Consider the following 228,298-nt stretch of genomic DNA (forward strand, 5'->3'; position numbering starts at 1 on the left):
GCTGCGTCCACAACTTCGCCAAAGGCACGTTGCAGTTCTTGCATCATATCCGCACGTTCCACCATGCGCTGCTTGGAGGCCATCTTCTCTTCTTCGGTCATTTCATTCACCCGAAGTCCATTGGCCCGGAAAACCTCAACCGCTCGCGCCATCTCGCCAAGTTCGTTGGTTCGCTTTGTAAATGGGACGTCCAGATCAAGATCACCATTTGCCAAATCGCGCATGGTGGTCGTGATGCGTTTAAGAGGCTGCGTAATCGTCCATCCAATTGCAATAGCTGCCAAGATGGTCAGAACGAGAGCCGCACCAATGACCGCCAATATAAATATGCGGGCATTTTCTGTCACAGTTTCAAGGTTTTCGCGAGCCAATTGGCCGTTGATGTCAGCGTTGGCAATAACGACAGCTAACTCGTTGTCCATGGATTGGTAAAGTTGATCCAATTGTTGTTGAAAGTCTATGTGACGCGACTTTGCGCCAGCATATTCATCGAACGCAAGATTGTATAATTCGATCAGATCGGCCAACTCAATGCGTTCCATTGGGTCGACATTTTCCTTTTGCGCGGCCCGCAACACTTTCTTGATCTGTTTGTCGACGTTGAGAATGTTGCGATCGCCACCACCAACCACAAACTCACGTTCGGCCAAGCGCATGCGCGTATACTCAAGATTGATTAGGTCCGATTTGTAAGGTTTGATTTTGCTCGCCACCACCTTGTCTGCTTCGGTAAATTCGAAGTAGAAGCCGCTTTCTGCTTTGGGTGATATCTCGATGCTTGTTTCTACCAGCGCATCAAAGAGCCCGCGATATTCAGCCAACTGAAGTTTGAGGCGCTCAATGTTTTCAGAAATGTCACTTTGACCAACTTGTTCTGAAAGCGCGTCAAGCAGGGCAGCCGTGTTGGTGCTTTCCGCGCGTTGCATATCAGCAATGGCAAGGTCGTCTCGCAGGATGAAATCTTTCTCAAATTGACGCACAGCCAGATTTGAGCGCCCCACCGCTTGGGCAAGCTGCTGCACTTTAGCGAAGTGACGCTCGCTCGCTATTTCGACTGATTTTTGCTGCTCGGAAAGCAAAAACAACCCACCAACCACAACAATGAGCAGTGCGCTCAGAACAGCGCCAATGGCAATGCGCGTGGAGATCTTGAGCGATTTGAACATAGAAAAGTCTGGCCTTGAAAACCGTATACGTGGGAAATTCATCTGGTTTCCTCCTCACCAAATTCTAGCGAAGAATAGTCTGCAATGGTTTCTAATTGGTTACATACCAATTTAATACAAATAAGCCCCAACCTAAGGAAAGTTCGTTGGATGCGACCGCATTCTTCATGCAGATGCCATTTCTAAGAACAGCTTGCTTGAAACGTTTTGCGATCCGTTCCAGCGTTTTTCGGGCGCAGTAAGCTAATGAAATGGTGATATCAATTATAAGAAAAGCAAAAAACAAACTGCAAAGACGTCACAACATGGCGCCGCCAATCGTCATCATCACAGGTATCAAGACCAGAACATGGAGTGATTATGACGACGACGTTTGAAGATGGTAGCGCCCCGATTGTGCACGAACAGGTAGATCCGCAGCTCATAGGACATTTAGGGCAAGTGCATCCAATGATGGCCGAGCGTGGGTTGGGTGCTGGGTTATCGGCTCTAATTGAATTAAGAATTTCACAGATCAACCAATGTGCCTATTGCGTCAACCTGCATATAGTGGAGGCGCGTAAAGCGGGCATTGAACAAGAGAAGCTAGACAAGCTTGTGGTTTGGCAGCATTTCGATGTTTTTTCTCCGGCTGAAAAAGCTGTATTGGCTTGGGCAGAAGCGTTGACTTACCTCATCGATGGTACAAATTACGCCAGTTTACGCGCCAATCTGCGTGCCCACTTCTCCGACAAAAACATTACAGCCATCACCACTGATATTGGTATGATCAACCTGTGGAACCGCATTCAGATATCCAAACACTAGGTCTGGCATGACACAGAAGACTGATATTTTCGAAGACGCAAGACCCAAGCTCATGGGTCTTGCATATCGTCTTTTGGGATCATTCAGCGATGCCCAGGATATTGTCCAAGATACTTATGTGAAATGGTTGGCCCACAAGGGGGATTTGGACACGCCTATGGCGTGGCTCAATCGTGTTTGCACAAATGCGTGCCTTGACCAATTGAAGTCAGCCCATCGAAGTCGGGTGGATTATGTCGGATCCTGGATACCTGACCACATCCAAACCGAATTTGTACAAAGTGCTGATGAGCAATCTGAGTTTGCATCCACTCTGAGCACAGCGTTTTTGCTTTTACTTGAACGGCTCACCCCTAAAGAGCGGGCGTCCTATTTGTTGCATGACATCTTTGCAATGCCCTTTGACGAAATCGCGGATATCTTGAACCTGCAACCGGCGGCATGTCGAAAAATGGCGTCTAGAGCACGCCGGTTTGTCAGCGAAAGTAACACGCGCCATTTGCCGTCGGTTAAGCGGCAACAAGAGCTTTTGGCCGCATTCCAAACAGCGCTCTCGACTGGTGACACGACGCAACTCAGTTCAATGCTGCGGGACGACAGTAAGTTGCGCGCTGACAGTGGTGGAGAAGTCGATGCGGTGCGTCAAGTGATTGAGGGTCAGAAAGAAATCGGTACCTTCGTTGAAAGCGTCTTGCAAAAAGCTTGGAACAATATGCAAATTGATGTTGTTTTCATCAACGATGCCCTTGGGCTGACAATTCATGATGGCCCCACCCTACATGCGACTGTTTCATTTGGCTATGATCTGAACGGCTCTGCAAACCAAGTTTTCATAATGCGACATCCAAACAAACTTCGAGAGTTCCAACGCTCTGGCACCATGAAAATCTGCTCTTTTGTTCCTGAATCTGGCGCCTAAGTCACAATCCGCACTTTCCAATCGTCAAGTTACAAAGTGCCACAATTGTCGGCATCCTATGCGTGAAGGAAAGCACATGGCAGAAACTCATTCCACCCCCAAACCATCCCGCTGGAGCGACTTGGCCGAAAAAGGGCACCTGGCCTATTCGGTTTTGTTTGCGGGCAGCGTGGCTTTGCATGCTGTGAACGTTTTCATCTCGATCACGATCATGCCAACGGTGGTTCGTGATATTGGCGGACTTGGATTATATGCCTGGAGCTCAACCGTTTTCATAGCTTCATCGATATTAAGCGCGGCACTGACATCCCAACTACTGGGGTTGTTGGGCATAAAAGGCGCTTATATTTCTGCTGTCGGCATTTTTATTCTTGGCACGACGCTGTGCGCCGCAGCTCCGGATATATGGACCTTAATTCTTGGTCGTGCCATCCAGGGGGGCGGTGGTGGCTTTTTTTACGCCCTTTCATATGCGGTCATTCGTTTGGTCTATCCCAAACCGCTGTGGCCCCTTGCGATTGGTTTGATTTCCGCCATGTGGGGTGTTGCCACTCTGCTTGGCCCAGCAATCGGCGGGGTATTCGCCCAAATACAGGCATGGCGCATGGCATTTTGGGTCCTGATCCCCTTTGCTACAGCAATTGGTGGGTTGGCCTTAATAAGTCTGCCCTCAAAACGGGTGGCACATGACCGCACCAACGTAATTCCATTCGCCCAACTTTTGCTGCTACTTCTAATTGTCTTAAGCGTTTCAATCGGAAGCATCAACACAACAGTGATTAAGGCCATTTTTGCGTTGGCTATGGTGGTATTTTTCGGCGGAGCTTTGGTGTTTTTTGACCGCACTTTAACCGCAAGACTTTTACCAGCAGGGAGCTTTTCGCTTAAATCGAGTTTAGGGGCACGCTATCTATATGTGGCGCTGATTATTCTTGCGATGCAGGTCGAGATTTTTGTGCCGTTCTTTTTGATTAGATTGCATGGGTTGTTGCCCATTTGGGCCGGGTTTATTGGTGCGTTCATGGCGCTTGGCTGGACAGCTGGCTCAATGCTGACGGCAAATTGGCAAGGCCTAAAGGTTCGCGTTCTTTTCCAACTCGGTCCATTGATTTGTGCCATAGGATTGCTGCTACAAGGATTGTTTTTACCCCAACTTTCAGACGGACATTGGATCAACCTGGCGCCCATTTGCTTTGGCCTTCTTGGCATCGGATTTGGCATAGGCGTGTCATGGCCACACATCGTTGTACAGATCTACAATTGCGCACCGGCAAAAGAGCACGACTTGGCCGCCGGGGGCATCACCACTGTCCAATTGTTTGCCACGGCCTTTGGGGCTGCGCTGGCGGGCATGGTCGTAAACCTTGCAGGACTGAGCAATACAATCTCCCCACTAGAGCAAACCCAAGCTGCATCGGCCCTATGCCTCACATTTTTGGCGTTTCCAATCGCATGTGTTTTTGTCGCGCGCGGTTTCTCAAACGTGCCAAAGCGAAAATCTAACTCTTGATGTGCGAACAGATTTATCGAAAGGCTATGCCACAGTTAATTTTCGTTTATCCGTATCGTTATTTCTTTAAGACGTGACCAACTTTGCAATGTCATTGGGGCTGCAAGAGCAGACTCAACGAATTCCCAAGAATAACTGAGAATTGCAAAAATCGCCCCGACAGAAACGGCAAGGGTCGTTGTAGCGTACCACAAATTGAACATGATCATGCCAAACAGCACTAAGAATATCGCTCCATAAAGCAATGATTCCGCATCCGAAATTTTGACTTCCGTTCTACGCAGGTAGAGCAAGTGAGATTTGAGCGCTAATCGCTTTCTCAGCGTTAGGATATCAATTTGCATCTCTGTTTGATGGTTCAATTCGCCATTCAAGTTGTAAAATCTTTTGTGAAACAACACATATATGAGCAGGATAAGTGCGAAGGTAATTGCTGCGGCCGCTGCCAAAAACGCGTCAAACGAAAACAACACTATGATTGAAATGGCAAGTTGAACAAAAGCCATTGCCCCGTCCGGAATTTCGTTTTCCAGAAAATCAGCTAGTTCTCGCCCCATACTTAGTCGGGCATTCAGGGCTGAAATTGAAGTCGCTCTTGAGTTTTGGGACTGCAGGAGGCCCACATGAACACGCACTGCGCCAAAAACGCGTGTGTCATAGGCTCTGCGCCCAACACTCAGAGCGACAAGCGCGAACAAAACGACGCCAAGCAACCATAATTCATCTGTGCGGTCTTCAAGAAGGCCATCTATGGCAAAGCTCATGAAGAGAGGAATGAGCGCCATTGAGGCTGCTTCACACAAAGTCAAAAACCAGGTCAGTGATATCCGACCGGGAAAAGTGCAGAACAACGCCCGCATCCTTATTGGCTTGTCACTCATATTAGCCTTTTCGTTTTATCAAATCGAACAGACCGCCAAGCCGTCACCAAATCGGGCTTAGATCGTCTTGCCTGAACCCGATATTATTCGCTTGAAGTCTTCAGAAATTGCGAGCAACACAGGCACCAAAATCAACATTAGCGCTGTGCCAAATATCTCACCATAAGCCAGCGAAACCGCGGCGGGGATGAGATATTGAGCCTGTTCAGATGTTTCGGCAAGTAGTGGTAAAAGTCCAACAACAGTTGTTGCTGTCGTCAAGAAGATCGCCTGAAAACGTCCAATGCCCGCATCTTTGAGAGACTGGCTTACATCCTTTCCGCTTTCGCGCGCTTGATTATACCGCGTGATCAAGACCAAACTGTCATTTACCACCACACCCGTGAGCGCCAGCATTCCAAAGAAGGAAAAGAGCGACAGTGATATACCAACGATGAAGTGGCCAACTGCCGCGCCAACAAATCCAAACGGGACAATGGCCAAAATGACGAGTGGCTGCCAATAGCTTTTTAGCGGAACGGCAAGAAGCACGTAAATGAGAACAGATGCGATAAGCAGGGCCCGTACCAAGCCGTCTTGTATTTCCCCCATTTCTTCTAGTTCACCACCAGATGACACGGTAACGGAGGGATATTTTTTTGCAAACACCTTGATAATATCACGGCTTACCGCTTGACCAACTTCGGATGGCGAAACAATGGATCGGTCAATAGAGGCAGCAACTGTATTAGAGAGCTTGGCGTTGGTTCGGCTTACCGAGCCAGAAACGTAAGACCCTTCTATTGTTGCGACTGTTGTCAATGGCACCCATTGTCCATTTGTCGAACGCAACTCCGATTTCAAAAGATCATCGATTGTATCACGAGCAGTTTTGGCATTTTGCACGAGCACCTTGACCTCATTTCCCTCGCGCAGAATGCGCTGAACGTGGGCACCGCCAAAGTTTTGGCCGATTTGGGTCGCGAGTGTTTGCGCAGTGAAACCCAAACTTCTCGCCTCCTGCCGAACCCTTAATCGCAGCTCAGGCTGCCCACCCTGTAACGAATCCCGCACATTGCTCACACCTTCAATACTGCCCAGGTATTCGCGTAGTTCTTTGCTGGCAATGCCGAGAAGCTGCGCGTCTTTTGACCGAAGATCTAATCTAAACCCGCCGCCCAGTTCTTCGGCGCCAGAAAACTGCAATTCCACCACGCCCTCAACCTGGCCAACCCGTTTGCGCCATTCACGCAACATGTCTAAAATTTTGACCCCCGGACGTTCGGCAACGGGACTGAGTTCTGCAAAGATTTGCGCCTCATTTGCGCTAGAAATCAATACGAATGTTGTGCGGATCGGAACCTCATCAAGTTCGTACTGTACTTTGTATTCGTCATTAAGCTCATCGCCGATTTTCTCAATATGCGCCACATTATCTCTAGTCAGCGTAAAGGGCGCTCGGGCGTCCATTTTCAAGTTTATAGTGATCACTTGCCCTGGCACGTCTGGAAAGAAAACAAGTTTGATTTTTCCATTTGCCACGAGGCCAAGCCCCAAAACAGCAGCCGAAATGAACATCACCAGCACTGCATAACGATGATGAACCGCAGCCACTAGCATGGGGTCGTAGATCTTGTCCCGGAACCAAAACAATCCAAATTGTGCGATGGATTGCACTTTGGACCACATTCGAGCCGGCAACGATTTGCCCGGCTCACCAATTTTGATGTGAGCCAAATGCGCGGGCAAAATGAACTTGCTTTCAATAAGCGAAAAAACAAGTGCCAAAATTACTACCCCTGAAAATCCAGCCAAAACTTTGCCCAGTGGATTATCAATAAGCAACATAGGGAAAAACGCAGCGATGGTGGTCAACACACCAAAAACGGTGGCCGTAGCAACTTTTTGCACACCCGTTTCTGTACCCATTATCGGGTCTTTGGTTTTGCCCCGCTCCTCAAAAACGCTTTCCCCCACCACAACGGCATCATCCACCAGAATTCCTAGGGCGATGATCAAACCAAAGGTAGTGACATCATTGAGCGAATAATCAACCCATTTCGAGCCCGCCACAGCTATTGCGCCCAGGACAGAAATCGGTATGCCCATAGCCACCCAAAACGCCAAACGAACGTTTAGAAAAATCGACAGTATTAATGCCACCAAGGCCAAACCTTGAACACCGTTGGATCGAAGCAATGCCAATCGATCAGAAATATAGTTGGAGCTGTTTCCCCAAACGGTGATGTTAACGTTTGGAGGCAATTGAGGTGTAAAATCTGCCACCGTTCGCGACACCACATCTGCGACCTTAAGTAAGTTTTCTTTTTGGCCGATCAATACTTCCATGCCGACTGTGTTTTTGCCGTTCAATCGAAACAAGAAGTCACCTTCAACAAAAGCGTCGCTGATGTGAGCAATATCACCCAACAAAACACGAGAGCCGCCTTCGCGCTCGATCACAGGAATGTTTTCAAAATCGCTGACATATCTTGCTCGATCGTCAGCGCGCAACAAAATGTTCCCACCTGATGTACGAAGCGAGCCGGCTTGAAAGTTCAGCGAGTTTGATTGGATAGCATCGACAATATTTGCCGTGGTAACATTGAGCTGGCGCAGTTTCTCTGGTTCAACTTCAATACGCAGCTCTTGAGGAACAATACCCCAGATTTTCAACCGAGACAGTTCTGGTTTTGCCAATAACTCCTCTTTGAGGCGACGAGCCAGCGTCTGCAATGTTGCGGGGTCCGTGTCGCCATACAGATTGACGTAAAGTGCGGGAAAGTCGAAACCGGATGCCTCAATCACCGGTGATCGTGCCTCACTTGGCAGATCCGAAATAGCGTCGATCCGCAGGCGGACCTTATCCAGGAGTTTTTGCAAGTCTTGACCGCCGGCTCGCCTCACGGACACAAAGCTAAACCCTTGCGAGGATTGTGACCTAATCTCTTTGACGCCCTCCAGACCTTCTAGCGATTGCTCGATGCGGTGTGTGACAAGTTCGCTCACCTGCTGCGCGGTCGCGTTGGCATAGGTTGTTGAGATTTGAACACTCTCTGCGGGTATCCGCGGAAAACCTTCGATCCGCATTGAAACCAAAGTCATACCACCAAGGAACAAGATCAACGCCATGAGTAAATTGGCAGCAACCGGGTTGCGGATAAACCACGATGTCAAGCTATGCATATTCTAATTTCCATTCGCAACCACTGGCTGTCCGGGCAAAAAGCTGGCCAGTGGTGTTTTGACAATTTGCCAAGTATCACCCTGGTCTGGGGCTTGGATGAATATCCGATCGTGTTTTCGAAAAAGGATTTTTGGCGTTAGGCGTTGCAGCAGGTCGTCCTGATCGACATGCCAGACGTACCCTTCCCTTGTCATTGAGTCCGCGGACAAGTCCAAGACGCCATTCAACAAGCGACCATCAAACGATGCTTGTAAAAACTCTCCCGCAAGGACCGAAGTGTCGCCTTGCGGATTAACGCTCAAAAACACGCGGTACTGTCTCGTGTTCTTGTCAAGATACCCACCACTCTGGCGTATGGTTGCGCTGCCAACCAAGTTTCCTTGATCATCCAACAAATGCGTGGTCTGTCCTTCTATGGGATGGTCAAGCAGATCCCAATTTCTTCGATCCAATTCAACCACCATTTCGAAATGACTGTCGTCCTGCAAAAGCACAAGCGTCTCGCCCACGGATACTGATTGTCCTAAACTGGCTTGCCTTTGCGCAACAAACCCCGAAAACGGCGCTGAAATGGTGGTGTCTGAGAGTTGCATCCGTGCGACATTGAGTTGTGCCTTGGCCGCGACAACCGTTTTCTCCGCAATATCTAACTCTGGGATTTTTAATGCGAGATCATTGGGTGGGGAGCTCCCGTCGCGTTCAAATTGGTTTCGCGCTAATTGTGTTGCGTTTTTGGCGCGCCATAAGTCGAGTTTTGCTTGGGCAAGGATTTGCTCCGCACTTGCAAGCGTTGCTTGATATTGGTTTTTTTCAATTTCGAAAAGCGGTTCATTTTTTGAGACACGCGAGCCTTCTAGCGCCGCATTGTATACCTTTATTATTCGACCAGAAACGGAGCTGCGAATTTGCGCATTCCATTGCGGGCTAACTTCAGCGAAAACGCGGACCTGAGCAACCTGATCAATCGGATGTATCTGTTCAACAGAGACAATTTGCAGCGAAATGTCGCCCTCGACTTTTAGGACTTCCACTTCATCCTCCAGCGACAAAACGTAGAGCGTTACGATGATCAAGACCGTTAGGGAAAGAACAATCAAAACCCACCGTTTCTGTAATATTGAAATCACCGAATTCTTCCCTTTTTTGCAGAACTTTTTTCTCGAATACACGCCTTGTTGGGCTGGCAAATCACGTTTGCCTTTTTCACGCTCTATTTGTCTTGCCAGTGTTGCTGGCAGCAACCGCATCCCCGGGTTTAACCAAACGTCCCTTCGGCTGAAAAGAATGCGTTTCTCATCTGTTTCCCGTCTTGCCAGGTCTATTGGGATTGGAAACTTGAGTGGACTTGAGGAAGCAGAAACAACTCTTAACTGTCGACAACGGTTTGACTTCTTGCTGTGGTATGCATTTGATTGTTAGGATTCATAATCGCCGGAATTGTTCTAGGACGCAGGGAAGAACCATTGAAACAAAGGTGCGCTGATTTGCCCCCACCACGAGCCACTAGCCTGAATTCCCTCTTTCAGTTTAGCTCGCCCATAAATATGAACGAACGATCGTTCACTATTTAGTTTTTAGAACTCGAGATGTCAAGTATATGCCTGAAAAAGAAAAGCCAGTTCATCCCCGCAAGATCGAAATTGTTGATGCAGCAGTCACTTGTTTTTTGGAGCGCGGATATCATCAGACAGGCGTGCGCGATATTGCCAAACAGGCTGGCGTCAGTCTTGGCAATCTTTACAATCACTTCAAAGGAAAAGAAGACGTCTTGGCATTCATTGCCGAGATTGAAGTTAAAGAAACAGGCCATTTCATAGAATTGCTTGTTGAGCCTGATGACCCTTTGGCAGCACTCGAACAGTTCATCTATGAATATGCGATCTACATCTCGCATCCCGAAAATGCGCTGCTGGGGGTTGAGATTTTGACCGAAGCAATACGCAACCCGATGATCTCTGATGTGTTTGGGAAAAACCGGACCAGGTTGGTTGACGCCCTCGTCAGTTGCCTCAACAAAGGGATAAAACTCAAAGTTTTCGCTTCATATGATGATTTATCCACGATCGCCTTCATGATGTTGGATACTCTAGAAGGGCGCGGCATTCGTAACCTGGAGCAGAGCACAATTGACGAAACCTCAATCCGATCACTGCAATCGTTTATTCTTAATGGTCTGAAACTTTAGTGCCGCAGTGATTGTGAGAGTTATTCTAGCTTGGTGAGCAATTTACTCGTGCAAGAAGGGAAGCGATTTATCACCGACCAGAACCAACGCGTTCAAGCTCTATACTTAGCAAGCAACTTTGAGGTGCTGGTTTTAGTATCCGCTATGCCGGTTGGGTCCGGTTCGTGTGACGCTCTATAAGCAATGCGGAACGCCACACGTTTTGACCCAATTGACCAACAAGTCGGGCACCATTTTTCTGGTCGAGCCAAGTTCGATTGATAGCATGTTGCAGCAACAATTCACTGTTTTGGTTATTGAGATAAAGTTCTAAGCCGTTTGACTTAACCAAGCTCGCTAAGCAATTCTTGAGTTGTGACTTGTCGACAATATCCTTTGATCGTGTTTATTGAATTTGTGTGTCGCTCAGGGGTATAGGTCGCGCAAGCATCTGTAACTTGGGTCACCAAATAGCCAAGATCACAAGCGTCACGAATTGCGCTTTCAACGCATTGATCGGTGATGATGCCCGATATAACCAGTTGTTTCACGCCTAGGTTTCGCAAAACGTAATCAATATGCGTTGAGATAAAAACCGACGAGGAAGACTTGGGCAACACAATCTCGTTTTCGTCAGGCATTAGTTCGTCGATAACCTTACCGTCCCAAGATCCCTTTGGCACATTGAAGCCGGTTATCTTGTAATCCAACGACCTATCACGGCCATCAAGTGTCAAGCTTTCAATCGTTGTGTACAAAACTTCCATTTGTTTCTTGCGAAACGCGGCCTGCAACTTTTGCATATTGGGGATCACATGTTCATCCATTTGCCCAAAGAACCAACCATAGTCTTTTTCAAACTCTGTATCGCTCAATTTCTTGAATTCGCCACCATCACGTTTTGCAGCGAAGTTCTGAACATCGACAAACAAGAGGCCGGACTGATCAGGTTGCAAAGGTATGATTCGAGAAAGTGTTTTCATTTTTAGTCTTCCATTAGTTGTGTGACGGCGTGGGCCAGCTGGTCGGCCCAAAAATTCTGTCCGATTTTGTCACTAATCTGGTCATTTCGCACTTCGATCAATGAATGTGGAATATTGTTCAATTCACCGTGCCTTGGAACAAACCAATCACTTTCGTCATCGATTTGATAGGGCTGGTTCATCCCAATAGAAATGTTGGGTTGATCTTTGCTGATCGCTGCAGCCAATTTTTCTGGTGTCTGTGCGTCGCCCCGAAACAAAAAGGCCAACGGCCAAGGGCGCGGCACAGCGCCCAGCACTGGGTTGAAACTGTGAATGGAAAGAACAAGTCGAAATTGTTTCGAACCAATTGCTTGATCAACTTCATGATGAAACGGCCAAAAGATCTCTTCGACGCGCAATTTCTCTTCAATGGGAGAAAGGTTTTTATTACCCGGTATCAATATGTTGTCAGCCATTTCGGGCATGGCGTCCGGGGCATTTGGCGGGCGATTGCAATCAATCACCAAGCGCGAGTATCGCTGCAAGATTGCCGGCGCGTTTAAGCGTGTTGCAAGTGCTTTGGTAAGCGCTGCAGCGCCGATATCCCAGCCGATATGTTTGTCCAAATCCGCCTTTTTTAAACCCAGCCCTTCAAGTCTTTGAGGTATATATTGGCCTGCATGTTCACAAACCAACAACACGTCCGCCTGGCCATGAGGGTTAAAAAAGTCAATTGGGTCTGGATCAGCGCCGCCAAGGAGACGCTGCAAGCCATTTTGTTGCTGCATTGAAATCTCCTACACTTTTTCCGCTTTTAACGAGGCTGCAGGCAACAGTCCATTTGGGCGCATCACCAAAACAAGCACAACAATGCCAAGACCGATTGGATCTCGGAATTCCTGCAATTCTGCGGGCAAAAATGCTGCAAGATAAATCTCGATAAAGCCAAGCAAAAACCCACCGGCAACCGCGCCGCGCAGACTACCCAGCCCACCCAAAATGGCAGCGATGAAGGCTTTAAGAACCGGGGTGAACCCCATCAATGGATCGACAGAGGCACGCTGGCTTACCCATAAAATGGCAGCAACACCTGCGAGCAATCCTGAAATTGCAAAGGCGCCGGCGATCACCGTATTGGCCCTGATGCCCATGAGCCGTGCAACCGCAAAATCTTCAGCTGCAGCACGCATGGCAATGCCGTATTTTTGCTTGGATAGAAACCGATCTAAAAGCACCAGCATCACGATAGTCGAAACAATTGCCAAAAGCTTGTTGGTGCCAATCACCATGCCGCCAATTAGGATGCTGCCAGATATGACGTCGGGAATGTTAACGGCTTGCGATCGAACGGAAATGAAGTTCTGAAAAAGAACCTGTAAGATCATCGCCACCGCAAAACTGGTGACCAACATGGTGGCGCCCGAGCTATTGCGCACTGGACGAAATGCAATTCGCTCCATGAGCACGGCAGCAAGCATGGAGGCCAATAAGGCAAGTGGTACGGCAAAAACAAAAGATATTCCCGCGAGGCCGCAATACATTAGCGTGTAGCCAGCGATTGTCATTAACTCACCATGGGCAAAATTGATTAGCCCCATGATTGAAAACACGACCGCCAACCCCAATGCCAAGAGCGCATAGGTACCGCCCAGTGCAAACGCATTGACGGTTTGTTGTAAAAATAGATCCATCTCACGCGCCCCCTAAATAAGCATTCTGTAGATTTGAGCTCTCGGCTAATTCCTCAGCTGCGCCCGACGTTGCAACCGTTCCATTGGCCAAAACGTAAGCACGATGCGCAATGTCCAAGGCCATGGAGACATTTTGTTCCACCACCAGAATTGTCACACCCTGATCGTTTAGCGTTTTGATCAATTCAAATATTTGTTCAATAATTTTTGGTGCCAAGCCGAGGGAAGGCTCATCCAGCAACAGCATTTTCGGATTACTCATGAGCGCCCGCCCAACGGCCAGCATTTGCTGTTGTCCGCCCGAAAGCGTGCCCGCAAATTGGTTTCGTCGCTCAGCCAAAATCGGGAACAGGTCGAAAACGCGGTCCCACGCCGCAGCAATTTCATTCGGATCCCGTAGTCCAAATGCTCCCATTTGCAAATTCTCAGCGACACTTAGCGTGCCAAAAACGCGCCGCCCTTCTGGCGAAAGTGTCATGCCAAGTCCGGGCAGCATTTCGGGGCGGATGTTTGTTATATTGTTGTCTTCAAAAATCACTTCACCGCTGAATGTTGGCACCAGGCCAACCAAAGCATTGAGTGTTGAAGATTTGCCTGCGCCGTTGGCGCCAAGCAGGGCGACGATTTCGCCCTGCTCAACATCAAAGTTGATCCCGTCAACCGCTTGCACGGCACCATAGCGCACATCAAGCGAACGGACTTGTAAAAGCGGTTGACCCATTTTGGTTTCTCCTAGCCTTATTGCATTCGAGGTGCAGGGATGATGGCAGGGTTTGGTGAAGGCTGACCGATCAGCTTGCGCTCCCCATTCGTCACACCAATCAATGTCACCTCACGCACTGGCATGCCGTTGGTGCCCTTGTAGGTGATCAGGCTGGTCGCCCCTTGTACATTTTCAAGATTTGCAATCGCATCGCGCAGTGCTTTTGAGTCTGCATCAGGCCCTGCGGCCAAACTCGCGGCTTCAATCACTTTTGCAAGGTCATAGCCAATCGCGTTGAACACTGTTTGGGATTCTTTGCCATAAGTTGCCTCATATTTGGCATCAAACGCAGCCATTGAGCTGTTTTCAGTTGGGTGTCCGGCTGTGGTAAATACCAATTGATCAGCGGCGGCCCCAATTGCAAAGGTTGTTGGACTGTCGATACCGTCGGATCCGATGACTTGGCTTGTTACGCCTGCTGCGCGCAGCGCCTTGATGAACGATGGGAAATCTGGCTCATATGCTGATGTCATCACCACGTCTGGCTGTGGGTCCATATTGGCGATGCGGGTCGCAATTGCAGAGAAATCCTGTTGGCCAAGTGTGTAAGTATCCTTGCCGATTACTTCACCACCAAGAGCCTGCATAACATCCGCGAAGTAGAGTGGCATGGATGTATATTGTGAATCTGGTGAGTAGACGATGTATGCCGTTTCCAATCCTTGATCATACGCCCATTGCGCCGAAACGGTTGCTTGCACATTGTCGCCCGGGAAGTTGGCGAACATGTAATCACCGCCAATCATGGGAAGAGTAGGCGAAGAAGCACATGTGGATATGGCCGGGACTTCAGCACTGGAAACGACAGATATTGCGGCCAACGCGGGGTCAGCATCGCAAGGCAAAATCAGCACTTTCGCACCTTCATCGACCAATTCCTGCGCTGCAATTGCTGTTTGCGCAGCATCAGAACGCACGTCCTTTTGAACCAACTCGATTATTAACGTGCCACCGATACCTCCTGCGGCATTAATCTCGTCGACCCCCAGTTTTAGCCCTTCAATCACTGGACCATCATAGGTTGCAAGGCCACCGGTTTGAGACGTTGCGACGCCGATTTTTAGGGTATCAGCGAATGTCGTGCCCGTCATGGCCACGGCTAAAGCGGCACCTGCCACAATTACCTTATTCATATTTCCTCTCCTTTTTTTAGTGGGCGCCTAAGCTGAACGCCCCAAATATGCGTCAATGACAGCTGGGTTGTTTCGGACTTCTTCTGGTGTCCCCTCAGCAATCTTTTTGCCTTCGTTTAAGACCGCAACACGGTCACAAAGCTGGTTAATGAGTTTCAGGTCGTGATCGACGAGCAAGATACCGATCCCCAAATCTGCGCAAAGCTGGCGCAGCGTTTCCATGAGTTGGTCGGTTTCTTCGCGGTTCATGCCCGCCGCAGGTTCGTCTAAGAACAAAAGCGAGGGCTGGCACGCAAGGGCACGTGCAATTTCGACGCGGCGCTGATCGCCATATGACAAGGTACCAGAATCTTCATTGGCACGGCCCAACATGCCCAAGCGCTCCAACGCGTTATATGTGCGTGTCTTCGCGTCGCGCCCACCTTTGGTCGAAAGGGCCGCAACATAAACATTCTGATAAACGGTCAGCTCGGGGAACAGTCGGATATTTTGAAACGTACGAGCGATGCCCAAATCCGCCATCTCGTTAGATTGACGGCCAACAAGGTCATTTCCATCGAGCAAAACGCTTCCAGAGGTTGGCGTAAGAACGCAAGACAATATGTTCATCACCGTGGTTTTGCCCGAGCCATTTGGGCCAATCAGGCCAAAGATCTCGCCGGACTTGATCTCGAGTGAAACATTATTCACCGCGACCAAACCGCCAAATTTCATAATAAGATCTTGTGCAACGAGCTCGGGCGCGGCCTCTTTCTCGGGCAATTGATTTGCAGCCTCTGGCGGCTTCACTTCGCGTGCAAATATGCGCTCTTCCCATTCTTTCAACCCGGCCAGACCATCGGCCTTTTTGAACATCGCGAACAGAATAATCAGTCCAATGCCAATTTGGGTGGTGCCAAAAATGGTCGGGATCTCAAGCCCAAAGAGCGAAAATCCGCCTTCAAGCCTACGCAAAACCTCGGTGATGAAGGTAATCACAAATGCGCCGGTTAAGGCACCCGTTACGGTTGACATGCCGCCAACAATCAACATTGAAAGCAGAAAAAAGGTATCGGTGAAATAGAACTTTTTGGGACTAAATGCCCCCAAAAAATGTGCAAGAAGAGAACCTGCAAGCGCCATAATCATCGCGCTTAGAACAAATGAAATGAGACGCTCTTTTTGAATATCGATACCTATTGCATTGGCAGCGATCGCATTGTCTCGCCCTGCGCGTAGGCGCAATCCCGATATTGAATCTCGGTAAATTCTGGCAACAACGAGTGCCAAAATGCAGGCAATGACCGCGGCGAATAGCGTTGTTTCTCTTGGCACGCCAAAAAAGGTCTGAGCGCCCCGCGTGACGTCGCGCCAGCCAATGGTTACTCCATGAATGATAATCAGCAGTCCCAGAGTGGAAATTGTCGCGGCGGAGCCTTCTAGACGTCCAATAGCAAGACCAACGATTGCGGCAACTATTCCCACCAAGATGAGCGCAACAATTGTCGCTGACACAAAGTCCAGCTGAACACTTGCCAGCCAGACTGGCAAATTCGGCAGGGTTGCTGTTTTTAGGGGTACGGGTAGGGTGAGCAGTGCGGCGCAATAAGCGCCAATGCCCATAAAACCAACGTGGCCAAAACTCAAGATGCCGCTATTGCCGCTGTAAACGCCCATGCCAGCCACGGCAATCAATGAGACCAAGAACACAATAACCGTGCGCTCGATCGCACTGCCGCCTGCAAGCGCAATGGCAGCAATGGCTGCTATCAACAAAATGATCGCGCCAGTTGCAAAAAGGATGTGGCGCATTGGTGCTGTGATCATTTACTCTCCCCCACCATGTTGGTTGCTGCTAGACTTTGATAAATATTTTTCAAAGTCAATACAAAAAAACATATTGACGAATTATTTTCATGTGAAATAGTGATCGTCATCGGAGGGGCTATATGACAGTGCGAGTGCAAATTGCAGAGCGAGCGGGAGAGTTTACCGCCAACGAGCGGAAGCTAAGTGCAACAATTTTGGCTGACTATCCGTTCGCTGGGTTGGCACCCATTCAGGTTCTTGCCGAAAAGACCAATGTCTCGGCGCCGACGATCTCGCGTTTTGTTTCAAAGCTTGGCTATGGCGGTTTTCAAGATTTCCAACAGCAATTAATTGCCGAGTTGAAAGAGGGGCAAAAATCTCCCGTGGACTTGCACTCAACGCGCCGTCAAGTTGAGGGGGATTATCTCGTTGGCTTTTTTCAACGCGCCGAAAAACTCTTGAGTGAAACCAGCGAAATGATTTCTGCGGGGCAATTTGAGCGCGTATGCGCGTTATTGTCCGATGACAAACGCGGCCTCTACCTAATCGGCGGTCGGATGAGCGATCCGATTGTGCAATATCTTTCGCGCCATTTGCGGCAATATCGTGCGAACGTTTTTCATCTGCCCTCAGACCCAGAAGTTTGGCCCGAATATCTTTTGCGCATGCGCCCAAAAGACATATTGGTCACCATCGACTTTCGTCGCTATCAGAATTCATTGCAAGAGCTGGCGCAGCTCGCGGTGAACAAACGCGGTGCAGGCGTCGTCCTGGTCACCGATAAATGGATGTCTCCCATTTCAAAACTCGCCACTGAGGTTCTGCCTGTGCCCATTGATAGTGGCACAGTTTGGGACAGCTATGCTGCAGCGCTTACGCTGGTTGAGGCCATCGTTGCGCGGGTTACTGAAAACAACTGGGAGCAAACACGCAAGCGCATAGAAGCTTGGGATTCAACTCGATTAGATTTTGAGGCACAAAAAAATGACGAATAGCCCTTTGGTATTTGCGGCGACTTGCGACCTGGCCGGTCAAGTTAGGGGCAAAGCATTTCCGTTGTCTGAGCACACAAAACGCATGAAGAATGGCATTGGTTGGGTGCCAACCAACAGCTTAATCACTTGTTTTGACACGATAGCACCCTCGCCGTTTGGTTCACTCGGCGACCTCGTTATCATCCCCGATGCCAACACCGAAATCAATGTTCAATTGGACCAAGATTCACCATCAGAGCGATTGGTTTTGGGCGATATTTGTGAATTGGATGGCAGCCAATGGGCATTATGCCCGCGCACAATATTGCGCAATGCGCTGAAGCGCTTAAAACGCCTCAGCGGGCTGAAGCTTAACGCTGCATTTGAGCATGAATTCCAACTCACCAACCTTGAAGTCCAGCCAGGCGAGGCCTTCGGCTATGGCGCATTTGCCCAACATCGCGCCTTTGGTGAATCCCTTGTTTCTGCACTGGAACAAGCAGGCATCACACCAGACACTTTTCTAAAGGAATATGGTGCGCGCCAGTTTGAAATCACAAATGGTCCAGCGCTGAATTTGCAGTCTGCAGACTGGGCAGTATTGCTTAGAGAACTTACAAAACGATCGGCCCTAGCCCACGGTAATCACGCCAGTTTTGCGCCAATTGCGGACCCTGAAGGTGTTGGTAACGGTGTGCATGTGCACATGAGCTTTTTGGACGAAAATGATCGACCCGCAACATTTGACCCAGCCCATGAATTGGGTATGAGTGATGTAGCCGGTGCCTTCATCTCGGGGATTTTGAAATATCTTGACGGTATTTTGGCGATTACGGCGCCGAGCGACATTTCCTATCTAAGGCTAACACCTCACCGCTGGAGCGCGGCATACAATAATCTGGGCTATCATGATCGTGAAGCCGCAGTTCGTATTTGCCCAGTGACCGCAAGCGACAATGAAAAGCGCGCCAAGCAATATAACTTCGAGTTTCGCGCAACCGATGCTGCCGCATCGCCTTACTTGGTGCTTGCAGCACTGGTGCATGCCGGCGCTCAGGGTATTGAGGATGCTCTTCCTATGCCCGCCGCAACGCAAGAAGACCTATCGTTGCTCAGTGAAAGCGCCCTGCATGAAAAGGGGATCGTGCGCTTGCCACAGTCGCTGAACGAGGCAATCAAACGCTTTGAACAAAACGAAACCATACAATCCTGGTTTGGTCAGCAGTTTTGCGATGTTTATGTTGCGCACAAACGCGCTGAAATTGAGCACCTTTGCGAATTGACGGACTTGGAGAAATGCAAGCAATATAGCAAGGTTTATTGATCAGCGATCAACTCGGCACTATTTGCAGCTAAAAACAACGCCGAGCTAAGGCTCGAACATAAATCGGGGACCTAGTTTGCTGGCCACAAAACCCCGTGTGATGGCGCTCTCTTGAATACTCAGGCGGCTTGTGGTTGGCAATGTTTGCACATTCCTTAGGCATAAAGGCCGCGCTCTGAACGACAGAGCGCGGCAATGACGCTTTCACAAGTGCAAATCGTCGATTTATACTTTTGCCCTTTTTTTGCGAAGAAAAACGGGAACCAATGCCACGATTATTGCTAGCCCATAAAGCACAATTGAATCTGGGGAATTAACAAGGATTGACCAATCTCCAGCCGAGATAGACAGGGCGCGACGCAAGTTGTCTTCAAACAATCCACCCAATACAAAGCCAAGAATGACAGGAGCCAACGGAAAGTCGAGTTTTCGAAGGAGCCACCCCATAACGCCAAGCCCTATGATCATGTACAGATCATGTGGGTTTGAAACCACAGAATAGACGCCAATAAACGCCAAAACAGCGATCAAAGGTGTCAAATACTTCTGTGGAATTGTCAGCATTCGAGCAAAGATTCCGACCAACGGCAGGTTGATTATCAGCAATGCCACATTGCCAATATACATTGATGCAATCAGCCCCCAGGCAACCTCAGGATGTTGCGTGAACATGGCGGGCCCCGGGGTTATGTTAAACAACAAAAATGCACCCAGCAGAATTGCAGTTGTGCCAGATCCGGGAATGCCAAGTGTCAACATTGGAACCATTGCGCCACCTGCGGCCGCATTGTTGGCAGCCTCTGGTGCCGCCAACCCTCTTGGGTCACCTTTGCCGAATGTGCCATTGTTATCGGATATGCGTTTTTCCGTGCCATAAGCCACGGCCGATGCAACTGACGCGCCAGTGCCGGGCAAAATGCCAATAAAGAACCCGATAAACGACGAACGTACAATCGCCCATTTGACATTCACCATATCGGCCCAAGACACGAAACTCTTATCGATTTTGAGGGCTTTCATCTTGCCAGACACTTGTTGTTCAACAAGATGAATCAGCTCAGCCATGCCGAATAAGCCAATAACAACAACCAAGAAATCGATGCCCGCTAGAATGTCGGGAATGCCAAATGTATAGCGTGCAACGCCAGTGTTTGCGTCAATTCCAATCGAGGCGAGCATGAGACCAAGTAAAGCCGCTAGAAGGGTTTTAACCGCATTGCTGCCGACAAGCGAAGCCAAGCTGGCAAAAGCGAACACCATTAACGCGACATAGTCTGATGGCGAGAATGTTACCGCGTAGCTGGCGAGCAATGGTCCGAACAAACTCATTAGAATGACGGCAAAAGTACCCCCGAAAAACGAGGCGAGCGCAGACAAAGATAATGCCCGACCAGCCTCCCCTTTTTTTGCCATCGGGTTGCCGTCCAATGTGGTGAACACTGCCCCGGCATCACCGGGGACATTGAGCAGAATGGATGAAATTCGTCCACCGTATTCTGCGCCGTAGTAGATACCTGCGAGGAGAATAATCGCGGACTCTGCTGGCAGGCCAAGGCCATAAGCAATCGGCAGCAGGATTGCAACGCCGTTGATGGGCCCCAGACCAGGAAGAGCGCCAATCAACGTCCCAGCAAAGCACCCAACAAGCACAAGCATAAGGTTAAAAGGGTCAAAGGCGACTGCAAAACCGGCGCCCAAGCCATTGATGATGGTGTCCATTTTCTATCCTAAAGAAACTGTTTCAAGATGCCGGATGGCAGGTTGAGGTCCAAGATCATCTTGCACAAAACATATCCCCCCACGCCTGCTGAGACCGCAAAGAGCCCCGCAGGCTTTACGCGCGCACCGAGAAATTTTGACAATGCGAAGCTGAACATTGTTGTTGAGATGATGAAACCAAGCGGTTTGAAGAGGAATGCGTAAGCGCAAAGCATGCCAACCAAAATTGCTAGACGCAGTAATGTTTGTTTGCTTGCAGAAAAATCTTCAATTTCCGGGCGAATAATTAGGGCGGCACAGCAAAGTACGGCTAAGCTGCCAATGATCCGCGGCCAGCTTTCAGGCCCCAAAGGGTCGTACTGAAAAGGTGCCCCAATTACGGTGAATGCAAGAACGACATAGGCAAGCGCTACAAGCAGAACCGCCCCAGCAAAGATGCGATCTATCATAGGTATCTCCCAAAAAAGGAGCCAATGATGGCTCCTTCCTGTGTGTTTGTAGTTGGTTAGTCGATCAGACCCGCACCACGCGCAATGTCGCGCATCTTTGCGACACGTTCGAGGATAGACGCGTTGAGTTCGGCACCTGCCATGTTCAAAGGAAGAAGTCCTTTTTCCTTTTGAATGGTTGCGAACTCTTCGGTTTCATAGGCCGCTTCAAATGCTTCAACCCATGCGTTATATGCTTCATCTGAAACGTTCTTACCCATGTAGAAGCCACGCAAAATGGTCCACTCAGCGTCGTAACCAAGTTCAATGGCAGTTGGAATGTCTGCGAAAGGCGCGCCAATACGTTCTGGCGACATTACAGCGAGAATGCGAAGTTTGCCTTCTCCAACGTGTGAAACCAATTCACCCACGTCACCCATATAAACTTCGATTGACCCACCTAATAGCGCAGCAATTGACTCGCCGCCGCCATCAAACGCCACATAGCGCATATCGCGTGGGCTCAACTGACGAGAACCGAGCAACAACGCCGCCTTCATCCAATCCTGAGAACCAATTGAGCCGCCTGCGCCAACCACAATTGATTTCAAGTCCTTTTCAGCTGCGGCCATTAAATCGTCTAGCGATTTGAAACGGGAATCTTCAGGCACAACGATTGCACCAAAGTCGGCGCCGACTGATGCGAGAAAACGCACGTCGGATTCTTTCCATTCGCCATATTTTCCAGTTGCCATGTTGAGCAAAGAACCCGATGAAAATGCCACGATTGCGTTGTCATCATCTGTTCGCGTGGTGTTGAACAAATTGATCGCAACGGCGCCAACGCCGCCTGGCATAAATGTTACCTGGATCGGCTTCTCCATTTGAGCTTTCAAACCAGATTGCGCAACACGACACGTCAAATCAAAACCACCGCCCGGTTTTGCTGGTGCAATGCATTCAGGTCTATCGATTGGACCGGCAAAAGCAGGAGCTGCGAGAGTAAGCGATACCGCCAAAATGGTGCTAAATTTTTTGAAATTCATGATTTCCTCCCATGGGATGCAAACGAAAGCGCCCAAGCGGCCCCACAACCGCCTGAGCGTTGCCTTTATATGGGACCCAACTGACGGTGGATTGACTCCAAACTGACCTGAAGCTGACCGTTAGAAATTTCGGCTATCGGGCATTGGTTATGGGGCTCAATTGCCCTAATGTTTTGCTCGTCATGAGGATATTGTTGGTCGAAGATAATCGAGAGTTGGCAGAACTAATTGCGCTCAGGTTCAATGCTGAGGGTAGCGCCCTCGACTGGGAATCTAACGGACAAGAGGCTCTGCAGCTTTTGCGTCACAAACAATTTGATCTGGTTATTCTAGATATCAACTTGCCTGGTGCGTCTGGCGTCGATGTACTCAACGATGTTCGCGCTAGAAACGACAATATTCCCATAATCGTCCTTACTGCCCGCTCCAACATTGCCGATCGAATAAACATTTTGGATGTGGGAGCAGATGACTATCTGACCAAGCCTTTTGACTTCGGCGAATTGGCTGCTCGATGCAGGGCTGTGGTGCGGCGCCGATCGGGCCAATCAAGCAATCTCGTCATCTTTGGCAAGTTCCAATATGACCGACGTGCAAAGCGCGTCTTAATCGATGGCGTGGAGGTTGAACTGCAAGCCCGAGAGGTACAGCTGCTCGAAGTGTTCTTGAGCAATTTGGGGCGGGTCATGTCAAAAGAAGACGTAGCCGACAAAATCTATACCTTTAGTCAAGCGCCCAGTTTAAATGCGGTTGAACAAACGGTGACAAGGCTGCGAAAAAAACTCGAAGGTTCGGATTTTGCAATTCGAACGATTAGAGGGTTGGGCTATCTGGCCAGTGCAAATGAAAGATAGAAAACGAGCAACTTATTCTTTGCGACGGCGGCTAACATTTGCGATGGCTGCGGGCTTTATGCTTGTCCTTGTGATCATCTCGATTGGGCTTTGGAGTTATGCCCGTTCGGCAGCAAATCAAACTTACGACTTGTTGTTGCAAGGTGCATCGATTGCCATTGAAGAACGCATATCGATTATCGACAACAAAGTTCTCGTAGACTTACCCCCTGCCGCACACCAGATTTTGGCGCTCTCCCGCGCTGATCGTGTGTTTTACAGGGTGATGGATGCCAACGGAAAAACGATTACAGGCAACCAAGACCTACAAAGTGTTGGGTCGCCGACCGAAGATAAAACCAATCAGTTTTACGACGCTTTCTATCTTGGTGAATTGGTTCGTTTCTCGGTGCGCTACCGTCACTTAGTTTCAGCTACAGCAACCGAAACTGTTGGCGTTCAGATTGGCCAAACTCGAAACAGTCGAAATGAACTACAACGCGATATTTTTCTTAAGGGCTTTTCTGGCTTAGCCATATTGGCTGTTATTTCCCTGGTATTTTCGCGCGTGGCCATCACAATTGCTATGCGCCCACTTCTAGGAATTGAGAAAAACATCTCCCAAAGAACACAGTTTGACCTTTCACCTTTGGCCGCACAACCGCCAAGAGAAATTGTTGGGCTAATTGATTCAATCAATGGGTTTATGAACCGCTTGGCTGTCTCCAAAGACAATGCAGAACAATTTATTGCCGATGTGGCCCATCAAATGCGCACTTCTCTCACCACAGTGATGGGTCACATGCAAAATGCCGACAATCAAATGGATCCTAAAATTCATAAAGCGAGCAATGAAAAAGCCTTGTCGGCACTAGCGCGCACAATAAATCTGACCAATCAATTGCTCGCACACGCAATGATCATGCATCGTCATGATCATATTGAGTTTGAAGAAATCGATTTGGCGCAAATAATTACGGCGGCGGTAGAACGAACGCTCTCGATTGATCGCCATGAGAACATTGAAATCGAAGTGCATATTGCACCCAAATTAAAAGGTTGCGCATTTGTTGTAGGAGATGCTGTCGCCATCAAAGAAGCGATCGACAATGTGTTGGTGAACGCTGTTCAACACTCGGGCGGTCAGTGCCGCATTTGGATATCAATTGAGGAAACAGCTACATCTGGAGTTTGCATTCAAATCGAGGACGATGGCCCTGGCTTGGATTTGGCGCAGCAGTCAGCGGTGCTGGAGAGGTTTTTCGCGACGGGGCCTTACGCTGGTAGTGGTGTTGGCCTGTCTATTGTATCAGCTGCAATGAAAAGCCACTCGGGGAGTATTGAACTCACAGGTTCACCTCATGGCGGGGTTTGTATCAAGCTGACATTTCCCAAATTGGTGGAACATTAATATGGCAAAACTTTTCCCCATTATATTGGCCCTTGGAACGTTTCTTTGCGCAACAACTGCGGCGCATGCGCAACAGCGCAACCAACTTGTTGTCCTTAGCGCCACCGACACCACTGCGTTCGCCAATGTCTTGCATTCATTTGAAGCCAAGTTCCCGAATATCAAAATTGATTATCAAGAGTACAACACGCGAGAATTGTATGAGCACGTATTGTCTGGTCAACATGCGGGCGACGTTATCATTTCTTCAGCCATGGATTTGCAAACCGATTTGGTGAACAAGGGATTGGCGCACAAGTTTCAACCAGCAAAACTGGCCGACTCCCCGGAATGGTCTTATTGGCTGGATTCCTTGTTTGGGTTTACCTTTGAACCTGTGGCTATGGTTTATAATCGCGAAGCGTTTGCTGAACTCAAGCTACCAGACACCCGTTCAGAGCTTGCGGGTCTAATACGCGACAACCCTAATTTCTTTGCGGGAAAAATTGGCACCTACGATATTGGCCAGTCTGGTGTGGGCTATTTGCTTGCGACGCAGGACACGCAGCGCGGTTACTTGTATTCGCGATTAATTGAGACCTTTGGTCGTGCCAGGGCAAAAGTCTATTGCTGCACATCGGAAATGATCGAACAGATTGCAGCAGGTGAACTGGTATTGGGTTACAATATCCTAGGCTCTTACGCTCACAATGCCGCAACTCAAAACGCTCAAATTGGGATAAAGCTCTTTGAAGACTATGCATTGGTTATGACAAGAACCGCATTTGTTGCCAAAGGCTCCACAAACCTAAGTCAGGCCAAGACATTTGTTTCCTATTTGCTTTCGGAGGAAGGGCAACAAGCAATATCGGGTAGTTCGTCATTAATTCCGCTCCACGAGAGCAGTCGTTCGATGGAGGTAAGGTCACTCTTGCAGTCCAGCCGCGCTTTGCTTCCCATTCGACTGGGGCCTAACCTTTTGACATACTTAGACGAAATCAAACGAGATCAATTTTTGTCAGACTGGCATGCTTCACTTGACGTAAACGAACCCCAGTGAGTTTTTCTGAGCATTGCAACGTTGTGATTTACAGTTTGCAGATCTTTGCATTCCGTCCTTTGCGGACGTGAGCATAGACTTTGGGATGGCCAATTTGTCCACGCAGCTGACATTCCAGTGAACAATATAAAGACTGCTTCTGCTCCAACACTGGGCGTTGGTCAGGTTCGTGAGACGTTCAAAAAAGGAAGAATGGTGCACCGGGGAAGATTCGAACTCCCGACCCCTTGATTCGTAGTCAAGTACTCTATCCAGCTGAGCTACCGGTGCATTTTTGACGGTGGGTAGTGGCTACCCTCATCAGTGTGGCAAAGGCATATACCGGGCTGATTTGGAATGCAAGTGCCTCATTTATATCTTTTTTGTTTTTTGGTGTTTTTTCTGTCAGATAGCCATGCCTGGTCAGGCTAATCCTTGATTGTTGGCAGTTCGATACAAAAGGTCGTTCCTTCTTGTGTGTCCAAATATGAAAGCCGGCCACCGTGTGATTCTGTGATTTCTTTTGCAATCACCAATCCAAGCCCCGTGCCGCCGGCACGGCCGGACCCATCAAACGCTACAAAGAGATTCTCTTTCGCCCTTGGTGGCAACCCGGGGCCGTTGTCGCCGATCTTGATTTGATAACAGTTGGCTTGTTCTTCTAATCGAACGAACACGCGCTTTGTCGCTTCCGCTTTTTTATATACCTCCAAAGCTTCACGCGCATTTTTCAGAATATTGACGAAAACCCGAGATATCTGATCGGGATCAACATTAATCACCACATCATCTGGCACTTCATTGGCGAACTCAATCGAAGGATGCGAACGCACCCCAGCGTCAATCGCTGATTCATCAATCAGCGCGCGCAAATCCACATGTTCAAACTTTGGTGGAACTGTTTTTTGTCGACCGTAGTCCAAAACCGATTGGGCAAAATTAATCGCCCGATCCAGTGTCGTCACCAAACGCGGGGCCAAACGCTGCACCTGCGGGTCTTCAAGCGTTGCCACTTGATCCGACAACATTTGTGCCGCACTAAGGGTATTGCGCAAGTCATGGTTGATTTTGGCAACGGCCAGCCCAAGATCGGCCAAATGCTGTTTTTGGCGCAGCATGGTAAAAATGTCTTGTTCCATCATCGATAGTTCGCGCTCTGCAATGCCCACTTCGTCTTTGCGATTTGATGGTACGATGATGCGATTTGCGTCTTCGGGTGTTTTGCGAAAAGCGATCATATTTTGCGTCATGCGCCCAATCGGCTGCACGAGCAAACGATTAAGGAAGAAGAAAATGGCCGCAGCCGTCGCAATGGCAACCAAGAGCGAAAGCCAAAAGATATTACGCGAATAGGCCAGCATTTCTTGACGCAGATTTGCTTCACTCATCAAGACTTCAACAATAATATCTTGCGCCCCCGTAGGCGAGCCGATGATGCGCATGGTGCGGTCACTACCATTTATGATTACGTCCAGCGCTCCAACAATCAATTCCAGCGACTCGCGGTTTCGAGTGTCTGCGCCAACAACAGCAACAGGCATGGGCATGTCGAGGCGTTCTATCAATTGAGACTTATCTTGCATACGCACAACCAGCGCTTCAGCTTGGGCGGCCTTGAGCAAATTGTTGATCATGTCCGGCGTCAAATCCATTGCATCCGGCACAGTTTCGATGACACGTGCCGCAACCCCAGCAACCTGCACCCGATCATCAAGCCATCGGATGCGGAAATTGGCCACCGAAGGCAGATAGATGACCACCTCGACAATCATGATCATGCTGATAATCATGGTGATGAGTTTGATCGACAAACCGAAACGGGCGCGCTGATAAGGCTGATTCTGAGGAACGGACATAAAGAACTATAAGCTGATGTTGTTCAGCCAAACAATCGGTTTAATGCGATAAGGCCTTTAAGCAAGGGGTTATCTAATTTGTCCTTATAGAATTCGATGCTGATGCGTTTTGTGACTTCAAACAAGGTTGGGTATGGCGAAACCATTTTTGTGAATGCGCCGATTTTCATGCCGTTGGCGATTGCAAATGCATACATATTGATCAACTCATCTGCATGTAGGCCCACCGCACCGGCGCCCAGGATTTTGCCGGAGTTATTTGTTAGAACTTTAACCAAACCGTCGGTCTGTCGCTCTGCGCGAGCACGATCATTTTCGTCAAAGCTCCAGCGTAAAACCCGAAACTTATCGCCAAATTTTTGGCGCGCTTCTTCTTCATTCATCCCCACTTGGGAAATTGCGGGGTCTGTGTAAGTGGCCCAAGGAATGATTTGACGGTTCTGCTTTACCGGCACCCCGAACAAAGCGTTACGGACCACCAGTCCGGCTTGATAGCCGGCCACATGGGTAAACTGCAATCCACTGGCGACATCGCCAATAGCATAGATGCGCCGGTTAGAGGTTTTCAGACCATCATTAATCGTGATGCCTTTATTGGTGTGCGCCACCATTGCGGCGTCAAGATTGAGGCGCTCCACATTGGGTGATCGTCCTGCGGCAACCAAAAGATGGGTACCCACCAACGTCTCGATTTGACCATCCAAACCTTCTACATCAACAGCAATTGCCCGCGCTTTCTTCTTGACTTCAACCACTTTGGTATTTGAACGGATGTCCACCCCCTCGCGCCGAATGTGGCGCAAGGCAATATCGGTGAGTTCGCGATCATCTTTGGCCAATGGATCAGCCATTTCGAGAACAGTTACGTTACATCCGAGGCGTTGGTGGGCTTGCGCTAGCTCCATGCCGATGGGGCCACCACCGATGATGATCAACTCGGACGGTTTTCGGCGCTGCTCAAAAATACTCTCATTGGTGAGAAAAGGCGTCTCGGCGAGCCCCGGAATTGGCGGCACCATTGGGCGCGACCCGGTTGCTATTACAAAACGTCTGGCGCGAATTTGCTCATTACCTACTTTAACTGTGCGCTTATCCACAAAGCTGGCTTCGCCCTCGATCACATTAACACCTAGGCCGCGAAACCGCTCAATCGAATCGTTTGGGGCGATGCCTGCGATCACTTCCTTGATGTGGTCGTTGATGCGGCCAAAATTGGGTTTAGGTTCTTCGGCTTGAATACCAAATTCGGGAGCCGTGCGCATAAGTTGCGCCCGCTTCGCGGCTGCAATTAGCGCTTTTGAGGGGACACAACCTGTATTGAGGCAGTCGCCGCCCATTTTGTCGCGCTCTATCAAGATCACCGTTGCGCCCAATTGCGCTGCTGCTGCGGCAACGGTCAATCCGCCTGATCCAGCGCCGATTACACATAAGTCAGGTTTTAAAAATTCGGCCATTATTAGACGCTTTCTGGTTTAGCTGGTGGCATTATTGGCGCGAAAGCGTTTGATCACAATAGGCATAAGAGAGACAAGCCCGAGTGCGCTGAAGGCGATAAGCAACTGGGGGGTCAATAAATCGCTTGGTGCGAGAGAAACTCCGCAAGTGGCGGTGTTGGCAGATGTGCAGGCGGCAAAGGCGGTTGCTTGCGCTTCAACAATTGAGGTTACCCCCTCACCCGCATACGCATAAGCAAAGGTGCCCGGCGCAATGCCAAATAGGGTCGTCCAAAAGAAAACCTTAAAGGGCACCCCAAGAATCGCTGGTACAATATTGACAAGAGTGAATGGAAAAGCGGGTACGAGACGCAAAAACAACATGTAGTTCACTGCATCGTCCTGCATGCCTTTTCGGATTTTTTGTACAAACGGTCCGGCGCTATCGCGCATTTGTGCCCCTAACGAAGTGCTCGTTATCCAGAACAATATTGACGCCCCCATGGTGGCGGAGAAAATTGTGACCAGGCCGGCAACCCACCACCCAAAGAATATTCCTCCTGCAATGGTGAGCACCCACGCAGCGGGAAAGGACAAAGCCACAGCGACCACATATAGGGCGCCATATAAGGCAATGGCGGGCCAAAAATTGTCGCCTATATAAGACCTCAATACGCCAAAATTCTCAACCAAAGCCCCAAAGGACAGCGCTTTGTATGCACCAGTCGACGCAATGACGGCGATGAGAATCACAAATAGGGCGAGGGGTGCCCAGCGGCGAATACTTTTGTGTAACTGGGGCTTTTCACTTTGAGGTTGCATTTTCTTCCACAATGATAATTCTTGTTGGTGGCAACATAACCCCAATTATTCAAAAGTCCTCATAGGTTCACTTGAATTTGACGAGCCGTGAACGCGGGTTCAATTCTAGTTGATAAGAATTAATGCAAATTGAGGTGGAACAAGCGGATTCTTTGTTGGCTTTGAGATTGACTTGAGCTCCCAATTTGCCTATACACCGCCCAACTTGGCCGCAATTTGTGGTGCGACTGCAATATTGCATGGCGTACCGCTCAAGAAATTTCCGGCAAACTGTAATTTTATTTCGAGAGGAACAATGCCCCGAACGGCATTGTGGATGAGCAATGAAGCGTACCTTTCAGCCTAGCAATCTAGTGCGATCACGCCGTCACGGTTTCCGTGCACGTATGGCAACAAAAAATGGCCGTAAAATCTTGAACGCGCGCCGCTCACGCGGTCGCAAGCGTTTGTCTGCGTAAGCATGTTCTTGTGACCCGATGGAATCGCGTTGGGTTCGAACATTTGCAGGTGGTTTTATGCGCCGTTTGAAGCATCGGGCGCAGTTTTTGCAAGCCGCGCGTGGACTGAAAGCAGTCCGCCGCGGCTTTGTGCTGCAAGCAATTAGGTGTGACGAGGCAGAACCCGGCATTGGGTTTACCGTTACCAAACGCGTTGGCAACTCGCCACAACGCAACAGAATCAAGCGACGCCTGCGCGCGCTAAGCGAAAAAACCGCACAAAAGTTTCAGCCTAATTTCAACTATGTATTGATTGGGCGCAAAGAAGCGTTACATGAGCCCTTTAGTCTTTTAGAAGAAGGCTTGGGCAAAGCGATCGAAAAAATACACAATCCACGAAAAGCAAATGTGGATGCACGGGAGCGGAAAGCAAAGTCATGAATGGTGAAGGCCGCAATTACATTTTAGCGATCGGCTTGTCGATCTTGGTCTTGGTGGGGTGGCAGTATTTTGTTGCAGGTCCCCAATTGGAGAAAGCCCAGCAACAAGCAGAAGTTGCCGCGGAACTAGCCGCACAAGCAGACCCGAACGCGGGACTGCCAACGCCGGGCGCAGTTGCCACTAGTGGGCAAACTGGAGCAAGCCCTGCAACGATCATGGGCACGCGAGAAGATGTGATTGCCGCCACAGATCGTGTGAAGATCGCAACGGGCGCTCTTGAAGGTTCAATCAACTTGGTGGGTGGTCGCTTGGACGATCTTCACCTCTCTCACTACCGCGAGACAATTGATGATGACAGCCCAATCATCACGCTGCTTTCGCCTCAAGGCACGCCAAAACCCTATTTTGCTGAGCAAGGTTGGACAGCATTGGCAGGTTCAACCATTGCTTTGCCAAAACCATCAACCATTTGGAGTGTAGAAGGTAATTCGACGCTCGGTGTAAATGCCCCTGTTACTTTGGTATTTGATAATGGCCAAGGGCTTGTATTCAAGCGCACTTTCGAGCTCGACGAGAACTACCTGTTCACCGTGAAGCAAACTGTTGAGAACAACACGGCAGGCGATATTGCGCTTTACCCTTATTCATATGTCACGCGTCAAGAAACACCGGAAACTTCTGGCTACTTCATTTTGCATGAAGGACCGATTGGTGTGTTGGGAGATGCGAACCTTATTGAGCTTGGCTACAAGGATTTGGTTGAAGACAGCCGTAAGAAGTTCGACGCGAAATCTGGCTGGCTTGGTTTTACCGATAAATATTGGGCAGCGGCTGTATTTCCAGAAGCCGGCGCGACAATCAATGCCCAATTTGATTACAAGAAAACTGATGGCCGTGATACCTATCGAGCTAGCTACGTAACCACCGAGCCAACTGTTGTAGCCGCGGGCACAACAGCTGAGCACAAAAGCTATGTGTTCGCTGGTGCCAAGGTTGAAAGAATCATTGATTCATACGAGACGGGCCTGGGTCTTGATCGACTTGAATTGCTGATTGACTGGGGTTGGTTCCACTTCATCACAAAACCATTGTTCTACGTCATCCGTTTCTTGAATGACATTTTGGGCAACTTCGGCCTCGCCATTTTGGCTGTGACTGTATTGATCAAGATTTTGTTCTTCTGGTTTGCGAACAAATCATACGCCTCAATGGCGGGTATGAAAAAAGTTCAGCCGGAAATGAAAGAAATCCAAGAGCGTCACAAAGAAGACCGTATGGCCCAACAACAGGCCATGATGGAGCTTTACAAGCGCGAGAAGATCAACCCAATGAGCGGTTGCTGGCCGGTGCTTATCCAGATCCCGGTGTTCTTTTCGCTCTACAAAGTGTTGTTCGTCACCATTGAAATGCGTCAAGCGCCGTTCTTTGGTTGGATTCAAGATTTGGCTGTTCCAGATCCCACGAACTTGTTCAACCTGTTTGGCCTTATTCCTGTCGACCCGACAGCATTGCCATTAATCGGTGGCTTCCTTGTGCTTGGCGCTTGGCCGTTGATCATGGGTCTGACCATGTTTGTGCAAATGCGCCTTAACCCTCCACCAGCAGATGCAACACAAGCTGCCATCTTTGCTTGGATGCCTGTGATCTTTACGTTCATGTTGGCGGGCTTCCCAGCTGGCTTGGTGATCTATTGGGCATGGAACAACTTCTTGTCCATCTGTCAGCAGTATTTCATTATGAAACGGCATGGCGCGGATGTTGATATTATTGGCAACATCTTGGCGAGTTTCAAAAAGAAAGCGCCTGATGGCGATGCCAAATAATTTCGAGTAGGTCCCATAGACCTCCTCCAAAAAAAGCTTAAGATCGCGTCGAACCCTCGGCGCGATTTTTTTGTGGTGTATTATGTTTGGTCCGGACCCTAAAAACCCAACGCCTCTGCCTGGCATTGATCAACTTATCTTTCTAAAGAACTTCATCACCCGACCAGACATTCAAGTCGGTGACTACACCTATTACGACGATGATGAAGACGCTGCGGATTTTGAGAAGAAAAACGTGCTCTACCACTATGACTTTGTTGGTGACAAATTGATCATCGGCAAGTTTTGTTCTTTGGCAAAGGATTGCACATTCATGATGAATGGCGCCAATCATACCTTCACAGCCTTCTCTACTTTCCCATTCGCCATCTTCCAAAATGGCTGGGGCGATGGTGATGTGATGCAACTCAAGAGCCAAGCCCGCGGTGACACAATCGTTGGCAACGATGTTTGGATAGGCCGCGGGGCAACAATTATGCCTGGCGTTAAAGTTGGCGATGGTGCCATTGTTGGGGCACAAGCAGTCGTTGGACGAGACGTTCCTCCTTACACCATTGTTGCTGGCAATCCCGCGCGCGAAATCCGCAAAAGGTTTGATGATGAGACCGTTGAATCCTTGCTGAACATCAAATGGTGGAACTGGCCAATTGAAAAAATTACGCGAAATCTTGATGCCATCACCACAGCAGACCTAGACGGCATGCGCAATGCGGTATAGACCGCTCAAATGAGTGAATTTAGCCCCAAAGAAATTGAAGCAGGTCGCCTGCTTTTTGCACGCCCTTGGCAGTTTATCAAAGGATGCGTGCGCATTGACGATTTACCGCCAGGTGATCGGCTTGAGATTGCGTTTGCGGGGCGTTCAAACGTTGGCAAGTCATCTTTGATCAACGCTCTGACAAACCGGGTAAACCTTGCACGCACGTCCAACACGCCAGGGCGTACGCAAGAGCTTAACATATTTGAAGCCGATGATGCCCCTTTGCGCATAGTTGATATGCCTGGCTATGGATTTGCGAAAGCGCCCAAAAAGACCGTTGAAAAATGGACACGCCTCATCCACGCTTATCTTAAAGGCCGCGCAACTCTGCGCCGTGTGTTCGTGTTGATTGATGGGCGTCACGGCCCCAAGGCGGCGGACGAAACGGTGATGAATGAACTTGATACAGCCGCTGTTTCTTATCAGATCGTTCTTACGAAAGCGGACAAACCAAAAGCTGGTGAACTTGAAAAAGTCATTGCACTAACCAGCAAGATTGTTGCAAAGCACCCCGCTGCCCACCCAGAGATGATTATTACTTCATCTGAAAAGGGAATTGGCATGGAGGAATTGCGCGCCACGATCTCGCGCTTTTAGTATCTGGTTGCCACACCGCGGCTAGCGTTTTCAGGATGCTTGGCGTTGGTGATCTTTCATAAACGAACGCAAATCCGCAGCGGACATAGGCTTTGCGTATAGGTAGCCTTGCAGGGCGTCTACGCCCAAGCTGCGCAAGATTTCCGCTTGTTCTTCGGTTTCAACGCCTTCAGCCAAGACCTCAATATTTAGCGATTTGCCCATATCGATCATAGATTTCGTCAGACGACGCTGATCGTCGGACGAACCAATGGAAGCCACAAACTGCCGGTCAATTTTGATGCGGCTTGGTTGTAGATTGAGCAGGCCAACAATTGAGGCATGACCTGTACCAAAATCATCAATGTCGATTTCGATACCCATTGCTTTGATCTTTGCGAGGTTGCGCTCAACAACCGTGTCGCAATCATCCAAGAAAATGGACTCGAGCAATTCAAAGGTGATTTTTCCGGGCTCTATTTCCAGTTCCTGCAAACGACGCACCAGATTTTCGTCGCGCAAACGTGGCGAAGAGATATTGACCGAGGCTTGTGCTATGGACACACCCTGCTCTTCCCACGATTTCATGTCGTTGAGTACGCTGGTTAGGATTTCATGATCAATTTCGTCGATTACATTTATGTCTTCAGCGACCTTGAGGAAATCATAGGGGGTTAACACGCCTTTATCTGGATGGTCCCAACGCGCGAGCGCCTCCACTCCAATCACTGCGCCTGTATGGGCATCGAATTGAGGTTGGTAGTATGGAACAAACTGACTGAGCTCTAGCCCCCAAAGGATATCCTCAGATACTTCACGTGCTTTGACGATGCGTTCTTGCTGATCATTTGAGAAGAACTCATAGCAATTCCGCCCAAGTTCTTTTGCACGATAGAGGGCAATATCAGACTTCGTCATCAGATCATTTAGATCTGCTTCCCCACTGCGGGCATAGGCGATCCCCACGCTAGCACCGAATCGGCATGGTTGACCTTCGTAGATAAAAGGTACTTTGAGTTTTTCAATGATCGAGTGCGCTAGAGCCGCAAGTTCTGCCTTGTCCAACTCGCGCTCCAAAATGATAACAAATTCATCCCCACCAACTCGAGCGACAAAATCTTGTTCATCCAGAGATTTGCTCAACACTTTGGCCACGTGTCGCAAGGTTGCATCGCCAGCCAGGTGGCCCAAAGAATCGTTTATCTGTTTGAATCGGTCCAAGTCGATCGCCAGCATTGCAACCATGTTTTCGTTGCGGTCGTTTGGTACATACTCTTCAATCGTTTGATCCAAGAAGCGACGGTTGGGCAACATTGTGAGAGGATCGTGCAGCGCAAGATGTTTGATACGGATTTGCATCCCTTCAAGCTCTACATTTTTGCTTTCGGCCAGTCTTTTTGCCGAGAGCAGATCATCACGCAGATTGACTTCGGCTGTTATGTCCCAATTCACACCAACCATCTTTGGATAGCCATCAATTGGGTGGTAGTAAGCGCATCGTGACTGGAGATGACGTGTGATACCTTGGGGCGTTATGATGCGGAACTGTGTACTGAGTTGTGATTTTTTCTCAATTGCTTCATTGAATGCACTCAAGACCCGTTCTGCATCGTCAGGATGAAGGCTATTGATGAACGCATCACCCGAGCGGGTTGTATCTTGAGGGTCCAGCCCGAAAAGCAAGTTTGTGCGCCGGTCCCAGAATCGATCTCCTGTGACAAGATTTGCCTCCCAAACACCGATATCTGAAGATGAGAGAGCAACATTTAGGCGTTCGGAAATCAGGCCAATTCTCTCTTCACGCATGGCGAGCTCTGCATTTTGCTTTTCACGCTGACGCATAAGGTGGCCAGAATATGCCGTTGGTGCAAAAACGAGTAAGCCCGCGAACAACATTGCAATGCGCAAAGACGTCAAATCTGCAGCATGTGCTTTCCAGCCCCCTTTTGGGCAGGCAAGCATTTGCCATGATCCATTTGGTAAGCTCACATTCACGCGTACCGACTTGTTAAAATCTCGCTTGTCAGGGCCAAAAAATACCTCGCCTCGGGCTCCAAGCGCATCTTTTCCCACAAGTGAAACGTCAATCGGCAAGTCTTTGTTGGTTAGGCCACTGTTTTCATAAAGCTTTTGAACATCAATCACAGCCGAAACAATTCCCCAAAAGCGTTGCGTACCGTCCGGATTGTCCGTGAATACGGGGAAACGGCCAATGAAGCCCTGACCGCCTTGAACCAGATTTACGGGGCCAGCCAAAATAAGACTTCCGCTGTCACGCGCTCTTAGCGCGGCAGCACGCTGCGCAACATTTTGGTTATAATCGAGCCCGATCGCTTTTTCGTTGCCTTCTCGCGGGTGTATCATTGATATTACAAGATCAGGTGCACCTGCGATGACGGTAAGCTCTGAATGCCCGTCAAATAGGTTCTTGGCTAATCTCTCAAACTCTGCCGGTGTCATGTCTGGTTGCCCGGACAATACCGACACCAACCCTTTGGCCAACTGCAGATTTGAGTTTATGTTTCCCTCTAACTGGGACCGCAATAGGTTTGCGTGGCTTGTTACTTCTTCACGTACGGTCTGCTCGTGAATGGACCGACTTTGGTATTCAGAATATTGCCAAAAACACACAGTTAGTACGAGTGCAATTAACGCTGGAATATTCGTCGCACTCCATACGTGTTTCTTAAACCAATTCAATATCCGTACCAACATGCCAGCTCAATTGCCTATAGTGGAAAATAACTACTATGAGACTTTATGAATGGAATGATTAATTATTGATTTAGTCGGACCTATTCAAGAATCGTCGAAAATACTCAGCCATGAGCTCATTGTCGTTTTGGGTCTGCGCAGAAGCAACAGCTTCTTCGCCCACTTTTGGATCAAACAGCTCCCCCGAGCGCAATGTATAGACCGCCTTTGCATATTCATTTTCGAATTCGGGGTGCGCTTGAATGCTAATCGCGGCCCCATTGTCGTATTCCAACATAGCGTTTGGGGTGAAGTCGTTGCCACCGATGACTTTACTGATTGATGGCGGCGTAATGACTTGATCTTGGTGGATCACGTTGAACTGCATCTGGTCAGGCGCGTCGGCCATATATGCGGATTTTTGGGTAATGGCATATTGATGGCGCCCTACCCCCCAGCCTTTTTCTGACTTCTTTACGACCCCACCAAGGGCATCTGCTAAAATCTGGTGACCAAAACAAACCCCAATCATTGGGATTGATCTTGCGTAGGCTTCCCGGATGAAGTCACGCAAAGGATCCATCCAAGGTTTTTTGTCATAAACACCGAGAGAAGAACCTGTGATGATGATCGCTTCAACATCATCAATATTTGGCAGGGGCTCGTCTTCGATCAAGCTGACGGTCTCATAGGTAAACTTGCCGCCTCCGTCTCCAACTAAGTCAGCAAACATTTTGCCATAGTTGTCGAACCGCCCTCTTAAGGGCTCAGCCACTAGGCCCGTTTGAAACACCGAAACCTTCATTATTGCACCATTCCTCATGCCAGTTGGAGCGCCAAATAATTTGATCAAATTAAGATTGGCCACATTTTTGCGGCCGAAGCAAGACAAGTGAGCAAATTTTGTTTAAGGGTGATAAATGTTGGTGGAGCGTCTGAGAAAACTATGAACACAGATAAAACAAAAGAAGCGGCCATATTGGCTCAAGCGTTGCCTTATATGTTGCGCTATGATCATCGTGTTGTGGTGGTGAAATATGGTGGCCACGCAATGGGCGACCCTGAGCTTGCGCGCGCATTTGCCCGCGACATCGTGTTGCTGCGCCAATCAGGCGTTATGCCCATTGTTGTGCATGGCGGCGGTCCGCAAATTGGCAAAATGCTTGATCGGCTGAATATCACGTCTGAGTTCAAGGATGGTCTTCGTGTTACTGACCGCAATACCGTAGACATTGTTGAGATGGTGCTGGCCGGCTCCATCAACAAACAAATCGTAACCGCAATCACACAAGAAGGCGGTCGCGCGATTGGCCTTTGCGGCAAAGACGCGGGCATGGTGAAAGCGAAAAAGCTAAAACGCACCAAAATGGACCCTGACAGCAACATAGAACGGATCATTGATCTTGGATTTGTTGGTGAGCCGGACGAAGTTAACCCCGAAATTTTACATCGCCTAATTGGCGAGGAGATCATTCCGGTTATCGCACCGATCGCCGCGGGTAAAAACGGTGACACGTTCAATATTAATGCTGACACTTTTGCAGGCGCCATTGCATCTGCAATGGATGCTAAACGGTTTTTGTTGCTTACGGACGTCGAGGGGGTGATGGATGGTGATGGCGAACTCATTCCAGACATGAACACCACAGTTGCGCAGCAGTTGATCGACGATGGTGTTGCCAAAGGGGGCATGATCCCCAAACTTGAAACTGCAATTCATGCGCTTGAAAGCGGCGTGCAAGGCGTGGTGATTGTCAACGGCAAAACCAAGCATGCGGTCTTGCTTGAGTTGTTTACTGAACATGGTGCGGGCACATTGATTCACCTGCCTGGTGAAATTGAGGATGACGACGATGCCTCTTACTGATGTGCGCCATTGGGTCTTTGATCTTGATAATACGCTCTATCCGCGTACCTGTAGATTATTTGATCAGATTGATGTTTTGATCACCGCATATGTTGCGGACATCACTGGGCTCGACCCAGTGCCCGCGCGCAAGTTGCAAAAAGAATTCTACCGCGACCACGGCACCACCTTGCGCGGTTTGATGGCCACACGCGAGGTGGATCCGCATCACTTTTTGTCCAAGGTCCATAACATTGACTATACGCCCGTGCAGCCCGCTCCAGAGCTAATTGCAGCCATTAAAGCGCTACCGGGCCAAAAGCTCATTTTCACCAATGCTGATGTTGGCCACGCTGAAGCGGTCATTGATCGACTTGGCGGCAAAGATATATTTGACGGCATTTTTGGCATTGTGGAAGCAGATTTTGAGCCAAAACCTTTCCGTCGCCCATATGAAAAGTTCATGAGTGAACACAATGTGGACCCAAAAACTGCCGCCATGTTTGAAGATATGGAAAAAAATCTACTCACCGCCCACGAAATCGGTATGCGCACGGTACATGTTATTCCGGGCGACGATTTTGAGGACGACAGTTTAGAAGACTTTGAACTAGAGCGGAAAGATGACCACGAACACGTACATCATGTGACCAATGACATTGCGCAATTTTTGCAAGCATTCGGCCAGCGCTAAGCACTATATCGCTTTAAATAATCGCTAAGTTGTTGCCCATTTGTTGGCACAAATTTGCGGCGCAAGTCTGAGAGTTGGTCAATCCGATCAACCCTAAAATCGCGAAAGTCTTTGCGCACCGTGCACCAAGCGGTCAAAAGCCATTTTGGCCCGAAATTTGTGAGGGCCAATGGATAAACCTCCCGGCATGTCTGTCCGCCATCCAATGCACGATAGTTAATCTGGAGCACTTGGTTTTCATCAATCGCCCTGCGTAATCGACGCAGGGTTTTTGTGGGCATTTCAATGCCTTTTGGCGGCACAACCATGAGATGAGGCGCGTCAAGCTTTGCTTTGTGTCTTTCGGGCACCGCATCACGGATTTTCTCCAGCGCTTCTTTTGCGGCAGCTGACAAATCATCGTCTGCAATCAGGGCCAGTGTTTTGGCGCCTAAAGCGAGTGCTTCTAGCTGTTCAAAGGTGAAGCTGAGCGGTGGCAGATCAAACTCATCCCTTAGCATAAACCCAACACCAGGCTCTGAATCGATCGGTGCTCCAGATCCGATCAGATGTGCCATATCCCGATAAATCGAGCGCTTAGACACCTCCAGTTTTTGCGCAATTTGGCTCGCTGTCAGCGCGCCGTTGGCCGTTCGCAGAATTCTAATTATCCGAAACAGTCTCTCGGCGGGGCGCATCTTTTTAATCCCTAAATCATTGTGGCCACAAGGGTGGCAACAGGGTCATGTTATTCCTCTTTTATCAACAATGGAAGGATATGAATATGAGCACGATTTTTGAGTTAGTCAGCTTCAAGGTGAAGGATCTTGAAAAGGCAACAAAACTGCGCCGCGATGCAATGGAACACGCAAAAAACTTCAAAGGGTTTGTCAATTATCGCGCTTTGATCAACACAGATGATCAAAATCATTTTTGCGATCTTGTGGAATGGGAAAGCCTAGAGGACGCGCAAGCCGCAGCACAACAAGTGATGATGATCCCAGAATTTCAAGCAATGATGTCGGAAATTGAAACTGTGGAAAGCATGAAGCATTTCAGCGTCGATAAGTTCGTTAAATAACAAGAGGCCCGGCTATAAAGCCGGGTCCTCATGCACATTGTGCAAGTTTACTCGACAACGCAATCGCAATTCTCGTCGGTGATCGTTGGAAGATTGTAGGCATCGCGTACAATGCACCAGGCTTCTTCTGCGGTATCAACAACCGAGAACAGATTGACATCGTCCGGGGAGATTGTGCCTTCTTCAGCCAATGCATCCAGATTGATGACGCGATTCCAAAAATGCGAACCAAATAGCAGCACCGGAACACGTTCCATACGGCCTGTTTGAATGAGCGTAAGTGTTTCAAAAAACTCATCCATGGTGCCAAAACCACCAGGGAAAACAGCGATTACTTTGGCGCGCAGCAAAAAGTGGATTTTCCGCGTTGCGAAATAGTGGAAATTGAAACTAAGGTCAGGGGTGACAAAAAGGTTTGGTGCTTGTTCGTGCGGTAAAACAATGTTCAAGCCAATTGATGGCGCGCCGACTTCGCTTGCCCCTTTATTACCCGCTTCCATTACTCCCGGACCGCCGCCGGTGACCACAACATATTCCTTATGATCCATGGTTTCTGAGGTCAGAGATGCCAAACGCGCGAATTTGCGGGCTTCGTTGTAGTATTTGGAGTTCTTTTCCAAATTAGCTTTTTGGACATCGTTTTTAGCCGCCCAAGCTTCAGCACCGGGTGCTGGCAAACGCGCACCACCAAACAAAACTACAGTTGAATTGATGCCGCGCTCACGGAGCCATAATTCTGGCTTGAGGATTTCGAGCTGCAGACGGATGGCGCGCGTGTCTTCAGACGTCATGAATTCTTCGTCAGAAAACGCCAATTTGTACGCAGCAGATTCGGTCTGTGGCGTCCTGGGGACACGCCTTGTGACGCTGATATCTTCTTGCGAGGTGCGTAACGAGGTGTGACGGCGCTTAGACATATATATCTCCAAATTTCTATTACCAACTATTGTACTCACAATCGTATTAACGATCGGTGCTCGTGGGCGGATTGCACATTGTTCATTGTTTCGTGATTGGGCTGGTTGACACCCTTGGCAACACCGCTAATGTCGCCACAAATCATATTGATCAGATGGAGAGCTTAGAAATATGTCATTTGCCGACTTGGCCCAGACCATTGATGCAGCGTTCGATGATCGCGAAAATGTAAATTTGAACACGCAAGGCGCTGTGCGCGATGCTGTAAACGAAGCGCTTGCGCTGATGGACGATGGCAAATTGCGCGTCGCCGAACAAGATGCAAATGGCGAATGGACCGTTAACCAATGGGCCAAAAAAGCTGTTTTATTGTCGTTCCGACTGAATGATATGGAAGCCATTCCCGGCGGCCCTGGTGGGGCACACTGGTGGGACAAGGTGCCGTCTAAATTTGCGGGCTGGAGCGAAAACCGTTTTCGCGATGCAGGTTTTCGCGCCGTTCCGGGCTCAATTGTTCGCCACTCGGCGCATATTGCGCCTGGCGCTGTGTTGATGCCATCATTTGTGAACCTTGGTGCCTATGTGGGTGAAAACACAATGGTCGACACATGGGCCGCTGTTGGATCGTGCGCACAAATTGGCGCTAATGTGCACCTGTCAGGCGGTGTGGGCATTGGTGGCGTTTTGGAGCCATTGCAAGCTGATCCGGTGATTATTGAAGATGATTGCTTCATCGGGGCGCGTTCAGAGATTGTTGAAGGCGTTCGTGTGGGCAAAGGTTCTGTGATTTCTATGGGTGTTTTCATTGGCCAATCGACAAAAATCGTTAACCGCCATACTGGGGAAATCCATATGGGCGAAGTGCCGCCATACTCTGTGGTTGTTTCTGGTTCAATGCCGGGCAAACCTTTGCCAGATGGCACACCGGGGCCAAGCCTTTATTGCGCGGTCATCGTGAAGCAAGTGGACGAAAAGACACGTTCAAAGACATCAATCAACGATTTGTTGCGAGACTAAATTATGGCCGTCGCCCTTGATTTATTGCGGGACTTGATCCGCTGCAATTCTGTGACCCCGGCAGATGATGGGGCACTGGATGTGCTTGTGCGATTTTTGGAACCGCTTGGTTTTGAGTGCACCCGCATTCCTTTTGAAGGCGACGGCAGTTATCGCGTTGAGAACCTGTTTGCCACGCGCGGCACAAAGGGAGCACACCTTTTGTTTGCCGGTCACACCGATGTTGTGCCTGTGGGCGATGCTGATGCGTGGTCGCATGATCCTTTTTCCGCTGATGTGGACGACAATGGCGTGATGTGGGGTCGCGGTGCGGTGGACATGAAAAGCGGGGTTGCTGCTTTTTGTGCTGCCTTGCCCGCGTTTATTGAAAGCGGGGAAGCGGAAAATTGCACCATCTCGCTGCTGATCACCGGCGACGAAGAAGCAGACGCGGTCAATGGCACAGTGAAAGCGCTAATATGGGCAACTGAGCAAGGGCACACATTTGATTTTGGCCTTGTTGGTGAACCCTCTAGCGCAGACACCTTTGGTGACACAGTAAAAATTGGTCGACGAGGATCGCTTGGCTTCACGGTTACCGTTGAGGGCGAACAGGGGCACGTGGCTTATCCAGACAAGGCGCGCAATCCATTGCCAACATTGGCTGGTATTGCTCATCATTTGTCCTACGCTAAACTGGATGAGGGCAATGAGAACTTCCAACCGACTAATTTGGAAATCACATCCATAGATGTGGGAAACGTTGCCACCAATGTGATCCCTGCAAAGGGCTCGCTTAAGGGCAATATTCGTTTTAATGATATTTGGGATGCCGATAAACTAGGCTATTGGCTGTCCCAGCAAATCCTCAAAGTGCCTGCAAATGGATGCGATGTTGAACTCAACATCAAGCAACCCGTTTCGCGCTCATTCGTTTCGCACGGGTCTGAACATGTTGATTTGCTGGTCCAAAGTGTTGAAACTGTTGCGGGACAAGTGCCAAAGCGCTCCACCGGTGGCGGCACATCTGACGCGCGCTTTATCGCGGATTATTGCCCAGTTGCCGAATTTGGACTTGTGGGCAAGACCATGCATCAGGTGGATGAACGGGTGCCGACACAAATGGTGCTTGAACTTCAGTCCGTTTATGCCCATTTTCTAGCTAGCTTCGCCAAACAAAGGTAATTTTTGTGAATTCCAATAGCCTCATTGAAGAAATCATCGCCGCAGCCCGCGGATGTTGGGGCATATTGGCGGGAAACCGGGCGATGGCCAATCAACTTGATGGCAGTTGGTCCGGCGTGGCAACGTCTACGATTTCCGTTCTGGTGGCGCTTGGCGCGCAAGCCATGTTGCAGTTGCCCTTGCCTGCGGACGTGATTGCACCCATGCCGCTCTTGGTGCTATTTCACCTTCTGGCGATCAATATTGCTGGGTTTTACGGGGTCTATTTGTTTCTACGCACCAAGGGAAAGCCGTTTGATATCGCCAGTTACATCGCCGCACACAATTGGTCGAATTTCTTCTTTCTGATTATTGCATTGCTCTTGACGTTTGTTCTGCCCGGCTTGATCGGCAGTCTCATTATCACCATCGCAACAGCAGTATTTTATGTGCGTGCGGCTGCATTTCTGCTCGATATTCGCGGTCCTGATCTTGCATTGATGATCGGTGCGCAATTGCTTGCCATGCTTGGCTGTTTGGTGGTGTTGATGTTCCTTGGCGGGATTATTCCGGGCCTTGGCTTTCGTATTATTGGCTAGTGCCTAATAATCGACTTGCGTTAGGTATAGGCCGTGCGCAGGCGCAACTGGGCCACACGCTTTTCTATCGGCAGCATCCAGCGCTTTGCGAAAGTCAGTGGGCGACCATTTGCCTTCACCCACCATTTTGAGTGAGCCAACAAGCGAGCGCACTTGATTGTGCAAAAAGCTGAGCGCGGACACATTGATAAAGATTGTTTCGCCTTCGCGGGTAACATCTAACCGATCCAATGTACGTATCGGCGATTTGGCTTGGCATAGGCTGGCGCGAAAAGTCGTAAAATCATGTTTGCCCAAAACCAGCTGCGCAGCTTCGTGCATCTTCTTTTCATCTAAAGGGGGCAGCACTTTCCAAACACGCATGTGATCAAGCGCGGGGCGCACGCGCCGATTGAGAATTTGATATTCGTAATGGCGAGCTTTCGCTGAAAAACGCGCCTCAAAGCTATCATCAACTTTTTCCCATGCAACAACCACAATGGGTTTTGGCTTTAGGTGAAAGTTTATCGCTTCGGCAACTTTGAATGCATCGACGTCTTTTTCTAAATCAAGATGGATAACCTGACCCAGTGCATGCACACCCGCGTCGGTGCGACCAGCTGCCTGGGTGGCAATTCTTTGACCACAAAAGCGCTCGATCGCATCCTCAACATGATTTTGCACGGCGTTGCCTTCAAGCTGGCTTTGCCACCCCGTATAAGGTGTGCCGTCATATTCAATGGTGAGCTTATAGCGAGGCATTAGCTGAGCACTTTACCTTTGAGCGAACCAGTGCCGCGGATAAATGTTTGTGCATCCATCACACTCTTGCCCTCGCGTTGAACATGGGTCAGCGCAATGGCGCCCTCACCTGTGGCAATGGTCAACATATCATCGACAACTGTGCCGGCAGCGCCTTGGCCCTGTGCCAGTGATGATTTGATCACTTTGATGCGGGTAGGTTTGCCGTTTAATTCAATTTCAAACCATGCGCCGGGGAAAGGCGAAAGCCCACGCACCTTGTTGTGGATGTCTATAGCTGGTTGGCACCAATCGATCCGGGCTTCGGCCTTGTCGATTTTTTTGGCGTAGGTGACGCCCTCTGCAGCTTGGGGAACAAAATGCAGGCTATCCCGTTCAAGCGCAGGTAGCGCACGCCCCATCAAATCCGCACCACGGATCATCATTTGGTCGTGCAGTTCACCAGCAGTCATATTTTCGGAGATTGGGATTTCATCGATTAGACCCACATCGCCCGTATCAAGACCTTCGTCCATTTGCATGACCATCAGGCCCGTTTGGGTATCGCCGGCCATGATTGCACGCTGAATAGGCGCTGCACCGCGCCATCGGGGTAGCAAAGAGCCGTGCAAATTCAAACAGCCTTTTTCCGGTGCGTCCAAAATACGTTTAGGCAACAGCAAGCCATAGGCCACAACAACGGCTACGTCCGCATCCAGCGCTTCAAAGGCTGCAATATCGGCTTCATCTTTAAAGTTTAGCGGGGTGCGCACTTCAAGTCCGAAACCTTCAGCCAGTTCATGCACGGGCGATTTGCGTTCTTTCTTGCCCCGACCCGCCGGACGTGGTGGTTGCGAATAAACGGCAACCACATCATGCCCACGGCCAATAATTTCGCTAAGGGTTGGCACAGCAATTTCTGGTGTGCCCATAAAGATGACGCGCATAATTTATTCTGCCGCCCTTTTGGCCAATTTCTTGAATTTTTTCGTGACCCGCTCACGTTTGAGACGCGACAGGTAATCAATGAACAATTTGCCATCCAAATGGTCGACTTCGTGCTGAACAATCGTTGACAACAGCCCATCGCATGTACGTTCGTGGCTTTTACCTTCTTTGTCCAAAAACGTCACTTTGCACTGGTCTGGACGCTCTACATCCTCATAATATTCTGGGATGGAGAGGCAGCCTTCTTGATGAATGCGAAGCTCTTCTGACAACCAAATGATTTTTGGGTTGATCATAGCCAAGGGCGCTGGCTCTTCTTCTTCGCCTGCTGAGTCCATCACAATAACGCGGTGCATAACACCGATTTGTGGCGCAGCAAGGCCAACGCCGGGCGCATCATACATGGTGTCGAGCATGTCTTTGATGAGAATTTTGATCTCATCATTGATCTCAACAACTGGTGCAGCCACTTCGCGCAAGCAAGGGGAAGGAATATGAAGAATGGGCCGGATAGCCATATTTGAGATCGCCTTTGGTTCAATTTAACGTGTCGATAGGATGAAAGGGCTTTGCTGGTCAAGAAAAGCTTTCATTTTGCGCCTATCTACCTGCTCTATATATAAGAAGTTTTGACCAGTTTTCCAGCTCTGAAATGAGAAGGCAATCGGCGCGAATCAGATAGAATTGGGAAATGGAACAAACTCTCTTTTCCGCCTTTGGGCGCAATTTCTCTGGCACGGAAACGGTGTTGATCTTTTTGATCGCACTTTTGGTGCTGTCTGTTTTTGGCATTGTTGCGATTTCGCGCGCAAACCGCAAACGCCAAGACGATGCCATTGCTTTGGCGCAGCGCAATGCCGAAATGGAACGCCACATGGCGGACCTGATGCGCATACAATCGGAAATGACAGGGCGTATGGGCACCATGTCAGAGATTTTTGGTTCACGCACATCCGATTTGGCACGGCTTCTCACAGAGCGGATTGAAGGGGCGAGCCATCGCACCAACCAATCGGTCAATGAAACGCGGGTGAAAACCGAAGAAAGCCTTTCAAAGCTCAATGAACGTTTGGCTGTAATCGACCGAGCTCAAACCACCATCGCTGAGCTTTCAACCGAAGTTGTTTCGCTGCGCGATATTTTGGCCAACAAGCAAAGTCGTGGCGCATTTGGACAAGGGCGCATGGAAGCAATTGTTGCTGATGGTCTGCCGGCGGCAAGCTTTAACTTTCAAGCGACACTTTCAAACAACAACCGCCCTGATTGTTTGGTGACGCTGCCCAATGATGCGCCGAATTTGGTGATCGATGCAAAGTTTCCACTGGAGGCCTGGCAGCGCCTACACGCAGCAGAAACCCCAGAGCAAACCAAATTGGCAGTGGCCGCATTTCGAAATGACATGAATATCCACGTCAAAGCCATTTCAGACAAATATTTCATCCCCGGCGAAACACATGACACGGCCTTCTTGTTTGTGCCGTCAGAAGCAATTTTTGCGGACATTCACGAGCGGTTTGAAGACATTGTGCAAAAAGCGCTGCGCCAGCGTGTGGTGATTGTTTCGCCATCCCTTTTGATGCTTTCAATTCAAGTGGTGCAGGCATTGTTGCGCGACGTGAAAATGCGTGAACAGGCGCATATCATCCAACAAGAGGTTTCCAACTTGCTGAGCGATGTTGGGCGATTGTCTGACCGCGTTTTAAAATTGCAGACACATTTTCAGCAAGCCAACAAAGATGTTGAGCAAATTCTCATTTCTACTGGCAAAGTCACCAAGCGTAGCGAACGAATTGAACAGATGGAATTTGAGGACAGCGCGCCAGAAGCACTGCCCCCACAATAGTCAACTTTCTAAGTGGGTTTTGGTGGCTGCCAGAATTGCTTTGCCAATATTGCTTGCGCCAAACGTACGATAGAGCCACCCCAGAATACCGTTCGCTGATACATTGCTGATGATCAGATTGTGCGTGACGCCATTGGTGGTCGACGAAAATATATTCGTGTGGCGGGATTGCGTCATCATCAGCGAGCCTGCTTGATAAGCCTCATCGAAATCGACGGTGAACTCACTTGGCGTTTTGTGCTGCGTGATGTTTGAGCGGATCATGATACCTTCATTTGTCTGTATTTTGACCCTCGTTGCTTCTGCCTCAAGCAAAACAGCACTCGAAATGCCGGGCATGAAACCAACAACAGATTGAAAATAGTGCCCGAGGTCTTTTGCCTTCTCCTCCACACCGTCCAATGTGGTGTTCACGGTTTCAGTAGCTTCAAACCAAGTTCCCATTAATTCACTTACCCAACATGTTTCTTTGAAGCTTAGCACATGCATCATGCCACAACGTCAAATTCGGTTCGTCAGCCCAGACAAATTCTTCTAATTTGGTTTTCTGTTTGGAGTTTTTATGACTTTTCTGTTGCCACTTGTTTTGTTCCTTATACCTCTGGCTTTTTCACCAGGCCCGGGCAATCTGTTCTTTGCAGCTTTGGCCGCACGATTTGGAACGAAAGCCACTGTGCCGGCGTTGGTTGGCTACCATGTGGCTACGCTTAGCGTAACGATGGCTGTGGGATTGGGGTTTGAATTGAGCACGGGCAACAATGTCGGCCTGACCAAATTCCTAGCTTCGCTTGGGGCCATATATGTTTTGTATTTGGCCTGGAAACTTGCCACTTCAGACATTTGTGACGCCCCACAGGTTGATCATGCGGCCAGTTTCATCGATGGGTTTTTGTTACTGCTATTCAACCCTAAAGCTTATGTGATCATTGCACTCTTGTTCACCCAGTTTCCGCCAAGCAAGCTCATTCCCGACCAGGCTATTTTCGCAAGTTTTGTGATTGCGACAGCATTCACAATCCACAATTTGGTGGCGTTTATCGTTTGGATTATCGCCAGCGACAAGGTCGGCGCGCGTTTTAGGTCGGGCCAAAACATGCGCATGATGAACTGGGTCTTTGGTAGTCTTTTGGGGGGTGTGGCCATTTGGTTGTTCGTGGCGAACTGGTTCTAAAAATCTGTGCGGGCAGCCAAAGCCTGCGTGAGTGTGCCCTCGTCCAAATAGTCAAGTTCGCCCCCAACAGGTACGCCATGGGCCAATCGGGTGATTTTGACATTTAGACCTTCAAGACGATCAGTCACATAGTGAGCGGTTGTTTGCCCGTCAACGGTAGCGTTGACGGCCAATACCACTTCTTTGACGTCGCCCTGTTCGACCCGGGCAACAAGGGTTGAAATATTGAGGTCTTCAGGGCCAACACCATCCAATGGTGACAATGTGCCACCTAAAACATGGTAAAGTGCCTTGGTGGTACCCGCCCGCTCCAGTGCCCAAAGATCAGCCACGTCTTCCACAACGATCAGCAAACCGGTTTCGATACGTCGCGGATCAAGACAGATGTTGCACGGCGATTTTGTGTCGACATTACCACATTGGGCGCAGGTCAAAACACTGTCCACTGCCCGATCCAAAGCGGAAGCGAGCGGCGCCATCAAAGTGTCTTTTTTCTTGATCAAATGCAAAACAGCGCGCCGAGCCGAACGCGGCCCCAAGCCCGGCAATCGGGCAAGGAGCTGGATCAATTGTTCAATCTCTGGGCCGCCATTTTGGTTGTTCATAGTTTTGAGCTTAGAGACCTAAAACGGCAATTTCATGCCCGGCGGAATAGGCAGGCCGGCGGTCATTTCTTGCATTTTCGATTGGCTGATTTCTTCGGCTTTTGCACGCGCATCTGTGTGAGCAGCGATTAGCAGATCTTCCAAAATCTCTGCTTCCTCAGCTTTGAGCAGAGAAGGATCAATCTTAACACCGCGCATATCGCCCTTGCCTGTCAGAGTGACAACAACCATGCCTGCGCCCGCGCTACCTTGAACTTCAGTTGCTTCCAGCTCGGCCTGCATCTCGCCAACTTTGGCTTGCATTTCCTGAGCTTTCTTCATCATGCCCATAATGTCTTTCATTCTTCCAATCCTTCGTCTACATCGCCGTCATCAAGCCATTCTTCGGCCACCGGCTCATCATCAATTAGCGACTTTTCATTGACCAAGCGCGCGCCCGGGAATGCAGCCAGAATTGCCTTCACCGAAGGATCCTGCATCGCCTTGTCGAGTTTTTCCTGCGCTTCACGGTCGCGCTGTTGGCGGATGGTATCATTTGCCTTTTGCTTGGATACGGTCACAAGCCAGGGGCGGTTTGTCCATTCTTTTAGCTTTTGCGAAAGCTGGGATGCAACCGATTGATCCGCTTCGGGGGTCAACGCGATTTCAATGCGCCCGTCCGCCACTGATATGGGGCTCACATTTGCTTCCAAAGCGTGTTTAAGCACCAGCTCACGTTTTTCACCACAAAGCGCCACGATTTCAGCGAAACTGTTGAGCGACATGGTTGGCTTTTGAACGGGAGATGCTTGAGGTGCATGGTTGATGCTGACCGCCTGCATGCGCGCGCCGCCACCTGCCGCTTGCTGCATGCCACCGCCGCCGCCCGTTGGCCGCCCAGCGGGAGCATTTGGCGCAGATGCGCCTGCCCCTTGAGGCGCGTCGCCAAGCTTTTTGATCAACTCGTCCGGCGTTGGCAAATCCGCAGCATAGGCTAGGCGGATCAAGACCATTTCAGCCGCTTGAATAGCATCATGAGCATTGTTGATTTCGGCAATGCCCTTATTAAGAATTTGCCAAGTGCGCGACAAAACTCGAATGTTGAGCTTTTGTGCCATTTCCTTGCCGCGAGACTTCTCATCTGGCGTCAAAACGGGGTCTTTTTCCGCTGCCGGCACAACTTTTAAGCGGGTCACCAAATGGGTGGTTGCGGCCAAGTCAGTTACAACAGTTGCGGCATCCGCGCCTGCATCATATTGATGGCGCAATTGCTCAAGCGCACCGGCGGCGTCACCCTTCATAAGCGTTTCAAACAAATCAAGCGTGAGCGAGCGATCTGCGAGACCGAGCATTTGGCGGACAGTGTCAGCTTTAATGTCGCCGCCAGAATGGGCGATCGCTTGATCAAGCAACGAAAGGTTGTCGCGTGCGGACCCTTCCCCGGCTCTGATCACCAACTGCAAGGCTTCTGGTTCGAAGGTAATGCCTTCTTTTTCCAAAATGCTGCCGAGATAGGTTTGCAAAGTCTCCGGATCATAGCGGCGCAAATCAAACCGTTGACAGCGCGACAAGATGGTAATTGGCACTTTGCGGATTTCAGTCGTCGCAAAAATAAACTTCACATATGGGGGCGGCTCTTCAAGCGTTTTCAACAGGCCGTTGAACGCTGCCTTTGAGAGCATGTGCACCTCATCGATGATGAAGACTTTGTAGGGCGCTGAAACCGGGCCATAGCGCACACTGTCGATGATCTCACGGATATCATCAATACCAGTATGCGATGCCGCATCCATTTCGATAACATCTACATGACGGCTTTCAATAATCGCGCGGCAGTGTTTGCCGTCAACTTCAAGATCAAGTGATGGATGTGGGCCACTATCATCTTCAAAATTAAGGGCACGGGCCAAAATTCGGGCAGTTGTTGTTTTGCCAACGCCCCGTACACCTGTGAGCATAAATGCATGGGCAATACGGTTGGAACTAAACGCGTTTTTAAGCGTTTGCAGCATCGCGTCTTGGCCGATAAAGGTCGAGAAGTTTTCCGGGCGGTATTTGCGGGCAAGTACCAGATATGCGTCTTGTTTGTCCGCCATTTTTTGCTCCGCCAATATATGTGAAAGTTGGAAGCGCTATTTGACACCGATTCTGATGCACTGCGCAAAGCAAAAGAAGGAGGCTGGCAACGACCCGTTCCAAACTCGTTAGGGCTGCTTCCTTCCGGACCTGACCCAGTTGGCGAGCGGTTCGTCCGCGCCAACCTCCCAACGCGACTATATGGTTGATCTTAAGCTAGAATGCAAGAGACCAACTGCAGTTTGTGCAATTGCGAAAGCGACTAGACTTCTTTGCCACCCTCATCGTAGCTTTTCTTGGAAGGATAAATGCCAAGGATATTGATATAGTCAGTAAAGAACTCAAGTTCTTCCATGGCAAATTTCACGCTCTGATCGCTGGGGTGGCCTTCGATATCGGCATAAAACTGTGTCGCGGTGAAGTTTCCATCCACCATATAACTCTCTAGTTTAGTCATATTGATGCCATTTGTGGCAAAGCCACCCATTGCTTTGTATAGCGCGGCCGGAACGTTGCGCACACGGAACACAAAGGTGGTTTTCACGTCAGGTGCAGAATTAATCTCTAGCATTCGGCGCGACATGATCAAAAAACGCGTTGTATTGTGGTCCTCGTCTTCAATATCTTCGGCCAATAGATCCAATCCATAGATCTCACCCGCAAGTTTTGAAGCAATAGCTGCACGACGCTTATCGCCATGCTCGGACACTTCACGGGCGGACCCTGCCGTGTCCACTGCATTGATGGACCTTAGATTGTGATCTCGGATGAACTTGCGACATTGGCCAAGCGCAACAGACAAGCTTTGAACTTCTTCAATATCGTCGAGTTCGGCCCCCTTTATGCCCAGCAAACACATGTTCACACGGTGATAGTGTTCGCCGACGATTTTGAGGCCACTTTCAGGCAAAATATGGTGAATGTCGGTAATTCGGCCATATAGCGAGTTTTCCACTGGAACCATCGCATAATCCGCATCCCCATTTTGTACGGCTGCGATAGCGTTTTCAAATGTCACGCAAGGCAATGGTTCTTCGTTTGGAAAGACTGCATTGACCGCCGCATGACTGAACGCACCTTTTTCGCCTTGAAACGCAACCTTTAACATCATAGTACCTTTGAAAACTCTCATTTATCCGGTGGGCAATATCAACAAGGGGTGAATAAGAGTCAATGCGTTAAAGATTGCGCTGTTTACCCAAATTTATGCGGAAATGTCGCATATTGCATGTTGGGAGTTGCACGCGTGGGCCGCAGTATATAAGGTCCGCGCGCGAATAGCTGGTTCTGTAAATAGCTTGCGGGAATCAGTTCGGTTTGAGTAGTGATATTCAAACGTTGCAGATTTTGCTGTCGGATATGGGGCGGCGGCGTGGAGAAGGCATAAAATGAATTGGATTGACCTGCAGAAAATTTTCGGTGCCGTTTTGGGCACATTGCTGTTCATTATGGCGGGCGGCTTCTTGGCAGAAACTGTTTACCACCCAGTCGCGGGAAGTGGCGGCGGTTATACGCTTGAAGCTGCTGACGCTGGGCATAGCGATGGTGACGGTGCAGAAACAGTGGTGGAAGAAGTTTCTCTTGCAGCTTTGTTGGCAAACGCGGATGCCGCAAGCGGCGAGAAACTCATCAAAAAATGTACAGCTTGTCATTCATTTGACGAAGGTGGTGCGAACAAGGTTGGACCTGCACTTTACGGTATTGTTGATCGTCCAATTGCTGGTGTTGATGGTTTTGGGTACTCCGACGTGTTTAACGGCTACAAAGCCGAGGGCAAAGTTTGGTCGTATGATGACCTAAACGCATTCTTGACCAAACCTAAAGACTACGCACCAGGTACGAAAATGAGCTTTGCTGGTTTGAAGAAAGAGACAGATCGTGCTGACTTGCTTGCATATTTGCAAACATTGTCTGCTTCACCTGTCGCATTCCCGACCGAATAAGCCGCTGAACGCAACTAGCGATTAGACGAATTTCAAAGGTCGTGCCATAAAGGTGCGGCCTTTTTTCTTTGGAGTTTTCATGACCTTTTTGATGCATCTGAGCGACGTGAGTGAACGTGAGTGGGCAAACGCATTTCAAAAGGCTTTGCCAAATCATAAAGTTGTGACGCGGCAGGACCAATATTCGCCAGTAGAAATTAAATATCTATATGTGTGGAAACCGGAGGCAGATGCCTTTGACGGGTTGGATCATTTGGAAGTGATTTTTTCGCTCGGTGCAGGTGTTGACAGCATTGTGAAACACCCCAAGTTACCGCGCGGTGTGCCTGTAGTACGTTTTGTAGACGATACACTAACGCAATGTATGAGCGATTACGTCGTCGCCAATGTTACAATGCATCATCGACAAGCCACGCGCTACAAGCGCGAGCAAGCGCAACGCAAATGGGATCAGTATTATCCGGAGCGTGCGTCGACGATTAATGTTGGCATTATGGGGCTTGGCCAGCTGGGCAAAGATGCGGCCCAAAAGCTTTCCATGCTCGGCTATAACGTTGCGGGTTGGTCGCGCAACCCAAAATGCATAGCTGGGATCGAAGAGTTTTCAGGCACTGCCAAGTTCGATGAGTTTTTATCGCGCACTGATATTTTGGTTTGCCTTTTGCCCCTAACGCCTGAAACACAAGACATATTGTGCATGGAAAACTTTTCTAAGTTGCGGCGCGGGCATTTGCCCGGCGGCCCTTGCATTGTTAATGCTGCGCGCGGCGGCCATCAAAACGAAGATGATATCGTCGCGGCGCTGAAAGGTGGCACATTGGCAGCTGCCAGTCTTGATGTATTCAAAGTTGAACCATTGCCGACCAGCAGCGAATTATGGGCGTTGGATAATTGTTACATCACCCCCCACATTGCCGCAATTTCTGGTTTGGAAGCTGGCGTACGCTTGGTCACATCTCAGATTAACAGCTATGAACAATCGGGTGAATTGAAGCATTTGGTGGACGTAGAGCGCGGTTATTAGAACTGCGCCGACCTGATAGCAACATCAGCCACCGCAACCGCCTTTCATGGCACGGACGCGATGGTAGATCGGGCACCCCCGCCGCTTGACGGAGGTGCTTTGGCGTTGGGATTAGCCGAACCGCTTCTTTAGTGCCAAATAGGCAGCACGTTGTCCCTGTTCGGTGCCACCAAGTGGTCGGCCGGGGCGCGGCTTATCTGCCCACGCCATCATATCCATATGGCTCCAACTCTTGGTGTTTTTGATAAAACGACGCAAGAAAAGAGCTGCGGTGATGGCCCCACCGTATCCGCCAAGGGAAACATGGTTCACATCGGCGATTGGCGAAGCGAGCAGCTCATCATAATTGTCCCAAAGCGGCAAGCGCCACAATGGATCAGACGCGGGAATGCCCTCGGCCATTATTTCATTGGCAAAAGCATCATCATTTGAAAACAATGCCGCGAGTTCTGTGCCAACAGCCACACGTGCAGCTCCCGTCAATGTCGCCATATCAATGACGATCTCGGGGCTTTCCTCATCCGCAAGCGACAAAGCGTCAGCCAACACCAAACGGCCTTCAGCATCTGTGTTGCCAATTTCTACCGTCATGCCGTTTCGGGATGGCAATACATCACCAGGACGGAACGCATTGCCTGATATGGCATTTTCAACAACGGGTATGAGAACGCGGAGCCTAACGTTCAGTTTCGCACTCATGATGGCATGCGCCAACCCAAGTACGTTGGCCGAACCGCCCATGTCCTTTTTCATCAAGAGCATGCCAGCGGCCGGTTTGATGTCCAAACCACCACTGTCAAAAATTACGCCTTTGCCGACCAAAGTAACCTTTGGCGCATCTTCAGCCCCCCAGGTAAAATCAAGTAAGCGTGGTGCTTGAGCGGAAGCGCGCCCAACCGTATGAATCATTGGGAAATTTTGTTTGAGCAGATCATCGCCAACAATCGAGCGCACGTTGGCGCCATGTTTTTGTGCGAATTCGCGGATGGTCGCCTCGTAGTTTTCTGGTCCCAAATCATTTGCAGGACGGTTGATCAAATCACGGGCCAGCTCCGCCGCTTCTGCCATCAGCGCAACCTCGTTTTTGTCCGCGCCTTCGACATCGCCCAAACTAACTTTGGTCTCGGATTTTTTGAAGTTGGTGAATTGATAGCCACCAAGACGAAAACCCAACGCTGCTATATCAGGATTATCAAATTCTCCGCGCAAATCGAATTCGCCGTCCTTGAGTTGAGACGCTGCAAGCCCTGTCACCATCGGGTGCGATTTTTCGCGCTCACCCATCCCAAAGACATATTGATCAATTTCGCCAGTAGCGGTTGGAACGGCAACAAGTTCCCCTGCTCGCCCCTCAAACTTGCTGGCCTTGAGCCAATTGGTTTGATTTTCGTTCAATTTAGCAAGTTGGCTCTGATCGCCTTGCCACACGCAGGTGATGGTCTTGGTCATGATATCCCGTCTTGTTTTTTGATTTGTGGTTCAGAAATATCGCGCATTTGAGTGCTTTGCAAATGGTTCTGCTCGATCGTTTTAACCGCCTGTTAGGGTTAATGATTTATTGAAATTAGGAGCTTGCCTAGAACGGGTCATGCGCCATTTGGAGAAATTTCTGTGCAGTTTCATCGCTCCATCCCCTTCAAACAGTTTCGCACGCTTGCGCTGGCCGGCGTTGCCGCGATAGCGCTAAATGCATGTGCAGCCAGCCGTGGCGGCAGCGAAATTCGCACACCTGATTTTTCAGCGCTTACACAGGTGCAAAAACAAGCAGCAGTTCAAGATTTTGCACAGAAGTACCAGAACAAGCCACGTGATATACGCATTGCCATTTATTACGCAGCAGCCCTTCGCGCCGCTGGCCAGCCAGGTCAGGCTGTGTCGGTGCTTGAACGCACGCGCACTGAGCACCCCCGTAGCAGAGATGTAGCATTGGCCTATGCAAAGGCGCTGGCGTCCAATGGTCAGTTCAACCAAGCGCTGAACATCATTGATATGGCCATTCGTGTTGAAGCGCCACACTGGAACAGCTTGAGCGTTAAAGGTGCAATCCTTGACCAAATGGGGCGCAACGCGGAAGCGCGCGACCTATATCAACAAGCAATGGTGACAGCACCAAACGAAGCCGGTCTACATGCCAATATGGGACTTTCCTATGCCATGACCGGAGATTTGGTGCAGGCTGAGAAGTATTTGCGCAAAGCAAAAGGCCTGCCGGGTGCGACCGGACGCATTCGACAAAACCTCGCGTTGGTTATTGGGCTACAAGGGCGTTTTGATGAAGCTCGCGCAATTTATGCAGCAGAGCTTACACCCGAGGTCGTTGAGAGCAATATGGCCTATATCCGGGCCTTACTGACACAACAGAACAAGTGGGATCTAATCAAAGGCAAGAAATAGTCCTAGCTGATCTCTGATAGAAATTTAAAACGCCCGATTCCGTAGATTACGAAATCGGGCGTTTTGCATCTGATCTGCAGGTTGAACGCAGTCGCATGGGCCTAGTTCGGGCCATTCACCGCAAATGCAGTCAGCAGTGCAGGCGTCATGATCATGATAAACAGCACTGGCAAGAAGAATAGGATCAGTGGCACGGTTAGCTTTGGCGGCAGGGCAGCGGCCTTTTGTTCAGCAGCCATCATACGCATTTCCCGACCCTCTTCGGCCATGACCCGCAATGAACTGCCAACTGAAGTACCATATTTGTCAGACTGAATAAGTGCCGTCATCACCGATTTCACTTCGTCCAAGCCTGTTCGTTGCGCCATATTGTCGAACGCGCGTGAACGTTTGTCCAGAAACGACAATTCAGCTGTCGTTAGTGTCAACTCTTCGCCCAACTCTTCACTCTGCGTAGAAATCTCTTTCGCCACTTTGGCAAATGCATGTTCGATCGACATGCCGCTTTCTACACACAATAGCAACAAATCAAGACAGTCAGACCAAGCGCTGCGAATAGATTGTTGGCGCTTTGTGGTTTTGTTTTTCAACAAAATCACAGGCAAATATGAGGAAACAATGCCCACACCTATAGCATAGGTGATGGACATGAAGAGAGGGCCTTCTTTATTGAAGATAAAAACGAAATACAAAAGCGAAAAAACGGTCATGCCGATCGGCACCACAAAACGCAAGAACACGAATGTGGTAATTGCCGCAGGCCCACGATAACCAGCACGTGCCAAATTTAGCGCTGTTTTGTCGTCGGCAAATGCTTTTTTCAGCGAGAAGCGCTCCACAATGTTTTTGACAGTATTCGAATTGTCCGCAATCCGGCGCGCATGCTTGTCTTCGCCGCGCAAGCGGGAAATCTCTTCCACGCGCAAACGTTCGCGTTCCACCGCAACTTTTTTGATGCGTGACTTCATATCCTTGTTGTCAGAGAATTGCGCACCGAACGTGAACACAATCGCTGCAACAGAAACAGCCGCAAGGACTGAAACGATAAAGTCTGAACTGGTAACAAGGCCTACGAAATCCATTGGAAATCCTTACTCAATTCGCGCAACATTCTAATAATCAAACTGAATCATTTTGTGCATAACGAACACACCGAAAGACATCATGATTGCAGCGATGCCCAGAAACATATTGCCCGTGGGCGTTGAGAACAGGGGAACCATATAGGTCGGGCTGACCAAGGAGATCAGAATCGAGACCACAAATGGGAGTGACCCAATAATACCCGCAGAGGCTTTGGCTTCTGAAGAAACAGCCTTCACCTTTGCCTTCATTTTTTTACGATTACGCAAAACGGTTGCCAAGTTCCCAAGCGCCTCTGACAGGTTACCGCCAGATTGCTGTTGCACGGTGATCACCACAACGAAAAAGTTTACTTCAGCAATAGGCAGCCGTTCAAACAAAATTGGTACCGCTTCGGCGACGTTTTTACCCACTGCCTGCTGTTCAATGATGCGCGTAAATTCTGTTTTCACGGGCTCTTTTGATTCACTCGCGACAACTTTCATCGATTCATTCAGCGGCATACCTGCTTTAACACCACGCACAATGGATTCAACGGCGTTAGGAAACTCGTCAAGGAACTTAGTTTGATACTTTCTGGTGCGTTGCTTGACGTACCACATTGGCACCACATAGGTGCCAGCTGCGCCAAAAATGGTGGCAAACAAAAGTGGCACACCCAACATCCAAGTTAGCAAGAACACCATTGCGCCAAAAATCATAGAATTGCGCCAAAAACCTCCAACAGTTATCCGCATACCTGCGTGTGCGAGGCGCTTTTTAAGCGAGACTTTCTTATTCTTTTTATTCTGCTCGCTCTGTGCGTCCAGAATGTCTTGCAAGGACTTGCGACGTTCATTGCGCGCTTTTGTTGGATCAACACGATTCTTTCGGCCTTGAGTGCGTTCGCCAACGGTCAGTGCCTTGATGCGTTTGTTGGTGCGACCACCGCCCACAACGCCGGGCACAAACGCCAAACCAACAGCCCCCAGGGCAACGAATGTCAGCAATATCAGAACAAAAGGTGGCATTGGCTAGGCCGCTCCAGCTTCTTCGGCGTTGGCACGTTCCAGCGCCTCAACCAAGTTCAACTCTTCGCCATAATAGCGCGCACGTTCCGCGAATTTTGGTTTGGTGATACCCGTAGAGCGGTGACGTCCAATGAGATCGCCATTGGCATCTTCACCAAGAATATCATAGACGAAAATGTCTTGGGTAACGATCACATCGCCTTCCATGCCCATGATTTCAGAAACATGGGTTATTCGACGGGAGCCATCACGCAAGCGGGCGGCTTGAACAACCACATCAACCGAGGACACGATCATTTCGCGAATTGTTCTTGAAGGCAATGAATAGCCGCCCATCGTGATCATGGATTCAAGACGGGATAGGCCTTCACGTGGAGAGTTAGCGTGCAATGTACCCATGGACCCATCGTGACCGGTGTTCATGGCTTGGAGCAAATCGAATGCCTCTGGACCACGCACCTCACCCACGATGATGCGTTCAGGGCGCATACGCAGACAGTTTTTAACCAAATCACGCATGGTGATTTCGCCTTCACCTTCAAGGTTTGGCGGACGGGTTTCAAGGCGAACAACGTGCGGCTGTTGCAGTTGCAGTTCAGCACTATCTTCACACGTAATGATCCGTTCGTCGGATTCAATAAAGGCAGTCAAACAGTTCAGCAATGTTGTTTTACCTGAACCCGTTCCCCCTGAAATCAAAACATTTGCGCGAACTTTGCCCAAGATTTGCAGAATTTCTGCGCCGTCGGGCGAGATCGATCCAAACTTGACCAGTTGATCTAGGGTGAGTTTGTCTTTCTTAAATTTACGAATGGTGAGAGCCGCGCCATCGATTGACAGCGGTGGCCCAATTACGTTTACCCGCGATCCATCTGGCAGACGCGCATCACAGATCGGGCTGCTTTCATCAACGCGTCGACCGACTTGGCTCACAATGCGTTGGCACACGTTCATCAGGTGAGCGTTATCGCGGAAACGAACGTTGGTAAGGCGAACCTTGCCGTCCACCTCGATATAAGTGGTTGCAGCGCCATTGACCATAATGTCGGCGATATCGTCGCGCGCGAGAAGTGGCTCCAGCGGACCATAACCCAACACGTCATTGCAGATGTCTTCCAACAGGTCTTCCTGCTCAGAAATCGACATTACAATAGATTTCAGAGCGATGATCTCGGAGACAATGTCGCGAATTTCTTCGCGTGCAGACTCAATCTCCATCGTTGCCAATTGGCTAAGATCGATACTGTCGATCAGCGCATTGAACACAGAAGACTTGGTTTTGAAATATTCTGAATCCGCATCACGGCTTTTGATGTCGCTATTAACATCCATTACCGGTTCGGCTTGCACGCGAGGCGCTTTTTTGGGCGTCGTTGATGCAGGTGCCGCGACGGCTGGCTTTGGTTTTGGGGCAGCAACAGGCTGCGGCTTAGCCGGCGCCGCGCCATTTGTATTTCCCCCAAAGCTTGTGCGTTTCCCGAACATAAAAAACCTTACTCAATGATTTCAGTGCTAAGCGAGCTTCAACTTTCTCAACAAACCCGGTATGACGCCGCCTTGCTGAGTGCCACCTTGGTCAGATCTGCCGGTTGTCTTAAGCGCCAGATTGGTGAAGATCTCATTGATCTTGTGAGAGGCGTTGATCTCTGCGATCATTTGCCCATTATTTGCTGCGGAACCGAAAAGTGCTGGGTCAAATTGAATTTGGCCAAAGCACTCTGCGTCAATTGAAGTGCCAAATTCGTTGGCCGCAATTTCTGGCCGTTTTGGCACACCAACTTTGTTCAACATTAGAATTGGCTCAGACTCATCGGGACGTAGTTCTTTTAGCTTGTCCAGAATTGTCTTGGTGTTGCGCAAATTCGCGAGATCCGGTTCGGCAACAACGACAATTTCGTCAACAGTTGAAAGCGTATGGCGTATCCAAGCGTTCCACGCGTGGGGCAGATCCAAAACGACTAATGGCACATTGTTCTGGCAAATCTCGACGATTTGCTCAAATGAGCGCTCCTCGAAGTCATAGTCACGGTCCAATGTGCCCGGTGCTGTGAGTAAGTTCACATGATTGGCGCATTTGGACATCAAACGGTCAATGACCACATCATCCACAACGTCTTTTGAGAATACCGCATCGGCCAAACCGTGTGGCGGCTCTTGATTGAAATTTAGACCCGCGGTGCCAAACGGTAGGTCCATATCAAGGATCAAGACATCGCGGCGCACGGTTTGTGAAATTGCCCAAGCCGTATTGTGCGCAATAGTGGACGAACCTGCGCCGCCTTTTGCAGACATAAATGCAATGGTTCTGCCGATTGGCGCTGAACTCTCTGAGGCAAATTGTTCAGCAATGGTGTCAACCAAGACTGAACTCTCAATTGGCATAACCAGATACTCAGAAACGCCAAACCTTATCAGCTTGCGATAGAGTTCTACGTCGTTTTGATGACCAATGACGACCACGCGTGTAGATGCATCACATACCCCAGCAAGTTCGTTCAAACTGTCAATCAACTCATGCGCGGCGAGCGAGGATTCAAGGATTATTAGGTTGGGCGTGGGGTTGACCCGATAGATCTCAATGGCTGCGCTAATGCCGCCATTGTGGGTCGTTAGCGCCACCTTATTCATCCGGCGGTCTGATGCTGCTTGCTCGATCATTTGTGCGGTTTTCGCATTTTCACAAAACGCTTGTATTGTGATGTGCGGAACTAGACGCGCGCCAGCAATTGACGTGGCCTCTACACCGTTCGGATCGCTGTCATATTCACTCATTAAAACACTCCAAATTCAATCCGAATTTATTAATCTAAGACAAAGCCAATGGAGCCTTGCAGGCTGCCGTTTTTCTCGCCGCCCACACCATACATTTCTTCCATGTGGCCAAGAAAATATGCTGCTGCATCGTCCGACATCGTGAATTTGTCCGTTGGCAAAGTGTAGTCTTGGGCACTACCTGCTTCTGTGAGGTAAGGCGTAACCAAGACCAACAATTCTGTTTCGGCCCGGATAAAGTCACGGGAGCGGAACAAAGTGCCTAGAATTGGGATCTTGCCCAAGCCAGGGACTTCATTGAAGCGTTGGCGATGTTTTTCTTCAATCAAGCCAGCAATTGCCAATGTCGAACCTGCCCGCATCCTAACAGATGTGCTGGCTTTTCGTTCCTTGGTTGCAGGAATATTGACGGGACCAACCGTGTAGCCGCCTTCGGCATTGATCTCGGACACATTCGTTTCGACTTCCATAGAGATGTCGTTGCCTGTGTGGACAGTTGGTGTAAAGGCCAACTCCACGCCGAACTTCTTGAACGTATATGTGACTTCACCGTCCTTATACCCTGTTGGTACAGGGAATTCGCCACCTGCCAAAAACTCAGCCTTGGCGCCTGAAATGGCAGTTAGAACAGGTTCTGCGAGCATGCGAATTGCGCCACGGCGTTCCAGCGCCTTGACCGTTGCTTCAACAGACAAATTGCCGAGCGAGAAGCCAGATTTTACAGAGTTTGGTGCCACAACATTTGACACACCACCCAGGCCCGGGGCTGTTACCAGTGTGGTTGATAGCCCACCTACACTCAGTGTGGTGCTCAAATCGATACCAAGTTGTTTGACTGTTTCGCGCTGAACTTCTGCAATGGTGACTTTAAGCATGACCTGTTGCGCACCATCAATGGAAATGACGCTTGCAACCGTGTCATTGTCTTCAGCAAATTGGCCAGCAATCGCTACAGCTTTTTTCATGTCGTCTTCGCTGCGCGCTGTGCCGGATAAAACAAGTTTGCCATTGAGCGTTTGCACTTTGATTGCGCTACCAGGCAGTAGGCGAGCAATTGTGCCTTCAAGCCCCTTGCTGGACTGTTGCACCGTAACATCCAAAACGATGATGGGTGTGCCCCGATCGTCCAAGAATAAGATGTTTGTTTCTCCCATGCCTACGCCCTGAATGATCGCGCGACGCTTGGTGCGCACCACCGCGGAGGCGACTTGCGGGTTTGAAACAATGACTTCTTTTGCAGACACAGGAAGCTCGACAACAAAGGATTTGTTCAAGCCAATTTCGACGCGTTGTTCTTTGCCGACCTGATTATGTGAGATGCGCAACTGACCAGATGCAGCAAATGCGGTTGGCATCAATGCCAGCGTCATTGCAAAAAGCATCGTCAAGATCATTGTTATGCGGCCAATTGCAAAAGGAGCCGGAACAGTTTGCGTTGCAATGGAACGTGTATTCAACATTTCATTCTACTCCTACTGCAACAACGGTGGGCCTTGCCCATCGTCCGCATTACCGCCAGAACTCTGACTTGCACTATTGTTTGATACTGAAGAAAAGATCGGCATTTTGACACTTGATGTCGTTGCCGGCCCGGCTTGCTCTTGCGTCTGCGGAATGCTGACACGCGAGGCAACCGATTGGCCGGCACGAATGAATTGTATGGTTGAGTTGTTCCCAAGCGCATCTGCTGCGGGGCCATCTGCAAAATCAATGACAGAGCGAAGCGCCAGAGACAGTTCGCCCACTTTTTGCGCATTGACCACTGTTTCGGCTTGTTGAGGGGTCAACTCAAGCGTTGCAATGGTATCCCCTTCAAAAACTTCACCTTCACCGGCTCCTTCGCCGGTGGTGCCTTTTTCACCGAGTCGAGACCCAATGGCCAACACACGGGCGTTTGTCATTATGGTTTGCGATGTATCGCCAAATGGAGTTGGCTGGGTGACGATTACATCGACACGGTCATTTGGCACGATAAAACCGCCTGCGCCAGACTCTTGGGTAACCGTGACTGAAACGCCCAACATGCCTTGCCCGATGACAGCTGAAAGGTATCCTTGGTCTGCGCGCACCAGTTTTGCTTCACGTACGGGTTCGCCGCTGAATATTTCAAAGCGCGCGACCACACCATCAAGTTGACTTGGGGCGTCTGGCAAAGCTGTGTTGGTAATGAACTCGGGCCGCAACCCGTCCTCTGGCCAAACTTGCCAATCGAGCATGTCAGGACTTACACGTTGGCCAATGCCAATGGTTTGTGTTGCGATCAACACTTTCGTGCGCTCAACAACAGGAGCAGCAACTTCAATTGTCTCTTTGTTAGATCCGCCACTAACTGCAAAAAATGCAGCGAGGCCACCCGCACCAAGTGCAACAGCCAAAAGTACAATACGCGCCGGTTTCATCAAACTCACACCCCGGTTGAAACATCACATCGCGCAGAAATCACACAATGCTTTTGGGGCAGTATCTATTCAAAGGGTCAAAACTTGGTTAACCGAGCCTTGTGAATTAGTCTTAATAGAAACTAAATAGAGCCAATGAGTTGCGCCAAAACCTAAAGGTTGGAGGTTAGAGCATCAAACAGGGGTGTATTTGCATATACAAACATTGCGCCTGCAGCGAGCGCTATACCATATGGTGCGCCAACTTCTTTGTTGTGCAAACGGACCAACCACTCTGCTTTCGGCAACCAAACGACTGGAAAATACGCGCGGAACAACAGCAGTGCAATTGTAAGAACACCACCCAAGAAAGTTGCGATCAGTAGGAATTGCAGGGCAAACTCTGTGCCCATCCACAAGCCAATGGCCGCAGCGAGCTTTGCATCGCCTCCACCAATCCACCCAGGAATAAACAACAAGAACGCTCCCACGAGCACGCCCAACCCGACGGCAAAATGCATGCCCATGATGTCCAAAGGCATTCCGATTGCCACGGCGCATATGCAGAAAGTGATCAAAAGCGCTAATGAAATCCAGTTTGGAATGCGCATCGTCAGCAAATCATAGGCTGCGGAAAATGCCATTAACAATGGGAAAATGACGGCAAGGGCTGACATCAACATTTGACTGGTCTTCCATTAAAACTCTTGTTTCAAGTTATACTGTTTAGCCGCCAATGGTTATTCCAACGTAAAGAGCATTAAAGTCACAAAAAAAGAGGGGCAGTGTGCCCCTCTCAAAATACCTTGCTGAAACGGTCGCGCTAGGGCGATCGATTGGCTTGTGCCAATTAAGCAGCTGGCTTCAACGCGTTTGTGATGTTTGTAAACACAGTTGTCAGCTCTTTACCCAACAGACCTGCTGCAGTGATAATAACGACTGAAATAAGTGCTGCAATCAAACCATATTCAATTGCTGTCGCGCCAGACTCGTCATTTAGAAACTTTTTTACCAAATTCATTATGTTGCTCCTTGCTCCTGCCACAACGTGACAATAAATGCTGTTCGATCCTCACCACCGAACTCATGGATCAACCTATGCCCGCTTTCTTGAAATTTCATTAATTTGTACAAGCAACAGCAGCCAAACAACTGTTGAAGTACTTATGATTACCAAGCAGTTACTTCATATGGTTAATGAGAAGTAACTAAAACACGAGCATGTATAGAAAAGCTGGGGTTTCACTGCAGTTTTTTGCCAATTTCAACAAAGCGGCCCCGCGTATTTGCCATTTGTTCACCATTATTGTGCATGTTGATGGTGAGTTTATAGTTACAGTTAGGTAAATCATGACGTTTGCAAAGTTCGTCGCCGGGTTAGGCGCAAGTGCTCTGGGGATCGCGATGACAACCGCAGCAATGGCTGCCGACTCTCAAAGCGAGATCAGTGTCATGATGAATATGGCGCGCATTTTGCGTCTGCCATCTGCAGCATCCACAGTCGTTATTGGCAACCCTGTGATTGCTGACGCTACGATTCAAGACCCAAGAACACTGGTTCTGACCGGCAAAGGGTATGGTTCGACGAATCTGATCGCCTTGGACGCAGTGGGGAACCCTATTGCGGATCTCATTATCAATGTGAGCGTTGGCAGCACGGACCTTGTTACTGTTTTTCAAGGCACCGTTAAGACATCAGTTTCATGTGCTCCAAATTGTCAACCAACAGCGCTTGGTGGCGACCATCCCGAATATGTTGAGGATGTTGTGGCTTCGCTGGCGACAGCTGAAAGAGCTGACGAATAGAGCTTTGTTGCCCTTGCGCCTGCATTTTGATGGAAGAAATTGAATCGTATTCAAAGGCCTAAAGCAAGGGAACAGTAATGATCTCTTGCGACAATGAGTAACTAAGCGCCTGGCTATTGGATTTTGGATTTGGCTTTGATTAGGAACTTCAGAACATTGTTTTCACGCCGGGCAAAAAGCCTTGCGGCCAAAGATGACGGTGTCACGGTCATCGAATTTGCCTTGCTCGCCTTCCCGTTCTTTGCCCTTATTGGCGCAATATTGGAAACTGGGTTGTTCTTGTTGGGTAGCCAAGTTTTTGATAGCGCAGTGGATGATGCTGCAAGAACGATCATGATCGGCGCCGCTGAAAAGTATGAACCCACTGATTTTCGCAATAAGATATGCGAACACACCTATGGGTTGATCGATTGCCCCGAGATTCGTCTTAGAACACGGCCAATCGCAAAGTTCTCTGCTGCGGTGACTACCTCTCCGGTAGACAAAGATGGGAAATGGGTCATTGTTGAACAGTTTGACGCAGGTTCCCCCAGCGAAGTGATTTTGGTAGAGGCTTACTACAAGTGGAATACTTTTTTTGGCTTTGACTACGGATTTGCCAAGACTGGCGGCACCGTTGTTATTTCTGCGGCACGCGTTTTCATGAATGAGCCATACAAATGATCAAGTCTTGCACCCGGCTGGCGCGCAGTTTTCTAAAAACCATTTCGCATTTCATAAGTGACAAACAAGCCATTGCTGCCGTCGAATTTGCGCTGATCCTGCCCATCATGCTATTCGCCTATATCGGCACTGCCGAAGTAAGCCGCTTGATCATCATGGATAGGCGCCTTGCTGTTGTTGCTGGCTCAGTAGGAGATTTGGTTGCACGCGCCAATGGATCCCTTCAAAATAAAGTCTTGCAGGACTATTTCGCGGCGGCCGAGTTCACGATGGCACCTTACCCCTCGGCTACATTGAAGCAGGTCGTAACTGGCGTCTTTGTGGATAAAAAAGGGAAAGCCAAGGTCTATTGGAGCAAAGGCTACAATGGGGGCAGCACTTATGCCAAAGACTCATATGTTCCACTTCCTCCTGAGATGTCGGAACAATCCAAAAACAAGTTTTTGATCATTGGAGAGGCGACTACACAATGGCAGCCGATTGTGGACTTTATTTTCCAGTCGGGTTTCACATTGGAAAAAACCTACTACTATCGCCCACGATTTGATGCTCAAATCAACATCAATTAGCGCTTAACATCTCCAACCAACGAGAATCCTATATGTCCGACTATTTGGTGCCGGTCTTTGACCTTGGTGGCGTCTTCATCGACTGGAACCCGATGTATCTGTTTCGCAAGCTGTTTGACACCGAAGAAGAAGCGCAATGGTTTCAGGATTATGTGTGCACTAGCCTTTGGAATATTGAGTTTGATGCGGGCACATCTTATGCAGAGGGCATTCAACAAAAAACAAATCACTTCCCGCAGTATTTTGATCAGATTTCTGCCTACAATCACCGCTGGCACGAAATGATTTCGGGGTTAATTCAGGGCACAATCGACATTCAAGAGGAATTGGTTGCTGCAGAAATTCCAACTTTTGCCATAACAAATTTCTCGCGAGAAAAGTTTCATGAGTGCTTAGAAAAATACGAATTCTTGCGCAAGTTTGATGGCATTGTGGTTTCCGGCAATGAACGGTTGATCAAGCCAGACTACAGGATCTTTCATCGGTTCTTAGATCGTTACAGCCTCTCGGCTGACCAATGTGTTTTAATTGATGATAGTTTTCCCAATATCGTGGCGGCCCGTTATTTAGGCATGAAGGCGGTTCACTTTGCAGATCCGGCGCAAGCGCGTAAAGAGCTGATTGATTTGGGCTTGCCACTCAAGGCCGTCTAAAATGTCAAAGGGCAGCGCAACACATGCCCTGCCCTTTTCTAGTTTTTAGATTGGGGACTAGCGCGTCCCGTACATACGGTCGCCAGCATCACCCAAACCAGGAACGATATAGCCTTTTTCGTTGAGTTTTTCGTCAATTGCGGCGGTATAAATCGGCACATCGGGATGAGCTTCTTGGAAGCGTACAATGCCTTCAGGGGCTGCTAGCAAACAAAGGAAGCGCAAATTGTCGGCGCCGCGACGTTTGATCCGGTCAACCGCCGTAATGGCAGAATTTGCTGTCGCCAACATTGGGTCAACAACAACCACCAGCCGATCAGCCACATCAGACGGAGCTTTAAAATAATATTCAATTGCTTCTAGGGTCTCAGGATCACGATAAAGACCAATGTGTGAAACCCGCGCAGATGGCACGAGATCGAGCATGCCTTCTAAAAGACCGTTGCCCGCACGCAGAATTGAAGCGAACACCAGTTTTTTACCTTTAAGGGCTGGTGATTTCATCGGCTGAATCGGTGTTTCAATGTCGATGTCTTCTAGTTCAAGATCACGGGTGATCTCGTAGCACAATAGATGGGCGATTTCTCGCAACAGTCTACGAAAGCTCGCTGTAGATGTGTCTTTGTTGCGCATGATGGTAAGCTTGTGCTGCACCAAAGGGTGATCAATTACTTTGACATTTTCCATATTCTTCGCCCCAGATCCTTATAAAAACGCTTTGCCATGTGGTCCGGCAGGCAAATGCAACCATGCAGCCACTGTTTCACCAATATCTGCGAATGTCGATCTAGACCCTTTTGATCCTTTGGTCAAACTTGGGGAAAACAACAAAACAGGCACCTGCTCGCGCGTGTGATCGTTGCCCTGCCAAGTGGGATCGCACCCATGGTCAGCTGTGAGCACCAATAAGTCATCATGCTCCATTTTGGCGATCATTTCGGGCAAGCGTTGGTCGAATTGTTCGAGCGCTGCAGCATAGCCAGGGACATCACGACGATGACCATAGTGCATATCAAAATCAACAAAATTGGTGAATATCAAGTCGCCGTCACGCGCCATTTCCAAGGTATCGAGCGTCGCATCAAACAGGTTCATATTGCCGTTGGCTTTAATTTTGTGGGTTACACCCTGCGCAGCGTAAATGTCTGAGATTTTTCCGATCGCAAACACTTGACGACCATTGTCTTTTGCGCGATCCAGCAAAGTTGGCTCGGGTGGAAGGACAGACAGGTCCCGTCGATTGCCTGTGCGTTCAAATGTGTTAGCTGTTTCGCCAACGAATGGGCGCGCGATAACCCGCCCGATATTGTAAGGCTTCACCAAGTCAAAAGCGATTTCACAAATATCATAAAGGCGATCCAGGCCAAAATGCTGTTCATGAGCGGCGATTTGGAACACGCTATCGGCGCTGGTGTAACAAATGGGCATGCCCGTTTTGATGCTTTCTTCACCCAACTCGGCAATCACCACTGTTCCCGAAGCATGTTTGTCGCCTAAGATGCCCGGCAATTTGGCCCGTTTAACAAACTCGTCAGTCAACTCTTTTGGAAATGTTGGTATGGTTTCTGGGAAATAACCCCAATCAAAAACCGCAGGTACACCTGCTATTTCCCAATGGCCGGACGGTGTGTCTTTGCCTTTTGAGACCTCGCTTGCATGGGCCCAAACCCCAGCTCTGTGTTCCCCTGAAAGCCCTTTGGGCAATTCGCCGCTTGCGCCCATCGCAGCTTGACCTAACCCAAGCATGTCCATATTTGGCAACTGAAGTGGTCCTTTGCGCACCCCCTCTTTGTCACCCAAACCTTGCGCGCAGGCTGCTGCAATATGGCCTAATGTGTTCGCGCCCTCGTCACCAAATTGAGCGGCATCTGGCGCGCCGCCAATGCCAAAACTGTCAAGAACACACAAAATTACTCGGGGCATAACTGCCTCCTTTGATGATTGTTGTGCGCGCTGATTTGCTACGCAGTGATCAATCCATGGAAAAGCCCATGCTTTTCCGGCTCTTCATTCAAATGATAGGCTTTGCGCAACCGCATAGCGGCTTCTGATGCGCTATCTTCATCTGCGGCGTGAATGCGCGCAATCGGTGTTTGAGCATCCAAACTTGTCCCGATGGGCGCAATCTTGTCAAAGCCGACAGCGTAATTCAATTTATCCGTAGGGGTTTTACGGCCACCACCCAAAACAACAACCGCCATGCCGACACCTTTGGCGTCAATGCTAGCAACCGTGTCTGTTCGTTCTGCAAAAACATCACGTACAATTGGCGCGGTTGGCAAATGTTTATCGTGTTTTTCGATAAAATCCGTCGGTCCACCAAGAAGGGATACCATCTTGCCAAAACGCTCTGCTGCGGCACCGCTGTCCAATGCCTCGTGGCATTTTTGCCTTGCTGCTTCCATATCGTTTTCAATGCCAACAAGGCCTAGGCCGAGCGCGGCAAGCTCAATTGTAACATCGAGTAATCGTTGATCTTGATGAACGCCCGTGAGGAATTCAACCGCGTTACGCACTTCAACAGCGTTGCCGGCAGCACTGGCCAAAGGTTCGTTCATGTCAGTTATCAGCGCTGAGGTTTTCACCCCTGCTCCATTGGCCACATGCACCAGGCTTTTGGCCAGTTCGTCAGCGTCTTCGGCCGTGCGCATAAACGCACCGGTTCCCACTTTGACGTCAAGCACCAAAGCGTCCAAACCAGCTGCCAGTTTTTTAGAAAGGATTGAGGATGTAATAAGGGAAACATTCTCAACGGTCGCGGTAACATCGCGAATGCCATACATGATCTTATCAGCAGGTGCGAGATTTGCCGTTTGGCCAATTATGGCGCAACCTGCTTTGCGCACTACTTTTCGAAAAAGCGCGTTGTCCGGGCTGGTTGTGTACCCCGGGATAGCGTCAAATTTGTCGAGTGTGCCCCCGGTGTGCCCCAAACCGCGGCCTGAAATCATGGGGACATATGCGCCAACAGCGGCCCAAATGGGGGCAAGCATTAAGGAAACATTGTCACCAACGCCGCCGGTTGAGTGTTTGTCTAGAATTGGTGCATCAAAATCTGACCAATCCAGCACATCGCCGCTATCGCGCATGGCTTGGGTTAGGGCGATCCGCTCGTCCAAATTCATATTTTGGAAGAAGACAGCCATGGCAAATGCTGCGGCCTGTTCAGGCTTAACCTCACCATTCGTCAACCCAGCAATAAAAGCACCAATCTCAGCTTTCGATAGCTGCTCCCCATCTCGTTTTTTGGCAATCACTTCTTGAGGCAAAAAGACCATTACAAATACTCTGATTAGATTTTATACAAGCGCACTGGCGGTTTATCGGCACGAGCGATTGTTTTTTTCGCTTCCAAATCAAGCTGCACACATTTCACCCACCAGCCGGACGTTTTTCCGCCTGGATAGAGGTCGTCGGGCAATGCTGGTTTCACCGCCTCTATTACATCAGCAACTTTCATTCCTGGCGCTTGGTCCGGCAAAACGCTCATCATAGCTACATACATGGCGCGATATTTGGCTGCATCAACTCGTGTGGACTTGCCCGGCGTATTGACGTTTTGAACTTCAATTTTCTCCGGCATTGCAATTCCTTCCCGATCTTATGCGCCGTAGGGCACCCAAACGTTCTTAATCTGCGTTGAGCGTGCCAAGAAATAATCGCCCTCGCAAATCGCCCTGTCAGACCAGTCGATAGCCTTGCCCTTGTTGGTCCAAGTTTGCTTCAAGTTATGAACAGACATCTGCTCAACGGCTTTACCGCCCGCTGTGTCACCTACATAGAAATGGGCATCAACACCGTCATGTTCAACAAGGGTTTTCGTAAGGCTGTCTTTCTCACCTGTTACGATGTTCACCACACCGCCTGGCAAGTCTGATGTGTCCATGACCTGATAGAAATCGGTCATCGCCAATGGCGCATGTTCGGATGGTATCAACACTGTTGTGTTGCCCATAGCAATTGCAGGGGCAAGCAGTGAAATAGCCCCAAGCAAGGGCGCCTCGTCAGGGGCTGTGATGCCAATCACGCCAATGGGTTCTACCATTGCCACTGTCATCGCGCGGGTTGGTGGGTTGTGAACCGCACCATCATATTTGTCGGCCCAACCTGCGAATGCGAATAGGCGTTCAATGGATTGATCGACCTCTTTTTTCGCAGCGCCAGCGGTGGCACCCGTCATGGCGCGAATGCGATCAGCAAACTCTGCCTTACGATAATCAAGATTCTCACCCATGTAATAAAGGATCTGCGACCGCAAGTGTGCTGTTTTACCACTCCACCCCAAAGCGCCACGCGCCGCTTCCACTGCGTTACGGATGTCTTTGCGATTGCCTTCGCCGACTTCGGCGATCAACTTGCCATCTGGCCCCGTAATGGGCCGAGCGTATCCACCATCTGGTCGAGATTGTTTACCGCCAACATAAAGTTTTGCCGTGCGGTCGATGCCGTCTGTTTCAAACAGTTTTGGCGCAGCTGGTTTTGGTGATGCAGGCAGCGCTTTGAGCTTGGTTTCCCAGGCGGGACGCAAATAGGCTGCCATGCCCTCTTTGCCGCCTTCGCGACCAAAGCCACTTTCTTTATAGCCACCAAATCCACAAGCCGCGTCAAACTGGTTGGTGGAGTTGATCCACACAATGCCCGCCTTTATACGTGGTGCGATATCAAGCGCGAGGTTGATGTTCTCGCTCCACACGCTGGCTGCAAGGCCATAACGAGAGTTGTTTGCAAGTGCGATAGCTTCATCAGGTATGCGAAAGCTCATGGCGACCAAAACGGGGCCAAAGACTTCTTCGCTTGCGATGGTGTTTGCAGGGCTGACATTGGTGAAAAGGGTGGGCTTCATATAGCAGCCGTCAGCTGGCAGTTCGCCATCTGGCTGATATTTGATCGCGCCTTCTTTTTCACCCTTTTTCATCAATTCGGTCACGCGCTCAATCTGTATTGGCGCAATAAGCGCGCCGATATCGATGGCTTTATCTAGCGGATCACCAACTCGAAGTTTGGCCATACGGGCTTTGAGCTTTTGGATGAAACGTTTCTCGATGCTTTCTTGCACCAATAGGCGCGAACCTGCACAACAGACTTGGCCTTGGTTGAACCAAATCGCATCGACTAGGCCTTCAACGGCACTATCAATGTCTGCATCTTCAAAAACGATGAAAGGCGATTTGCCACCAAGTTCAAGTGATATGCCCTTACCTGAACCGGCTGTGGCGTTGCGTATCGCTTTGCCAACACCCGTTGACCCGGTGAAGGCGACTTTGTCGATGCCCTCATGCTCCATGATCGCAGCGCCAACTTCACCGTTGCCAGTCACAATATTGACCACGCCAGCGGGCAAATTGATTTCACGGCAAATCTCAACAAACAACAATGCCGTCAGAGAAGTGAGTTCAGCTGGTTTTAAAACAACCGTGTTGCCCGCTGCCAAAGCTGGTGCAATTTTCCATGCCATCATCAAAAGCGGAAAATTCCACGGGATGACCTGACCACAAACACCGTATGGCTGATGGTCGGGGAACTCTCGCTCAATGTGCTGCGCCCAACCCGCGTGATGATAGAAATGACGCGCAACCAGCGGTATATCCAAATCTCGGCTTTCACGGATCGGCTTGCCATTGTCCATGGTTTCAAGCACCGCAAACAGGCGCGCGTGTTTTTGCACTTGGCGAGCGATTGCATAAAGATATTTGGCGCGTTCAAATCCAGACAATGCTTGCCAAGGCCCCGTTGCCTTGCGCGCCGCTTTTACAGCGCGATCAAGGTCAGCTTTGGTGCTTTGGGTAATCTGTGCCAGCTCTTTACCGTTCGCGGGATTGATGGTTGGGAACGTTTTGCCTGGTTTGGTGAAGTCACCATCAATAAAGCTGCCAAATTTGCGGCCATGGCTATCAAGCCACACCACCGCCTGCTCGTCGCCTTCTGGGGCGGGACCATATTCTAGGTTCTTGAAAATCTCAGGAATGTTCATTGTCCTGCCCTAAACCATCGGTTGGCGATAGTCGGCTGAATAGCGACCGGTCGCGTTATGTTCGAGTTGTCTTTCAATGTCTGTCAGAAGACTGGAGGCACCAAAACGGAAAAGGTGCGGTTGCAACCAATTGTTGCCCAGCTCTTCTTTCATCAAGGCCATAAAGGTGATCGCATCTTTGGCTTTTGAAATGCCGCCCGCAGGCTTGTAGCCGATCTCGATGCCGGTTTCTTCGTGGAACCAGCGGATCATGCGGATCATCGACAAAGAGGTTTGCAGGTCAGCATTGACCTTTTCTTTGCCCGTTGATGTTTTGATGAAATCAGCACCCGCCAACATGCAAACCAACGATGCCTTGGCGACATTGGTTTGGGTTGCGAGCTCGCCAGTGCCCAAAATGGTTTTGAGGTGTGCATCACCACAAGCTTCGCGAAATGCTTTCATTTGATCGTAAAGCGCTTGCCAATCGCCGTTGAGCACATGATGGCGCTCAATCACCACATCGATCTCTTTTGCGCCAGCGGCAACTGAAGCTTCGATTTCTTTCACGCGGGTTTCAAACGGCGTTAACCCAGCCGGAAAACCAGTGGAAACTGCCGCCACAGGAATGCCCGTACCCCTAAGCGCTGTCACTGCGGTTTCGACAAAATTGTGATAAACGCAAACAGCTCCTGGATTGATCTTCAAGGTGCTCGCGCCCAGCAAATCCAATATGTCGGGCCGTACAGGTTGGCGTGCTTTTGCGCACAGTCTTTCAACACGGCCCGCGCTGTCATCGCCATTCAATGTGGTCAAATCAATGAACGTAATCGCCTTTAAAAGCCAAGCCACTTGCCATTGTTTTTTCACCGATCGTCTTGTGCCGATGGTCCCGGCACGTCGTTCTAGTGCCGAGCGATTCATGCGCACTTGCCGCAACCATCCTAGATCCAAATCGAAACCTGGATTGCGCTGATGGTTATGGTTGTGTGCGTCCAATTCTATTGCCTTTAGGGTCATAATTCCCCAACCAATCTCTCAAGCAACTGCTCGAGTTTTTTGGCACCTTTGAGTGCCATTTCCTTGGTATGTTGGTGCGATATATTCTCGTCCGAAAGGCCTGCGCCCATATTCGTAATCGATGAACAGGCCCAAACCCGCATTCCCAAAAAGCGCGCCAATATCGCTTCGGGTACCGTGGACATGCCCACCGCATTGGCACCGAAACCCTTGATCATTCGAATCTCTGCTGGAGTTTCAAAACTGGGGCCGGAGTACCAAGCATAAATACCTTCTTTAACAGTCAACCACAATTCATCGGCAATGGCCAAGGCTTGTTTGCGCAATTGGGGGTCATAGGCGTCCACCATATTGACAAATCTATTGTCAGTTGGCTCGCCGATAAGTGGATTTTGGCCATTGTAATTGATGTGGTCGGAAATCATCATCAATTCGCCTGGTGGGATGTCTTTTTCCAACGATCCTGCAGAGTTGGTCAGCAATAGTGTTTTCACGCCAATTTCGCGCATGCTTTCCAGCGGCACACGCATAATGTTTGCGCGACCTTCTTCATAGTAGTGCGCGCGGCCAGTAAGAATGGCAATACGCTTGCCGTTTAGCGTTCCTACCAACAAAGATTTGCCGTGCCCTGACACACCACCGGTTGGAAAATCAACAAGGTCTTCATAGGGGATTTCTACGCGATTATCGAGCAAATCGCCGACACCCGACAATCCAGAACCAAGAACCAGAGCAACCTCAACTGGTTCACTACCGGCATGATCTTTGATTATTTCAGCATTCGCTTTGGCGGCACTCATTTAACCGCCTCCAAACTTTCTGGCCCAAAACTATCGGGCAAAATCTCATCCATTGTGTAACTTTTGGCCTCACCATCTTCGCCAGTGCAAATGATGGTTGTCTGAGCGGTTGCAAATTCGCGGATGCGTTGCCGGCAACCACCGCAAGGGGTAACCGGGTCAACGCCTTTGCCAATTACAAAGATACGATGGATTTTCTTCGCCCCTGCACCAATCATCGCAGAAATTGCAGACGCTTCTGCGCATGATCCTTGCGGATAAGCGGCGTTTTCCACATTACAGCCCGCGTAAATATTGCCATCATTTGCCAAGATAGCCGCACCAACAGGAAAGTGCGAGTAAGGCACATGGGCATGCTTGCGCACCTTTTGGGCCGCATCATAAAGGGCTTGCGTTACCGCATCCATTTTATCTCTCCTTGACGTATGGCTGTCCAACAGCTTTTGGCGGCACCGCACGACCGATGAAGCCAGCGAGCAGCACCACAGTCAGCACATAGGGCAGCGCTTGGATGAATTGCACCGGCACTTCGCCGATCAGCGGGAATTCAACGCCCTGCAAGCGAATTTGGGCAGCACTGAGCACACCGAACAACAAACAGGTCCAAAGGGCATTCCAGGGTTTCCATTTGGCAAAGATCAATGCGGCCAGCGCAATAAATCCACGACCTGCCGTCATGTTTTCACTAAAGTTCGCACCTTGTGATGTCGACAGATAGGCCCCGGCAACACCACATAGAACGCCCGTGATGATCAATGCTTGATAGCGAAGGAGGAAAACCGAAATACCTGCTGTATCCAGCGCTTTTGGGTTTTCACCCACAGCGCGAAGCCGCAAACCAAAGCGTGTCTTCATCAACACCCATGCTGTGATTGGCACCGCTGCAAATGCAAAGTAAACGATGATAGAGTGGCCTGAAATCAATTGCTCATAGATTGGGCCAATAACTGGCACTTGACCAATTTCAGCCGCGAAAGGCAAATCGATTGGGCCAATGCGTTCGTCTTTTGAAAGGTTTGGCGTTGTCCCGCCGCGCTTAAAGATAGAGTGCCCAATGAAAACTGTGCCGCCCAAAGCAAGAAAGTTTAGCGCAACCCCAGAAATCACTTGGTTTCCGCGCAGATTAATCGATGCGATCGCATGAATCATCGACATACAAACCGAAACGAATATAGCCGCCAACATGCCATACCAAACATTGCCACTTAGCGCAGCAACCGCAGCCGCGGCAAATGCCGCGCCAAGCATTTTGCCTTCGAGGCCAATGTCCACGATACCCGAGCGTTCAGAATAAAGGCCAGCGAGGCAAGCCAATAGGAGCGGAACGGCGAAGCGAACGCTCGAATTGAGCAACGGAATGATATCTTCGATACCCATTTTAAGCCTCCTCGATTTCAGCTGCTTTGTCGGCTTGAGGCTTTGATCTAAATGCACCAAAGACACGCTCAAGAACCGGCTTGAACATTTCATCCATTGCGCCAGAAAAAAGGATCACAAGCGCTTGGATAACCACCACGAGTTCGCTAGGCACCGCTGGCATAACAAATGCCAACTCTGAACCGCCTTGATAGAGCGCCCCAAATAGGATTGCGGCTAAAACGATGCCAACAGGGTGCGCCCGTCCCATGAACGCAACAGCGATGCCGATAAAACCAAAGCCTTGCACATAACCAACCACAAGCCGTTTCTGAACGCTCACAGCTTCGTTTACCGCCATCATGCCCGCCAGCGCGCCAGAAATTGCCATCGCAATCACAATTATCGAAACTGCTGAGATGCCGGCGTATCGCGCGGCCTCTGGATTTTGACCCAATGTGCGGATTTTAAAACCAAGTTTTGTGCGCCAGAGCAGTATGTAGACGCCGATCAGCGCTACAACGCCAAAGAACAGCATGATATTTACGGGCGAGTGTTTGAAGAACTCAAAGTACTCAGACAACAGCGGAATACGTCCAGTTTCGGCAATTGTGCGCGTTTCAGCGTTCGACCCAGGATTCGTGATTACTTGAGCCAACATATAGCTCATGAGGGCCGAAGCGATAAAGTTGAACATGATCGTCGTAATCACGATATGGCTACCGCGTTTGGCCTGCAGATACCCAGGGATTGCAGCCCATAACGCCCCAAGTGTCATTGCACCAACAGTTGCACCAACAAGCACGAACACCCAATGGGTGTGATCGAGCCAAAGTGCCATCATGATCGCTCCAAGACCCGCCACATAGGCTTGGCCCTCGCCGCCGATGTTGAACAGACCCGAATGGAACGCCACGGCAACCGCCAAGCCTGTAAAAGTGAGGCTGGTGGCATAGTGCAGTGTAAACCCAAGCCCATAGCCGCTACCAAAAGCGCCATAGGCCAACACTTGCATCGCTTGGATTGGGTTCTCGCCAATCATGGCCACTGCAAGGCCGCCAACGATTAGGGCCAACAGCACATTCATGGCTGGCATAAGTACGTTCAATGCCCAACTTGGCAGTGGCTGTCTCGCGCTCATTGCATTTCCCCCGAAATTATTGTTGGGCTGGGTCAAGCCCGGCCATAGCCAAACCGAACTCTTTTTCGCTCGCGGTTGGCGCGAGTTCGGTGACAATTTCACCGTCAAACATCACAAGCACACGGTCCGAAAGTGACCGGACTTCATCCAGCTCGACAGAGACAAGCAACACGGCTTTGCCTTCATCACGCAATTTGATGATTTGCTTATGAATGAACTCAATTGCACCAATATCCACACCACGCGTCGGCTGTCCGACGATCAAGATATCAAGGTCACGGTCCATTTCACGGGCCAACACGATTTTTTGCTGGTTTCCGCCCGAGAAATTCGCTGTCTTCAAACGTGGATTTTGTGGCCGAATATCAAACATTTCAATTCGTTTGATGGCATCTTCGCGCGCCGCTTTGACCGACAAAAAGGGCCCATTTCCAAACTTTTGATCATCATCATATCCGAGCATGGAGTTTTCCCATTCCTCGAACGTGGTCACAAGTCCCATTTTATGCCGATCCTCTGGCACGTGGGCTAGCCCCATACGACGCACTTCATCAGCAACGCCGTCACCATCAAATTTAATCTTCTTGCCATTAATGCGGATTTCACCAAGGAGCGGGTTGAACATACCAGAAATTGCCTCAAGCAATTGCGATTGCCCGTTTCCCGCAACGCCAGCAATGCCAACAATTTCACCAGCGCGCACATCAAACGATACATTTTTGACCCGTGGCACACCGATATCATCGGTCACAGAAAGGCCATCAACCTCGAGCACCTTCTCGCCTGGTTGCGCTGCAGTTTTTTCCACTTTCAGCAATACATGACGCCCAACCATCATCTCAGCTAGTTTGTCTGGTGATGTATCTTTGGTAGCAACAGTACCCACCATCGTGCCCCGTCGCATAACTGAAACTGTGTCGGTGATGGCCATAATTTCACGCAGTTTATGCGTGATTAGAATGATGGTCTTTCCCTCATCACGTAGCTGCTCCAATATGCGGAACAATTGGTCTGCTTCGGTTGGGGTAAGCACACCTGTTGGCTCATCAAGGATAAGAACATCAGCCCCCCGATAGAGCGCTTTTAGAATCTCAACCCTTTGCTCTTGGCCCACAGACAAATCTTCAATAATAGCGTCTGGATCAACATTCAGCCCATAGTCTTTTGCCAGTCGCGCAAGTTCTTCACGCGCCGCAGCCTTGCTGGCAGCCAAGAGCGGATCACCCTCAGCGCCCAAGATTATATTCTCAAGTACAGTAAAATTTTCAACCAACATGAAATGCTGGTGGACCATGCCAATACCCAAGTCTAGGGCATGACTTGAATCCTTAATTTGCACCTTTTTGCCGTGAACAAATATATCGCCGGCATCAGCTTTATAAAATCCATATAGGATCGACATCAGCGTCGACTTACCTGCGCCATTTTCCCCCACGATGCCGTGGATTGAGTTGCGCTTGACGGTCAAGTTGATGTCTTTGTTCGCCTGAACTGGGCCAAAAGACTTGGATACGCCTTTTAGGTCAATTGCTGGCACGATCTCAGCAGCCCGTGAAGGCTGCTGAGTGTTTCGTATTTGGTTTTCAACCATATCGAGTTACCGTTCCCGGTGTTTCGATTAAGATACTGGGCAAGAATTGTCTGAGCGGTAATCGTGAACTACGATTTCGCCAGAATTAATCTTAGCTGTGTAATCTGCCAGTGCGGCTTTCATTTCGTCAGAAAGTAGTGGCTCGTTGTGCTCGTCAACAGCAGCACCTACACCACCTTCAGCAAGACCAAGCACCTGAATGCCAGATGTCCAAGCACCGTTCATCTCGTCGGTGAATGCGGCTTGAACAGCAACGTCAACGCGTTTCACCATTGATGAAAGCATGCTGCCTGGGAACAAGTAGTTCTGGTTGCTATCAACGCCGATACCGTACTTACCCGCATCTGCTGCGGCTTGCAAAGCACCTTCGCCTGCAGCACCTGCTGCAGCATATACTACGTCAGCGCCACGCTCTAGCTGTGAACGGCCAACTTCGCCGGCAGTGTTGATGTCGTTGAAGGCACCAAAATCAGTTCCGATAAAGTTTTGAAGTACAGTGATGTCTGCATTCGCTGCTTTGGCACCTTGAACGTAGCCACAACCAAATGCCTGCAATAGTGGGAAGTCAAATGCTGTCACATAGCCAATTGTGCCAGTTTCAGACTTCATTGCAGCCAAAACACCTACAAGGAATGAACCTTCTTGTTCTTTAAACAGAACAGAACGCACGTTTGGTAGGTCAACAACACTATCGATAATCGCAAAGTGTGTGTCTGGGAATTCTTGGGCAACAACTGTTAGTGGCTCAGACCATGTAAAGCCTGGTACAACAATTGGGCTTGCGCCTTGCTGTGCAAAACGACGAAGAGCTTGCTCACGCTGTGCGTCAGTTTGAATTTCAAGATCTTGATATGAGTTGCCGGTCGCCTCAGCGTAGGCTTTTGCACCATTCCAAGCCATTTCGTTGAATGACTTATCGTTTTTGCCAGCAGCATCGTAAATGAGCGCTGGGTCAGCAAACGCAACACCTGTCATCAAAGCAGTGAAAGTTGCTACGCCAATAATGGCTTTTGCACCACTAGAAATCTTCTTATGGACGGTCATGAATATCTCCCTTGTCACGTCGTCATATGGTTTAACACCGAGAGGTCTAAAAACCTTCGATGCGTCCATTTGATATTTTTAATTCAAGCGCTTTATAGGTTCCTCCGCAAGCAAAAACGCCAGCTTGCACCCCTCAATCGTTAGCGGGTGTGAGAGAATAATTCAAGTATTTTTTGACCGATTGGTCAAACACATCATCTTTAGCGAGCAAAACCATAGTGTTTTACTAAATAGTAAAATTTTAAAGTGTGATTATTTGGCCGCCAGATTTGTCTGCATCAAGTTGGTCATGGGTTACTAAAAGTGTGGGTAGATTTTTGATTTTAGCCTGTGCGAACACAAACTCGCGCACTTTGTCGCGCAATCCAGAATCAAGTGCGGAAAACGGCTCGTCAAGCAGCAGGGCTTTGGGTTCTGACAACAAAACACGAATTAGGGCAATGCGGGACTGCTGACCGCCTGAAAGTGTGAGCGGATCACGGTGGCCCAGCTCTGCCATGTTCACAGCGCCCAGGGCCGCGCGCACTTTTTCGCAGCGCTCCGTTTTGTCGCCTTTGGCTGGCAATCCGAACAGCAAATTCTCTTCAACACTTAGGTGTGGAAACAACAATGGGTCTTGAAACATCAACCCCACTTTTCGATCCGCAGGGTCAGCATGAGTTATGTCCAAACCGTCTAGCACCACACGCCCCGTATAGCTAAAACTGGGGGGCAAAAAACCAGAAATAAGATTTAGGAGTGAAGACTTTCCCGATCCTGATGCGCCCATCACCGTGACAACCTCACCCGGTTGAATGGTCACGTTCAGATCAAGCAATTTGCTGCCGTCATGAAACAGGCGGACATTCTCTAGGCAGAGGGCATTTTCGGTTTTTGTGTCTGACATAACTACCGAAAGAACTTTCTATTTGGGAACAGGAAACGCGGCAGCAATGTCGCGCCAACGAAACCGATCGCGGGCAAAAGAGTTTGCACCATTGCATATATGCCTATCAACCGTCGATCGCCCCCCGCGGCAAGTGCAACCGCCTCTGTTGTGATGGTGGGCACGCGCCCTGCCCCAATGAGTAGCGTTGGGAGATACTGCGCGATGGATATGGCCACGCCCAATGCGCTTGCCAGCAATATTGGTTTCATCAGCATGGGCAAGCGCACAAACAATAAAGCTTTGTTCTGCGATGCGCCCAGCGAAGTTGCCACCTGTAAATAACGCAAATCAAAACTTCGGAATGACGCAGCCATCGAAAGAAACACATAGGGTAAGACAAATATCGTATGTGCCAATGCCACAGGCCAAAAGCTACCGTCGAGCCCATAGCGCACGAGAAACACGGAGACGCCAAACAGAAATGCAATTTGCGGCACAATTAGCGGCAAATAGAGAATGCGCATAGCATTTGGGGTAAATTGAATATTATGGCGATACTCATTTTCTAGGCAAGCGATGGTGAGAACTAGCGAAATCAATGTGGACGTCATGGCAATTGATATTGCATTGACTATGGGCACCCAAAGCGCGCTGGCATTATTGGCCCATCTTGAGAGGGTGAAACTGGACGGCAGGGCATTTGGAAAACGCCAAAACCCGGCTATCGACCAAATGGTTAGAACGATCAATGATAAGACGAATATCACCACAACGGCACTCATGGCAGTTGTTGCAGTGACGCGAAACCAGCGATCATTCCTGTGGCGTTGGCCATTTATTGCGGCACGGCGCCCGATGTAAGCGATCAATGCTTCGCCGATACGCCAAATCAGCAAAGCAACAAGTGTTGCCCCCAATTGCCACACAGCGCCAGCTGCGGCAACGAACCTCATTTCAAGCGCGGGATCATTCATCCAATGCAACAATTGGACGGGCAGCATAGGCGGAAAATTTGGCCCCAAAATCAGAGCCACATCAACCACAGATGATGAAAAGGCAATGACAGCGTATACTGGCAGTCGCATCTGTTTGTATAAAGCAGGAAAGACAACAGTGAACCAGCTCCACACACGGCCATACCCTAGCGAACGTGCAACTTTAAGTCGTTCATCTACATTGATTTGACTGGACGCGGACAAACCAACCAAGAAAAGGAACGGTATTTCCTTAAGGACCAACCCAATCAGCAGTGCATTGCCCGCTGGGTCGTTGATAATCAGCCAGTCTGGGGGATGGGAAAAACCGGTTGCCCAAGGCGAGAGCAAACGCATAAGCCAGCCCGATGGTGCAATAAGAAATGCAAAACCAAATGCTGCCGCGGCGTGAGGCACAGACATAAGCGGGGAAATAAACCGCGTGATACGACGAAAACTGTTGCGCCCCCACTGCGATGCAAAAGAGCTTACTACAATGACCAACGAGAGGAATGTGGTGGCCACACCAATCCATATCGACAGTCGAACCGATTGCCAAAATCCCGGCTTATGGGTGACGTCTTGAAGATAGCTGAATGTGAATTGATCCCCGCCAAGCGACGGAAAGAAACCAAAGGCGGGTAGCAACACACCTGCTAGCCCAGCAATCAAAGGCCCCAAGAGGGCCACAATCATGATAACTGGGGCGAAAACAAGTGGATCGCCCCAGCCTTTGGTTTTTGTTTTCATTAGTTAGAACGCACGTGGCGTTTTGCCCACTCTTCCTCAAGCCTTACCGCCCAGCTTGCGTCTGGCTCCAATAAGGTTGCGCCAAACTCATCTGCGGCCAAAGTTGCAGGCCCACGCGTAAGTGCATCGAACAGCGCTTTGCCTTCTGCTGGAAGTGAATTCACATCCAGCACCGTGGGGTCACCCCAGATATTCTCATCGGCTTTGCGGGCTTGGGCTTGTGCGGACAACATAAAGTTTGCCACAACCATCGCTCCGGCTTTTGCGTTCGCGTTGTAAGGAATGGTGACGAAGTGCGAATTGCCCATTGAGCCATAGTCCAACACAAATGAACGCACCGTTTGTGGCAATTCTTGCGCGTTGATCGCTGAAGACGCTTCGCCGGGATTAAATGTCATAGCGATGCCAATTTCCCCATCAGCCAGCAAATTTTTCAACTGTGTTGTATCCGCTGCATAAACTTCGCCCGAACGCCAAAGATTTGGTTTTAGGCGATCAAGATAGGCCCAAAGCGGTGCTGTTACTTCATCAAAATCAGCCTCAACCACCGGGGCGCGTAACAGGGATTGATCCGCAATGGTGCCGTAGAGCACCTGCTTGAGGAACGTGGTGCCAATGAAATTGGGCGGCGATGCGTAGGTGAAGCGACCTGGGTTTTCTTCAACCCATTTCGCCAAAGCTTCTAGGCTTGTTGGCGGCGTTTCAAGCCACGCGCTGTCGTAATAAAACGTGAGCTGCGCCATACCCCAAGGGCTTTCTTGACCGTCCACTGGCACTGTAAAATCGTAGGTCAGCGTGGGTTTGCCCGCAACGTCAGCATATTTGTAGTTGGGTAATTGCTCAGACCAATTTTGTTCGATCAGCAGGCCTTGGCGTTTCATCGATGCAAAATTCTCGCCATTGATCCAAATAAGATCAACCGATCCGCCCTGATGGCGACCAGCCGCTTTTTCGGTCAAAACACGGTTCACCGCGTTGGCAGTGTCGTCCAGTTTAACATGATTGAGGGTAACGCCATATTCAGCTTTTACGCGTTCACCAACCCAAGCGATGTAGGCATTGATGTTTGGTGCCCCACCCCAAGCGTTGAAATAGACTTCTTGGCCATTTGCCGCTTTGACGACGGAAGGCCAATCGGCTGGGTTGACGTCCTCAGCATATGCCGTTCCGGCCAATATGGCACTTGATGCTAAACTTATTACGGCAAGATTTTTTGCAAGCGTTTTCAACATATTCCCTCAAAACCTGTTTGTCACTTTGGCCACAAATGCATTTGCAGTCAAACAAGTGCAAAACACATTGATGTTATAGCAGTGTGAGGGGAAGAATAGAACGCAGCTTAGCGTCGCATGTTGACTATTCCAGAGAATTAATCGGCGTGGCAGTTGCGCCAAATTGCTCAGCAAAATGCTCGAAGAAACGATCAATCACCTTCTGCGCTGTACCGCTGACCAGTTTGGAGCCGATTTTTTCAATGGAACCTGACACTTCGCCATAAGCGGTAAACTTAAGCGTTGACCCTTCACCGTGATCATCCAACTCAATGTCAGCGAACCCTTTTGCCAAACCCAAAAGGCCGCCACGCCCCTGCCCAGAAAGCGTATAACTGCGCGCAGGATCCACATTTGATAAGGACAGGTCACCGACGAATTTTGGTTTAGCAACACCCAAATTGACCTTAATCGTGGCTTCAAGACTTTTGTCATCGACCCACTCGATATGGTGGCACCCCGGAATACAGGCCTTAAGGGTTTTCGTGTCATTTAGCGCATTCCAGACCGCTTCGCGCGGCGCTGAAATGATGTAATGTCCAACAAATTTCATGGAAACCCTTTACCTTGAGCGAGAATGACACAATATCACAAACACATGGTAACATGGTTGCAAGCTGTCAATCGTTAGCTGTAAAAAGCTTACAAGGCAAAAATTTAGCGGCGTAAAGGCCACAAACTTCGGGGAAGTATCATCATGTCAACTGAACTTGCTGAAAAGCCATTGCAATATTTGGACAAAGCAATGGGCGCAATTCGCGAAATGGGTCTATGGCCTGAAAATGTTGAAGAAGCACCAATAACTGCGCTGTTGGAACAAATTACAGAGCTAGACGAAACCCGCGTAATTCTAATTGGTCGCACCCTCAACCAGGCCAGCATTTTCAATGAAGTGGTGCGTGAGCAAATTGCTGCCATGAGCATTGGCGAACGTTACGAAGACATCACCAAAGGATTCGATAGCATTCGCGACGATGCAAAAGGCATGGTTGACCAGCTTGCCGATGGTAAATTGGATATGCTTGAACGTGCATCCAATGTTTGGATGAAAGTGACGCGCGGCGATATCCCCGCACGGTTTGATAAAATCCGCACGATTTATCTTGATGTGACAAAAGACACAAAAGACCAAATTGACCGCGAACATACGATTTTGGAAGCCTATCGCGATTTCCGCGGCGCGCTGAAACAGTCTGAAGTTATGGCTTTGGAAGTGTTTGAAAAAGCTGAAGTACACTTGCAAGAACGCAAAGACGCACTGTCGGCAGCGACCACAGAGCTTGAGAACTTTGCTGATGGCACGCCAGCGGATCGGGCACGTTTAGAAATGGCCCGCGACGAACGTTTGCGGGAAATGCAAAATGAAGAGCGTCGCTACCAGATCGCAAAAGATCTTTCAGACAATCTGACTATTTCTTACAACACGTCAGAAGTTGTGATGGCCCGTTTGGCACAAACTACAAACGCCAAAGAGCGTGTGTATCAGCAGTCAATTTCATTCTTCTCAACAAACGAGACGGTTTTGACCGCATTGAGCGCGTCCTTCACGGGTCTATTTGGTTTGCACGAGAGCACCGAAACACTGAACGCAATGAAGGAAGGCATGTCAAAAAGCCTTGAAACATTGGCGGACATTGGGGACACGGTACAAGAAGAAGCGCTTAAAGCGGGTTACGGCCCAACCATTCGCGCCGACGCCGTTATGAAATTGGTCGATAGTGTTGTGAACTTCCAAGAGAAGTCACGTTCCATCATCAACGAAATGCGCGAGCAGTCTACCCGAAATTCAGCTGAAATTCGTGATGCTGTTGAAGATGGAAAGCAGCGGTTGTCAAAACTGGCGGCTGAAGGCAACACCATTTTGCTTGAGCAAAAAGGCTAGCGCCAATACGGTCCGGTACGCATGATCGCAAAATCATATTGAGTTGAGCTGAATGACGACAACGAGAACGAAAAAGGCGGCCCCACTTGATGAAGTGATGCTGGCAATGGATGTGGTGGATACACTGCGCCATAGCGAAAACTTAGTGGCCCGTGAATTGGGCGAAGAAGATCGTGCCAGTGCGCTGATGGAGCGCTTACGTGAGGTCTATCGTCAGCAAGGCATTGATGTGCCGGACCGAATTTTGCGTGAAGGGGTTTCCGCGCTAAATGAAGCGCGGTTTGCCTATTCACCACCAACTGGTGGTTTGGGCTATTTTTTGGCCCGCCTTTATGTGTCGCGGCGACATTGGGGCAAGCAAGCCTTATTTGTTGTATTGGCCGCCCTCATTGGAGTTGTCGGCTATAATTTCGCCTATAAGCCTTATGTTGCCGGTCAGGCCCAAGCATCGATTGAACGGGTGCAAGTTGAATTGCCCGCTCAGATGGACGAATTGCTCGCTCAAATAACTTCAGTTGCAAAGGTTGAAAGCGCTGTGGTTTCTGCAACTGAAACTGTTGAGCGTGGCAAGGCGGCGGCAGCAGCTTCCGATCTGCAACGCGCCGAAAAGGCGGTTGCAGATTTGTCAACGACACTCACCCAACTTCAGGGTGAATATCGATTGCAGATCGTCAATCGGGAAGGCTCAGATACCGGTGTTTGGACCTACCCCGATGTCAATGAAAATACCCGAAACTATTACATCATTGTAGAAGCTATCGGCACCGATGGAGAGACACAGGTCCAATCTATCGTCAACGAGGAGACTGGACAGGCCGAGCAGGTCAGCCAATGGGGCGTGCGTGTTTCTGAGGTGGTATTTAATGGCGTTCGAGATGACAAATTGGACGACGGCATTGTCCAAAACAACATTATGGGCCTTAAGCAATATGGCTATATGGACGTTGACTATGTGCTTCCAGTTTTGGGCGGTGAAATAACACAATGGTAAGACGCAACAAAAAAATCTCTGGCCCCGAAGCCTTGCGCTCACTAGACCGCGCACTGGACGACATTCGGCGCGAAGAAAAACAAATGACGCGGCTTTCCGCCGATGCCGCATCACGCATTGGTCGATTGCGCGAGATTGAGGCAGAGCAGTTTATAGCTCTGGCTGAATTGCGCCTAGACCCTGCACGCAAGACTGAAATTACTGGCGAAATCTCTCGTGCTGAAAAGCAAGCCCGCTCGATCCTTGAAGCGCACGAAGGGCAGTATAATGAACTTGGGACGCGGCTTGATGAGATTGATGGCGAGATCAAATCAATCCTTGCTGAACGCGCAAAAGCACAAGCCGTCTACGAAAAGGCTGAAGCAGAACTGGATGCCTTGAGTGGCGCGGTTTTCAAAGGACTTAAGACGGACGAAAAATATCAAGCTCAATTGGCTAGTTCCAATGAGGCGAAAAGCATTGCCGAGCATGCACTAAAGAAAACCGAAGTTGCCGAAAAGGATCGCGATGAAAAGGGCAAGCCCTATCGCGAAGACCCTTTGTTTATGTACCTTTGGGAAACAGGTTTTGGCACCAGCGCATATGGCGGCAATAATCTGGTGCGCTATTTTGACAAAATGATCGCCAAGATGATCCGCTATCATGACGCAAAGCCAAACTTCTCCATTCTCAATGAAATCCCCATGCGCTTGCGCGAACATGCAGAGCGTTTGCTTGAGGATGCTGACACGGAGCACGCAAAGCTTAAAAAGCTTGAAGACAAAGCATTTGATGCTGCGGGTGGAAAAGCCTATCGGCTGAATTCTGAAAAAGCTGAAAAGGAAATCGCCGCAATTGACGAAGCACAGGTGCGGCTTGAGGATGAGCGCGACGAATTGGCCCGCAAGCACACCAAATTGTCTGATGGTGGCGACAGCGCCTATCGCGAAGCAGTGGAAACGCTGACAGAAGGCTTGCAACGCGAAACCATTTCTGAGCTTTACGACGCGGCCCGACAAACTTCCAGTCGCGAGGATGATTTGATCATTCGCAAAATTGACGCTGTCCGCGCAGAGATTTTGGAGCAGGATGACGATATCAACGAAGCCAAGGTCCGCCTGAAAACACTAGCTGCGCGCCGTCGCGAACTGGAAGATATCGAGTGGGAGTTCAAAAAATCGAACTTTGACGACCCACGCATGAAGTTTGACGATGATTTGGTTGAAGACATGCTTGGTGAGTTTTTGAAGGGCGCTATTACCGCTGCCGGCTATTGGGGACAATGGCAAGATGCACAACGCGGGTCTGGGTATACCCCGCGCTCGAGTAGCAGCAAGAATGAACGCTCAAAATCCGGTCCTTGGAGCAAAGGCAATTTGGATTTTGGATCATTTGGCACCCCCAGCAGCGATTTTTCGCGTCCACGCGGTTCTTCCCGTCAGGGGTCAAAAGGCACACGCAAACATGGTAATTTCAAAACTGGCGGTAAGTTCTAAAACCTAGAGGCTCTATGAGTACAGTCCACCAAAGTGCCGCAAAAGGCTATCAATCCGCAGCCGATAAATATCAGCGTGGACGGCCCGATTATGCACCACAGGTTTTTACGTGGTTGCGCGACAAATTGGGGGCTGAGCCAAACTCTATTGTGGTTGATTTAGGTGCAGGCACCGGCAAATTCACCAAGCGTATATGTGACATTTCAGAACACGTAATCGCAGTTGATCCAGTTGATGCAATGCGCGAGAAGTTGGCCGCAGATTTGCCGCAAGTTGAGGTGATCAAGGGCACCGCCGACAAAATGCCTTTGGATGATGACAGCATTGATATTCTTGTTTGTTCGCAGTCGTTTCACTGGTTCGCCTCATCAGCAGCAGTTGCAGAAATTCACCGGATCCTAAAACCAGGCGGGCGGTTTGGACTGGTGTGGAATGTGCGCGATGAACGAACAGATTGGGTGGCAGAACTCACCAAGATCATTACCCCTTACGAGGGTGATGCACCACGCTATTATAAAGGCGACTGGCGAGAACCGTTTCCGGCCCCCGGATTTGGTTTGTTAGAAGAAACCCGTTTTGTGAACGCTCATATTGGCACCCCAGAAGACGTGATCTTCAATCGGTTCATGTCGGTCAGTTTTATTGCAGCGCAGGATGAGACGACCCGCGCTGACATTGAAGGGCAAATCCGCAATTTGATCACCACGCACCCAGCGCTAATGGGGAAATCCGAAGTGGTTTTTCCCTATGTCACCGAGTGCTTTTGGTGTGTCAAAGAGGGCTAACAGTCGCGAACGTGCTTGGCTTTTAACTGTTTCATGAGATCTTGCACCGACATATTGTCGACCAATGTGAGCAACTCAACGTCCGATGCGCGTGCCATATACACTGTAAATTTTTCCTGCGCGTATTCGAACTGCTCGGTTTTGCAAAAATCCGGAGACAATCCGATCGTTAGCGAAGCGCCTTTTGTGTTTTTCGACTTCATGTCGCGCAAGAGGACTTGGAATTCAACGAGTTCCTCCTTTGCCTTTTCAGAAAAACCAAATAAATTGAGAACCTTGCCTTTGTGCTGCGGCACTTTGGTGAGCGACAATTCTGAAGCGTCCAGGCGCACGATTGCGAAATCGTGAATTGAAGGCTCTTCGCCCGCCAGTTGCACGGTCATCGTGAATTTTGATGTCTCTGGCTGGGCATTGAGCTGCGGGGTCGCCTCAACACCAAAAACCATATTTGCGATATCAGCCTCAAGTGGATCAAAGTCTGACATGGCGTGCATGGTTTTGATTGTGGAGAGCGAGACGCATGCACCCACGAGCATTGTGATGGATAGTGCTGCAAAAAACTTCAAGTAAGACATTAATAAAACACCCTCATAATTGATTTATGAGGGTGTTTTAGTCTTCAAATTGGGGTCAGAATATGGCGGATTTTAGAATATTTCGCCCAGCGCACTTGCCCCTTTATCGGCAGACCCAACCAATGCGCGCATGCCGGAGAACAGTTCCCGGCCCAATCCATGGTGCGACGCGGAAAGGTCCTGCGTTGCTAAAGGACGCGCATCAAACTCGGCATGGTCGCCCAAGAATTCAAGTGTGCCTTTTTCCGCATCTAAACGGAGCATATCACCGTCTTTGATTTTGGCGATTGGCCCGCCATCCAATGCTTCTGGCGTTAGATGGATCGCGGCGGGGATTTTGCCGGATGCGCCGGACATGCGCCCATCGGTGACCAAGGCAACCTTGTAGCCCCTACCCTGCAAAATGCCGAGCGGTGGGGTGAGTTTGTGTAACTCTGGCATGCCGATAGCTTTTGGCCCCGAGAAACGCACCACGGCGATCATATCTTGCTCGAGATCACCTTTTCTGAACGCCTCTTGCATCTCGTCTTGTGAATGGAACACTTTTGCAGGTGCCTCAACAAACCGGTGTTCTTCTTTCACGGCTGAAATTTTGATGACAGATTGGCCAAGGTTACCTTTGAGCAGTTTTAGACCACCCGATGTGGCAAACGCTGCATCGGTTCCGGCAAGCACCTTGTCATTGCCGGTGGTTTTTGGTGCAGACACAAAGTGAACCTTTTCGCCGTCCAGTTTTGGCTCTTGTGCATAAACATGCAGGCCCGAACCCCAGATGGTTTTAACATCGTCGTGCAGCGCACCATCGTTGAGCAATTGGTCGATCATAAAGCCCATACCGCCAGCGGCGTGGAAGTGGTTCACATCAGCCATGCCGTTTGGATAGACCCGCGCCAGCAACGGCGTGCAATCGGATAAGTCAGACATGTCCTGCCAATTGATTTGGATGCCTGCGGCCGCAGCCATAGCGATCAAGTGGATGGTGTGGTTTGTGGAACCGCCTGTTGCGTGCAAACCAATCATGCCATTTACGATGGCTTTTTCGTCGATCACTTGGCTTGCGGGCGTAAATTCATTACCCAGCGCCGTAATTGCCAGGGCACGACGTGCCGCTTCTTTGGTCAAAGCGGTACGCAAAGGCGTGCCCGGATTGACAAAGCTTGAACCGGGAATATGTAGGCCCATGATTTCCATGAGCATTTGGTTGGTATTGGCGGTGCCATAAAATGTGCAGGTGCCGGCTGAATGATAGCTATCGCTTTCCGCCTGCAGAAGTTCTTCGCGGCCTACTTTACCTTCTGCGTACAACTGACGGATGCGGGCTTTTTCGTCGTTTGGCAAACCAGAAGGCATTGGGCCAGCAGGCACGAACACGGCTGGTATGTGACCAAAGGTCAGTGCAGCGATCACCAAACCCGGCACGATCTTGTCGCAAATACCAAGGAACATGGCGGCGTCGAACATATTGTGGCTCAAGCCGATGGCGGCAGACATGGCAATCACGTCGCGTGAAAACAGCGAAAGGTCCATGCCCGGTTGGCCTTGGGTCACCCCATCACACATTGAAGGTACACCGCTTGCCACTTGCGCGGTCGCGCCCATTTCGCGGGCGGCCTCTTTGATGAGATCGGGATAATCATAATAGGGTTGATGTGCCGAAAGCATGTCATTGTAAGAAGTGATGATGCCAATATTGGGCGTGATCCCATCGGATAGTTTTTCTTTATCCCCAGGCGCGCAGGCCGCAAAGCCGTGGGCCAAATTGCCACAAGACAGCGCCGAACGATGGACGCCACGCGTCACTTGCGCATCCATGCGGTCAAGATAAGTGCGACGCGTTTTTTCGCTGCGTTTGATAATCCGGTCGGTGACGTCCTTGATTTGATTGTTAACGCGCATCGGTCATCTCCAATTCGATTTGAATGTGCCGCCGGGCTTAGGGGCACCAATAAATATTGAGCGGCGTTTGATCTTGCCGCAGCACGGCGCGGATTGGCATGTCTTCAACATCGCCCTCGCCTTGTGCCGCATCTAAAACGTCTTGCTTTGCCTCGCCTTCTATATGAAGCGCCAAAAGTGAGGCGTTGAGCAAGGTCGGCAGCGTGAACGTTATGCGTTCCTCGCCCGCGCCCGCCGCGCGCATCGACGAGAACATTGGTGTGTTGTTGAGATCGATCGCCGCGCTTAAATTGTCGCCGCCGGGGAAAAAGCTTGCCGTATGGCCGTCGGTTCCCATGCCCAAAATCACCACCGTGATCGGCTGTGCCATCTCTGTAAAGCGGCTTGAAAGTTCCTCAATGCCAGCGTCAGCACTTTTGCCTTCAACAAACAAGGGCTCAAAATGAGCATTCGCGGCATCGCCTTGCAGCAAGTTTTCAGCCACCAGCTTGGCATTTGAGCGATCCGAAGATGGCTCAACCCATCGCTCATCCACCAACGAAACAAAAACCTTTGACCAGTCTAAGTCAGCACGGCTTAAGTGTTGGAAAAACAGTTTTGGCGTTGAACCGCCCGAAACCAAAAGGCTTGCTTTGCCATCACGCGAAATGGCCGTGCGCAAAGCGCCCGCCACATCTTCTGCCAATGCGGCGGCCAAAATGTCTTTGTTGGCGAAATCTGTTTTAGAGGCCTTTTGGGTCATCAGCTTCCTCGTGCCATGTACGTCCATCACGTTCGATCAGCGCAATCGAGGCCGTTGGGCCCCACGTGCCTGCAGTATAGCCGTGTAGTTTGTCTGTATCATTGTCCCAAGCTTCGCGGATCGGGTCGATCCAGCGCCAAGCCGCTTCCAGCTCATCGCGCCGCATAAACAAAGTTTGGTTGCCGCGCACCACGTCCATCAACAAACGTTCATAGGCTTCTGGCGTGCGTTGAATGAATGTGTCAGCAAATGACAAGTTGAGCGGCACTTGGCGAAGGCGCATGCCACCGGGGCCCGGGTCCTTAATCATCAAGAACAGCTTCACGCCTTCATCAGGCTGCAGGCGGATTACCAATCGGTTGGCCTTTGGCACCCCTTCAGAGCGCGAAAAAATCGAATGGGGAATTTCGCGGAACTGAATAACAATTTCAGATGCGCGGGTAGCCATACGCTTGCCGGTGCGCAAATAGAAGGGCACGCCATTCCAGCGCCAGTTTTCAACTTCTGCCTTAATTGCCACAAAAGTCTCGGTGTTTGATTTTACGTCGTCACCCAACTCTTCAAGATAACCCGGCACTTTGGTTTCTTCGGACGAAACACCACGATATTGGCCGCGCACTGTTAGTTTTTCAACAGCATCGCCAACGATGGGTTTTAAGGCGCGCAACACTTTCAGCTTCTCGTCACGCAAGGCGTTCGCTTCGTCAGATGCTGGGGGTTCCATTGCCACTAAGCACAGCAATTGCAGCATGTGGTTTTGCACCATGTCACGCAGCGCACCAGATTTTTCGTAATAGCTGCGCCCACCTGAGCCAACGCTTTCGGCCACAGTGATTTGTACATGGTCAATGTGGGCAGAATTCCAAATTGGCTCAAATAGTGTATTGGCAAAACGCAATGCCAACAGATTTTGAACGGTTTCTTTGCCCAAATAATGGTCAATCCGATAGACTTGGTCTTCGCGGAAAACCTTGGCCACCGTGTCATTGATATCAATTGAGCTTTCCAGGTCGCGCCCAAGAGGCTTCTCAAGAACCACGCGCGCGTCCGGCGTCCAGTAATTGCGGGTGGCGAGATAGTCGCAAATGGGTTCGAACAAAAATGGGGCGACGGCCAAATAAAACGCCCGCACAACTTCCGGGTCGTCGCGCAAAGCGTCGTCTAGTTCGGCCCAGCCATCTTTATCTGTTACATCGTTGGCGATGTAGCTAAAGCAACCGGCGAACTCTTTGAGCTGTTCTTCTTCAATATCTGTGGCATCAACAAATTGGCGAACAGATGCAATGGCAAAGGCTTGAAATTCCTCTGTGGTCATCTCGGACCGCGACACGCCAATAATTCGCGAATTGGTATCGAATTGCTGATCGATAAAGCGATGGAAAAGCGCGGGAATGAGTTTGCGTTGACTAAGGTCACCTGTGGCGCCAAACACCACATAGTCAAACGGATCAACTGGGATAATACGGCTCGACATCTCTTGCCTCCTAGTTTTGTTGTGCGGCTTTCGCCTTCAATAGAGCACCATGTTGGGCGTCAGCTTGCGCACCCATCACAAAATCACCGTAGCGGTCTTTAAGGAGCGGCAACAAGCGTTCGCCAAATCCGCCTACAATGGCGAGTTTTTTTGCGCCACGCTTTTTGAACCAATCGGCAAACTGATCAAGCTGCTCATATTCAAATGCCATCATTTCTTGCGCGATTGGGTCACCCTGCTCAACAAATTCCATGAACATGGGGATCAAGCTGGCAAAATCCTTAGGCCAAGCTTTAAACGACCAATCCATCATGGTGTCCGTTGACCCACCAAGCTTTTCAATGATCGCTTGCGTTAAGGGAGACCCCTCGCAAAGGCCATCCAGCGCTTCAATGGAGCGACGGGCAATGGCGCGGCCAAGAATGGCACCAGATGCGGTATCTGAAATATGGTAACCCCAGCCGCCAACCGGGTGTAGTTTGCCTTCAACTTTTGCGAGCCCGGCAGACCCTGTACCAACAATCAATACGGCGCCATCTTCGCCCAAATGCGCGCCTTCTCGGGCTGTTTCCACATCGTTGTGCACCAACGTGCGGGCAAAGGGATAATCACGGGCGGCGAAATCGCGCTTTGAGGAGGCCAAGTGCGCACCAGCAAGACCAAGGCACGCAATGGTGTTGGCCATGTCTTTTTCGCCAAGACCTGCTTTTTCAAACACCTTTTGGCTTACATCAATAATTGAGCCATAGGCTTGTGATCCATCACCAATGGTGGTGTTGGCCGGACCGCCACGGGTTTCAGCGATTGTTTCCAAATTTTCATTGGCGAGGCGCGCGCGACAATTGGTGCCGCCGCCGTCAATACCAAGATAGAATTTTTGCACCGGGCGCTCTCCTAAAATTTTGCGCGGGTGAGATGACACGGCGCGATACATAAAGGCAAAACGTCTTAGACGAAAGTATTAATCGCCCCTTTTGTAACAAAAAGTCCACCTCTTGCGTTTTTTCTCAATTCGACGCAATTTCGTGCGCTCCAGTTTGACCAACATATTTGAGTTCGCTTTGACCCAAAAATTGACCGTTTGCACCACCTGCAAATTTTCCAAGGAACATGCATATAACGCCAATGGTGAAACTGGTGGTGAGATATTGCTCAAATCGCTTGAAACATTGCGTGACAAACGCGAAACACGTCTCAAAATCGTGGGGCACGAATGCCTATGGGCGTGCAAACATTCATGCACGGTGTTGCTAGAAGATGAAAAACGAACTGGATATTTAGCCGGCTATTTTTCACCCGAGGATAAAGATGCCGAAGCCATTTTGGATTGGTGTGCAGCGCACGACAAAACTGAAGATGGTAATGTGCCTTTTATTGAATGGCCCCAAGGCATGCGCGGGCACTTTATCGCCCGCATACCGGGCAAAGCCGAAGGGGAAACGCGATGAGCGGGCATCATTTGATTTTAGGCGGAGCGAAATCTGGAAAGACCTCATATGCGGAGCAAATGGCCCTCAACATGGGGGATAAGCCCGTCTATCTGGCAACCGGGCAAGCGTGGGACGATGAAATGCGCACCCGTATTGATGCACATAAAGCATCCCGTGCGGACCAATTTATCACCGTTGAATCTCCCCTGAATTTGATTTCTGCTCTGGAACAAAATCGGGACGTATCAAGGGTTTTTTTGGTCGACTGTTTGACCTTGTGGATCACCAATTTGATGATGGCTGAGATGAGTGTTGATGAGAGCGTCGACGCGCTTATTCACTGGCTTACAGCGAACACGGCGAGCCAAATTATCCTTGTTTCAAATGAAGTTGGCCAAGGCATAGTGCCGGACAATAAAATGGCGCGAGAATTTCGGGACCATGCGGGGATAAGTCATCAAAAACTGGCTAGGCTGTGCGAGACGGTGACCTTTGTAACCGCCGGTATTGCCCAGCGTTTGAAAGGCTAACCAAAGATCAACGCCAGTACAAAAAGCACTGCCAAGGTCAGCGTGAGGCTTAGGCCATAGAGTTTTAACGCGCGGTCAATATCCAAAGCTTCGATAAAATCTTTGCCCTCACCCATGGTCGCCAGATCCAAGGTTTTCCCATCATAATCGCGTGCGCCGCCAAGCTTTATGTTCAGCGCGCCTGCCATTGCAGCTTCTGGCCAGCCTGCATTGGGGGAGCGGTGAAGCTTTGCATCTCGCCGGGCAGATCGCCATGCAGCTTCACCATCCATACCCGGGGTAAACCGCGCTGTCAGCGCAAAGATTGCAGCGGTTAGACGGGCGGGGATAAAGTTGGCTAAATCATCCAGTTTGGCGCTGGCAAAACCAAAGTCTAAGAATTGCTCGTTTTTATGGCCAACCATTGAATCTGCTGTGTTAATTGCTTTGTACAAGGCCACTCCCGGCAGGCCAAAAAGCACCAGATAAAAGATTGGCGCAATAATGCCATCGGAGGTGTTTTCGGCCAAGCTTTCAACCGCTGCATGCGCCACCCCATCTTCATCCAACTGGTCAGGGTCGCGCCCCACAATATGGGAAACAGCGTGGCGGCCTTGGGTCAAATTCTCGCGCAAGCCGTCGGCCACAGCCTTCACCGCTTGGCCCAATTCCTTTTGTGCAATCAACGTACTAGCGAGAAAAATCTGAGCCGCCCACCCAAAGGGAATATCGCGCAAGGTCCAAACGATTAGGAGCGAAACAAATGCGGTGGTTGCCAGCAATATCGTGAGCATTACAAAGCCGTTTCGGCGACGGCGCAAATTGCTCAAAGCTGGATTATTGGCCCGTTTTTCAAGCACTTCAATTAGCTTACCCATCCACATAACGGGGTGGCCGACCGCGTTCAGAACAGGCCTTGGATAGCCCAAAATCCGCTCGAGTAAAGTGGCCGCAAAGGCGAGGACAAAGCTTGTCATGTTGATTTCCTTGGCGTTTTCATGGTCTGAGCGATTTGATCGAGATTGACGTGATGTTCCAAATGGGCGGCAAAGCCATCCAATATCTGGTCAATCCGGGCCTCAAATTCAAGCTCAGCATTGGTTTTTGCGCCCAATTGATCCAAGAACGCGCGGCGGAATTGGTCCGATGCGAAAAGGCCATGCAGGTAGGTTCCAACGATCTGACCGTTTGGCGACATTGCTCCCTCAGGCTGATCACCAACCCTTGCAAAAGGTTGTATCCGATCTTTGCCAGTGGTCTCGCCCATATGCATATGATAACCGGACAGGGGCAAATCATGCGTGCTTGAGACTGCGTTCTCTAGGCGCAATTGCTTTTGTTCGGACAGGCTTGTTTCAACGTCGAGCAGGCCCAATCCAGCAACGGATTTGGGGGTGCCTTCTATACCATTTTTATCGGCGATTGAGCGCCCTAACATTTGGTAGCCGCCGCAGATTCCGAGCACAGATTTGCCTTGGCGCACATGGGCTTTGATGTCGATATCCCAACCCTGCGCAACAAGAAATTCATAGTCTGATATTGTCGATTTTGAGCCGGGCAGGATTATCAAATCCGCGTCCATGGACAACGGATTGCCGGGCTGGATGATGTGCAAGCTGACGCCTTCTTCTTGGCGAAGAGGATCTAAGTCATCAAAATTTGCAATGCGCGGCAAGCGCGGCACGACGATTTTGAAGTCGCCCGTTTGATCTACTTGGCGATGATCTAGGGCTAGCACATCCTCGGGCGGCAAAAGCTGTGCATCTGGATAGTCGGGCAGCGGTCCCCAACACGGCAAGCCAGTACGATCTTGGATGAAGCTTTTGCCTTGTTCAAACAGGTTTGGGTCGCCGTGAAAACGGTTAATCAAGGAGCCAACAATGAGCGCTTTGTCAGCTGGATCGATAACCTCCAAAGTACCAATGATCGAAGCAATAACTCCACCACGGTGGATATCGCCCACCAACATGACAGGCAAGTTGAGCGCGCGGGCGAAACCAAAATTTGCAATATCGGCGGCGCGCAAATTGATCTCTGATGCGCTGCCTGCACCTTCTACGAAAATCAGATCAGCATCGGTTTGTAATTCTTCAAATGCTGAAACTGTTTGTGGCAAATAGACACTGCGTTTTTTGAAATACTCGCGGGCGGACATAGAGGCCACACGTTTGCCGCGCACCACCACTTGCGCACCTGTTTCTTGCTCCGGCTTCAGGAGCACGGGGTTCATTGCGGTTGTTGGTTCAATGCGGCAGGCACGGGCTTGCAGCGCTTGGGCACGGCCAATTTCACCACCGTCGGCGGTTACCGCAGCGTTGTTCGACATGTTTTGCGGTTTAAACGGGCGCACCGAATGGCCGCGGTTGGTGAACGCACGACAAAGGCCTGCAGTGACGAGGCTTTTGCCCACGTCCGACCCTGTGCCCATGATCATGAGTGCTTTGGCCATTTTGCCTATTCCACCTGCTCGATAATATGAGCGTATGAACCCATAATGCGCCCTTGAACACAACCCATTGGCGCAACCGGGTTACCCTGCGCGTCAGTTGCGACAAACAACGGATTGCTCACCGTGCCAGATTGGGTTGAATAGTGAAACTCGTGCCCGCGCAGGTTTTGTGTCCACGGCAGCGCGTTTTTGTGCGTTAGTTGGCGGTAGCCGAGCTGTCGGCGGGGGCGGTCGATCATCGAACTGTGTGGCAAAAGCCCTAGCATTTTGTGGGTTTGGCCCTGCTTGTTTGTGAGGCTTTGTCCGAGCACCATATAGCCGCCACACTCGCCATAAATCAGTTTGTTGGCATCTGCGGCTACACGCATGCCATTTGCGAAGTGTGCAGCGTTTGAAAGTTTTTCCGCGTGTAATTCGGGGTAGCCACCGGGTAGAAAAATGGCGTCTGCGGATTGGTCCGGCGCTTGATCCTCAAGTGGTGAGAAGAAGCTTAGCTGGGCGCCCTGGGCCTGCCAATCGGACAGGAAATGAGGGTAGATAAAGGCGAAAGCCTGATCGCGGGCGATGGCCATACGCTGACCAAGTGGTGGAAGTCTTTTGGGTTCGCTGATTTGGTGAATGGGTTCAGCGATAGACTGCAACTTGTCCAAATCGATATTTTTCTCGATCCGGTTTGTCGATGTACTGGCCACCGCTTTGGCCGCCGCAAAATCCTGCGGCAAAGTGAGGCCCAAATGCCTTGAGGGAATGTTTAATTCGTCATCACGACCAAGGGCGCCCAAATAGGCAACATCGAGCGGTTCAAGAGCTGATTTCAGCATTTGTTCATGCCGTTCGCTGGCGACGCGGTTCAAAATCACTCCTGCCACTTTGATGTCTTGGCGCAGGGTCGAAAAGCCGTGCACAACGGCTGCGATCGATTGCGCCATCGACCCCACATCCACCACCAAGATCACGGGTAAGTTGAGTGCAGCGGCCAGATCGGCAGTGGAGCCGTTCCCGCTTACAGCACCGTCAAACAAACCCATCACGCCCTCGATTAACAATAGGTCCGCGCCATTTGCGGCTACGTCAGCGCGGCTTTTCAATTGTGCTGCCGACATGGCCCATGGATCAAGGTTGGAGGCGGTAACGCCCGTGGTGAGCGCGTGAAACGACGCGTCAATATAGTCCGGTCCAGTTTTGGCGGAAGCAGCATTGACGCCTCGATTTTTGAGCGCACCGAGCAAGCCCATGGTGATGAGCGTTTTGCCTGACCCCGAACTAGGTGCTGCAACGATCAACCCGTTAGCCAATGCGGTTCTCCGATGGGGTATACCAGTTCAAGATTTCGCGGTAGTTGACCACTTGTCCGATCACAACAATGGCGGGCGTTGGCACGTCTTCGCGTTCAACAAATGCGCCCGCTTCTCCAAGCGTGGTGATTGCCACCGACTGTTCGGGCAGCGTGGTATTTGAAAGTATAGCGAGAGCGTCTTCTGGTTTGCGGCCGGCTGCTATCAGTTTTTCGGAAATTGAGCTGAGGTGTTTCACCGCCATAAACATGACGATGACAGGGGCGGCAGTTGCGATAGATTGCCAATCAACAGCATGGGGCACCTCGCCTGTTTCATCATGTCCCGTGAGGAAGATCACCGCTTGATTGATATCGCGGTGAGTAACGGGAATTCCGGCATAAGCAAGCCCGCCGATACCCGAAGTGATGCCCGGCACAATGCGAAATTTCACACCCGCTTTGGCCAATGTTTCACTTTCTTCACCGCCTCGGCCAAAAACAAATGGATCGCCGCCCTTAAGGCGCAAAACCTTTTTGCCTTCTTTTGCCCAATCGATCAGGCTTATTGAAATGTCTTTTTGTTTTGGCGAAGGTTTTCCGCCGCGCTTGCCTGCATAAATGCATTGAGCATTTGGGTTGGCGAATTTGAGCAGCTCTTTGCCCACGAGGGCGTCATAAACGATCACGTCTGCCTGCCCCAAAGCGTAATAGCCAAGCATTGAAATCAGGCCAGCAGCACCCGGCCCTGCGCCCACAAGCCAAACAGTGCCCGGTTCAAAGGGAGGGAAATCCGCATCATCCATACGCCCGAAATGGCCTTGCGGCTGATCCGGGGCGAACAAATTTTTGAGGCGATGCAAAAAGCTCATCTAAACTTCTTTCTTTGCGCGACGTCGTGGCCGCTATATAGAACATTGATATGAGTGCGGACAGCCAAAAACAACCCGATCAATTGCGCCGTGGCTGGACCACAGGCGCATGCGCCACCGCAGCAACAGTTGCCGCGCTTGAAGCGCTGTTGGGCGACGGCTTTCCCGATCCTGTTTCGATCACCCTGCCCGGTAAACAAACCCCCAGTTTTGCATTGGCCACCGAAGAATTGGGCAAGGGGTATGCGCAATGCGGCATCATTAAAGATGCTGGCGACGATCCGGACGTAACCCATGGAGCGATGATTATCGCGCGGGTTCAAATCGGAGCACCCGGCAGTGGCGTTACCTTTAAAGCTGGAACGGGCGTTGGCACTTTCACCAAACCGGGACTGCCGCTGCCGCCAGGCGAGCCGGCCATCAACCCTGTGCCGCGCAAAATGATGCGTGAGCATGTAGAAGTGATTTGCGAAAAACATGGCATTTCGCCCGATGTGGAAATCACTGTTTCGGTGCCCACAGGCGAGGAGCTGGCGGATAAAACGTGGAACCCAAGACTGGGCATTTTGGGCGGCATTTCGATTTTGGGCACCACAGGGATTGTCATCCCCTATAGTTGCGCGGCGTGGATACATTCGATCCATCGCGGCATCGATGTGGCGTGGGCTGAAGGCCTGCCGCATGTTGTCGGCTCCACCGGCGACACGTCTGAAAAAGCGGCGATGGCACATCTTGACTTGCCCATGGAAGCCTATCTGGATATGGGCGATTTTGTTGGTGGTTTGCTCAAATATCTCAAGAAAAACCCGGTGCCGCGCCTGACCATTGCTGGCGGTTTTGCAAAGCTCGTGAAATTGGCGCAAGGGCATATGGATTTGCATTCAGGTCGCTCCCAGGTTGATTTCAACTGGTTGGCGGCTGAAGTGCGCGCGCTTGGTGGCACAGACGACCTTGTCGCGCAAATATTGGAGGCGAAAACCGCCAAACATGTTCTGGAAATGTGCCAAGATGCCGGCCTTAGTATTGCGGACCGTGTTGCGGAACTGGCCAACAAACAAGCGCAAAGCAAGTTGGATATCAACAAGACCAAAACAAGTGTTTTGGTGGTGGATCGAATTGGGGTTATAATCGCGAACAGCTAATCGCAACTTGGAGGTGGAACTATGCGAATTTTGGTATTCGGCGGCACCGGAGAAGCGATTGATTTGGCGAACGGATTGGTCCGGCAGGGCCATCAGGTTACCACGTCGCTCGCCGGACGAACGCGCAAGCCGCGCCTGCCCAATGGGCACATTCACACTGGCGGTTTTGGCGGCACGCAAGGGTTGATCGATTTTATCGGTCGCAATGGTTTTGAGATGATCATTGACGCCACGCACCCATTTGCTGCGACCATGTCGACCCATATTGTAGATGCTTGCGTTGAGATGAACAAACCCATGCTGCGCCTGACGCGCGAAGCCTGGCAAGCAAGCGTTGATGACAATTGGAACCATGTATCGGACATTGAAGCGGCAGCTAAACAATTGCCAGCGGATGCGCACGCGCTGGTCACGGTTGGTCGCCAACATATTGAGCCTTTGGTTTTGCGTACTGACTGTAAAATATTCGTGCGGGCGATTGAGCACCCCGAAGTGATTTTGCCTTCTCACGTGACCGTGATTTTGGAGCGCCCGCCGTTCCGATTGAGCGACGAATTGGCCTTTATGCGAAAACACGAAATCACCCATTTGGTCTCCAAGAATGCGGGCGGCGGTCAAACCGCTGCCAAGCTTGAAGCAGCGCGCATGGTTGGGGCAAAGGTGATCATGATTGAACGCCCACTGTTGCCAGAAGCGCCCGAGGTTTATTCGGTTGATGCGGCACTGCAATTTGTTGCCGATCATTCAGCCTCCGCTGCCTGACGCTTTTTCTTTTTGCCCTTGTTGCGCAGCACATGGGCGAAGTCAGCGCTATATAGCTCGCTGTCGCGGAATTGTTTTTGGCCGAATACTTTGCCAACGAATATCAAGGCTGTGCGGGTGATTTTTTCTGCCCGCACATCGGCGCGCATGTCTTTGAGCGTTGTGGTGATGAACTTCTCGTCCGGCCAAGTGGCACGGTAAGCGACAATCACCGGGCAATCTTCGCCATAATACGGGGTCAGGGTTTCTTCGACATATTTAAGGTTACGGATCGACAAGTGGATCGCAAGGGTTGCGCGTGACTGGCCCAAAATCTCAAGCGTTTCATGCTCGGGCATGGATGATGCTTTGCCCGACGTGCGGGTGATGATGATGGTTTGTGCGATCTCTGGCAGGGTCAATTCAGTTTGCAATTTCGCTGCCGCGCCAGCAAAAGCGGGCACGCCGGGCACCACTTCGTAGGGGATTTGCAAATCATCGAGACGGCGCATTTGCTCGGCTACGGCGCCATAGATCGATGGGTCGCCCGAATGCACACGTGCCACGTCTTCACCGCGCTCGTGTGCTGATCTCATGTCCTCAATAATCTCACGAAGGTTCATGGGCGCGGTGTCTTTCACCAATGCCCCTTCAGGAGCAGCTTCCACGATCTCGGTTGGAACCAATGAGCCTGCATAAAGGCATGTGGGGCAGCGCTCGATCAGTTTGAGGCCACGCACGGTAATGAGGTCTGCAGCGCCAGGGCCTGCGCCAATGAAATATACGGTCATGATGCTTGATCCATTTTTGCGGCTTTCTTCGCGTAGCCGCGCGGCGTATAGGCGACAGTTTCGCCAGAACCACGTTTGAAGCTTTTTGATTGGGATGAGCCGAACATAACGATGGTCAGCATGTCGATATCTTCAGGGTTAAACTCGCCCAATTCAACCACCCGCACTTTTTCCGCAGTGCGTCCGAGATTGGACGCGATCACAACCGGTGTATTGTTGGGGCGATGGTTCAAAAACTTCTCTTTGGCGATTTCAATCAGGTCCGTGCGACGCATGGAGCGCGGATTGTAGAAAGCGGTTACGAAGTCTCCTGCTGCGGCAGCATCCAAACGTTTGAGAATATCCTCCCGCGGGGTCAGCAAATCCGACAAGGAGATACAGCAAAAATCATGACCTATTAGCGCGCCTGATTTTGCGGCGGCAGCTTGGAAAGCGGAAATGCCGGGGCATGTTTCTATCGCCACGCGTTTAGCCGCGTCGGATATGGCGCGGTCGCCTGTTGCGGCCAGCAATTCGTAGATCAAAGCACCCATGGCGAAAATGTTCGCATCGCCTGAACAAATCAGCGCGACCTGTTTGCCGCTGCCTGCCAACTCAAGCGCATGGCGCACGCGCAACTCTTCTTCACCCAAGGCAAAACGATGTTCGATTTGATCGGTTTTAGCGTCGGCAGCGAGATCCAGATACAATCCGTACCCAACCCAATCGCTGGTACGGCGCAGAGCCATATCTGCTATAGGGGTGCGCAATTGGTTGGTGCCGGGGCCAAGGCCCACAAGATAGAGAGCACCCGCTAGAGTGCCGAACGCATCAACGTCAATTGGTGTTTCGCTGATACCTATGGCGCAAGTTGCTTTGTTGGTCTTTTGCTTTTCGACCAACAGGGCTCCTGCTTTAATCGCCGATGCCTCTGCAACTGATGGGGTGCCAACTTCGCTTAAAACCACCGTTGAAGGATTGGGGACGCGGGCTGCCTCTTGTTTCAACTGATCGGCGGTGAATGTGCGCAAAGGTACATTAAAATGGCTTGCAGCGGCATCGAGCGCTGCTTCATCTGACTTCAAGTCAATGGACGCAATGGCAGCGATTGCGAGCGGTGAAATGTTGTTTTCGGCCAGTGTTTTTTCGACCAGTGCGATCACGTGATCAGCTGGACAATGGCGTTCGCACCCAATGCCAACGATCAAGTTCTTTGGTACGATATGGAGTGATGCACCGTCTTGTACCAGATGATCAATCGCCACATTCACAGTGCCATCTTTTAAGAGCAGGCTACTTTTTTCAAGCCAGGGGGCATTGCCGACCAGATTGATTTTTTCGCCCGCGAGCAATTTCGCCATGGCAGATTTGGCCGCATCGGGGTTTGCCAAAACGTAACCAAATGGAGGCTCGTCCAAAGAGATGCCCAAGACATTGTCGCTTGCCGTGGTGATGGCGGCGTTGCCGCCAAGCAATGCTGAGAGATCTAAAGCCAATTGGTTCGCGCCGTGGTGCCCACCTAAAAGGGGCACCGCTTGCTCGCCATTGGGCGACACGGCAACAACTGCTGGTTCTGACCTTTTTTCGCTTAGAATAGGTGCGAGATAGCGCACCAAAATGCCGGATGCACAAACGCCAACAATTGAGCGCTCAGCGCTATAGGCGGATTGCAGAATCGCTATGCTGTCTTGACCATCCTTATCGCTTTTAAGCCAAAGTTGGCCGTTCAGGTGGTCAGCGATTTTTCGTGCGGTTGTGTCGCCAGCAACGGAGAATGAGACGACCAGAGGTGATTTTATTTGCCCCATGCTTCATCTCCTTTGTAACAGAGGATGGTTGAAAAATAGGGGCGTTCGTCTTTGGCAAAATCCATTAGTGGCGTCACCTTTTGGCAGTTTTGGGTGGCATGTTCCACCACGATGGCGTTTGCGGCGTGCCCCGTTTGCGTGAGCACATCACGGATCCGATCAAAATGGCGACCAACTTTGATGATGGCGGCGCTTTGGGTGTGATTGAGTTCAAAAATCAGTTTTTCGCTGTCTAGGGGCGCTGGCAAAACCTTGAGGGTTTCGTTGCGCGCAGCCAGCGGACGGCCAATGGCAGATGCGGTGGCGGTGAGTGAAGTAATGCCGGGCACAATTGAAACACGCGCCTGAGGCAAGCGCTCTATCATATACATGGCCGAGCCATAAAACAGCGGGTCACCTTCGCACAAGTAAGCAACCGACTTGCCTTCATCAAGAAGAGACGAAATCGTCTTGGCAATCTGGTCGTAGGCCTGTTGTGCTGGTTCGCGTTCAACTTTCATTGGCACATTGACCGGCAATCGGACTGCAGTCGCACCGATGTGCATTTGAGCAATCGACAAGGAAAGTGAAGTTTCGCCAGGCTTTTGCGGATAGACCACTACATCGGCTGCGCCAATGGCATTGACCGCCTTGAGGGTTAACAACTCGGGGTCGCCCGGTCCAACGCCTACAAGGGTCAGCGTGCCGCTCATTGTTCAACCTCTTGCGGTTTGGCGACATTCCATTGGGTTACTGCCATGCGCGGGCGCAGCGCTTTGTGTGCGCCAACATTGTCCAAATGTGAAATCTCTATTCGGGCCATGTCGCCGCCATGTTTTTCAAGCCGGTGCACCAATGCCATTTCACCGTCCAGGGTTACTGCGTTGGCGACCAACCGACCACCGGGTTTTAAAGCGGCCCAACAGAAATCAAATAGTGCTTCATTGCCCACATCACCGCCCATAAATATCGCATCGGGCGCATCTAGTCCTTCAAGACTTTCAGGTGCTTGGCCTGAAACAATTTTGAGCCCGGGAACACCAAGCGCCTTGCGGTTTTTTTCGATCATTTCAATGCGCGTCGCGTGACGCTCAAAACAAGTAGCGATTGCACGGGGTGCCGCCCGCATCCACTCAATCGCAACCGAGCCACATCCTGCGCCCACGTCCCACAATTGTTGGCCCGGCAACGGCGCTAGTTTGGCCAAAGTGGCAGCACGCACTTCCCGTTTTGTCAATTGCCCATCATGCACGAAGGCACCATCTGGCAGACCGGGCAAAGGTGGCAATATCGGCGCACGCTCATCCGCGACACAATCGATGGCAACAGTGTTGAGATTACCCACGCCTTTGTTGGAGTGATCCTTTGCCAAGAACTCGGCTTGGCTTTCTGTTTCCCCGCCCATGGCGTTGAGCACTGTCATTTGGCTTTCACCATAGCCACGGTTGGTCAAAAGTTTTGCAATTTCTGCAACAGTGCTCGCATCGCTTGTTAGCGCCAAAATGCGTTGACCCGGTACAATATGGGAATGAAGGATATCAACAGGACGGCCATGCACAGAGATGCATTGAACATTTTGTAGCGGCCATTTCATGCGCGCTGCGGCAAGTGAAAAAGCAGAAGGCGCTGGGTGAATTTCGAATTCTTCCGGCGCAATGTGTGCGGTAAGCGTTGCGCCAATGCCAAACCATGTGGGATCGCCGGTGGCTAATATCACCGTTGGCGTACCGCGATAGGACAGGATTTGCTCTATCATTGCGCTAAGCGGTGATTGCCAAGTGACCAAACGGTCATCGAGTTCGCGCACCTTTGGTAGACTACGTGGCGGGCCAATGATTATTTTGGCTGAATCAAGTAACGCGCGCTGTTCGGGCGCGAGCGATTTCACCCCGCGCGCGGTTACGCCAACGACATGTAGCCAAGGTTCACTCATGACCATTCTCCATCAATGGTGATTGCGTTTAGCGCTGCACTGGCCATTGCCGACCCGCCTCGTCGTCCAAGAACGGTGACGAATGGAATGTCCAATTTCGCTTCCGACAATGCTTGTTTTGATTCAACGGCACCAACAAACCCCACGGGCGTTGCAATGATAGCTGCGGGTTTTGGCGCGCCTGCTTTAATCTGTTCAAGCAAATGAAACAGCGTCGTCGGTGCATTACCAATCACCACAATTGCGCCTTCAAGATCCGCTTTCCACAACTCAACTGCAGCCGCTGAGCGCGTGGTTTGCATTTGCTTGGCGAGCGTTGGAACTGACGGATCGTTCAGCGTGCATGTGGGCTCAAAACCTTGCGGCAGAAAACGGCGAATGATGCCTGAGCGTACCATTTCACAATCACACAAGATCGGGCGCCTTGCATTAAGTGCAGACGTGGCAGAACCCGCCACGTCGCCATGCCATCGGATATCGCTGGTCAAATCCACCATGCCGCACGCATGAATCATGCGCACCACTATTTTGCGCAAGGGTGCGGGGAACTGATCCAACGCGGCCTCACGCTCTATTGTGGCAAAGCTTTCATCATAAATCGCTTGGGGATCGCGCAGCCAGTCCACGGGCTTTATCCCTTCCCTTTTGTAGATTGTTCCATGGTTTTTGGTCCTAATGGATGATCTGCAAACGGATAAGGGTGGTGAGCGTGGTCGTGGTGATGATCATGAGTGTGCGTATGGTCATGGTCATGGTCATGACTGTGATCATGGCTATGCTCGTGCGCGTGAACTGGCGTCCACTCAAGGCCATGTTGTTTGCAGAACTCTTCGTTCCGACAAGATGCATCACAATCGCCGTTGCAGGGGCAATTTTCCATGCCGCCGCCAATGCCCTCAACATGATGGTGATGGCTTTCTTGGGCCAGCCCCACTTCCGCTTCAAAGCCTAAAACTTGCTCTCGATATTTGCACATCTGGCAGTTCATTTTGTTTTCGCCATGAAGGGTTTCTTCAACGCGATCAATAAAGGTATCCACAACCAGATCGTGGTCGTTAAGATAACCCGCTTTGATGAACTCTATGTCTGGATATTCTGCTGCCACTTCATCTGTGTAGCTATAAATCCGTTTCACCAACACACCGGTGAAAAGGAAATAGGGGAACACAACGATACGTTTGTAGCCAAGTTTGGTCGCATGGCGCAGTGCCGGCGCGGTCAGCGGAAAAGTGACGCCTGAATAAGCAACTTCACCCCAACCAAAACCCATACCTTCCCACAACATACGCATGACTTTGGCGACATTTGAGTTGGCGTCCGGATCAGACGCACCGCGGCCCACGACAACCAAAAGCGTTTCTTCACGCGGCACGTCGCCGCCCGCTTTAGCCAAAGCTTCTTCAATACGTTCGCCAGCGGCACGGATCATTTTCAAATCCACACCAAGTTCGCGCCCATAAATGACTTCCATCTCTGGGTTTTGCGCTTGATAGCTATTGAGCACCGAAGGAATATCGTTTTTGGCGTGACCAGCCGCAAATAGCATGCCAGGCACAGCCAATACCTTCTTGATCCCCTGATCCTTAAGCTTATTTAGCCCGTGGTGGATCACTGGATCTGCGAATTCCAAATAGCCATATTCAACCGGCACATCGCCAAGCTTCTCTTTTAAGCGATCTTTGAGGTGGGCAAATTCGCCCACCGCCAATTGGTTGCGGCTGCCGTGGCCGCACAACATTACTGCTGTGTCGGCCGGAAGGTTCAAATCGCGCTTCACGATTTGCGACCGCGCGCATAAAGAACAAGGGCAATTGCTGCCAAGCCGAGCGCCACTGGCGCAGCCCCCATGAGCACAAGATCTGCTATGGTGTGAGCGTGACCGTCAACAACCGCCGTGTGGCCTGCGTGAGCAAATGCTGCGCTGGTTGTTACAAGGGTGGCGAATGTGGAAATGAGAATTTTAGTCATTTTCTACCTCTGTAGTTTTTTAAAAAACGAGGCAGAGTTCATTTATATCAAAACGTCGAGCAGCTCAGGACTTGGCCCCCTATTTGGGTCGACCGCACCGGAATCGCTTTCAGTTCCTAAAAGGAACGCTGCGAGAGATGTTTTACGGCTTGAGTTTGAATGGGTCAATGATTGAACCGCGTCTAAAAGGATTAGTTGGACTTTTAGCATCTGCATGCGACGCCAGTTAACGCGAGCCCACTGCACTCAACATGTGTTCACCCGGCAAAAAAAGGGGCGAAAAAGCGACCGCGTAAGTGTCTGCCATAGATTTCAGCGCATGAACCGGGTCAATTCTTGAGCTAAATAAGCAGGCAGTTTTGCCTTGCCCTTCATGGAACGCTTACGGTGTGTTTACCAAACATCTGAGGTCGATCTTAACCGATTTGGCTTACTTTGCGATCAAAGATGCCCAGAAATGGTGTGGAGAAAGACTGATGCAAGAGCATGCAAATCAACCGCAGAACCTGCCGGACACTAAAGATCACTCAATTGTTCTGGGTGCCGTTAGGGTAATGGTCAGTGCAGTCATTCTTGCCGAGATCTTTGTTTTCACAATTTACAGCTTCTTGGACCCATCATCTATTCCAAGGGCATCGATTGTTACACTTGTCGTATCCACTGTTGTTGCGTTCCCGATCGGCTATTACATCCACAATCAAAACGCTCGACTAAGGCGACTATCAAGACAATTGGCACAGATTGCCAGCACGGATCAAATGTCTGGATTGATGAATCGTACGGCATTTTTGCAGGCTGTTGAAGTCGCTCTGCATACGCCTATGGGGGGCCCAACTGCGGGCAGCTTCCTGTTTATCGATGTCGATCACTTTAAGAAACTCAACGACGATTTCGGCCATTCGATTGGCGACGACGCCATAAGGGCCATTGCAAATGCTATCAAGAGCACACCGCCCGCCGAAGCTTTGATTGGCCGCATTGGTGGCGAAGAGATTGGCCTGTTTTTACCCAATGCGAACAAAAAGATGGCGAAATCTGTCGCTGAAAATATACGCCGAAATGTGCGCAAACTCGTCTACAACAAGGGCGCAAAACACCATCGTTTGAGCGTTTCCATTGGCGGCTCTTTGCACCAAGCCGGGCAATCGCTAAGCGAATTTGTGCAAAGAGCGGACGAGCGGATGTATCTGGCCAAATCGGGTGGCAGAAATCGGTCTGTTTTTGACGATGGCCAAACACTTGAACCAAGTGTTGGCGAAGTTACGCGCAGCGCTTGAGGTATCCTGCTTCAACGCACTGCTCTATAATGGTTTTGGCAAGCGCCCACAGTGTTTGTGAACCATCCTGAATGGCACCATTGCGCATACGCACTTTATCTTCATTCACATCAAAATATGTCCAGCGAACGCCTTTCGTGTGGAAGCTGTACAGTAACGGCGACAATCGATCCATTGCGCGCGCAAATTGAGCATCATCACTCTTATGTGCTTCAAATTCTTCCCAAAGCAATTTCAGCTCATCGCCAAAATCACTTGGCAGCATGCCAAACAGGCGATTGGCAGCGTCGATTTCGCGTTTTTCTTTGCCCTTTTGCGCTTCAAGGTCGTGAATGGGTGCATCACCTGCGTCGATCTCGACAATATCGTGGATCAATAACATCTTTAGAACCCGCAACAGGTTGACGTCCATGTTGGCGTGCTCTTTTAAGATTACGGCCATGATCGCAAGGTTCCAAGAATGCTCCGCGTCATTTTCCAGTCGATCAACGCTGACCAGTTGAGTTTGTCGAATGATGGACTTTAGCTTGTCCATTTCCATGACAAAGTGGATGCGCTTGGTGAGATCAACGTTGGTAAATTGGACGGTGCGCATATGATCCGCCAACTGCTTGTGTTGGTTCTCTGGTTCAATCGTTGGGTTTTTACTATCTCGGACCACACCAAAATCTTGGTAGGTCTTGAGCAAAGTTTCATATAGGTTTTTCAGATCAACCGATACATCGTTCATACTGACCATTTGGCCACACACCATCGCTTCATCAACACCCTGGTCGACCCAGCAGCCCTCGCCTGCAAATCCGTAGTAGATATAGGGTGAAAGCCGATCAATGGCTTTGGCGAATTTGGCTTCTGCTGTTTCGCGCGCCTCAAACTCTTGCCATAACTGGGTTAGCTCTTGAGCTTGGTTATCGGGCAGCAGGCCAAAAATTCGGTTGGCAGCTTTGCGTTCTGTTTCAAATTGTTCAGCTGCATCTGCTCCAGCATAAATATAGGTATCACCTGCATCAATTTCGACGACGTCGTGCACCAATAGCATTTTGATCACCCGCTCGATGTTCACCTTCTCGCCCGCATAGGGTTCAAGCACCAGCGCCATCAATGCCACATGCCAAGAGTGCTCAGCGTCATTCTCTACTCGGTCTTCGCAGATGATTTTGGTCATCCGGTCAACGGCTTTGAGTTTGTCCATCTCCATTACAAATGCGATTTGTTTTTCGAGGCGGTGGTCGTTGATTTTGAGCTGTGGCATTTCGGTGGTCATGACAATTGTCCTTGATCTTTGAAAAAGCGGATATGTCCCTTCAATTAAAACTGAAGAGATGGAATACTCAAAAGGCGCTTGTTGCGCCTAATGCTCTGTTTGGCAGTTGTTGTGATCGCTCAAGACTTCAAGAATACGGCATTTTTCAATTGTGCCATGCTGGCAATTGTTCAGCATGGATTGAAGTTCGGCCTTTAAGCGCTCGAGCTTTTGAATTCGTTGTGTGACATCGTTTAGATGATGTTCGGTGATTTGGTCAAGGTCTTCACATGGCGCGTCTGGGTGCCCGGCGAGACGGATGAACTCGCGAATAGCATCGATGGAAAAGCCCAAATCGCGCGCATGAACGATCATATCTAGGCGGTTCAGAGCGTCCTGATCATAACGCCTCTGGCCACCTTCCGTGCGCCAAGGCTCTTCTAGCAAGCCAATTTGTTCATAATACCGAATGGTGGGCACTTTCACATTTGCATGTTTTGAAAGCTGGCCAATCGAATATTCTTCAAGTTTTTTGCGCATGGGGCTTGAACCTCTAGTCACTATAGCAATTATGTCTAGCATCAGCGTTGGCGAAAATAAAGAAAGATGCGTTGCATATGAGCGAGAAATGTTGCGGGCACAACCACACATTTGATGGCATGTCTGAAGAATACAAGAAACGCCTAATCTGGGTGACCATCATCAATTTGGTGATGTTTGGTGTTGAAATGGGTGGCGGTCAGCTTTCCGGTTCTCAAGCGCTAAAAGCTGACGCATTGGATTTTTTGCAAGACGGTGTGACCTATGCAATTAGCTTTTGGGTGATCGGACGACCCCAGGGTGTGCGGGCAACTGCTGCGCTGTTTAAGGGCCTGACACTTTTGGCGATGGGACTTTGGGTGGCAGGTTCCACCGCTTATCAGTTCTTTTATGTTGGTGTACCCCATGCAGAAACAATGGGCGTGATCGGCTTTATGGCCCTTGTTGCCAACCTTGCTAGCGTCTTGTTGCTGATGGCTTACAAAGATGGAGACGCCAATGTGCGCTCGGTCTGGCTATGTTCGCGCAACGATGCAATTGGCAATGTTGGCGTGATGATTGCAGCGCTTGGGGTGTGGGGCACGGCCTCGGGCTGGCCAGATTTGATCGTGGCGATCATCATGGCGGGGCTGTTCTTATCGTCTGCATGGCAGGTGCTCAATCAGTCCGTTCGTGAACTGCGCACGGCTAGCGACCATCAGCACTAGAGATCTTCAATCATCTCAAGCAGTTTGAGTACGGTGCGTCGATTACGAGTTGTAATTGGCGTACCGATTTTTTTGGCAAAGTTGAGCGCTGCGAGTTTTGATCGACCCGAACCATTGGCAAAGTAGATGTGTATTTCACTGTCTGTGACCTGCACCAATTCTCCATTTTCCGCCACCTCCTCAAGGGTAGAAAGCGCATCGCCAAATGGTGCATGGCGTGTGAAGCCAGTCATCATGTAACTCATGTTTCGATCATTTGTAAAAAAGGGGTATTCGCTGGCTGCACTGGCGATTTCTTCATTGGTGCGCACAATTATGTCGGGCTTATAGCCAAATTGGTTTTCAAAGGCCGTTTCAAGAAAGTCTTCAATTTCGTCACGCCTGCGATTGTGTAAAAACACAGCGTTACCGGATTGAATGTAGGTGGTAACCTTTTGACAATCTGCACCCTCTAGCATCGCTTTAAGATCAACCATTTTGATTTTGTTGTGGCCGCCCACATTTAGGCCACGAAATAGCGCCACATATTTATTCATTGTTCTGCGATGCCTTTCTGGCAGAATCTACAAACCATATTCGAAGAGAAGACCATGAACGCGCCCCAGCCTGCAATCGAAAACAAACTCGGTCTTTGGCCAGAAAAAGTTGAGGCTGTGGTTTTTGATATGGATGGGCTGCTTTTGGACACAGAACAGATTTACAAACGGGTGATGCAACAGCTGTGCAAAGAGTGGGGCCATGAGTTGACCCACGAGATGTTTGCCGCCTTCGTGGGCATTCCGCAAACTGAAAATGTGCCGATTTACCAGCAGTTTTTCGGAAAAGATTTTGACGTACAAACTTACGAAAATTTGATGGTCGAGCGCGCGCATGAAGAAATGTCAAAAGGCATTCCGGTGAAAAATGGCGCAAAAGAATTGGTGGCAGGTTTAAGTGCGCGTGGTGTGCCCATTGCGGTGGCCACCTCAACGGGTGCTTCTGCACATAAGCATTTGGAAGAAGCGGGGCTGCACAGCTATTTTGATACCATTGTTACGCGCATGGATGTGACAAAAGGGAAACCGCATCCTGAGCCCTTTTTGACCGCCACATCCCGCTTGGGTTTCGCGCCGGAAAATTGTATTGCGTTTGAGGACAGTCACAATGGTGTGCGTTCCGCGAGCGCTGCTGGATTGGCCACAGTGATGGTGCCCGATATTCTTGACCCAACCGACGAAATCGCCGCCATGTGTGTGGCTATTTTACCAAGCCTGTTGCACTTTAAGGCTGAAATTGATCACTTTTTTGGGCCCATGAATTAAGTCAGCGCAAAAATTTCGACCAGAACTTCGCCAACTAAAAGACCAAACCTGAGGGTTGGATTCCAGAACAACCTCTACGGCGAGCTCGCTGCGCTCAAATAAAAGGGCCGCTAAAGCGGCCCTTTTGAGATTGTTTAAGCAAAACCAATACTACATTTGCGACGGCAAGAACAGCGACAGGGCTGGAATGCCAACGAGCAAAGCAAGCCGGATGATGTCTGCCACCCAAAATGGGGTGACGCCCTTAAAGATGGTGCCGGTGGATACATCGCCCACAACATTTTTCAAAATGAAAACGTTGAGGCCCACGGGCGGGGTGATCAGACTGATTTCTGTCACCACAACCACAACAACACCAAACCATACCGGATCAAACCCAAGTCCAACCACAAGGGGGAAGAAAATGGGCACGGTGAGCAGCAACATCGACAGGCTCTCAAAGATCATACCCAGCACAATGTAGATGCCCAAAATGATGGCCATCACCATCCAGGGGGCAAGATTGTACGATGTGATCATATCGCGCAGGCCTTCTGTCAAACCGGCAACATTGATGAAGTTTGAAAATATCCATGCGCCGATCAAGACGCTGAACAAAGACGCTGTGGTGATCGCTGTTTCCTTGAGCACTTCCAGCACAGCTTTTAGGTTCAGGCTGCCACGGAACAAGGCGATTAGAAACGCGCCGGCGGCGCCCATGCCTGCAGCTTCAGTTGGCGAGAAGGTTAAATGGATTGGCCAAACATCAAGCGCCCCATATAGCCCACCAATAACCAAGAAGAACAATATCAACACAGCCCAAACACCACGTAGCGCACCAAGCCGACCGACCCAGTTTGTGCGTTCACCAGCGGGCCCCGCTTTTGGGTTGCGGGTGACAGTGAATTTTACCGCGAAGATGTAAAACAGGATGCCGAGCAAGCCGGGAATAATACCCGCCATGAACAATTTACCGATAGATGTTTCCGTCAGCAGGCCATAGATCACCAAAATAACCGAGGGCGGAATGAGAATGCCAAGTGTACCACCAGCGGCAATCGATGCGGTTGATAGGCTGTCTTCATAGCCATATTTGCGCATTTGCGGCATGGCCACTTTGGACATGGTGGCAGCGGTTGCAAGGGATGAGCCACAGATGGCAGCAAAGCCGCCACAAGCCAAAATTGTGGCCATGGCCAGTCCACCACGCATATGCCCCAAGAATGCATAAGAGACCTGATAGAGCTCACGGGCAATGCCGCCTTTGTTGACGAATAGCCCCATCAAAATAAACAATGGAACCACCGACAGGCCATAATCTTGTGAGGTATCAATAATTAGCCGCGACACCATCGACAGGGCACCGCGAAAACTTGTTTCGTGCATGTAGCCAACCATACCCACAAGCCCCATGGCAAAGGCCAAAGGCATGCGCAGCAAAACCAAGGTCAGAACGGCACCAAAACCGATTAAAGCTTCAATCATTTTGCTCTTCCAATAGTTGAGGTGCAAACAAGGTGATCAACCCACGGGCGAGCAACACAAACGCACTTACAAAAGTCATAATGGCGATAAACCATCCAATATAAAACTGAGGGATGGCGAGATATTCGGTTACGTCGCCATAGTCGCGTGCCCGCTCGGCCAAAACCACCACTTGACGCGCTGGCCACAGCAACATGGCCCCGCACGACAGGTTAACAATGGTGTCGCGTATGCGGATCGCCCATTTGTTGGTGAATAACGGGTCAGCGAGATCGACCACAATGTGTTCTTGGGTACCACTGATAATGGGCATGATCAAAAAGACAATGATGGCCATAAACATGCGGGTAAGTTCGGTTGCCGCCTCGATGGGCGCATTGAACGTTGAGCGCAGGATCACGTCAGCAAACGTCATCGCCATCAGCAAGAACAGCACCAGAGAAGCAACCAGCAGCGGCAGTTGTGACAGTCGTCGAATAAAGTTCAGAGCAGATTTCATAGAATGTTCCTCAGCCGAACATTAATTTGGCGCAGATCGAGTTGACCCGCGCCAAACTAAAAAGTCAAATAGGACCCAACTATTGGGCAGCCATTTCAGCTTTGACCATATCGTAGGCCGCTTGAGCGTCGATGCCTAAATCGTTAAGTTGTGCCAACACGTTTTTGGTGATTTCAGCTGCATACAGACCATAAAGCTTTTGGTCTTCTTCGCTTGCAATTGTAATTGAGTTGTCGCCCGCATCAGCAGTTGCTTTGCGGCCAATTTCATCAATTTCATCCCAAGCAGCACCAAGCATGCGGCTGGCAGGTTCACCGAACACTTTTTCGTCCAATGCTTTCTGCAAATCAGCAGGCAGACTGTCGAAAGTTTCTTGGCTCATCAAAAACGCAAATGACCCACGGTAGAAACCACCTGGCATTTCATAAACGTTTTTAGCCACTTCGGTCAGCTTAAAGCCTGCACGTCCTTCATAAGGCATAGCAACCGCATCAGCTGAATCTGATGCCAATGTTTCGTAAACTTTTGGCGCTGGCACTTGAATGCCGATCATGCCCAATTCTGCACCAGCAACACTGGCAACACCGCCTGGTAGACGAGTTTTCAATCCATTCAAATCAGCAAGTGTTTTTACTTCTTTATTTGAGTGAATTTGGCCTGGCCCATGCGTCGTTAGACCCATGAGTTTTACCCCACGGTGCTCATCAAGCTTTGCCAAATGGGCTTGGTGCACGCGCCAGTATGCAACTGAAGCTGCTTCAGCGTTACCTTCATAACCCGGCAATTCGATCAGTTGAGTGGCGGTAAAACGACCCGGCTGATATCCGTGGAAAATGATGGTCATATCCGCCGCGCCATCCATAACCAAATCCATTTGAGCTGGTGGTGGGGCAAGACCGAGTTTGACTTCAGCGGTGATTTTGCCATCGGTCGCTTCTTCGATCATTTTGATCAAGCCGGGCCACATGATGGCGTTAATGCCATGGCCTGGGCCGGTCCAGCTTGAGATCGTTAGCGTGCGATCAGCGGCAAAAGCGCTTGTGCTTGCGGTAATTGCAACAGCGGCAGCTGCTGCAAGTTTGATGAATTTGTTCATTACTACCTCCCTGAATGAACTCTCCTACATTCGCACCGGCTGCCTAGCGCAACCGAAACGTTCTCTTTGGGTTTGCAAAAGCTATTGCTTTTCCAATCCTTTTATTCCGCCCAAAAGCAAATCTGTTGCTAGATCGGCGTAATCTGATCGCGTCATCCCCTTGCCGCGGCGATACCAAAGATAAAACCAATTCAACATGCCAAATAGCGACATGGTGACCGGCCTTAGCGTCTCTTTGTGCTTTTCAAAACACATCGGAGAAATGGCATTGATGGCATTCGAAAGTGTAACTACCAAGCGCCTTTGCATGTCTGCGAGCGTTTTTTGATTGGCCTTTGGCAGGGATGTTGTTGCTTCAAGTTGCAACTTATGTTCGGCGTCCGCGTCACGATATTGGTCTAGAATAGCGTGAACCAGTTTTCGCAAGTGCTGCTCGGGGTCATCACTCGGCGTGACGGCTTCAACCGCATCAACCAAGTCCTGCAGATGGGTGTAAATGATGTCATAAAGAAGCACTTCTTTGCTTTGGTAATAATGATATATCAAAGCTTTAGATACACCACACTCAAGCGCAAGTTGGCTCATAGACGAGCGGTCGAATCCATTTTTTGCAAAGAACTTCGCAGCGGTTTTTAGGATCGCAACGCGTTTTTCTTCGTGATCTTTTGCAATGGTGCGCACCACTATTCTTGCCCCTCTTTACGGTTATCAACTACCCGCACCGCTTTGCCTTGAGAACGAGGCACGCCACCTGGCTCCTTGGTAAAGACTTGGGCTGAAACGCCGATGTTGTCTTTGATTTTCTTTGACAAAAGCTTGGCCGTTTGTGCCCTCGCGTCCTCAGAAGCAGCATCCTTTGTTGCTTCCACATGGACGATCATCCCGTCCATGCGACCATGATGCACAAGTTCGATTTGAAAGTGCGGCGCAAGACCAGCAACAGCAAGCACCTGTACTTCAACTTGGGTTGGAAATACGTTTACGCCACGCAAGATGATCATATCGTCAGATCGGCCGGTAATTTTCTCCATGCGCCGCATGGAGCGTGCTGTACCGGGCAAAAGCCGCGTCAGATCGCGGGTGCGATAACGAATAATCGGCAAGGCCTCCTTGGTCAGCGAAGTGAAAACCAATTCGCCTTCTTCGCCTTCTTCCACCAGTTCGCCGGTTTCAGGATTGATGATTTCGGGATAGAAATGATCTTCCCAAATGTGCAACCCGTCTTTGGTTTCCACACATTCATTGGCAACGCCTGGCCCTATAACTTCTGACAGACCGTAAATGTCCACCGCGTGCATATCAAACGCATCTTCAACTTCTTTACGGGTCGCATTGGTCCATGGCTCAGCGCCAAATATACCAACTTGCAAAGAGCATTCGCGCGGGTCAACGCCCTGCTTGGTGAACTCATCAAGAATCGCCAACATATATGAGGGCGTGACGGTTATTGCATGGGGTTGAAAATCTTGGATCAGCTGCACTTGACGAGAGGTCATGCCGCCAGAAATCGGCACGACTGAACAGCCCAAGGCTTCTGCGCCATAATGAGCACCCAAACCGCCAGTGAAAAGTCCATAGCCATAGGCGTTGTGCAAAATATCGCCTTTGCGCACGCCTGCCGCCCGAAGCGAACGAGCGACAACAGAAGACCACATGTCGATGTCGTTTTTTGTGTAGCCAACAACTGTGGGCTTACCTGTTGTACCCGAAGAAGCATGAATGCGGCTCACCTGTTCTCGTGGGACCGCAAACATGCCAAACGGGTAATTATCGCGCAGGTCGGTTTTTACGGTGAAGGGGAACTTTGACAGGTCAGATAGACTTTTCAGATCATCTGGGTGAACACCGGCTTCGTCAAACTTCTTCTTGTAGAACGGCACATTGTTGTAGGCATGGGCCAATGTTGATTTCATGCGAGCGAGTTGCAGCGCTGAGATTTCATCGCGCGATGCGATTTCAATCGGGTCCAGATCTGCTTTGTTCGGCGTCAAGTCTTTCATTTATTCCCCCTATGCCCGCTCAAGCATCAGTGCGATGCCCTGGCCAACGCCGATGCACATGGTGCAGAGCGCGCGCTTACTCCCAGTGTTCACAAGCTCTATGCTGGCGGTTAGCGCCAAACGAGCACCAGACATGCCCAAAGGGTGACCAAGTGCAATTGCACCACCATTTGGATTAACAAAATCTGCATCTTCGGCGACACCCAATTGGCGCAACACTGCAATGCCTTGGGAAGCAAAGGCCTCGTTTAGTTCAATCAAATCCACATCTGTGATTTTGAGCCCCAAACGGTCCAACAGCTTTTGCGAAGCTGGTGCTGGGCCAATGCCCATGATGCGCGGCTCAACGCCTGCTGTGGCCAAACCAACAATTTTCGCCTTTGGGGTGAGACCATATTTTTCAACTGCAGCTTTTGATGCAACGATAATTGCAGCAGCGCCATCATTTACGCCCGATGCATTGCCGGCCGTCACTGAACCACCTTCGCGGAACGGCGTGCCCAATGCGCCAAGCTTTTCCATTGAAGAAGCGCGCGGATGTTCGTCTTGGGAAAAGATTATTGGGTCTTTTTTGCGCTGTGGAATTTCAACTGACACAATTTCCTGCGCCAAACGGCCCGAAGCAATCGCTTTTGCCGCACGTTCTTGAGAGCGATAAGCAAATGCGTCCTGATCGTGGCGTGAAACACCAAAATCTTCAGCGACATTTTCGCCGGTTTCCGGCATCGAATCGATGCCATATTGGCTTTTCATCAGCCTGTTGACGAAGCGCCAACCAATGGTGGTGTCGTAGATTTCTGCGTTACGAGAATAGGCCGTATCCGCCTTTGGCATCACAAATGGTGCACGGCTCATGCTTTCCACACCACCGGCCAAGATCACCTCAGCTTCACCCGCTTTGATGGCACGTGCGGCCATGCCCACAGCATCCAAGCCCGAACCACAAAGCCGGTTAATTGTTGTGCCAGGCACACTTGTTGGCAAGCCTGCCAACAGCGTCGCCATACGCGCCACATTGCGGTTGTCTTCACCTGCTTGGTTGGCACACCCCATATAGCAATCATCAATTGCTGAAGGGTCTAGATTTGGCGCAGCTTCCATTGTTTTTTTGATCACATGGGCCAACATGTCGTCGGGCCGCACCGATGCAAGGGTGCCGCCAAAGCGGCCAATGGGGGTTCTAAACCCTTCGCACAAGTAAGCTTCGTTCACGCCTCATTCTCCGTAAAATGTGTACCTTTGATGGTGCGCGAGTGGCCCCGAAAATGCGCCAATGCCTCACCCTTTTGGTTTGTAATTGTAACGTCATAGATACCGGAGCGTCCGGTCTTGCTCACTTCAATGGCCGTGGCTGTGAGCACATCATCTTTCATGCCGGGCGCGGCATAAGTAATTGAGTTTTGATAGGCTACGGCCAATTGATTGTAGCTGTTGCACGCAAAGGCAAAGGCACTGTCCGCCAGCATAAAAACATATCCGCCATGGCAGATTTTGTGACCGTTTAAATGTTGGTCGTTGATGGTCATCGACAAGGTTGCCGTGCCTACTCCAACATTTTCTAGCCGCATACCGATACGCTGCGAAGCGGAATCGTTATCCCACATGATTTGTGCCGATTTTTGCGCACGTTCGAGCGGGGTGATCATTCCACACCGCCAAAGTTTGTTGGGCGTTTGTCGAGAAAGGCACTCACGCCTTCCGCATAGTCTTTTGACCGACCACAGCGACCTTGCATTTCAGCCTCAACATCCAAATGTTCATCAAGCGAATGATCAAATGAGCTTTGCAGTGCTTGCTTCATCATGCCCAAACCAAAGGTTGGGCCCTCAGCCATTTGTGCGGCTAGTTTGCGCGCATCGTCCATCAATTGCTCATCGTGAATTACCTGCCAGATCATGCCCCATTCCACCGCTTGTTTGGCTGGAACGGGCGTCGCGGTTAGGCAAATGTATTTGGCACGTGCTTCGCCAATCAGGCGAGGCAATATCCAGCTGCCGCCAGCATCAGGCACCAAGCCCACTTTGGCAAAGCTTTGGATAAACTTGGCGCTTTCAGCCGCCAAAACAATGTCACAACCAAGCGCGATATTGACGCCGGCCCCCGCGGCTACACCATTTACCGCACAGATGATCGGCTTATTGATAGAGCGAATGAGCTTAACGAGGGGATTGTAAAAAGTGGAAATTGTCGCGTGCAAATCCGGCGGCGACGTCATTTTGCGTGGATCGCGCGCATCCAAATCTTGTCCGGCGCAAAAGCCGCGGCCAGCGCCGGTGAACAAAATCGCCCGCACAGATTTATCGTCTTTTGCGTCACGCAATGCGGACTGAAGCGCACCATGCATTTCATCATTGAAGGCGTTCAAACGGTCTGGACGATTAAGGGTAATCTCCACCCAACCAGCATTTTTGGTGACAATGATTGTGTCGCTCACGCGATCCTCCCCAGAATATCCCGAGCATTTCTCAAGATTTACTTCTCATGTGAAATTTAGCTTTACATAAACCGACTGGTTGGTCAATATATGATAAGAATTTGATTGTTCGACTTTGGGGGAATGATATTGTCGAGTGTTGTGAGCGTTGAATTGCGGGGCGATATTGCTCTTGTTGAAATCAACAACCCGCCGGTGAATGCTACCGGCGTCGCCGTGCGCCTGGGTTTGCTCGAAGCTGTCGCAAAAGCGGAGGCGGCAAACGCCAAGGCCGCCATAGTTTATTGCGCGGGCCGCACCTTCGTCGCAGGTGGAGACATTTCCGAATTCGGCAAACCGCCACAAGAACCACATCTGCCGGACGTTTATCAGAATATTGAAGACAGTTCGGTGCCTTGGGTTGCGGCAACGCATGGCACCACGCTGGGCGGCGGATTTGAATTGGCCATGGCCTGTGATTTCCGTCTTGCACAAACAGGCACACGTTTTGGGTTGCCTGAAGTCAATTTGGGCTTGGTTCCGGGCGCAGGTGGTTCGCAACGTTTGCCCCGTTTGATTGGTGTTGAAGCCGCAGTTGAATTGGCCACAACCGGACAGTTGATTGATGCGCAGCAGCTTTTTGACCTTGGTGGACTTGATCTGGTTTTTGAGGGCGATCCAGTTGAAGCGGCACTTGAGTTTGTGGCTGACTTGCCGACCCCACTGTCAGGCTTGAGCAAAAGATCCCCTGCTCCTGTCGCCGATGATTTCTTTGCGTCCAAACGCGCAGAAATAACCAAACGCGCCAAGGGACAAACTTCTCCTTTGGACAATTTGCGGGCCATTGAATGGGCGGCAACCTTGCCCTTTAGTCAGGGCCAGCCAAAAGAGCGCGCGCTACACTTGGAGTTGCGCGATAGCGCGCAATCAAAAGCATTGCGACACGCTTTCTTCTCAGAACGGGCGGTGAGCAAGCCCAAAGCCATGGAGGGTGGCGCACCGCTTGATATCACTAAAATCGCGGTTGTTGGCGGCGGGCTGATGGGTGCGGGCATTGCCTTTGCATGCCTAAACGCTGGATATGATGTTGCCTTGATTGAGCGCGATCAAGACGCAGCTAACGCTGGACGTGAACGGGTTGAGGGCCTGATCGCCGGCGGCATCAAACGCGGCAAGATTTCACAAGACAAAGCTGAAAAGCTTAAGTCGTCGCTGATTGCTGCAGACGACTATGCAGCTTGTGCCGACGCGGATTTGGCAATTGAAGCTGTGTTTGAAGACTTAGGTGTAAAGCAACAGGTTTTCCAATCACTCGCCTCGCACATGCGCGAAGATGCGATTTTGGCCACCAACACATCTTACATCGATCCAACGCAGATTTTTGAAGGCATTACTAACCCGTCGCGTTTTATTGGGCTGCATTTCTTCTCTCCAGCGCACATCATGAAGTTGCTCGAGATTGTGCAGCTGCCAAGTACATCGAAAGACGTTTTGGCGACCGGGTTTGATTTGGGCAAGCAATTGCGCAAAGTGGGCGTTTTGTCCGGCATTTGTGACGGTTTTATCGGCAACCGCATTTTGTCCGCCTATCGCCGCCAAGCGGATTATTTGCTGATGGACGGCTGCACGCCAAAACAGATCGACGATGCCATGCGCGGTTTCGGCATGCCAATGGGTCCTTATGAGTTGCAAGACTTAACGGGGCTACAGATATCGTGGGCTAATCGCAAACGACAGGCCCCAACGCGCGCACCTGACGAGCGCTATGTGCGCATTGGCGACTTACTTTGTGAAGCTGAGCGGTTCGGCCAACGCAGCGCAAAAGGCTGGTACAAATATGTTGAAGGTGACCGCAAACCCCATGAAGATGGGTTTGTGACCAATTTGATCGAACAAGAGGCCAAGGCCGCAGGCATTGAGCGGCAGCTATTCACCAACCAAGAAATCGTTGATCGCTTGATGGCCGTGATGATTAACGAAGGTGCGCTGATTGTTGAAGAAGGCATTGCGGAGCGTGACCTGGATGTGGATTTGGTGAAAATCCACGGCTACGGTTTTCCACGCTGGCGCGGGGGCCCAATGCATTATGCAAGCGAAATTGGCATTGATCGCGTCAAAGCTGCGATGACTGATGTGGCTAAACAAAGCCCAAATAGCTGGCGCTTGGCAGAGCGTTTAAAATGACCAAAGCTGAGCGCAAGATGATAGAAGGGTTCGACCTTACAAATCCTCCCTTAGGCTTTGTTGAGGACCCGTTTCCCTTTTATCATGCGCTCCTCAAATATGCGCCGGTCTGCCCGCAACCAGACGGCTCATTTGTTTTAACCCGATTTGCAGATTTGGACCGCATTTATCGGGACACCACGCTTTATATCTCGGACAAACGGCAAGCGTTCTTGCCCAAGTTTGGTGGCGATGCACCGCTTTATGAACACCACACGACCTCGCTTGTGTTCAATGATCCTCCCCTGCATACGCGGGTGCGCAAAATCATGGTCGGAGCGCTCAATGCACGTGCCATCGCCAATATGGAGCCGGGGTTGCTTGAGACCATCGACACCTTACTCGAGGACATGGCGGGCAAGCAAACAGTCGACTTGATCGAAGATTTTGCCAGCAAGATACCCATTCAAATCATTGGTAATATGTTTGATATGCCCATGGCCGATCGGGAGCCTTTACGGGATTGGTCGCTGGCTATTTTGGGTGCACTTGAGCCTACTCTAACCCCAGAGCAATTGGCAACGGGGAACAAAGCTGTTGTTGATTTTAAAGCCTATTTGAAAGACCTCGCTAATCATCGCCGCAAATACCCCGGCAATCCTGAAACGGATGTTTTAACCCGGCTGATTGAGAGCGAAGAAGGCGAACTGTCTGAAACCGAACTTCTGCAGAATTGCATATTCATCCTGAACGCTGGACACGAAACCACAACCAATTTGATCGGCAACGCTTTGGCGGCGCTACACGCGTTTCCGGGGCAAAAATATGCCCTCAAGTCCAATCCTGAGATCATCAAAACCGGGGTAGATGAATTCTTGCGCTTCTTGTCACCCAACCAATTGGGCAACCGCGAAACCACCGCTGATATTGAGATTGATGGCATTAAGATTCCGACGGGCAGCAACTTGCATTTGGTTATTGGTGCGGCAAACCGTGACCCAAGCCAATTTGAAGATCCAGATGAACTCAAACTTATGCGCAGACCAAATCGGCACTTGGCGTTTGCTGGTGGCCCACATCTTTGCGTTGGCTTTTCATTAGCGCGCATGGAGGGACGTATCGCGATCAACAGGTTCCTCAAAAAATTTCCGAACTACCAACTAACGGGCAATGCAGAACTAGGCGGGCGCTTAAGATTCCGCGGCTATGCAAAATTGCCGGCAAAACTAAGCTAAGGGTTTAAATCAATGTCTATTATGCAGCTTGAAAGCTATGCGAACGGCCAGTGGGTGGGACCATCTGGCAAAACGCGCAAAATATTTTCTGCCGTAACTGGCGAAGAAATCGCGGTAGCCGGATCAGACGGTTTGGATTTCCAAGCCATGATCGATTTTGCGAAGCAAAAAGGTGGCCCTGCGCTCCGGGCGATGACATTTCATGATCGGGCGCGGATGCTTAAAGCATTGGCGACTTATCTCAACGAACGACGCGAGCCACTTTACGAGCTTTCTTATAAAACGGGAGCCACACTTGCCGACAGCAAAGTCGATATTGATGGCGGCATTGGCACCATGTTTGTTTATGCATCAAAGGGTCGCCGCGAAATGCCTGATGGGCACATCTACCCGGATGGCGACCTAGAAGTCTTGTCACGTAACGGCACGTTTTTAGGTCAACATTATTGCACACCTTTGCTTGGTGTCGCGGTGCACATTAATGCATTCAACTTCCCCATGTGGGGCATGTTGGAAAAGCTCGCACCAACTTTGCTTGCTGGCGTTCCAGCGATTGTGAAGCCTGCGACCTCGACGTCATATCTCACCGAAGCATGTGTGAAGATGATGGTTGAGAGCGGCATATTGCCTGAAGGTGCGGTGCAGTTGATTATGGGCGGTACGGGCGATCTATTGGATCGTTTGGATTGCCAAGATGTGGTGAGCTTTACGGGTTCAGCCAACACAGCCTCTTACCTCAAGTCGAATAAAAACATCCTTGATAAGGGCGTGCGCTTTGTCGCTGAACAAGACAGCCTCAACGCCTCAGTGCTTGGCCCGGATGCAACCTCTGAAACGCCCGAGTTCGACCTGTTCATCAAAGAAGCTTCGCGCGAAATGACCACAAAAGCTGGTCAGAAATGTACCGCGATCCGGCGGATGATTGTGCCAAACGATCGGGTTCAAGATGTGATCAATGCGATGAGTGCACGGCTCGACAAAACGGTCATTGGCGACCCGGCGGCCGAAGGCACCCGCATGGGCGCCCTCGCCTCTTTGGATCAAAAGCGTGACGTGCTCGAAAAGGCCGCTGAAATTGGCACTGAGTGCGAATTGGCTTATGGCGATCAAGCTTCGATGCAACTGAACGGTGACGGTCTAGACAATGGCGCATTTGTGTCGCCTTTGTTGTTCCACTGCAAAAACCCAGACACAGCAACAATCGTGCACTCGACCGAGGCTTTTGGCCCCGTGGCAACGGTGATGGGATATCGTGACCTCAATCACGCGATTGAATTGATGAACAAAGGTGGCGGTTCGCTAGTTGCTTCTGTGATCACCAATGACCCAAGCGTTGCGCAACAATTGACGATGGGCGCGGGCGCGTTTCATGGTCGGCTATATTTTAACAACCGTGACAGCATGAAAGAATCGACCGGCCACGGCTCCCCGCTTCCGCACATGGTGCATGGAGGCCCGGGCCGCGCAGGCGGCGGCGAAGAATTGGGTGGCGTACGCGGCGTTACGCATTATATGCAACGAACTGCCGTCCAAGGCAGCCCAGACCTGCTGACCGCGATTGGCGGCACCTACGTCAAAGGCGCCAAGTTCATCGAACCGCCTGCGCATCCGTTCACCCGCACGTTCAACGAGCTGCAAATCGGCGAAACTGTACACACTGCATCGCGCAAAGTTTCCATCGAAGACATTGAGCATTTCGCTCATTTCACTGGCGACACATTTTATGCGCATATGGACGAAGAAGCAGCGGCGGCTAATCCGTTTTTCCCCGGCCGCGTTGCGCATGGCTATTTGCTCTTGAGCTTTGCGGCTGGCCTGTTCGTTGAGCCAAACCCCGGTCCGGTTTTGGCCAATACGGGATTGAACGACCTTAGTTTTCAAAAACCTGTAAGCGCTGGCGATGATGTTCGTGTAAGCCTTACTGTTAAACGCAAAACCAAGCGGACAGATGAATATGGCGAGGTGCGCTGGCACGTGAATATGTTCAACCAAGATGACGAGCAAGTTGCCGAATACGAGCTTTTGACGATGGTGGCATTTGAGCGTACATAGAGGTGTATGAGCACACCTAATCCACTGATTCAGCCGTTGATCGACCATCTGCATTCAGATGGTCGATTGCGCGTTTGGTCGGTTGTCATCACCATTTTTGGCGACGCAATACAACCACATGGCGGCACTGTTGCCATGTCGGACCTACAGACCATTCTTGGCGCGATGAATGTTGAAAGCGGCGCGTTGCGCACGGCCATGTCGCGTCTTGCAAAAGAAGGTTGGGTAACTAGAGAAAAGCAGGGTCGGCACAGTTTTTACAAATTATCCAAAGCCGGATTGAAAAGCTTTATTCCTGCCACGCAGAAAATCTATCGACCAACCTACGCACCCGATCCAAAGTCCATTTTAATTGCGGTTGGCCCTGACGTTATTGGCCATGCACGAGAAACTCAAAATGCGTTGCTGGGCGCGTTTGGCGGGCTGCAGTTGCGCAATGGCGTTGGCTTGTTCGCCGACCCTTCGGACAAAGTGCGTCAGCAAATCGTCGATGCTGAGTTGCTGACCATTAGCGGCGACATTGAACGACTTCCGGATTGGGTGATCGATCGGTTTGATCTGCAAAATCTTGCAGACGATTATGACGCATTGATTGCCCGGTTTTCGGACATGGCGGCAAAGACTGAGGCCTTAAACAAACTATCGCCGCTTGAGGCGCTTTGCGCCCGCACGCTGCTCATTCATGATTGGCGGCGTCTCATTCTCAAACAGCCCGCCCTGCCGACGCATTTATTGCCCAAAGATTGGCCGGGCGGAGCATGTCATAAATTGGTGCGCGAGCTTTATTTGGCACTTCTGGCACAGTCTGAGAATTGGTGGGACTCCGAGCCGAAAAAAGCGGCACAAACTGAACTATCGCACCGCTTTCAACACCAATATGTCGATTAGTCTTCGATATAGGCAAATACGCCGGTTGAGGTGGTCGCGACCTTCTCGCTGCCCTCAGCAAAAATGTCGACGCGTGTTGTGGCTAACCGCTTGCCGTTCGAAAGCACTGTGACTTTGTAAATCACGTTACCTTCTGGAAAGGGCCGCATGAAGTTGGTCGACATATCAACGGTCACACAGTTGCGAAAACGCCCGTTCAAATAGCTGAGCGCCAAAAAACTAACCGTGTCAGAGCCTGCCATGAGCGCTTGGCCCGAGACCAAACCGCCATTGGGGCCCCGGTGGCGCAGGACTTTTTCCGTCGCGGGCATGATGAATTGGGTTTCTGATTCGCCTAGCTCCAGCACCTTAATGCCAAGTTCTTGTACCCACGGCGCGCAAATTTCCTCAATCAAACCCTCAAGTTCGGCCCCATTCAAGCGTTTTTCCATCCCCAAAACTCCGATATGTTACAAAATTTACTTGATATGTGAATTTTCGTCACTTATTATTATCAGCAAGAGAGGGGAATGCCAATATGTATTCACAAGGATTGATCGGCGCGGATGGCGCCACTGAGGAAACTGAAGAGTTTCTGGCAGCCTTTCAGGCGCGCATTGATCGGGAAGAAAAAATCGAACCGAACGATCCGATGCCTGAAGGATATCGCAAAACTTTGGTGCGCCAAATCGGCCAACACGCCCATTCAGAAATTGTGGGCATGCTGCCTGAAGGAAACTGGATCACCCGGGCCCCATCATTGCGTCGTAAAGCAGCGTTGCTTGCGAAAGTGCAAGACGAAGGCGGGCATGGCTTGTACCTTTATTCTGCAGCTGAAACGCTTGGCGTAACCCGGGAGCAAATGACTGAAGAACTGCTGTCTGGCAAAGCTAAATACTCGTCAATCTTCAACTACCCAACCCCAACTTGGGCGGACATGGGCACCATTGGCTGGCTTGTTGATGGTGCGGCCATTATGAACCAAATTCCATTGTGTCGCTGTTCATACGGACCATATGCCCGCGCAATGATCCGCGTATGTAAGGAAGAGAGCTTTCACCAGCGCCAAGGCTATGAGCTTTTGATTTCTTTGTGCAACGGCACAAAAGAGCAAAAAGAAATGGCGCAAGACTCAATCAATCGTTGGTGGTGGCCGTCTTTGATGATGTTTGGCCCGCACGATGCTGAATCAAGCCATTCTGAGCAGTCGATGAAATGGAAGATCAAGCGGTTCTCCAACGACGAACTTCGTCAGAAATTCATTGATGCGACGATTCCACAGGCTGAATATTTGGGCCTTACCGTGCCTGATCCGGACCTTAAGTGGAACCCAGAGAAGAATAATGGCAAAGGCGGTTACGACCACGGCGAGATAAATTGGGACGAATTTTGGCAGGTTGTTAAAGGCCACGGGCAAATGAACCGCGACCGCATCAAAGCCCGCAAAAAAGCATGGAACGATGGCGAATGGGTGCGCGATGCCGCGCTTGCTCACGCTGAAAAACGTGCCGCGCGCAAAACCCAACAAGCCGCAGAATAGGGAGATATTTCATGTCAAAAGAAACACCACTTTGGGAAGTTTTCGTTCGCCCCCGCAACGGCTTATCCCACAAGCACTGCGGCTCATTGCACGCCGCTGACGAAGTAATGGCACTGCAAGCCGCCCGCGATACATATACGCGCCGCGGCGAAGGTCTATCTATTTGGGTTGTGCCTTCAAAATCGATCTTTGCATCGGATCCGGATCAAACCGCTGAGAACTTTGATCCAAGTGTCGACAAAGTCTATCGCCATCCAACATTTTACGACATCCCTGATGAAGTGGGGCACATGTAATGTCTCAAGCTTTATTTAACGCCCTTCTAGAACTTGGGGACGACCACCTAATCCTTGGGCACCGGGTTTCTGAGTGGTGCGGCCATGCGCCGTTGCTCGAAGAAGACTTAGCCATGCCAAACATGGCGCTCGACAATATTGGTGCTTCACGCAACATCTACACCTATGCAGGTGAAGTTGAAGGCAAGGGCCGAGATGAAGATCAGCTCGCCTATTTGCGCCTTGACCGTGAGTACAAGAACTGTCTTTTGGTTGAGCGTCCAAATGAAGACTTTGCGCACACCATGCTCAAGCAGCTCTATTTTGCCGCCTTCATGGAGCCCTATTGGCAAGCCGCCCTGTCCTCGACTGACGAAACCATTCGTGGCATCGCAGGTAAGGCCGTTAAAGAGATGGCTTACCACATTCGGCATGCGGGTGAATGGGTGATCCGGCTTGGTGACGGCACTGATGAAAGCGCAAAACGCATGCAGGCTGCCGTTGAAGAGATGACCCCATATGTGGAAGAGCTTTTCACCATGTCAGCCGATGCAAAAGCATGTGCTGAAAAAGGCATATTGCCTGACCGTGAAGCACTGCGGGCACAATGGAGCCAAACCATTTCCAACATCTTTGACCAAGCTTTGCTTGATTTGCCGGAGGTGAAGTTTCCACAATTGGGTGGCCGCACCGGACATCACGGAGAAGAAATGGGCTTTTTGTTGGCACAGTTGCAATATGTGCAACGCGCCTATCCGGGCATGAGCTGGTAACAATGGATCAGCTTCACCCAAGCGAAAAACCACGCGACGCCATAGCACAGAAGGCTTGGGACGCAGCATCTGTTGTGCCCGACCCTGAGGTGCCATGTGTCAATGTGGCTGAACTTGGGATATTGCGCGACGTTGAAATGATCGAGGGGAAAGCGGTGGCCTATGTCACCCCAACCTACACCGGTTGCCCGGCGGTTTTGGCGATTGAGTTGGCAATTGAAGTTGCGTTACGCGAAGCGGGATTTGAGCCAAGAATTGAGCGGGTGATTTCTCCTGCTTGGACCACTGATTGGATCAGCGATGTAGGCCGCGAAAAACTGCGCGTCTATGGCATTGCGCCGCCGGTCAATGGATCGAATTCAAAACTCGCACTATTTGGCGAAACCATTGTTGCTTGTCCGCAATGCGGCAGCGAAAACACGCAAAAACTATCCGAATTTGGGTCAACAGCTTGCAAAGCACAATATCGTTGCAAGGACTGTCTTGAACCCTTTGATTATTTCAAATGTATCTGAGGTCGAAAAAAACATGGCACCCAAATTCCACGACTTGACCATAAGCAAAATCGAAGAGCTAACAGATGACGCGAAAGCCATCAGCTTTCAAATCCCTGCCGAATTGAAAAATGACTATGCGTTCACCCCTGGACAGTATTTGACACTACGCGCTGATGTTAATGGAAACGACGTGCGTCGCTCTTATTCAATTTCTTCGCCACTTGGCGGAAGCGAGTTGACGGTGGGCATTCGCCGCGTCGACGACGGCGTATTTTCCAGCTTCGCAACCAGCGATTTGGAAGTTGGGCAGACGCTTCAGGTGATGACACCTGAAGGTCGGTTCACCGCAGGTGTTGGACAGAACAAAGAAGCGTTACTGATCGCTGCGGGTTCTGGCATCACCCCCATGATGTCAATTGCCCAGTCGTTACTTGAAGGCGACGATGAAGCCAATGTCACTTTGGTTTACGGTAATCGCGAAACCAAATCGATCATGTTTCGCGAAAAACTTGAATTCCTAAAAGACCGTTTTCTAGAACGGCTAACGATCATCCATATCCTAAGCCGCGAAGACCAAGACATCCCGATTTTGAACGGCCGAATTGACGGCGACAAGGTCAAAGCCTTGATCAACACCGGCGCAATCGATCCTGCTTCAGCTGACGGTATTTTCATCTGCGGACCGGGCGAAATGATTGAAGTCGTGCGCGCGACTTGCGAAGAAATGGGTGTCGAAAAGTCAAAAATCCACTTTGAGTTGTTTACCCCAGCAGACGGGCAAGAACCGCGCAAAGCGCCAACCAAAGAAATGTTGGAAGCAGCGGAGCAAGGCGTTTCAGTTGAAATCATTTTGGACGGCTCAAAGCGTAGCTTCAAACTGACCGACGCAAATGAAACCGTTCTCGAAGCGGCAAACAAGCATGGGCTTGAGCTGCCCTTCTCTTGCAAAGGTGGCATGTGCTGCACCTGCCGCTGCAAAGTGGCAAAAGGCAGCGCCGAAATGGCGGTGAATTATTCGCTTGAGCCTTGGGAAATTGAAGCCGGGTTTACGCTGGCGTGCCAAGCTCGACCAACGAGTGATAACCTGACTTTGGATTTTGACGAGCTGTAGGCGGGTTACAACTGGCCCTAAAACGCTTGGTGGATTCTTCCTGTTTTGTTGTTCCACCCCGGCCCTCCCCATTGAGGGAAGTGGGAAGAATAGGCACTAATCCCAGATAACTCAGTCAAAGTCTTTTGGTCTCCCTCCCCTCGATGGGGAGGGACTAAGGGTGGGGTGCTCGAGTAAAAGCATAAGCCTTAGGCGTTCAACGCCTTCTTATATTTCTCCAGTGCACCTTCTTTCACCAAACCATATCCTTTGACCATATCAACAAGCTGCGCTTGTTCGATTGCCACTGAATGATTTTCAGCATTCAGGTTATCGGCCAGCATGGTCACAAGATGAATATACTCATCGCGCAACTGGCGTTCGTCGCGACGGTCTTTACCCCAGCCAAACACATCAAGTTTTGATCCGCGTAATGGGCGCATGGCGTTGAGCATTTTCAATGTCGGCATGGCAATCGCGCCAGGGATGGCAAACTTCTTCGGGCGGCCATTTGGCTCTTTGATCCAATTGAGCATTGGCGGCGCCATATGGAAAGTAAGTTTGCTGCCCTGCTTAAACCGCCGCTGCGCATTGCTTAGGTGAGCAGTTTCAAGATGCAGCCGTGCAACCTCATATTCGTCCTTATAGGCCATCACTCGAGAAAGCTGGTGCGCCACCACTTCGCTGAAGCCCGTTTTGCCGATGGCATGTTCAGCCGCTGTTACCTTCGCCATAATGTCTTTATATTGAGCTGCATAACCTCCGTTTTGATAATCACTCAAGAACGCTGAACGTTCAGCAATCAAATCCTCCAGCGTTTGTTCGAGTTCAGCGTCAATGTCTTGCACAAATAGCTCAGGCTGATCAGCGATAAGGCGCCCCAGTTCGAAGGCTTCAAGGTTTGCGGCAATCGCTTTGCCATTTAATTCCACTGCACGGCGAATTGCATCGCCATCTAGTGGAATATGGCCCTTTTGCCATGCCATGCCGGTGAGCATCATATTGGAGAAGACGCTATCACCGAACAATTGTACCGAGAGGTCGGTCACATCAAATGCATCCACTTGTGCTGCATATTCTTTGAGCTTTTTCAGCCGAATTTCTTCTTGGAAGTCCGCAAGACCGCGCAACACAAAATCTGCTGTTGGCAGGATTTTCGTGTTGGCGATAACGTGGGTTTTTTCTGTTGTGAGCGTTGCCATGGGTTCAGCCATATTGGCCACGACCAAATCGCAAGCGATCAATGCATCAGCAGAACCTTTGTCGATCCGCACAGGGGTTTCCAATCCCGGTTTTTCCAGGATTTTGAGGTGCGAGATCACCGCACCGCCCTTTTGGGCGAACCCCATAAAGTCAAGGACGGAAGCGCCTTTGCCTTGCAGGTGAGCTGCCATGGCTAAAACGGCGCCCACAGTGACAACGCCAGTGCCACCAATACCGGTGATCAAAATCTCACCCGTTTTGGCGTGTTTTGGCTCTGGCAAAGAGGCAACATTGGTCAACAAATGGGCGCGCCGGTTTATGTCGCCGGTTGCTTTTTCTTCTTCGCCTTCAATGGTGACAAAGCTTGGGCAAAACCCTTCAACACATGAAAAATCTTTGTTGCATGAGGATTGATCAATCGTGCGTTTAACGCCCCATTTGGTTTTCACCGGGCTCACAGAAATACAGTTGGATTGCACCGAGCAATCGCCGCAGCCTTCACAGACGCTTGGATTGATGAACACCCGCTTCTTAGGGTCCTCGATCAATCCGCGTTTACGCTTGCGGCGTTTTTCGGTGGCGCAGCCCTGATCAAAAATCAACGCAGTAACGCCTTTTAGGCCTTTGAGCTCTTCTTGAACCGCATCAAGGTTTTTGCGGTGGTCAATGCTCATACCTTCGCCGCGCATCAAATCCCAACGGAAGCGTTCGGGTTTATCACTAACCAATGCGATGCGTTTAATGCCTTCAGCGCGCAATTGCGCAATAATGGCTTCTACGCTGAGTTCACCATCCACATCTTGTCCACCGGTCATGGCAACGGCGTGGTTGTAGAGAATTTTATAGGTGACATTTGATTGGGCAGCGATTGATTGGCGAATGGCCAAAAGCCCGGAATGGAAATAGGTGCCGTCGCCAAGGTTTTGGAAGATATGCTCGCGTCCCGTATAGGACGACATGCCGATCCAATTGACCCCCTCGCCGCCCATTTGCACGATGCCGTTGGTCTCCCGACCCATCCAAGACGCCATGAAATGGCACCCAATGCCAGGCAGCGCTTTGCTGCCTTCGGGCAAATTGGTTGAGCGGTTGTGTGGGCAACCTGAACAGAAATAGGGTGTGCGCCGTGCCACCTCTAAATCGGACAGGTTTGGCGCAGGGAGCGCGTTAGGAGGTGTGCCCTCAAGGTTCAAAAAGTCATGAACCACCTGCGCCAAAATGGAAGGACGAAGCTCGCCCGCTTCGGGCAACAATGGCGCGCCAGCCAAGTCGCGCTTTCCAATGATGGTGAAGCGATTGCCCTGTTGTTTGTTGTAGAAAAGATCCTTGAGTTGAGTTTCAACAACGGAGCGTTTTTCTTCAACCACCAAGAGCTTTTCAGCGTCTTGCAGGAATGTCTCGAACCCTGTTGGCTCGATGGGCCAAACAAGCCCAACTTTATAAATACCAACCCCTAAACGTTTTGCGGCGGCTTCTGATACGCCAAGTTTTTTGAACGTTTCGATGAGGTCAGCATAGGCTTTGCCTACTGCAACGATTGCCGTTTTTGGCTTCTTCGCGCCAAACGCCACTTTGTCGATGGGATTTGCTTTGGCAAAGGCGCGCATCGCATCCAAGCGCACCAACAGCTTTTGCTCCAAAATGGGCCCAAAGCTTGTGGCCGGGTCATGGTTGAGATCAAACGGTGGCACATAATCCTTAGGTGCTTTGAAGGCACGCGGCTGCGGCACTTCAATCGCTGCACTTGATTCAAGAACCTCAGAAATTGTTTTAAATCCAATCCAAGCGCCGGTGAAACGAGAGGCAGCAAAACCGTAAAGCCCAAACGGGATGTAATCAGCAATGCCTGCCGGATGAAGCACTGGCATCATAAAATGCTCGGCAGCTTGGTCAGATTGGTGCGGCATGGAAGAGGAAACACAACCATGGTCGTCGCCCAAAAAAGCGATCACACCACCATTTTTTGAGCTGCCCAAAGCATTGCCATGTTTGAGCGCGTCGCCCGAACGATCAACGCCGGGGCCTTTGCCGTACCAAATGCCAAAAACGCCATCCACGGTCACTTGTGGATCGCTAGAGACCTCTTGTGTGCCAACGATTGCGGTTGCGGCCAAATCTTCGTTGATCGCTGGCTTCACTGTGATTTTGTATTCGTCCAACGTTGTTTTGGCTTTCGCCATAGCCTGATCATAAGCACCAAGCGGCGAACCACGATAGCCCGATACAAAACCTGCAGTGTTCAACCCAGCAGCAAAATCAGCTTTTGCTTGTTCAATAGGGATGCGTACCAAAACGTCAGTGCCCGACAGAAAAACCCGCTCGTTTTTTAGTCCGTCACGCAATTCATATTCTGGATATGCGAAAAGGCTCGCATTCGCCGGTGTTAGATCCATAATGTTCCCCTATTCCTTGAGAACCATTATCGCTCATTTTTCTTGACATATCTGATCAAATTAGGGCTCAATATAGCCACATTTTGGCAATCTTTTTCAAGAAAGCGCTTAGTTTTGACAGAACAGTTCTCAATTGATCAAATTGACGGGAAAATCTTAGATTTACTGCAACAAAACAGCCGACTCTCCAACCAAGAGATCGCCAACCAAGTGGGCAGCTCGGTTTCTTCCGTGTGGCGACGCATCAACGCGCTTGAAGAAGCTGGGGTGATCACGGCCTACGGCCTTACGGTTTCGCCGGAAAAAATGGGCTACAGCGAAACGATTTTGCTTCAAGTCAGCCTCGAGCAACATAATGATGATTACTTGGATGAGTTCACAAAGCTGGTGCAATCAATTCCCGAGATTTTGGAATGCTATGCGACGACGGGTGAGTATGATTATGTCATGAAAGTATTGGCCACAGACATGCGCTCGTATCATCGGTTTCTGCGCAATAGTTTGATGAGCATGCCGTTCATCTCCAAAACTTTTTCACAAGTGGTGATGGACAAGATCAAGTTTCAAAAAGCGATTCCAACGACTTCGGCCCGGATGAAGAAATGATCGACATTGCATTGCGAGATCTGCGCATTGCCGACCTGCGCGCCTATCGCCAATTGATTTCGCCAGACAGAGCTTTTCATCAGTTCAACGGCCCCTACTTTGGACTACCCGACGACGCTGAGCAGGATCGTTACATCCAACGCTTGCGCGAAAAATTGGAAGCCCCTGAACAGGATTTGAAAAAACTGCTGATTATTGATGCGCGGTCGGATCGAATCTTGGGCGAAGTGAGCTGGTATTGGCGCAGCAAGGCGACCTATTGGATGGAGATTGGCATTTTGATTTTCAATCAATCGGATTGGTCAAAGGGCATAGGTGCGAATGCGTTAAAACTGCTGATCGGCCAATTATTTGCCGACAGAGACGAATTGGTGCGGATTGGGCTAACCACTTGGAGTGGCAACCAAGGGATGATGCGACTCGCGCAAAAGCTAGGCATGCGCCAAGAAGCTTGCTATCGCAAAGCGCGTTTTTGGCAGGGTCAGTATTATGATTCAGTCAGCTACGGCGTCCTCAAAGAAGAATGGTCCGTTTAGCGGGTTTCAGGTTCGACAATTGGTGCGCCTGCATCACGCCACCCGCCAAATCCACCTTCGATGTGCGCCACATTTTCAAAGCCCATGTCTTTAGCGGTCTTGGTTGCCAAGGCAGAACGCCAACCCGCGGCACAAAAGAATACCAGCTTTTTGTCCGTGGCCAATTCAGGCTTGTGATAAAGACTTGTTGGATCAATCCAAAACTCAAGCATACCGCGCGGCACGTGCACTGCGCCTTCGATTTTGCCTTCACGCTTTAGCTCGCGAATATCGCGCAAATCGACCAACAAGGCCTTGCCGGATGCAGTCTGCTGTTTGGCGCTTTCCACATCGAGCGTTTCGATTTCAGCCATGGCTTGATCAACAAGTTGTTTGACCGTTTTCATTTCAACTCCCTTTACGCCGCCAGCACATCTGCCCAGTCTTTGTGCCGTTTGAACTGCATTACAACATAAGAACACACAGGCACGATTTTGCGTTTGTTCTGACGCGCGAATTCCACGCCAGCAATCACCAGTTTTGCCGCAATTCCTTGGCCTTCAAATTCTTTGGGGACACGCGTGTGATCGACAATCATTTGATTGTTGTTGCGCACGAAAGTCATTTCGGCCTGATGACCTTCGCCAAGGTCTGCGAAAAATCGACCACGTTGATTGTCTTCTTGAAACTGTATTTTGAGGTCTTTGGTCATGTTGCCGCCTTTGAGAGCAAGTCTGTTGCGAGTTTTCTAATGGGGTTATGCGAGGCAGCCAGATCAATTTGGCGCAGTTCAGCCAGAGAGATGAACTTCAGCTGTGTCGATTCTTCGCTTATGTGCAGTGCCGGCATTTGAGTCAGTTCTGCTGCAAAAACGGACATGTGGGTTTGCACTACATTGCCATCATCGTATGCACCGATGGAGCCGGGGTTATCGAACAAGGTGACGAATTCTAAGGTCAACCCTGCCAGCCCGGTTTCTTCTTCCAGTTCACGGGCTGCGCACACTTCGGGAGCCTCGCCCGGCTCGGCTCTGCCACCCGGGAAAGACCATTGACCGTTGTCGCTGCGTTTTTCCATCAATACACTATCACCCAAGAACACCATCGACACAGAACCTTGGGCGAGCGGCTGGTTGATTGGCGGCGCGTCCTTCAGATTGTCAAAAAACTCAGCCACTTTGTTGGTCCAAATAATCGATTGCCGCACTGAGCGCGGTCACTTCAGTTCCAGCCAGTCCCGCGGACAAAAACAGGGTGAGATCTCCAGCAGCCGAATTGAAGGTTTGTGCGCCAAGATGTTGGACAGGTAAATTTTGGTCATGGAACATATGTTTGTTGCCCTGCCCAGCAATCTGCTGCGGGCTATCGGAAACGATCAATCTGGTGCGCGCGACAATGTCCAAAGGCAATTCGTGGCGATCAACAAATTTGGGACCTAGAGTTGTGACATGAGCGCCATGTTTTATCCATTCTGTATCAATCACGGGTTCTGAAGAATTGGTGGCGAGGATCACGACATCAGCATCTCGCACCGCGCGCTCAGCACTTGAAGTTGGGGTGATATTTGCACTCAGCTTCTTAGCCATATCGGTTGCAAAATTACCGCGCCGCTCCATCGAGCGGCTAAACACGCTGACTTTTCCAACCTCACGTAAACTCAAAATCGCTTCTAACTGGGTTTGCGCCTGTGTTCCAGTTCCGATCAGTGCCAGTTTTTCAATCCGCTCCTCAGGCACCAAACGATCAATCGCAACGCCACCAAGGCAACCTGTGCGGATCGCGCCTAAGCGCTCGCCAATCGCTATGCCTTTGATCTTTGCTGTGGCGCGGTCAAACACAACAACCAACTGCTCTTCGACCGCATTCTTGCGTTTTGGAAAGGTGTCATAAACGCGAAACCCGGCTAGGTCTTTGTTGCCGCCGCACGTAAAGACCAGCGCACCAGGATCAAAATCGACCCGATGGCGCGGTGGCGAAATCGCTTCGCCGCGCGCATCCGCATCAATCTGCGCTCGAACTGCGTCAAGAAAAACGCGCGTTGGAATGGCGTTCAGATCATCTTCTTGCAGAATGCGCATATAGGCCTCTTTATGGTTTTAAAACTCGATCCCTACCTGTGCTTTCACGCCAGACCGGAAGGGATGCTTTATCTGGGTCATGTCGGTGACCAAGTCCGCAAATTCCACCAACTCGTCTTTTGCATTACGCCCCGTGATGATCACATGTTTCATCTCTGGTTTTTGCCTTAGAACGTCCAAAATCTCTTCAATGGGCAAATAGTCGTATCGTAAGACAATATTCAATTCATCACACAAGACCATATCGTGCTTGTCGTCCAGAATAAATTCTTTGGCTTGCTCCCACGCGGCGCGTGCCGCATCGATATCGCGCTGCCGATCTTGGGTTTCCCACGTAAAGCCTTCGCCCATTGTGGCAAGTGAAACTTGATCGGGGAATTTGTCGAGCACATTGCGCTCGCCAGTGCCCCATTTGCCTTTGACAAATTGTACAACAGCGACTTTCATGCCATTGCCAAGCGCCCGAAAGACCATGCCGAAGGCGGCTGTCGATTTACCCTTGCCTTTTCCGGTGTGAACGATGGTAAGGCCTTTTTCGATGGTTTTGGTGGCGATGATCTTGTCGCGCGCCGCCTTCTTCTTTTTCATTTTCTCAGTATGGCGCTCGTTGAGTTCTTCTTCACTCATGTTGTCGGTTTTTTTGCTCATAGCTGATCATTGCTCCCATCTAAAAAGGCATAGGTTGAATTGCGTTTTGGCGACCAGAAGCCGCGCTCCATTGCTTCGCGAAACTTGGATATGAGTTCATCATAGCCATATTTGTTGTTCTCCTGAATGAAGATACGCACTTCATCATTGAGCACAAAGGCGTCAAAGGCAATGTCGAAATGGTGTGACTTCACTGCACCAGTTGTTGCCGCGAATGCGAACATATAATCGGTGGTGGCGATAATTTCGAACGCGCCTTTGTAACCGTGTCGCATCACCCCTGAAATCCATTTTGGATTGACAACGCGCGAGCGCATGACCTTGGCGATTTCTTCGTCCAGCGTTTTTGCCACGGGCCGTTCGGGACGCGAGTGGTCATTGTGATAATTTACCGGTTGGTGTCCCGTTAGCGACGTCGCGGTGGCGGTTAGGCCGCCTTCAAACTGGTAATAATCATCGCTGTCGAGCAGGTCATGTTCGCGGTTGTCCTGATTGTGCACAATCGCTTCTACAGACTTCAAGCGTGATATGAGTTGCGCACGGGCTTTTGTGCCTTTGGCTTTGGCGCCATAGGCATATTGCCCCCAATTGAGGAAGGCGGTGGCGATATCATCGATGTCTTGCCAATCGCCGCTGTCCATGATGCCTTGCAAGCCCGCACCATATGCACCCGGTTTTGAGCCGAAAATGCGATAGCCTGCTTGCATGGCTGCTTCGGCTTCAGATTGTCCATTGTCCATCAGCGCCAACGCATCAGTGCGCATCTGCTCGGCGATAGGGTTTTCGCTGGAAGGCTCATCCAGCGCGCCAATGGCGCGAATGGCCTTATCAAACAATTCAATTTGAGTGGGGAACGCGTCACGGAAAAAACCTGAAATGCGCAAGGTTACGTCAACTCGTGGACGACCCAATTTGGCCAAAGGAATAATCTCATATCCCGAGACCCTATGAGAACCCACATCCCACTTCGGTTTAACGCCAATCAGGGCCATTGCTTGTGCGATATCATCCCCGCCGGTGCGCATGTTGGATGTACCCCACACCGACAATGCGATGGCCGATAGATAGGTGCCATGATCCTGAAAATGGCGCGTGATGAGGTTTTCAGCGGACTTTTTGCCCAACTCCCACGCGGTGGGCGTCGGCACGGCGCGGTTATCAAGCGAATAGAAGTTGCGCCCTGTCGGCAACACATCCAACCGTCCGCGTGTTGGCGCACCGGAGGGGCCGGGCGACACAAATTTGCCGTCTAAGCCTTTTAGCAAATTGGTGCGCTCGAATGCCCCTGACTGCTCCAACTTTGATGATATCGAGTTTTGGATTTCAAGCAGCACTGCTTCGCTTGCTGACCACTGATCAAGGCAATCCAATTCGCCAGCAACAAGTTTTACCGCCAGCAATTCTAGCCGTTCAATGGTGTGGCCCATATGTCGCCAGTTGTCGTTGGTTTGATCGACTAGAATCTGTGGTTTTGGCCCATCCCATTGTTCGCCCATTGGGGCAGACAGGGGATCAAAACCGAGCGCTAGATCATCTGCCAATGCGCGAATGAGGGATTTATCTTCTGCACGTTCTTCACCGCGCGGTACACGCGCTAGGGCAACCAGCAGATCAGTTTTTAACCGCCCCTGTGGCGCGTGACCAAATATGTGCAAACCGTCGCGTACTTGCGCTTCTTTGAGTTCACACAAAAACGTATCGATGGTCACGAGTGCGCTATCGTCAGGTTGATCGTCCAGCCCCATGTCCTTATCCAAACCCGTGTCACGACACAGATCAAGAATGCGGGTTTTAAGGTCTTTCAAACGGCGTTGATCAAGTCCGGCGGCATTGTAATATTCGTCTGCTAACGCCTCTAGGTCTTTTAACGGACCATAAGTCTCGGCGCGCGTCAGTGGCGGGGTCAGATGGTCGATGATCACTGCGCCAGTGCGGCGTTTGGCTTGTGTACCCTCACCCGGATCATTGACGATAAAGGGATAAAAATGAGGCAAGTTGCCCCACAGCAATTGCGGGTAACACTGTGGGCTAAGCGCGTTGGCTTTGCCGGGCAACCATTCAAGATTGCCGTGCTTGCCGTTATGGATTATCGCTTGCGCACCAAATTGGTGGCGCAGCCATAAATAGGCAGCGAGATAAGCGTGTGGCGGCACTAAGTCGGGGTCGTGATAGCTAGCTTCAGCATCCAAATGGTAGCCACGCGCTGGCTGCAACATCACGACCGCGTTGCCATAATCGAGCACGGGCAAGTGAAACAGACCATTACGCACAAATGGATCAGCAGCAGGATCGCCCCAGCGTTTTGTGACTTCGTCTTGCACTGTTGCAGGCAATTGCGCGAATAGTTCTTGATAGGCATTTACAGATAGTTTGGCCGGGCTCTCACCGCGTGTCGGATGCGCATTTGTGGGGCCGCATTGCAAAGCTTCCACAAGGGCGTTGCCATTTTCAGGCAAATCGCCCAATCCATAATCTGCTTGCTTGAGGAACTTCAAAATCTCAACAGTTGATTGGGGTGCGTCATAGCCTACGCCATTGGCAATGCGCCCATCGCGGATAGGGTAATTGGCCAAAACGATACCGACCTTGCGATCGGCTGCTTTGGTTTTGCGCAAAACAATCCAATTGCTTGCAAGCTTAGCCGCCGCATCAATGCCGGGTTGATGCGGTAGATTGGCGGATAAGGGGCATTGTGTACGCTCGTGCCAAATGTTTTGTGCTTTGTGGGCGATCAGAATATCGCCGATACGCCCGTCCAACTCAGGCAAGACAACCTGCATGGCCAAATCTTTAGCGCTAAGGCCCTGAATGTCTTTTTCCCAAACCTCGGCGGGTCGCCCACCTTGCAGCAGTTGAATGATCGGTGCATCCGTGTTGGCGAAAGGATTTTGCCCGTCGCTAAGGTCGTTGATGCCCAGCGCGAAGCCAGTGGCATTGAGGATCACGTCGGGTGTAAATTGTGCAAATGTTGCTTGCGCAAATTCAACACAAAGTTGTTCTTTAAGAGACGCGACGACCAACGGCAATGGTTGAACACCGCCCCCGTTCAGCGCATCTATTAACGCATGGATTGGGGCCACATTGCCGCCGTCGAGCAACGCGCGATAAAAGATAATCGGAGCGATGGGTTTGTCCGTATCAAGACTGACTTCTTCAAGAGCGAGCACACCTTTGGTCGGATGATAGATGCCTGCACGTGGTGTTTGCCTTGGCGTTGGCAAAGCTAACTCGCCGGCAATGATTGCCTGCATGGCGTGCAGAGCTCCAGCCATATTGTCCGCACCGCCGGCCACAAACAAAGCATGCAAAGCAGCATAGGCATCATCGCTAACGGTCGAGCGGGTTTGCAGGTCTGGATCAGGATTTGCATCGCCGGGCAATAAAGCGAGCGCAATGCCATTGTCGGCACAAATGGCGGTGAGTTGGTCCACGCCATATGTCCAATAGGCACGCCCGCCGAGCAGGCGCACAACGATCAGCTTTGCGTTGATGGCCGTTTGCTCGATCCACAAATCAACCGAGAAATTGTGGCTAATGCGCATGGTGTTGGCAAGGCGCAATTGGTCAAACTTTTGCGCATCGGCAGCATTTGCAAGCGCAGCCAGCTCAGTGTCGGCAGCGGACAGAAACAGAATATCGGCGGGCGACTGACCAAGGTCAATCGCTTCGCCTTCTTGTTGTATCTCCCCTGCTTGTGCGGTGAGAAGATGCATTAGATCTGTCCCAGCGCTGCCTGCAGTTCTTGAGTGATCTGATCACGGTTGAGCGGCGCTTGCCCGATAACCACCAGCGCGGTGCCGCGTTCATCTTCTGCGCCCCACACCTTATCAAAATAGGTATCAATGCGCGGGCCAACTGCTTGCAACGAAAGGCGTGCGGGGGCATCTTTGATCGCCACGAAGCCTTTTAGGCGCAAAATATCGTGCTTGCGGATCACGCTTTCCACCGCATCAGACAATTGTTTTTTGCTCGCTACTTCAGGCAATCGAATGGAGAAACTATCAAAATCATCATGTTCGTGGTTGTGATGATGATGGCCATCACCTTGAGCCGCGTGATGGCGTTCGTGGTGCGACATGCGTTTTTCCATGTCCAATTGAGATTCGCTCTCGATACCCAACAAGGCCGCCATGTCGATCTCGCCTTTTTGCGTGCGAACCAGCTTGACCCCATCGCGCAAATGTTTGCGCAACTCAGCTTCAACTTCTTGCAATTTTGCCTCTTCAACCAGATCAGATTTATTGAGCAAAATCAGATCTGCGCACACCAGCTGATCTTCGAAAAGTTCACCCATCGGTGTGTCATGATCAAGCATTTCGTCTGATTGGCGTTGCGCATCGACAGCAGCTTCATCCGATGCGAAACGCCCTTCGGCCAACGCAGATGCGTCAGCCACTGTGACCACACCATCAACGGTTACGTCGGCTTTGATTTCAGGCCAATTGAACGCACGCACCAAGGGTTGTGGCAATGCCAAGCCGGACGTTTCAATCACGATGTGATCAGGGCGCGGATCACGCGCCAATAGTTGGGTGATGGTCGGGATAAAATCTTCCGCCACCGTGCAACAAATGCAGCCGTTGGCCAATTCAACCATATCTGTTTCATCACACGCTTCGTCGCCACAGCCCTTCAGCACATCGCGGTCCACGCCCACATCACCAAACTCATTGATGATCAGGGCAATGCGTTTGCCTTTAGCGTTGTTCAAAACATGGCGCACCAGGGTGGTTTTTCCTGCACCCAAAAAGCCAGTGATTACCGTTGCCGGAATTTTCGATTTCATTTTAGAATCCTTAACTCGAGAGAGTTTTGCTAGTGGTCTTGCTTTGATAGCCAGTCGTGGCTAAGCGCGTAGAGTGGCGCCACACTGAGCCAAAATGCTGCGGCCATGAAGTGCGCCGCTGATACATAATTGGCAGCAAGGTGCGCCGGGACCATGCTCGCATCATGACCTTCAGGCTGCGGTGCGCCCAAAAGGTGGGGCACAAGTAAAGCCACTATTGCCCCTGCGATAACCATAGGTTCAGGAAATTTAGCCATCGTAACAAAGGCCGCTGCTGTGACCACAACAGTGGCCCACCACCACACTTGACGCGCGCCTAAATCACCTGCAGGCATGCCCGGCAGTTCCGGCGCTAGCCCTAATGAAGGCGCGATTGAAAAAGTAATGAACCCCGCCAGACCCCACAACAAAGAGTTCTGAAGGTTAAATGGAATGGCGAACAATACTGAAATGGCACCGAGCATAAGCGCAAAACCAACGCCAACGAGCAGGTTTGCTGCAACAGTATATGCATTGCGCTCAAACCCATCTGTAGGTGCCCAGGCCGGAGGAGATTCTTCCACAGCTTGGTCGTGATCATCAGCATGCGCAACTTCAGTTTCTGACGTTTCAGCGGGCACGGCATGATGGTCATGATCGGCAGATTCATATTGTTCTGCTTGAATGATTAAAGGTACGACTTTCCAAAAAGAAAAACCGGACATAACAAGCCCAGCAGCAAGGCCCGCAAAGACCGCCGCAAACAAGATATTTTTAAACATTATTCTCTCCGAAGCGAAGCCTAGTGGCAGGGAAAACCCGTAGCATGGCGAGAATCGTGTGCACCATTATGCATACGTTGATCACCAGCAAAGCCGATACCCACCACCAAAAACGTGCCAAGAAACAGCGCAAGGGACCCGGCGATAAGCCGCTGAGAAATCGAAAGAGAAATTGTAGTCGTTTGAGTAGTCATTTTTAACACCCTCCGTGTGTGCATAATCGCAATGGTTGGAAAGGTTCCAACCTCTAGGTGTGGCAGGTCTCCTGGCTTGCGATTCGTAACAACGACACTTCGCCTTCCCGGCCCCAAATTTGAGGTCAGTGGCAAAAAGAAGCGCCGTCTGGTCGCTCACAGTTGCGGGGGCAGCCATGGTTTTGGTCCCTTTTGGGTACGCCGCACCATGTTCCCTTTTCATCTCGTCAACGAACTGCGCTGACAAGAACCACGCCGATGATCTGACATTAAAGCGTGGGGCACGTCAATCGCCAGATTGCAGCACGCCGCGCATCATTTGCCGTTTTCCCGCATGTCCGGGGCATTTCTCCACTTCAAAACCGGCTGCCTGCAAATTGCGCCGCACCCAACCGGCTACGGTATAAGTGGCGAACGTGCCTTTGGTTTGGGTCTTTGTGGCCAGGGATTGCATCAGCTCAGCTTCCCACATTTGTGGGTTTTTTGCAGGGGCAAAGCCATCCAAAAACCAAGCATCTGCTTTATTTTCCCAGCTTGGCAAGGTTTGGCGCACATCGCCGATCATCAATTGGAATGTTGTTTGTGTATCGATTTCTACAGTTTTTCCGTGGCTAATCTCAGGCCAATTTGCCACCAGCTTTTCGCATAGCTTTGTGAGCATAGGCCAAGGGGTGATGGCACGAAGAATTTCGAAACTATCCATGGGGTAAAGTTCAAACGAAGTGAATGTTAACTGCTGATGGGGTTGGCGCAGTTCAATCCATTGCCGCCATGTTTCCAACAAATTGAGCCCGGTACCAAAGCCAAGTTCGCCAATCGAAAAATGCTCAGCATTGGCCCAGCGATCTTGGACACTATTGCCGCGCAAGAACACGTGATCACACTCAAGCCGCCCATCGTTGCGTGAGTAGAAGTGGTCACCAAACTCACGGGAAAATGGCATGTCGTTTTCGTGCCATTCAACATTATTGTCTTTGCCCATGGCCCATTCCAATGAAAAAAAGGGGCGCCATCACCAACTGATGCGCCCTTTCAAATTGGCTACTTAGAGCCTTTACGCTGTTGCGTGCAGGCGTTTTTCAAATAGGCCGCTATCTTTCAAGCCGCTAAGTGTTTTCACACAAGCAAGCACAGCAAGATCAACAAGCGGTTCAACAATGACCACGGTCATATAGGCTGCGCCAAATGAGAGCACGCTGGCCACGTTTGCAGCGCCAAAACCTTGGCCGTAAAAAGCCCAGAACATTACCCAAGCAACAATGCCGCCTTGGTAAAGTGTTGAAAGCTGAAGTGCTTGACCATACCCAATGTCTTTATAGGCCGTTTTTGCGGGAATGATTTTTCGTGCAACAAGGGCCATTGCAAACAATGGGCCGAGCAACGATGTCACGTTCATGCCGTATTGTGGCAGATCAATCGGCGCAAAAAGCACACCTTGCAACAAAAGCCCGGCAGCAAGGCCAATGGCTGCGGGTGCAGCACCAAACAGCAAGAACAGTGTTGAGCCCATGATTAAATGGACTTCAGAAACACCAACTGGGTGGTGTGGCAACACTTGAAAATAGAAGAAGACCAAAGCGGTGCTGAACAAAGCGCGGATGGCAAGCGAAGCCGCGCCATCGTTTTTCACCATGTCCCTTGCGATTTTGGCCGTATAGCCCAATGCGCCGGTTGCTGTTGCATAGCTGAGTGTGATTTTTGCACCATCTACGATGCTTGGTTCGACATGCATAATCGATATATCCTTTAACTCCGTCGCACTTACCCCGTGCGAAGCGTCGTTCTACGTTTTAGGCATTTGAGGTAAACAGTTTTAGGGCGATCGCCTAAACCTGTTGCATCCCACGATACCCGGTTCCAATTCACTTTAGGCCGGTCTCCGGACTTATGAGGTGAGCAAAAACTCAGATTGGATCGCCTTCCCACGAAAACGCAGTGGCTTTTTGGCCCAATCTATTCTCATCTACCGTTGCGGGGGCAGTGTTGGAATTGGTCCCCTAATTGGGTCGACCGCACCAACTTCCCGTTTCACCCATTCAAAATGGCTTTATCGCCGAATGGACACCTGAAGTACTGGCGAACCTAAAATTTGCGGTTTGTCTTGTCAATGAACATTGAATGTGGTCAATCCAAAACTATGAGTATTTCGGCAAGCAAAAATTATGATTTAGCGGTTATCGGCGGCGGTGTCGTTGGGCTTTGGTGCGCGTACTTGGGTGCAAAAGCCGGCTTAAAGATCGCCTTATTTGAGGCAAACACCATCGCTTCGGGCGCAAGTGGCGGACTTTTGGGTGCCCTAATGCCGCATATGCCGACTCAATGGTACGAAAAGAAACAGTTTCAGTTTGAAGCCCTGATCGATTTGGAACCGTTCGCCCAACAGCTTGAAGCTGAAAGTGGCATAGATTGCGGTTATGCGCGGGTTGGACGGATTTTGCCACTCAGCCTGCCCGAGCATGAAATTGAAGCCAAGCAAAAGTGTGATGCGGCAGCCATTCAGTGGGCACGACCAAACCGCAACTATGAAATGCGTACTGTAAAAAAACCGACGCACCCCAATTGGCCGCACGAAGAGGTGATGCCACATGGCGCGACGATCGACAATTTTTCGGCTCGCATTAACCCGCGCGGGGTCACCAGCGCTTTGTTGAAATGTATCAGCGATAAAGTTGATATTTTCGAAAATAGTCCCGTTGAGTTGCAGGCCGACAAGAGTTTAAAAATGCCTGATGGCGGGCACACTATTGCACGTGATATTATCGTTACGGCGGGGCTTAACTCTTTTGATTTGCTGCAGCCCTTTGTGCCATCATTGTCTGGCCGCCCGATCAAAGGCCAAGCGGCCATGCTCGACACAAAGTTAGACCCGCAATTGCCTGTGGTGCATCAGGCCGGAGTTTACCTTATTGTACACAATGACGGGCGAACGGCGGTCGGCAGCACGTCAGAGCGTGAGTTTGAAGATGGGCACACAACAGATCATCTACTTGAAGAAGTGATTGAAAAGGCGCGTCGGATTTGCCCCTTGGTTGGCAATGCCCCCGTTGTAGAACGCTGGGCAAGTTTGCGCATGCAGCCTTATGGTCGAGACCCATTGGTTGGGCCGGTTCCTGAACATGAGGGCCTGCACATTTGTACGGGCGGGTTTAAGATTACCTTTGGCATTGCCCACCGCATGGCGGCTGCTGTTTTGGCGCCGATTATTGGCAACCCCGCTTTGGAAATGCCACCCAGTTTTCAAGTTGAAAACAGGGTTAATCATATATTTCCAAGAACTTAGACCGATTTAACCAAAAAATTTTACTGAAACAATTAACCTTCAAATCAAGAACAACTCATCAGACCTACAGCTTCCGCTATCCTTTAACCGGTCATTTACGGCTTGGACCGCTTTATCAAGCCAACGAGAAAGACGGGAAACCCGCGCTCGAAGGTTATTCAGGGCTAGGCCGAAATTTAGGAGATAATGATGGGACGTTGGACACAGGTTGAAAAGGGCGGTGCGGACAATTTTGGCAAGGGCCAAGTCAGCATTCAGCACAAACTCAATGATAGTGGATTTTTCACAGATGAAGCTTTGGCTGAGCTGATCGACAAATATCCACGCGAATATTACATGCTCAACACAATGACCAAGGTCGGTGAAGAGAAGGTTTGGCGCTCTGGCGACAAGGGCGACCTAACGGGCGCAGAAATCGTCAAAGCCATCCACGATGGTCAGGTATGGATGTGCTTGCGTCGTTTTGATGTGGTGGCTCCAGAATATCACAAGCTGATTGATGATTCATTTGAAGAGTTGGAAGAGGGCAACCCCAAGCTTAAAACCTTTAAGCGTGAATCTAGCCTGCTTATTTCTTCGCCAACGGCGCGGGTTTTCTACCATACAGATATTCCGTTTATTTGCTTATGGCACCTGCGCGGCAAAAAGCGGGTTTGGCTTTATGATGCGGACAATAAGACCCATTTGCCAGATCAAACGCTTGAAGGCGTGATCTTGCGCGAAACTGAAGAAGAAGTTGGCTATGATGCCAATTGGGACAAGGAAGCACAAAGTGTTTTGCTTGAGCCAGGGCAAGCCCTTTCTTGGGAGTTGAACGCACCGCACCGTGTTGACAATGTTGAGGGCCTCAATGTTTCAATTACCACTGAGTTTTTCACCCCAGAAGCACAGCGCAAATATGGTGTTTATTACACCAATGGTTACCTGCGTCGCCACATGGGAATTGAACCAAAGTCCACCAACACAGACGGCCTTGGTGCCTATGCGAAATGTGCCGTGGCCTTGGGTATCAAAAAGCTTGGTTTGCTCAAGGGCAAAGAGCGCAAGATGATGTGTTCGTTCACCATGGACAAAAACGATCTCACCAAGATCGTTGACATCCCTGCCAATGAGCAGTGGGAAATCAAACAGGCCTAATAGTTTTTGCCTGATCAAACATTAAAGGGTTGCGGCGTGTCGCAGCCCTTTTTTGTGTCGCTTCCTTCATAAGGAATTGCTTTCACTCCTCGCTACGCTAATCTTGGTTCATGAAAAGTGATCCCAATAGAGAACCAAGCGGCTTTGGACGATTGTTGCGTTTTTTGCGTGAACGACGTGGACTAAGTCAGCTCGCTTTATCGTCTGGCGCCGGTACAACGCCACGCCATTTGTCTTTTGTTGAAACGGGTAGATCGCGTCCCGGGCGTGACCTTATTTTGCGGCTCGCAACCGCCTTGCAGCTATCATCTCGCGAGATCAATCAGTTGCTTGGGCTTGCGGGCTTTCAAGCGGCACGAGCAGAATATCAGTTTGGCGACCAAAGAATAGAACCCTACCGCGCCGCGATTGAAGCGGTGCTTGAGAACCACAACCCCTACCCCGGTTGCGCCATGAATGGTGCGGGGGACATTCTGCTTGCAAACAAGGGATATAAAGACTTCGCGCCCACAGCGTTGACCTCAACCCCTGAAGAACGTGTTGAGACCTTCTTCAACCCCTTGGGGGACGCACCAAAACTGGTCGAAAACTGGGCGGAGGTTGCACATGGTTTATTAGACAGGCAACGAGCTGAATTGGCGGGGTGTTTCAATCAACGGCTCGAAAAGATGGTCTTGCGCATGGAAGAGCATTTGAAAAACGTTGTGCGCCCTCAATTTAAGGGGGGCAATGATATTGTCCTCTCACCGATATTGCTGGTGGGCGACAAACGGCTTTCAACATTTTCAACCTTTATGAAGTTTTCTCATGCGCACGAAGTGACCCTAAGCGAAATTCGCGTGGAGCTGACGTTCCCCACGGATGAAAAAACCCGATTGTTTTTTGAAGAATTGGCCAAAAAATAGCGCTCCCTCCCTATCCGGGAATTGGGTTTATACCCTTGCTTCATACATCCTTGATGTTAGCCAAGGAGAGCAACATGAAGTTGAAATTTTATAAAGACATAGACGTGCCGGCACAAAAGGCCTGGCACGAACTGAGTGAAGGTTTTGGAGATACAGGCAAATGGACGAGTTTATTGGATAGCTCGATCCTTATTGGCGCGGCAAAATCAGGGGCACACCGAGAGTGCCGCATTGGCAACAGAACCTTAACTGAACATATCACCAAAATGGACCACAATGATATGCAGGTCGATTACGAACTAATTGATGGCCGCCCGCCGGTCGTTGCATATGCATTTAACAGCTGGTCTGTTTCCCCGTTAGGCGAAACCAGATGTCGCGTTACCATGTTGCCGGACATCAGGATGAAATGGTGGGCCCAACCTATGGGTATGCTGGTTCGGTTCGGACTAAGCCAAACAATGCCCAAAGTCCTCAATGAGTTTAAGCATTGGGTCGAAACGGGTCGGGTACACCCTCGAAAAGCAAAGAAGAACTCAAAAAACAATATGCAAAATGTCGCCACTGCGACTTAGCGCAAAGGCAATTCTGCGGCGTTCTATTTGGGGCTGGCCATTTGGTCGGCCCTATTTTGTTTACATGTTTAGGAACAAATTCCGCCAAACTTAGAATCGTTCTAAAGCATTGATTTTTCGTTTGATTTTAAATCTAGATTATGTAACTCCACTTAAACGATGCTTGAATTCTTCGCATATTCTGGCAAAAACTGTTAAACATACCAACGTGGAGCATTGGCAATTTGAAGCCAATGAAATCGGATGAAAATTTTTAAATCTTTGGCAACTGCGGGTGCTGTTACAGCCCTGATGACGTCATCGGCATTTGCTGGCGCACACGATGTAAAAAGCCTATTGGCAAACTATGCAGATATTGCGCAGGCCGGTTACGAAGACAGTTTGATCACCGCAAAGGCGCTTGATCAGGCCATCGACAATTTGCTCAGCGAGCCCACCGCCGCCAACCTGGATGCCGCACGTACAGCTTGGATCGCTGCTCGGGTTCCTTATCAGCAAACAGAAGCCTATCGGTTCGGCAATGCAATTGTTGATGAGTGGGAAGGCAAGGTAAACGCTTGGCCACTTGATGAGGGGTTGATCGACTATGTAGACCTTGGGTACTACGGCGCTGAAAGCGACGAAAACGGCCTTTACACTGCAAATGTTATTGCCAACAAACAAGTCATCATTAATGGCGAGCCGGTCCAAATCGACACGATAACCCCAGATGCAATTGCCAATAAACTGCATGAGGCTGGTGGTGTTGAGGCCAATGTGGCGTCTGGCTATCACGCCATAGAGTTTTTGCTTTGGGGACAAGACCTAAATGGTACGGGTCCAGGTGCAGGCAATCGCCCGGCAACCGATTTTGATGTGGCCAATTGCACCGGTGGCAATTGCGACCGTCGGCGCGACTTTCTCAAGGCCGCATCCGAACTAACAATTTCTGATTTAGAAGAAATGGTTGCCGCCTGGGCACAAGGTGGCGCGGCACGAGAAGCTGTCGTTTCCGCTGACGATAAGGCTGGCCTGTCAACCATTTTAACCGGCATGGGTTCTTTGTCTTATGGCGAGTTGGCAGGCGAGCGGATGCGCCTTGGCCTTTTGGTGCACGATCCAGAAGAAGAGCATGATTGCTTTTCTGACAATACGCACAACTCCCATTTCTACGACGCCAAAGGCATTCAGAATGTCTATTTGGGCCAATATACGCGTGTAGATGGTTCTGTTGTTTCTGGACCATCATTGGCAGATTTCATTGCTCATGTGGATGCAGATCTGGACCAAGAACTGCGCGGCAAGCTGGATGCCACAATGGCTAAAATGCAGCACATGGTTGATCGCACATCAACTGAGGCCTACGACCAAATGATTGGCGAGGGTAATGAAGAAGGCAACGCCGTTGTACAAGCAGCAATTGATGCTTTGATCGATCAAACCCGCTCAATAGAACGCGTTGTCGCTAAACTTGATTTGGCTGATGTGGCCATTGAAGGGTCAGATAGCTTGGACAATCCAAACGCTGTTTTTGAATAAGAACTTAAAGGGTCGCCAATTGGCGACCCTTTACCTTTGTTGGAGATGTGATTTGGCCCGCAGCTTTTTGGTTAGCCTTGTATATTTCTCCGTGTTTGTTGGACAAGCGGCCGCACAAGAACAAGATTTGCAACGTGCCGATTTGAACGCTTCGGCGCGCGCCAAAGTCTACGCTGCTACAAAAATCACTGATGATTTTTCCAAACCCGAACGGTTTGAGAACATGCAAGGCGGTGCGGCGACGTCACGCAAGTTGGTGTCACGAGATGCCTTTTCACATTTCTCAGCCAATTTGACTTTTGAAGAAGAAGAGAAGTTTAACCTTGGCAACGCCTTTTTTGAAAAGCTCTGGGTTTCCTCCCCATCTTCCACTTTTGCATCTGATGGGCTTGGGCCCTTGTTCAATGCGCGCGCTTGCCAATCCTGCCACATAAAAGATGGGCGCGGTCACCCACCGACCAACACAACAGACGATCGTGTTTCTATGTTTTTGCGCCTTTCCGTGCCGCCACGCACTGCGGCGGACAAGGCGGTGATTGCGTCGGGTGAATTGCAGGTGATTGAAGAGCCAACTTATGGCCGTCAGCTGCAAGATCTGGCCGTGCCGGGTTTGCTTGCAGAAGGACAAATGCAAGTCACATATGAAGAAATCAAAGTAGAATTGGCCGATGGTGAAACCGCCTATTTGAGGGCACCAAGCTACAGCATTTCAGATTTGAACTATGGCCCGCTCGACCCCGAAGTGATGATTTCACCGCGTATTGCACCGCAGATGATTGGCCTTGGTTTGCTCGAACAAATTCACCCCAATGATATTTGGCAAAAGCAAGACCCAAACGATCAAGATGGTGATGGAATTTCTGGGCGCGTGAGCTGGGTTACCTATGCAGGGTATGAAAAACAAATTGGCCGATTTGGCCACAAAGCTTCGCACGCCAGTGTGCGGGCGCAGAGCGCGGGGGCATTTGCAGGGGATCTTGGCCTATCATCCCCTTACATTCCCAAACACTGGGGTGAATGCACAATAGGTCAACCCAAATGTCTTGCAGCACCGCATGGGGTGCAGAAAAGTCAGGGCGATACTGAAGTGCCCGATCCGATTTTGGAGCTGGTGAGTTTTTATGCACAAAACTTGGCCGTTCCCATGCGGCGAAATGTGGATGATCCGCAAGTGTTGCGCGGCAAGGAACTTTTTTATCGCTCAGGTTGTGCGGGTTGCCACACGCCCAAATATGTCACCCGCAAAGACGCGCCAAATCCTGCTCAGCAATTCCAGTTAATCTGGCCCTATACTGATCTGCTTTTGCACGATATGGGCGAAGGCTTGGCCGATGGTCGTCCTGTTGGTAGCGCAAACGGGCGCGAATGGCGCACACCTCCCCTTTGGGGAATTGGGTTAACTAAAGACGTGTCTGGGCATACGCAATTCTTGCATGATGGTCGCGCTCGAAATCTGCTTGAAGCCATTCTTTGGCATGGGGGCGAGGCACAAATGGCGCGCGATCAAATTGTCGCAATGAATAGGCTTGACCGAACCTCACTATTGAGCTTTTTAAACTCCCTATGATCAGAACAATTGCCAGCGCGATTTGCGCCCTCATTATCACCGCTCCCGCTTTTGCCGACGGCGCCGAACAACGGGCTGTCGATAAGTTTATTGTTCCGGGGTACCAAGCCTTTGAAAGCGCTGCGGACGCCCAGATTGAAGCAATGGACGCCCTTTGCGCGGTGCCAAGTGACAAGGCTTTGACCGCAGCCCAATCTGCATTCTCGGATTTGGCACTCAGTTGGAGCCATATTGAAGTCATTCGTTTTGGGCCTGTTCTTCAGGAAAATCGGCTGGAAAGAATTTTGTTTTGGCCCGACCGAAAATCGATTGGATTAAAACAAGTTCAACGGGTCATCGCACAACAAGATGAGAGCGCGATCACCATCGGCTCTTTGGTGCAAAAAAGCGTCGCCTTGCAGGGTTTGGGTGCTCTAGAGTTTGTGCTTTTCGGAACTGGCGCTCAAGATGATTTGCACAAAGAGAACAGTTTTCGGTGCCAATATGGGCTAACCATCGCGAGTGCATTGCGCGAAGTTGGTGCCGAAATTAGCACAGAATGGACCAAACCAGATGGTTTCGGTAACCTGTTGATAACGCCGGATGAAAAAAGTGACACATACCGGAACAATAGCGAAACAATGCGGGACATTCTGGGCGTCGTAGCACATGGCCCTGAGATCATTTTCGACACAAGGTTGAAGAAATATCTAGGTGAAAGTGCCGCATCTTCCGCACCAAAGTCAGCTCTGTTTTGGCGCAGTGGCCTCACGTTCAAAAGCATGGCGGCCAATATCACTGCGCTTGGAAAATTTGCTGAAGCGGTTGATTTTAATGACCTTTTAGGCGAAGAAGATCATTGGGTTGCCGACAGCTATTTGTTTGAAGCAAAGAACGGCATTCGCGCGTCGCAGCTTGAAACTCTTGTGCTTGAAGCACCAATTTCTGACGCGCGAAACAAGCTAGAGTATCTAGCTGTTGTCTTGCGTTCCATGGGAGAAATCGCGGGACAGGATTTAGCGCAAGCCCTTGGCCAATCAGCAGGTTTTTCCTCACTCGATGGGGATTAATATGTGGTCACGGCGTGATTTTATGGCCCTGGCCGGCGGCGGTTTTTTGGCCGCGCTAAGTGCCCCGACCCGCGCCGAAATTTACAAGTCAGAACAACTATTTGCCGCCACCTGTCGTTTCAAAAATGGCGAATTTGGTCTCGCCATTTTGAATCAATCAGGCCAATTGATCTCGAGCGAGAAACTGCCCTCACGCGGACATGATGTGGTGCAATGCCCCAACAGCGGCAACATCTTGGTTTTTGCCCGTCGCCCGGGGCTTTTTGCTGCGCTTTTTGTCCATAATGGGCGCCCAATTGGTCAGGTTGACGCCGTTGCGGGTCGGCATTTTTATGGGCATGGCGTTTTCTCGCCAGATGGCAAATTTTTCTATGCAACGGAAAATGATTTCGACGGTGCGCGCGGCATTATCGGCGTCTATTTGATTGGTGCACAACAGATTGAACGGATTGGTGAATTCTATTCCAACGGCATTGGGCCACATGATATTCAGTTGAGCGTTGACAACCAATATTTGATTGTGGCGAACGGGGGAATTGAAACGCATCCTGACTTTTCGCGTACCAAACTCAACCTTGCCACAATGAAGCCGAACGTTAGCTGGCTCAGCGTTAAGGACGGCTCTGTTGCCGCCAGTTTTGAGCCGCCACTCGCTTGGCACAAACTCTCACTAAGACATATGGCAACCGCCGATGGACGCGTGGTTTGGGTTGGTGGACAGTTGCAAGAAGAGGCGAAGTCTGACGTGCCGTTGCTCGCAAAATTATCGTTGGACGGTGGAATTGAGTTCTTGAACATTGAGCGTGATTTGCAGCGTGAATTGCGCGGATATGTTGGCTCGGTTGAAACCTCAGCCGATGGCGAACACATTTGTGTCAGCTCTCCGAAAGGCAACCGGGCGATGGTGTTTGATCGACACGGCAATGTGCAGAAGGTGCAGGTGCTGAGTGATGTGTGTGCTTTGGCGGCAGCGCCCGGATTTGGGTTTCAATTCGGCACTGGTTCGGGCAGTTTTGGCACAATTGGTCAGCTACCAGTTGAAATCAATGGCCTTCATTTTGACAACCACATGATCCGGCTGGTTTCGAGCTAGCCGATACCTTAAACTCTTGGCATCCTCGGGCCAATCAAGTTAGGAGGTTCACCACGACGTCGGGCTTTATCTTTAAAGCTTAGACATATATGTTAGTTCGAATGTTGTGCGTCTTTTTTACGGAAATGGCGCACATGCAACCGAATATTCTTATATTGATTGTGCGGCCACATGACCAACTCTTCGACATCATTCCATCATCATGGTGGCCCTTCTGGAAATAACAACGACACCGAAGAAACGGACACGCAACGTGATGCTTTGTTTGTTGGGTCCGTTGAAAAAGCACTTCGGGTTTTACAAGCGTTTAGCGGCGACAAATCTGCCCTAAGCTTGTCAGAGATTTCTGAACGAACGGGGCTAGGCAAGAGCGCGGCCCAGCGGTTCTGTCATACGCTGGTATCGCTTGGCTATTTGCTGCGTGATGAGCGAAGCCGTCAACTGCGCCCATCGGCAAAACTATTAGAGTTTTCATTCACGTTTCTTGCGTCTGATCCGCTTTCATCCATTGCCGCGCCCTATTTGTTGCAAGCGCGAGAATTGTCCGGCGAAGCCGTGAATCTGGCGTTGCCGCATGGATTTGACGTGATCTATATTACGCGCCTGCCCAGTTTAAACTCACATTTGGTCAATCCGCCGATCGGTGGGCGAGCACCAATGTTTTGCACCTCAAGTGGAAGGGCATATTTGTCTGCATTGCCAGAGCAAGCTGCAAAAGAGATTGTGGAGCAATCCAATCTGCGCCAGATCACGCCACATACCATTACCGATAAGGACACAATCTTGGCCTTGATCGCGCAAGCCCGGTTAGATGGGTTTGCTTCTGCGGTTCAAGAATGCATCAACGGAGAGCTAACTGTGGGGGCTCCCATATTTGGACGACAAGGCAAAGTGGTCGCTTCGATGAATATCTGCGTGCATGGCCGAGCATGGAGCCCGGAGGAAGTGGTCGACAAATTGGCACCGATCGCTATGAAAACCGCGAACGAGATTTCGCAGGCCCTTGCCACCTCTCCAAACATCTAAGGCAAAAACCAACCCGCCTTAGCGGATTGGTCAGCTTGAACGTCAAAGGGAGATAGGGCCTAGGGTTAAATCAGAACCCACTTTGCGTTTAGTTAGTTTGCCGTGAAGTACATGTCCTTGGCGTACCAATTCTGTTGTACGTTTTCCATCGGCCAGCCTTTTAGCGCCGGGTTTTTCATCATGACGCTTGTGTAATGGTAAATCGGCATAACTGGCATATCACGGGCCAGGAGTTGCTCGATTTTTGTATAAGCCGGATTTGGATCGGACGATGTTTTTGCTTCGTCCAACAAGGCGTCAACTTCAGGGTTTGCGTAACTTGCCCAGTTCTGCGCGCCACCTGTGCGGTGCAGATCAAGGAACGTAGAAGCTTCGTTGTAATCGCCAATCCAAGCGTAACGGATCATATCAAAATCCTTGTTGCGACCCGTCTCGAGCATTGTTTTCCATTCCATGTTGGTTGGAATGGCGTTTACGCCAAGCTTTTGTGACCACATTGCAGAAATCGCAGTTGCAATTTTCTTGTGCGTTTCGGACGTGTTGTACAACAAATTGAATTCAAGTGGATTGTCCGCACCGTAACCAGCTTGTGCCAAAAGTTCTTTGGCCTTTGCGTCACGTTCATCCTGCGTCCAGCTTGCGTAGTCTGTTTTTGGATCAACAAAACCAGCTGTTGCAGCAGGTGTTACGTTGTATGCTGGGCGCTGGCCGCCTTGCAAAATATTGTCCGTAATTACATTGCGATCAACAGCATAGGAAAGGGCTTGGCGCACCCGCACGTCTTTAAAGGCTTCTGGGCCCGAGGCATCCATGTTGAAGCTATAGTAGTACGAACCAAGGTAAGGCAGTGACAGGGTTTCGTCTGGACGTTCCTTTTTCAAACGAATGAACTGGCCTGATGGAACCGCTGTTGTGTCCAACTCACCAGCAAGATAGCGAGTGAACGCAACGTTTTCATCATTGATCACTTGAGTTTCGACACGATCAATAATGGTTGCTTCATTGTTCCAATACATTGGGTTGCGTTCGCGCACTGTGCGTTCTTTTAGAACCCATTCAGTCAGTTTATACGCTCCGTTAGAAACCATGTTTTCGGGGCGGGTCCACTCTGCACCATGTGCTTCAATAGTTGCTTTGTGCACTGGGAAAACAGTGGCCAAAACAGTCATTGATGCAAAATATGGTAGTGGCGCTGTCAAGCTGACTTCAAATGTATAGTCATCAACCGCGCGAACACCCAACTCCGACTTATCCATGTCACCGGACAAAATCTGAGATGCATTCTTGAGTGACATAAGGTCAACATACCAAGAATAGGGAGAGGCCAATTCTGGGTCAACCGAGCGTTGCCAAGCATAAACAAAATCATGGGCGGTTACAGGATCGCCGTTTGACCATTTAGCGTTGTGGCGCAAGTTGAAGGTATACACGTCGTTGGTTTCGTTGGCTGACCAGCTTTCGGCTACGCCAGGCACCAAATTGCCGTCTGCATCTTGGTTCAACAGGCCTTCAAAAAGATCACGCGCGAAAGAAAAACCAGTCACGTCTTCCATCAATTGCGGATCAAGCGACGGAATTCCATCGAGCAAACGCATACGTAGGACCTGGTTTTCTGCAAGTGTCTCGCCAGTCACCGGGTGGGTTGCCGCTGCAAAAGCAGACCCCATCAAAGCCATTGTGAGTGTTGCGCCAAGAGTTGCGCTTTTCATAAGTCTTGGAAAATTCATTATCCCTCCATGCCTCAAGTCTCCCACTTACCCTCCGCAAGTTTCGGCTCAAGTATTATATTGCAATACATAGCATTGTATAAAAATACCAACGTCGATGCAAGTGGTGAATTTTGATTGCATCGCTTCAATTTTCGGGCCCGGGTATTTCGGCCCTTGATCCTGCTCTTTTGTCCGTCTAAAGTCAGCCGAGCACGTTCTCTTGCCCACCTTCACAAGCATTCCATTCTTTTCACCCGTTCAAAGTCGCAACTTCAGGATCAATCATGCAATCGATTACATCACCGTATTTACTGCAACTTGATAAGGGCTGGCACATAGAAAACGAGACCCAAACGATCCGCGCTTCGTTTTCTGTTCCGGGAGATGTGCATTCATCATTACTCGCTCAAGGCACCATATCGTCACCATATTGGCGGGATAACGAAACCTCTTTGGACTGGATCCACGAGCAGAATTGGGTTGCGCAAACTCAGTTTGAGTTTGATGGCGACTTGGCGCGCAAGCATCTTCTTAGCTTTGACGCTGTGGATTGCATAGCAACTGTATTCTTAAACGATCAAGAAATTGGTTTTTGCGATAACCAGTTTAGACGATGGGACTTTGATACCAAAGGCGCGCTAGAGCGCGGCACGAATATTGTGCGTATCGTTTTCCATTCCAACAGCATGGCGGCAAAAAAAGCCGCCGATGCCTCAAGTGTCACGGTTCCATATCTGTCGTTCAACAACCGCTTGCCTCACTATAATTACCTACGCAAAACCCAATGCCATGCTGGCTGGGACTGGAATATTGCTTTGTCGCCCATCGGGATTTACGGCGATGTTTTGCTGCATCAGGCAGACCCCGTGCATTTTGATGGCTTAATGGTGCGCCAAATTCATCTTGAAGACAGCAGCGTGACATTGGAAATCGACGTAAGCTTTTCAGCGCAAACGACAGGTGAAATTCAGCTTTCGGCCAGCATATGTGGAGCCACAGCAAGTCGGACGATAACCCATTATCCAGGTACGACAACAAAACGCATTTCACTCAATGTTGCGGATCCAGAACTGTGGTGGCCGATTGGTAACGGGCCACAAACATTGCACCAATTGAGTGTGAGCCTTGGTGAACTCACAAAATCTCGCAAGGTGGGATTTAGGCAGATAGAGCTCGACACCAGCCAAGATGATATTGGACACCGTTTTGCGTTCAGCGTGAATGGCCAGGAAATGTTTATGCGCGGCGCAAACTGGATACCAGCAGATGCCTTGCCTCAGAATTGCACCCCAGAGTTGGTGCGCGATCGCCTGCAATCGGCGATCGATGCGAATATGAATATGATCCGGGTGTGGGGTGGTGGCCAATATGAACCCGATTGGTTTTACGACTTATGTTCCGAACTTGGTCTGCTGGTTTGGCACGACTTTATGTTCGCCTGCAATCTTTACCCTGCACACGACAAGACATGGCTAAAGTCTGTCCGCGAGGAGGCCCGCCATCAAATTAGGCGACTTTCTAGCCATGCATGCATGGCACTTTGGTGCGGTGACAATGAGCTTGTTGGCGCCCTGAACTGGTACGAGGAGAGCAAGGCAAACAGAGACCGTTATTTGGTGCTTTATGATCGGCTCAACCATTCCCTAGAAGAAGCAATTGACGAACTCCAACCCGACATTCCTTTTTGGCCATCTTCGCCCTCCGTCGGTCCACTCAACTTTGGTGATGGCTGGCATGATGATAAATCCGGCGACATGCATTTTTGGGACGTATGGCATTCATCAAAAGACTTTGAGCACTATCGGTCTGTAAAACCTCGTTTTTGTTCAGAGTTTGGATTTCAGTCTTTCCCCTCGATGGAAGTAATCAAAAGCTTCACTGAACCTGAGGACCGCAATGTTTCATCGGCGGTGATGGATGTGCACCAACGAAATGAGGGCGGTAACAGCCGGATTGTTGAAACGATTTCGCGCTATTTCAAGTTTCCAGATGGTTTTGAAGATATGGTCTTTTTGAGCCAAATCAGCCAAACCCTGGCCATGAAAACTTCGATAGAGTTTTGGCGCGCGCAAATGCCCAGATGCATGGGTGCATTATACTGGCAACTCAACGACACTTGGCCAGTTGCGAGCTGGTCAAGCCTTGAGTATGGCGGTAACTGGAAGCTAACTCACTATGCAGCAAAACGATTTTTTTCGCCTCTGCTGGTCACTGCGCAACCAGATGCCGCCACAGGCGATGTGGTGTTTTACGCCATTTCAGACCTTCGCGCGCCTTGTACATTATCGCTTGAAATTGAACTGGTGAGCACGTCCGGCGAAGTGCAACCGCTTGCCGCATTCAACGCTCAAAGCAAACCAAATCTATCTCAAGAGATATACCGCCTGAAGAGTGCCGACATTCCCGCAGACAAATTCTTGTCCTTTGTTTGGACTGACGAACAAGGTGAACATCAGGGCGAAAGTGAATATTTGCCATTGCGGCCAAAAGCCTACCCATTTGAGCAACCGACCATTTCCATCGAACACAACCAAAGTGCAAACGGACGCTTAGAGATCACGCTTTCTAGCGACAAGCCCGTGTTGTTTGTGACATATGATCATGGCGGCGCTAATGTTTATTCCGACAATTGTTTTACCCTTTTGCCACATCGGCCGAAAACAATTTGGGTCGCGCGACAACGTGGAAATGCCGCACCAACAGAGCCCAAAACAATACACTATTTGAAGGGTTAGCCGCGCCCGCGATAGGTTGGGACGTCTTGGCTCGGAATCCATACTGACTTTGGCGCTTCCCCTGTTTGCCAAAAAACGTCGATGGGGATGCCGCCGCGCGGATACCAATAGCCGCCAATGCGCAGCCACTCTGGGTCCAACAATTCCACCAAACGCCGCCCGATCGACACAGTGCAATCCTCATGAAATGCACCGTGATTGCGGAATGAGCCAAGGAACAGTTTTAGCGACTTGCTTTCAACCAACCAATCGCTAGGCACATAATCGATGACCAAGTGCGCGAAGTCGGGCTGGCCGGTCATGGGGCAGAGCGAGGTAAACTCGGGTGCGGTAAAGCGTACACAATATTGCACGCCCTCTTGCGGATTGGGCACTTTTTCAAGCACAGCTTCTTCTGGGCTATTGGGCAATTTTGTGTCGCCACCCAATTGGGTAAGATTGGCGTAAATGTCTTTTTTGTCGGTCATAGTTTTCACTTTATTCTAGACGCCGCGTTGATTGCCCCAAAGCATTACATGCAATTGGGGGAGCACCCAGGCGCTGAACCATTTGGTTTGATTTACTTTATCGATCAACCACAACATGCGCTGATTAATGCCTTCAAGGTCAATGGCTGCATGCTGCTCACTAGCTGGCGGTGGCGTATGGTTGCCGGGCTGCAGATAGACTGGCAGGTCTGGGTGTATAGCAGCCACCTTCTGCGCAAAGACGAAATCTTTGTCATCAAAAACCACAAATTTTAGCACGGTTTGACCAGCGCCCCGCCCCACTCTAATCGAAGTGTTCAAGGCCTCTGGATCGAACGTCATTTCACTTGAAGGGGGTTTTGGGCTGAGCACTAAAACATCAAGCGAACCAAACCAATCCTTTGCAATACTGCCTTGGGTTTCCATCGCAAATTGAAAGCCTTGGGATTTGCCCAGTTCAATCAATTCGCCCAGCGGTTGAATCGCCGGATTACCGCCCGAAAGGGTGATCATTATTGGCTGATTTTCTGTGAGGGTCTTTACCTGATCCAATATTTGGCTCGACGACATTGGCGTCCATTGATTGCGAAATTCTCCATCAACAGCATGTAGACTATCACACCACACGCAACGAAAATCACAGCCGCCTGTGCGCACAAACACCGTCGGTTGACCGATAACGGCGCCCTCACCCTGGATGGTGGGGCCAAAGAGCTCTGAGACGCGTATAAGGTTTTTGTTCTCGCTCATGATGGGCGGTATTCTGCCCATGTTTTGGGCGTTTCGCTGACCCGCACAGCAGTCGTTTCTGCAAATCTTTGTTTGCACCAATCAAACAAATGCTTGGCCAAAAATTCGGCAGTAACCGCCTCACTTTCGAATACCTCATTGAGATGTCTGTGATCCAAATGATCATCAATATATGCTTTAAGTTCACCTAGTTCTTGGTAGTCGCGCACAAAGCCAAATTGATTGAGGGCTGCAGATCGCAACTCCACTACCACCACATAATTGTGGCCGTGCAAACGTGCACATTGGTGGTCGCTTGGCAAATCAGTTAGTTGATGGGAAGCTGAAAAATGAAACTCTTTTGTGATCGTGTACATCAAGTTGCCCCACTCGTTGCAGCGCGCCAAAAATCAGCGTCGGCGTAAGTTGTGGGGTCATCAACACCAGCCAGGTGAAAGGCTTCTCGTCGTTCAACACAGGTGCCGCAGCGCCCGCAATGGGTTTCATTTCCTTTGTAACATGACCACGTCTGGGCAAACGGCACATTGTGCCTTGCGCCATCTGTCACAATGTCGGCTTTTGAGCCATGCACATAGGGGGTGAGAAGCTGAATACTGGCATAGCCATCTAGCGCTTTGTCTTGCATGTTTTGGAAAGCGGCAACGAAATCGGGGCGACAATCAGGGTAGATGAAGTGATCCCCCCCATGCACTGCGGCGGCAACCGCATCGGCGTCATTTGCCGCGGCAATGCCAAAGGCGATGGCCAACATTATCGGATTGCGGTTGGGGACAACAGTCACTCGCATTGTTTCTTCTTCGTAGTGTCCGTCTGGCACATCAATATTGTCTGTAAGGGCAGATCCGGAAAGGCTTTTGCCAATATGCTGAATATCGATGATTTGATGCGGCACACCAAGGCGCTTAGCGCACATAGCAGCGCTATCAAGTTCTTTTTTGTGGCGTTGCCCATAGTCAAAAGAGAGCAGTCCCACGAGCGAATGCTCAGCTGCAACTCGATGGGCAAGCGTCACTGAATCCAATCCGCCAGAGCAGATTACGATCGTTTTCATTTTTTCATCCTTGTTTTGTCCGGGTAGGCTGCGACCGGGTCGGCGCTGTGTTTATCAGGTGATGGCGAACTTGAAAAGCGCCGAACACGCGAAAACGCGAAGGGACTTTAAGCGAATTTGAATCTTTGCCTGTCAACTTGTGGTCATTGCGCTACGCGGAGACGGCTATGATGAACCGGAGTTTTGAAAAATCAAGAATGCTGGCCTGTGCGGTTGGCATGGCAATTGTTCTGATTACACCTGCCTTGAGCGCGCCTTTGAACGAGGCCTTTCAAAGGAAAAACGAGAGCGTTGAGCACGCTCACACGCAAAAAATCAGAACTGTAGGGCAAGCACTGGCACCAACGGGCTTTCAAATATTCTGTTTGTTCAACGCAACACAATGCCAAGGTGGCGGTCAGACGCAAATTGAAATGACCAATGACTTGATGGATTTACTCTTGCGCGTGAATTCAGGAATTAACCGTGCTATCCGCCCCCGGAACGACAAAGGCGATATTTGGTCCATCAATGTATCTGCTGGAGATTGTGAGGACTATGTTTTGACCAAGCGCGCCGAACTGATCAAATTTGGGCTGCCCGCAAGCGCCTTGCGCATTGCCACAGCATATACGCAAAACGGCCAAGGCCACGCAGTATTGGTTGTCATTTCCAGGCAAGGCGACTATGTGCTGGACAATAGGCGAAACGCTATTCATGATTGGCGAAATGTTGACCTAACGTGGGTTGCCATTTCCCAAGCGGACCCCAAAAAATGGTCCAGCATTGTTTCTACAAAACATTGACCCCTTTGTATCGAAAAGCAAACCGCAACGAAGCGGGCGCGAATTGGCTGTCTTGAACCGGGTCATATGCCATGGTATTGAGGATTGTATAATTTAACTTGAGACTTAAACATGATACTTCGAACCACATTTGGGCTCACTTTGGTGTGGGCGATTTTTAGTTCTGTTGGTCATGCACAAGACCAGAGTGCAAATCATCTCATTATGGATCGGAATGTAGAACTGGTCGAAATTTACGATGTATCGGCCTGTTTTCAGCCGCATGAATTTAGCTGCGCTTACTTCATCCAAGCTTACATCAAACAGCTTGATGCTGCCCGAATTGTGGGTGAAAATAGAGAGAAAAAACTACTTGGGCTCATCGCACGGATCGCAGGGTCTTCAGCGGCATTGGCTAGCGCGAAACCCGAACTCTCACCGGACAGCACACCGGCTGTGCAGGCCGCCGCGAGCGCACAAATTGACCAGACAAATAAAATCCTTGAACAGGTGGCCGAAGCGATCCGAAAAACATCAACTCAGTTTTCTAATACTCAAACCGCTATAGCTGTAACCAAAGTTGCCGATATCGTAAAAACAGCAGGTGGATTGAGTACAGCGTCGCTTGACCCGATCCTAGCGAGCGACAATTGACCGACTTCACCTTGCAAATGTGCCACCTTTCCAAGCCCGCTGCACCGATTAGCTAAAATAGCTTTCGTAGTTCGCGCTGTAACCCAAAGCGATCGAGTCGCTGCGATTGAGGACAGGCACGACATTCGCGCTAGAATTGAGATATTTCTCCAGCAACATGTTGGCTTTTCGAACATCTTGCTGAGACGTTGTTGAAAAACCCACAACGAAAACGGCAACGTCGACTAGGTGCAACAAGTAGCTTGTGTCCACAACGGGCAATAATGGAGGGGTATCAATCACCACAAAATCGTAAAGCTTTGCAACGCTATCTATCAACCTTTCAAAACCAATGTTTGAAACAAGACTATCCGCTGCAAGGCCCAATTGGCTTTGGCCGACCAGCGCATCAAGATTTGGGATGACTTTGTTGGTGAACGAATTTGTCAATCCACCAACGCTGTCTGGGTTTTGCAGATATTCCAATAGTCCCGAACCTCCGTCCAGCTCAAGGAACTTATGGATAGATGGTTTTCGAAAGTCAGCATCGATCAGCAGGACTTTTGCGCCAGCGTGGGCCATGCTTTTGGCCAATGAAATTGCAAGGGTAGTCTTACCTTCACTTGGCACCGCTGACGTCACGAGAACCACCCGCCCCACGTCATCGTTCACCGCACTATTTCTTTGTGCGCCTGCAAGATCGATTTCTGAACGAATACGCCGAATTGTTTCGGCAAAATTTGAAGAGGGCGCATTGTCCATCACATCGACGAGGTTCGTTTTGTTACCATTTACATCTGTGAACGGTCGAAAAGCAGGTACAACAGAAACAACCCTGCGCAAAATGACATCTGCGAGTTGCCCCTCAGAGGTTATTCCCCCCCAATATTGATCCAAAACAAAGGCCAGTCCCACAGCAACGCCAGCAGCCGAAACAAATGCAATGGCAAGCACCAACAGTTTATTGGGGAATGAGGGTTCAAGTGGAGTAGCGGCGAGCTCTGCGATGCTGACGTTTGAGATTTGCACATCTGTTTGAACTTGAAGTTCAGTGCCGCGTTCTACCAAACGTGTGTACATGTCATTATTGACTTTTGCGCGCACCCTTAAAGCATCCAGTTTTGAAATGAACGAAGTGGGAGCGATCTGAACCACTCTTGCGGTCAAATCATTTCGCGCGGCGATGGCCTGTTGAGTATCGTCCTCTTGGTTCTTTCGCAGCACCGATAAGTCTTGAGCGATTAGCCGGTTCAGTTCTTCATCCATTTGTGTCAGCTGGCGTTTTTGCTCTGCTGTGAACTCTTGCTCCGATTGCCCGTGGACTTTTGCTGCTAACTCTTGTCTTTGATGCAGTAGAATTTTGAGCCCTTCACTAACCAATGTGGACTTTTGGACTTCGCTTGGTATTTGGTCAACACTGCCGTTGAGCGCTTCAATCATATCTGCATTGAGTTTGCTTTTGGCGGTGAATGCGTCAACTTTGTCCCGCAAAATGGGAATTTGAGGGTCTTTGTTGAGCTTGATGATTTCACGCAAGTTATTTGGAATGTACGCTTCCAGTTCCTGCTGCGCTACTTCGTTTAAGCGGCGCGTTGCAGCAATTCGCTCGTGGAAAAGGGTCTGCGCCATATTGGACGACCTAACCTTTTCTTCGTGCCTGAGCGCAATATGCGATAATGCAATTGCATTGGCGATTTCTGCGGCGTCTTTTGGGTTTTGGGTGCTCGTCGCTACATTAATGATAAAGGTGAAACCCTGCCGCCTTATGCGGATCTTTTTCTTGAATTCATCAAAAACGCCGTTGATACGTTGTTCTTGGGACATAGGTGTCGTTGCCTGGTCCAGACCCAAAAAGAGCGATATCTTCTCAATCGCTGATAACGACACACCGTGTTCTTTGCTATCGATCAACCCAAGGTCGGTGAAGGCTTTCTCAAGAACTGGCCTCGAATTTATTATCTCCACTTCCGTATCGATAAGGGCATTGGCCAAAGCAGTGGACGGCGCTGTTGCATCGGGGTCAAATAGGTTTTTACCAACCACATCCAGCAGCAGTTTGGAGGTTGCTGTGTATGTCGGTTTGATAATGAACAGCGCAGTGGTCGTTAGAATAAGCGTCAATGCGATGAGAGTAAGAATGAACCTAAAACGCCGACGAAAGACATTAAGAATTCCGCGCAGATCTATTGCCTGCTCGTCCATAAAAACACCTAAGTATAACTTCAAATAATAATAGGTGCATTATTATAGCGTTATTGAGTAAAGTTCAACGGCACCGCATTTTTCGATCTTTGCGTATGATAGTCTGCCGGTGGCAAAAGCCGCCGTATCGAGCGAAATCTCTGCTTCATTTTTAACAGGATTTGGCACAATGAAATGGCCGTGCACGATTGTTTTTCCGAACGCTTGTTTTTGGCACTTGTATGATGAAACGTTGCGGCACGTATCTTTTGCTGTTTGCTCGGCAATTCCTTTTTCCGGGTTAAGGCCGGCATGGGTGAAAATAAATTTGTTCCAAATGTAATAGGGAACAAGACTTTCAAGAAAGCGCATGTGATTTGCAGGTATTGCGGCGAGAACTTGATATAAAAGACTGCTCTTATCAACGTCTATTCGCCCAATCCCATAAGACAAAAGCGTTTCTCGGCCACCGCAAAAAAGCCAATCAGCATCGGGACTAGGTGAAGACAAAAACTCTTTCATCATCAGTTCGTGGTTGCCACAAATACACAGCCGAACAAACCCTTTGGGGGACACGCCAATCAGGTGTTCAATAAGGTTCGCGGACATTGGTCCACGATCGATAAAATCCCCAAGGAACAGTAAAGCAGCTGACCCGCTTTTTTGGTTGTGAGTGTTGAAAACCTCGTGTTCAAGTTTTTTCAACAAATCCAGAGATCCATGAACATCGCCAATTGCGTAGATCGTCTGGATATCATCGTTTATGAGGTGGCTCTTCTCATCAACTTTGCAGTGGGCTCGTTGAAAACGCTTTGCCCAAATAGTTCTAAACATTGGTGCGACCGCCAGCGGTTTGGCCAATGGCCAACACAAATACAAACAAAAGCGCGATAGCCTGTATTTCAACACTGAAATCGACCAAAGCATGCACCGCCACCACCGTTGTGCACCCAATACTTGCCATTTTCCGCGCCGATAGAATCGATTTTCGCCAAAAAATAGCGACTGATTGCGCAAAAATGAGTGCGATGGTGAGGATGGGCACTAGACCGAAAAGCAAACCGAACTCGACAAATAAGGACAAATAGGTCGAATGGGCTTTATCCCAAACATAGCCAACGTTCAGCGACTTGTCCCTTACCAGTGGAAACACGAGGTCAAAGGTGCCTGCGCCAAAACCAACGATGGGTCGATCTGCGATCAGTTTTAACGCTAATTCATATACTGCCAACCGATGGCCCGCATCCCTGCCGGCGACCAAAACCCTATCAAGTAAATCTGGGGAATTCATCACAAAGACACTGATGACCAAAACCAGTGTCACAACAAAGGCGATTATCCAATAGCTCCTGTATATGTGCGTTTTCGAGATCCAGAGGCAACACAAAACGGCGATGCCACATACCGCCCCAAATATCCCCATTCTTGATTTGGTCAGCACAAGTGCAACGGCTAGCAAGATGACGCACACCACATTCAACAAGAGTTTTGGCTTGCTAAATTCCACCAACAAGATTTGCCGCGCTTCAAGCTTTTGGAGCGCAGAAATCACAATCGACAACGCAATGATCAAACCCAGTGCCAGATAAGTCGCAAAGCTGTTGCGGTTGACGAATGTGCCGGTTGCAACCCCGATATAGTTTTGCTTTTTAAAAATGATAAGCGGGTCCCCCAGCTGGGTCAGGGCAACGAGCGCGTAAAACGCGTAGATTGCAATGCCAACAACAAGGGCTTGTAGGGCAAATTGACCACCACGGGCTTTGTCGAAGAGCTTTATGGTCAGGACAAAAACCAAGCCATATGTCAGCCAGTTGATTAGGGACAATACTGTGGGGCCAATGGCAACACTTATTGTTTTTCCCGATAGTCTGCCATCGATGATGGTGCCCAGTGGTTCAAAGATCGGCACCGGTAGCATTTGCACCAGCACAAAAATGATGAACAAGAAATAGAGCGCAAAAACTGGATTTGATTGCGCTATTTGCACAAGGTTTGATTTGTCCGGTTTTTTGGGGGAGATGAGATATGCAAAAGCGATCAGGGAGAAGAGAAATAGGTTAAGCGCCCAAAAGAACGGCCTATTGCTGGCCAGTGGTAGTGCCGTAAACAAAACCACGGCTATCACCGCAGATTGCAATAGCCGCACGTTAGACATTTGCCACCTTGCCCACATCCAAAGCGAAACCTTCTGTTGCATTGCGTTGGCCGGACATCATTTCAAGAAAACGCATTTGATCCGCGAACGGCAGCGTTTGCACCGCCGCAAAAGTTTGCTGTCGAGTGTTTGTGCGCAGATATAAGGTGGCAACAATGTTCCAGTCTGTGTTGCCGACAATCAAAACTGAGATATCATTTTGAACAACAGTTGCGAGAGCGCCGCCAGACAAAAGGTGGGGCGCGCGTTCAATGAGCCACAACACCCTAAGGCGTGCAATCCAAAGTTGGTTTGGGCTCGACAGATAGGAGCGTTGAAACCCCTCCACAAGCGACGCTTCATCTTCCAACAGCGTTGCGCTGAAACCTACCACCATCCAAGCATATGAATAAGTGGGCAAGCGCTTGGCAATTTCCAAGCTCTGTGCGTGGCAATGCAGCATTTCGGCTCTTACGTTCCCAGAAAGGCCAAGCAAGAATTGGTAGTCAGACATGCGACGCACGCATCGGTCCAGCAATTGTTTGTTTGCGGCAACAGAAAATGGGGCGTTATTGGTCGTATCGATTATGTTTCCGCGCGCCTTCGGAAAATAGAGTTGCCCCTCCTCCAGCATCACCACAAGTGAGATGATCACAAGGCCGACAATCGCCAACAATGCCAAAAGTTTTGAGAGTTTCATGTGCGCATGTTCCGCAGGCTCTGGCCATGCCATGCCAACGCGCCCCGACGCTGGGTTTCTCGCTCTTGCATCTTTGTAATGTGAAACATCAAAGCAAGGCACATTGAAGCGCCTAAGGAGAAATTGAGGGTTGTGAAGCCGGGATTGACAAGACTGGCTACAACCAAAACATTGAAAATTGAGCAGAAAAGGCGACTGTGGTGCAAGGTCATGTGAGATTTTGTTGCGAATAATCTCCAATAGAAAAACAAAAGTGCAGCCAAGCCCAAAACGCCGGTTTTCATCAAAACATCGTAAACAACACTGTGGGTGGAAATATAAAGCCTTGCGGGATCATCCTCCAAAAAAAACGACCAACTAGAGTGGGTTACGTCCCAGAAATTGGTGGCGATAAACTCATTGCCAAACCCAACCCCTAGACCAGAGGAATCGCTGAGCGCGATCAAAGCGTCATGCCAAAATTGTGCTCTAAGGCCGGAGTTGTGGTCAATGCCGTATAGTTCTAACGCATGCCAAGGCGCGATGAGCACAAATGCCAACAATGAGAAAAACAACCCGGCCGAAACCAGACGAGGCCATGGCAAAACCCAAGTCACAAAAATGGCAATCATAAGGACTTGGGACTGAGTGCTCGATGACAGCAGAGCCACAACGACAAACACGCTTATGCGAAGCAAAAGATTTGACTTAGAAAGGACCAAAAAGATGAGCAACAAATAGACCGGCAAAACATCATTTGATAAAACGTATAGGGTGAATGTTTGCCCTTCCCCCACGTACCTTGTTGTCCCCATTCGAGACAGACAAGTTATGGCGAAAACGATGCACAAAAATGCCAATGCGTTTTTTTGGATTAAGGTGTAGTGGCGGCCAAAAAAGGCCGAAAAGGCACTTGTGGCAATTGGAATGATGATAACCCAACTCCACTGTCGTAACGCGGCAAATACATCTCGATAGACAGTCCAGCTACTTGGGGCCAACCCGGCTAAAGACACAAAAAGCATCATTGTTGAAACCAGCAACAATGGAAAAAATGTCCAAAATCCGACAACCCGTCGAGCACAGTAAATGGAACCTATTGAGGTCAATATGACCAGCGCAAGCAACCAAATGCCAAATGGGCGAAACACCTGAAACCCAATCGTATAAGCCACAATAGGAAGAGCCCAAAGTGCTGCTGCTTCCTCGTTCGCTGGCTCATAAGCACTTCTAGAGACGGAAAGCATCGTCATGCGCCGCCATTTCTTGTTGGTGTAAAGTCTGCATAGGCAGCAACGACCCGCGAGGCCCAAGTTTGTTCGCGCGCCCATTCTTCAGCCGTTTTGGCGAGCTTCTCCAGTTCTGCCGGTGCGCTCAGATAGTGCTTTATTGCCGCCGCCATCATGTCGACGACCTCGTTTTCTGTGCGGCTTTGAACGGGTATTTTCACACCTGCCGTTGAAGGCAAGAGAGCGCCGGGACCGCCGCAGTCCAAACACACAACAGGTGTCCCTCGAATAGACGCCTCAAGCACAACGTTGCCGCTAGAGTCATGGAGACTTGGAAACAAGACAAGGTGATGAGATTGATACAATGCGTCTAGCGCATCCTTTGGTTGCCACCCGAGCCAAGTAACACGGTGTGCAATGCCCAGGACACTTGCCTGGCGCTCCCACAATTCTCGCTCCGGTCCATCACCCGCGATCGTTAGGGTCAAATCTGGTAGCGCGATCATCGCTTGGGCGATTGCGCCTATACCAAGATGCATTCCTTTCCAAAATTGACATCGCCCAGCAAAGAGCACTGTTGGGTTCTTGGTCTTGGTGGCGCCAACCGGTTTTGGAACTTGGTCTATGCCAATCTCAAAGAGTTGTTGAACTTTCCATCGAGCAAACTTTGGCACTAAAGCAATGTTGTCTGGCGTTTTTATCAGAATTAGGCTGGCTTGGCTGAATTGCAGGCGCAGAATTGGATCAAACGGGACAAGCGCGTTCCACAAATCGCGCACTGCATCAACAATTTTACCGCGCAATGGATAGGATTTTCGCAATTGTTTGGGTGCACACTCACCGCCCCCTAATGGACCAACAATAAATGGAATGCCGAGCGCGCCCAAAAAGCTGGGGTAGCGAATGCCTCCAAAGGTTATGTGATGCACCAAATCAAACCGAATTTCTTTGTGCAATTTGAGCGCCCGCCAAACCGCAAGAAACTGCCACAAGTAAAGATAGACATATTGCCAAACCCTATTTGAGCTTTGGTAATTGGCGCCCCCAAAGGCATCAACATATGTGAATTTTGGCTGATTCAACTCAGGCAATTTGTCTAAACAAAGCTCAATTTCCCCTCTGTAGACACCGCTCGTAAGTACGGTTACCTCATACCCCAGCTTTGCAATTTCTAGCGCCCAACGCCACCCCACACCTGCCTCTGACCCAAGGCATGGCGAACAGGCAAACGCAGACAACAAGACCTTGCTTTGTTGGGTGTCAGCTCTGAGTTTGAGCACTGGGCGTCCTTTCTCTTATTACCAATGAGAAAGGCCAAATGAGCGCTAGGGTCGCGATTAATTGTGCAATGGTTATGCCACCGACCAGTCCAGAAACATTGAAAAACATCATCGCGGGATAGGCAATAATTGCGCTCGTAAGCGCTGCCAATGCTGTCGCGTTCGATATCGCTTTTGTGCATTCAAACGCCCGAAGAGCAAAAGTGATCAACGTCCTCAAAACGATCAAAAAATACACCCCGCAAAAAGCTTGAAGGATCCAGACCTCAAACACGCGTTGTCCCAAAAATAAATTTGAAATGGGTTCAGCAAAAAACGCTATGCCCAAAAGGGGCAGCCCAAGGCAGAAAACGATGGCCACTGCAAATCGACGATAACTGGCGACCGCCCGTTCTTGACCAAGCGCTCTCATATCCGCGCCGATTTTTCGAGGTAGAATATTCTCTAGCGCATAAAGAAATGGATTAATGAGCCCAACAAGGCTTTGACTGGCGCGAACCATGCCGATTGTCTGAGGCCCCAAAACCAGGGCGCCAACCGCTACAAACAGATGTTCATTGCAGAACTGCAAGAAGGTTGCCCAGCTCAACCAACCGCCACTTTTGACGATGCGCCCAATATTTTTTTGCATTTGGTTGGCAGAAGTCACGAAAATGGTTTTTGCGAAATTTTGGCAGAACGTCAAAATTGACCCCGCCAAAAAGCAAGTCGAAATTATGAGCACACAGATTGTAGGATCCAATTTGATCGGCGAGTTCACAACAAAAAGGAATGCCAAGCCGACGCAGATATATCGAAGTACATCAGACAGAAACGCCTGCACATCACGGCAAACCAAAAACAAGATGCGCCGGAGAAATTCCGTCAGTGCGATCGACATGAAAAACAGGGCAAGGATCGCACTATTTGCGCCAAGACCAAACAGAAATCCGCCGCCAATCAAAAAAGCCACTGTAACCAATGAAATTGTGCAAAACACCCAGCTCGACGTGGCAATCAATGCGCGCTGCTCACTTTTTTCAGTAAGCTCTAAGATTGATGAAAGTGGCATCATGACTAGGGCCAAAATGACGGCGCTCAGGTTTAACGCAATCAAATAGTAAATGCTAAACTGGCCAAATTGGGCAATACCTATGGCCCTTATAACAAAAACAGTTATGGCGAAATTTGCAGCGCTTGATAGGACTTGGCTGGTCACTGGCCAAATTGAGTTTTTAGATCCCTCGCATAGTTCTGCGCATAGGCAACGTATTTTGGTGACCAACGGGCTCAACTTGATTTGCTCCCATTTCGGATAATATCCAGCGCTAACAGCCACAAAAACCGGGGGGATGTCGTAAGGTAACGCTTTCCTAGGCGGCGCGGTTCGCGCAGGAGGCGGTAGAGCCATTCCAATCCCGCTGCGTGCACCCATTGCGGCGATGGCTCAATCACCCCCGCATTGAAATCAAACGCAGCGCCTACACCAATCATCATTGCGCCAATTTGTTGGGTGTGATCGGCCATCCAATTCTCTTGTTTGGGGCATCCGAGCCCAACGAATATCAATCTTGCGCCGGAGTTGCTGATTGCATTGATGATGTTGGCATCTTCGTCGGCGCTTAACTGGCGAAAGGGCGGCGATAGAGCGCAAGCGATCTCGAGCTTTGGATGTATCGTCGTCAGATTGATCTTTAGCTTTTCAAGTGTCCGATTGTTCTTTCCACCGATCAACGCGATTTTTATACCTCGTGCCGCAGCCTGTGCGCACAATCGATGCATAATGTCCGCGCCACGCTGCGTGCTTTTGTACGACAGACCATATCGGGTTGCTCTGGCCCGCTCCAAGATGACGCTGTCTGATATAACAAATGTGGCAGCATTCACCTTGGCGCCAAACTTTGGGTCATCGTGCACAAGCACGCATTGGTGGACATTGGTCAGGCAGCAATAACCAGGTTGACCAGCATCCGCCATCTCAACGATGCGTTCAAGGACCGACGCTAGATCCAGATCATCCAAACGCATGCCCAACATATCGTGAGAGGGCAGATGCTCTGATTTTGATGTGATCGGGTGCACCTTTGAAGCTTGTTGCGTTAATTGCATTAGGCAGCACTTTGGTTGGTTTCGCGCTGCACTTGGCGCTCGATCCAGTCGTAGGTTTGCTCAAGCCCAGCATAAAGCTTCAAGCTTGGTCGCCAGCTTAGTTTTTGCTCAATAAGCGCATTATCAGAGTTGCGACCACGCACGCCTATTGGTCCTGATATATGGTTCTTATGGAGGGTCTTGCCTGCAATTTCGCACACCATATCCACGAGTTGATTGATGGTGACCATTTCATCTGAACCGATATTTAGTGGACCTGCAAAACCCGACTGCATAAGACGTAATGTGCCTTCAATACATTCATCAATAAACAGAAATGACCGGGTTTGATTGCCGTCACCCCATATTTCGATTTCACCACCATCGCTGGCCATCGCAACCTTTCGGCACACAGCGGCCGGCGCTTTTTCCCGACCGCCTTGCCAAGCCCCCTCAGGGCCAAAGATATTGTGATACCTAGCGACACGATTATTCATACTATGGTTTTTGTTGAAAGCCAGAAACAGGCGTTCGGAGAACAATTTTTCCCATCCATATTCACTATCTGGTGCCGCGGGGTAAGCGGACTGCTCAGTGCAGAACGGATTGTTTGGATCTAGCTGATTGTGAACGGGGTAAACACAGGCTGAAGACGAGTAGAAAACTCTTCCAATGCCTCGTTCTTGGCAACTGCTTAGAACATTTAGGTTTATCGCTGCAGAGTTGCGCATTATTTCTGCATCGTTTTCGCCGGTAAAAACATAGCCAGCACCGCCCATATCGGCCGCCAGCTGGTAAACCTCATCATATTGCCGATCTATTGCTCGACCACAGGCTGCGCTGTCTCGCAGATCAGCAACAATGAAATCGTCGGCTTGTGTTTCTGCAAATGGTGGAAGCTTTAGATCAACGCCGCGAACCCAATAGTTCTCACGTTTTAGGCGTTTGACGAGGTGGGATCCGATGAAGCCCCCAGCGCCACACACGAGTGCGCTCCGTTTCATTGTTTACTCCTAAAAAAATACATAGAGCGGCATTGATGGAATTCATACCGCGGCCTCATTCGTCAAAATATCTCTAAAATATGCAATAGTGTTGCCAAGGCCTTCTTTTAACTGCACTTTTGGCGACCAATCTAAGTACTTGATTGCCAAACCAATGTCTGGCTGGCGTTTTTTTGGATCGTCAGTAGGTAAAGGTAGATTAATTAGTTTTGAGCTGGATTTGGTGGCACCAATAACCAATTGAGCCAACTCTTGAATGGTGAACTCGTTTGGGTTTCCCATGTTGATGGGCATACAAACAAAATCCGGCGCATCCATCAGCCGCAGCAGCCCTTCAACCAAATCGTCACGATAACAAAACGAGCGCGTTTGCTGGCCGTTCCCGTAAATTGTGATGTCCTGCTTTTTTAGCGCCTGAGTGATGAAATTGGAAACGACGCGACCGTCTTCGGGATGCATGTACGGACCGTATGTGTTGAAAATCCTTGCAACTCTTATGTTTAAACCATGTTGGCGTTGGAAATCGTAAAACAACGTCTCTGCACACCGTTTTCCTTCGTCATAACACGCACGCAAACCAATTGGATTTACGTGCCCCCAATAGTCCTCAGTCTGGGGATGAACTAACGGATCGCCGTAAATTTCGGACGTTGATGCCTGCAAAATTTTCGCGTTCACTCGTTTTGCCAACCCAAGCATATTCAAGGCGCCAAGGACGTTTGTTTTCATGGTCCGAATTGGGTCGTCTTGATAATGGACTGGCGATGCAGGGCAAGCCAAATTGAAAATCTCATCGACTTGAGCGGAAAGCGGCAAGCAGATATCGTGTTTCATCAGCTCAAAATTGCGGTTTGGCAAAAGGTGCGCCACATTTTGCCGAGCGCCGGTCAAAAAATTATCTACGCACAGGACGCGGCACCCGCGCTCCAATAGTCGTTCACAAAGCAAAGACCCTAGAAAACCCGCACCGCCAGTAACAAGAACCGTCTTTTGTGCCATTCGCGTCGCCCCCATGGTTGCCGCTAGAACCCGGTACCGCGCCAGCATTCTCTGACGGCTGTTAGAACGATGATTTGGCAATCGAGCCACACATTGTTTTTGATGACATACAATCGATCATGAACGATCCGCATTCTTGATCGCTCTTTATCCAGCGTTGGTCCGCGCAATTTGTTGATTTGTGCTAGCCCGGTGATGCCCGGTCTTAAGGCATGACGACGATGGTAACTGGGCACCAACTCTTCATATAAAATGCCCCCTGCGTGTAAACCGACGGGGTGGCAACGTGGCCCGACGAGTGACATTTCACCCTTTAAAACATTCACCAGTTGCGGCAGTTCATCAATGTTTGATTTGCGCAAAAATGCACCCACAAGCGTGACACGACTATCGTTCTTTACCGTTTGCTTGGTGCCAGTTTTGTCGCATCTGCCAACATACATCGTCCGGAATTTTAGGACCGTGAATTTACGCCCGCCCTGCCCCCACCTTTGTTGCCTAAAAACCGCTGGCCCAGGGTCTTCAATTTTAATTATCATCATGATTATCAAAAACACGGGCCAAAGCAGTGCCAACGCGACCACGGAAATCACAATGTCCATCGCTCGCTTTGCAGCCACATTCAATTGCTTGGCAAAACTGGTGTTAGCAGCAGGTCGACCATAGCCTGATGAAGGAATGGGAATTGATTTTTTACCCGACGGAAAGACAAATGCGCTTTGCGCGCCAAAAGACTGAAAAGACATAATGCTCAAAAAAATAAAAAGTTAAAAAAGTATTAATACGTACCCTACATGATGATGAAAAAGATTCAACTACACAGTTGCTTCGCCGAAGAGAATTTGGCTGGATAAGTAAGCTATTGATATCACACATGTAAATTCAGAAAACTCCAAAACAAGAGAGCATTCTCGTTCTTTGGGTTTGCTAAATTTTGTTGAGTGCGGTTTATTATTTTGTGAGTTATACGAACATTCACCGATAGAGAAATGACCGATTTGTAGCAGCTAAAAAGAGGGTGATGGGGCATATTCACCTAATCGTTCAAGCCTTGTTATCGACACAACTATACTGCTTTCACGCAACCTCATTTTTGCATCTGCATTAGAGACCCTAAATTTATGAAAAAGATAACAGTTGTGGGGATGGGGTATGTAGGCATCGCAAATGCCGTTCTATTGGCACAGAACAATCAGGTGTTGGCGCTCGACATCGACACTAACCGCATAAATCTCATCAAGAGTAAAACGAGCCCGGTTAAAGACGAATTGGTTTCCCAATACCTCGCGAGCTCAAAACTGAACATTCAGGCAACTACAGACAAAACAGATGCATATGGCGACGCCGATTTCGTCGTTATATGCACGTCAACTAACTATGACACTGCGAGTAATTCAATAGATACATCAACGATAGAAACCGTGATAAACGATGTGTTTGAGCAGAACCCTGATGCCACGATTGTTATCAAATCGACAGTACCCATTGGATATACACAGCGGCTATGCGCGAAGATGAACAGCACAAATATTCTGTTTTCACCTGAGTTTTTGCGTGAAGGAAACGCGCTACATGACAATCTGTACCCCTCGCGGATTGTGGTTGGTGGCGATTTGAAGACTGCGAAAGCATTTGCCGCCCTCCTTGTTGAAGGGGCCAAGACCAACAAAGTTGAAACGCTTTTCACCTCCACTTCGGAGGCCGAAGCGATAAAATTGTTTTCCAACACTTATCTGGCAATGCGGGTCGCCTTCTTCAATGAATTGGATAGTTTTGCGCTTGGGTTTGACCTAAATGCTAAAGACATTGTTGCTGGGGTTGGGCTCGATCCAAGGATTGGCAATAGTTATAACAACCCCTCATTTGGCTATGGCGGCTATTGTTTGCCCAAAGACTCAAAGCAGTTGCTGTCAACGTTTGAAGGTGTGCCCCAAAACCTTATGGAAGCCATCGTACAATCAAACGAGACGCGCATTAATTACATTGCGGACCATATAATCTCGCAGGCACCAAAAACTGTTGGGGTTTATCGGCTGGCAATGAAGAAAGGTTCCGACAATTTCCGCGAGAGTGCTGTCCAAGCGGTTATGTTGCGGCTGCAAACTGCGGGCATCGAAGTGGTTGTTTTTGAACCCGCGTTGGAGGGAAAATCTATCTTTGGTGCAAGGACCATTTCTGACTTATCTGAGTTCAAGAGCAGCGCTCAGGTCATCATAGCCAACAGATTTCATAATGACTTGGCTGACGTGTCTGATAAGGTCTTCACACGGGACTTGTTTGGCAAAGACTAAAGGTGCCCAATCGCTCATCGTGATGCGGAAGGACTTGAGCACATTGGCAAGAGTTCCCTAGCGATATTTGCGAGGGTTGCGCAGGCCCCAGTCAGAATATAAGTCCGCCATAATGGTTTCGAACTGGTGTTCTGCGCTATCGCGCCCAATCTTGTTTGCGTGGGCGCCGCCAAAAATCACGACTTCGTCCCCAACTTGGACTTCTTTCATTTCTGTAACATCGGCAACAATCGTGTTCATGGAGATTTTGCCCACCACCGGACAAGAATTGCCGTTTATGCTGACGATGCTGCGTTCAAATCCGTTTCGTCGAAAACCATTTGCGTAGCCAATTGAAATGCAGGCAAGACGACCATCTTGCTCCAATAGCTTGGAACGATCATAGCCCACGGTTGTGCCCATAGGGTAATCACCTATGCTGACCACCCGCGCTTTTAACTCCATTGTCGGCAGAAACCCCAACTCCGGTTTCAATATGCCATAGAGTATGGCTCCACATCTGAACATGTCCGTTTTTACATGTTCTTCAGAGATCAGTGTGAGAGAACTGCCTGCATGGATCAGCAGATCCTTTCGCTTCAATTTGCTGTTGGCCAAAACCCAATCCACCTGTTGTTGGAACAGTTTTGAGTTTTGGCGCAAATGCTCTTTATCGTTTGACGGGAAATGACTGCATATTCCAACAATCTTCTCACCCAAAGTTCCAACGATCCGTCGGCAGGTTTCTTGCCCTGCAACGGTCGATATCTCCAAACCATCCCGCGACATGCCCTTAGCGTTTAACGAAAGATGGGCTCCCATTTGGTAACGGCCCGACTTTATGAGCACGCTTAGGTACCGCGCTGTTTGCAAAGAGCCAACCTGCTCTTCTACACGATCATGCACCGCCTGATCTATTTCGACTTGTGTTGCTGCGCGCAGACGGATCAGGCTACCTGCGAAGCCCGTATTGCGCACTTCACGAGCTTCTGAGTTGGACGTTATACCGATACAGTCCACACCCTGTTCACGCACAAGAGGAACCGTTTGGCTAATCCCGTGACCGTAGGCGTCGGCTTTTAGAACGGCGCAAAACCTTGTTCCTTGAGGCACCAGGTCGAGTGCCAACTCCAAGTTTTTTGAAAAGCGGTCGAGGTAGATTTCGCACCAAGCATTTTTGGGGATGGGGTGATGCATCATTGCCCCTCCGCACGTCCCAATATCTGCGCAACAATTCCAATAAACAGCTCGCTGGCTACTGGTATCAACGCGTCTGGGAAATCATAATCTGGGTTGTGTAGTTGCGGATGATTTTCTCCTGCACCGATATAAAGCAGGCTGGTCTTGATCCCCTCATCTCCAAATCGACCAAAATCTTCAGACCAGCGAAATGGAGTTGCGATTTCTACTGTCTGCCGACCTTGTTTGTTTGCCACATCTTGTGCCAATTCTGTGGCTTGGACATGGTTCGCTACTGACAAAAACACATCATGCCATGTAATCTGAACATTTAGTCCATCTGTACATTGCTCGATAATCTCTTGCGCATCTACCATCAGTCTATCCATTTGCACATTGGTCATTGAACGCAATGTGGTCCACACTTCACCATCTGCTGGCGCAATGCCAAAAGCGGCTTCACCAAGAATGGCATGCGTTAAGGTAACAAGGGCGAAGTCGTCGTCGCCGACCGTTCCGTGGCTCAGTTTGGGCAATTTTGCCATCAGCGCAGACATTGCGGGGCCTGGAGATACGCCGTCTTCAGGTGCCGCCGCGTGAGAGCTCTTGCCTTCAAGCTTGATTTTCATGCCGCGAGAGGCGCAGTTGCTTGGCCCAGTGCGCCATCCGATTTCGCCCAATGGGCGGCCAGGCACATTGTGATAGGCGAAGGCATAATCTGGTCGAATTTCAGCCCATTGTGCATCTTCAATAACCGCTTGTGCGCCAGCACCGGTTTCTTCGGCTGGTTGAAACAGTAAAATGACACGCCCTGTTGCGGGGCGATTTGCAAGCCCCATTGCAACACCAATAAGCGAGGCCATATGCCCGTCATGCCCGCAAAGATGTCCTTTTCCAGCGAGCGCGGAACGATAAGCCAGATTTGAGATCTCTCGGATTGGTAGTCCATCCAATTCGCAACGCAATAAGACCGTGGGGCCTTCTTCTTTTAGTCCTGTGAATTGAGCGGCAACGCCATGCCCACCAACCCCCCGCCAAATCCGGTCGGCGCCAAGTGCGCGTAGTTCGCGGCTTATCCGTTCAGCAGTTTGTGCTTCTTCCCCAGAGATTTCAGGACGTTCATGCAACTCATGACGCAGAGCTGTAAGCGTTGCGATCTGATTGTCCGTAAGCTGATACATTGTGTTGCCCTTTAAAATATCTCGAACAGGCCAGCAGCACCTTGGCCGCCGCCAACACACATGGAAACCACGCCCCATTTGGCCTTGCAGCGTTGGCCCTCAAGTAGAATATGTCCCGCCATACGCGCGCCCGACATGCCGTAGGGATGCCCGATGGCAATTGCCCCGCCGTTTACGTTTAACCGCTCGTTCGGCACACCAAGATGATCGCGGCAGTAAATAAGCTGGGCGGCGAAGGCTTCATTAATTTCCCAAAGATCAATATCATCCAATGTCAGCCCGGCACGCCCGAGCAGGCGCGGAATGGCAACTACTGGTCCGATGCCCATTTCTTCAGGCGCAACACCTGCGACCGCAAATCCGCGCATGGCACCAAGCGGATCCAGATTGCGCCGCGATGCTTCTGAGGCGTCCATGATTACCAATGTGGCCGCGCCGTCTGATAATTGACTAGCGTTGCCAGCAGTTACCGTTTTATTGGCGCCAAGAACCGGACTAAGGGCCGCGAGCCCTTCTGCAGTGGTCGCTGGGCGATTACATTCATCTTGCACCAGCTTTACTGATTCTTCTCGGGTTTCGCCCGTCGCTTTGTCCGTGATGTATTTTGTTGCGTTTATGGGAATAATCTCATCTGCAAACAAACCCGCATCCTGTGCTCGCGCCGCGCGTAACTGGCTTTGCAGGGCATACTCGTCCTGTGCGGCGCGGCTTACGCCATAGCGCTCAGCCACAATTTCGGCTGTTTCCAACATGGTCAGATAATAGTTTTTTGCAGCGCTGGGATCCCTATATCGGTGTGCGTTCCAATGTTCATTCTGCACCAATGAAATGCTCTCTAACCCACCAGCCAGCGCGACATCCACGCCTTCACTTGCTACCATATGTGAGGCAATCGAAATCGCATTCAAACCAGACGCACATTGTCGATCTAGCGTCGCTCCCGCCACGCTGTCAGGTAAATTGGTGGACATAACGATGTGACGTGCCACATTGACCCCGGATGTGCCTTGGGTTAGTGCCACGCCAAAAATTGCTTCTTCAACCTCGCCGCCCGTTAGATCAGCGCGGGCCAAAGCGGCCTTTACGGTTGGGGCGGCCAGGCTGGGTGCTTCCAAGTTATTGAACGCCCCGCGATAGGCTTTGCCGATTGGGGTGCGGGCAGTGGAGACGATAACAGCTTCGCGCATTTTGATTGTCCTTAAACCTTTTCCACGCCACACCATTCCGCAATAAACAGTGCGGTGGATTTTGTGATTTTGCGCATGCTTTCCAATTCGACACGCTCATTGAATCCATGGATCGCTTCAGCGCGAGGACCGTAGACCAGTGCGGGCGTGTCCGCATAAAGGCCAAAAAACCGGGCGTCTGTGGTCGCCGTTATTGCTTCGCGCACCAATGGTTCGCCAGTGGCCAATTGGTGTGCGTTTTCAAGCGTTGCGATGGCGGTCGCCGCATGTGTTGAACTGTCTTGTGACAATGCATAACCCTCAGCATGGAACCCATGATAGATGACCTCGGGCAAGCTATTGCGCAAAAATGCGTTCTCTTGGGCGGCCGCCAAAATCACCTGTTCGATCTCAGCTTTCGCATCATCAATGGACTGCCCCGGGAAAATTGCCATGCGCACGTCGAACACACTCCACGCGGGAACGGAACTGGTCCAATCACCGCCTTCAAATCTTCCAACATTTAGGTTCAGCGCATGCTCCATGTGGACGTAGTCACTGGGACGATTCTGGGCCGCGTTCCAGCGGTGTTCCATTTTGTGCAACGCTTCAATCAGCGGGAAAGCCGCCTCAATCGCATTGGATCCACTGCCCGCATAGGCCACATGCGCAGGTAGGCCCTTGAGGCGAACTTGAAACCAAATCACGCCGAGTTGTGCGCTCACCAAATGTTCGGAGAACGGTTCGGGGATAAGTGCGGCGTCGGCAGTATAACCACGCGCCAGACAAGCCAGAGCACCGTTACCCGTGCATTCTTCTTCCACCACGGATTGATAGAACACATCGGCGGCTGGGGCATAGCCACATGCGTTCAGCGCGTCGAGCGCAAACAGGTTTGACGCAAGTCCCGCCTTCATGTCTCCAGCGCCGCGGCCATAGAGCCAACCATCGGCGATTCGTGGCTCGAACGGGGGACTGTCCCACATATCAAGCGGCCCGGTCGGCACCACATCTATGTGGCCATTCAATATCAATGAGCGACCTTTTCGTGTCTTTGAGCGGTGTGCCCCAACAACATTGATCGCTTCTTCGTAGGGGCCAAGAACCGGTGAAAAACCGGGGAGATGCTGAATATCAGCAAGATCAATTTGCCAACGATCGATTTCATAACCTCGCTTGTCCAACTGATCGGCCATCAAGTTTTGAGCTGATTGTTCCTGCCCGCGAACGGAGGCATGAGACGTTAATTCAGACAGAAAGTCGACCTGAAGCTCAAAAGCTTTGTCCACTTCGTCAAATAGGCGCGCGCTTAGGTTGTGGGTCATGATAAGTCTAAAATACTCCCAGCTCACCGTGGGGCAGGATCAAAGGCGCACCCGTGGCTTCCACCGCCTCATTTGCGGTTACACCTCTTGCCAGTTCGACGAGTTCAAACCCTTTTGGGCCAACGTCAACTACCGCCAAATCTGTGTAGATCCGCGCCACGCAATTTGGGGCTGTTAGCGGCAACGAACACTTAGTTTTTAGCTTGGGGTTGCCCGCGCGATCCGTGTGCGTAGTGAGAACGACAACACGACGCGCCTTTTGGGCGAGCTCAATGCCACCGCCTACGCCGGGGCTGAACTTTCCTGGAATTTTCCAATTTGCTAAGTCGCCGTTCGAGCCGACTTCAAATGCGCCCAACATGGTCAGGTCAAGTCGTCCAGAACGCACCATTGCAAAGCTGGTTGCACTATCAAAAAAGGCCGAGCCGGGAACAGTTGAAACGTACGCGCCGCCGGCGTCAATCAGATTGCGATCTGCTTGTTCTGGCGACGGGCTTGGGCCAATTCCGATCATACCGTTTTCAGTGTGCAGGCAAACACAAAGATCTTCTGACAAATGGTCAACAATCTTGGTTGGCAAACCTATGCCTAAATTCACCACCATGCCCGGCTGAACGTCGCGCGCGGCGCGCGCAAGCAAGCGTTCTCTAGCGTTTGACAACTGCATACTCCTTTGTGAGCGCCGTGAGTTCGGTCACATGATCAATAAAGACCCCGGCCGTTTGGACGTTGTTGGGGTTCAGTCCACCAACAGGCAATAAGTTTACAGTTTCTGCGATAACGCAGTCAGCAGCCATCGCCATAAGTGGATTGAAGTTCTGTGCTGTGGCGGCGAATTCAAGGTTGCCGAAAACATCAGCTCGTTCCGCGTGGATGAGAGCAACATCGGCCCGCAGCGCAGCTTCAATTATCTGACGCTTGCCCTCAAACTCAATTTCTTGCTTTCCCTCAGCCAGCTCAGTGCCAATTCCAATATCTGTCAAAATACCGGCCAAGCCAGAACCACCTGCTCGAATGCGTTCGGCCAAGATACCTTGGGCATTGAACTCGACTTCAAGCTTTGCGGTGTTCATCAATTCGATCGCATAAGCATTTAGGCCAAGATGCGTGGTAATGAGACGACGCACCTGACCGCTTCTGAGCAAATGATCAATGCCAAGGCCGGGTTCGTTGGCGTCATTTTTTACCAACGTAAGGTCGCGCGCGCCGTGGGCCACCAGGGCATGAATTAGCGTCATCGGCGTGCCCGGCACCCCAAATCCACCAACCATGATCGTGTCGCCATCCCGGATTTTGGCAATGGCGGTTTCTGTTGTGCATTGTTTGTTGGGAAGCTTCATGCGTCAGCCTCTATGGGCAAACCCACCTCATGGGCAAAGGCGTCAAGCGCGTCGCGCAGGATCGCCATCATTTCAAGAACTTGTTCCTTGGTTATGATCAACGGTGGGGCCAAAAGGAAGTGATCGCCAGCTGTGCCCCCGCGAGTTCGGCGTGAATAGATGATCAGACCGCGTTCGTACGCCAACTCGACAAGGTGTTCATGCGCATTGAGCTTTGGCGGCAATGGTTCCATTGTTTCACGGTCAGCCACAAATTCGAACGCCGTGAGCAGCCCTTTGCCCCGCACATCGCCAATAAAAGGATAGCGCTCCATCAACGCGCGCAGTTCAGCCATTAGAACGTCGCCCATATTGGCGGCATTTTCAATCAGGTTTTGATCCTCAAGCTCTTCAAGCACGGCCAAACCAGCTGAGCACGCCAAGGGGTTGCCAGCATAGGTGAACCCGTGGAGGAAACCGCCTGCATCAAGAACTGCCTCAACGATTTTTGCGCTTGAGACAATCGCGCCAAGAGGTGCATAACCAGCACCAAAACCTTTTGAGAGCGCCACAATGTCAGGGGTCACACCCCAATGTTCGGCGGCCAAGAATTTGCCTGTTCGGCCTGCCCCGGTCATGACCTCATCATAGATCAGGATCACACCAAATTCGTCACAAATATCGCGAACGCGTTGATAATAGCTGTCCGGCGCAACCAATGCCCCTGTGGACGCACCGCCCACTGGTTCCATAATAAACGCTAGGACCGTGTTTTCACCCTCGGCCAATATCTTTTCGCGCAAAAGCTCGGCGTATTTTAGGCCGCGCGCTTCTTCGGTTAAATTGTCACGATCCAAATAGGTGACCGGGGCTGCGGTTTTGGGCATGCCGCGCATCATAGGTGCGAATGGCTCACGCAACGGATCATAGCCTGTCAGGTCCAAGGCACCAAGCGTACAGCCATGATAGGATGGAAAGCGAGAAATGATCTTGTAGCGGCTCGCTTGCCCCCTGGTCAGGGCATATTGGCGTGCAAGTTTTGTCGCACTCTCCACCGCTTCTGAGCCACCCGAGACGAAAAATACTCGATCCAATCCTTCTGGGGTCATGGCAACTGTTTTGGCCGCCAAATCTTCGGAAGGGTGAGTGCGGAAATGCAGCCGATAGCCAAATGTCGCTTTGTCCATTTGTGCTTTGATTTTTGCCAGCACACGTGGGTTTGAGTGGCCAATATTTGACACCATAGCCCCGGAAGAGCCGTCTATATATCGTTTGCCACTTTCATCAAACAAATAGATCCCTTCGCCACGATCCAAGAAAGGGCGCGGATTACGAGATTGATAAAACAGATATGAAGGCGCATCACTCACTTTGCACCTGCGAGATGTTTTCGAAGGAATTCACGCGTGCGTTTTTGTTTCGGATTTTTGAAGATCACTTCTGGTGGCCCCTCTTCGACCACGACCCCTTGGTCCATAAAAAGAACCCGGTCGCACACAGAGGATGCAAAATCCATTTCGTGGGTTACGATGATCATCGTCATGTGTTTTTCGGCGAGCTTTTTCATGACCAAGTTCACCTCTTCCACCAACTCTGGGTCCAGCGCCGAGGTCGCCTCATCAAACAACATAAGCTTGGGCTTCATCGCCAACGCACGCGCAATAGCAACCCGTTGTTTCTGCCCTCCGGAGAGTTGTGATGGGTAATAATCGATCCGCTCCAGCAAACCGACCTCATCGAGTTGTTCTTCGGCGAGTTTATTCGCCTCTGCCTTTGAAAGGCCCTTCAACATGATGGGTGCCATGGTGACATTTTCACGGGCCGTCATATGCGGGAATAAATTGAAATGCTGGAACACCATGCCCACTTGCTGGCGCATCTCGTTGATGTGCTTTTCATACTTGCGGTAAGGCAGGTTTTTGTTCACCTGCACACCATCAAGCCACACCTCACCCCCGGTCAAAGGATCAAGGTCGTTTATAGCCCGCAACAAGGTTGATTTTCCAGATCCAGAAGAGCCAATGATGCCAACAATTTGGCCGCGGTCAACGGTCAGGCTGATGTCTTTGAGAACCTCTAAATCGCCATAAGACTTCTGAGCGTGGCGGATTTCGACGAATTTTGTCTGTTCGTTCATGGTGGCTTCCTAACTCAACGGGAGATGGCAATGCGGCGTTCAATCTTGCGCTGCACCCATTCCATTGAAAGGTTGATGATGTAGTAAAGGGCCGCCGCTGCCAGATAGAACTCAAACGGGCGATATGTCTTGCCGATCATGCGTTGCGCGGAAAGCGTCAACTCACTTACGCCGATCACTGAAACCAACGCGCTGTCTTTTAATAAAGCGATCATATTGTTGCCAATTGGGGGAATAACATCGCGGACAGCTTGAGGAATAACCACTTTGCGCAAGGCTTGCCCTCGGCTCAAACCTAGCGTACGCGCGGCCTCCATTTGCCCTTTGTCTACTGCAAGAATAGCGGTCTGGATTAACTCAGAGTTATAGACAGCAAAGTGTAATCCAAGCCCAATGACCCCGGCAACGAATGCGGGGAGATCAATACCGATCTGTACGAGCCCAAAGTAGATCAAAAAAAGCTGAAGTAGGAGCGGCGTGCCCATGAAAACCCACTCGATTAGGCGAAAGGGTTGTTTGATCAGCCATGGTGCATAGAGCGCGATTACGGCGAAGAAGATGCCAACAAAAAAGCTCAATAGTGCAGCGGCAACCGTGATGCCGATGGTCCATAGACAGCCCAACAAGAGCACATCCATGTATTTTGGCAGAATAGAAAAATCCAGTCCCATCCGTTTATCCTTTTTCAGATCAAGTGATCTGCACTTTGCGGTCCAACCAAGTTACACCTCGGCCGGCCACATAGATGATGATCATGTAAAGAACGCCTGCGAGCAGGAACATTTCAAAGGGTTTGTACGTTGAGCCGATATAGCGCTGCGCGGTATAGGTGAGTTCAACGACAGAAATTGCGGCCACCAACGCAGTCGCCTTTATGAGCGCATTGATATTTACGCCGAGCGGGCGCACCATCAACCTAAGGGACTGTGGCAAGATCACTTTGTACATGGTCTGCCAGCGGCTCAATCCAAGCGTTCGTGCAGCTTCAGTTTGGCCCTTGTCGATGGAAATAATGGCGCCACGGATCGTTTCGGTCATATAGGCGCCAGCATTGATGCCAAGGCCAATCACGCCGGCTTGAAATGCATCTAACTGAATGCCAATTTGCGGACCTCCAAAATATAAAATGAAGAGCTGTATTAGAGCTGGGGTACCGCGGAATACACTGACATAGGCAGCACCAATTGCGCGCAGCACAACAAAGCGAGACAATCGTGCAAACGTCCCAAGTGCTCCAAGCGTCAAACCCAAAATAGCCGTGAGGACAGACAGAAGGATGGTCACCCATGCTGCTTCAAGAAAAAATGGATAGACCTTTTGCATCAGCTCAAAATCCATAACCTATCCTTTCGTTGATTGGGGCAACTGCCACCAATGCGCCGCCATAACTCGCGCCAAAACACATGTGCATCATGAAAGAGCAACCTGATTGAGCTATTGTTCATTGTAAATGATCGCGCAAGCCATTTGCAGCAGCAATATAGTACCGATTCAATTGCGCCCGCGACGCATCTACAAACGATGTCCCGCCGCAAACTGCGACGGGAGTTTTGCCAATAGAGTTAGCGGATGTCCGCACCGATCCATTTTTCGGCCAGCGCGAGGTAGGTTCCGTCTTCCATCATGGAATCCAAAGCCTTTTGCATTGCTTCTGCCAACGCTGGGTTTCCTTCACGGATGGCAATACCTGCACCAAACGGTTTTGTTTCAGGATCGTCAAACATTGCAAATTGCTGACCCTTTGCAGACATTGCAAGAATGGCGGCAATCGAATCGTTCACGATTGCATCAACTCGGCCGTTTTCCAGCTCAAGCAGTAATTCAGGCAGACCTTTGTAAGTGCTTATGCTGTAGCCCTTAGCGCGTGCCCAATCTTCGTGGGTTTCGCCAAGTGTTAGCCCAACTTTTTTACCATCCAAATCCGCAAGACTTTTGATATCAGAACCCGGTTTTGTGAAGATCGCGCGTTTGTCAGAATAGTATGGTCCAACAAAATCAACGACTTCATCACGCTCGGCGGTGATGGTCATTGAACCAACGATCGCATCATATTTATTTGCCAAAAGACCGCCAATAATACCGTCCCATGCCGTGGTGACGATTTCAGCTTCTAGGCCCATACGTTTTGCGATTTCTGTGCCAACAGCTGGATCAAAGCCAACAACTTGGTTCTCTTCGTTCACGAAGTTGAACGGAGGGTATGCGCCAGACATTGCGATGCGAATGACACCCTTTTCTTTTAGCGTATCCAGCTCTTCTGCAACAACTGGGGTCATCCCCATTGCGGCAAAACCAACTGCGGCTACTGCAAATTTCAAAAATGTACGACGAAAGGTCATGTTTTCTCTCCCTTGTTGATTTCACATTTGGCCGGCATTTGCCTACCCGATGTGTCGAATTTCAAAAAAGACACTTGCATGACGAGCGATATCGCGCAAATAAATATATAACATCTTCAATATAGGTGAGATTTATGCATAACCCGTCACATCACCGCTTCCCCTGGAACCTAGACTGGAACCTGTTGCGTACGTTCATGGTTGTTGTTGAGCAGCGTGGGATATCTAAAGCGGCCCATTTCTTGGGCCTAAAACAACCAACAATTTCATTTGCGCTGAAACGATTGGAGCAGGTCACTGAACAAACTCTGATCATTCGCAAGCCCAATGAGTTTACCGTCACCCGGGCGGGGCAAGTTCTTTATACTGAATGCGCAACAATATTCGGCGCGGTGTCCCAATTGCCATCGCTTATGGATGTCGACAACACGGAACTTCGCGGGCATTTGTCCATTGCCATCACCAGCCATGTGATCTCTGAGCATTTTGATGACTTTTTGGATCAGTTTTCCAACGCGCACCCCAACGTCACCTACTCATTTTCAGTCAGCGAAAGTGACGAGGTTGAGACCATGATTGCACAAAACCGCGCAAGTTTTGGCATTTGCCTGTTGTCAAAAATGCCAAAGAGCCTGGACGCCTTGGTTATTTATCGAGAGTACTTCGGGCTATATTGTGGTGCCCGCCACCCGCTTTTTAGTGTGAAGGATATTGACCCCAAGGCACTTGAAGGCGAGCCGTTTGTTGCCTTCCAAACCGAAGCCGAAGGTGGACCGCTTGAAGCGATTTCCCATCTACGTGCACGGCTGGGATTGGCCAACACTTGGCGAGGTGTTTCCTCTAGCCTGAATGAAATTCGGCGCATGATCATGTCAAACATTGGTGTGGGCGCCCTGCCCTTGCATGTGGCAGAGATGGACGTTGCCGCCGGGCACCTGCGCCAACTCCCCCCATATGACGACCTGCCGATGATTGACATTTACCTGATTAACAACCCTGCCCGCCGAAAATCCGACGCGGAGGCAATATTTCTTTCAGCGGTCGCAAAGGAGTTTTCAGCGATCGATATCTCAGAACGGACATACGCAACTACGCGTGCCAACAGTTAGCTTGCGATCGACCAGCGTGCGCCAGAAGCTGCTCCGAAGCATCTAAATCCAGTAAGGACGTGGGTGTGCGGCAATTTCTTAGGTGAAACACAATCGTTTCGTCCGGCCACACAACAAAAACACATTCACTATTTCATTATGCAAAAGCCATACTAAAGTCTGTCAAATTTTAGGAGGTTGTTTTGCGTCATTGGTTGTTGTTTACGCCCATATTAGTTGCTGCACTTGGGTATGGTTTTTCTTTTCCACTACTTGCAATAGTTCTAGACAACAATGGCGTTAACTCTGGAACAATTGGCTTAATTTCCGCCATGCCAGCCCTTGGATGGCTCATTGTCCAGCCGTTTTTGCCTTTCCTTCAAACCAAGTTCTCGACAAAAACACTGCTTTTGTTGTTTTTGAGTGTGGCAGCAATTTCTATTCTTGGATTCGCGCTTACTAGTGACCTTGCGGCATGGTTCGCCCTTCGCTTTATATTTGGCGGCAGTCTTGGGCTTTTTTTCCGCGTTGGCGAGTATTGGGTAAACGTTGTTACTAAGACAAAGAACCGCGGGAGGATTACTGGTGCATATTCATTCTCGTTCTTCTTTGGCATTGCGCTTGGAAGTCTTATACAACCTGAAATCGGGCAAAGTGGTTTCTTTCCATTTCTTTCAGTTTCTGCAGCACTCGTATTGGGTGGATTGTTGATCCTGCCCACGAAAGACGAAACGGTTTCTGAACCCGTTTCAGTCGAAGATCATTCCAATGGCATGATCCCGTCCCGGTTGTTGCTTTTGTTACCTTTGGCCGCTTTTGGCGTCATTGTTTATGGCGTTTTTGAGGACATTCCTGCCTATTTAATTTCAGTTTACGCGCTGCGCGTTGGTTTTGAAGCCGATATTGCGGCCTACACACTTACAGCGTTTGCGCTTGGCGGTTTGGTTTTTCCGATGCCTATCGGCATTCTTTCAGACAGAATCGGTCGACAACCAACGCTAACAATTTGTGCTGTCATAGGTGCAATGGGAGCGGTAGCACTCCCTTTCGCTCTTTCCAGCGCGACCGCATTTTTGTTGGTGCTGTTCGTTTGGGGAGGTTGCGTATCCTGTATCTATAGCGTCACCATTTCTATGATTGGCGATCGCTATAAAGGCAAAGACCTTGCCAATGCTAATGCGGGATTTGGAATGTTCTACGCACTTGCAGCGCTTATCGGGCCGATCTTAAACGGATTTTCTATGCAGGCATGGGAACCACATGGCCTCTTTGTTCCCAGTTTCATACTTTTCACCATATTGTCGGTTTTTAGTCTTACTTGGAAATTGGGCGCGCCGAAAAACCAGGTCCCTGCATGAACAAACTGCATGGTCCAACAAATAGCATGCATCAATATGTGATCTTTTTTGGTGTACTAAATGTCTGAAGAACTATGTGGGCTATCGTTAAGAGAAAAGGAATGCTTGGAGCTTCTTGCTGTCGGTCTTCGCCCTGCTAACATTGGAGTGCAATTGCAGATCAGCCGCCGTACAGTTGAAAGTTACATAGAGTCCGCAAAGCTAAAGCTAAATGCAAGGACACGCGATCAAGCGATAGCGATCGCAATTCAGGCCAGAATTATCCAGCCGTGAACCCAATTTGGCACTTTTTACGGTATTGCGTCATGCCTTGGGTGCTACAAAAATTGCACCAAAAGTCATGGCGAATTCGCATAGATATATTTTGGGGGAAATTGCTGAAATGAACGCTCGAAATACCTTCTTAGACATTGCCTATCAAACTCGAGAGACAACCTGTTTGGACACGCATTGGAAGCGATGCCAATTTGCTTTTGAAGAGCTGGGAATAGACGGGATCGGATATGGCATCATTCCGTTTCGCTCAGAAGTGTTTTTGCAAGGATCAAGCAACGCTATGATGTTCCGTCACAGCTACCCCAAAGGCTGGGCGGACGATACGGGGCCGCAAAGACTGCTTGATGATGATGTTACAATCCCCTTGCTTGCATCGGGACGTGACGATTTGATCTGGGTTGATACAGAGGAATTATTGGACCAAGCGGAGATCCCCGACCAAGAGCGAAAACGCTTTGTCGTGCAAAACGAAATCGACCGGGCATATGAGATGAACCAAGGGGTGACGATCGCTTTGGATATCGACCAAATCAACGGGGTTACCTCCGGCATGGGATTGAGGAATTCATCCATGACCGAATCCGAATTCGGCGCATATTGGTCGACGCATCAGCACCAACTCAAGGCCATATGCTCTGTCCTTGATACAGGTATCCGCAAAGACCATCTGCCATCCTATGTTGGGCTAACGACGACCGAGCGTGATTGCCTTAGCCTTGCAGCCTCTGGGCGGCAGTTTGCTGAGATTGAGTATTTGATGCGATTGAGCGAAGACCAAGTCAAAAAAGCATTCACCCGATGCCGAAGAAAACTGCAGGCAAAAACGCGCGATCACGCGGTAGCCAAGGCGCTGGTTCTGGGGTTGATCAACCCATGATCTACGACATATCGACGAGTGCGGGCATTTGGGCAGTGAGAAGTTGCTGAGATGAATTTTCACAATTCGATAATTGAATTATCTGACTTTGTTCGAGGGGATCATAGTCTGGACAGCGTTTGGCGCAAATGCTCAGAAACATTTGCTGAAGTTGGCATCGACGGGATCGGATATGGCATTATTCCATTTCGCTCCGAGGTATTTTTACAAGGATCAAGCAACGCTGTCATGTTTCGTCATAGCTACCCCCAAGGGTGGGCGGACGACACGGGCCCGCAAGGATTGCTAGACAATGATATCACCGCATCGTTGCTTGTATCTGGGCGTGATGACATGACGTGGGTAGATTCTGACGATTTGTTGGAAACCGCAAACATTCCCACGGAAGACAGACGGCGCTTTGCCACTCAGGACGCGATTGACCGTGCGTACAAGATGAACCAAGGAGTAACGGTGGCCTTGGATATAGATAACACCCACGGCGTTACTTCCGGCATGGGCTTAAGGAATTCGACCATGTCCGACTTGGAGTTTGTTACATTTTGGAACATTCATAGAGGCTATCTCAAAGCAATTTGTTCTATACTCGACACGAGTATCCGCAAAGACCATCTGCCATCCTACGTTGGCCTAACAACAACCGAGCGGGATTGCCTGAATTTTGCGGAGTCTGGACGACAGTTTGCTGAGATTGAGTATTTGATGCGGCTGAGTGAAGACCAAGTGAAAAAAACATTCTCCCGCTGCCGAAAAAAGCTGCAAGCAAAAACGCGCGATCACGCGGTGGCCAAGGCATTGGTTCTGGGGTTGATCACCCCCTAGATGCACTTATTACGGTATTGGTAAGAATGGTGAAAAGAATAGAATGGTGCCGCCCTTACCAAGGAAATGAATTGCTTTGAGAGAAACTGCACAACACATAGTCTTAGCACTGTCAGATTCTTTGCGCGGCACAACTACATCCGGCCAGGCTTGGACATTATGTCTTCATGCTTATGAGAAGCTCGGTGTTGACGGTATTGGCTATGGTTACATTCCCCTAGAAACCGAATTTAACCATCGCACTGCGACAGATGTAACAATATTTAGGCACAGCCACCCTAAAACCTGGGCTGATGCCATAGGTGATCGAGATTTATTGGACGCCGACTTTACATTGCCGCCCCTTCTAAAAGGGGAAAGCGAAATTCGTTGGCATCATGAGCCTGCGCATCTTTTGCAAGCCGAAATTGAGCAAAATCGGACAGATTATCAAACACAATGGGAAATCGATCGGCAGCATGGAATGCACGTCGGCATTACACTGCTGCTCGGGCGCATGTCTGGACAAAATGGTCTTGTCTCTTCTGGCATTGGCCTGAGAACGAGTACAATTGCAGAGCAAGATTTTGAGAAATATTGGGAGCACCATGGTGATTATCTTAAACAAATCAGCGCTCTGTTGGATGCCCAGTTCCGCGTGCAAGCACCAAATGCACTGATCAAGCTCGACCAGTTTGAGATCGATTGTCTAAATTTTGCGGCTGCAGGATTGTACAATCAAGAAATCGCATTTCGCCTCAGAAAAAGTGAGGACCAGATTAAGAAATGCTTTGCCCGCAGCCGAAAGAAGCTGTCGGCCCTTACTCGAGATCACGCCGTTGCCAAAGCACTGTCTATAGGCCTGCTTGCGCCGTAGTTGGCACTTTTTACGGAATTGAACTTCCTTTGAATTTTCGTGATTAATCCTTTGTAAACATTCAAACATGGTGGCCTTGGCCGCTAAGCGTTTGATTTATGCAAAGTATTGGGGACGGTGTGGTTTTAAGATCGATACGAGGTGGCATGGCAATTGGTGCCAGCTGCATTCTTCTAACCGCATGTGTGACAACTACGTCAAATGTCGCAAATGGAGCTGCTGTTGTTTATCCAGCAACCTGTGGGGACATTCCAAAAACTGTGAGGAGCAACGGGGCTCCTCTGTCCCAAGCGATCATAGATGAACTTGCTTCATTCTGGCCACCTGAGCACATGGACACCCTCAAAAGATTGCAAAAGGTCTTAGATGGTCGCGGTTCGCCCCGTGACATTGGTTTTGCCCAAAAGTGCTTTGACGTGACGACAGGTCATACACCCCAACAAGAACTAAACAAAGAACAAGCGCCGGTCGGTTTACTTGGGATGCAATAAATCACAACTATTTTTCTGGAGATCATACGTGAAAAAAACTCTGACAATTGCCGGTTTGCTCGGTGCTACTGTAATGCTTTCTGGCTGTACGGCTCTGAGTGGGCTTTTTGGTGTGGCCGATGTTGGTTCGGGTGGCAACAATTCTGCAGCCGTCGTTGATATCGATGGAAATGGTTCCGTATCTGCAGGCGAACGTGCCATGACAGCATATGCAGCGACATATGCGCAAGATGGCTCACCATCCAACGTCCTAAGCGCACAGCAAAGAGCTGCAGGCATTTCGGGTTTTGCAACAGGCAGTAATGGACTTGTTAGTGCGGCTGCAGGTGCCAACGGCTATACAACGGCAAGCGTTCATGTTTCAGACGATAAAAAAACGCTAACGATTACTGTTGACGGCAAAAAACACACCATTTCGGGCAACGGCGTTTCGCACGTGGAAAAAATCAACGGCAAAGACTATCAGGCCTTGGCGTTTGGCTATGGCGACTTATCAAATTCCACAAATGGGACAGATGTTGCTTCAATTCTAAACGGCGATTTTGCTTCACTTGCATTTCTCTTTAAAAACGCAAAAGGCAACGGTCAGAATTACAGCATTCAAACCAATGAGGGCTACACGATGATTGCGACGGGATTGGAGACCCCCGTAGACAAACTTCCGTCGCAAAAAGCATCTTATGGTGGAGACTTTTACATCATAACCAACAACGGTGGCGGCGGTTTCGGCAACTTTGATGCCATCGCAGATTTTGGTAACAAGACCATTACAGCGGATACGTCTTACGAAGGCACCAAAAATGGCGGTTTCACCGGCACTATAGCGGGTAATAAGTTTAGCGGCGCCGTCACGTCCATTTCAGATAGGGATTATGAAGGCGATGTGGTTGGGGCTTTCTATGGTCCAAACGCTGAAGAAATTGCCGGTGCCAGCGTTGGCACGATGAACAATGTAGACGCATCCGCGTTCTTCATCGGCAATAAGAAATAAGCCCATCTTAGCAAAAAGAAGTCGTCCGTCATCAAAACCGATGGCGGACGCAACAGGTATGTTTATGTGGGTTATATTACGCTTTTTCGTTGCACTCGTTGTTGTTGGAAGTGGCTGCATAACTGCATTCGCACAGGGTTATTCGGATATGGCCCATGCTATAGAAAACAAGGACTGGGTAACTGCGTCCAATTTGGCTATTACGTTAGATGAGGAAGCAAAAACCGGCAGCTTCTTTTTTCTATATGTGACAGCAACCAAGTTCTCCGTGGAAGACAACTGCGCCGAGGCAATTCCCATTATCGACGCGCTAAAACAGGCAAAGCCTAGTTTTGCCCCGCTGCATGAACTGGGTTACATCTGCAATACCAAATTGGGAAGAAGCGCTGCGGCTAAATCTGACCTACAAAAACTCGTAGCCATTTTGCCGAACGGGCAAGAACGCGATTTGATCCGAGGTATGCTTGAAGCTGAGCGTACTCGATCCAAAGTTTCGGTCGGTGTTTATGGAAGTGTGACGCCTTCGTCCAATGCAAATAAGCAAACAAGTGTAGGGTACATCAATGGTCTCGAAGTCACTTCGGGTTCGAAGGCCTCCAAGGGTGTCAATGCAACCATTGGGGCAACATTCACCAAGGTTCTAAATCAGACGCGGACCTCCTCCTTTGCCGGAGTTGTTAGAACCGAAATTGGGTATTCCACAGTAGATCAGGTGATTTCCCCCAGGTTGGCGCTTGAAACACCCCTTGCACTTTCAATGACTGAAAATGCATCAGCAGTGCTCACGCCATTCATTGACCTTCACTTTCTTGGCACAAAGCATTCGCATACTAAAATTGGAACAAAAGGGATCGTTCGCCAAAAACTTGATGACAACAATTCAATGGCGTACCAAGCTGAGATTTCTAGAAACAATTATGTCGACGCGCACTACTTCAATGGATTTTACTTTCACGGTAGTGTGAGTTGGGAAAGAAATCTGAGCAAAACGACATCGCTTACACTAAGCACAGGACTAAACTCAGTTCTGACTGATCGTGTTGCAAGACAATCGCACAAAATTGAAGCGAAAGCCCGCCTGGAACACAGTACTGAGAACGGTTTGACTTTTGGCGCGGAGGCATCGGCAGGGGTTCGTTTTCATAATCAACCGGCTCCACTTACAACCGCTGGAAACCAGACTGATCAGTTTCTTAGAACCCAATTGGAACTGAGCCACAAAGACATCACTTTCGGCGCTTTTCGCCCAGTTCTTGCCTATACCTTTCAAGTGCAAGAATCCGACAACATATTCTATAAACATGAAAGTCATGATTTAGGCATCTCACTAAGGGCCAACTTCTAAATGAGACGACTTTGGAAACGGCGTGCGCTCATTTGTTGGCTCGTTCTCTTCAGCTCCGCACAAGGCGCAATAGCTGGGTCTTGGTCGTTCTATTCTGAAACGGCGTTGGAATACGCGCAGGCAACTTTTCAACACGACGCGTCTATGTTCAATCCCATATTGGGCAGCCCAACCAGTTCTCTCATCTATCCCGGGCAGTTGCACTCGTCTGCCAAATTAGGTTTCAGACAAAAGAGCGGTGAAGGAAGTGAAATTGAGGTAAGCATCAAAGCTGCATTCCGGGCACATTCCGAGTTCATAGATAACGATTACCTTGCTGATCAAGTGCTTTTTTCACAAACAACTAGCCGCACACAGGTGCCGACAAATGTCGAAATTGCAGCAAAATTTCGCTCTGCGCCTATAGCCCGCATCGGTAATGCGACGACGCTTTCTTTAGCCATTGAGACAAAAGTTGGGCATGACATACGGGAAAACAGAGGCCTGATATGCGGAGGTGTATGCCAATCGCTTCCTTTTGTTACGGACACACAGCCAGTCATAACGCATCGCACAACGAGGACGTCAATCCGGCTGGGCCCAAGCCTGTCAACGCGACTTGGTGAGCGAACGACCTTTGATATGAGCGCATTGGTCGGGCCGAGCCTAGCTATTATTGACGACACACACCACTTGCGTACAAACCAAGGCTCGCCACTACAAATTCAATATACTCTGTTTGGACTTGAGATGGGGACGGTGTTTGCATTTGAGCATGAATTTTCTGAATTCTTGAGTGTACAAGTTGGAATTACAGCGAACGCGGCGCATCTGTTTGGGCAAGCCCAGTTCTCACCAAACAATGAGCGATCACCTTTACTCGCCGGCTCCGCAATATTTGAAGAAGCAAGCTTGTTTGCCCGTTTCGGAGGTGAATTTTGATAGGTCCAACAGTGCCAACGCGTAACGACGGCCGGCGGAACACTTTGTGTGGCGGAATGCTGATGCTGAGCGATCAGCAAAACTGCGGTTGGTCTAAGAAATGAATTCAACGATGGCGCCTAGATTTTCGATCGAGGCAACAAACAATTTTGAGCAGAATGCCTCTCCTCCTTTGGCGCTTGAAAAGGGCGGTTTCTTCGTCATCGACTTTGATCATCAAACACCGCTCGCGCTTACACCGGTGCCTGATTGGCTGATCGCTGCAACGTTTACGATGGAATTTGATGCAACTCTAACCAATAGTGAACTTCAGCTGCTCAAGCAGCTTTTGTGCTCGAAGTCGTTGCGCGAGATCAGTGCTGAAGACGGTGTCTCCTACGAAACGCGTCGCAATCAACTAAAAAAAGTCCTTGAGAAGTCGAACCTCAATCGTCAGGTCACTCTGTTGTTGGTCATGTCAAACTTGCTGGTCAAGGCGCTCTTTTTTGAGCATAAAACCTGTTCGCCGTCTTGTACGCATGCTAGAGACTGATGAGATAAACAGATCTGTGATCGTATTTTTTTCGACTGTTTTTGCGATTGAGACGAAGTCGATTGTAGAGTGAGGAATGGGCGTTCCTTACGTCGTAACCTGCACCTCTAAACTTTGAAGCTGGCGATCGGTTTTTCAACTTAATATTCCGCCAATTCACTTCAGCGAAGGTTGAAGAAAGTTATGGCGGAGAGACAGGGATTCGAACCCTGGAGACGGTTACCCGCCTACACGCGTTCCAGGCGTGCGCCTTCGACCACTCGGCCACCTCTCCGCAAGCAAATGCGCACCAAATCAGGTGGCAAACACAGTTGCATTGGCGCGCACTATACTGATCGCGAAACTGATCGCAAGTGTTCACTTATGCGTTGAGTGCTTGAATCGCATTTTTTGCGTGACTAGTATCACCAAACCGAACAAAGAAACCAACTGGATTGTCTTATGCGAATGATTACGCGCCTCATTGGCTCGCTGTTTTTGGCCCTTATGCTGATCATGATTGTCATGGACGGCGCAAAAGTGCTCTCATCTAACGAATTGGTGTTCACGCCATTGGGGCAGATTTGGTTTGAGATCGATCGGGCACTTGACACATTGACCCTCAACACTTTGCAAGCAATCATCCAGCGTTATGTACATCCAATCGTATGGGATCCAATCATTGTCACCATTTTGGGGGCGCCTGCATGGCTGATCTGCGCCATTCTTGGGGTGTTTTTTCTTTTTCTTGGGCGAACGCGTACTCGAGAACGCTATAAGCATATTGACGAACTATAAGGTGACAACAATGGACATTAAAATCGCACAGATGAGCCATTTCGTAAACGGCAACCCTATTTCGGGGCCTTATCCATCGCAAAATCAAACCATATACTTAGCATTGGGCTGCTTTTGGGGAGCCGAACGGTTGTTTTGGCGCCTTAACGGTGTATTTGTGACGGCAGTTGGCTATCAAGGCGGACACAAAGACAATCCCAGCTACCAAGAAGTTTGCACCGGACAAAGCGGGCATGCGGAAGCCGTTCTGGTCAACTATGATCCAAGTATAATTTCCCTTCAAGAAATCTTGATGCACTTTTGGCAAGAACATGATCCAACCCAAGGCAATCGCCAAGGCAACGATGTGGGCAGCCAATATCGGAGTGCTATCTATTTCACTTCGCCTGAACAAGAAAAAGTGGTGCGCGCGAGCTATGAGGCTTATGCCAGCTCACTCAAAGACAGCGGCTATGGTCCAATAACAACCGAGATCAAACCTGCAGAAGAGTTTTATTTTGCCGAGGAGTACCACCAACAATATTTGGCAAAAAACCCCAATGGCTATTGCGGCCTGAAGGGAACTGGGGTCAGTTGCACAATTGGTGGTGCGTAACAATTATGCTCACGCGCGTACAATTTGAAGTTTATTGCTTTTCGCTACCCAAAGTAACCCATGTGGTGCAATGGGGGAATGCCTCTGTCTTCAAAATTGGTGGCAAGATATTTGCGATCTACAGCCGCTGGGATGATGCGGATCAGGATATCATCAGTTTCAAATGCTCGGATCAGTCTTTTGCCATTTTGCCGACGCAAGAAGGCATTAGACCGGCTAAATATCTTGCGCGGGCAAAGTGGGTGCAGATTTCGCACAAAGCGAATTGGGATGAAGAGACCTGCCAAGCCTATATCAAACAAGCCTATGACATTATTACCGCCAAATTGACAAAGAAGACGCGCGAAGAACTCGAAATCTAGTCAACTTTGCTGCACCAGTTGCCAAGCGCAATTGATTTTGTCTAAATGGCTCAACAACAACGGAGTTTATCGTGCGCTATTTGGTTTTAACGGCCTCGTTCTTGCTTTTGGCAGTTTTGGCGGGTTGCGCGACGTTGAGCAAATCGCAGTGCCAAACAGGCGATTGGCAATCTGTGGGTGAGGCCGATGGTCGGGCGGGACATTCAACGGCACGCTTTAGCGAGCACAATGAAGCTTGTTCAAAGCATGGAATAAGCGTTGATCGCAGCCTATATAACAAAGGCCATGCCGCCGGGCTCAAATTCTATTGCACCCCAAACAATGCAGCGAAAGTGGGTTTGGCCGGTCGCTCCTATAATGGCGTGTGCACTGGGGAAATGGGCATCAGTTTTTTGCGTATTTATCGCGAGGCCAACGACGTCCACTCAATAGACAAAGACATAGAGTCATTGCAAAATCAAATTGAAACCCTAACCGAAAAGCTGGCTCAACCGGATATCACCCAAGCAGACCGCGACGATATTGTGTCAGATATCCGCTTCTTGAATTACGACGTATCGCGAAAAATGCGCGATCGGGCAAGAGAGGATGCTGAGCTGCGCCAAGTTTTGCTGGAAGAGCAAAATAGACTCTCCCGCCTTTAAACCAAAAAGGCGGCCATTGGCCGCCTTAATGATCAGTAGTTTGCGTTAGCTGAATTCTTATGACGTCGGTTGTTTCACAATCCGCAAATATGGCTTCATTTCATTCCAGCCTTCTGGGAACTTCTTAGCTGCATCTTCATTTGAAAGAGCTGGTACGATGATTACATCGTCACCGTCTTTCCAATTCACTGGCGTTGCCACTTGGTGTTTAGCAGTCAGCTGCAATGAATCGATAACGCGCAGCACTTCATCAAAGTTCCGGCCCGTTGAGGCTGGGTACTCGATCTTAAGTTTGATTTTTTTGTCTGGCCCGACAACAAAAACGGACCGCACGGTCAAGGTGTTGTCAGCAGACGGGTGGATCATCGAGTAAAGTGTTGCCACTTTTCGTTCTGGGTCAGCAATCAGCGGGAAGTTGAGCGCTGTGCCTTGTGTTTCTTCAATGTCGCCTACCCAGGCCTTGTGATCTTCAATTGGATCAACAGAAAGGCCGAGCACTTTGACCCCACGCTTATCGAACTCAGGCTTTAGTTTGGAGGTGTAACCCAACTCAGTGGTGCACACTGGCGTAAAGTTTTTCGGGTGCGAGAACAAAACTGCCCAGCTACCCTCAATATAGTCATGAAAATTGATGTGGCCTTCAGTGGTATCTGCTTCAAAATTGGGGGCTTCGTCGCCAATTAGCAATCCCATGATATTATTCCTTTGTGAGATTTTGTATTACATTCAATATGGGGTGTCGTAACCCAAAAGAGAATGCCCAAAGAGGAAAACTTTTTGCCAAAAGTGCAAATGCAACGAAAGGTTATGCTCCGAATTTTGTGTGGAGAGAAATTTCAGGAAAGCAAGTGCAGCAGATCACGCAGAATGTATTCTTCGTGCAGCAAAAACACGAATGGTGGCGTGATCGAAAACACCAGCGCGATTTGCCAGCGCACAGACTTAAAGCGGGCAATTGCGTATGCCAAAAGCATCGCAGCCGCCATGAACAATAGTTCTGCATTGTGAACGGTCAAAAACCTAAGCAGTTCTTGCATTTTACATAACCCAATCTGCCCCCAATTGTTTCAGGCAACAGGGTACGCGCTTAGGTTTGTTTTGGCGTGAAACTGCTGGATTGCCTTTTATTCAAAGGCAATCCAGCAAACTCGCTTTAGTGCCCGGCATCCAGACGACCGGTTTGCAGGTCATAATCTGTAGCAACAGCATATTCTGGATCATCTTCTGCTGGCTCAACCAATTGCCCAGCTTTCTTAAGCAGATTTTTGCAATCGTTTGAAAGATGGCGCAATTTTAGCTTGGTGCCATTGGCTTCATATTTTGCGGCCAAAGCTTCAATAGCCTGCAACCCAGAGTGATCGACCACGCGTGACCCTGCAAAATCGATAATCACTGTTTCTGGGTCTTCTTTGGGATCGAACAAGAGAGAAAAACTCTCAATGGAACCAAAGAACAATGGGCCTTCAAGCTTGTAGATTTTTTCTTTATCGCCTTCGTGATACCCGGGTGTCGTGGCGTGCATACGCGTTGATGCGTTCCACGCGTAAACCAGCGCGGCTACGATTACACCGACCACCACAGCAGTGGCCAAATCTGTTGCGACAGTGACCACAGTCACAAGCACAATCACAAATGCATCTGCACGCGGAATGCGCATCATGATTTGAATGGAGCGCCAAGCAAATGTGCCGATCACCACCATAAACATTACGCCGACGAGTGCAGCCAATGGAATTTGCTCAATTAGGCTTGAGGCAAAAAGGATAAAGGCAAGCAAGAACAGCGCGGCTGAAATGCCTGACCAGCGCGTGCGACCGCCAGATTTCACATTGATCATAGACTGCCCGATCATGGCACAGCCGCCCATGCCACCAAAGAATCCCGTGATAAGATTGGCCAAACCCTGGGCAACGCTTTCCTTGGACGCACCACCCTTTGTTTCGGTAATTTCTGCCACAAGGTTTAAGGTGAGCAAAGATTCAATCAGGCCGATCGCTGCAAGAATAACAGCGTATGGCAAAATGATCTGCAATGTTTCAAAATTCAAAGGCACCATTGGGATATGGAACTGGGGCAAGCCCCCTTTAATGGATGCCAAATCGCCAACGCGGGGGACGTCCAAGTTTAGAAAGATCACCGCCAGCGATACAACGCCAATTGCGAGCAAGGGTGCTGGGATAAACTTAATATATTTGCCGCCCCAGTGGATGATCATCATCGTCACAACGGTCAGGAATAGCATGAGATATAAGGGCATCCCTGTCATCCATTCACCGCCCGCAACACCATGTCCCCCGCCGGTCGCTGAACCAGGCACTTGGAACTGACTCAATTGAGCGAGAAAAATCACGATAGCTAGGCCGTTCACAAACCCCAGCATAACAGGATGGGGGACCATGCGGATGAATTTGCCCCAGCGCATAATACCAACGAAAATCTGAATGATACCCATTAACACGACCGTTGCGAACAAATATTCAATGCCATGCTGAGCCACCAAGGAAACCATAACAACCGCAAGCGCGCCGGTTGCGCCTGAAATCATACCCGGACGCCCGCCAAGTATGGCGGTAACCAAGCCAACGATGAAAGCGGCGTAAAGCCCCACCAGCGGATGAACCCCTGCCACAAATGCAAAAGCAACGGCTTCGGGCACCAATGCCAAAGCAACGGTTAGTCCAGCAAGAATATCGATGCGAAGCTGGGCGGGTGACGGCGCGACAAAACCATCGGCTGAAGCGGATAGAAAACGATTGAACAAAATGAATGGACTCTCTGATCTGTTTGGCAGGCCATGCCTGACGAAAAACCCCTATGTTTGCGCGGTTTAACGTAGTTTGATGTCACAAGCAAGATAAGGGTGCGATCTAGCGCCGATGACGGTTTGTTTCGCGCATCGAACGCCCCATGATGCTTTCAAGCCACCGAACGATCAGCGACAATGAAATGGTCATCACCAAATATAGGAATGCAACAACGTTGTATGTTTCAAAAAACTTGAATGTAGAGGCCGAATAAACCTTCCCTAATTGCGTTATATCTTGCACACCCAACACCGACACTAGCGCGCTATCTTTGATCATCGCCACCAGTTCATTGCCCATTGGCGGCAAGATTAATTTGAAAGCTTGAGGGGCGACGACAAAACGAAAGGTGTGCCACCGGCCCAACCCCAGTGCCTTTGCTGCTTCAACTTGACCCCGGTCAACTGCTTCAATGCCGGCACGAAAAATTTCAGCAATAAAAGCGGAATAGGAAATTGTGAGCGCAATGATCGCCCGCCATGTGAAATCGAAGCCGCGCACGGTCATCTTTCCAAATAACCCCAATTCAATCAACGGGTTCATTCCCCAGTTGAAAAAACCGACAAACCATGGGGCACCCACAAACGCTATGTAAAACAGCAACACCAGCATGGGAATGCCGCGCACAATTTCTATGTAAAATGTGGCCACTTCACGCAAAACACGAAGTGGGGAAACGCGCGCCAAAACAACAATAGTGGCCAAACAGACGCTGAGCGTAAAGGCAACAAGTGTCACATAAAGCGTAGTGGAAACGCCACGGCTCAGCGCGAAGAAGATCGTCTGATAGCCCTGATCCGCAATGATGGACCACAGCACCACAACAGCGCACAAAATGGCAGCGAGCAACCAAAAGGGGATCTCGCGTTTGGCTGTCGTTTGCATAGGGGTCATTAGGGGGACAAACTCTGGGCTGGTAGGATGGGTGCCCACCAATGGTGGGCACCAATTACGCTTATTGGTTGGCTTTATACTCGTAGAACCACTTCTGGTTCAGTTTTTCGAGCGTTCCATCTTCGCGCATAGATTTCAGGGCCGCATTAATTGGTGCAACAAGGTCGGAACCCGGTGTAAAGATAAAGCCAAAATCTTCGGTGCCCAAAGCGTCACCAACAATTTTGAAAGCTCCTGGATTTGCGCCCATATAGCCTTGTGCAGATGTGCTATCCATCAATACAGTATCGACGTCGCCAACTTTAAGAGCTTGCACACTTGCACCAAACGTCTCAAACAATTTGATCCGCGGGTTGGCTTCATCACCATCAAGCATGTCGTATACAGCCACATAGAAGTTGGTTGTGCCCGGTTGCGCCCCGACCAGCAGATCTGCATTTGCGGCAAAACTTGAAGCGTCGGTAAACTGGGTTTCGTTAGCACGCACCAGCAGGAACTGTTGCGAAGTCATATAGGGCTCCGAGAAGTCAATTTGCGTTGCCCGTTCGTCCGTAATTGTTATTCCATCCATACCCACATCGAACTGGCCATCGCGCACAGCTTGTATCATGGTGTCCCAACTTGAAATCTGCCAGTCAACTTTTGCATTCAACCGCAAAGCGATTTCATTGAAGGCATCATACTCCCAACCAATGCCTTCCCCCGTTTTCGGGTCTGCAAAATTGAGCGGCGTATAGGCGTTTTCGGTTACGGCGACGATAGTGCGCCCGCCTAAATCTGGCAGGCTTTCAGCGGCTGCAATTGTAGTGGCGCCCAAAAGTGCTGCAAAGGTCGCAGCCATTAAACTTGCAATTTTCATAATTCACTCCCCAATATCGCAATTCGTATTATTGAAATGTTGGCCAAAACTGTATGGTGAGATGCAGCGCTTGAAAAGGCCTATTGCGTTTTATACAAAGGTGCAATGTTGCAAATGAATGGCAGAAACCATAATTGAGATTGACAATTTGGCCGCTTGCCTATTCTTGGCGTTGAAGTTGGTGAACAGCGAATTGCTGTGGCACTATTACATTCGGATTGATTGGAGATTTTCGAATTGGAAACAAGATTGGGTGCCGAAATCTACGGCATTGATCGTTGGGGACACAAGATCCTCACAGTTCTGCCAAATGGTGACGCTGGGCTCGTTGACGTGATGAACCCCAAGGCACTTCCTGTAAGCATTCCCTCGATCGTGAACGATTTGGCGGAACGCGGAATTCATTCGCCAATTTTGCTGCGCGTTAATTCCTTTTTGCAAAACAGTCTTATCGAACTCAATCAAGGGTTTGCAAAAGCCATAGATGGTTACAAATATGGCGGCGATTACCGCGGTGTGTTTCCAATCAAGGTCAACCAACAAGCAGAAGTAGTTGAACGGATCGTTGAGACCGGACGCCAATTTAGCTATGGGCTAGAAGTTGGCTCAAAGCCTGAGTTATTAATTGCGCTGTCGCAAAACCTAGCCAAAGACAGTTTGCTGATTTGCAACGGCGTGAAGGATGAAGAATTTATCCGCTTAGCGATCCTATCCTGCAAAATCGGCTTTAACACGATTATTGTTTTGGAAAGCCCGAAAGAGTTGGATTTGGTCATCCGGGTATCCAAAGCACTTGGCGAGAAGCCACGACTTGGTGCGCGCATTAAGCTCACGCACCAGATCACTGGGTATTGGGCAGAGAGCTCGGGCGATCGCTCAACCTTTGGCATGACCACCGATAATGTGGTTGCGGTAACTGAGCGATTGAAGGCAGAGGGCATGGAAGATTGCCTGATCCTACAGCATTCGCACTTGGGCTCTCAGATATCCGATATCAATGATGTACGACGCATTGTGCAAGAAGCTTGTCGCTTTTACACGGAGCTCAAATCGCTTGGCATGCCCCTCAAGTTTCTCGACCTTGGCGGTGGCCTTGGCATCGATTACACGGGTGAAAAACAATCGAACGAAAACTCCGTCAACTATAGTTTGCCAGAATATTGCGAAGCTATCGTTGAAACGGTCAAATATGCGATGGATGAAGCCAAGATTGAACATCCTAATATCGTGACCGAAAGCGGGCGTGGCGTTGTTGCACTGTCGTCAATGTTGATTTTTGATGTATTGGACGCCACCCTATACGATAGCGCAACCTTGCCGGAAACCGGCGAAAATGCACATCATTTGATCAAAGACCTTTTGGCCATTCAGGGCTATTTGTCCACAAAACGTCTGCAAGAATGCGTGAACGATGCGATTTATTATCGGGATGAAGTGCGGGCTTTGTTCCGGCGCGGCAACATGGATATTAAGTCGCTCGCCCAAGCTGAAACCGTTTTCAGATATTTGGTTGCCCAATTTAAGACACTGGCGGCTGATGCTGAAACGTCCGCACAACTTGAAGAGCAACTGGGCAGTTTCGCCGATATTTATCACGGCAATTTCTCGCTTTTCCAATCTCTTCCTGATGTTTGGGCTATTGATCAATTGCACCCAATTATGCCGTTGCAACGGCTAAACGAAACACCGCATCGCCAGGCCATGCTGTCCGATATCACATGTGATTCAGATGGTAAGATCGACCGATTTGTGCTTGCTGACGGAATATCAAAAACCCTGCCCGTGCATGACCTAAAAGAAAACGAAGACTACTACATCGGCGTATTCTTTGTTGGCGCATACCAAGAAACACTGGGTGATTTGCACAATCTTTTCGGCGACACGAATGTTGTCACCGTGGCGTTGGGCAATGATGGGAACTTTGACCTGCTGCATGAAGTTGAGGGTGATACCATTTCTGAGGTTCTGGAGTATGTGGAATATGAGGCCCAGACATGCCTTGCAACATTCCGCAAACGTGTTGACAACGCTGTAAGTGAAAAGAAGTTGTCGATTTCAGAACGTCGAGTGCTCATTGCAGCTTACAAAGACAGCTTGAGTGGCTACACTTACTTCGAAAAATAGTTGAACTTTAAAACCACCCTCAACCTAAAAAGGGGAACTTTGATGGGCAAGACACTTGTCATTGGCGCCGGGGGCGTTGGATCTGTTGCTGTTCACAAGATGGCAATGAATAGCGATATTTTTACCGACATCACATTGGCAAGTCGCCGCAAATTTAAATGCGACGACATAGCCAAATCAGTAAAAGAACGCACTGGGGTTGAGATCAAAACCGCTGAAATCGATGCAATGGATGTGGAAGCCACCGCTGCCTTGATCAAACAAGTGGGGGCGGACCTGGTGGTCAACCTCGCTTTGCCCTACCAAGACCTTGCAATCATGGATGCATGCTTAAAGGCTGGTGCAAACTACCTTGATACGGCAAACTATGAGCCTGAAGATGAGGCAAAGTTTGAATATCATTGGCAATGGGCTTATCAAGACAAATTCAAAGAAGCGGGACTGACAGCTATTTTGGGCTCTGGGTTTGATCCCGGTGTAACATCTGTGTTCGCGACTTGGTTGCGCAAACACAAGCTTGATAGCATTCGCCAAATCGATATTTTGGACTGTAATGGCGGGGACAATGGCAAAGCCTTTGCGACCAACTTTAACCCAGAGATCAATATTCGCGAAGTGACAGCGCCCGCGCGGCACTGGGAGAATGGTGTATGGGTGGAAAGCCCAGCCATGACGCACAATTACAAATTCGACTTCCCAGTTGTTGGGGAGAAGAACATGTATTTGATGTATCATGAAGAGCTTGAAAGCCTTAAAACGCACTTCCCAGAAATTCAGCGCGCGCGTTTTTGGATGACCTTTGGTGATGCTTACATCAATCATGTGACCGTTTTACAAAACATCGGTATGACGTCGATCGAACCAGTGATGCATGACGGCAAAGAAATCATTCCTTTGCAGTTCCTTGCTTCAGTGTTGCCCGATCCAAGCGATTTGGGCGAATTGACCAAGGGCAAGACCTGTATCGGTGATATTGCAACAGGTAATGCCAAAGATGGTGCGGGCGAAAAGACCTATTACATCTACAACATTTGCGATCACGAGGAGTGCTACGCAGAAGTTGGCTCGCAAGCTGTTGCCTATACAACGGGTGTGCCTGCCATGATCGGCGCGGCGCAATTCCTAAAAGACAATTGGGCACAACCCGGCGTTTGGAACATGGAGCAGCTTGATCCTGATGATTTCATGGACATGCTCAACAACCATGGCCTGCCTTGGGAAGTAAAAGAGCTGGACGGCCCCGTCCAATTCTAAACAATAAAGGCGAAGAGATGAGCGATTTTGGGTTGCCACAAAGCGGCGATGAAGGCGACTTTGGCAAATTCGACCTTAGGTCTGTCCCCTCGCCTTGTTTTGTTGTGGACGAGGTTGCAATTGAACGCAACCTCGCCATTTTGGCCGCTGTGAAAGCGCAGTCTGGGGCAAAAGTGCTGTTGGCATTGAAGGCATTTTCTATGTTCTCACTCGCGCCACTTGTGCGCACATATTTGGACGGCACCTGTGCTTCCGGACTGTTTGAAGCCCAGCTTGCCAACCGGCATTATGGCGGATCACTGACCACATTTTGCGCGGGTTACAAGCCACAGGATTTGCCTGAAATCATCAAGCTGAGTGACCATCTCATCTTCAACTCTGTTGGGCAAAAGGATCGTTTTTCTTCGATTGTTGAGACGATGCGTGCTGCAGGCGAACAGGTTTCAATTGGGCTACGAATTAACCCTGAGCATTCTGAGGGGCACACAGAGAAGTACGACCCTTGCGCGCCTTGCTCCCGTTTGGGCATTCCCGTTTCCCAATTGCGCACGTCTGATTTTGTGGACGTTGAGGGCATTCACATGCACACATTGTGTGAGCAAGGTTTTGAACCGCTTGAGCGCACTTGGGCCGCGATCTTACCCAAAATTGAACCCTACTTGGCAAATCTCAAATGGATCAATTTTGGTGGGGGGCATCACATCACGCGCCCCGACTATAATCGCGACGGGCTGATTGAGTTCATCAAAGATATCCGAACCAAACATCAAGTTGACGTATACCTTGAACCGGGCGAAGCCAGCGCCATTGATGCGGGCATCTTGGTGGGTGAAGTCTTAGACTTACCCAAAAACGACAAGCAGTTGGCCATCACAGACATATCGGCGACCTGCCATATGCCTGATGTAATTGAAGCACCTTATCGTCCAGCGATGTTGGGAGAAACCAATAAAGGCACAAGCTTTTTGTTGGGTGGACCTTCGTGTCTTGCGGGCGACATTATTGGCGAATATCAACCAGCGGCCCCATTTGAAATTGGGGATCGTTTTGCCTTTTTGGACCAAGCCCATTATTCGATGGTAAAAACAAACACCTTTAACGGCGTTCCATTACCCGCGATTGCAATTTGGAATTCGCAAACCAACCAAACCCGCCTCATCAAGCAGTTTGGCTATGATGATTTTGAACAGCGACTTTCTTAGAAAAGAGCAAAATGGCTGACTTCCTTGACAGTGAACTCACCGGCGCCGAGCGCAATATTGTTGGTGCAAAATTCGTAATTGTCCCCATGCCACTTGAACGCACAGTTTCCTACGGTTCAGGCACCGCTGGTGGGCCTGATGCAATTATTGAAGCTTCCAACGAGCTAGAACGCATTTGCCCTGAGGGGGAACCTTGTAGCAAAGGTATTGCCACTGTTGATGCGGTTCTTTGCGAGGGTGATTTGCCCGACGTAATGGAGCGGTTGGCACGGCAAACGCAAACCATCGTTACGCAGGGCAAAATTCCGGTAACATTGGGGGGCGAACATTCCCTCACTTATGGTGCAGTGAAAGGCGTTTCTGAAGGGCTCGGCCGCAAAGTTGGCATCGTTCAAATCGACGCCCATGCGGATTTGCGAATTGCTTATCAGGGCGAAGAACACTCTCACGCATCCGTTATGCATTTGTTGTGTGAAGATGGCCATTCACTTGCCCAATATGGCGTGCGTGCCCTGTGCCAACAAGAGGTAGACAGTCGCGCCAGAAATGGGGTTACCTTTATCGATGGGGAAGAGTTAGTTACTAAGAATATCAATTCAATTGAATTGCCTGAGGGCTTCCCAGAAGATATTTACATTAGCTTTGATGTTGATGGGCTAGACCCATCCATTATGCCCGCAACTGGCACGCCTGTGCCAGGTGGATTGGGTTACTATCAAGCACTGAACATCGTGCGTTCGGCCCTTGTTGGACGCCGCTGCGTTGGCATGGACATTGTTGAATTAGCACCAAACCGTGATAGCCAAGCCTGGGATTTCACTACGGCACAGATCGTCTATCGCATTATGGGCATGGTTGCATAAACCGCCTCACGGTGCTAACCCATTTTGAGATATCTAGCTGGCGAAAATACCGTCAAAGTCGGCAAAACCTTTGACCTCAATCGGGTTACCCGAAGGGTCAAAGAAGAACATGGTGCTTTGCTCGCCTGGTTCGCCTGCAAACCGTGTGGTGGGTTCTATGACAAATTCTAGGCCGGCACTCTGAAGCTTCTGTGCCAGATTGTCCCAATCGGTTTTGGGCAAGATCATCCCCAAATGAGGCATAGGCACCATATGTTCACCCACTTTTCCCGTGTTCGCCACCGGAAAAGGGGTGCCCAAATGCAATGAAATCTGGTGTCCGAAGAAATCAAAGTCGACCCATGTGTTTGTGCTGCGCCCTTCTTTGCAGCCCAGAAGGTCGCCATAAAAGGCGCGCGCTTCATCCAAGTCTGTCACATGATAGGCAAGATGAAAGCGCGACTTTGACATGCTAGTTATCACCCATCTTCAGCGCTTTGATAAAGGCTTCTTGAGGGATTTCAACTTTACCGAATTGGCGCATTTTCTTCTTACCCGCCTTTTGCTTATCCAAAAGCTTGCGCTTACGGGTCGCATCACCACCATAGCACTTTGCGGTCACGTCTTTACGCAGCGCTGAGATGGTTTCTCGGGCAATCACCTTGCCGCCAATAGCCGCCTGAATTGGAATTTTGAACAAATGCTGCGGGATCAACTCTTTGAGTTTTTCGCACATCACACGGCCACGAGATTCAGCGGCAACTCTGTGAACCAACATGGACAATGCATCCACTGGCTCACCATTTACCAGCACAGACATTTTTACCAAATCGCCAGCGCGGTAATCAGAGATTTGATAATCAAAACTCGCATAACCTTTGGAGATCGATTTCAAGCGGTCATAGAAATCGAATACGACTTCGTTGAGCGGTAAATCATATTGTACCATCGCCCGTGTACCGACGTAGGTGAGATCAGTTTGAATGCCGCGGCGATCCTGGCAAAGCTTTAAGATCGGCCCAAGATATTCATCTGGCGTCAAAATATTGGCTTTGATCCAAGGCTCGCGGATTTCTTCAACCTTCATCACATCTGGCATGTCTGCGGGATTATGCAGTTTCATTTCGCTTCCATCGCGCATCCCAAGTTCATAAACAACACTTGGTGCGGTGGCGATGAGATCAAGGTCAAATTCGCGGCTGAGGCGCTCTTGAATAATCTCAAGGTGCAATAGACCCAAAAACCCACAACGGAAACCAAAGCCAAGCGCAGCCGATGTTTCCATTTCATAGGAAAAACTCGCATCGTTCAGGCGCAATCGGCCCATCGCGGCACGCAAATCTTCAAAGTCGTTTGCATCCACGGGGAACAAACCACAGAACACAACAGGCTGTGCGGGCCGGAAACCGGTGAGCGCCTCTGCGCAAGGTTTCTTCGCGTCGGTGATCGTATCACCCACGTTGGTGTCCGCGACTTCTTTGATTGAGGCTGTGATGAACCCGATTTCGCCCGGGCCGAGTTCGCCAATATCGACCAATTTTGGTGTAAACACGCCTACCCGATCCAACTCATAGATCGCGCCCGTATTCATCATTTTGACTTTTTGGCCCTTTTTGATCACGCCATCAATGACGCGGATCAAAACAATCACGCCTAAATAGGAATCGTACCAGCTATCCACCAGCATCGCCTTCAGCGGCGCGTCTCGATCACCTGTTGGTGCGGGCAAGCGCGTCACAACTGCTTCGAGTACCTTATCGATGCCAATACCGGTCTTTGCCGAAATTTCAACGGCGTCTGAAGCATCCAACCCAATCACATCTTCAATTTGCTGCTTTACCCGATCAGGTTCTGCGGCAGGCAAATCGATTTTATTGAGCACAGGGACAATTTCATGGTCAACTTCCATTGCTTGATAAACGTTGGCCAGAGTTTGCGCTTCCACACCTTGGGACGCATCCACAACCAAAAGTGAACCTTCACAAGCTGCTAGTGATCGGTTGACCTCATAAGCGAAGTCGACGTGTCCTGGCGTGTCGATCAAGTTGAGCACATATGTCTCGCCGTCATTGGCCTTATAGCTTAGACGAACGGTTTGCGCTTTAATCGTGATTCCGCGCTCGCGCTCGATATCCATGCTATCGAGCACCTGCTGCTGCATTTCACGCTCAGCGAGCCCACCGGTGTTTTGAATCAACCGGTCGGCCAAAGTGGATTTGCCGTGGTCAATATGCGCCACGATCGAAAAGTTGCGAATGTGTTTCAAGTCAGTCATAGCGCGCTGATTATCAGCTTTATGCGGACACGAAAAGAGAAATTGCACGCCCTTGTGATTTTGCTTGAATGCCGGCGGCAAACTACCCTACCGTTGACGCTTGACTTGCTCCCTACTGGAAGGTTTAGGGAAGGAATGCGACAGTTTGGTGGAGGACAGAGTGAACAAGCAGCTCCCAATTGCAATCTTAGGGATTTTGGCCGTGATCGCAGTATTAGTGCTTTGGCCAAAAGCAACGCAATTGCCGCAAGAGGAAACAACGTTGATCCCGGACGGTTTCGTCATCCCCTCACTAAACGCGACGCAAAAACTTGGCCAGTCAAATTTCAACAAAAGCTGCGCAAGCTGTCACGGTGACTATGGACTTGGCAGCGCAAACGGCCCCCCCCTCATGCACCGCATTTATGAACCCAACCACCATGGGGATGGCGCATTTTTTCTGGCCGCGCTGAACGGCGTGCGCGCTCATCATTGGAAATTTGGCGACATGCCACCTGTCGACGGCATTACAGAAACTGAAATTGCCCCCATTGTTGCTTATGTTCGGGCGCTGCAACAAGCCAATGGTGTTTTTTAAACCGGCCGTTTTGTTCGCTTGGTTCTTCGAGTTTGATCACAAGTCGGCAGCGGCGCGACTTGTGGCTTTGGCGTAAGGGCATCAGCAACTTGTTGACCAGAACTTCACACGGTCTATCGACCCTTCAAAAAACAGAGTAGGCGAACGCGACAATTCGCTCGACATATTTGTTGATCCGCGCGTCCGCATGTCCCAATGTGAGTAGGTGAATTTTCTATATTCTCCGCACCAAGGGAAAACGAGCATGTTACGACGCGTATTGGGCTGGCAAAAACGCCATTTTGACGATTTGAGCGAAGCTGAAATATTGGCGCTTGCTATATCTTCTGAGGAAGATGATGCGCGCATTTATGCCGCTTATGCTCAAATGCTGCGCGAAGAGTTTCCGGCCTCCGCTGCTGTGTTTGAGGGGATGGTCGCGGAGGAAAACGAACACAGACATTTGCTTATTGCAGCGTTCGAAAAAAAGTTTGGCAAAAACATCCCACTGGTCCGGCGCGAACATGTTCGTGGGTTTTTGGAGCGCAAACCATTGTGGTTGATGAAGAATCTGCCGTTGGAGACCATTCGCCAACAAGCGTGGGAAATGGAAGAAGCTGCTCAAAACTTTTATCTGGAGGCGGTAAAGCGCACAAAAGACTCTAATATTCGCAAGTTGCTGGGCGATCTCGCCATTGCCGAACAGCACCATAAGCGTGCTGCGAACGAGCTAGAAGCGGCGCACTTGCACGAGGATGCGGTTACCGAAGAGAAAGAACAAGCCCACCGCAAGTTTTTGCTCACTTATGTGCAGCCGGGGCTTGCCGGTCTTATGGATGGATCCGTTTCAACCTTGGCACCGATATTTGCGGCAGCATTTGCCACCCACAGCACATGGCAGACATTTCTTGTTGGCTTGGCTGCCTCGCTTGGGGCCGGCATTTCTATGGGTTTCACTGAAGCTGCATCTGATGATGGTAAACTGACCGGACGCGGATCACCCATTAAGCGCGGTTTTGCAGCCGGCATTATGACCACCCTTGGTGGATTGGGCCACGCCCTACCCTATTTGATTACTGATTTCTGGACGGCCACGGCCACAGCAGTTGCTGTTGTTTTTGTTGAATTATGGGCGATTGCTTGGATACAAAACAAATATATGGACACCCCGTTTTGGCGCGCAGTCATGCAGGTTGTTTTCGGTGGCTCCTTGGTGTTTGCCGTGGGTATCTTAATTGGAAATGCAGGTTAGGTTTCTAATAGATCATGAACAGTAAAAAAGAACGGCATACGCTACCGTTGCTGCCGGCAAAGCTGATCTCGGTCGGAAAATACAGTATTTCTTACTGTGATGTGGGCCCCAAGGATCAGCCCGCAATCGTTTTGTGCCACGGGTTGGCTTCAAGCGGCCGGCAGTTTTCTGAAGATGCTTTGTTTTTTGTCGAACATGGCTATCGGGTGATCTTGCCGGACCTGCGCGGGCATGGCCGATCAAGTGTGCCGGAAAAGCTAATACAAGATGACTTTTCTATTCCGAATATGGCCAGCGATCTAATTGCCATTTTGGATGATGCGGGCATTGATGCTGTACACTATGTCGGCAATTCGCTTGGTGGAATATTGGCTTTGCATCTGCTGCCCACTCATTCAGATCGGTTTATAACGTTCACAACATTTGGCACTTCTTATGCGTTGGCGACGCCTAGTTTTCCGGCTGATGCTGTGCCGCGGATTTATGATTTCATCGGCTCTGAGTGGGTAGAAAAAATTATTGCGCGCAGCACGTCAAAGCGCCGCTCGGCACAAGAACTGGTGCATGAACTGCTTGATGACTATGATATTAATGTGGTCAGTTATGTCGCCAAAAGTGTTGGCAACTATGACTTCATTCAAAACGGCAAACAGTTTGAAAAACCCATCATGATGTTGCGTGGAGGCGAAGATGTTTTGGTCAATGCGGCGTTGATGACCACCATGCGTGAGATGAGGCAGCAGAAAAACTTCGCCTGCTTTGACATTCCAAAAGGTGGACATTGCGCCAATTTGGATGCGCAAGATGAAGTGCGGATCGCACTGCTTGGTTTCTTTGCGCTGCACGGTTCCAAACGCACCATTGGAGATGAGTAGTCGATTGGCAGCAGGTAAGCGGAAATTTGTTGAATACAATGGCAAAAAGCTGAGCTACTTGGACGTTGGCGAAACTGGCGCGCCTGCCTTGTTGCTATGCCACGGGCTGGCTGCAAATGGCGCACAATTCGCCGCTGATGCGATTTACTTCTCAGAAAATGGTTATCGCGTCGTCGTGCCTGATCTATTTGGTCACGGTTACTCACATCCCACGCAAATGGTTGATCTCAAGGACTGTTCAATTTCTGCGTTAGGGAAGGACATTATAGCGATTATTGACCATGCGGAAATCGACGAAGTTGCTTTTGTTGGCAATTCGCTTGGCGGATTGGTAGGGCTAGGCCTTATGAAAAGTTACAAGCATCGACTTTCGTGCTTTGCTAGTTTTGGGACAACTTATTCACTTCAGACACCTAAACTCGCCATTTGGATGTTGCCAAAGATCTATCAACTATTGGGCAAAAGACTAGTTGCAGCATTGGGCGCACTTGGTGTTTCAAAGAAATCAGAAACACGCGACAAAGTCCGACAAATGTTTGGTGAGTGTGACTTAAGTACAGTGATTAAGATCGCCGTTCAAATTGGCAATTATGACCTCATCAAACATGCAGTTGATTTTGACAAGCCCATTCTATTTTTGCGCGGTCTAGCAGACAATTCCATCAACCCAACGCTTGGGCCAACACTGACGGCCATGCAAGCCACCTCCCATTTCAAACTCGTGGACCTACCCGATGCAGGTCATTGCGCGAACCTTGATTCACCAGAAATGTTCCGCTCGGAACTCCTTCGGTTTTTACAAGCTATTTAGCCTCCCAGTTTCCATCCGAATTCGCTTCGGACCAAATGGAAAGGTTTCAACCCAAATGGTTCTGGTACAACGTTTTGTGAAAAATCCAGCACCTCGATCTCTTTGACATTGAGTTTTATCAAGAGGTAATCATCTCCTTTCGGACCAGAAGGAAAGAATAGACGCCAATAGGGTTTCCAATGTTGAGCCCGTAAAGCAATGTCATCAACCAGTTCAGCGCTTGCTTTTACCAACAGATTTGAATTGTCCTTTTGGTTAGAAAACGCCAATGTCACCTGGCTGTCCTTTTTGATTTGCTCAACCTTGCGCGATTTTGGGCTGGTGCCAATCCAAAAGACGAAGCCATCTTTTTCAAACAACGGCTCAATCAGTCGTGCGTCAGGAAAGCGATCACCTTGCGAGACCAAAAACGCATATTTTGACCTCTCGATTTGACGATAAGCGCTGGCAAGCGCCTGTTCCACGCTGTTTTGAAATCCGGCCCGCTTGCGATGTTTGTAATTGGAAACGAACCAGTTCAGCAAATGGCGCTTAAGCTTTTTTAACACGCCTCACACTCCCCCAAATAACAATTCAATATGCCAACAACATGTGGATTGGGCGGTGAATTGACAAGTCATTTGTGGATCAACTCAAACTGGCGTCAGCTTTTTTGACTGCGCTACGCCAACGATTGCTAATACCGCCATCAGGAGGAATAGTGTCCATTGCTCCATCACCCACAAGCCGCCAAACCGGTTAAGCCCCGACACAACGAACAATATGGCGATGCCCAAATATAGAACGATGATGGTGAGTGAGAACTGAACGGCTGTCTGGGAGTGGGTAGCGGCCCACCATAATACCCCACCGCCGACCAACAGCAGCAATGTAATCTGGTTCCACATCACCTCGGCAAGGCCTTTGGTCAATGCAGGTGCATCCGATGCATATAGGGGATCCATAATTTGGCCGGTACCGATAAATACGTGCAGCGCCGTTGTTGCAAAAGATATCAGGGCAGCGGCCATAAGCCACATATTTGTCGTTTTGAAAAAGCTGGTCATTTGGTTGGCTCCTTGGCATAACATACGCTCACGTATCTAAAGCGAGGCGGCGTAAAATACAATACGCTAACGTATGTTAAATTGACGCAGGGGGCAAAGCTGAATGGGCCGGAAAGCAAAACACGACAAGACAGATTGGTTATTGGCAGCGTTCAAAACCCTAGGAGAAGAAGGTATCGACGGCGTGAAAGTCGAACGAATTGCCAAAAAGCTTAACACCACTAAAGGCTCCTTTTATTGGCACTTTGCGGACAGACCAGCTTTGCTTACACAAATGCTAGAGTTCTGGGAACAAGAAGGCACACATGAGATCATCAATGCCTTAGATGACCAAGGAAATTCAGCGAGCGAAAAGCTGAGGGCGCTTGCGCGCCTCTCCACCGCAACACAAATACATGGCCTAGATTCAATAGCTGTTGAAGGCGCGCTAAGGGCATGGGCCGGGCAAGAGCCTTGGGTTGGAGACCGGATCAGAGCGACTGAACGCGCTCGCATTGAATATGTTGCACATTTGCTTGAACAAATGGGATACGATAATCCAAGCGCTAAAGAAATCGCTCATCAGCTTTATTTGATGTTGCTTGGCTTATACTCCATCATGCGGCACGATCCACATCCTGGGCACAGCCAAGCCTTTATTGCATTTGCGGATCAATTGGCAGACAAAAGCCGCTGAATGCTTTTTTTCCAAAAAGGCTCCCAGCGATAATAAGCACCAACACCCAAAACAATCGCTGCGACAAGGGCCATAGGAAACCACTCCAAATCTCTAGTTCCAAACATGTATGCAAGCACGCGGTCAGGCAGTAGCGCGAAGGCAAATGGGATGCACAGCGCGCCCCAATACATCGAGCGCATCGATGCACGATGGGCTGCAATTCGCCCTGCACGTGCGTGCCGAATTCCGCTGAAAAGGCCGATAAAAGTTACCGGCACAAAAATGTGAATAGGGCTGAAAATCCAAATCATGCGCAACTGATGAATGAAAGTTGCACTTGTGGCGGTAGCCAGCATCAAAAGAACCCAAACCCAACCCACTTGCTTGTGATGTTTTGTCCCCTTTTTGCTGAGCAGCATATAGAGGCCCAAAAACAGACAACTGACTGCACAAATCATATGGATTTGAACGGCGATTGGCGTTTCAAAAAATATTGATAATTTCAACTAGATGTTCCCTATCCAAGCCAAATGGCACTGTGCCACTTGCAATTGCAGGGTTATCCCGGCAAAAGTCTGCACAACAATCTTGAGTTCGCGAATGAAAGGGTTAGTTCGTGATTGGCAACGCCATACAATTGACGCTTCGCGAAATGCGACAGATGTTTTCGTCTCCCAAGACGTTAGGGGCCATGCTCATATTGGGCGTCATACTTGGCCTTGTTGGCCCTTTTGCCACATTTGACTATTTCGCGCCCGTGCCGCGTATTGCCTACTGGATCGGCATGGTTTTTGTTGGCTATGGCGCCGGCATGTTTGGCGGCGGCGTGATGGTCAACACAATCAATCAAAAATGGAAGTCGCCAAATGTCTGGCTAGTCATTCTTGCATCGGGCGTTGGCTCAGGTATTCCAGTTTCAATTGTTGTTTATGTCGCCAACGCTGCAATTTTGGGTGATTGGGATATCAAAGGCTTTTCCGGCCTGATGACTGTCGTTTACTGCATCTTGATTTCGATTTGTGTGGCTGCGTTACACGTTTTGTTTTTGCGCGAAAGCCGGCCCAGCGCGCCCAAATCAATTGACATTTTGGCGCGTTTACAAATTCAAAATCGCGGCCCTTTGCTCTATTTGTCCATGCAAGACCATTATGTGAATGTGGTTACATCACGCGGTCAGGAATTGCTTTTGATGCGCATGAGTGATGCGATTAAAGAAGCCGAAGGTGTTGACGGGTTGAAAATCCATCGCTCACATTGGGTGGCTGTGAACGGCATCAAGCGGGTTGAACGGCAAAACTCAAACTATCTCATTGAAATGCTAGACGGCCAAAAGCTGCCCATCAGCCGCGGGCAAGTGCAGGCGGCAAAGGACGCCGGAATCATCACCTAGACGGCTCAGTCGGTCGGACTGCGGGCTTGATTGAGCAGACGTTGCTCTTCGCGCAGCTTTTTCATCCGCAGCTTGTTTTGTTCGGCGAATTTTTGGGCTTGGTCACCAATATGTTGCTGTCCGCGCTCCTCAGCCAATCGGATTTGCTTTTCGCGCTCAGCAGCTCGGGCGCGGCTTTTCTCGCTGATTTTGTCCGCACAGTGATGACATTGTTGACCTTCGATATAGTCTGCATGCTGCATATCTTCAGGCGTTAATGGGAATCGACAAGCTCGACATAGAGCAAGCTCCCCCTCCACCAGACCGTGGCCAACGGAAACGCGTTCATCAAACACAAAACACTCACCATTCCACATGCTGGTCTCTTCTGGGGTCTCTTCCAAATACTTCAAAATACCGCCTTTGAGGTGATAGACTTCCTCAAAGCCCTTGGCGAGCATATAGGAGGACGCTTTTTCACAACGAATGCCTCCGGTGCAAAACATGGCGACTTTTTTATTTTTCGTCGGGTCGAGGTTCTTTTCAACGAAATCTTTGAACTGCGTGAAATTATCGGTCTTAGGGTCCAACGCCCCTTCAAAAGTACCAATTGCCACTTCATAATCGTTGCGCGTATCCAGAACGATTGTTTCTTCATCAGAAATGATGTAGTTCCAATCGTTTGGCTCCACATAGGTGCCCACCAATTTGGTCGGATCAGCTTCTGGTGCGCGCAAGGTCACGATTTCTTTTTTCAGTTTCACCTTCATGCGCATAAACGGCATCTCACTCGCACGTGAGAACTTGACCTCGCCACCAGCAAGGCGCCCTTTGAACAAATTGCCACGGGCAAAATAGTCCATCAAAGCATCAATATCTTCAGGGCTGCCCGCGACAGTTCCATTGATACCTTCCTCTGCTAAAAGCAGAGCGCCTTTAATACCGTGTTGAACACAAAAATCATAAATTGGATCGCGAAGCTCGCGATAATCGGGGAGCGCCACAAATTTATATAGCGCTACAACCTTAAACTCAGACATTTTTCAAACCTTGATCCTGTGCAAGCTGACGAAGGGGTGTAGCAAAACTGAAGGAAAAGGCCAAGTCTTTAGCGCCATCAAGAAAGATCAATTTTTGCACTTGCCTTGGACCTACTCCAATATTGTACCTACAATCCAACAAGGTTTTTACAATTAAGCACGTTGGAGACACACATGCCTTATCGAGCCAGTGACACTAGATACGACCAAATGCAATATCGCCGTACGGGCAGATCGGGTCTTAAACTTCCAGCAATCAGCCTAGGCCTCTGGCAGAATTTTGGCGGCACTCGGGATTATCCAAGTGCTTTTGAAATACTGAGTTACGCTTTTGATCAAGGGGTGACCCATTTCGATTTGGCCAACAATTATGGCCCGCCTGCTGGATCATCGGAAGAACTGTTCGGGCAGATCATGGCAAGGGACTTTGCCCCCTATCGCGACGAAATGATCATCTCTTCCAAGGCAGGCTATGACATGTGGCCTGGACCATACGGCGAATTTGGTTCTCGCAAATATCTAATCGCCAGTTGTGATCAAAGCTTGAAACGGTGTGGGGTCGAGTATTTCGACATATTCTATTCACATCGTTTTGACCCAGAAACACCATTGGAAGAAACAATGGGGGCGCTCGCCACCCTCTATAATCAAGGCAAAGCCCTCTATGTAGGCGTTTCTTCTTACCCAAAACAAGAAACGATCGAAGCACATCGAATTCTAAAAGAAATGGGTGTGCCCCTTACCATCCATCAGCCTAGCTATTCGATGCTGAACCGTTGGATTGAAGACGACGGAACATTGGACACACTTGGCGAATTGGGTATCGGTTGCATTGCTTTTTCACCTCTTGCCCAAGGGGTGTTGAGTGGCAAATACTCCAAGAACAAGACAACAGGCACTCGGGCGACTGAACCCGGTTCATCCCTATTTGGTCGCCATCTGGAACCTGGCGTTTTGGCCGCGGTTGATGCTTTGCAAGACTTGGCAGATCAACGAGGGCAGACGCTTGTTCAATTAGCCCTTGCATGGGTGCTGCGCCGCTCTGAAATGACATCAGCATTGATTGGTGTGCGCACTCTTGAACAACTCAAAGACAATTTGGGTGCCCTGAAAAACCTTGAGCTTTCAACTGAAGAATTGAAGGTGATTGACGCTGCATGCAAAGATGGCATGATGGACTTACATCCACAACCTGGCGGCTGGCTGCGATAGGATTGCCGCCTATTCAGAAGAAGAGAACTGCAATGGAGTTTCGTGTCGCACGGTCAGATGAACTCGGCAAGATCGCCAATTTGTATCATCAAGTGTGGCACGAAACTCAAGCGCCGCACCAACACCAAGACATCGCGAGTTTTCGTGACATTTCTTTTATGCAAGAGCGAATTGATGCTTTCTATCCCAACATCATTATTGCGTTAGACGAAGGAAACTTAGTTGCACTCGTCATAGCCAAAGAAGCACGCCTTTCTCAGCTTTTCGTTGCAAATACCGTCCGGGGGATGGGTGTGGGCCAAAGACTATTGGAGTTAGGTGAAGCAAAACTGGTCGCCGAAGGCGCTTTAAGAGCCACGCTCAATTGCTTAGTTGGAAACGATGGCGCACGACGTTTTTATGAACGAAACGGTTGGCAAGTTAGCGAAACGCAAAGCAAAACTGCGCAGACCCATAGCGGCAGTGTGACGATAAAAGCTTGGGAAATGGAAAAACAACTAGACGTTTTTGATCATTTCACTTGATTGCCGCCAACCTGTTTTGTCGTAAATCTCACGGCCTGCGTCCGATGCATGCAATACAATTAGTGTTGCGCCGCGTTTTTTGAGCTCGGCTTCGCCTAATTCCATCAAGCGACTGGCAATACCTTGGCGACGGCAATGGTGCTCAACATAGACGTTGGAGATATAGCCGCGCAAATGTTCCTTTGGATGCAACACGTGAGGTGCCCAATCGATAATGGCCAAGCCAATACCGCCGGCGGGTTTTCCGTTTTCTTCAAGAACGAACCCAAAATACTCCCCACTATGCAATCGCGGATTAAGCCATTTGCGAAATTCAACAATCATCGCTTCGATTTTGTCCAATGGCTCGCCAATGTCACGAAACATTTCAAAGCGATGATGACAGATCAAATCCAAATCAGAGGTGCGAATTTCGCGTTCTATTAGGCTCATGCTGGCTCCGGAAGTTTGCCGATCTTTTTGCGCCAAATGGCTGGTGCGATATTGTGTACACTTTCGCCAGTCGCGTCTACTGCAACTGTTACTGGCATGTTTTCCACTTCAAATTCGTAAATAGCTTCCATACCAAGCTCTTCAAATGCCACAACGCGTGAAGATCTAATCGCCTTGGAAATCAAATAGGCAGCCCCGCCTGTTGCCATCAAGTATGCCGCTTTATGTTTTTTGATCGCTTCAAGTCCAGCTTCACCGCGTTCGGCTTTGCCGATCATCGCCACAAGTCCGGTTTTGTCGAGCATCATTTCGGTGAATTTGTCCATGCGCGTGGCTGTCGTTGGGCCAGCTGGTCCAACCGCCTCGGTGCCAACCGGGTCAACTGGACCTACGTAATAAATGACACGATCCGTGAAATCGACGCCTTCAGGCAACCCCTCCCCACTTTCATAAAGCGATTGAATGCGTTTGTGCGCAGCATCTCGCCCAGTCAATATTTTACCGTTTAGCAGCAAACGATCGCCTTGTTTCCAAGTGGCAACTTCTTCTTTGCTCAGGTTTCCAAGATCTACAGATTTGGCTTCTTTTGAAGGTTTCCAGCCAATATCTGGCCACGCGCTTAAAGGGGGCGGCGTTAAGTCTGCGGCCCCTGTTCCATCAAGCGTGAAATGTACATGACGGTTTGCCGCGCAGTTTGGTGCCAAGCCAACCGGTTTTGAGGCGGCGTGGGTTGGCATATCCAAAACCTTCACGTCAACAACGGTGGTCAATCCACCTAGTCCTTGCGCACCAATGCCTAGCGCGTTCACTTTTTCGAACAACTCAAGGCGCAACTCTTCGGCCGTTGAATTGGGGCCTCTGTCCATAAGCTCTTGGATGTTAACTGGAGCCATAAGTGATTTCTTGGCCATATACATGGCCTTTTCCGGTGTACCACCAATGCCAATTCCGAGCACGCCCGGAGGACACCAACCAGCGCCCAGCGTTGGTACCGTTTTGAGCACCCATTCAACAATATCATCCGAGGGGTTAAGCATAGCCAGTTTGGCTTTATTCTCGGAACCGCCGCCTTTTGCTGCAACGGTGACTTCCACCTTGTCGCCGGCAACCATTTCATAGTGAATGACCGCTGGCGCATTATCGCCTGAGTTGTTTCGCTTGCCCGCAGGGTCCATTAGAATCGACGCGCGAAGCAAATTGTCGTCCACACCTGTATAGGCCTGACGCACGCCTTCATTGACCATTTCTTCGATGGTCATATCTGTATCCCAGCGCACATCTTGGCCAATCTCTAGAAACACGACAGCAATGCCTGTGTCTTGGCAAATCGGCCGATGTCCCTCTGCGCACATGCGTGAGTTGGTTAGGATTTGCGCAATCGCATCTTTGGCCGCAGGATTTTCTTCACGCTCATAGGCTTTGGCCACAGCTTCCACATAATCAAGTGGATGATAATAAGAAATGAACTGAAAACCATCTGCGATGGATTGGATGAAGTCTTCTTTTTTAATGGCTGGCATGCTGGAACCCTTACGACCAAGGAGAGAATGTTCTTCGCTTGTCCCATGAGACGGGTTAATTTTCAACCAAACCTTTGGCCAATATGTGCACTATTGCGCAGTTTGGCGGACTGTGGAAAGCGCGAGATAGATCAAGCAAAAATAGACAACCGTCATGACATCATAGCCAATCGACATATCTGTGGCGCCGAAAACGAAAAGAGCGCAGGGCAACAAAAACAACACAAAACGGGCTGATGAATTGCGCTCACCGGGCGCTATGTTCCAAGTCCAGATTAGTGGTGCCAGCAAAAATGTTAGCCAAGCAAGGACACCAACTAGACCGCCACCTACGGCAAAGTTTAGGAAGTCATTGTGTAAATGCCGATAGGCCAATAGACTTGATGTTCGCGCAGTGGGTGATAAAGCATCGTTGGCAGCGGAAACAATGTTTGGCCAACCATAGCCAAAAATTGGCTGATCAAGAAATGCGCGCCAACCAGCGACATACATATCCAATCGAACGTCCACGGCCTCTCCTGCAGAATTGCCGGCCATCACATCCGAAACGGTTTTGCCAAGTTGGAAAAGCCGATCAGACATCAAGACCAAACCAATTAGGGACACACAAGCAAGAACAAAAACCAAAAGTGCAATCCGAATTGTGCCGACTCGCCTTGCAAAGTCAGCCAACAAAAAGCCAACTGCAGCGAGCATAAATACAGGCAACGCTAGAAATGCGCCGCGTGAACCGCTCAATAGACAAATGATGACCCCCAAAAAAGGCCCTAAGAGAAAAAGAAAACGCAAGTTGCCAGTAAATGTGCGAACGCCAACCAAGCACACAAACCCGGTGACCAAGGCGTAACGGGCGATAATATTGGCGTTACTGGCGTATCCCTCAGCGCGTGGCAATCCCAATGCTGTTGTTTGAAACAGCACAAGTGCAAGCGTTACCAACAGCCCCAATAGAGCAAAACCCGAAACCAGTTGCCAAAGATCGCGGTGTTCGAGTTTGCGGCCAAGCACAAACAAAGGGGCCGCGAGCAAAACGGCCAAGAAGTTGATGGAATGAAGTCCGGCAACCGGATCACCCGTAGCGGCGATAAACGCCAATGCGAGGGCAAAATAGGTCGCAAAAAAGGTCGCAATCAACGGTTGTCGCAGAATTTCGGCAAACCGCACTTCTCGAAAAACGAACGGTATGCTGATCAGCAAAACAAGTTGCACGAGTGTAGCGCTTATAGAGCCCAACGGTCCCATAAGAACAAGTAGGAAAAACAGCACCAATGCCAAAGTGGGGTTTTCGCGCGCTGTTTTTCCTATACTCATGTTCCTATCCGCGCAGCGCGGCTCCAGTCGCTTTTTCAACGGCCGCAATAATCTTCTTACTAACGGCTTCAATGTCTTCATCGGTAAGTGTTTTTTGGCGCGGCTGAAGTGTGACTTCAATCGCCACGGATTTTTTACCCTCGCCAATGTGTTCACCCTCAAACACATCGAAAATCATTGTTGATTGAATAAGCTTTTTGTCCGCAGAGTTTGCGGCTTTAACAAATTTGTTGGCTTCAACGGCACCGTCGACCAAGAACGCAAAGTCTCTGCGGACTGGTTGCAGGTCGGAAATTTCCAACGCACCTTTGGCTTTGCTAGCTTTTTTGCGCGGAGCCGGGATGGCGTCAAGGTTCAATTCGAACGCCACAATTGGGCCCTGCAAATCCAGTTCGGTGATAAGCGCGGGGTGCAATTCGCCAAACCAACCCAAAATCATTTTGGGGCCAAGTTGCAAACGTCCTGCGCGGCCGGGATGCGCCCAATCGGCTGGTTCTGCGACCACTTGCACGTTGTTAACGTCCATGCCCAACGCATCAAGCGCAGCAAGCGCATCGGCTTTGACATCAAAAACATCGACTTTATTTGCTTTACCTTGCCAATCACGCCCCACTTGGGCGAATTTGGCGGTGCCAGATCTAACGCCTGTTGCATAGTTCAATTGACCGTCGATGTTGTCGTTTTTAAACACTTGGCCAACTTCAAACAAAGATACATCCGCAAAGCCACGGTTTGCATTTCGCCCCACAGCTGCCAACAGACCGGGCAACAAAGACGGACGCATGTCTGTTAGGTCCGACGCGATTGGGTTTTCAAGTTTCAACTCGTCAACGCCACCGCCAAACAGAGTCGCTTCTTTTTCCGAAATGAAAGACCATGTAACCGCTTCGTGGAACCCTCGCGCCGCCAAGGTGCGACGTGCAAGACGGCGTCGGTTTTGGATCGTTGTCAGCATTTTTGGTGCGACACCTGACAAGCGTGGCAGAGGATCAACCGGCACTTTATCTACGCCAACAATGCGCATAACCTCTTCGACAATGTCCGCTTTACCTTCGATGTCTGGACGGAATGACGGCACATTGACCTTCACTGTATCGCCCGATCCCGCGACCCAAAATCCAAGGCGAGATAGAATTGCCTTGGCTTCGGCAAACGGCACTTTAAGGCCGGTCAGTCGAGTGATTTCAGCCAATGGAAAATCGATAATTTTTTCAGGTGAACGCACTTCGCCAGTAACAACAGGCTCATGCACTTCGCCGCCGCAAATCTCTAAGATCATTTTGGTGGCCAGCTCCAGGCCTGGGTTAACAAACTCTGGATCAGCATGACGCTCCAAACGGTAGCGGGCGTCCGAAACAATGCCAGTTTTGCGTCCGGTTTGTGCAATCAACAATGGCTCCCACCATGCGCATTCCATAAATATGTTCGTGGTTTCAGCTGTACAGCCGCTTTCCTCACCACCCATGATACCGCCGATACAAAGCGGTCCATTGTCATCGGCCAAAATGCACATGGTTTCATCGAGTTGATAGGTCTTACCGTCAAGAGCAACAATCTCTTCGCCACTCTTAGCATTTCGTGCATGAAACTGGCCGCTAATTTTGTCAGCATCATAGGCG

The 228,298-nt window shown here is 49.9% G+C and carries 225 protein-coding genes, 2 tRNA genes, 1 other RNA gene and 2 riboswitches (1 of these 230 cut by a window edge); of the genes, 90 read left to right on the forward strand and 138 right to left on the reverse strand.

Going from position 1 to position 228,298, the window contains the following annotated elements:
* Positions 1-1,208: HAMP domain-containing protein (locus tag O4H47_RS04840; protein WP_269392828.1), on the reverse strand; the 1,208-nt coding region annotated here is incomplete at its 3' end.
* A gap of 318 nt (positions 1,209-1,526) precedes the next feature.
* On the opposite strand from O4H47_RS04840, the gene O4H47_RS04845 reads away from it, so the two are divergent.
* The 3 genes from O4H47_RS04845 (at position 1,527) to O4H47_RS04855 (ending at position 4,402) form a co-directional block, all read left to right on the forward strand.
* Positions 1,527-1,973: a carboxymuconolactone decarboxylase family protein gene (locus O4H47_RS04845; protein ID WP_269392829.1), complete on the forward strand. Its 447-nt coding sequence runs from the start codon at positions 1,527-1,529 to the stop codon at positions 1,971-1,973.
* A gap of 7 nt (positions 1,974-1,980) precedes the next feature.
* A complete protein-coding gene (locus tag O4H47_RS04850) occupies positions 1,981-2,892 on the forward strand; it encodes a sigma-70 family RNA polymerase sigma factor (RefSeq protein ID WP_269392830.1) in 912 nt (303 codons plus the stop codon).
* 76 nt (positions 2,893-2,968) lie between these two features.
* Entirely contained in the window at positions 2,969-4,402 is a 1,434-nt protein-coding gene (locus tag O4H47_RS04855; RefSeq protein ID WP_269392831.1) for an MFS transporter, read from the forward strand.
* Positions 4,403-4,437: 35 nt separating this feature from the next.
* Here O4H47_RS04855 and O4H47_RS04860 read toward each other — a convergent pair whose 3' ends face one another.
* Genes O4H47_RS04860 through O4H47_RS04870 form a run of 3 tightly spaced genes read right to left on the reverse strand, consistent with a single transcriptional unit; the run spans position 4,438 to position 9,576 of the window.
* A complete protein-coding gene (locus tag O4H47_RS04860; protein ID WP_269392832.1) occupies positions 4,438-5,283 on the reverse strand; it encodes an ABC transporter six-transmembrane domain-containing protein in 846 nt (281 codons plus the stop codon).
* A gap of 57 nt (positions 5,284-5,340) precedes the next feature.
* Positions 5,341-8,448 (reverse strand): efflux RND transporter permease subunit, encoded by a 3,108-nt coding sequence (locus O4H47_RS04865; protein WP_269392833.1) that lies wholly within the window; start codon positions 8,446-8,448, stop codon positions 5,341-5,343.
* Between the two features lie 3 nt (positions 8,449-8,451).
* The gene (locus tag O4H47_RS04870) at positions 8,452-9,576 is read right to left on the reverse strand and encodes an efflux RND transporter periplasmic adaptor subunit (RefSeq protein WP_269392834.1); all 1,125 of its coding nucleotides are present in this window, start codon (positions 9,574-9,576) and stop codon (positions 8,452-8,454) included.
* Between the two features lie 470 nt (positions 9,577-10,046).
* On the opposite strand from O4H47_RS04870, the gene O4H47_RS04875 reads away from it, so the two are divergent.
* A complete protein-coding gene (locus O4H47_RS04875; RefSeq protein ID WP_269392835.1) occupies positions 10,047-10,634 on the forward strand; it encodes a TetR/AcrR family transcriptional regulator in 588 nt (195 codons plus the stop codon).
* Positions 10,635-10,957: 323 nt separating this feature from the next.
* On the opposite strand, the gene O4H47_RS04880 is transcribed toward O4H47_RS04875, so the two are convergent.
* From O4H47_RS04880 to O4H47_RS04905, 6 genes are read right to left on the reverse strand one after another with little or no spacing between them, the layout of a single operon-like run.
* A complete protein-coding gene (locus tag O4H47_RS04880) occupies positions 10,958-11,596 on the reverse strand; it encodes an isochorismatase family cysteine hydrolase (RefSeq protein WP_269392836.1) in 639 nt (212 codons plus the stop codon).
* 2 nt (positions 11,597-11,598) lie between these two features.
* Positions 11,599-12,366 carry an N-formylglutamate amidohydrolase gene (locus O4H47_RS04885; RefSeq protein ID WP_269392837.1) on the reverse strand — a complete coding sequence of 256 codons (768 nt, stop codon included), beginning with the start codon at positions 12,364-12,366 and terminating at the stop codon, positions 11,599-11,601.
* Between the two features lie 9 nt (positions 12,367-12,375).
* Positions 12,376-13,269 carry a branched-chain amino acid ABC transporter permease gene (locus O4H47_RS04890; protein ID WP_269392838.1) on the reverse strand — a complete coding sequence of 298 codons (894 nt, stop codon included), beginning with the start codon at positions 13,267-13,269 and terminating at the stop codon, positions 12,376-12,378.
* Between the two features lies 1 nt (position 13,270).
* Positions 13,271-13,990, reverse strand: a complete 720-nt coding sequence (locus O4H47_RS04895) for an ABC transporter ATP-binding protein (protein WP_269392839.1) — start codon at positions 13,988-13,990, stop codon at positions 13,271-13,273.
* A 17-nt stretch (positions 13,991-14,007) separates the two neighbouring features.
* Complete coding sequence (locus tag O4H47_RS04900; protein ID WP_269392840.1) at positions 14,008-15,165, reverse strand: ABC transporter substrate-binding protein; 1,158 nt, start codon at positions 15,163-15,165, stop codon at positions 14,008-14,010.
* Between the two features lie 27 nt (positions 15,166-15,192).
* Positions 15,193-16,971, reverse strand: a complete 1,779-nt coding sequence (locus tag O4H47_RS04905; protein ID WP_269392841.1) for a branched-chain amino acid ABC transporter ATP-binding protein/permease — start codon at positions 16,969-16,971, stop codon at positions 15,193-15,195.
* A 122-nt stretch (positions 16,972-17,093) separates the two neighbouring features.
* Here O4H47_RS04905 and O4H47_RS04910 point away from each other — a divergent pair, with 122 nt between their 5' ends.
* The gene (locus tag O4H47_RS04910; protein ID WP_269392842.1) at positions 17,094-17,948 is read left to right on the forward strand and encodes a MurR/RpiR family transcriptional regulator; all 855 of its coding nucleotides are present in this window, start codon (positions 17,094-17,096) and stop codon (positions 17,946-17,948) included.
* Positions 17,938-19,251: a glutamine synthetase family protein gene (locus O4H47_RS04915; protein ID WP_269392843.1), complete on the forward strand. Its 1,314-nt coding sequence runs from the start codon at positions 17,938-17,940 to the stop codon at positions 19,249-19,251. Before O4H47_RS04910 ends, O4H47_RS04915 begins: the two co-directional genes overlap by 11 nt.
* Before the next feature lie 225 nt (positions 19,252-19,476).
* On the opposite strand, the gene O4H47_RS04920 is transcribed toward O4H47_RS04915, so the two are convergent.
* The 3 genes from O4H47_RS04920 to O4H47_RS04930 are packed head-to-tail and all read right to left on the reverse strand — an operon-like array spanning position 19,477 to position 22,444.
* Positions 19,477-20,970, reverse strand: coding sequence for a tripartite tricarboxylate transporter permease (locus O4H47_RS04920; protein WP_269392844.1), 1,494 nt, complete (start codon positions 20,968-20,970; stop codon positions 19,477-19,479).
* A gap of 8 nt (positions 20,971-20,978) precedes the next feature.
* Positions 20,979-21,419: a tripartite tricarboxylate transporter TctB family protein gene (locus tag O4H47_RS04925; RefSeq protein WP_269392845.1), complete on the reverse strand. Its 441-nt coding sequence runs from the start codon at positions 21,417-21,419 to the stop codon at positions 20,979-20,981.
* 56 nt (positions 21,420-21,475) lie between these two features.
* A complete protein-coding gene (locus O4H47_RS04930; RefSeq protein ID WP_269392846.1) occupies positions 21,476-22,444 on the reverse strand; it encodes a Bug family tripartite tricarboxylate transporter substrate binding protein in 969 nt (322 codons plus the stop codon).
* Between the two features lie 194 nt (positions 22,445-22,638).
* Here O4H47_RS04930 and O4H47_RS04935 point away from each other — a divergent pair, with 194 nt between their 5' ends.
* From O4H47_RS04935 to O4H47_RS04945, 3 genes are read left to right on the forward strand one after another with little or no spacing between them, the layout of a single operon-like run.
* A complete protein-coding gene (locus tag O4H47_RS04935; RefSeq protein WP_269392847.1) occupies positions 22,639-23,298 on the forward strand; it encodes a response regulator transcription factor in 660 nt (219 codons plus the stop codon).
* Complete coding sequence (locus O4H47_RS04940; RefSeq protein ID WP_269392848.1) at positions 23,288-24,688, forward strand: sensor histidine kinase; 1,401 nt, start codon at positions 23,288-23,290, stop codon at positions 24,686-24,688. The genes O4H47_RS04935 and O4H47_RS04940 overlap by 11 nt, the downstream gene beginning before the upstream one ends.
* A 1-nt stretch (position 24,689) precedes the next feature.
* Positions 24,690-25,727, forward strand: coding sequence for an ABC transporter substrate-binding protein (locus O4H47_RS04945; protein ID WP_269392849.1), 1,038 nt, complete (start codon positions 24,690-24,692; stop codon positions 25,725-25,727).
* 193 nt (positions 25,728-25,920) lie between these two features.
* On the opposite strand, the gene O4H47_RS04950 is transcribed toward O4H47_RS04945, so the two are convergent.
* The 4 genes from O4H47_RS04950 to O4H47_RS04965 all read right to left on the reverse strand — a co-directional run bounded on the left by O4H47_RS04950 (position 25,921) and on the right by O4H47_RS04965 (position 29,817).
* A tRNA-Arg gene (locus tag O4H47_RS04950) sits at positions 25,921-25,997 on the reverse strand.
* 137 nt (positions 25,998-26,134) lie between these two features.
* The gene (locus tag O4H47_RS04955; RefSeq protein ID WP_269392850.1) at positions 26,135-27,562 is read right to left on the reverse strand and encodes a sensor histidine kinase; all 1,428 of its coding nucleotides are present in this window, start codon (positions 27,560-27,562) and stop codon (positions 26,135-26,137) included.
* A 23-nt stretch (positions 27,563-27,585) separates the two neighbouring features.
* A complete protein-coding gene (locus tag O4H47_RS04960) occupies positions 27,586-29,016 on the reverse strand; it encodes a dihydrolipoyl dehydrogenase family protein (protein WP_269392851.1) in 1,431 nt (476 codons plus the stop codon).
* Positions 29,017-29,034: 18 nt separating this feature from the next.
* Complete coding sequence (locus tag O4H47_RS04965) at positions 29,035-29,817, reverse strand: TVP38/TMEM64 family protein (RefSeq protein WP_269392852.1); 783 nt, start codon at positions 29,815-29,817, stop codon at positions 29,035-29,037.
* Positions 29,818-30,140: 323 nt separating this feature from the next.
* Here O4H47_RS04965 and rpmH point away from each other — a divergent pair, with 323 nt between their 5' ends.
* From rpmH to yihA, 5 genes are all read left to right on the forward strand, one after another.
* A complete protein-coding gene (gene rpmH, locus O4H47_RS04970) occupies positions 30,141-30,275 on the forward strand; it encodes a 50S ribosomal protein L34 (RefSeq protein WP_269392853.1) in 135 nt (44 codons plus the stop codon).
* A gap of 57 nt (positions 30,276-30,332) precedes the next feature.
* On the forward strand, positions 30,333-30,695 hold the full coding sequence (gene rnpA, locus O4H47_RS04975; RefSeq protein ID WP_269392854.1) for a ribonuclease P protein component: 363 nt from the start codon (positions 30,333-30,335) through the stop codon (positions 30,693-30,695).
* Positions 30,692-32,518, forward strand: coding sequence for a membrane protein insertase YidC (yidC, locus tag O4H47_RS04980; protein WP_269392855.1), 1,827 nt, complete (start codon positions 30,692-30,694; stop codon positions 32,516-32,518). Before rnpA ends, yidC begins: the two co-directional genes overlap by 4 nt.
* 82 nt (positions 32,519-32,600) lie before the next feature.
* Complete coding sequence (locus O4H47_RS04985; protein ID WP_269392856.1) at positions 32,601-33,236, forward strand: CatB-related O-acetyltransferase; 636 nt, start codon at positions 32,601-32,603, stop codon at positions 33,234-33,236.
* A 9-nt stretch (positions 33,237-33,245) separates the two neighbouring features.
* Positions 33,246-33,875, forward strand: coding sequence for a ribosome biogenesis GTP-binding protein YihA/YsxC (yihA, locus tag O4H47_RS04990; RefSeq protein WP_269392857.1), 630 nt, complete (start codon positions 33,246-33,248; stop codon positions 33,873-33,875).
* Positions 33,876-33,905: 30 nt separating this feature from the next.
* Here yihA and O4H47_RS04995 read toward each other — a convergent pair whose 3' ends face one another.
* Both O4H47_RS04995 and O4H47_RS05000 read right to left on the reverse strand, forming a co-directional pair.
* On the reverse strand, positions 33,906-36,569 hold the full coding sequence (locus O4H47_RS04995; protein ID WP_269392858.1) for an EAL domain-containing protein: 2,664 nt from the start codon (positions 36,567-36,569) through the stop codon (positions 33,906-33,908).
* Positions 36,570-36,639: 70 nt separating this feature from the next.
* Positions 36,640-37,353, reverse strand: a complete 714-nt coding sequence (locus tag O4H47_RS05000) for a type 1 glutamine amidotransferase (protein WP_269392859.1) — start codon at positions 37,351-37,353, stop codon at positions 36,640-36,642.
* 141 nt (positions 37,354-37,494) lie between these two features.
* Here O4H47_RS05000 and argB point away from each other — a divergent pair, with 141 nt between their 5' ends.
* Both argB and O4H47_RS05010 read left to right on the forward strand, forming a co-directional pair.
* Positions 37,495-38,415, forward strand: a complete 921-nt coding sequence (argB, locus tag O4H47_RS05005) for an acetylglutamate kinase (RefSeq protein WP_269392860.1) — start codon at positions 37,495-37,497, stop codon at positions 38,413-38,415.
* Positions 38,402-39,088: a pyrimidine 5'-nucleotidase gene (locus O4H47_RS05010; protein ID WP_269392861.1), complete on the forward strand. Its 687-nt coding sequence runs from the start codon at positions 38,402-38,404 to the stop codon at positions 39,086-39,088. Before argB ends, O4H47_RS05010 begins: the two co-directional genes overlap by 14 nt.
* Here O4H47_RS05010 and O4H47_RS05015 read toward each other — a convergent pair.
* The gene (locus O4H47_RS05015) at positions 39,085-39,765 is read right to left on the reverse strand and encodes a helix-turn-helix transcriptional regulator (RefSeq protein WP_269392862.1); all 681 of its coding nucleotides are present in this window, start codon (positions 39,763-39,765) and stop codon (positions 39,085-39,087) included. The two genes, O4H47_RS05010 and O4H47_RS05015, sit on opposite strands and share 4 nt — an antisense overlap.
* An 86-nt stretch (positions 39,766-39,851) precedes the next feature.
* On the opposite strand from O4H47_RS05015, the gene O4H47_RS05020 reads away from it, so the two are divergent.
* A complete protein-coding gene (locus O4H47_RS05020) occupies positions 39,852-40,148 on the forward strand; it encodes an antibiotic biosynthesis monooxygenase family protein (RefSeq protein ID WP_269392863.1) in 297 nt (98 codons plus the stop codon).
* Positions 40,149-40,195: 47 nt separating this feature from the next.
* On the opposite strand, the gene O4H47_RS05025 is transcribed toward O4H47_RS05020, so the two are convergent.
* Positions 40,196-41,065, reverse strand: coding sequence for an LOG family protein (locus O4H47_RS05025; protein WP_269392864.1), 870 nt, complete (start codon positions 41,063-41,065; stop codon positions 40,196-40,198).
* A 172-nt stretch (positions 41,066-41,237) separates the two neighbouring features.
* Between O4H47_RS05025 and dapD the strand changes: the two genes are divergently transcribed.
* From dapD to O4H47_RS05040, 3 genes are read left to right on the forward strand one after another with little or no spacing between them, the layout of a single operon-like run.
* On the forward strand, positions 41,238-42,083 hold the full coding sequence (gene dapD, locus O4H47_RS05030) for a 2,3,4,5-tetrahydropyridine-2,6-dicarboxylate N-succinyltransferase (protein ID WP_269392865.1): 846 nt from the start codon (positions 41,238-41,240) through the stop codon (positions 42,081-42,083).
* A gap of 3 nt (positions 42,084-42,086) precedes the next feature.
* On the forward strand, positions 42,087-43,247 hold the full coding sequence (gene dapE, locus O4H47_RS05035; RefSeq protein WP_269392866.1) for a succinyl-diaminopimelate desuccinylase: 1,161 nt from the start codon (positions 42,087-42,089) through the stop codon (positions 43,245-43,247).
* Between the two features lie 5 nt (positions 43,248-43,252).
* Entirely contained in the window at positions 43,253-43,825 is a 573-nt protein-coding gene (locus O4H47_RS05040; RefSeq protein ID WP_269392868.1) for a hypothetical protein, read from the forward strand.
* A 3-nt stretch (positions 43,826-43,828) separates the two neighbouring features.
* Here the strand turns inward: O4H47_RS05040 and truA are convergent, their stop codons facing one another.
* Genes truA through def form a run of 3 tightly spaced genes read right to left on the reverse strand, consistent with a single transcriptional unit; the run spans position 43,829 to position 46,011 of the window.
* Positions 43,829-44,566, reverse strand: a complete 738-nt coding sequence (truA, locus tag O4H47_RS05045) for a tRNA pseudouridine(38-40) synthase TruA (protein WP_269392869.1) — start codon at positions 44,564-44,566, stop codon at positions 43,829-43,831.
* Complete coding sequence (gene fmt, locus O4H47_RS05050) at positions 44,566-45,492, reverse strand: methionyl-tRNA formyltransferase (protein WP_269392870.1); 927 nt, start codon at positions 45,490-45,492, stop codon at positions 44,566-44,568. Before fmt ends, truA begins: the two co-directional genes overlap by 1 nt.
* Positions 45,493-45,495: 3 nt before the next feature.
* Positions 45,496-46,011: a peptide deformylase gene (gene def / locus O4H47_RS05055; RefSeq protein WP_269392871.1), complete on the reverse strand. Its 516-nt coding sequence runs from the start codon at positions 46,009-46,011 to the stop codon at positions 45,496-45,498.
* Positions 46,012-46,184: 173 nt separating this feature from the next.
* Here def and O4H47_RS05060 point away from each other — a divergent pair, with 173 nt between their 5' ends.
* The gene (locus tag O4H47_RS05060; RefSeq protein ID WP_269392872.1) at positions 46,185-47,336 is read left to right on the forward strand and encodes a DNA recombination protein RmuC; all 1,152 of its coding nucleotides are present in this window, start codon (positions 46,185-46,187) and stop codon (positions 47,334-47,336) included.
* Here O4H47_RS05060 and O4H47_RS05065 read toward each other — a convergent pair whose 3' ends face one another.
* Positions 47,337-47,780, reverse strand: coding sequence for a hypothetical protein (locus O4H47_RS05065; protein WP_269392873.1), 444 nt, complete (start codon positions 47,778-47,780; stop codon positions 47,337-47,339).
* A gap of 118 nt (positions 47,781-47,898) precedes the next feature.
* Between O4H47_RS05065 and O4H47_RS05070 the strand changes: the two genes are divergently transcribed.
* A complete protein-coding gene (locus tag O4H47_RS05070) occupies positions 47,899-48,507 on the forward strand; it encodes a LysE family translocator (protein ID WP_269392874.1) in 609 nt (202 codons plus the stop codon).
* Here the strand turns inward: O4H47_RS05070 and recR are convergent.
* From recR to O4H47_RS05095, 5 genes are all read right to left on the reverse strand, one after another.
* Positions 48,504-49,112 (reverse strand): recombination mediator RecR, encoded by a 609-nt coding sequence (gene recR / locus O4H47_RS05075; protein WP_269392875.1) that lies wholly within the window; start codon positions 49,110-49,112, stop codon positions 48,504-48,506. The genes O4H47_RS05070 and recR overlap by 4 nt on opposite strands.
* An 18-nt stretch (positions 49,113-49,130) precedes the next feature.
* Positions 49,131-49,454 (reverse strand): YbaB/EbfC family nucleoid-associated protein, encoded by a 324-nt coding sequence (locus tag O4H47_RS05080; protein WP_269392876.1) that lies wholly within the window; start codon positions 49,452-49,454, stop codon positions 49,131-49,133.
* Positions 49,451-51,187 carry a DNA polymerase III subunit gamma/tau gene (locus O4H47_RS05085; protein ID WP_269392877.1) on the reverse strand — a complete coding sequence of 579 codons (1,737 nt, stop codon included), beginning with the start codon at positions 51,185-51,187 and terminating at the stop codon, positions 49,451-49,453. The genes O4H47_RS05080 and O4H47_RS05085 overlap by 4 nt, the downstream gene beginning before the upstream one ends.
* A 74-nt stretch (positions 51,188-51,261) precedes the next feature.
* Positions 51,262-51,357: signal recognition particle sRNA small type (ffs, locus tag O4H47_RS05090), an RNA gene on the reverse strand.
* Between the two features lie 72 nt (positions 51,358-51,429).
* Complete coding sequence (locus O4H47_RS05095; RefSeq protein ID WP_269392878.1) at positions 51,430-52,278, reverse strand: prephenate dehydratase; 849 nt, start codon at positions 52,276-52,278, stop codon at positions 51,430-51,432.
* Positions 52,279-52,555: 277 nt separating this feature from the next.
* On the opposite strand from O4H47_RS05095, the gene O4H47_RS05100 reads away from it, so the two are divergent.
* Entirely contained in the window at positions 52,556-53,110 is a 555-nt protein-coding gene (locus tag O4H47_RS05100; protein WP_269392879.1) for a c-type cytochrome, read from the forward strand.
* Between the two features lie 79 nt (positions 53,111-53,189).
* Positions 53,190-54,134 (forward strand): 2-hydroxyacid dehydrogenase, encoded by a 945-nt coding sequence (locus O4H47_RS05105; protein WP_269392880.1) that lies wholly within the window; start codon positions 53,190-53,192, stop codon positions 54,132-54,134.
* Positions 54,135-54,245: 111 nt separating this feature from the next.
* On the opposite strand, the gene O4H47_RS05110 is transcribed toward O4H47_RS05105, so the two are convergent.
* Complete coding sequence (locus O4H47_RS05110; RefSeq protein WP_269392881.1) at positions 54,246-55,583, reverse strand: leucyl aminopeptidase family protein; 1,338 nt, start codon at positions 55,581-55,583, stop codon at positions 54,246-54,248.
* Between the two features lie 162 nt (positions 55,584-55,745).
* On the opposite strand from O4H47_RS05110, the gene O4H47_RS05115 reads away from it, so the two are divergent.
* The gene (locus O4H47_RS05115) at positions 55,746-56,528 is read left to right on the forward strand and encodes a tetratricopeptide repeat protein (RefSeq protein WP_269392882.1); all 783 of its coding nucleotides are present in this window, start codon (positions 55,746-55,748) and stop codon (positions 56,526-56,528) included.
* 101 nt (positions 56,529-56,629) lie between these two features.
* Here the strand turns inward: O4H47_RS05115 and O4H47_RS05120 are convergent, their stop codons facing one another.
* From O4H47_RS05120 to O4H47_RS05155, 8 genes are all read right to left on the reverse strand, one after another.
* Entirely contained in the window at positions 56,630-57,610 is a 981-nt protein-coding gene (locus O4H47_RS05120; protein WP_269392883.1) for a type II secretion system F family protein, read from the reverse strand.
* Positions 57,611-57,640: 30 nt separating this feature from the next.
* The gene (locus tag O4H47_RS05125; protein WP_269392884.1) at positions 57,641-58,621 is read right to left on the reverse strand and encodes a type II secretion system F family protein; all 981 of its coding nucleotides are present in this window, start codon (positions 58,619-58,621) and stop codon (positions 57,641-57,643) included.
* A gap of 3 nt (positions 58,622-58,624) precedes the next feature.
* A complete protein-coding gene (locus tag O4H47_RS05130) occupies positions 58,625-60,106 on the reverse strand; it encodes a CpaF family protein (protein WP_269392885.1) in 1,482 nt (493 codons plus the stop codon).
* A 27-nt stretch (positions 60,107-60,133) separates the two neighbouring features.
* Positions 60,134-61,393 (reverse strand): AAA family ATPase, encoded by a 1,260-nt coding sequence (locus O4H47_RS05135; protein ID WP_269392886.1) that lies wholly within the window; start codon positions 61,391-61,393, stop codon positions 60,134-60,136.
* A 29-nt stretch (positions 61,394-61,422) separates the two neighbouring features.
* Entirely contained in the window at positions 61,423-62,853 is a 1,431-nt protein-coding gene (locus O4H47_RS05140) for a type II and III secretion system protein family protein (RefSeq protein ID WP_269392887.1), read from the reverse strand.
* 12 nt (positions 62,854-62,865) lie between these two features.
* Positions 62,866-63,792, reverse strand: coding sequence for a Flp pilus assembly protein CpaB (gene cpaB / locus O4H47_RS05145; RefSeq protein ID WP_269392888.1), 927 nt, complete (start codon positions 63,790-63,792; stop codon positions 62,866-62,868).
* Between the two features lie 152 nt (positions 63,793-63,944).
* On the reverse strand, positions 63,945-64,454 hold the full coding sequence (locus O4H47_RS05150; protein WP_269392889.1) for an A24 family peptidase: 510 nt from the start codon (positions 64,452-64,454) through the stop codon (positions 63,945-63,947).
* Positions 64,455-64,621: 167 nt separating this feature from the next.
* Positions 64,622-64,792 (reverse strand): Flp family type IVb pilin, encoded by a 171-nt coding sequence (locus O4H47_RS05155; RefSeq protein ID WP_269392890.1) that lies wholly within the window; start codon positions 64,790-64,792, stop codon positions 64,622-64,624.
* A 329-nt stretch (positions 64,793-65,121) separates the two neighbouring features.
* On the opposite strand from O4H47_RS05155, the gene O4H47_RS05160 reads away from it, so the two are divergent.
* From O4H47_RS05160 to O4H47_RS05175, 4 genes are all read left to right on the forward strand, one after another.
* Complete coding sequence (locus O4H47_RS05160; RefSeq protein ID WP_269392891.1) at positions 65,122-65,577, forward strand: pilus assembly protein N-terminal domain-containing protein; 456 nt, start codon at positions 65,122-65,124, stop codon at positions 65,575-65,577.
* A gap of 156 nt (positions 65,578-65,733) precedes the next feature.
* Entirely contained in the window at positions 65,734-66,240 is a 507-nt protein-coding gene (locus O4H47_RS05165; protein WP_269392892.1) for a TadE/TadG family type IV pilus assembly protein, read from the forward strand.
* Positions 66,237-66,809 (forward strand): TadE/TadG family type IV pilus assembly protein, encoded by a 573-nt coding sequence (locus O4H47_RS05170; protein ID WP_269392893.1) that lies wholly within the window; start codon positions 66,237-66,239, stop codon positions 66,807-66,809. Before O4H47_RS05165 ends, O4H47_RS05170 begins: the two co-directional genes overlap by 4 nt.
* 32 nt (positions 66,810-66,841) lie before the next feature.
* The gene (locus O4H47_RS05175) at positions 66,842-67,462 is read left to right on the forward strand and encodes an HAD family hydrolase (protein WP_269392894.1); all 621 of its coding nucleotides are present in this window, start codon (positions 66,842-66,844) and stop codon (positions 67,460-67,462) included.
* A 57-nt stretch (positions 67,463-67,519) separates the two neighbouring features.
* On the opposite strand, the gene upp is transcribed toward O4H47_RS05175, so the two are convergent.
* The 16 genes from upp to O4H47_RS05255 form a co-directional block, all read right to left on the reverse strand.
* Positions 67,520-68,149, reverse strand: a complete 630-nt coding sequence (gene upp, locus O4H47_RS05180) for a uracil phosphoribosyltransferase (RefSeq protein WP_269392895.1) — start codon at positions 68,147-68,149, stop codon at positions 67,520-67,522.
* Positions 68,150-68,167: 18 nt separating this feature from the next.
* Entirely contained in the window at positions 68,168-69,385 is a 1,218-nt protein-coding gene (locus O4H47_RS05185) for a phosphopentomutase (protein WP_269392896.1), read from the reverse strand.
* Between the two features lie 38 nt (positions 69,386-69,423).
* Positions 69,424-70,740, reverse strand: a complete 1,317-nt coding sequence (gene deoA / locus O4H47_RS05190) for a thymidine phosphorylase (RefSeq protein ID WP_269392897.1) — start codon at positions 70,738-70,740, stop codon at positions 69,424-69,426.
* A gap of 14 nt (positions 70,741-70,754) precedes the next feature.
* Positions 70,755-71,045, reverse strand: coding sequence for a DUF6958 family protein (locus O4H47_RS05195; RefSeq protein ID WP_269392898.1), 291 nt, complete (start codon positions 71,043-71,045; stop codon positions 70,755-70,757).
* A gap of 18 nt (positions 71,046-71,063) precedes the next feature.
* Positions 71,064-73,433: an aldehyde dehydrogenase family protein gene (locus O4H47_RS05200; protein WP_269392899.1), complete on the reverse strand. Its 2,370-nt coding sequence runs from the start codon at positions 73,431-73,433 to the stop codon at positions 71,064-71,066.
* A gap of 9 nt (positions 73,434-73,442) precedes the next feature.
* A complete protein-coding gene (deoC, locus tag O4H47_RS05205; protein ID WP_269392900.1) occupies positions 73,443-74,432 on the reverse strand; it encodes a deoxyribose-phosphate aldolase in 990 nt (329 codons plus the stop codon).
* Positions 74,429-75,232 (reverse strand): purine-nucleoside phosphorylase, encoded by an 804-nt coding sequence (locus tag O4H47_RS05210; RefSeq protein ID WP_269392901.1) that lies wholly within the window; start codon positions 75,230-75,232, stop codon positions 74,429-74,431. The genes deoC and O4H47_RS05210 overlap by 4 nt, the downstream gene beginning before the upstream one ends.
* Complete coding sequence (gene cdd, locus O4H47_RS05215) at positions 75,229-75,639, reverse strand: cytidine deaminase (RefSeq protein ID WP_269392902.1); 411 nt, start codon at positions 75,637-75,639, stop codon at positions 75,229-75,231. Before cdd ends, O4H47_RS05210 begins: the two co-directional genes overlap by 4 nt.
* Position 75,640: 1 nt before the next feature.
* The gene (locus O4H47_RS05220; RefSeq protein ID WP_269392903.1) at positions 75,641-76,609 is read right to left on the reverse strand and encodes an ABC transporter permease; all 969 of its coding nucleotides are present in this window, start codon (positions 76,607-76,609) and stop codon (positions 75,641-75,643) included.
* Position 76,610: 1 nt separating this feature from the next.
* Positions 76,611-77,729: an ABC transporter permease gene (locus tag O4H47_RS05225; RefSeq protein WP_269392904.1), complete on the reverse strand. Its 1,119-nt coding sequence runs from the start codon at positions 77,727-77,729 to the stop codon at positions 76,611-76,613.
* Positions 77,730-77,745: 16 nt separating this feature from the next.
* A complete protein-coding gene (locus O4H47_RS05230) occupies positions 77,746-79,320 on the reverse strand; it encodes an ABC transporter ATP-binding protein (protein ID WP_269392905.1) in 1,575 nt (524 codons plus the stop codon).
* 27 nt (positions 79,321-79,347) lie between these two features.
* Positions 79,348-80,364 (reverse strand): BMP family lipoprotein, encoded by a 1,017-nt coding sequence (locus O4H47_RS05235; RefSeq protein WP_269392906.1) that lies wholly within the window; start codon positions 80,362-80,364, stop codon positions 79,348-79,350.
* Positions 80,365-80,605: 241 nt separating this feature from the next.
* Complete coding sequence (locus O4H47_RS05240; protein ID WP_269392907.1) at positions 80,606-81,250, reverse strand: ATP-binding cassette domain-containing protein; 645 nt, start codon at positions 81,248-81,250, stop codon at positions 80,606-80,608.
* 2 nt (positions 81,251-81,252) lie between these two features.
* On the reverse strand, positions 81,253-82,956 hold the full coding sequence (locus O4H47_RS05245) for an ABC transporter permease (RefSeq protein ID WP_269392908.1): 1,704 nt from the start codon (positions 82,954-82,956) through the stop codon (positions 81,253-81,255).
* Positions 82,956-84,188: an ABC transporter substrate-binding protein gene (locus O4H47_RS05250; protein WP_269392909.1), complete on the reverse strand. Its 1,233-nt coding sequence runs from the start codon at positions 84,186-84,188 to the stop codon at positions 82,956-82,958. Before O4H47_RS05250 ends, O4H47_RS05245 begins: the two co-directional genes overlap by 1 nt.
* A gap of 124 nt (positions 84,189-84,312) precedes the next feature.
* Positions 84,313-84,780 carry a CoxG family protein gene (locus O4H47_RS05255; protein WP_269392910.1) on the reverse strand — a complete coding sequence of 156 codons (468 nt, stop codon included), beginning with the start codon at positions 84,778-84,780 and terminating at the stop codon, positions 84,313-84,315.
* 144 nt (positions 84,781-84,924) lie between these two features.
* Here O4H47_RS05255 and O4H47_RS05260 point away from each other — a divergent pair, with 144 nt between their 5' ends.
* Genes O4H47_RS05260 through O4H47_RS05275 form a run of 4 tightly spaced genes read left to right on the forward strand, consistent with a single transcriptional unit; the run spans position 84,925 to position 89,360 of the window.
* On the forward strand, positions 84,925-86,109 hold the full coding sequence (locus tag O4H47_RS05260; RefSeq protein WP_269392911.1) for a cell surface protein: 1,185 nt from the start codon (positions 84,925-84,927) through the stop codon (positions 86,107-86,109).
* Positions 86,110-86,161: 52 nt separating this feature from the next.
* Positions 86,162-87,100 (forward strand): DUF6384 family protein, encoded by a 939-nt coding sequence (locus O4H47_RS05265; protein WP_269392912.1) that lies wholly within the window; start codon positions 86,162-86,164, stop codon positions 87,098-87,100.
* The gene (locus tag O4H47_RS05270) at positions 87,094-88,575 is read left to right on the forward strand and encodes a hypothetical protein (RefSeq protein WP_269392913.1); all 1,482 of its coding nucleotides are present in this window, start codon (positions 87,094-87,096) and stop codon (positions 88,573-88,575) included. Before O4H47_RS05265 ends, O4H47_RS05270 begins: the two co-directional genes overlap by 7 nt.
* A 14-nt stretch (positions 88,576-88,589) precedes the next feature.
* Positions 88,590-89,360 (forward strand): class I SAM-dependent methyltransferase, encoded by a 771-nt coding sequence (locus tag O4H47_RS05275; RefSeq protein ID WP_269392914.1) that lies wholly within the window; start codon positions 88,590-88,592, stop codon positions 89,358-89,360.
* On the opposite strand, the gene O4H47_RS05280 is transcribed toward O4H47_RS05275, so the two are convergent.
* The 5 genes from O4H47_RS05280 to O4H47_RS05300 form a co-directional block, all read right to left on the reverse strand.
* Entirely contained in the window at positions 89,357-89,935 is a 579-nt protein-coding gene (locus O4H47_RS05280) for a hypothetical protein (protein ID WP_269392915.1), read from the reverse strand. The genes O4H47_RS05275 and O4H47_RS05280 overlap by 4 nt on opposite strands.
* 72 nt (positions 89,936-90,007) lie before the next feature.
* Positions 90,008-91,831, reverse strand: coding sequence for a phosphogluconate dehydratase (gene edd / locus O4H47_RS05285; RefSeq protein ID WP_269392916.1), 1,824 nt, complete (start codon positions 91,829-91,831; stop codon positions 90,008-90,010).
* Between the two features lie 37 nt (positions 91,832-91,868).
* A complete protein-coding gene (gene pgl, locus O4H47_RS05290; protein WP_269392917.1) occupies positions 91,869-92,573 on the reverse strand; it encodes a 6-phosphogluconolactonase in 705 nt (234 codons plus the stop codon).
* Complete coding sequence (gene zwf / locus O4H47_RS05295) at positions 92,554-94,047, reverse strand: glucose-6-phosphate dehydrogenase (protein ID WP_269392918.1); 1,494 nt, start codon at positions 94,045-94,047, stop codon at positions 92,554-92,556. The genes pgl and zwf overlap by 20 nt, the downstream gene beginning before the upstream one ends.
* A gap of 10 nt (positions 94,048-94,057) precedes the next feature.
* Positions 94,058-94,930 (reverse strand): BadF/BadG/BcrA/BcrD ATPase family protein, encoded by an 873-nt coding sequence (locus tag O4H47_RS05300; RefSeq protein ID WP_269392919.1) that lies wholly within the window; start codon positions 94,928-94,930, stop codon positions 94,058-94,060.
* Positions 94,931-95,108: 178 nt separating this feature from the next.
* Here O4H47_RS05300 and O4H47_RS05305 point away from each other — a divergent pair, with 178 nt between their 5' ends.
* Positions 95,109-95,495: a DUF1636 domain-containing protein gene (locus tag O4H47_RS05305; RefSeq protein ID WP_269392920.1), complete on the forward strand. Its 387-nt coding sequence runs from the start codon at positions 95,109-95,111 to the stop codon at positions 95,493-95,495.
* Positions 95,492-96,007, forward strand: a complete 516-nt coding sequence (gene cobU, locus O4H47_RS05310; RefSeq protein ID WP_269392921.1) for a bifunctional adenosylcobinamide kinase/adenosylcobinamide-phosphate guanylyltransferase — start codon at positions 95,492-95,494, stop codon at positions 96,005-96,007. The genes O4H47_RS05305 and cobU overlap by 4 nt, the downstream gene beginning before the upstream one ends.
* Here cobU and cbiB read toward each other — a convergent pair.
* The 4 genes from cbiB to cobA are packed head-to-tail and all read right to left on the reverse strand — an operon-like array spanning position 96,004 to position 100,514.
* On the reverse strand, positions 96,004-96,963 hold the full coding sequence (gene cbiB, locus O4H47_RS05315; protein WP_269392922.1) for an adenosylcobinamide-phosphate synthase CbiB: 960 nt from the start codon (positions 96,961-96,963) through the stop codon (positions 96,004-96,006). The two genes, cobU and cbiB, sit on opposite strands and share 4 nt — an antisense overlap.
* Positions 96,960-98,435, reverse strand: a complete 1,476-nt coding sequence (locus tag O4H47_RS05320; protein ID WP_269392923.1) for a cobyric acid synthase — start codon at positions 98,433-98,435, stop codon at positions 96,960-96,962. Before O4H47_RS05320 ends, cbiB begins: the two co-directional genes overlap by 4 nt.
* A 5-nt stretch (positions 98,436-98,440) precedes the next feature.
* Entirely contained in the window at positions 98,441-99,730 is a 1,290-nt protein-coding gene (locus tag O4H47_RS05325) for a cobyrinate a,c-diamide synthase (RefSeq protein WP_269392924.1), read from the reverse strand.
* Positions 99,723-100,514, reverse strand: a complete 792-nt coding sequence (gene cobA / locus O4H47_RS05330; protein WP_269393600.1) for a uroporphyrinogen-III C-methyltransferase — start codon at positions 100,512-100,514, stop codon at positions 99,723-99,725. Before cobA ends, O4H47_RS05325 begins: the two co-directional genes overlap by 8 nt.
* 116 nt (positions 100,515-100,630) lie before the next feature.
* Here cobA and O4H47_RS05335 point away from each other — a divergent pair, with 116 nt between their 5' ends.
* Together O4H47_RS05335 and O4H47_RS05340 are read left to right on the forward strand one after the other, a co-directional pair.
* Positions 100,631-101,722 carry a cobalt-precorrin-5B (C(1))-methyltransferase gene (locus O4H47_RS05335; RefSeq protein ID WP_269392925.1) on the forward strand — a complete coding sequence of 364 codons (1,092 nt, stop codon included), beginning with the start codon at positions 100,631-100,633 and terminating at the stop codon, positions 101,720-101,722.
* Positions 101,723-101,743: 21 nt separating this feature from the next.
* On the forward strand, positions 101,744-102,484 hold the full coding sequence (locus tag O4H47_RS05340) for a cobalt-precorrin-6A reductase (protein ID WP_269392926.1): 741 nt from the start codon (positions 101,744-101,746) through the stop codon (positions 102,482-102,484).
* On the opposite strand, the gene cobM is transcribed toward O4H47_RS05340, so the two are convergent.
* Genes cobM through O4H47_RS05375 form a run of 7 tightly spaced genes read right to left on the reverse strand, consistent with a single transcriptional unit; the run spans position 102,463 to position 108,921 of the window.
* Positions 102,463-103,254, reverse strand: a complete 792-nt coding sequence (cobM, locus tag O4H47_RS05345) for a precorrin-4 C(11)-methyltransferase (protein WP_269392927.1) — start codon at positions 103,252-103,254, stop codon at positions 102,463-102,465. The two genes, O4H47_RS05340 and cobM, sit on opposite strands and share 22 nt — an antisense overlap.
* Positions 103,251-105,041, reverse strand: coding sequence for a cobalamin biosynthesis protein (locus O4H47_RS05350; RefSeq protein WP_269392928.1), 1,791 nt, complete (start codon positions 105,039-105,041; stop codon positions 103,251-103,253). Before O4H47_RS05350 ends, cobM begins: the two co-directional genes overlap by 4 nt.
* Positions 105,029-105,733, reverse strand: a complete 705-nt coding sequence (gene cobI, locus O4H47_RS05355) for a precorrin-2 C(20)-methyltransferase (RefSeq protein WP_269392929.1) — start codon at positions 105,731-105,733, stop codon at positions 105,029-105,031. Before cobI ends, O4H47_RS05350 begins: the two co-directional genes overlap by 13 nt.
* Positions 105,730-106,953 carry a precorrin-6y C5,15-methyltransferase (decarboxylating) subunit CbiE gene (gene cbiE, locus O4H47_RS05360; protein ID WP_269392930.1) on the reverse strand — a complete coding sequence of 408 codons (1,224 nt, stop codon included), beginning with the start codon at positions 106,951-106,953 and terminating at the stop codon, positions 105,730-105,732. The genes cobI and cbiE overlap by 4 nt, the downstream gene beginning before the upstream one ends.
* Positions 106,950-107,579, reverse strand: coding sequence for a precorrin-8X methylmutase (locus tag O4H47_RS05365; protein WP_331283668.1), 630 nt, complete (start codon positions 107,577-107,579; stop codon positions 106,950-106,952). Before O4H47_RS05365 ends, cbiE begins: the two co-directional genes overlap by 4 nt.
* A 5-nt stretch (positions 107,580-107,584) precedes the next feature.
* A complete protein-coding gene (locus tag O4H47_RS05370) occupies positions 107,585-108,718 on the reverse strand; it encodes a sirohydrochlorin chelatase (protein WP_269392931.1) in 1,134 nt (377 codons plus the stop codon).
* An 8-nt stretch (positions 108,719-108,726) separates the two neighbouring features.
* Positions 108,727-108,921, reverse strand: a complete 195-nt coding sequence (locus tag O4H47_RS05375) for a hypothetical protein (RefSeq protein WP_269392932.1) — start codon at positions 108,919-108,921, stop codon at positions 108,727-108,729.
* A gap of 476 nt (positions 108,922-109,397) precedes the next feature.
* Between O4H47_RS05375 and O4H47_RS05380 the strand changes: the two genes are divergently transcribed.
* Complete coding sequence (locus O4H47_RS05380; protein WP_269392933.1) at positions 109,398-110,198, forward strand: GGDEF domain-containing protein; 801 nt, start codon at positions 109,398-109,400, stop codon at positions 110,196-110,198.
* Here O4H47_RS05380 and O4H47_RS05385 read toward each other — a convergent pair.
* Together O4H47_RS05385 and O4H47_RS05390 are read right to left on the reverse strand one after the other, a co-directional pair.
* Positions 110,182-111,462: an HD domain-containing protein gene (locus O4H47_RS05385; RefSeq protein ID WP_269392934.1), complete on the reverse strand. Its 1,281-nt coding sequence runs from the start codon at positions 111,460-111,462 to the stop codon at positions 110,182-110,184. The two genes, O4H47_RS05380 and O4H47_RS05385, sit on opposite strands and share 17 nt — an antisense overlap.
* 87 nt (positions 111,463-111,549) lie before the next feature.
* Positions 111,550-111,981 carry a MerR family transcriptional regulator gene (locus O4H47_RS05390; RefSeq protein ID WP_269392935.1) on the reverse strand — a complete coding sequence of 144 codons (432 nt, stop codon included), beginning with the start codon at positions 111,979-111,981 and terminating at the stop codon, positions 111,550-111,552.
* Between the two features lie 77 nt (positions 111,982-112,058).
* Here O4H47_RS05390 and O4H47_RS05395 point away from each other — a divergent pair, with 77 nt between their 5' ends.
* Positions 112,059-112,688, forward strand: coding sequence for a cation transporter (locus O4H47_RS05395; protein ID WP_269392936.1), 630 nt, complete (start codon positions 112,059-112,061; stop codon positions 112,686-112,688).
* Here O4H47_RS05395 and O4H47_RS05400 read toward each other — a convergent pair.
* A complete protein-coding gene (locus O4H47_RS05400) occupies positions 112,685-113,224 on the reverse strand; it encodes a DUF1697 domain-containing protein (RefSeq protein WP_269392937.1) in 540 nt (179 codons plus the stop codon). The genes O4H47_RS05395 and O4H47_RS05400 overlap by 4 nt on opposite strands.
* A gap of 54 nt (positions 113,225-113,278) precedes the next feature.
* Here O4H47_RS05400 and O4H47_RS05405 point away from each other — a divergent pair, with 54 nt between their 5' ends.
* Complete coding sequence (locus O4H47_RS05405; protein ID WP_269392938.1) at positions 113,279-113,989, forward strand: HAD family hydrolase; 711 nt, start codon at positions 113,279-113,281, stop codon at positions 113,987-113,989.
* Positions 113,990-114,139: 150 nt separating this feature from the next.
* Here the strand turns inward: O4H47_RS05405 and O4H47_RS05410 are convergent, their stop codons facing one another.
* The 8 genes from O4H47_RS05410 to paaG form a co-directional block, all read right to left on the reverse strand.
* The gene (locus O4H47_RS05410) at positions 114,140-115,453 is read right to left on the reverse strand and encodes a TRAP transporter large permease (RefSeq protein WP_269392939.1); all 1,314 of its coding nucleotides are present in this window, start codon (positions 115,451-115,453) and stop codon (positions 114,140-114,142) included.
* Positions 115,446-115,952 (reverse strand): TRAP transporter small permease, encoded by a 507-nt coding sequence (locus O4H47_RS05415; RefSeq protein ID WP_269392940.1) that lies wholly within the window; start codon positions 115,950-115,952, stop codon positions 115,446-115,448. The genes O4H47_RS05410 and O4H47_RS05415 overlap by 8 nt, the downstream gene beginning before the upstream one ends.
* 79 nt (positions 115,953-116,031) lie before the next feature.
* A complete protein-coding gene (locus tag O4H47_RS05420; RefSeq protein ID WP_269392941.1) occupies positions 116,032-117,048 on the reverse strand; it encodes a TRAP transporter substrate-binding protein in 1,017 nt (338 codons plus the stop codon).
* An 81-nt stretch (positions 117,049-117,129) separates the two neighbouring features.
* On the reverse strand, positions 117,130-117,732 hold the full coding sequence (locus tag O4H47_RS05425) for a TetR/AcrR family transcriptional regulator (protein WP_269392942.1): 603 nt from the start codon (positions 117,730-117,732) through the stop codon (positions 117,130-117,132).
* A complete protein-coding gene (paaK, locus tag O4H47_RS05430; protein ID WP_269392943.1) occupies positions 117,732-119,048 on the reverse strand; it encodes a phenylacetate--CoA ligase PaaK in 1,317 nt (438 codons plus the stop codon). Before paaK ends, O4H47_RS05425 begins: the two co-directional genes overlap by 1 nt.
* Before the next feature lie 9 nt (positions 119,049-119,057).
* Positions 119,058-120,260: a 3-oxoadipyl-CoA thiolase gene (pcaF, locus tag O4H47_RS05435; protein ID WP_269392944.1), complete on the reverse strand. Its 1,203-nt coding sequence runs from the start codon at positions 120,258-120,260 to the stop codon at positions 119,058-119,060.
* Positions 120,257-120,694: a hydroxyphenylacetyl-CoA thioesterase PaaI gene (paaI, locus tag O4H47_RS05440; RefSeq protein WP_269392945.1), complete on the reverse strand. Its 438-nt coding sequence runs from the start codon at positions 120,692-120,694 to the stop codon at positions 120,257-120,259. The genes pcaF and paaI overlap by 4 nt, the downstream gene beginning before the upstream one ends.
* A complete protein-coding gene (gene paaG, locus O4H47_RS05445; RefSeq protein ID WP_269392946.1) occupies positions 120,691-121,482 on the reverse strand; it encodes a 2-(1,2-epoxy-1,2-dihydrophenyl)acetyl-CoA isomerase PaaG in 792 nt (263 codons plus the stop codon). Before paaG ends, paaI begins: the two co-directional genes overlap by 4 nt.
* A 129-nt stretch (positions 121,483-121,611) precedes the next feature.
* Between paaG and O4H47_RS05450 the strand changes: the two genes are divergently transcribed.
* The 4 genes from O4H47_RS05450 to O4H47_RS05465 are packed head-to-tail and all read left to right on the forward strand — an operon-like array spanning position 121,612 to position 127,799.
* Positions 121,612-123,645: an FAD-dependent oxidoreductase gene (locus tag O4H47_RS05450; RefSeq protein ID WP_269392947.1), complete on the forward strand. Its 2,034-nt coding sequence runs from the start codon at positions 121,612-121,614 to the stop codon at positions 123,643-123,645.
* A complete protein-coding gene (locus tag O4H47_RS05455) occupies positions 123,642-124,859 on the forward strand; it encodes a cytochrome P450 (protein ID WP_269392948.1) in 1,218 nt (405 codons plus the stop codon). The genes O4H47_RS05450 and O4H47_RS05455 overlap by 4 nt, the downstream gene beginning before the upstream one ends.
* 12 nt (positions 124,860-124,871) lie before the next feature.
* Positions 124,872-126,911, forward strand: a complete 2,040-nt coding sequence (gene paaZ, locus O4H47_RS05460) for a phenylacetic acid degradation bifunctional protein PaaZ (protein ID WP_269392949.1) — start codon at positions 124,872-124,874, stop codon at positions 126,909-126,911.
* A 6-nt stretch (positions 126,912-126,917) separates the two neighbouring features.
* Positions 126,918-127,799 carry a PaaX family transcriptional regulator C-terminal domain-containing protein gene (locus tag O4H47_RS05465; protein ID WP_269392950.1) on the forward strand — a complete coding sequence of 294 codons (882 nt, stop codon included), beginning with the start codon at positions 126,918-126,920 and terminating at the stop codon, positions 127,797-127,799.
* Here O4H47_RS05465 and O4H47_RS05470 read toward each other — a convergent pair.
* A complete protein-coding gene (locus O4H47_RS05470) occupies positions 127,796-128,230 on the reverse strand; it encodes a PaaI family thioesterase (protein ID WP_269392951.1) in 435 nt (144 codons plus the stop codon). The two genes, O4H47_RS05465 and O4H47_RS05470, sit on opposite strands and share 4 nt — an antisense overlap.
* A gap of 86 nt (positions 128,231-128,316) precedes the next feature.
* Between O4H47_RS05470 and paaA the strand changes: the two genes are divergently transcribed.
* Genes paaA through O4H47_RS05495 form a run of 5 tightly spaced genes read left to right on the forward strand, consistent with a single transcriptional unit; the run spans position 128,317 to position 131,974 of the window.
* Positions 128,317-129,318, forward strand: a complete 1,002-nt coding sequence (gene paaA, locus O4H47_RS05475; protein ID WP_269392952.1) for a 1,2-phenylacetyl-CoA epoxidase subunit PaaA — start codon at positions 128,317-128,319, stop codon at positions 129,316-129,318.
* An 11-nt stretch (positions 129,319-129,329) separates the two neighbouring features.
* The gene (gene paaB, locus O4H47_RS05480) at positions 129,330-129,614 is read left to right on the forward strand and encodes a 1,2-phenylacetyl-CoA epoxidase subunit PaaB (RefSeq protein ID WP_269392953.1); all 285 of its coding nucleotides are present in this window, start codon (positions 129,330-129,332) and stop codon (positions 129,612-129,614) included.
* Positions 129,614-130,366, forward strand: coding sequence for a 1,2-phenylacetyl-CoA epoxidase subunit PaaC (paaC, locus tag O4H47_RS05485; protein WP_269392954.1), 753 nt, complete (start codon positions 129,614-129,616; stop codon positions 130,364-130,366). The genes paaB and paaC overlap by 1 nt, the downstream gene beginning before the upstream one ends.
* A 2-nt stretch (positions 130,367-130,368) precedes the next feature.
* Positions 130,369-130,881: a 1,2-phenylacetyl-CoA epoxidase subunit PaaD gene (paaD, locus tag O4H47_RS05490; protein ID WP_269392955.1), complete on the forward strand. Its 513-nt coding sequence runs from the start codon at positions 130,369-130,371 to the stop codon at positions 130,879-130,881.
* A gap of 13 nt (positions 130,882-130,894) precedes the next feature.
* Complete coding sequence (locus O4H47_RS05495; protein ID WP_269392956.1) at positions 130,895-131,974, forward strand: 2Fe-2S iron-sulfur cluster-binding protein; 1,080 nt, start codon at positions 130,895-130,897, stop codon at positions 131,972-131,974.
* A 188-nt stretch (positions 131,975-132,162) separates the two neighbouring features.
* Here O4H47_RS05495 and O4H47_RS05500 read toward each other — a convergent pair whose 3' ends face one another.
* Complete coding sequence (locus O4H47_RS05500) at positions 132,163-135,549, reverse strand: indolepyruvate ferredoxin oxidoreductase family protein (RefSeq protein WP_269392957.1); 3,387 nt, start codon at positions 135,547-135,549, stop codon at positions 132,163-132,165.
* 114 nt (positions 135,550-135,663) lie between these two features.
* Between O4H47_RS05500 and O4H47_RS05505 the strand changes: the two genes are divergently transcribed.
* Both O4H47_RS05505 and O4H47_RS05510 read left to right on the forward strand, forming a co-directional pair.
* Positions 135,664-136,155, forward strand: coding sequence for an Lrp/AsnC family transcriptional regulator (locus tag O4H47_RS05505; protein WP_269392958.1), 492 nt, complete (start codon positions 135,664-135,666; stop codon positions 136,153-136,155).
* Positions 136,152-136,691: a GNAT family N-acetyltransferase gene (locus O4H47_RS05510; protein WP_269392959.1), complete on the forward strand. Its 540-nt coding sequence runs from the start codon at positions 136,152-136,154 to the stop codon at positions 136,689-136,691. Before O4H47_RS05505 ends, O4H47_RS05510 begins: the two co-directional genes overlap by 4 nt.
* Here the strand turns inward: O4H47_RS05510 and O4H47_RS05515 are convergent.
* The 11 genes from O4H47_RS05515 to O4H47_RS05565 form a co-directional block, all read right to left on the reverse strand.
* Positions 136,688-137,077 carry a rhodanese-like domain-containing protein gene (locus tag O4H47_RS05515; RefSeq protein WP_269392960.1) on the reverse strand — a complete coding sequence of 130 codons (390 nt, stop codon included), beginning with the start codon at positions 137,075-137,077 and terminating at the stop codon, positions 136,688-136,690. The genes O4H47_RS05510 and O4H47_RS05515 overlap by 4 nt on opposite strands.
* Positions 137,078-137,088: 11 nt before the next feature.
* Positions 137,089-137,382, reverse strand: a complete 294-nt coding sequence (locus tag O4H47_RS05520; protein ID WP_269392961.1) for a GNAT family N-acetyltransferase — start codon at positions 137,380-137,382, stop codon at positions 137,089-137,091.
* On the reverse strand, positions 137,379-137,846 hold the full coding sequence (locus O4H47_RS05525; RefSeq protein ID WP_269392962.1) for an NUDIX hydrolase: 468 nt from the start codon (positions 137,844-137,846) through the stop codon (positions 137,379-137,381). Before O4H47_RS05525 ends, O4H47_RS05520 begins: the two co-directional genes overlap by 4 nt.
* Complete coding sequence (locus tag O4H47_RS05530) at positions 137,839-138,747, reverse strand: ornithine cyclodeaminase family protein (protein ID WP_269392963.1); 909 nt, start codon at positions 138,745-138,747, stop codon at positions 137,839-137,841. The genes O4H47_RS05525 and O4H47_RS05530 overlap by 8 nt, the downstream gene beginning before the upstream one ends.
* Before the next feature lie 18 nt (positions 138,748-138,765).
* The gene (gene cobO / locus O4H47_RS05535) at positions 138,766-139,395 is read right to left on the reverse strand and encodes a cob(I)yrinic acid a,c-diamide adenosyltransferase (protein ID WP_269392964.1); all 630 of its coding nucleotides are present in this window, start codon (positions 139,393-139,395) and stop codon (positions 138,766-138,768) included.
* Entirely contained in the window at positions 139,392-143,108 is a 3,717-nt protein-coding gene (gene cobN, locus O4H47_RS05540) for a cobaltochelatase subunit CobN (protein WP_269392965.1), read from the reverse strand. Before cobN ends, cobO begins: the two co-directional genes overlap by 4 nt.
* Positions 143,108-144,181, reverse strand: a complete 1,074-nt coding sequence (cobW, locus tag O4H47_RS05545) for a cobalamin biosynthesis protein CobW (RefSeq protein ID WP_269392966.1) — start codon at positions 144,179-144,181, stop codon at positions 143,108-143,110. The genes cobN and cobW overlap by 1 nt, the downstream gene beginning before the upstream one ends.
* Positions 144,182-144,210: 29 nt before the next feature.
* A complete protein-coding gene (locus O4H47_RS05550; protein ID WP_269392967.1) occupies positions 144,211-144,942 on the reverse strand; it encodes a CbtA family protein in 732 nt (243 codons plus the stop codon).
* Between the two features lie 20 nt (positions 144,943-144,962).
* The gene (locus O4H47_RS05555) at positions 144,963-145,136 is read right to left on the reverse strand and encodes a CbtB domain-containing protein (protein WP_269392968.1); all 174 of its coding nucleotides are present in this window, start codon (positions 145,134-145,136) and stop codon (positions 144,963-144,965) included.
* Positions 145,137-145,179: 43 nt separating this feature from the next.
* A riboswitch (cobalamin riboswitch) is annotated at positions 145,180-145,406 on the reverse strand.
* Positions 145,407-145,422: 16 nt separating this feature from the next.
* Complete coding sequence (gene mnmD, locus O4H47_RS05560) at positions 145,423-146,118, reverse strand: tRNA (5-methylaminomethyl-2-thiouridine)(34)-methyltransferase MnmD (protein WP_269392969.1); 696 nt, start codon at positions 146,116-146,118, stop codon at positions 145,423-145,425.
* Positions 146,119-146,190: 72 nt separating this feature from the next.
* Positions 146,191-146,868, reverse strand: coding sequence for an energy-coupling factor ABC transporter permease (locus O4H47_RS05565; protein ID WP_269392970.1), 678 nt, complete (start codon positions 146,866-146,868; stop codon positions 146,191-146,193).
* A 120-nt stretch (positions 146,869-146,988) separates the two neighbouring features.
* A riboswitch (cobalamin riboswitch) is annotated at positions 146,989-147,220 on the reverse strand.
* Between the two features lie 53 nt (positions 147,221-147,273).
* Here O4H47_RS05565 and O4H47_RS05570 point away from each other — a divergent pair.
* From O4H47_RS05570 to O4H47_RS05610, 9 genes are all read left to right on the forward strand, one after another.
* A complete protein-coding gene (locus O4H47_RS05570; RefSeq protein ID WP_269392971.1) occupies positions 147,274-148,416 on the forward strand; it encodes an NAD(P)/FAD-dependent oxidoreductase in 1,143 nt (380 codons plus the stop codon).
* Positions 148,417-148,605: 189 nt separating this feature from the next.
* The gene (locus O4H47_RS05575; RefSeq protein ID WP_269392972.1) at positions 148,606-149,553 is read left to right on the forward strand and encodes a hypothetical protein; all 948 of its coding nucleotides are present in this window, start codon (positions 148,606-148,608) and stop codon (positions 149,551-149,553) included.
* Positions 149,554-149,708: 155 nt separating this feature from the next.
* On the forward strand, positions 149,709-150,458 hold the full coding sequence (locus O4H47_RS05580) for a helix-turn-helix domain-containing protein (RefSeq protein WP_269392973.1): 750 nt from the start codon (positions 149,709-149,711) through the stop codon (positions 150,456-150,458).
* A gap of 74 nt (positions 150,459-150,532) precedes the next feature.
* Complete coding sequence (locus O4H47_RS05585) at positions 150,533-151,033, forward strand: SRPBCC family protein (protein WP_269392974.1); 501 nt, start codon at positions 150,533-150,535, stop codon at positions 151,031-151,033.
* Between the two features lie 243 nt (positions 151,034-151,276).
* The gene (locus O4H47_RS05590) at positions 151,277-152,551 is read left to right on the forward strand and encodes an imelysin family protein (RefSeq protein ID WP_269392975.1); all 1,275 of its coding nucleotides are present in this window, start codon (positions 151,277-151,279) and stop codon (positions 152,549-152,551) included.
* 52 nt (positions 152,552-152,603) lie between these two features.
* Entirely contained in the window at positions 152,604-154,118 is a 1,515-nt protein-coding gene (locus O4H47_RS05595) for a di-heme oxidoredictase family protein (RefSeq protein WP_419719597.1), read from the forward strand.
* A complete protein-coding gene (locus O4H47_RS05600) occupies positions 154,115-155,167 on the forward strand; it encodes an imelysin family protein (protein WP_269392976.1) in 1,053 nt (350 codons plus the stop codon). Before O4H47_RS05595 ends, O4H47_RS05600 begins: the two co-directional genes overlap by 4 nt.
* A 1-nt stretch (position 155,168) precedes the next feature.
* On the forward strand, positions 155,169-156,260 hold the full coding sequence (locus O4H47_RS05605; RefSeq protein ID WP_269392977.1) for a DUF1513 domain-containing protein: 1,092 nt from the start codon (positions 155,169-155,171) through the stop codon (positions 156,258-156,260).
* 171 nt (positions 156,261-156,431) lie between these two features.
* Positions 156,432-157,286 carry an IclR family transcriptional regulator gene (locus O4H47_RS05610; protein ID WP_269392978.1) on the forward strand — a complete coding sequence of 285 codons (855 nt, stop codon included), beginning with the start codon at positions 156,432-156,434 and terminating at the stop codon, positions 157,284-157,286.
* A 92-nt stretch (positions 157,287-157,378) separates the two neighbouring features.
* Here the strand turns inward: O4H47_RS05610 and O4H47_RS05615 are convergent, their stop codons facing one another.
* Positions 157,379-159,013 carry a peptide ABC transporter substrate-binding protein gene (locus O4H47_RS05615; RefSeq protein WP_269392979.1) on the reverse strand — a complete coding sequence of 545 codons (1,635 nt, stop codon included), beginning with the start codon at positions 159,011-159,013 and terminating at the stop codon, positions 157,379-157,381.
* 266 nt (positions 159,014-159,279) lie between these two features.
* On the opposite strand from O4H47_RS05615, the gene O4H47_RS05620 reads away from it, so the two are divergent.
* Positions 159,280-161,730 (forward strand): beta-mannosidase, encoded by a 2,451-nt coding sequence (locus O4H47_RS05620; RefSeq protein WP_269392980.1) that lies wholly within the window; start codon positions 159,280-159,282, stop codon positions 161,728-161,730.
* On the opposite strand, the gene queF is transcribed toward O4H47_RS05620, so the two are convergent.
* Genes queF through queC form a run of 4 tightly spaced genes read right to left on the reverse strand, consistent with a single transcriptional unit; the run spans position 161,727 to position 163,998 of the window.
* Positions 161,727-162,197 (reverse strand): preQ(1) synthase, encoded by a 471-nt coding sequence (queF, locus tag O4H47_RS05625; protein WP_269392981.1) that lies wholly within the window; start codon positions 162,195-162,197, stop codon positions 161,727-161,729. The two genes, O4H47_RS05620 and queF, sit on opposite strands and share 4 nt — an antisense overlap.
* A gap of 15 nt (positions 162,198-162,212) precedes the next feature.
* Complete coding sequence (gene queE / locus O4H47_RS05630) at positions 162,213-162,968, reverse strand: 7-carboxy-7-deazaguanine synthase QueE (RefSeq protein ID WP_419719598.1); 756 nt, start codon at positions 162,966-162,968, stop codon at positions 162,213-162,215.
* Positions 162,944-163,303 carry a 6-carboxytetrahydropterin synthase QueD gene (gene queD / locus O4H47_RS05635; RefSeq protein WP_269392983.1) on the reverse strand — a complete coding sequence of 120 codons (360 nt, stop codon included), beginning with the start codon at positions 163,301-163,303 and terminating at the stop codon, positions 162,944-162,946. The genes queE and queD overlap by 25 nt, the downstream gene beginning before the upstream one ends.
* Positions 163,303-163,998 (reverse strand): 7-cyano-7-deazaguanine synthase QueC, encoded by a 696-nt coding sequence (gene queC / locus O4H47_RS05640; protein WP_269392984.1) that lies wholly within the window; start codon positions 163,996-163,998, stop codon positions 163,303-163,305. The genes queD and queC overlap by 1 nt, the downstream gene beginning before the upstream one ends.
* 167 nt (positions 163,999-164,165) lie before the next feature.
* Here queC and O4H47_RS05645 point away from each other — a divergent pair, with 167 nt between their 5' ends.
* Both O4H47_RS05645 and O4H47_RS05650 read left to right on the forward strand, forming a co-directional pair.
* On the forward strand, positions 164,166-164,783 hold the full coding sequence (locus O4H47_RS05645; protein ID WP_269392985.1) for a transglutaminase-like cysteine peptidase: 618 nt from the start codon (positions 164,166-164,168) through the stop codon (positions 164,781-164,783).
* A gap of 111 nt (positions 164,784-164,894) precedes the next feature.
* Positions 164,895-165,416, forward strand: coding sequence for a hypothetical protein (locus tag O4H47_RS05650; protein WP_269392986.1), 522 nt, complete (start codon positions 164,895-164,897; stop codon positions 165,414-165,416).
* Positions 165,417-165,464: 48 nt separating this feature from the next.
* Here the strand turns inward: O4H47_RS05650 and O4H47_RS05655 are convergent, their stop codons facing one another.
* From O4H47_RS05655 to O4H47_RS05705, 11 genes are all read right to left on the reverse strand, one after another.
* Positions 165,465-167,597, reverse strand: a complete 2,133-nt coding sequence (locus O4H47_RS05655; RefSeq protein WP_269392987.1) for a GumC family protein — start codon at positions 167,595-167,597, stop codon at positions 165,465-165,467.
* 42 nt (positions 167,598-167,639) lie between these two features.
* On the reverse strand, positions 167,640-168,410 hold the full coding sequence (locus tag O4H47_RS05660) for a metallophosphoesterase (RefSeq protein ID WP_269392988.1): 771 nt from the start codon (positions 168,408-168,410) through the stop codon (positions 167,640-167,642).
* The gene (locus O4H47_RS05665) at positions 168,403-169,731 is read right to left on the reverse strand and encodes an O-antigen ligase family protein (protein WP_269392989.1); all 1,329 of its coding nucleotides are present in this window, start codon (positions 169,729-169,731) and stop codon (positions 168,403-168,405) included. The genes O4H47_RS05660 and O4H47_RS05665 overlap by 8 nt, the downstream gene beginning before the upstream one ends.
* Complete coding sequence (locus tag O4H47_RS05670) at positions 169,724-170,443, reverse strand: hypothetical protein (RefSeq protein ID WP_269392990.1); 720 nt, start codon at positions 170,441-170,443, stop codon at positions 169,724-169,726. The genes O4H47_RS05665 and O4H47_RS05670 overlap by 8 nt, the downstream gene beginning before the upstream one ends.
* Positions 170,407-171,642: a hypothetical protein gene (locus O4H47_RS05675; protein WP_269392991.1), complete on the reverse strand. Its 1,236-nt coding sequence runs from the start codon at positions 171,640-171,642 to the stop codon at positions 170,407-170,409. Before O4H47_RS05675 ends, O4H47_RS05670 begins: the two co-directional genes overlap by 37 nt.
* A complete protein-coding gene (locus O4H47_RS05680) occupies positions 171,639-172,898 on the reverse strand; it encodes a glycosyltransferase family 4 protein (protein WP_269392992.1) in 1,260 nt (419 codons plus the stop codon). The genes O4H47_RS05675 and O4H47_RS05680 overlap by 4 nt, the downstream gene beginning before the upstream one ends.
* Complete coding sequence (locus tag O4H47_RS05685; protein ID WP_269392993.1) at positions 172,879-173,952, reverse strand: hypothetical protein; 1,074 nt, start codon at positions 173,950-173,952, stop codon at positions 172,879-172,881. Before O4H47_RS05685 ends, O4H47_RS05680 begins: the two co-directional genes overlap by 20 nt.
* Before the next feature lie 215 nt (positions 173,953-174,167).
* Positions 174,168-174,986, reverse strand: a complete 819-nt coding sequence (locus O4H47_RS05690; RefSeq protein WP_269392994.1) for a WecB/TagA/CpsF family glycosyltransferase — start codon at positions 174,984-174,986, stop codon at positions 174,168-174,170.
* Complete coding sequence (locus O4H47_RS05695; RefSeq protein ID WP_269392995.1) at positions 174,986-175,969, reverse strand: NAD-dependent epimerase/dehydratase family protein; 984 nt, start codon at positions 175,967-175,969, stop codon at positions 174,986-174,988. Before O4H47_RS05695 ends, O4H47_RS05690 begins: the two co-directional genes overlap by 1 nt.
* Positions 175,970-176,011: 42 nt before the next feature.
* Positions 176,012-177,016: a UDP-glucuronic acid decarboxylase family protein gene (locus O4H47_RS05700; protein ID WP_419719599.1), complete on the reverse strand. Its 1,005-nt coding sequence runs from the start codon at positions 177,014-177,016 to the stop codon at positions 176,012-176,014.
* A complete protein-coding gene (locus O4H47_RS05705; protein ID WP_269392997.1) occupies positions 176,992-177,714 on the reverse strand; it encodes a sugar transferase in 723 nt (240 codons plus the stop codon). The genes O4H47_RS05700 and O4H47_RS05705 overlap by 25 nt, the downstream gene beginning before the upstream one ends.
* 375 nt (positions 177,715-178,089) lie before the next feature.
* Between O4H47_RS05705 and O4H47_RS05710 the strand changes: the two genes are divergently transcribed.
* Positions 178,090-179,259, forward strand: coding sequence for a nucleotide sugar dehydrogenase (locus tag O4H47_RS05710; protein WP_269392998.1), 1,170 nt, complete (start codon positions 178,090-178,092; stop codon positions 179,257-179,259).
* 57 nt (positions 179,260-179,316) lie between these two features.
* Here the strand turns inward: O4H47_RS05710 and alr are convergent, their stop codons facing one another.
* The 11 genes from alr to O4H47_RS05765 all read right to left on the reverse strand — a co-directional run bounded on the left by alr (position 179,317) and on the right by O4H47_RS05765 (position 189,884).
* Positions 179,317-180,438 (reverse strand): alanine racemase, encoded by a 1,122-nt coding sequence (gene alr, locus O4H47_RS05715; RefSeq protein WP_269392999.1) that lies wholly within the window; start codon positions 180,436-180,438, stop codon positions 179,317-179,319.
* Positions 180,435-181,598: an amidohydrolase gene (locus tag O4H47_RS05720; RefSeq protein WP_269393000.1), complete on the reverse strand. Its 1,164-nt coding sequence runs from the start codon at positions 181,596-181,598 to the stop codon at positions 180,435-180,437. Before O4H47_RS05720 ends, alr begins: the two co-directional genes overlap by 4 nt.
* 11 nt (positions 181,599-181,609) lie before the next feature.
* Complete coding sequence (locus O4H47_RS05725) at positions 181,610-182,785, reverse strand: acetyl-CoA C-acyltransferase (RefSeq protein ID WP_269393001.1); 1,176 nt, start codon at positions 182,783-182,785, stop codon at positions 181,610-181,612.
* Positions 182,786-182,796: 11 nt separating this feature from the next.
* Positions 182,797-184,089 carry an ArgE/DapE family deacylase gene (locus O4H47_RS05730; protein ID WP_269393002.1) on the reverse strand — a complete coding sequence of 431 codons (1,293 nt, stop codon included), beginning with the start codon at positions 184,087-184,089 and terminating at the stop codon, positions 182,797-182,799.
* A 7-nt stretch (positions 184,090-184,096) separates the two neighbouring features.
* Complete coding sequence (locus O4H47_RS05735; protein WP_269393003.1) at positions 184,097-184,750, reverse strand: 3-oxoacid CoA-transferase subunit B; 654 nt, start codon at positions 184,748-184,750, stop codon at positions 184,097-184,099.
* On the reverse strand, positions 184,737-185,429 hold the full coding sequence (locus tag O4H47_RS05740) for a CoA transferase subunit A (RefSeq protein ID WP_269393004.1): 693 nt from the start codon (positions 185,427-185,429) through the stop codon (positions 184,737-184,739). The genes O4H47_RS05735 and O4H47_RS05740 overlap by 14 nt, the downstream gene beginning before the upstream one ends.
* Complete coding sequence (locus tag O4H47_RS05745; RefSeq protein WP_269393005.1) at positions 185,426-186,778, reverse strand: aspartate aminotransferase family protein; 1,353 nt, start codon at positions 186,776-186,778, stop codon at positions 185,426-185,428. Before O4H47_RS05745 ends, O4H47_RS05740 begins: the two co-directional genes overlap by 4 nt.
* Positions 186,775-187,545, reverse strand: coding sequence for an amino acid ABC transporter ATP-binding protein (locus O4H47_RS05750; RefSeq protein WP_269393006.1), 771 nt, complete (start codon positions 187,543-187,545; stop codon positions 186,775-186,777). The genes O4H47_RS05745 and O4H47_RS05750 overlap by 4 nt, the downstream gene beginning before the upstream one ends.
* Positions 187,546-187,559: 14 nt before the next feature.
* Complete coding sequence (locus tag O4H47_RS05755; RefSeq protein ID WP_269393007.1) at positions 187,560-188,216, reverse strand: amino acid ABC transporter permease; 657 nt, start codon at positions 188,214-188,216, stop codon at positions 187,560-187,562.
* A gap of 19 nt (positions 188,217-188,235) precedes the next feature.
* Positions 188,236-188,883: an amino acid ABC transporter permease gene (locus O4H47_RS05760; protein ID WP_269393008.1), complete on the reverse strand. Its 648-nt coding sequence runs from the start codon at positions 188,881-188,883 to the stop codon at positions 188,236-188,238.
* Positions 188,884-189,107: 224 nt separating this feature from the next.
* Entirely contained in the window at positions 189,108-189,884 is a 777-nt protein-coding gene (locus O4H47_RS05765) for a transporter substrate-binding domain-containing protein (RefSeq protein ID WP_269393009.1), read from the reverse strand.
* Between the two features lie 134 nt (positions 189,885-190,018).
* Between O4H47_RS05765 and O4H47_RS05770 the strand changes: the two genes are divergently transcribed.
* The 10 genes from O4H47_RS05770 to O4H47_RS05810 all read left to right on the forward strand — a co-directional run bounded on the left by O4H47_RS05770 (position 190,019) and on the right by O4H47_RS05810 (position 199,441).
* A complete protein-coding gene (locus tag O4H47_RS05770; protein WP_269393010.1) occupies positions 190,019-190,993 on the forward strand; it encodes a LysR family transcriptional regulator in 975 nt (324 codons plus the stop codon).
* A 182-nt stretch (positions 190,994-191,175) separates the two neighbouring features.
* Positions 191,176-192,330 carry an MFS transporter gene (locus O4H47_RS05775; protein ID WP_269393011.1) on the forward strand — a complete coding sequence of 385 codons (1,155 nt, stop codon included), beginning with the start codon at positions 191,176-191,178 and terminating at the stop codon, positions 192,328-192,330.
* 60 nt (positions 192,331-192,390) lie between these two features.
* Positions 192,391-192,603, forward strand: coding sequence for a helix-turn-helix domain-containing protein (locus O4H47_RS18165; protein WP_419719600.1), 213 nt, complete (start codon positions 192,391-192,393; stop codon positions 192,601-192,603).
* Between the two features lie 109 nt (positions 192,604-192,712).
* Positions 192,713-193,483 carry a helix-turn-helix transcriptional regulator gene (locus O4H47_RS05780; RefSeq protein WP_269393012.1) on the forward strand — a complete coding sequence of 257 codons (771 nt, stop codon included), beginning with the start codon at positions 192,713-192,715 and terminating at the stop codon, positions 193,481-193,483.
* Positions 193,484-193,534: 51 nt separating this feature from the next.
* Positions 193,535-194,305: a helix-turn-helix transcriptional regulator gene (locus O4H47_RS05785; protein WP_269393013.1), complete on the forward strand. Its 771-nt coding sequence runs from the start codon at positions 193,535-193,537 to the stop codon at positions 194,303-194,305.
* A gap of 76 nt (positions 194,306-194,381) precedes the next feature.
* The gene (locus O4H47_RS05790; protein WP_269393014.1) at positions 194,382-195,161 is read left to right on the forward strand and encodes a helix-turn-helix transcriptional regulator; all 780 of its coding nucleotides are present in this window, start codon (positions 194,382-194,384) and stop codon (positions 195,159-195,161) included.
* Positions 195,162-195,680: 519 nt separating this feature from the next.
* Positions 195,681-196,643: a transferrin-binding protein-like solute binding protein gene (locus O4H47_RS05795; RefSeq protein WP_269393015.1), complete on the forward strand. Its 963-nt coding sequence runs from the start codon at positions 195,681-195,683 to the stop codon at positions 196,641-196,643.
* A 64-nt stretch (positions 196,644-196,707) separates the two neighbouring features.
* Positions 196,708-197,988: a surface lipoprotein assembly modifier gene (locus tag O4H47_RS05800; protein WP_269393016.1), complete on the forward strand. Its 1,281-nt coding sequence runs from the start codon at positions 196,708-196,710 to the stop codon at positions 197,986-197,988.
* Between the two features lie 144 nt (positions 197,989-198,132).
* Positions 198,133-198,909 (forward strand): hypothetical protein, encoded by a 777-nt coding sequence (locus O4H47_RS05805; RefSeq protein WP_269393017.1) that lies wholly within the window; start codon positions 198,133-198,135, stop codon positions 198,907-198,909.
* Between the two features lie 112 nt (positions 198,910-199,021).
* Positions 199,022-199,441, forward strand: a complete 420-nt coding sequence (locus O4H47_RS05810; RefSeq protein WP_269393018.1) for a helix-turn-helix transcriptional regulator — start codon at positions 199,022-199,024, stop codon at positions 199,439-199,441.
* Positions 199,442-199,625: 184 nt separating this feature from the next.
* Here the strand turns inward: O4H47_RS05810 and O4H47_RS05815 are convergent.
* Positions 199,626-199,715: transfer RNA gene (locus tag O4H47_RS05815), tRNA-Ser, on the reverse strand.
* Between the two features lie 167 nt (positions 199,716-199,882).
* On the opposite strand from O4H47_RS05815, the gene O4H47_RS05820 reads away from it, so the two are divergent.
* The 4 genes from O4H47_RS05820 to O4H47_RS05835 all read left to right on the forward strand — a co-directional run bounded on the left by O4H47_RS05820 (position 199,883) and on the right by O4H47_RS05835 (position 201,819).
* The gene (locus O4H47_RS05820) at positions 199,883-200,218 is read left to right on the forward strand and encodes a hypothetical protein (RefSeq protein WP_269393019.1); all 336 of its coding nucleotides are present in this window, start codon (positions 199,883-199,885) and stop codon (positions 200,216-200,218) included.
* A gap of 10 nt (positions 200,219-200,228) precedes the next feature.
* Entirely contained in the window at positions 200,229-200,813 is a 585-nt protein-coding gene (msrA, locus tag O4H47_RS05825; protein ID WP_269393020.1) for a peptide-methionine (S)-S-oxide reductase MsrA, read from the forward strand.
* 5 nt (positions 200,814-200,818) lie between these two features.
* Positions 200,819-201,175 (forward strand): MmcQ/YjbR family DNA-binding protein, encoded by a 357-nt coding sequence (locus tag O4H47_RS05830; RefSeq protein WP_269393021.1) that lies wholly within the window; start codon positions 200,819-200,821, stop codon positions 201,173-201,175.
* A 71-nt stretch (positions 201,176-201,246) separates the two neighbouring features.
* A complete protein-coding gene (locus O4H47_RS05835) occupies positions 201,247-201,819 on the forward strand; it encodes a DUF2799 domain-containing protein (protein WP_269393022.1) in 573 nt (190 codons plus the stop codon).
* A gap of 57 nt (positions 201,820-201,876) precedes the next feature.
* On the opposite strand, the gene O4H47_RS05840 is transcribed toward O4H47_RS05835, so the two are convergent.
* The 5 genes from O4H47_RS05840 to O4H47_RS05860 all read right to left on the reverse strand — a co-directional run bounded on the left by O4H47_RS05840 (position 201,877) and on the right by O4H47_RS05860 (position 206,376).
* Positions 201,877-202,512: a peroxiredoxin gene (locus tag O4H47_RS05840; protein WP_269393023.1), complete on the reverse strand. Its 636-nt coding sequence runs from the start codon at positions 202,510-202,512 to the stop codon at positions 201,877-201,879.
* Positions 202,513-202,655: 143 nt separating this feature from the next.
* Positions 202,656-202,856: a hypothetical protein gene (locus tag O4H47_RS05845; RefSeq protein ID WP_269393024.1), complete on the reverse strand. Its 201-nt coding sequence runs from the start codon at positions 202,854-202,856 to the stop codon at positions 202,656-202,658.
* A gap of 116 nt (positions 202,857-202,972) precedes the next feature.
* Positions 202,973-204,580, reverse strand: a complete 1,608-nt coding sequence (locus O4H47_RS05850) for a SulP family inorganic anion transporter (protein ID WP_269393025.1) — start codon at positions 204,578-204,580, stop codon at positions 202,973-202,975.
* A 106-nt stretch (positions 204,581-204,686) separates the two neighbouring features.
* On the reverse strand, positions 204,687-205,517 hold the full coding sequence (locus O4H47_RS05855; RefSeq protein ID WP_269393026.1) for an amino acid ABC transporter permease: 831 nt from the start codon (positions 205,515-205,517) through the stop codon (positions 204,687-204,689).
* Between the two features lie 61 nt (positions 205,518-205,578).
* Entirely contained in the window at positions 205,579-206,376 is a 798-nt protein-coding gene (locus O4H47_RS05860) for a transporter substrate-binding domain-containing protein (RefSeq protein WP_269393027.1), read from the reverse strand.
* A 237-nt stretch (positions 206,377-206,613) separates the two neighbouring features.
* Between O4H47_RS05860 and speA the strand changes: the two genes are divergently transcribed.
* The 4 genes from speA to speB are packed head-to-tail and all read left to right on the forward strand — an operon-like array spanning position 206,614 to position 211,819.
* The gene (speA, locus tag O4H47_RS05865) at positions 206,614-208,500 is read left to right on the forward strand and encodes a biosynthetic arginine decarboxylase (RefSeq protein WP_269393028.1); all 1,887 of its coding nucleotides are present in this window, start codon (positions 206,614-206,616) and stop codon (positions 208,498-208,500) included.
* A 42-nt stretch (positions 208,501-208,542) separates the two neighbouring features.
* A complete protein-coding gene (locus O4H47_RS05870) occupies positions 208,543-209,754 on the forward strand; it encodes a saccharopine dehydrogenase family protein (RefSeq protein WP_269393029.1) in 1,212 nt (403 codons plus the stop codon).
* A 17-nt stretch (positions 209,755-209,771) separates the two neighbouring features.
* Positions 209,772-210,956 carry a carboxynorspermidine decarboxylase gene (gene nspC / locus O4H47_RS05875; protein WP_269393030.1) on the forward strand — a complete coding sequence of 395 codons (1,185 nt, stop codon included), beginning with the start codon at positions 209,772-209,774 and terminating at the stop codon, positions 210,954-210,956.
* Between the two features lie 11 nt (positions 210,957-210,967).
* Entirely contained in the window at positions 210,968-211,819 is an 852-nt protein-coding gene (gene speB / locus O4H47_RS05880; RefSeq protein WP_269393031.1) for an agmatinase, read from the forward strand.
* A 33-nt stretch (positions 211,820-211,852) separates the two neighbouring features.
* Here the strand turns inward: speB and O4H47_RS05885 are convergent, their stop codons facing one another.
* Positions 211,853-212,269, reverse strand: a complete 417-nt coding sequence (locus O4H47_RS05885) for a VOC family protein (protein ID WP_269393032.1) — start codon at positions 212,267-212,269, stop codon at positions 211,853-211,855.
* Position 212,270: 1 nt separating this feature from the next.
* Positions 212,271-214,073: a translation elongation factor 4 gene (gene lepA, locus O4H47_RS05890; protein WP_269393033.1), complete on the reverse strand. Its 1,803-nt coding sequence runs from the start codon at positions 214,071-214,073 to the stop codon at positions 212,271-212,273.
* Positions 214,074-214,233: 160 nt separating this feature from the next.
* Between lepA and O4H47_RS05895 the strand changes: the two genes are divergently transcribed.
* The 4 genes from O4H47_RS05895 (at position 214,234) to O4H47_RS05910 (ending at position 217,567) form a co-directional block, all read left to right on the forward strand.
* Entirely contained in the window at positions 214,234-214,650 is a 417-nt protein-coding gene (locus tag O4H47_RS05895) for a c-type cytochrome (protein ID WP_269393034.1), read from the forward strand.
* A 244-nt stretch (positions 214,651-214,894) separates the two neighbouring features.
* Positions 214,895-215,881: an iron exporter MbfA gene (gene mbfA / locus O4H47_RS05900; protein WP_269393035.1), complete on the forward strand. Its 987-nt coding sequence runs from the start codon at positions 214,895-214,897 to the stop codon at positions 215,879-215,881.
* 14 nt (positions 215,882-215,895) lie between these two features.
* Complete coding sequence (locus O4H47_RS05905; protein WP_269393036.1) at positions 215,896-216,756, forward strand: alpha/beta fold hydrolase; 861 nt, start codon at positions 215,896-215,898, stop codon at positions 216,754-216,756.
* Entirely contained in the window at positions 216,749-217,567 is an 819-nt protein-coding gene (locus O4H47_RS05910) for an alpha/beta fold hydrolase (protein ID WP_269393037.1), read from the forward strand. Before O4H47_RS05905 ends, O4H47_RS05910 begins: the two co-directional genes overlap by 8 nt.
* Here the strand turns inward: O4H47_RS05910 and O4H47_RS05915 are convergent.
* Positions 217,564-218,115 (reverse strand): pyridoxamine 5'-phosphate oxidase family protein, encoded by a 552-nt coding sequence (locus O4H47_RS05915; RefSeq protein WP_269393038.1) that lies wholly within the window; start codon positions 218,113-218,115, stop codon positions 217,564-217,566. The genes O4H47_RS05910 and O4H47_RS05915 overlap by 4 nt on opposite strands.
* Before the next feature lie 84 nt (positions 218,116-218,199).
* Entirely contained in the window at positions 218,200-218,613 is a 414-nt protein-coding gene (locus O4H47_RS05920; protein ID WP_269393039.1) for a hypothetical protein, read from the reverse strand.
* A 103-nt stretch (positions 218,614-218,716) separates the two neighbouring features.
* On the opposite strand from O4H47_RS05920, the gene O4H47_RS05925 reads away from it, so the two are divergent.
* Positions 218,717-219,289 carry a TetR/AcrR family transcriptional regulator gene (locus O4H47_RS05925; RefSeq protein WP_269393040.1) on the forward strand — a complete coding sequence of 191 codons (573 nt, stop codon included), beginning with the start codon at positions 218,717-218,719 and terminating at the stop codon, positions 219,287-219,289.
* On the opposite strand, the gene O4H47_RS05930 is transcribed toward O4H47_RS05925, so the two are convergent.
* A complete protein-coding gene (locus O4H47_RS05930) occupies positions 219,265-219,777 on the reverse strand; it encodes a DUF2306 domain-containing protein (protein WP_269393041.1) in 513 nt (170 codons plus the stop codon). The two genes, O4H47_RS05925 and O4H47_RS05930, sit on opposite strands and share 25 nt — an antisense overlap.
* Before the next feature lie 110 nt (positions 219,778-219,887).
* Here O4H47_RS05930 and O4H47_RS05935 point away from each other — a divergent pair, with 110 nt between their 5' ends.
* On the forward strand, positions 219,888-220,661 hold the full coding sequence (locus tag O4H47_RS05935) for a LytTR family DNA-binding domain-containing protein (protein ID WP_269393042.1): 774 nt from the start codon (positions 219,888-219,890) through the stop codon (positions 220,659-220,661).
* 5 nt (positions 220,662-220,666) lie between these two features.
* Here O4H47_RS05935 and O4H47_RS05940 read toward each other — a convergent pair whose 3' ends face one another.
* The gene (locus tag O4H47_RS05940; protein ID WP_269393043.1) at positions 220,667-221,680 is read right to left on the reverse strand and encodes a rhodanese-related sulfurtransferase; all 1,014 of its coding nucleotides are present in this window, start codon (positions 221,678-221,680) and stop codon (positions 220,667-220,669) included.
* 174 nt (positions 221,681-221,854) lie between these two features.
* Here O4H47_RS05940 and O4H47_RS05945 point away from each other — a divergent pair, with 174 nt between their 5' ends.
* Together O4H47_RS05945 and O4H47_RS05950 are read left to right on the forward strand one after the other, a co-directional pair.
* Entirely contained in the window at positions 221,855-222,892 is a 1,038-nt protein-coding gene (locus O4H47_RS05945; protein WP_269393044.1) for an aldo/keto reductase, read from the forward strand.
* Positions 222,893-222,924: 32 nt separating this feature from the next.
* Positions 222,925-223,416 carry a GNAT family N-acetyltransferase gene (locus O4H47_RS05950; protein ID WP_269393045.1) on the forward strand — a complete coding sequence of 164 codons (492 nt, stop codon included), beginning with the start codon at positions 222,925-222,927 and terminating at the stop codon, positions 223,414-223,416.
* On the opposite strand, the gene O4H47_RS05955 is transcribed toward O4H47_RS05950, so the two are convergent.
* From O4H47_RS05955 to pheT, 4 genes are all read right to left on the reverse strand, one after another.
* Positions 223,390-223,848 carry a GNAT family N-acetyltransferase gene (locus O4H47_RS05955; RefSeq protein WP_269393046.1) on the reverse strand — a complete coding sequence of 153 codons (459 nt, stop codon included), beginning with the start codon at positions 223,846-223,848 and terminating at the stop codon, positions 223,390-223,392. The genes O4H47_RS05950 and O4H47_RS05955 overlap by 27 nt on opposite strands.
* Complete coding sequence (locus O4H47_RS05960) at positions 223,845-225,368, reverse strand: fumarate hydratase (RefSeq protein ID WP_269393047.1); 1,524 nt, start codon at positions 225,366-225,368, stop codon at positions 223,845-223,847. The genes O4H47_RS05955 and O4H47_RS05960 overlap by 4 nt, the downstream gene beginning before the upstream one ends.
* A 90-nt stretch (positions 225,369-225,458) precedes the next feature.
* Positions 225,459-226,679 carry an O-antigen ligase family protein gene (locus O4H47_RS05965; RefSeq protein ID WP_269393048.1) on the reverse strand — a complete coding sequence of 407 codons (1,221 nt, stop codon included), beginning with the start codon at positions 226,677-226,679 and terminating at the stop codon, positions 225,459-225,461.
* Positions 226,680-226,683: 4 nt separating this feature from the next.
* On the reverse strand, positions 226,684-228,298 hold the 3' portion of the coding sequence (gene pheT, locus O4H47_RS05970) for a phenylalanine--tRNA ligase subunit beta (protein ID WP_269393049.1). 812 nt of this gene lie beyond the right edge of the window; 1,615 of the gene's 2,427 nt are visible here — the last part of the coding sequence; its start codon lies off the right edge, out of view — the gene reads right to left on this strand; the stop codon is at positions 226,684-226,686.

It is taken from the genome of Maritalea porphyrae (genome assembly GCF_027213965.1).
Taxonomy (GTDB): Bacteria; Pseudomonadota; Alphaproteobacteria; order Rhizobiales; family Devosiaceae; genus Maritalea; species Maritalea porphyrae_A.

What these genes read in the sequence shown, in the direction of transcription:
- O4H47_RS05820 (WP_269393019.1), top strand. Translation starts at nt 199,883, where the DNA reads ATGCGAATGATTACGCGCCTCATTGGCTCGCTGTTTTTGGCCCTTATG.
- O4H47_RS05160 (WP_269392891.1), top strand. Translation starts at nt 65,122, where the DNA reads ATGACGTTTGCAAAGTTCGTCGCCGGGTTAGGCGCAAGTGCTCTGGGG.
- O4H47_RS05100 (WP_269392879.1), top strand. Translation starts at nt 52,556, where the DNA reads ATGAATTGGATTGACCTGCAGAAAATTTTCGGTGCCGTTTTGGGCACA.
- O4H47_RS05770 (WP_269393010.1), top strand. Translation starts at nt 190,019, where the DNA reads ATGCATAACCCGTCACATCACCGCTTCCCCTGGAACCTAGACTGGAAC.
- O4H47_RS05695 (WP_269392995.1), bottom strand. Translation starts at nt 175,969, where the DNA reads ATGAAACGGAGCGCACTCGTGTGTGGCGCTGGGGGCTTCATCGGATCC.
- O4H47_RS05650 (WP_269392986.1), top strand. Translation starts at nt 164,895, where the DNA reads ATGATACTTCGAACCACATTTGGGCTCACTTTGGTGTGGGCGATTTTT.
- O4H47_RS05235 (WP_269392906.1), bottom strand. Translation starts at nt 80,364, where the DNA reads ATGACCGTCCATAAGAAGATTTCTAGTGGTGCAAAAGCCATTATTGGC.
- O4H47_RS05230 (WP_269392905.1), bottom strand. Translation starts at nt 79,320, where the DNA reads ATGGTTGAAAACCAAATACGAAACACTCAGCAGCCTTCACGGGCTGCT.
- O4H47_RS05780 (WP_269393012.1), top strand. Translation starts at nt 192,713, where the DNA reads ATGAACGCTCGAAATACCTTCTTAGACATTGCCTATCAAACTCGAGAG.
- yidC (WP_269392855.1), top strand. Translation starts at nt 30,692, where the DNA reads ATGAATGGTGAAGGCCGCAATTACATTTTAGCGATCGGCTTGTCGATC.
- O4H47_RS05925 (WP_269393040.1), top strand. Translation starts at nt 218,717, where the DNA reads ATGGGCCGGAAAGCAAAACACGACAAGACAGATTGGTTATTGGCAGCG.
- O4H47_RS05015 (WP_269392862.1), bottom strand. Translation starts at nt 39,765, where the DNA reads ATGCGCCCCGCCGAGAGACTGTTTCGGATAATTAGAATTCTGCGAACG.
- O4H47_RS05805 (WP_269393017.1), top strand. Translation starts at nt 198,133, where the DNA reads ATGTTCAATCCCATATTGGGCAGCCCAACCAGTTCTCTCATCTATCCC.
- O4H47_RS05495 (WP_269392956.1), top strand. Translation starts at nt 130,895, where the DNA reads ATGGCACCCAAATTCCACGACTTGACCATAAGCAAAATCGAAGAGCTA.
- mnmD (WP_269392969.1), bottom strand. Translation starts at nt 146,118, where the DNA reads ATGGGCAAAGACAATAATGTTGAATGGCACGAAAACGACATGCCATTT.
- O4H47_RS04890 (WP_269392838.1), bottom strand. Translation starts at nt 13,269, where the DNA reads ATGGATCTATTTTTACAACAAACCGTCAATGCGTTTGCACTGGGCGGT.
- O4H47_RS05950 (WP_269393045.1), top strand. Translation starts at nt 222,925, where the DNA reads ATGGAGTTTCGTGTCGCACGGTCAGATGAACTCGGCAAGATCGCCAAT.
- paaB (WP_269392953.1), top strand. Translation starts at nt 129,330, where the DNA reads ATGTCAAAAGAAACACCACTTTGGGAAGTTTTCGTTCGCCCCCGCAAC.
- O4H47_RS05575 (WP_269392972.1), top strand. Translation starts at nt 148,606, where the DNA reads ATGGGACGTTGGACACAGGTTGAAAAGGGCGGTGCGGACAATTTTGGC.
- O4H47_RS05555 (WP_269392968.1), bottom strand. Translation starts at nt 145,136, where the DNA reads ATGACTACTCAAACGACTACAATTTCTCTTTCGATTTCTCAGCGGCTT.
- O4H47_RS05500 (WP_269392957.1), bottom strand. Translation starts at nt 135,549, where the DNA reads ATGGATCTAACACCGGCGAATGCGAGCCTTTTCGCATATCCAGAATAT.
- O4H47_RS05375 (WP_269392932.1), bottom strand. Translation starts at nt 108,921, where the DNA reads ATGACTAAAATTCTCATTTCCACATTCGCCACCCTTGTAACAACCAGC.
- cobO (WP_269392964.1), bottom strand. Translation starts at nt 139,395, where the DNA reads ATGAGCAAAAAAACCGACAACATGAGTGAAGAAGAACTCAACGAGCGC.
- O4H47_RS05855 (WP_269393026.1), bottom strand. Translation starts at nt 205,517, where the DNA reads ATGACCCCTATGCAAACGACAGCCAAACGCGAGATCCCCTTTTGGTTG.
- O4H47_RS05390 (WP_269392935.1), bottom strand. Translation starts at nt 111,981, where the DNA reads ATGCGCAAAAAACTTGAAGAATATTCGATTGGCCAGCTTTCAAAACAT.
- O4H47_RS05400 (WP_269392937.1), bottom strand. Translation starts at nt 113,224, where the DNA reads ATGAATAAATATGTGGCGCTATTTCGTGGCCTAAATGTGGGCGGCCAC.
- O4H47_RS05755 (WP_269393007.1), bottom strand. Translation starts at nt 188,216, where the DNA reads ATGGGACTGGATTTTTCTATTCTGCCAAAATACATGGATGTGCTCTTG.
- O4H47_RS04995 (WP_269392858.1), bottom strand. Translation starts at nt 36,569, where the DNA reads ATGTTGGTACGGATATTGAATTGGTTTAAGAAACACGTATGGAGTGCG.
- O4H47_RS05620 (WP_269392980.1), top strand. Translation starts at nt 159,280, where the DNA reads ATGCAATCGATTACATCACCGTATTTACTGCAACTTGATAAGGGCTGG.
- O4H47_RS05320 (WP_269392923.1), bottom strand. Translation starts at nt 98,435, where the DNA reads ATGGCCAAAGCACTCATGATCATGGGCACAGGGTCGGACGTGGGCAAA.
- O4H47_RS05140 (WP_269392887.1), bottom strand. Translation starts at nt 62,853, where the DNA reads ATGTTGAATACACGTTCCATTGCAACGCAAACTGTTCCGGCTCCTTTT.
- queD (WP_269392983.1), bottom strand. Translation starts at nt 163,303, where the DNA reads ATGTACACGATCACAAAAGAGTTTCATTTTTCAGCTTCCCATCAACTA.
- O4H47_RS04945 (WP_269392849.1), top strand. Translation starts at nt 24,690, where the DNA reads ATGGCAAAACTTTTCCCCATTATATTGGCCCTTGGAACGTTTCTTTGC.
- O4H47_RS05920 (WP_269393039.1), bottom strand. Translation starts at nt 218,613, where the DNA reads ATGACCAGCTTTTTCAAAACGACAAATATGTGGCTTATGGCCGCTGCC.
- O4H47_RS04960 (WP_269392851.1), bottom strand. Translation starts at nt 29,016, where the DNA reads ATGGCCGAATTTTTAAAACCTGACTTATGTGTAATCGGCGCTGGATCA.
- rpmH (WP_269392853.1), top strand. Translation starts at nt 30,141, where the DNA reads ATGAAGCGTACCTTTCAGCCTAGCAATCTAGTGCGATCACGCCGTCAC.
- O4H47_RS18165 (WP_419719600.1), top strand. Translation starts at nt 192,391, where the DNA reads ATGTCTGAAGAACTATGTGGGCTATCGTTAAGAGAAAAGGAATGCTTG.
- O4H47_RS05220 (WP_269392903.1), bottom strand. Translation starts at nt 76,609, where the DNA reads ATGGGTATCGAAGATATCATTCCGTTGCTCAATTCGAGCGTTCGCTTC.
- O4H47_RS05945 (WP_269393044.1), top strand. Translation starts at nt 221,855, where the DNA reads ATGCCTTATCGAGCCAGTGACACTAGATACGACCAAATGCAATATCGC.
- truA (WP_269392869.1), bottom strand. Translation starts at nt 44,566, where the DNA reads ATGCCTCGCTATAAGCTCACCATTGAATATGACGGCACACCTTATACG.
- O4H47_RS05010 (WP_269392861.1), top strand. Translation starts at nt 38,402, where the DNA reads ATGCCTCTTACTGATGTGCGCCATTGGGTCTTTGATCTTGATAATACG.
- O4H47_RS05415 (WP_269392940.1), bottom strand. Translation starts at nt 115,952, where the DNA reads ATGAAATCTGCTCTGAACTTTATTCGACGACTGTCACAACTGCCGCTG.
- cbiB (WP_269392922.1), bottom strand. Translation starts at nt 96,963, where the DNA reads ATGACAAGCTTTGTCCTCGCCTTTGCGGCCACTTTACTCGAGCGGATT.
- O4H47_RS05645 (WP_269392985.1), top strand. Translation starts at nt 164,166, where the DNA reads ATGATGAACCGGAGTTTTGAAAAATCAAGAATGCTGGCCTGTGCGGTT.
- O4H47_RS05675 (WP_269392991.1), bottom strand. Translation starts at nt 171,642, where the DNA reads ATGACGATGCTTTCCGTCTCTAGAAGTGCTTATGAGCCAGCGAACGAG.
- O4H47_RS05065 (WP_269392873.1), bottom strand. Translation starts at nt 47,780, where the DNA reads ATGGGAACTTGGTTTGAAGCTACTGAAACCGTGAACACCACATTGGAC.
- O4H47_RS05610 (WP_269392978.1), top strand. Translation starts at nt 156,432, where the DNA reads ATGACCAACTCTTCGACATCATTCCATCATCATGGTGGCCCTTCTGGA.
- O4H47_RS04910 (WP_269392842.1), top strand. Translation starts at nt 17,094, where the DNA reads ATGACAGTGCGAGTGCAAATTGCAGAGCGAGCGGGAGAGTTTACCGCC.
- O4H47_RS05155 (WP_269392890.1), bottom strand. Translation starts at nt 64,792, where the DNA reads ATGAATTTGGTAAAAAAGTTTCTAAATGACGAGTCTGGCGCGACAGCA.
- paaI (WP_269392945.1), bottom strand. Translation starts at nt 120,694, where the DNA reads ATGATCACCCCGCTCGAACGTGCGCAAAAATCGGCACAAATCATGTGG.
- paaA (WP_269392952.1), top strand. Translation starts at nt 128,317, where the DNA reads ATGTATTCACAAGGATTGATCGGCGCGGATGGCGCCACTGAGGAAACT.
- cobM (WP_269392927.1), bottom strand. Translation starts at nt 103,254, where the DNA reads ATGACCGTATATTTCATTGGCGCAGGCCCTGGCGCTGCAGACCTCATT.
- O4H47_RS05905 (WP_269393036.1), top strand. Translation starts at nt 215,896, where the DNA reads ATGAACAGTAAAAAAGAACGGCATACGCTACCGTTGCTGCCGGCAAAG.
- O4H47_RS04940 (WP_269392848.1), top strand. Translation starts at nt 23,288, where the DNA reads ATGAAAGATAGAAAACGAGCAACTTATTCTTTGCGACGGCGGCTAACA.
- O4H47_RS05270 (WP_269392913.1), top strand. Translation starts at nt 87,094, where the DNA reads ATGGTAAGACGCAACAAAAAAATCTCTGGCCCCGAAGCCTTGCGCTCA.
- O4H47_RS04965 (WP_269392852.1), bottom strand. Translation starts at nt 29,817, where the DNA reads ATGCAACCTCAAAGTGAAAAGCCCCAGTTACACAAAAGTATTCGCCGC.
- paaC (WP_269392954.1), top strand. Translation starts at nt 129,614, where the DNA reads ATGTCTCAAGCTTTATTTAACGCCCTTCTAGAACTTGGGGACGACCAC.
- queC (WP_269392984.1), bottom strand. Translation starts at nt 163,998, where the DNA reads ATGAAAACGATCGTAATCTGCTCTGGCGGATTGGATTCAGTGACGCTT.
- paaZ (WP_269392949.1), top strand. Translation starts at nt 124,872, where the DNA reads ATGTCTATTATGCAGCTTGAAAGCTATGCGAACGGCCAGTGGGTGGGA.
- O4H47_RS05405 (WP_269392938.1), top strand. Translation starts at nt 113,279, where the DNA reads ATGAACGCGCCCCAGCCTGCAATCGAAAACAAACTCGGTCTTTGGCCA.
- O4H47_RS05740 (WP_269393004.1), bottom strand. Translation starts at nt 185,429, where the DNA reads ATGAAGCTTCCCAACAAACAATGCACAACAGAAACCGCCATTGCCAAA.
- O4H47_RS05845 (WP_269393024.1), bottom strand. Translation starts at nt 202,856, where the DNA reads ATGCAAGAACTGCTTAGGTTTTTGACCGTTCACAATGCAGAACTATTG.
- O4H47_RS05810 (WP_269393018.1), top strand. Translation starts at nt 199,022, where the DNA reads ATGGCGCCTAGATTTTCGATCGAGGCAACAAACAATTTTGAGCAGAAT.
- O4H47_RS05185 (WP_269392896.1), bottom strand. Translation starts at nt 69,385, where the DNA reads ATGCCCCGAGTAATTTTGTGTGTTCTTGACAGTTTTGGCATTGGCGGC.
- O4H47_RS05750 (WP_269393006.1), bottom strand. Translation starts at nt 187,545, where the DNA reads ATGAACGAACAGACAAAATTCGTCGAAATCCGCCACGCTCAGAAGTCT.
- O4H47_RS05195 (WP_269392898.1), bottom strand. Translation starts at nt 71,045, where the DNA reads ATGCCGGAGAAAATTGAAGTTCAAAACGTCAATACGCCGGGCAAGTCC.
- O4H47_RS05605 (WP_269392977.1), top strand. Translation starts at nt 155,169, where the DNA reads ATGTGGTCACGGCGTGATTTTATGGCCCTGGCCGGCGGCGGTTTTTTG.
- nspC (WP_269393030.1), top strand. Translation starts at nt 209,772, where the DNA reads ATGAGCGATTTTGGGTTGCCACAAAGCGGCGATGAAGGCGACTTTGGC.
- paaD (WP_269392955.1), top strand. Translation starts at nt 130,369, where the DNA reads ATGGATCAGCTTCACCCAAGCGAAAAACCACGCGACGCCATAGCACAG.
- O4H47_RS05255 (WP_269392910.1), bottom strand. Translation starts at nt 84,780, where the DNA reads ATGAAATTTGTTGGACATTACATCATTTCAGCGCCGCGCGAAGCGGTC.
- O4H47_RS05870 (WP_269393029.1), top strand. Translation starts at nt 208,543, where the DNA reads ATGGGCAAGACACTTGTCATTGGCGCCGGGGGCGTTGGATCTGTTGCT.
- O4H47_RS05395 (WP_269392936.1), top strand. Translation starts at nt 112,059, where the DNA reads ATGAGCGAGAAATGTTGCGGGCACAACCACACATTTGATGGCATGTCT.
- O4H47_RS05240 (WP_269392907.1), bottom strand. Translation starts at nt 81,250, where the DNA reads ATGTCAGACACAAAAACCGAAAATGCCCTCTGCCTAGAGAATGTCCGC.
- O4H47_RS05130 (WP_269392885.1), bottom strand. Translation starts at nt 60,106, where the DNA reads ATGTTCGGGAAACGCACAAGCTTTGGGGGAAATACAAATGGCGCGGCG.
- edd (WP_269392916.1), bottom strand. Translation starts at nt 91,831, where the DNA reads ATGCGCGTTAACAATCAAATCAAGGACGTCACCGACCGGATTATCAAA.
- O4H47_RS04845 (WP_269392829.1), top strand. Translation starts at nt 1,527, where the DNA reads ATGACGACGACGTTTGAAGATGGTAGCGCCCCGATTGTGCACGAACAG.
- O4H47_RS05380 (WP_269392933.1), top strand. Translation starts at nt 109,398, where the DNA reads ATGCAAGAGCATGCAAATCAACCGCAGAACCTGCCGGACACTAAAGAT.
- O4H47_RS05095 (WP_269392878.1), bottom strand. Translation starts at nt 52,278, where the DNA reads ATGATGTTAAAGGTTGCGTTTCAAGGCGAAAAAGGTGCGTTCAGTCAT.
- O4H47_RS05245 (WP_269392908.1), bottom strand. Translation starts at nt 82,956, where the DNA reads ATGAAAACAAAAACCAAAGGCTGGGGCGATCCACTTGTTTTCGCCCCA.
- O4H47_RS05570 (WP_269392971.1), top strand. Translation starts at nt 147,274, where the DNA reads ATGAGTATTTCGGCAAGCAAAAATTATGATTTAGCGGTTATCGGCGGC.
- dapD (WP_269392865.1), top strand. Translation starts at nt 41,238, where the DNA reads ATGTCATTTGCCGACTTGGCCCAGACCATTGATGCAGCGTTCGATGAT.
- O4H47_RS04905 (WP_269392841.1), bottom strand. Translation starts at nt 16,971, where the DNA reads ATGATCACAGCACCAATGCGCCACATCCTTTTTGCAACTGGCGCGATC.
- O4H47_RS04895 (WP_269392839.1), bottom strand. Translation starts at nt 13,990, where the DNA reads ATGGGTCAACCGCTTTTACAAGTCCGTTCGCTTGATGTGCGCTATGGT.
- O4H47_RS05470 (WP_269392951.1), bottom strand. Translation starts at nt 128,230, where the DNA reads ATGGAAAAACGCTTGAATGGGGCCGAACTTGAGGGTTTGATTGAGGAA.
- O4H47_RS05175 (WP_269392894.1), top strand. Translation starts at nt 66,842, where the DNA reads ATGTCCGACTATTTGGTGCCGGTCTTTGACCTTGGTGGCGTCTTCATC.
- lepA (WP_269393033.1), bottom strand. Translation starts at nt 214,073, where the DNA reads ATGACTGACTTGAAACACATTCGCAACTTTTCGATCGTGGCGCATATT.
- fmt (WP_269392870.1), bottom strand. Translation starts at nt 45,492, where the DNA reads ATGCGCGTCATCTTTATGGGCACACCAGAAATTGCTGTGCCAACCCTT.
- O4H47_RS05520 (WP_269392961.1), bottom strand. Translation starts at nt 137,382, where the DNA reads ATGACCAAAGACCTCAAAATACAGTTTCAAGAAGACAATCAACGTGGT.
- O4H47_RS05685 (WP_269392993.1), bottom strand. Translation starts at nt 173,952, where the DNA reads ATGATGCCACTTTCATCAATCTTAGAGCTTACTGAAAAAAGTGAGCAG.
- O4H47_RS05885 (WP_269393032.1), bottom strand. Translation starts at nt 212,269, where the DNA reads ATGTCAAAGTCGCGCTTTCATCTTGCCTATCATGTGACAGACTTGGAT.
- O4H47_RS05760 (WP_269393008.1), bottom strand. Translation starts at nt 188,883, where the DNA reads ATGGATTTTGAGCTGATGCAAAAGGTCTATCCATTTTTTCTTGAAGCA.
- O4H47_RS04915 (WP_269392843.1), top strand. Translation starts at nt 17,938, where the DNA reads ATGACGAATAGCCCTTTGGTATTTGCGGCGACTTGCGACCTGGCCGGT.
- O4H47_RS04885 (WP_269392837.1), bottom strand. Translation starts at nt 12,366, where the DNA reads ATGCAGCAACAAAATGGCTTGCAGCGTCTCCTTGGCGGCGCTGATCCA.
- speB (WP_269393031.1), top strand. Translation starts at nt 210,968, where the DNA reads ATGGCTGACTTCCTTGACAGTGAACTCACCGGCGCCGAGCGCAATATT.
- cobI (WP_269392929.1), bottom strand. Translation starts at nt 105,733, where the DNA reads ATGAGCGGCACGCTGACCCTTGTAGGCGTTGGACCGGGCGACCCCGAG.
- O4H47_RS05420 (WP_269392941.1), bottom strand. Translation starts at nt 117,048, where the DNA reads ATGAACAAATTCATCAAACTTGCAGCAGCTGCCGCTGTTGCAATTACC.
- mbfA (WP_269393035.1), top strand. Translation starts at nt 214,895, where the DNA reads ATGTTACGACGCGTATTGGGCTGGCAAAAACGCCATTTTGACGATTTG.
- O4H47_RS04955 (WP_269392850.1), bottom strand. Translation starts at nt 27,562, where the DNA reads ATGTCCGTTCCTCAGAATCAGCCTTATCAGCGCGCCCGTTTCGGTTTG.
- O4H47_RS05515 (WP_269392960.1), bottom strand. Translation starts at nt 137,077, where the DNA reads ATGAAAACGGTCAAACAACTTGTTGATCAAGCCATGGCTGAAATCGAA.
- O4H47_RS05830 (WP_269393021.1), top strand. Translation starts at nt 200,819, where the DNA reads ATGCTCACGCGCGTACAATTTGAAGTTTATTGCTTTTCGCTACCCAAA.
- O4H47_RS04925 (WP_269392845.1), bottom strand. Translation starts at nt 21,419, where the DNA reads ATGATAGATCGCATCTTTGCTGGGGCGGTTCTGCTTGTAGCGCTTGCC.
- O4H47_RS04860 (WP_269392832.1), bottom strand. Translation starts at nt 5,283, where the DNA reads ATGAGTGACAAGCCAATAAGGATGCGGGCGTTGTTCTGCACTTTTCCC.
- recR (WP_269392875.1), bottom strand. Translation starts at nt 49,112, where the DNA reads ATGAACAACCAAAATGGCGGCCCAGAGATTGAACAATTGATCCAGCTC.
- O4H47_RS04865 (WP_269392833.1), bottom strand. Translation starts at nt 8,448, where the DNA reads ATGCATAGCTTGACATCGTGGTTTATCCGCAACCCGGTTGCTGCCAAT.
- O4H47_RS05265 (WP_269392912.1), top strand. Translation starts at nt 86,162, where the DNA reads ATGACGACAACGAGAACGAAAAAGGCGGCCCCACTTGATGAAGTGATG.
- O4H47_RS05725 (WP_269393001.1), bottom strand. Translation starts at nt 182,785, where the DNA reads ATGCGCGAAGCTGTTATCGTCTCCACTGCCCGCACCCCAATCGGCAAA.
- O4H47_RS05530 (WP_269392963.1), bottom strand. Translation starts at nt 138,747, where the DNA reads ATGCGCATTCTGCAAGAAGATGATCTGAACGCCATTCCAACGCGCGTT.
- O4H47_RS05260 (WP_269392911.1), top strand. Translation starts at nt 84,925, where the DNA reads ATGTCAACTGAACTTGCTGAAAAGCCATTGCAATATTTGGACAAAGCA.
- O4H47_RS04900 (WP_269392840.1), bottom strand. Translation starts at nt 15,165, where the DNA reads ATGAATAAGGTAATTGTGGCAGGTGCCGCTTTAGCCGTGGCCATGACG.
- dapE (WP_269392866.1), top strand. Translation starts at nt 42,087, where the DNA reads ATGGCCGTCGCCCTTGATTTATTGCGGGACTTGATCCGCTGCAATTCT.
- O4H47_RS05080 (WP_269392876.1), bottom strand. Translation starts at nt 49,454, where the DNA reads ATGAAAGACATTATGGGCATGATGAAGAAAGCTCAGGAAATGCAAGCC.
- O4H47_RS05105 (WP_269392880.1), top strand. Translation starts at nt 53,190, where the DNA reads ATGACCTTTTTGATGCATCTGAGCGACGTGAGTGAACGTGAGTGGGCA.
- O4H47_RS05660 (WP_269392988.1), bottom strand. Translation starts at nt 168,410, where the DNA reads ATGTTTAGAACTATTTGGGCAAAGCGTTTTCAACGAGCCCACTGCAAA.
- O4H47_RS05860 (WP_269393027.1), bottom strand. Translation starts at nt 206,376, where the DNA reads ATGAAAATTGCAAGTTTAATGGCTGCGACCTTTGCAGCACTTTTGGGC.
- queE (WP_419719598.1), bottom strand. Translation starts at nt 162,968, where the DNA reads ATGGGCAGAATACCGCCCATCATGAGCGAGAACAAAAACCTTATACGC.
- O4H47_RS05340 (WP_269392926.1), top strand. Translation starts at nt 101,744, where the DNA reads ATGCGAATTTTGGTATTCGGCGGCACCGGAGAAGCGATTGATTTGGCG.
- alr (WP_269392999.1), bottom strand. Translation starts at nt 180,438, where the DNA reads ATGATGCATCACCCCATCCCCAAAAATGCTTGGTGCGAAATCTACCTC.
- O4H47_RS05210 (WP_269392901.1), bottom strand. Translation starts at nt 75,232, where the DNA reads ATGAGTGCCGCCAAAGCGAATGCTGAAATAATCAAAGATCATGCCGGT.
- O4H47_RS05720 (WP_269393000.1), bottom strand. Translation starts at nt 181,598, where the DNA reads ATGTATCAGCTTACGGACAATCAGATCGCAACGCTTACAGCTCTGCGT.
- paaK (WP_269392943.1), bottom strand. Translation starts at nt 119,048, where the DNA reads ATGAAAGACTTGACGCCGAACAAAGCAGATCTGGACCCGATTGAAATC.
- O4H47_RS05665 (WP_269392989.1), bottom strand. Translation starts at nt 169,731, where the DNA reads ATGTCTAACGTGCGGCTATTGCAATCTGCGGTGATAGCCGTGGTTTTG.
- O4H47_RS05135 (WP_269392886.1), bottom strand. Translation starts at nt 61,393, where the DNA reads ATGAGTGAATATGACAGCGATCCGAACGGTGTAGAGGCCACGTCAATT.
- O4H47_RS04880 (WP_269392836.1), bottom strand. Translation starts at nt 11,596, where the DNA reads ATGAAAACACTTTCTCGAATCATACCTTTGCAACCTGATCAGTCCGGC.
- O4H47_RS05670 (WP_269392990.1), bottom strand. Translation starts at nt 170,443, where the DNA reads ATGGCATGGCCAGAGCCTGCGGAACATGCGCACATGAAACTCTCAAAA.
- O4H47_RS05060 (WP_269392872.1), top strand. Translation starts at nt 46,185, where the DNA reads ATGGAACAAACTCTCTTTTCCGCCTTTGGGCGCAATTTCTCTGGCACG.
- O4H47_RS05730 (WP_269393002.1), bottom strand. Translation starts at nt 184,089, where the DNA reads ATGACCCACAACCTAAGCGCGCGCCTATTTGACGAAGTGGACAAAGCT.
- O4H47_RS05110 (WP_269392881.1), bottom strand. Translation starts at nt 55,583, where the DNA reads ATGACCAAGACCATCACCTGCGTGTGGCAAGGCGATCAGAGCCAACTT.
- zwf (WP_269392918.1), bottom strand. Translation starts at nt 94,047, where the DNA reads ATGTCGAGCCGTATTATCCCAGTTGATCCGTTTGACTATGTGGTGTTT.
- O4H47_RS05910 (WP_269393037.1), top strand. Translation starts at nt 216,749, where the DNA reads ATGAGTAGTCGATTGGCAGCAGGTAAGCGGAAATTTGTTGAATACAAT.
- deoC (WP_269392900.1), bottom strand. Translation starts at nt 74,432, where the DNA reads ATGACCCTAAAGGCAATAGAATTGGACGCACACAACCATAACCATCAG.
- upp (WP_269392895.1), bottom strand. Translation starts at nt 68,149, where the DNA reads ATGGAAAATGTCAAAGTAATTGATCACCCTTTGGTGCAGCACAAGCTT.
- O4H47_RS05280 (WP_269392915.1), bottom strand. Translation starts at nt 89,935, where the DNA reads ATGTCTTACTTGAAGTTTTTTGCAGCACTATCCATCACAATGCTCGTG.
- O4H47_RS05250 (WP_269392909.1), bottom strand. Translation starts at nt 84,188, where the DNA reads ATGTTGAAAACGCTTGCAAAAAATCTTGCCGTAATAAGTTTAGCATCA.
- cobN (WP_269392965.1), bottom strand. Translation starts at nt 143,108, where the DNA reads ATGCATCTTCTCACCGCACAAGCAGGGGAGATACAACAAGAAGGCGAA.
- O4H47_RS05800 (WP_269393016.1), top strand. Translation starts at nt 196,708, where the DNA reads ATGTGGGTTATATTACGCTTTTTCGTTGCACTCGTTGTTGTTGGAAGT.
- O4H47_RS05705 (WP_269392997.1), bottom strand. Translation starts at nt 177,714, where the DNA reads ATGTCTTTTCAGTCTTTTGGCGCGCAAAGCGCATTTGTCTTTCCGTCG.
- O4H47_RS05655 (WP_269392987.1), bottom strand. Translation starts at nt 167,597, where the DNA reads ATGGACGAGCAGGCAATAGATCTGCGCGGAATTCTTAATGTCTTTCGT.
- O4H47_RS05965 (WP_269393048.1), bottom strand. Translation starts at nt 226,679, where the DNA reads ATGAGTATAGGAAAAACAGCGCGCGAAAACCCCACTTTGGCATTGGTG.
- msrA (WP_269393020.1), top strand. Translation starts at nt 200,229, where the DNA reads ATGGACATTAAAATCGCACAGATGAGCCATTTCGTAAACGGCAACCCT.
- O4H47_RS04855 (WP_269392831.1), top strand. Translation starts at nt 2,969, where the DNA reads ATGGCAGAAACTCATTCCACCCCCAAACCATCCCGCTGGAGCGACTTG.
- O4H47_RS05020 (WP_269392863.1), top strand. Translation starts at nt 39,852, where the DNA reads ATGAGCACGATTTTTGAGTTAGTCAGCTTCAAGGTGAAGGATCTTGAA.
- O4H47_RS05170 (WP_269392893.1), top strand. Translation starts at nt 66,237, where the DNA reads ATGATCAAGTCTTGCACCCGGCTGGCGCGCAGTTTTCTAAAAACCATT.
- O4H47_RS05700 (WP_419719599.1), bottom strand. Translation starts at nt 177,016, where the DNA reads ATGCTGGCGCGGTACCGGGTTCTAGCGGCAACCATGGGGGCGACGCGA.
- O4H47_RS05025 (WP_269392864.1), bottom strand. Translation starts at nt 41,065, where the DNA reads ATGTCTAAGCGCCGTCACACCTCGTTACGCACCTCGCAAGAAGATATC.
- O4H47_RS05585 (WP_269392974.1), top strand. Translation starts at nt 150,533, where the DNA reads ATGAAGTTGAAATTTTATAAAGACATAGACGTGCCGGCACAAAAGGCC.
- O4H47_RS05350 (WP_269392928.1), bottom strand. Translation starts at nt 105,041, where the DNA reads ATGGGGCAAATAAAATCACCTCTGGTCGTCTCATTCTCCGTTGCTGGC.
- O4H47_RS05550 (WP_269392967.1), bottom strand. Translation starts at nt 144,942, where the DNA reads ATGTTTAAAAATATCTTGTTTGCGGCGGTCTTTGCGGGCCTTGCTGCT.
- O4H47_RS05125 (WP_269392884.1), bottom strand. Translation starts at nt 58,621, where the DNA reads ATGCCACCTTTTGTTCTGATATTGCTGACATTCGTTGCCCTGGGGGCT.
- cpaB (WP_269392888.1), bottom strand. Translation starts at nt 63,792, where the DNA reads ATGAAACCGGCGCGTATTGTACTTTTGGCTGTTGCACTTGGTGCGGGT.
- cobA (WP_269393600.1), bottom strand. Translation starts at nt 100,514, where the DNA reads ATGGATGATGCGGATTTCCCTCCCTTTGAACCGGGCACTGTTTGGCTT.
- O4H47_RS05225 (WP_269392904.1), bottom strand. Translation starts at nt 77,729, where the DNA reads ATGAGCGCGAGACAGCCACTGCCAAGTTGGGCATTGAACGTACTTATG.
- O4H47_RS05455 (WP_269392948.1), top strand. Translation starts at nt 123,642, where the DNA reads ATGACCAAAGCTGAGCGCAAGATGATAGAAGGGTTCGACCTTACAAAT.
- O4H47_RS05590 (WP_269392975.1), top strand. Translation starts at nt 151,277, where the DNA reads ATGAAAATTTTTAAATCTTTGGCAACTGCGGGTGCTGTTACAGCCCTG.
- O4H47_RS05465 (WP_269392950.1), top strand. Translation starts at nt 126,918, where the DNA reads ATGAGCACACCTAATCCACTGATTCAGCCGTTGATCGACCATCTGCAT.
- deoA (WP_269392897.1), bottom strand. Translation starts at nt 70,740, where the DNA reads ATGGTCTTTTTGCCTCAAGAAGTGATTGCCAAAAAACGAGATGGGGAG.
- O4H47_RS05960 (WP_269393047.1), bottom strand. Translation starts at nt 225,368, where the DNA reads ATGCCAGCCATTAAAAAAGAAGACTTCATCCAATCCATCGCAGATGGT.
- O4H47_RS05085 (WP_269392877.1), bottom strand. Translation starts at nt 51,187, where the DNA reads ATGGCGGACAAACAAGACGCATATCTGGTACTTGCCCGCAAATACCGC.
- cdd (WP_269392902.1), bottom strand. Translation starts at nt 75,639, where the DNA reads ATGGATGCGGTAACGCAAGCCCTTTATGATGCGGCCCAAAAGGTGCGC.
- O4H47_RS05000 (WP_269392859.1), bottom strand. Translation starts at nt 37,353, where the DNA reads ATGAAGGTTTCGGTGTTTCAAACGGGCCTAGTGGCTGAGCCCTTAAGA.
- argB (WP_269392860.1), top strand. Translation starts at nt 37,495, where the DNA reads ATGAACACAGATAAAACAAAAGAAGCGGCCATATTGGCTCAAGCGTTG.
- O4H47_RS05840 (WP_269393023.1), bottom strand. Translation starts at nt 202,512, where the DNA reads ATGGGATTGCTAATTGGCGACGAAGCCCCCAATTTTGAAGCAGATACC.
- O4H47_RS05510 (WP_269392959.1), top strand. Translation starts at nt 136,152, where the DNA reads ATGATCGACATTGCATTGCGAGATCTGCGCATTGCCGACCTGCGCGCC.
- O4H47_RS05690 (WP_269392994.1), bottom strand. Translation starts at nt 174,986, where the DNA reads ATGCAATTAACGCAACAAGCTTCAAAGGTGCACCCGATCACATCAAAA.
- rnpA (WP_269392854.1), top strand. Translation starts at nt 30,333, where the DNA reads ATGCGCCGTTTGAAGCATCGGGCGCAGTTTTTGCAAGCCGCGCGTGGA.
- cbiE (WP_269392930.1), bottom strand. Translation starts at nt 106,953, where the DNA reads ATGAGTGAACCTTGGCTACATGTCGTTGGCGTAACCGCGCGCGGGGTG.
- O4H47_RS04875 (WP_269392835.1), top strand. Translation starts at nt 10,047, where the DNA reads ATGCCTGAAAAAGAAAAGCCAGTTCATCCCCGCAAGATCGAAATTGTT.
- O4H47_RS05275 (WP_269392914.1), top strand. Translation starts at nt 88,590, where the DNA reads ATGAGTACAGTCCACCAAAGTGCCGCAAAAGGCTATCAATCCGCAGCC.
- O4H47_RS04850 (WP_269392830.1), top strand. Translation starts at nt 1,981, where the DNA reads ATGACACAGAAGACTGATATTTTCGAAGACGCAAGACCCAAGCTCATG.
- O4H47_RS05565 (WP_269392970.1), bottom strand. Translation starts at nt 146,868, where the DNA reads ATGCATGTCGAACCAAGCATCGTAGATGGTGCAAAAATCACACTCAGC.
- def (WP_269392871.1), bottom strand. Translation starts at nt 46,011, where the DNA reads ATGGCTATCCGGCCCATTCTTCATATTCCTTCCCCTTGCTTGCGCGAA.
- O4H47_RS05150 (WP_269392889.1), bottom strand. Translation starts at nt 64,454, where the DNA reads ATGTTGATGTCAGCCCTTGCCGTCATTTTCCCATTGTTAATGGCATTT.
- O4H47_RS05940 (WP_269393043.1), bottom strand. Translation starts at nt 221,680, where the DNA reads ATGTCTGAGTTTAAGGTTGTAGCGCTATATAAATTTGTGGCGCTCCCC.
- O4H47_RS04985 (WP_269392856.1), top strand. Translation starts at nt 32,601, where the DNA reads ATGTTTGGTCCGGACCCTAAAAACCCAACGCCTCTGCCTGGCATTGAT.
- pgl (WP_269392917.1), bottom strand. Translation starts at nt 92,573, where the DNA reads ATGACCCAAAAGGCCTCTAAAACAGATTTCGCCAACAAAGACATTTTG.
- cobU (WP_269392921.1), top strand. Translation starts at nt 95,492, where the DNA reads ATGAGCGGGCATCATTTGATTTTAGGCGGAGCGAAATCTGGAAAGACC.
- O4H47_RS05615 (WP_269392979.1), bottom strand. Translation starts at nt 159,013, where the DNA reads ATGAATTTTCCAAGACTTATGAAAAGCGCAACTCTTGGCGCAACACTC.
- O4H47_RS05785 (WP_269393013.1), top strand. Translation starts at nt 193,535, where the DNA reads ATGAATTTTCACAATTCGATAATTGAATTATCTGACTTTGTTCGAGGG.
- queF (WP_269392981.1), bottom strand. Translation starts at nt 162,197, where the DNA reads ATGACCGACAAAAAAGACATTTACGCCAATCTTACCCAATTGGGTGGC.
- yihA (WP_269392857.1), top strand. Translation starts at nt 33,246, where the DNA reads ATGAGTGAATTTAGCCCCAAAGAAATTGAAGCAGGTCGCCTGCTTTTT.
- O4H47_RS04920 (WP_269392844.1), bottom strand. Translation starts at nt 20,970, where the DNA reads ATGGACACCATCATCAATGGCTTGGGCGCCGGTTTTGCAGTCGCCTTT.
- O4H47_RS04930 (WP_269392846.1), bottom strand. Translation starts at nt 22,444, where the DNA reads ATGAATTTCAAAAAATTTAGCACCATTTTGGCGGTATCGCTTACTCTC.
- O4H47_RS05335 (WP_269392925.1), top strand. Translation starts at nt 100,631, where the DNA reads ATGAGTGCGGACAGCCAAAAACAACCCGATCAATTGCGCCGTGGCTGG.
- O4H47_RS05600 (WP_269392976.1), top strand. Translation starts at nt 154,115, where the DNA reads ATGATCAGAACAATTGCCAGCGCGATTTGCGCCCTCATTATCACCGCT.
- O4H47_RS05765 (WP_269393009.1), bottom strand. Translation starts at nt 189,884, where the DNA reads ATGACCTTTCGTCGTACATTTTTGAAATTTGCAGTAGCCGCAGTTGGT.
- cobW (WP_269392966.1), bottom strand. Translation starts at nt 144,181, where the DNA reads ATGAAATCGAAAATTCCGGCAACGGTAATCACTGGCTTTTTGGGTGCA.
- O4H47_RS05955 (WP_269393046.1), bottom strand. Translation starts at nt 223,848, where the DNA reads ATGAGCCTAATAGAACGCGAAATTCGCACCTCTGATTTGGATTTGATC.
- O4H47_RS05410 (WP_269392939.1), bottom strand. Translation starts at nt 115,453, where the DNA reads ATGATTGAAGCTTTAATCGGTTTTGGTGCCGTTCTGACCTTGGTTTTG.
- O4H47_RS05385 (WP_269392934.1), bottom strand. Translation starts at nt 111,462, where the DNA reads ATGACCACCGAAATGCCACAGCTCAAAATCAACGACCACCGCCTCGAA.
- O4H47_RS05200 (WP_269392899.1), bottom strand. Translation starts at nt 73,433, where the DNA reads ATGAACATTCCTGAGATTTTCAAGAACCTAGAATATGGTCCCGCCCCA.
- O4H47_RS05710 (WP_269392998.1), top strand. Translation starts at nt 178,090, where the DNA reads ATGAAAAAGATAACAGTTGTGGGGATGGGGTATGTAGGCATCGCAAAT.
- O4H47_RS05070 (WP_269392874.1), top strand. Translation starts at nt 47,899, where the DNA reads ATGACTTTTCTGTTGCCACTTGTTTTGTTCCTTATACCTCTGGCTTTT.
- O4H47_RS05120 (WP_269392883.1), bottom strand. Translation starts at nt 57,610, where the DNA reads ATGGATTTCGTAGGCCTTGTTACCAGTTCAGACTTTATCGTTTCAGTC.